196 protein-coding genes, 3 tRNA genes, 1 other RNA gene, 1 pseudogene and 1 riboswitch (2 of these 202 only partly in view) are annotated in these 230,686 nt (G+C 65.3%); of the genes and pseudogenes, 69 read left to right on the forward strand and 132 right to left on the reverse strand.

Annotated features, from left to right (window positions below):
- From ftsL to LH390_RS07660, 5 genes are all read right to left on the reverse strand, one after another.
- A protein-coding gene (gene ftsL, locus LH390_RS07640; RefSeq protein WP_227281874.1) for a cell division protein FtsL crosses the window boundary here: on the reverse strand, positions 1-305 show its 5' portion. Its footprint begins 586 nt before the window's first position; the window shows 305 of its 891 coding nt (coding positions 1-305); its start codon is at positions 303-305; its stop codon lies beyond the left edge, outside the window.
- The gene (gene rsmH / locus LH390_RS07645) at positions 302-1,381 is read right to left on the reverse strand and encodes a 16S rRNA (cytosine(1402)-N(4))-methyltransferase RsmH (RefSeq protein ID WP_227281873.1); all 1,080 of its coding nucleotides are present in this window, start codon (positions 1,379-1,381) and stop codon (positions 302-304) included. The genes ftsL and rsmH overlap by 4 nt, the downstream gene beginning before the upstream one ends.
- A 207-nt stretch (positions 1,382-1,588) precedes the next feature.
- Positions 1,589-2,023, reverse strand: a complete 435-nt coding sequence (gene mraZ, locus LH390_RS07650) for a division/cell wall cluster transcriptional repressor MraZ (RefSeq protein WP_227281872.1) — start codon at positions 2,021-2,023, stop codon at positions 1,589-1,591.
- Between the two features lie 640 nt (positions 2,024-2,663).
- The gene (locus LH390_RS07655; RefSeq protein WP_227281871.1) at positions 2,664-3,068 is read right to left on the reverse strand and encodes a DUF3040 domain-containing protein; all 405 of its coding nucleotides are present in this window, start codon (positions 3,066-3,068) and stop codon (positions 2,664-2,666) included.
- Between the two features lie 231 nt (positions 3,069-3,299).
- Positions 3,300-3,725: an SAV_6107 family HEPN domain-containing protein gene (locus LH390_RS07660; RefSeq protein ID WP_227281870.1), complete on the reverse strand. Its 426-nt coding sequence runs from the start codon at positions 3,723-3,725 to the stop codon at positions 3,300-3,302.
- 210 nt (positions 3,726-3,935) lie between these two features.
- Here LH390_RS07660 and LH390_RS07665 point away from each other — a divergent pair, with 210 nt between their 5' ends.
- From LH390_RS07665 to LH390_RS07675, 3 genes are all read left to right on the forward strand, one after another.
- The gene (locus LH390_RS07665) at positions 3,936-4,508 is read left to right on the forward strand and encodes a GNAT family N-acetyltransferase (protein ID WP_227281869.1); all 573 of its coding nucleotides are present in this window, start codon (positions 3,936-3,938) and stop codon (positions 4,506-4,508) included.
- Positions 4,509-4,575: 67 nt separating this feature from the next.
- Positions 4,576-5,676: a polyprenyl synthetase family protein gene (locus tag LH390_RS07670; protein WP_399524403.1), complete on the forward strand. Its 1,101-nt coding sequence runs from the start codon at positions 4,576-4,578 to the stop codon at positions 5,674-5,676.
- 159 nt (positions 5,677-5,835) lie between these two features.
- The gene (locus tag LH390_RS07675) at positions 5,836-7,443 is read left to right on the forward strand and encodes an alpha-(1->6)-mannopyranosyltransferase A (RefSeq protein ID WP_399524476.1); all 1,608 of its coding nucleotides are present in this window, start codon (positions 5,836-5,838) and stop codon (positions 7,441-7,443) included.
- Positions 7,444-7,553: 110 nt separating this feature from the next.
- On the opposite strand, the gene LH390_RS07680 is transcribed toward LH390_RS07675, so the two are convergent.
- The gene (locus tag LH390_RS07680) at positions 7,554-7,958 is read right to left on the reverse strand and encodes an Rv2175c family DNA-binding protein (protein WP_346344280.1); all 405 of its coding nucleotides are present in this window, start codon (positions 7,956-7,958) and stop codon (positions 7,554-7,556) included.
- 88 nt (positions 7,959-8,046) lie between these two features.
- On the opposite strand from LH390_RS07680, the gene LH390_RS11590 reads away from it, so the two are divergent.
- Positions 8,047-10,311 carry a Stk1 family PASTA domain-containing Ser/Thr kinase gene (locus LH390_RS11590; RefSeq protein WP_269961590.1) on the forward strand — a complete coding sequence of 755 codons (2,265 nt, stop codon included), beginning with the start codon at positions 8,047-8,049 and terminating at the stop codon, positions 10,309-10,311.
- A gap of 74 nt (positions 10,312-10,385) precedes the next feature.
- On the opposite strand, the gene LH390_RS07700 is transcribed toward LH390_RS11590, so the two are convergent.
- Positions 10,386-11,774: a class II 3-deoxy-7-phosphoheptulonate synthase gene (locus LH390_RS07700; protein ID WP_227281867.1), complete on the reverse strand. Its 1,389-nt coding sequence runs from the start codon at positions 11,772-11,774 to the stop codon at positions 10,386-10,388.
- Between the two features lie 27 nt (positions 11,775-11,801).
- On the reverse strand, positions 11,802-12,344 hold the full coding sequence (locus LH390_RS07705; protein ID WP_227281866.1) for a polyadenylate-specific 3'-exoribonuclease AS: 543 nt from the start codon (positions 12,342-12,344) through the stop codon (positions 11,802-11,804).
- Positions 12,345-12,573: 229 nt separating this feature from the next.
- On the opposite strand from LH390_RS07705, the gene LH390_RS07710 reads away from it, so the two are divergent.
- On the forward strand, positions 12,574-13,872 hold the full coding sequence (locus LH390_RS07710; RefSeq protein WP_227281865.1) for a glycosyltransferase 87 family protein: 1,299 nt from the start codon (positions 12,574-12,576) through the stop codon (positions 13,870-13,872).
- A 34-nt stretch (positions 13,873-13,906) separates the two neighbouring features.
- Here LH390_RS07710 and LH390_RS07715 read toward each other — a convergent pair whose 3' ends face one another.
- From LH390_RS07715 to ctaC, 13 genes are all read right to left on the reverse strand, one after another.
- Positions 13,907-14,110, reverse strand: a complete 204-nt coding sequence (locus LH390_RS07715) for a hypothetical protein (protein ID WP_227281864.1) — start codon at positions 14,108-14,110, stop codon at positions 13,907-13,909.
- Positions 14,111-14,200: 90 nt separating this feature from the next.
- Positions 14,201-15,517, reverse strand: coding sequence for an acyltransferase family protein (locus LH390_RS07720; protein WP_227281863.1), 1,317 nt, complete (start codon positions 15,515-15,517; stop codon positions 14,201-14,203).
- A gap of 153 nt (positions 15,518-15,670) precedes the next feature.
- Positions 15,671-16,441: a lysophospholipid acyltransferase family protein gene (locus LH390_RS07725; RefSeq protein ID WP_227281862.1), complete on the reverse strand. Its 771-nt coding sequence runs from the start codon at positions 16,439-16,441 to the stop codon at positions 15,671-15,673.
- Between the two features lie 141 nt (positions 16,442-16,582).
- Positions 16,583-17,554 carry an ROK family protein gene (locus LH390_RS07730; RefSeq protein ID WP_227281861.1) on the reverse strand — a complete coding sequence of 324 codons (972 nt, stop codon included), beginning with the start codon at positions 17,552-17,554 and terminating at the stop codon, positions 16,583-16,585.
- Positions 17,555-17,615: 61 nt separating this feature from the next.
- Positions 17,616-18,734, reverse strand: coding sequence for a glycosyltransferase family 4 protein (locus tag LH390_RS07735; RefSeq protein WP_227324249.1), 1,119 nt, complete (start codon positions 18,732-18,734; stop codon positions 17,616-17,618).
- Positions 18,735-18,764: 30 nt separating this feature from the next.
- Positions 18,765-19,838, reverse strand: coding sequence for an NlpC/P60 family protein (locus LH390_RS07740; protein ID WP_227281859.1), 1,074 nt, complete (start codon positions 19,836-19,838; stop codon positions 18,765-18,767).
- 173 nt (positions 19,839-20,011) lie between these two features.
- Positions 20,012-20,665 carry a C40 family peptidase gene (locus tag LH390_RS07745; RefSeq protein ID WP_227281858.1) on the reverse strand — a complete coding sequence of 218 codons (654 nt, stop codon included), beginning with the start codon at positions 20,663-20,665 and terminating at the stop codon, positions 20,012-20,014.
- A 13-nt stretch (positions 20,666-20,678) separates the two neighbouring features.
- Positions 20,679-20,860, reverse strand: a riboswitch (cyclic di-AMP (ydaO/yuaA leader).
- A gap of 968 nt (positions 20,861-21,828) precedes the next feature.
- Entirely contained in the window at positions 21,829-23,448 is a 1,620-nt protein-coding gene (gene qcrB, locus LH390_RS07750) for a cytochrome bc1 complex cytochrome b subunit (protein WP_227281857.1), read from the reverse strand.
- Entirely contained in the window at positions 23,448-24,668 is a 1,221-nt protein-coding gene (qcrA, locus tag LH390_RS07755) for a cytochrome bc1 complex Rieske iron-sulfur subunit (RefSeq protein ID WP_227281856.1), read from the reverse strand. Before qcrA ends, qcrB begins: the two co-directional genes overlap by 1 nt.
- Complete coding sequence (gene qcrC, locus LH390_RS07760; protein ID WP_227337362.1) at positions 24,665-25,552, reverse strand: cytochrome bc1 complex diheme cytochrome c subunit; 888 nt, start codon at positions 25,550-25,552, stop codon at positions 24,665-24,667. The genes qcrA and qcrC overlap by 4 nt, the downstream gene beginning before the upstream one ends.
- Before the next feature lie 90 nt (positions 25,553-25,642).
- On the reverse strand, positions 25,643-26,257 hold the full coding sequence (gene ctaE / locus LH390_RS07765; RefSeq protein WP_227281854.1) for an aa3-type cytochrome oxidase subunit III: 615 nt from the start codon (positions 26,255-26,257) through the stop codon (positions 25,643-25,645).
- Between the two features lie 606 nt (positions 26,258-26,863).
- Positions 26,864-27,295 carry an aa3-type cytochrome oxidase subunit IV gene (gene ctaF / locus LH390_RS07770; protein ID WP_227281853.1) on the reverse strand — a complete coding sequence of 144 codons (432 nt, stop codon included), beginning with the start codon at positions 27,293-27,295 and terminating at the stop codon, positions 26,864-26,866.
- A 17-nt stretch (positions 27,296-27,312) separates the two neighbouring features.
- Positions 27,313-28,395 carry an aa3-type cytochrome oxidase subunit II gene (gene ctaC / locus LH390_RS07775; RefSeq protein WP_227324251.1) on the reverse strand — a complete coding sequence of 361 codons (1,083 nt, stop codon included), beginning with the start codon at positions 28,393-28,395 and terminating at the stop codon, positions 27,313-27,315.
- 521 nt (positions 28,396-28,916) lie between these two features.
- Between ctaC and asnB the strand changes: the two genes are divergently transcribed.
- The gene (asnB, locus tag LH390_RS07780) at positions 28,917-30,839 is read left to right on the forward strand and encodes an asparagine synthase (glutamine-hydrolyzing) (protein WP_227281851.1); all 1,923 of its coding nucleotides are present in this window, start codon (positions 28,917-28,919) and stop codon (positions 30,837-30,839) included.
- A 156-nt stretch (positions 30,840-30,995) separates the two neighbouring features.
- Here the strand turns inward: asnB and LH390_RS07785 are convergent, their stop codons facing one another.
- On the reverse strand, positions 30,996-31,340 hold the full coding sequence (locus tag LH390_RS07785) for a HesB/IscA family protein (RefSeq protein WP_227281850.1): 345 nt from the start codon (positions 31,338-31,340) through the stop codon (positions 30,996-30,998).
- A 268-nt stretch (positions 31,341-31,608) separates the two neighbouring features.
- On the opposite strand from LH390_RS07785, the gene LH390_RS07790 reads away from it, so the two are divergent.
- Entirely contained in the window at positions 31,609-32,364 is a 756-nt protein-coding gene (locus LH390_RS07790; RefSeq protein ID WP_227281849.1) for a DUF3043 domain-containing protein, read from the forward strand.
- Positions 32,365-32,398: 34 nt separating this feature from the next.
- Entirely contained in the window at positions 32,399-33,367 is a 969-nt protein-coding gene (locus tag LH390_RS07795; RefSeq protein ID WP_227281848.1) for a nicotinate-nucleotide--dimethylbenzimidazole phosphoribosyltransferase, read from the forward strand.
- Between the two features lie 7 nt (positions 33,368-33,374).
- Here the strand turns inward: LH390_RS07795 and LH390_RS07800 are convergent, their stop codons facing one another.
- Positions 33,375-34,523: a branched-chain amino acid aminotransferase gene (locus LH390_RS07800; RefSeq protein ID WP_227281847.1), complete on the reverse strand. Its 1,149-nt coding sequence runs from the start codon at positions 34,521-34,523 to the stop codon at positions 33,375-33,377.
- A gap of 118 nt (positions 34,524-34,641) precedes the next feature.
- Between LH390_RS07800 and LH390_RS07805 the strand changes: the two genes are divergently transcribed.
- Positions 34,642-36,186: a leucyl aminopeptidase gene (locus LH390_RS07805; protein WP_274709558.1), complete on the forward strand. Its 1,545-nt coding sequence runs from the start codon at positions 34,642-34,644 to the stop codon at positions 36,184-36,186.
- On the opposite strand, the gene LH390_RS07810 is transcribed toward LH390_RS07805, so the two are convergent.
- On the reverse strand, positions 36,183-36,587 hold the full coding sequence (locus tag LH390_RS07810) for an oxidoreductase (protein WP_227281846.1): 405 nt from the start codon (positions 36,585-36,587) through the stop codon (positions 36,183-36,185). The genes LH390_RS07805 and LH390_RS07810 overlap by 4 nt on opposite strands.
- A 154-nt stretch (positions 36,588-36,741) precedes the next feature.
- Here LH390_RS07810 and sucB point away from each other — a divergent pair, with 154 nt between their 5' ends.
- The 7 genes from sucB to LH390_RS07845 all read left to right on the forward strand — a co-directional run bounded on the left by sucB (position 36,742) and on the right by LH390_RS07845 (position 46,615).
- Positions 36,742-38,925, forward strand: coding sequence for a 2-oxoglutarate dehydrogenase, E2 component, dihydrolipoamide succinyltransferase (sucB, locus tag LH390_RS07815; RefSeq protein WP_227281845.1), 2,184 nt, complete (start codon positions 36,742-36,744; stop codon positions 38,923-38,925).
- Positions 38,926-39,077: 152 nt separating this feature from the next.
- The gene (gcvP, locus tag LH390_RS07820; RefSeq protein ID WP_227281844.1) at positions 39,078-41,975 is read left to right on the forward strand and encodes an aminomethyl-transferring glycine dehydrogenase; all 2,898 of its coding nucleotides are present in this window, start codon (positions 39,078-39,080) and stop codon (positions 41,973-41,975) included.
- A 41-nt stretch (positions 41,976-42,016) separates the two neighbouring features.
- Positions 42,017-43,144: a glycine cleavage system aminomethyltransferase GcvT gene (gene gcvT / locus LH390_RS07825; protein WP_227281843.1), complete on the forward strand. Its 1,128-nt coding sequence runs from the start codon at positions 42,017-42,019 to the stop codon at positions 43,142-43,144.
- 128 nt (positions 43,145-43,272) lie between these two features.
- Complete coding sequence (gene gcvH, locus LH390_RS07830) at positions 43,273-43,668, forward strand: glycine cleavage system protein GcvH (protein ID WP_227281842.1); 396 nt, start codon at positions 43,273-43,275, stop codon at positions 43,666-43,668.
- A 174-nt stretch (positions 43,669-43,842) separates the two neighbouring features.
- Positions 43,843-44,598 carry a lipoyl(octanoyl) transferase LipB gene (lipB, locus tag LH390_RS07835; protein WP_227281841.1) on the forward strand — a complete coding sequence of 252 codons (756 nt, stop codon included), beginning with the start codon at positions 43,843-43,845 and terminating at the stop codon, positions 44,596-44,598.
- Between the two features lie 42 nt (positions 44,599-44,640).
- Entirely contained in the window at positions 44,641-45,732 is a 1,092-nt protein-coding gene (lipA, locus tag LH390_RS07840; protein ID WP_227281840.1) for a lipoyl synthase, read from the forward strand.
- A 97-nt stretch (positions 45,733-45,829) separates the two neighbouring features.
- A complete protein-coding gene (locus LH390_RS07845) occupies positions 45,830-46,615 on the forward strand; it encodes a DUF4191 domain-containing protein (protein ID WP_227281839.1) in 786 nt (261 codons plus the stop codon).
- On the opposite strand, the gene LH390_RS07850 is transcribed toward LH390_RS07845, so the two are convergent.
- The gene (locus tag LH390_RS07850; RefSeq protein WP_227281838.1) at positions 46,612-47,085 is read right to left on the reverse strand and encodes an RDD family protein; all 474 of its coding nucleotides are present in this window, start codon (positions 47,083-47,085) and stop codon (positions 46,612-46,614) included. The genes LH390_RS07845 and LH390_RS07850 overlap by 4 nt on opposite strands.
- Positions 47,086-47,321: 236 nt before the next feature.
- On the opposite strand from LH390_RS07850, the gene glnA reads away from it, so the two are divergent.
- Entirely contained in the window at positions 47,322-48,758 is a 1,437-nt protein-coding gene (gene glnA, locus LH390_RS07855; RefSeq protein WP_227281837.1) for a type I glutamate--ammonia ligase, read from the forward strand.
- A 512-nt stretch (positions 48,759-49,270) separates the two neighbouring features.
- Here the strand turns inward: glnA and LH390_RS07860 are convergent.
- The 4 genes from LH390_RS07860 to LH390_RS07875 form a co-directional block, all read right to left on the reverse strand.
- Positions 49,271-50,716, reverse strand: a complete 1,446-nt coding sequence (locus tag LH390_RS07860; RefSeq protein WP_227281836.1) for a DUF2252 family protein — start codon at positions 50,714-50,716, stop codon at positions 49,271-49,273.
- Between the two features lie 18 nt (positions 50,717-50,734).
- Positions 50,735-51,274: an NUDIX hydrolase gene (locus LH390_RS07865; protein ID WP_227281835.1), complete on the reverse strand. Its 540-nt coding sequence runs from the start codon at positions 51,272-51,274 to the stop codon at positions 50,735-50,737.
- A gap of 4 nt (positions 51,275-51,278) precedes the next feature.
- Positions 51,279-52,499, reverse strand: coding sequence for a hypothetical protein (locus LH390_RS07870; RefSeq protein WP_227337363.1), 1,221 nt, complete (start codon positions 52,497-52,499; stop codon positions 51,279-51,281).
- A 141-nt stretch (positions 52,500-52,640) separates the two neighbouring features.
- Positions 52,641-53,012 (reverse strand): roadblock/LC7 domain-containing protein, encoded by a 372-nt coding sequence (locus LH390_RS07875; RefSeq protein WP_227281833.1) that lies wholly within the window; start codon positions 53,010-53,012, stop codon positions 52,641-52,643.
- Between the two features lie 429 nt (positions 53,013-53,441).
- On the opposite strand from LH390_RS07875, the gene LH390_RS07880 reads away from it, so the two are divergent.
- Together LH390_RS07880 and LH390_RS07885 are read left to right on the forward strand one after the other, a co-directional pair.
- Positions 53,442-54,041 carry a hypothetical protein gene (locus LH390_RS07880; protein WP_227281832.1) on the forward strand — a complete coding sequence of 200 codons (600 nt, stop codon included), beginning with the start codon at positions 53,442-53,444 and terminating at the stop codon, positions 54,039-54,041.
- Positions 54,034-54,558 carry a roadblock/LC7 domain-containing protein gene (locus tag LH390_RS07885; RefSeq protein ID WP_227281831.1) on the forward strand — a complete coding sequence of 175 codons (525 nt, stop codon included), beginning with the start codon at positions 54,034-54,036 and terminating at the stop codon, positions 54,556-54,558. Before LH390_RS07880 ends, LH390_RS07885 begins: the two co-directional genes overlap by 8 nt.
- On the opposite strand, the gene LH390_RS07890 is transcribed toward LH390_RS07885, so the two are convergent.
- Positions 54,555-54,740 (reverse strand): hypothetical protein, encoded by a 186-nt coding sequence (locus LH390_RS07890; protein ID WP_227281830.1) that lies wholly within the window; start codon positions 54,738-54,740, stop codon positions 54,555-54,557. The two genes, LH390_RS07885 and LH390_RS07890, sit on opposite strands and share 4 nt — an antisense overlap.
- 2 nt (positions 54,741-54,742) lie before the next feature.
- Positions 54,743-56,185 carry a threonine synthase gene (gene thrC, locus LH390_RS07895; RefSeq protein ID WP_227281829.1) on the reverse strand — a complete coding sequence of 481 codons (1,443 nt, stop codon included), beginning with the start codon at positions 56,183-56,185 and terminating at the stop codon, positions 54,743-54,745.
- 89 nt (positions 56,186-56,274) lie between these two features.
- On the opposite strand from thrC, the gene LH390_RS07900 reads away from it, so the two are divergent.
- Positions 56,275-57,645 (forward strand): MFS transporter, encoded by a 1,371-nt coding sequence (locus LH390_RS07900; protein ID WP_227281828.1) that lies wholly within the window; start codon positions 56,275-56,277, stop codon positions 57,643-57,645.
- A gap of 40 nt (positions 57,646-57,685) precedes the next feature.
- Here the strand turns inward: LH390_RS07900 and LH390_RS07905 are convergent, their stop codons facing one another.
- The 5 genes from LH390_RS07905 to LH390_RS07925 all read right to left on the reverse strand — a co-directional run bounded on the left by LH390_RS07905 (position 57,686) and on the right by LH390_RS07925 (position 64,475).
- Positions 57,686-57,991, reverse strand: coding sequence for a hypothetical protein (locus LH390_RS07905; protein WP_227281827.1), 306 nt, complete (start codon positions 57,989-57,991; stop codon positions 57,686-57,688).
- A 204-nt stretch (positions 57,992-58,195) separates the two neighbouring features.
- Positions 58,196-58,555, reverse strand: coding sequence for a hypothetical protein (locus LH390_RS07910; protein WP_227281826.1), 360 nt, complete (start codon positions 58,553-58,555; stop codon positions 58,196-58,198).
- An 88-nt stretch (positions 58,556-58,643) separates the two neighbouring features.
- On the reverse strand, positions 58,644-59,300 hold the full coding sequence (locus LH390_RS07915; RefSeq protein WP_227281825.1) for a biliverdin-producing heme oxygenase: 657 nt from the start codon (positions 59,298-59,300) through the stop codon (positions 58,644-58,646).
- Between the two features lie 408 nt (positions 59,301-59,708).
- Positions 59,709-63,071 carry a bifunctional [glutamine synthetase] adenylyltransferase/[glutamine synthetase]-adenylyl-L-tyrosine phosphorylase gene (locus tag LH390_RS07920; protein WP_227281824.1) on the reverse strand — a complete coding sequence of 1,121 codons (3,363 nt, stop codon included), beginning with the start codon at positions 63,069-63,071 and terminating at the stop codon, positions 59,709-59,711.
- A gap of 57 nt (positions 63,072-63,128) precedes the next feature.
- Complete coding sequence (locus LH390_RS07925; protein WP_227281823.1) at positions 63,129-64,475, reverse strand: glutamine synthetase family protein; 1,347 nt, start codon at positions 64,473-64,475, stop codon at positions 63,129-63,131.
- Positions 64,476-64,692: 217 nt separating this feature from the next.
- Between LH390_RS07925 and LH390_RS07930 the strand changes: the two genes are divergently transcribed.
- Both LH390_RS07930 and LH390_RS07935 read left to right on the forward strand, forming a co-directional pair.
- Positions 64,693-65,796, forward strand: coding sequence for a DUF2786 domain-containing protein (locus tag LH390_RS07930; protein WP_227281822.1), 1,104 nt, complete (start codon positions 64,693-64,695; stop codon positions 65,794-65,796).
- A 117-nt stretch (positions 65,797-65,913) separates the two neighbouring features.
- Positions 65,914-67,545 carry a CYTH and CHAD domain-containing protein gene (locus LH390_RS07935; protein WP_227337364.1) on the forward strand — a complete coding sequence of 544 codons (1,632 nt, stop codon included), beginning with the start codon at positions 65,914-65,916 and terminating at the stop codon, positions 67,543-67,545.
- Positions 67,546-67,574: 29 nt separating this feature from the next.
- On the opposite strand, the gene LH390_RS07940 is transcribed toward LH390_RS07935, so the two are convergent.
- Positions 67,575-67,760, reverse strand: coding sequence for a hypothetical protein (locus LH390_RS07940; RefSeq protein WP_227281820.1), 186 nt, complete (start codon positions 67,758-67,760; stop codon positions 67,575-67,577).
- Positions 67,761-67,938: 178 nt separating this feature from the next.
- Here LH390_RS07940 and LH390_RS07945 point away from each other — a divergent pair, with 178 nt between their 5' ends.
- Entirely contained in the window at positions 67,939-69,276 is a 1,338-nt protein-coding gene (locus LH390_RS07945; RefSeq protein ID WP_227281819.1) for a hypothetical protein, read from the forward strand.
- A 33-nt stretch (positions 69,277-69,309) separates the two neighbouring features.
- Here LH390_RS07945 and rnpB read toward each other — a convergent pair.
- The 4 genes from rnpB to LH390_RS07965 all read right to left on the reverse strand — a co-directional run bounded on the left by rnpB (position 69,310) and on the right by LH390_RS07965 (position 72,899).
- An RNA gene (gene rnpB / locus LH390_RS07950) (RNase P RNA component class A) lies at positions 69,310-69,772 on the reverse strand.
- 44 nt (positions 69,773-69,816) lie between these two features.
- Positions 69,817-71,004: a bifunctional RNase H/acid phosphatase gene (locus tag LH390_RS07955; protein ID WP_227281818.1), complete on the reverse strand. Its 1,188-nt coding sequence runs from the start codon at positions 71,002-71,004 to the stop codon at positions 69,817-69,819.
- 4 nt (positions 71,005-71,008) lie between these two features.
- The gene (locus LH390_RS07960; protein ID WP_227281817.1) at positions 71,009-71,713 is read right to left on the reverse strand and encodes a zinc ribbon domain-containing protein; all 705 of its coding nucleotides are present in this window, start codon (positions 71,711-71,713) and stop codon (positions 71,009-71,011) included.
- A gap of 16 nt (positions 71,714-71,729) precedes the next feature.
- A complete protein-coding gene (locus LH390_RS07965; protein ID WP_227281816.1) occupies positions 71,730-72,899 on the reverse strand; it encodes a Nif3-like dinuclear metal center hexameric protein in 1,170 nt (389 codons plus the stop codon).
- A gap of 194 nt (positions 72,900-73,093) precedes the next feature.
- Between LH390_RS07965 and LH390_RS07970 the strand changes: the two genes are divergently transcribed.
- Together LH390_RS07970 and LH390_RS07975 are read left to right on the forward strand one after the other, a co-directional pair.
- Entirely contained in the window at positions 73,094-73,639 is a 546-nt protein-coding gene (locus LH390_RS07970) for a low molecular weight protein-tyrosine-phosphatase (protein WP_227281815.1), read from the forward strand.
- 14 nt (positions 73,640-73,653) lie between these two features.
- A complete protein-coding gene (locus LH390_RS07975) occupies positions 73,654-74,718 on the forward strand; it encodes an SURF1 family cytochrome oxidase biogenesis protein (RefSeq protein ID WP_227281814.1) in 1,065 nt (354 codons plus the stop codon).
- A 428-nt stretch (positions 74,719-75,146) separates the two neighbouring features.
- On the opposite strand, the gene LH390_RS07980 is transcribed toward LH390_RS07975, so the two are convergent.
- Both LH390_RS07980 and LH390_RS07985 read right to left on the reverse strand, forming a co-directional pair.
- Positions 75,147-75,222 (reverse strand) — tRNA-Val (locus LH390_RS07980).
- A gap of 88 nt (positions 75,223-75,310) precedes the next feature.
- Entirely contained in the window at positions 75,311-75,742 is a 432-nt protein-coding gene (locus LH390_RS07985) for a DUF3052 domain-containing protein (RefSeq protein ID WP_227281813.1), read from the reverse strand.
- Positions 75,743-76,317: 575 nt separating this feature from the next.
- On the opposite strand from LH390_RS07985, the gene aceE reads away from it, so the two are divergent.
- Entirely contained in the window at positions 76,318-79,056 is a 2,739-nt protein-coding gene (aceE, locus tag LH390_RS07990) for a pyruvate dehydrogenase (acetyl-transferring), homodimeric type (RefSeq protein ID WP_227281812.1), read from the forward strand.
- A 138-nt stretch (positions 79,057-79,194) separates the two neighbouring features.
- Here the strand turns inward: aceE and LH390_RS07995 are convergent, their stop codons facing one another.
- A complete protein-coding gene (locus LH390_RS07995) occupies positions 79,195-80,211 on the reverse strand; it encodes an alpha/beta fold hydrolase (protein WP_227281811.1) in 1,017 nt (338 codons plus the stop codon).
- 61 nt (positions 80,212-80,272) lie between these two features.
- Between LH390_RS07995 and LH390_RS08000 the strand changes: the two genes are divergently transcribed.
- The 4 genes from LH390_RS08000 to LH390_RS08015 all read left to right on the forward strand — a co-directional run bounded on the left by LH390_RS08000 (position 80,273) and on the right by LH390_RS08015 (position 84,388).
- Positions 80,273-80,587, forward strand: coding sequence for an acyl carrier protein (locus LH390_RS08000; protein ID WP_227281810.1), 315 nt, complete (start codon positions 80,273-80,275; stop codon positions 80,585-80,587).
- Positions 80,588-80,623: 36 nt separating this feature from the next.
- Positions 80,624-81,433: an HAD-IIA family hydrolase gene (locus tag LH390_RS08005; protein ID WP_227281809.1), complete on the forward strand. Its 810-nt coding sequence runs from the start codon at positions 80,624-80,626 to the stop codon at positions 81,431-81,433.
- A gap of 84 nt (positions 81,434-81,517) precedes the next feature.
- Positions 81,518-82,285 (forward strand): siderophore-interacting protein, encoded by a 768-nt coding sequence (locus tag LH390_RS08010; RefSeq protein ID WP_227281808.1) that lies wholly within the window; start codon positions 81,518-81,520, stop codon positions 82,283-82,285.
- A gap of 282 nt (positions 82,286-82,567) precedes the next feature.
- Positions 82,568-84,388, forward strand: a complete 1,821-nt coding sequence (locus tag LH390_RS08015) for an oleate hydratase (RefSeq protein WP_227281807.1) — start codon at positions 82,568-82,570, stop codon at positions 84,386-84,388.
- Between the two features lie 54 nt (positions 84,389-84,442).
- Here LH390_RS08015 and LH390_RS08020 read toward each other — a convergent pair whose 3' ends face one another.
- From LH390_RS08020 to LH390_RS08040, 5 genes are all read right to left on the reverse strand, one after another.
- Positions 84,443-84,856 carry a hypothetical protein gene (locus LH390_RS08020; protein WP_227281806.1) on the reverse strand — a complete coding sequence of 138 codons (414 nt, stop codon included), beginning with the start codon at positions 84,854-84,856 and terminating at the stop codon, positions 84,443-84,445.
- A 201-nt stretch (positions 84,857-85,057) separates the two neighbouring features.
- Complete coding sequence (locus tag LH390_RS08025) at positions 85,058-85,897, reverse strand: serine hydrolase domain-containing protein (protein WP_227281805.1); 840 nt, start codon at positions 85,895-85,897, stop codon at positions 85,058-85,060.
- An 11-nt stretch (positions 85,898-85,908) separates the two neighbouring features.
- Entirely contained in the window at positions 85,909-86,778 is an 870-nt protein-coding gene (locus LH390_RS08030; protein ID WP_227281804.1) for a trimeric intracellular cation channel family protein, read from the reverse strand.
- Between the two features lie 10 nt (positions 86,779-86,788).
- Positions 86,789-87,991 (reverse strand): acid phosphatase, encoded by a 1,203-nt coding sequence (locus tag LH390_RS08035; protein ID WP_227281803.1) that lies wholly within the window; start codon positions 87,989-87,991, stop codon positions 86,789-86,791.
- Positions 87,992-88,105: 114 nt separating this feature from the next.
- Positions 88,106-89,011 (reverse strand): GDSL-type esterase/lipase family protein, encoded by a 906-nt coding sequence (locus LH390_RS08040; protein WP_227281802.1) that lies wholly within the window; start codon positions 89,009-89,011, stop codon positions 88,106-88,108.
- A 530-nt stretch (positions 89,012-89,541) separates the two neighbouring features.
- On the opposite strand from LH390_RS08040, the gene LH390_RS08045 reads away from it, so the two are divergent.
- Entirely contained in the window at positions 89,542-89,883 is a 342-nt protein-coding gene (locus tag LH390_RS08045) for a hypothetical protein (RefSeq protein WP_227281801.1), read from the forward strand.
- A 198-nt stretch (positions 89,884-90,081) separates the two neighbouring features.
- Here the strand turns inward: LH390_RS08045 and LH390_RS08050 are convergent.
- A tRNA-Ile gene (locus LH390_RS08050) sits at positions 90,082-90,155 on the reverse strand.
- Between the two features lie 191 nt (positions 90,156-90,346).
- Between LH390_RS08050 and LH390_RS08055 the strand changes: the two genes are divergently transcribed.
- Together LH390_RS08055 and LH390_RS08060 are read left to right on the forward strand one after the other, a co-directional pair.
- A tRNA-Asn gene (locus tag LH390_RS08055) sits at positions 90,347-90,419 on the forward strand.
- 191 nt (positions 90,420-90,610) lie between these two features.
- On the forward strand, positions 90,611-90,883 hold the full coding sequence (locus LH390_RS08060; RefSeq protein ID WP_227281800.1) for a hypothetical protein: 273 nt from the start codon (positions 90,611-90,613) through the stop codon (positions 90,881-90,883).
- On the opposite strand, the gene dnaG is transcribed toward LH390_RS08060, so the two are convergent.
- Entirely contained in the window at positions 90,880-92,787 is a 1,908-nt protein-coding gene (dnaG, locus tag LH390_RS08065) for a DNA primase (RefSeq protein WP_227281799.1), read from the reverse strand. The genes LH390_RS08060 and dnaG overlap by 4 nt on opposite strands.
- 40 nt (positions 92,788-92,827) lie before the next feature.
- Here dnaG and LH390_RS08070 point away from each other — a divergent pair, with 40 nt between their 5' ends.
- Both LH390_RS08070 and LH390_RS08075 read left to right on the forward strand, forming a co-directional pair.
- Positions 92,828-93,460 (forward strand): guanyl-specific ribonuclease, encoded by a 633-nt coding sequence (locus LH390_RS08070; RefSeq protein WP_346344320.1) that lies wholly within the window; start codon positions 92,828-92,830, stop codon positions 93,458-93,460.
- A 226-nt stretch (positions 93,461-93,686) separates the two neighbouring features.
- On the forward strand, positions 93,687-93,929 hold the full coding sequence (locus tag LH390_RS08075) for a hypothetical protein (RefSeq protein WP_227281798.1): 243 nt from the start codon (positions 93,687-93,689) through the stop codon (positions 93,927-93,929).
- 114 nt (positions 93,930-94,043) lie between these two features.
- Here LH390_RS08075 and LH390_RS08080 read toward each other — a convergent pair whose 3' ends face one another.
- The gene (locus LH390_RS08080) at positions 94,044-95,318 is read right to left on the reverse strand and encodes a deoxyguanosinetriphosphate triphosphohydrolase (RefSeq protein ID WP_227281797.1); all 1,275 of its coding nucleotides are present in this window, start codon (positions 95,316-95,318) and stop codon (positions 94,044-94,046) included.
- Complete coding sequence (locus tag LH390_RS08085; RefSeq protein ID WP_227281796.1) at positions 95,315-96,025, reverse strand: YdcF family protein; 711 nt, start codon at positions 96,023-96,025, stop codon at positions 95,315-95,317. The genes LH390_RS08080 and LH390_RS08085 overlap by 4 nt, the downstream gene beginning before the upstream one ends.
- A 109-nt stretch (positions 96,026-96,134) precedes the next feature.
- Here LH390_RS08085 and LH390_RS08090 point away from each other — a divergent pair, with 109 nt between their 5' ends.
- On the forward strand, positions 96,135-98,135 hold the full coding sequence (locus tag LH390_RS08090; RefSeq protein ID WP_227281795.1) for a TPM domain-containing protein: 2,001 nt from the start codon (positions 96,135-96,137) through the stop codon (positions 98,133-98,135).
- On the opposite strand, the gene LH390_RS08095 is transcribed toward LH390_RS08090, so the two are convergent.
- From LH390_RS08095 to LH390_RS08105, 3 genes are read right to left on the reverse strand one after another with little or no spacing between them, the layout of a single operon-like run.
- A complete protein-coding gene (locus LH390_RS08095; RefSeq protein WP_227281794.1) occupies positions 98,132-98,575 on the reverse strand; it encodes a hypothetical protein in 444 nt (147 codons plus the stop codon). The two genes, LH390_RS08090 and LH390_RS08095, sit on opposite strands and share 4 nt — an antisense overlap.
- On the reverse strand, positions 98,572-99,108 hold the full coding sequence (locus tag LH390_RS08100) for a hypothetical protein (RefSeq protein WP_227281793.1): 537 nt from the start codon (positions 99,106-99,108) through the stop codon (positions 98,572-98,574). Before LH390_RS08100 ends, LH390_RS08095 begins: the two co-directional genes overlap by 4 nt.
- 8 nt (positions 99,109-99,116) lie before the next feature.
- A complete protein-coding gene (locus LH390_RS08105) occupies positions 99,117-100,511 on the reverse strand; it encodes a glycine--tRNA ligase (protein ID WP_227281792.1) in 1,395 nt (464 codons plus the stop codon).
- A 524-nt stretch (positions 100,512-101,035) separates the two neighbouring features.
- On the opposite strand from LH390_RS08105, the gene LH390_RS08110 reads away from it, so the two are divergent.
- Positions 101,036-101,599 carry an ArsR/SmtB family transcription factor gene (locus LH390_RS08110; RefSeq protein ID WP_227281791.1) on the forward strand — a complete coding sequence of 188 codons (564 nt, stop codon included), beginning with the start codon at positions 101,036-101,038 and terminating at the stop codon, positions 101,597-101,599.
- Positions 101,600-101,872: 273 nt separating this feature from the next.
- Positions 101,873-102,310 carry a Fur family transcriptional regulator gene (locus LH390_RS08115; RefSeq protein ID WP_227281790.1) on the forward strand — a complete coding sequence of 146 codons (438 nt, stop codon included), beginning with the start codon at positions 101,873-101,875 and terminating at the stop codon, positions 102,308-102,310.
- Positions 102,311-102,340: 30 nt separating this feature from the next.
- On the opposite strand, the gene LH390_RS08120 is transcribed toward LH390_RS08115, so the two are convergent.
- From LH390_RS08120 to LH390_RS08200, 17 genes are all read right to left on the reverse strand, one after another.
- Positions 102,341-103,504, reverse strand: a complete 1,164-nt coding sequence (locus LH390_RS08120; RefSeq protein WP_227281789.1) for a VIT1/CCC1 transporter family protein — start codon at positions 103,502-103,504, stop codon at positions 102,341-102,343.
- A gap of 181 nt (positions 103,505-103,685) precedes the next feature.
- A complete protein-coding gene (locus LH390_RS08125; protein ID WP_227281788.1) occupies positions 103,686-104,423 on the reverse strand; it encodes an isoprenyl transferase in 738 nt (245 codons plus the stop codon).
- A gap of 18 nt (positions 104,424-104,441) precedes the next feature.
- Complete coding sequence (gene recO, locus LH390_RS08130) at positions 104,442-105,197, reverse strand: DNA repair protein RecO (RefSeq protein ID WP_227281787.1); 756 nt, start codon at positions 105,195-105,197, stop codon at positions 104,442-104,444.
- A 4-nt stretch (positions 105,198-105,201) separates the two neighbouring features.
- Positions 105,202-106,119 carry a GTPase Era gene (era, locus tag LH390_RS08135; protein WP_227281786.1) on the reverse strand — a complete coding sequence of 306 codons (918 nt, stop codon included), beginning with the start codon at positions 106,117-106,119 and terminating at the stop codon, positions 105,202-105,204.
- Positions 106,120-106,252: 133 nt separating this feature from the next.
- Positions 106,253-107,101 carry a pyridoxal kinase PdxY gene (pdxY, locus tag LH390_RS08140; protein ID WP_227281785.1) on the reverse strand — a complete coding sequence of 283 codons (849 nt, stop codon included), beginning with the start codon at positions 107,099-107,101 and terminating at the stop codon, positions 106,253-106,255.
- Positions 107,102-107,472: 371 nt separating this feature from the next.
- Positions 107,473-108,786, reverse strand: coding sequence for a hemolysin family protein (locus LH390_RS08145; protein ID WP_227281784.1), 1,314 nt, complete (start codon positions 108,784-108,786; stop codon positions 107,473-107,475).
- A complete protein-coding gene (ybeY, locus tag LH390_RS08150) occupies positions 108,783-109,385 on the reverse strand; it encodes an rRNA maturation RNase YbeY (RefSeq protein ID WP_227281783.1) in 603 nt (200 codons plus the stop codon). The genes LH390_RS08145 and ybeY overlap by 4 nt, the downstream gene beginning before the upstream one ends.
- The gene (locus LH390_RS08155) at positions 109,385-110,380 is read right to left on the reverse strand and encodes a PhoH family protein (RefSeq protein WP_227324257.1); all 996 of its coding nucleotides are present in this window, start codon (positions 110,378-110,380) and stop codon (positions 109,385-109,387) included. The genes ybeY and LH390_RS08155 overlap by 1 nt, the downstream gene beginning before the upstream one ends.
- Before the next feature lie 156 nt (positions 110,381-110,536).
- On the reverse strand, positions 110,537-111,316 hold the full coding sequence (locus tag LH390_RS08160) for a 16S rRNA (uracil(1498)-N(3))-methyltransferase (protein ID WP_227281781.1): 780 nt from the start codon (positions 111,314-111,316) through the stop codon (positions 110,537-110,539).
- The gene (gene dnaJ / locus LH390_RS08165) at positions 111,316-112,464 is read right to left on the reverse strand and encodes a molecular chaperone DnaJ (RefSeq protein ID WP_227281780.1); all 1,149 of its coding nucleotides are present in this window, start codon (positions 112,462-112,464) and stop codon (positions 111,316-111,318) included. The genes LH390_RS08160 and dnaJ overlap by 1 nt, the downstream gene beginning before the upstream one ends.
- A 130-nt stretch (positions 112,465-112,594) precedes the next feature.
- Positions 112,595-113,623, reverse strand: coding sequence for a heat-inducible transcriptional repressor HrcA (hrcA, locus tag LH390_RS08170; RefSeq protein ID WP_227281779.1), 1,029 nt, complete (start codon positions 113,621-113,623; stop codon positions 112,595-112,597).
- Positions 113,624-113,670: 47 nt separating this feature from the next.
- The gene (gene hemW / locus LH390_RS08175; RefSeq protein WP_227281778.1) at positions 113,671-114,915 is read right to left on the reverse strand and encodes a radical SAM family heme chaperone HemW; all 1,245 of its coding nucleotides are present in this window, start codon (positions 114,913-114,915) and stop codon (positions 113,671-113,673) included.
- 17 nt (positions 114,916-114,932) lie between these two features.
- Positions 114,933-115,613 carry a hypothetical protein gene (locus tag LH390_RS08180; protein WP_227281776.1) on the reverse strand — a complete coding sequence of 227 codons (681 nt, stop codon included), beginning with the start codon at positions 115,611-115,613 and terminating at the stop codon, positions 114,933-114,935.
- A 161-nt stretch (positions 115,614-115,774) separates the two neighbouring features.
- Positions 115,775-117,607: an AMP-dependent synthetase/ligase gene (locus LH390_RS08185; RefSeq protein ID WP_227281775.1), complete on the reverse strand. Its 1,833-nt coding sequence runs from the start codon at positions 117,605-117,607 to the stop codon at positions 115,775-115,777.
- Positions 117,608-118,049: 442 nt separating this feature from the next.
- A complete protein-coding gene (locus LH390_RS08190) occupies positions 118,050-118,190 on the reverse strand; it encodes a hypothetical protein (protein WP_227281774.1) in 141 nt (46 codons plus the stop codon).
- A 4-nt stretch (positions 118,191-118,194) separates the two neighbouring features.
- On the reverse strand, positions 118,195-118,467 hold the full coding sequence (locus LH390_RS08195; RefSeq protein ID WP_227281773.1) for a hypothetical protein: 273 nt from the start codon (positions 118,465-118,467) through the stop codon (positions 118,195-118,197).
- A gap of 48 nt (positions 118,468-118,515) precedes the next feature.
- Positions 118,516-120,642 (reverse strand): M3 family metallopeptidase, encoded by a 2,127-nt coding sequence (locus LH390_RS08200; RefSeq protein ID WP_227281772.1) that lies wholly within the window; start codon positions 120,640-120,642, stop codon positions 118,516-118,518.
- Between the two features lie 59 nt (positions 120,643-120,701).
- Here LH390_RS08200 and LH390_RS08205 point away from each other — a divergent pair, with 59 nt between their 5' ends.
- The gene (locus LH390_RS08205) at positions 120,702-122,099 is read left to right on the forward strand and encodes a carboxylesterase family protein (protein WP_227281771.1); all 1,398 of its coding nucleotides are present in this window, start codon (positions 120,702-120,704) and stop codon (positions 122,097-122,099) included.
- A gap of 21 nt (positions 122,100-122,120) precedes the next feature.
- On the opposite strand, the gene idi is transcribed toward LH390_RS08205, so the two are convergent.
- Both idi and LH390_RS08215 read right to left on the reverse strand, forming a co-directional pair.
- Positions 122,121-122,708, reverse strand: coding sequence for an isopentenyl-diphosphate Delta-isomerase (gene idi / locus LH390_RS08210; protein ID WP_227281770.1), 588 nt, complete (start codon positions 122,706-122,708; stop codon positions 122,121-122,123).
- Between the two features lie 34 nt (positions 122,709-122,742).
- Complete coding sequence (locus LH390_RS08215) at positions 122,743-123,282, reverse strand: hypothetical protein (protein ID WP_227281769.1); 540 nt, start codon at positions 123,280-123,282, stop codon at positions 122,743-122,745.
- Between the two features lie 237 nt (positions 123,283-123,519).
- Between LH390_RS08215 and LH390_RS08220 the strand changes: the two genes are divergently transcribed.
- The 4 genes from LH390_RS08220 to LH390_RS08235 all read left to right on the forward strand — a co-directional run bounded on the left by LH390_RS08220 (position 123,520) and on the right by LH390_RS08235 (position 129,415).
- Complete coding sequence (locus tag LH390_RS08220; RefSeq protein ID WP_227281768.1) at positions 123,520-125,427, forward strand: ABC transporter ATP-binding protein; 1,908 nt, start codon at positions 123,520-123,522, stop codon at positions 125,425-125,427.
- A 46-nt stretch (positions 125,428-125,473) separates the two neighbouring features.
- The gene (locus LH390_RS08225; RefSeq protein ID WP_227281767.1) at positions 125,474-126,607 is read left to right on the forward strand and encodes a MalY/PatB family protein; all 1,134 of its coding nucleotides are present in this window, start codon (positions 125,474-125,476) and stop codon (positions 126,605-126,607) included.
- 267 nt (positions 126,608-126,874) lie between these two features.
- Positions 126,875-128,299 (forward strand): branched-chain amino acid transport system II carrier protein, encoded by a 1,425-nt coding sequence (brnQ, locus tag LH390_RS08230; RefSeq protein WP_269961588.1) that lies wholly within the window; start codon positions 126,875-126,877, stop codon positions 128,297-128,299.
- Between the two features lie 111 nt (positions 128,300-128,410).
- Positions 128,411-129,415 carry an LLM class flavin-dependent oxidoreductase gene (locus tag LH390_RS08235; protein WP_227282725.1) on the forward strand — a complete coding sequence of 335 codons (1,005 nt, stop codon included), beginning with the start codon at positions 128,411-128,413 and terminating at the stop codon, positions 129,413-129,415.
- 919 nt (positions 129,416-130,334) lie between these two features.
- Here LH390_RS08235 and LH390_RS08240 read toward each other — a convergent pair.
- The 5 genes from LH390_RS08240 to LH390_RS08260 form a co-directional block, all read right to left on the reverse strand.
- Entirely contained in the window at positions 130,335-130,667 is a 333-nt protein-coding gene (locus LH390_RS08240; protein WP_227281766.1) for a hypothetical protein, read from the reverse strand.
- Positions 130,668-130,814: 147 nt separating this feature from the next.
- On the reverse strand, positions 130,815-131,207 hold the full coding sequence (locus LH390_RS08245; protein WP_227281765.1) for a lactococcin 972 family bacteriocin: 393 nt from the start codon (positions 131,205-131,207) through the stop codon (positions 130,815-130,817).
- 2 nt (positions 131,208-131,209) lie between these two features.
- Complete coding sequence (locus LH390_RS08250) at positions 131,210-131,872, reverse strand: ABC transporter ATP-binding protein (protein ID WP_227281764.1); 663 nt, start codon at positions 131,870-131,872, stop codon at positions 131,210-131,212.
- On the reverse strand, positions 131,869-133,383 hold the full coding sequence (locus LH390_RS08255; RefSeq protein WP_227281763.1) for a hypothetical protein: 1,515 nt from the start codon (positions 133,381-133,383) through the stop codon (positions 131,869-131,871). Before LH390_RS08255 ends, LH390_RS08250 begins: the two co-directional genes overlap by 4 nt.
- Positions 133,380-133,907, reverse strand: coding sequence for a hypothetical protein (locus tag LH390_RS08260; protein WP_227288191.1), 528 nt, complete (start codon positions 133,905-133,907; stop codon positions 133,380-133,382). Before LH390_RS08260 ends, LH390_RS08255 begins: the two co-directional genes overlap by 4 nt.
- 220 nt (positions 133,908-134,127) lie before the next feature.
- Between LH390_RS08260 and LH390_RS08265 the strand changes: the two genes are divergently transcribed.
- Genes LH390_RS08265 through LH390_RS08285 form a run of 5 tightly spaced genes read left to right on the forward strand, consistent with a single transcriptional unit; the run spans position 134,128 to position 140,126 of the window.
- On the forward strand, positions 134,128-135,759 hold the full coding sequence (locus LH390_RS08265; RefSeq protein ID WP_227282724.1) for an ABC transporter substrate-binding protein: 1,632 nt from the start codon (positions 134,128-134,130) through the stop codon (positions 135,757-135,759).
- Complete coding sequence (locus LH390_RS08270) at positions 135,756-136,766, forward strand: ABC transporter permease (protein WP_227281761.1); 1,011 nt, start codon at positions 135,756-135,758, stop codon at positions 136,764-136,766. Before LH390_RS08265 ends, LH390_RS08270 begins: the two co-directional genes overlap by 4 nt.
- Positions 136,766-137,608, forward strand: coding sequence for an ABC transporter permease (locus LH390_RS08275; protein ID WP_399524370.1), 843 nt, complete (start codon positions 136,766-136,768; stop codon positions 137,606-137,608). The genes LH390_RS08270 and LH390_RS08275 overlap by 1 nt, the downstream gene beginning before the upstream one ends.
- Positions 137,605-139,161, forward strand: a complete 1,557-nt coding sequence (locus LH390_RS08280; RefSeq protein ID WP_227281760.1) for an ATP-binding cassette domain-containing protein — start codon at positions 137,605-137,607, stop codon at positions 139,159-139,161. The genes LH390_RS08275 and LH390_RS08280 overlap by 4 nt, the downstream gene beginning before the upstream one ends.
- 14 nt (positions 139,162-139,175) lie before the next feature.
- Positions 139,176-140,126, forward strand: a complete 951-nt coding sequence (locus tag LH390_RS08285; protein ID WP_227281759.1) for a DUF808 domain-containing protein — start codon at positions 139,176-139,178, stop codon at positions 140,124-140,126.
- Here the strand turns inward: LH390_RS08285 and LH390_RS08290 are convergent.
- Positions 140,123-141,247, reverse strand: coding sequence for a hypothetical protein (locus tag LH390_RS08290; protein ID WP_227281758.1), 1,125 nt, complete (start codon positions 141,245-141,247; stop codon positions 140,123-140,125). The two genes, LH390_RS08285 and LH390_RS08290, sit on opposite strands and share 4 nt — an antisense overlap.
- A gap of 124 nt (positions 141,248-141,371) precedes the next feature.
- Between LH390_RS08290 and LH390_RS08295 the strand changes: the two genes are divergently transcribed.
- Complete coding sequence (locus LH390_RS08295; protein ID WP_227281757.1) at positions 141,372-142,652, forward strand: alpha-hydroxy acid oxidase; 1,281 nt, start codon at positions 141,372-141,374, stop codon at positions 142,650-142,652.
- Between the two features lie 94 nt (positions 142,653-142,746).
- Here LH390_RS08295 and LH390_RS08300 read toward each other — a convergent pair whose 3' ends face one another.
- The gene (locus tag LH390_RS08300) at positions 142,747-142,896 is read right to left on the reverse strand and encodes a hypothetical protein (RefSeq protein ID WP_227281756.1); all 150 of its coding nucleotides are present in this window, start codon (positions 142,894-142,896) and stop codon (positions 142,747-142,749) included.
- A 139-nt stretch (positions 142,897-143,035) separates the two neighbouring features.
- On the opposite strand from LH390_RS08300, the gene LH390_RS08305 reads away from it, so the two are divergent.
- Positions 143,036-143,950: a ribokinase gene (locus LH390_RS08305; protein WP_227281755.1), complete on the forward strand. Its 915-nt coding sequence runs from the start codon at positions 143,036-143,038 to the stop codon at positions 143,948-143,950.
- 2,680 nt (positions 143,951-146,630) lie between these two features.
- Positions 146,631-147,119 (forward strand): annotated as a pseudogene (locus LH390_RS11680) (IS110 family transposase); the annotation flags it as partial.
- A 77-nt stretch (positions 147,120-147,196) separates the two neighbouring features.
- On the opposite strand, the gene LH390_RS11685 reads toward LH390_RS11680, so the two are convergent.
- Complete coding sequence (locus LH390_RS11685) at positions 147,197-147,475, reverse strand: hypothetical protein (RefSeq protein ID WP_227282732.1); 279 nt, start codon at positions 147,473-147,475, stop codon at positions 147,197-147,199.
- A gap of 37 nt (positions 147,476-147,512) precedes the next feature.
- Between LH390_RS11685 and LH390_RS11690 the strand changes: the two genes are divergently transcribed.
- Entirely contained in the window at positions 147,513-147,905 is a 393-nt protein-coding gene (locus LH390_RS11690) for a transposase (RefSeq protein ID WP_428845008.1), read from the forward strand.
- Positions 147,906-148,047: 142 nt separating this feature from the next.
- Here the strand turns inward: LH390_RS11690 and LH390_RS08325 are convergent, their stop codons facing one another.
- The 4 genes from LH390_RS08325 to uriT all read right to left on the reverse strand — a co-directional run bounded on the left by LH390_RS08325 (position 148,048) and on the right by uriT (position 153,227).
- Positions 148,048-148,362, reverse strand: a complete 315-nt coding sequence (locus LH390_RS08325; RefSeq protein ID WP_227324259.1) for a hypothetical protein — start codon at positions 148,360-148,362, stop codon at positions 148,048-148,050.
- Between the two features lie 24 nt (positions 148,363-148,386).
- Positions 148,387-149,148 carry a hypothetical protein gene (locus LH390_RS08330; protein WP_227281752.1) on the reverse strand — a complete coding sequence of 254 codons (762 nt, stop codon included), beginning with the start codon at positions 149,146-149,148 and terminating at the stop codon, positions 148,387-148,389.
- A gap of 1,765 nt (positions 149,149-150,913) precedes the next feature.
- A complete protein-coding gene (gene uriH / locus LH390_RS08335) occupies positions 150,914-151,870 on the reverse strand; it encodes a uridine-preferring nucleoside hydrolase UriH (RefSeq protein WP_227281751.1) in 957 nt (318 codons plus the stop codon).
- A 4-nt stretch (positions 151,871-151,874) separates the two neighbouring features.
- Positions 151,875-153,227, reverse strand: coding sequence for a uridine transporter UriT (gene uriT / locus LH390_RS08340; protein ID WP_227282722.1), 1,353 nt, complete (start codon positions 153,225-153,227; stop codon positions 151,875-151,877).
- Between the two features lie 383 nt (positions 153,228-153,610).
- Between uriT and LH390_RS08345 the strand changes: the two genes are divergently transcribed.
- Together LH390_RS08345 and ulaA are read left to right on the forward strand one after the other, a co-directional pair.
- A complete protein-coding gene (locus tag LH390_RS08345) occupies positions 153,611-154,441 on the forward strand; it encodes a PTS sugar transporter subunit IIA (protein WP_227282721.1) in 831 nt (276 codons plus the stop codon).
- 3 nt (positions 154,442-154,444) lie between these two features.
- Positions 154,445-156,034 carry a PTS ascorbate transporter subunit IIC gene (ulaA, locus tag LH390_RS08350; RefSeq protein WP_227281749.1) on the forward strand — a complete coding sequence of 530 codons (1,590 nt, stop codon included), beginning with the start codon at positions 154,445-154,447 and terminating at the stop codon, positions 156,032-156,034.
- On the opposite strand, the gene LH390_RS08355 is transcribed toward ulaA, so the two are convergent.
- Entirely contained in the window at positions 155,967-156,962 is a 996-nt protein-coding gene (locus LH390_RS08355) for a bile acid:sodium symporter family protein (RefSeq protein WP_227281748.1), read from the reverse strand. The two genes, ulaA and LH390_RS08355, sit on opposite strands and share 68 nt — an antisense overlap.
- A gap of 277 nt (positions 156,963-157,239) precedes the next feature.
- On the opposite strand from LH390_RS08355, the gene LH390_RS08360 reads away from it, so the two are divergent.
- Both LH390_RS08360 and LH390_RS08365 read left to right on the forward strand, forming a co-directional pair.
- Positions 157,240-158,079: an aldose epimerase family protein gene (locus LH390_RS08360; protein ID WP_227281747.1), complete on the forward strand. Its 840-nt coding sequence runs from the start codon at positions 157,240-157,242 to the stop codon at positions 158,077-158,079.
- 53 nt (positions 158,080-158,132) lie between these two features.
- Entirely contained in the window at positions 158,133-158,507 is a 375-nt protein-coding gene (locus LH390_RS08365; RefSeq protein ID WP_227281746.1) for a PRA1 family protein, read from the forward strand.
- Here the strand turns inward: LH390_RS08365 and LH390_RS08370 are convergent.
- Together LH390_RS08370 and LH390_RS08375 are read right to left on the reverse strand one after the other, a co-directional pair.
- Complete coding sequence (locus tag LH390_RS08370) at positions 158,487-159,938, reverse strand: YeeE/YedE thiosulfate transporter family protein (RefSeq protein ID WP_227281745.1); 1,452 nt, start codon at positions 159,936-159,938, stop codon at positions 158,487-158,489. The genes LH390_RS08365 and LH390_RS08370 overlap by 21 nt on opposite strands.
- Before the next feature lie 161 nt (positions 159,939-160,099).
- Positions 160,100-161,998, reverse strand: coding sequence for a BCCT family transporter (locus tag LH390_RS08375; protein WP_227281744.1), 1,899 nt, complete (start codon positions 161,996-161,998; stop codon positions 160,100-160,102).
- Positions 161,999-162,207: 209 nt separating this feature from the next.
- On the opposite strand from LH390_RS08375, the gene LH390_RS08380 reads away from it, so the two are divergent.
- Positions 162,208-164,190 (forward strand): BCCT family transporter, encoded by a 1,983-nt coding sequence (locus LH390_RS08380; protein ID WP_227281743.1) that lies wholly within the window; start codon positions 162,208-162,210, stop codon positions 164,188-164,190.
- Between the two features lie 4 nt (positions 164,191-164,194).
- Here the strand turns inward: LH390_RS08380 and LH390_RS08385 are convergent, their stop codons facing one another.
- The 3 genes from LH390_RS08385 to lepA all read right to left on the reverse strand — a co-directional run bounded on the left by LH390_RS08385 (position 164,195) and on the right by lepA (position 170,068).
- Positions 164,195-165,286, reverse strand: coding sequence for a 2,3-butanediol dehydrogenase (locus LH390_RS08385; RefSeq protein WP_227281742.1), 1,092 nt, complete (start codon positions 165,284-165,286; stop codon positions 164,195-164,197).
- A 201-nt stretch (positions 165,287-165,487) separates the two neighbouring features.
- Complete coding sequence (locus LH390_RS08390; protein ID WP_227281741.1) at positions 165,488-167,938, reverse strand: hypothetical protein; 2,451 nt, start codon at positions 167,936-167,938, stop codon at positions 165,488-165,490.
- A 279-nt stretch (positions 167,939-168,217) separates the two neighbouring features.
- Positions 168,218-170,068 (reverse strand): translation elongation factor 4, encoded by a 1,851-nt coding sequence (lepA, locus tag LH390_RS08395; protein ID WP_227281740.1) that lies wholly within the window; start codon positions 170,066-170,068, stop codon positions 168,218-168,220.
- A 161-nt stretch (positions 170,069-170,229) separates the two neighbouring features.
- Here lepA and LH390_RS08400 point away from each other — a divergent pair, with 161 nt between their 5' ends.
- Positions 170,230-170,814 (forward strand): type II toxin-antitoxin system PemK/MazF family toxin, encoded by a 585-nt coding sequence (locus LH390_RS08400; RefSeq protein WP_227281739.1) that lies wholly within the window; start codon positions 170,230-170,232, stop codon positions 170,812-170,814.
- Positions 170,815-171,141: 327 nt separating this feature from the next.
- Positions 171,142-171,405 carry a 30S ribosomal protein S20 gene (gene rpsT / locus LH390_RS08405; RefSeq protein WP_227281738.1) on the forward strand — a complete coding sequence of 88 codons (264 nt, stop codon included), beginning with the start codon at positions 171,142-171,144 and terminating at the stop codon, positions 171,403-171,405.
- 185 nt (positions 171,406-171,590) lie between these two features.
- Here the strand turns inward: rpsT and LH390_RS08410 are convergent, their stop codons facing one another.
- The 13 genes from LH390_RS08410 to LH390_RS08470 form a co-directional block, all read right to left on the reverse strand.
- Positions 171,591-173,291 carry a hypothetical protein gene (locus LH390_RS08410; protein ID WP_227282731.1) on the reverse strand — a complete coding sequence of 567 codons (1,701 nt, stop codon included), beginning with the start codon at positions 173,289-173,291 and terminating at the stop codon, positions 171,591-171,593.
- 221 nt (positions 173,292-173,512) lie between these two features.
- Positions 173,513-174,136: a DUF3558 family protein gene (locus tag LH390_RS08415; RefSeq protein ID WP_227281737.1), complete on the reverse strand. Its 624-nt coding sequence runs from the start codon at positions 174,134-174,136 to the stop codon at positions 173,513-173,515.
- Between the two features lie 513 nt (positions 174,137-174,649).
- Positions 174,650-175,294, reverse strand: a complete 645-nt coding sequence (locus LH390_RS08420; RefSeq protein ID WP_227281736.1) for a LysE family translocator — start codon at positions 175,292-175,294, stop codon at positions 174,650-174,652.
- On the reverse strand, positions 175,291-175,755 hold the full coding sequence (locus LH390_RS08425) for an ankyrin repeat domain-containing protein (RefSeq protein ID WP_227288192.1): 465 nt from the start codon (positions 175,753-175,755) through the stop codon (positions 175,291-175,293). Before LH390_RS08425 ends, LH390_RS08420 begins: the two co-directional genes overlap by 4 nt.
- Before the next feature lie 59 nt (positions 175,756-175,814).
- A complete protein-coding gene (gene holA / locus LH390_RS08430; protein WP_227281735.1) occupies positions 175,815-176,747 on the reverse strand; it encodes a DNA polymerase III subunit delta in 933 nt (310 codons plus the stop codon).
- A 25-nt stretch (positions 176,748-176,772) separates the two neighbouring features.
- Complete coding sequence (locus LH390_RS08435; RefSeq protein ID WP_227324260.1) at positions 176,773-178,437, reverse strand: ComEC/Rec2 family competence protein; 1,665 nt, start codon at positions 178,435-178,437, stop codon at positions 176,773-176,775.
- Positions 178,434-179,117, reverse strand: a complete 684-nt coding sequence (locus LH390_RS08440) for a ComEA family DNA-binding protein (RefSeq protein WP_227281733.1) — start codon at positions 179,115-179,117, stop codon at positions 178,434-178,436. The genes LH390_RS08435 and LH390_RS08440 overlap by 4 nt, the downstream gene beginning before the upstream one ends.
- Positions 179,118-179,195: 78 nt before the next feature.
- Positions 179,196-180,005, reverse strand: coding sequence for a DegV family protein (locus LH390_RS08445; RefSeq protein WP_227281732.1), 810 nt, complete (start codon positions 180,003-180,005; stop codon positions 179,196-179,198).
- 5 nt (positions 180,006-180,010) lie between these two features.
- Positions 180,011-180,697 (reverse strand): histidine phosphatase family protein, encoded by a 687-nt coding sequence (locus LH390_RS08450; protein WP_227281731.1) that lies wholly within the window; start codon positions 180,695-180,697, stop codon positions 180,011-180,013.
- A gap of 11 nt (positions 180,698-180,708) precedes the next feature.
- On the reverse strand, positions 180,709-181,179 hold the full coding sequence (gene rsfS / locus LH390_RS08455; protein ID WP_227288193.1) for a ribosome silencing factor: 471 nt from the start codon (positions 181,177-181,179) through the stop codon (positions 180,709-180,711).
- A gap of 114 nt (positions 181,180-181,293) precedes the next feature.
- Positions 181,294-181,959, reverse strand: a complete 666-nt coding sequence (gene nadD / locus LH390_RS08460) for a nicotinate-nucleotide adenylyltransferase (protein ID WP_227281729.1) — start codon at positions 181,957-181,959, stop codon at positions 181,294-181,296.
- A gap of 66 nt (positions 181,960-182,025) precedes the next feature.
- Positions 182,026-183,741, reverse strand: coding sequence for a hypothetical protein (locus tag LH390_RS08465; protein WP_227281728.1), 1,716 nt, complete (start codon positions 183,739-183,741; stop codon positions 182,026-182,028).
- A 42-nt stretch (positions 183,742-183,783) separates the two neighbouring features.
- Entirely contained in the window at positions 183,784-184,851 is a 1,068-nt protein-coding gene (locus LH390_RS08470; protein ID WP_227337365.1) for a hypothetical protein, read from the reverse strand.
- Positions 184,852-184,937: 86 nt separating this feature from the next.
- Between LH390_RS08470 and LH390_RS08475 the strand changes: the two genes are divergently transcribed.
- Positions 184,938-185,981: an asparaginase gene (locus LH390_RS08475; RefSeq protein WP_227281726.1), complete on the forward strand. Its 1,044-nt coding sequence runs from the start codon at positions 184,938-184,940 to the stop codon at positions 185,979-185,981.
- A 14-nt stretch (positions 185,982-185,995) separates the two neighbouring features.
- Here the strand turns inward: LH390_RS08475 and LH390_RS08480 are convergent, their stop codons facing one another.
- Both LH390_RS08480 and LH390_RS08485 read right to left on the reverse strand, forming a co-directional pair.
- Positions 185,996-187,297, reverse strand: a complete 1,302-nt coding sequence (locus LH390_RS08480) for a glutamate-5-semialdehyde dehydrogenase (RefSeq protein ID WP_227281725.1) — start codon at positions 187,295-187,297, stop codon at positions 185,996-185,998.
- A 67-nt stretch (positions 187,298-187,364) separates the two neighbouring features.
- On the reverse strand, positions 187,365-188,408 hold the full coding sequence (locus tag LH390_RS08485) for a hypothetical protein (RefSeq protein ID WP_227281724.1): 1,044 nt from the start codon (positions 188,406-188,408) through the stop codon (positions 187,365-187,367).
- Positions 188,409-188,458: 50 nt separating this feature from the next.
- On the opposite strand from LH390_RS08485, the gene panB reads away from it, so the two are divergent.
- Together panB and panC are read left to right on the forward strand one after the other, a co-directional pair.
- Positions 188,459-189,283 (forward strand): 3-methyl-2-oxobutanoate hydroxymethyltransferase, encoded by an 825-nt coding sequence (gene panB, locus LH390_RS08490; protein ID WP_227281723.1) that lies wholly within the window; start codon positions 188,459-188,461, stop codon positions 189,281-189,283.
- Positions 189,280-190,101: a pantoate--beta-alanine ligase gene (panC, locus tag LH390_RS08495; protein ID WP_227281722.1), complete on the forward strand. Its 822-nt coding sequence runs from the start codon at positions 189,280-189,282 to the stop codon at positions 190,099-190,101. Before panB ends, panC begins: the two co-directional genes overlap by 4 nt.
- Here panC and LH390_RS08500 read toward each other — a convergent pair.
- From LH390_RS08500 to LH390_RS08595, 20 genes are all read right to left on the reverse strand, one after another.
- Complete coding sequence (locus tag LH390_RS08500; RefSeq protein ID WP_227281721.1) at positions 190,098-190,886, reverse strand: ABC transporter ATP-binding protein; 789 nt, start codon at positions 190,884-190,886, stop codon at positions 190,098-190,100. The two genes, panC and LH390_RS08500, sit on opposite strands and share 4 nt — an antisense overlap.
- Positions 190,883-191,875: a FecCD family ABC transporter permease gene (locus tag LH390_RS08505; RefSeq protein ID WP_227281720.1), complete on the reverse strand. Its 993-nt coding sequence runs from the start codon at positions 191,873-191,875 to the stop codon at positions 190,883-190,885. The genes LH390_RS08500 and LH390_RS08505 overlap by 4 nt, the downstream gene beginning before the upstream one ends.
- Positions 191,876-192,034: 159 nt before the next feature.
- A complete protein-coding gene (locus LH390_RS08510) occupies positions 192,035-193,042 on the reverse strand; it encodes a FecCD family ABC transporter permease (protein ID WP_227281719.1) in 1,008 nt (335 codons plus the stop codon).
- Positions 193,042-194,475 (reverse strand): hypothetical protein, encoded by a 1,434-nt coding sequence (locus LH390_RS08515; RefSeq protein ID WP_227281718.1) that lies wholly within the window; start codon positions 194,473-194,475, stop codon positions 193,042-193,044. Before LH390_RS08515 ends, LH390_RS08510 begins: the two co-directional genes overlap by 1 nt.
- Positions 194,472-196,415 carry a hypothetical protein gene (locus LH390_RS08520; protein WP_227281717.1) on the reverse strand — a complete coding sequence of 648 codons (1,944 nt, stop codon included), beginning with the start codon at positions 196,413-196,415 and terminating at the stop codon, positions 194,472-194,474. Before LH390_RS08520 ends, LH390_RS08515 begins: the two co-directional genes overlap by 4 nt.
- 35 nt (positions 196,416-196,450) lie before the next feature.
- Positions 196,451-197,401, reverse strand: coding sequence for an ABC transporter substrate-binding protein (locus LH390_RS08525; protein ID WP_227337366.1), 951 nt, complete (start codon positions 197,399-197,401; stop codon positions 196,451-196,453).
- Positions 197,402-197,596: 195 nt separating this feature from the next.
- A complete protein-coding gene (locus tag LH390_RS08530) occupies positions 197,597-198,601 on the reverse strand; it encodes a hypothetical protein (protein WP_227281715.1) in 1,005 nt (334 codons plus the stop codon).
- Positions 198,602-198,716: 115 nt separating this feature from the next.
- Positions 198,717-201,227, reverse strand: a complete 2,511-nt coding sequence (locus LH390_RS08535; RefSeq protein ID WP_227281714.1) for a hypothetical protein — start codon at positions 201,225-201,227, stop codon at positions 198,717-198,719.
- A 313-nt stretch (positions 201,228-201,540) separates the two neighbouring features.
- Complete coding sequence (locus LH390_RS08540; protein ID WP_227281713.1) at positions 201,541-202,455, reverse strand: D-isomer specific 2-hydroxyacid dehydrogenase family protein; 915 nt, start codon at positions 202,453-202,455, stop codon at positions 201,541-201,543.
- 47 nt (positions 202,456-202,502) lie between these two features.
- A complete protein-coding gene (gene proB, locus LH390_RS08545; protein ID WP_227281712.1) occupies positions 202,503-203,636 on the reverse strand; it encodes a glutamate 5-kinase in 1,134 nt (377 codons plus the stop codon).
- Between the two features lie 9 nt (positions 203,637-203,645).
- Positions 203,646-205,163 (reverse strand): GTPase ObgE, encoded by a 1,518-nt coding sequence (gene obgE / locus LH390_RS08550; protein WP_227281711.1) that lies wholly within the window; start codon positions 205,161-205,163, stop codon positions 203,646-203,648.
- 219 nt (positions 205,164-205,382) lie between these two features.
- Positions 205,383-205,682 carry a 50S ribosomal protein L27 gene (gene rpmA / locus LH390_RS08555; protein WP_227281710.1) on the reverse strand — a complete coding sequence of 100 codons (300 nt, stop codon included), beginning with the start codon at positions 205,680-205,682 and terminating at the stop codon, positions 205,383-205,385.
- 50 nt (positions 205,683-205,732) lie between these two features.
- Complete coding sequence (rplU, locus tag LH390_RS08560; RefSeq protein WP_227281709.1) at positions 205,733-206,038, reverse strand: 50S ribosomal protein L21; 306 nt, start codon at positions 206,036-206,038, stop codon at positions 205,733-205,735.
- Positions 206,039-206,277: 239 nt separating this feature from the next.
- A complete protein-coding gene (locus LH390_RS08565) occupies positions 206,278-210,138 on the reverse strand; it encodes a translation initiation factor IF-2 N-terminal domain-containing protein (protein WP_227324262.1) in 3,861 nt (1,286 codons plus the stop codon).
- Between the two features lie 242 nt (positions 210,139-210,380).
- On the reverse strand, positions 210,381-210,791 hold the full coding sequence (gene ndk, locus LH390_RS08570) for a nucleoside-diphosphate kinase (protein WP_227281708.1): 411 nt from the start codon (positions 210,789-210,791) through the stop codon (positions 210,381-210,383).
- 58 nt (positions 210,792-210,849) lie between these two features.
- Positions 210,850-211,776, reverse strand: a complete 927-nt coding sequence (locus LH390_RS08575; protein WP_227281707.1) for a heme/hemin ABC transporter substrate-binding protein — start codon at positions 211,774-211,776, stop codon at positions 210,850-210,852.
- A 42-nt stretch (positions 211,777-211,818) separates the two neighbouring features.
- Complete coding sequence (locus tag LH390_RS08580) at positions 211,819-212,256, reverse strand: DUF4233 domain-containing protein (RefSeq protein WP_227281706.1); 438 nt, start codon at positions 212,254-212,256, stop codon at positions 211,819-211,821.
- Positions 212,253-213,743, reverse strand: a complete 1,491-nt coding sequence (gene folC / locus LH390_RS08585; protein WP_269961708.1) for a bifunctional tetrahydrofolate synthase/dihydrofolate synthase — start codon at positions 213,741-213,743, stop codon at positions 212,253-212,255. Before folC ends, LH390_RS08580 begins: the two co-directional genes overlap by 4 nt.
- Positions 213,740-216,388, reverse strand: a complete 2,649-nt coding sequence (locus tag LH390_RS08590; protein ID WP_311516870.1) for a valine--tRNA ligase — start codon at positions 216,386-216,388, stop codon at positions 213,740-213,742. Before LH390_RS08590 ends, folC begins: the two co-directional genes overlap by 4 nt.
- Positions 216,389-216,400: 12 nt before the next feature.
- The gene (locus tag LH390_RS08595) at positions 216,401-217,381 is read right to left on the reverse strand and encodes a malate dehydrogenase (protein WP_227281704.1); all 981 of its coding nucleotides are present in this window, start codon (positions 217,379-217,381) and stop codon (positions 216,401-216,403) included.
- A gap of 234 nt (positions 217,382-217,615) precedes the next feature.
- On the opposite strand from LH390_RS08595, the gene LH390_RS08600 reads away from it, so the two are divergent.
- Positions 217,616-218,332 (forward strand): TetR/AcrR family transcriptional regulator, encoded by a 717-nt coding sequence (locus tag LH390_RS08600; RefSeq protein ID WP_227281703.1) that lies wholly within the window; start codon positions 217,616-217,618, stop codon positions 218,330-218,332.
- A gap of 75 nt (positions 218,333-218,407) precedes the next feature.
- Here LH390_RS08600 and clpX read toward each other — a convergent pair whose 3' ends face one another.
- The gene (gene clpX, locus LH390_RS08605; protein WP_227281702.1) at positions 218,408-219,688 is read right to left on the reverse strand and encodes an ATP-dependent Clp protease ATP-binding subunit ClpX; all 1,281 of its coding nucleotides are present in this window, start codon (positions 219,686-219,688) and stop codon (positions 218,408-218,410) included.
- A gap of 336 nt (positions 219,689-220,024) precedes the next feature.
- On the opposite strand from clpX, the gene LH390_RS08610 reads away from it, so the two are divergent.
- On the forward strand, positions 220,025-220,447 hold the full coding sequence (locus LH390_RS08610) for a hypothetical protein (protein ID WP_227281701.1): 423 nt from the start codon (positions 220,025-220,027) through the stop codon (positions 220,445-220,447).
- Between the two features lie 114 nt (positions 220,448-220,561).
- Positions 220,562-221,962 (forward strand): AMP-binding protein, encoded by a 1,401-nt coding sequence (locus LH390_RS08615; RefSeq protein WP_227281700.1) that lies wholly within the window; start codon positions 220,562-220,564, stop codon positions 221,960-221,962.
- Here the strand turns inward: LH390_RS08615 and pdxR are convergent.
- Complete coding sequence (gene pdxR / locus LH390_RS08620; protein ID WP_227281699.1) at positions 221,945-223,405, reverse strand: MocR-like pyridoxine biosynthesis transcription factor PdxR; 1,461 nt, start codon at positions 223,403-223,405, stop codon at positions 221,945-221,947. The genes LH390_RS08615 and pdxR overlap by 18 nt on opposite strands.
- Positions 223,406-223,450: 45 nt before the next feature.
- Between pdxR and pdxS the strand changes: the two genes are divergently transcribed.
- Genes pdxS through LH390_RS08635 form a run of 3 tightly spaced genes read left to right on the forward strand, consistent with a single transcriptional unit; the run spans position 223,451 to position 225,764 of the window.
- Positions 223,451-224,380, forward strand: a complete 930-nt coding sequence (pdxS, locus tag LH390_RS08625) for a pyridoxal 5'-phosphate synthase lyase subunit PdxS (RefSeq protein WP_227281698.1) — start codon at positions 223,451-223,453, stop codon at positions 224,378-224,380.
- A complete protein-coding gene (gene pdxT / locus LH390_RS08630; protein WP_227281697.1) occupies positions 224,374-224,979 on the forward strand; it encodes a pyridoxal 5'-phosphate synthase glutaminase subunit PdxT in 606 nt (201 codons plus the stop codon). The genes pdxS and pdxT overlap by 7 nt, the downstream gene beginning before the upstream one ends.
- 11 nt (positions 224,980-224,990) lie before the next feature.
- Positions 224,991-225,764: an LppP/LprE family lipoprotein gene (locus LH390_RS08635; RefSeq protein ID WP_227281696.1), complete on the forward strand. Its 774-nt coding sequence runs from the start codon at positions 224,991-224,993 to the stop codon at positions 225,762-225,764.
- A gap of 44 nt (positions 225,765-225,808) precedes the next feature.
- On the opposite strand, the gene LH390_RS08640 is transcribed toward LH390_RS08635, so the two are convergent.
- Together LH390_RS08640 and LH390_RS08645 are read right to left on the reverse strand one after the other, a co-directional pair.
- Positions 225,809-227,725, reverse strand: a complete 1,917-nt coding sequence (locus LH390_RS08640; protein WP_227281695.1) for an FAD-dependent monooxygenase — start codon at positions 227,723-227,725, stop codon at positions 225,809-225,811.
- Between the two features lie 51 nt (positions 227,726-227,776).
- Positions 227,777-229,240, reverse strand: a complete 1,464-nt coding sequence (locus LH390_RS08645; protein WP_227281694.1) for an MFS transporter — start codon at positions 229,238-229,240, stop codon at positions 227,777-227,779.
- A gap of 333 nt (positions 229,241-229,573) precedes the next feature.
- Here LH390_RS08645 and LH390_RS08650 point away from each other — a divergent pair, with 333 nt between their 5' ends.
- Positions 229,574-230,686 carry the 5' portion of a fumarylacetoacetate hydrolase family protein gene (locus LH390_RS08650; RefSeq protein WP_227288197.1) on the forward strand. The gene runs 459 nt beyond the window's last position, so the window shows 1,113 of its 1,572 coding nt (coding positions 1-1,113); its start codon is at positions 229,574-229,576; its stop codon lies beyond the right edge, outside the window.

Below are 230,686 nucleotides of genomic sequence, written 5' to 3' on the forward strand. Positions count from 1 at the left end.
GATCCCAGCCGACCGCCCTCCGGCTTGGGCACAATCCGGCGCACCGGGTTGCGCGGCAGGCGGCGGCCCGGCGCAGCCGGAGCTGTGCTGATCCGCGACCGCGAATCACGGTAGCCAGGCTCCCGGTATCCGGGCTCGTGGTACCCGGACTCCCGGTACCCCGGGTGCAGCGCGACATCCCGGTAGTCCTCCACGACCTCGGTGGCCACACCACGGCGCTCGTTTCGACGCCCTGCATTGAGGTCACGACGAGACTGCGGCGCGGTGCGTTGTGCGTCACGCGTCGGAGCGAAGCTCGCGGTCATGATTGTCCTCCATCAGTAGTCTCATCAGCGGAAAGGGAATGCCCATACAGGTCTGTGTGCGGATCGGCCAGGATCTTCTCAACCGCCCGCACGCGTACCGACGCCGAGCGCGGGTTGCGGGATACCTCGGCCTCATCGGCTTTCATAGCCCCGCGAGTCAGGGCACGGAAATGCGCTTGAGTACCGGGTAAGTCCACCGGCAACCCGGGCGGGGTGGTGTTCGCGCACAGCCGCGCGAATGCCTTTTTGACTAGCTTGTCCTCCTGGGACTGGTAAGACATGAAGACCACACGGCCGCCGACGCCCAAGGCGGCAGTCACGGCGGGCAGGGCCGCGCTAATGGAATCAAGCTCCCGGTTGACTTCCACGCGCAGCGCCTGGAACGTCCGCTTTGCCGGATGGCCACCCGTGCGCCGCGTGGCCGCGGGAATAGTGGCGTAGAGCAGTTCAACCAGGCGCCCAGAGGTGCTAAAAGGTTCGCGTTCGCGCTCCCGGATGACCGCCGAGGCGATCTTGCCGGCGAAGCGCTCATCGCCATAAGTCTTCAGCACACGCGCCAACTCGCCGTGCGAATAAGTGTTCAAGACATCCGCCGCGGTCAGCCCGGAGGATTGATCCATCCGCATGTCAAGCGGGGCATCGACCTTGTAGGCGAAGCCGCGCTCCGGCTGATCCAGCTGCATCGATGACACGCCGAGGTCAAACAAGGCGCCAGCAAGTCCGCGGTCGCGCGCGACGTCGAAGGCGCGGCCCTCGCCGTCACGCAGGGCCTCTGGAAGCTCATCAAAACGCGCGTTGACGGGGAAAAAACGCGGCCCGTAGGGCCGCAATCTCCGCGTCGCATCAGCCAAGGCTTGACCATCCCGGTCAAAGCCGATGACCATCGCCTCAGGGAACGTGCGCAGGAGATGTTCACTGTGGCCACCTGCGCCCAGGGTTGCATCCATGATGACGGCCTGTGCGCCTGCCGCCGTGATGGCGGGGGCGAGCAGCTCGGTGACTTCATCGCGCAGCACCGGAACGTGCCCGTAGTTGTCCTGCACGCCACGGTCGTGGGGCGAGTCTGTCAGTGTCATGTGGATCCTCCTCCCCGTCTTCGCAGTAGGTACCGGTTGCGGCTGGTGTCAGTGTCGGCGTCGATGCTGTGTCATCAGAGCGGATAGAGCCCCGCCCGGGATCACTCGGTCTGATGTCGGGGAAGTACACCAGAACGTTGAACCCGGGCAGAGTCCTACGCGCTCTGCACCTGGTGCACACCCCATGCGGGATGTGCGTTGCGATATTTAGAGAAGGCCACCCAGGATCTCGTCCGCGTCCGCGGCCGAGAAGGCCTCCTCGGTCTCCTTTTGGTATGCGGCCCAGGACTCTGCATCCCATATTTCAAGGAAGTCCACCGACCCGATGACCACGCATTCCTTGCTCAGGCCTGCGTAGTTGCGGTGTGCAGCAGACAAGGTGATCCGGCCGTGACCGTCCGGACGCTGCTCATCAGCGCTCGCGGCAAGGTTGCGGATAAACGCACGGGCCTCGGGGTTAGTCCTAGACACGGCAGCAGCCTTGCGCGCTCGGGCGGCAAACTCTTCACGCGGATAGACCGCAAGGCTGTGGTCTTGCCCCTTAGTGATCATGAGGCCACCAGCAAGTTCCTCGCGAAACTTAGCGGGAAGAGTCAATCGCCCTTTGTCATCGAGCTTCGGGGTGTAGGTGCCCAGGAACATTCCGAGGAGCACCTCCCTTCGGCTTTTCTGACTCCGACGAGCTTTCCTGTCATACGGGATTGCTGAGGCGTCTACGCACTGCTGGGGTCTAGCGGCACGCTGTTGGGCTTGCCTTCGGCTGCACCACTGCGCAGACACTCCATCAACCGCATGGCCCCACTTTACCCCACTTTCCCCCACCAACAACAGCCTCGTCTGTCACTTCTCCACCGCAACATCTATTTACACAGGTCACGCAAGCAAAATTTGGTGGGAGATTTTCCCGTAACCCCAGCACGCGCCATTAACTTCAGTCACATTGGCCACATACGCAACAGGGACACCTAGGCTTTATTTGCTCAACGTGCGCCTCTAAAGCAGCGCTAGAAAACAGTATTCACTCCACTTCCCCTGCGTCCACGCTGCAGCCTTGTCAGTCCTGGGCGCACGGCAAGAGACCAGGACTGCATAGTCCCTAGAGAGCCAGCCATCCCTCGCCATCCCGCGGGTGGGGCAAAGTGGGGAATATTCTTGAGGGCCACGCCACCAGCCCCCCGCACCACTTCCCCACCGCCCAGGGCCGGCCACCAGGACGCCGAGCGCCCAACAAAAAACCCGCGCGTTTCGCGCGGGTTGACACTAGCTAGTGGGCTACGAGCAACTAGCCCTCGAAGCGGCGACGGAAATTGTCTTCCATCCGTTGGCTTACTGAAGATCCCCCGGAGCTACGCGTTGCCGCCTTGCTCTTCCGTGTTGGCGCAGCGGCACCCGCACCCGCGTCGGATCCGCCCTTGAGCATCCACACGCCGGCACCGAACATGACGATGAAGCCGGCGATGCTCAGTGCAATAAACCACAGCGTGTGCTGGGACAGCGCAACACCGCCAATCAGCATGACCAGCCCAAGGACAATGAGCGAGATTCCTCGCAGCGTCACGCCCGAACCGTAGGATCCGGAGTGCCCGGAGACAGTGCGCTGAACCTGCGCGCTGAACCGGGGATCTTCAGCTAGGAGGGACTGCTCAATTTCTCGAAGGGCCCTTTGCTCCTGCTCAGAAAGTGACACTTTGCCTCCCATTCCTGGACGTCCCTGCCTTGATAGTGCCGGGTTTCTACATACTGCCAACGGCGGTGCGCGGCGGGGAGTTCCCGGCACGCATCTTCATTGTCCATCACCGGCCGCTCGGGCGTCATGAGCCCGGCGGTGCGAACTACCCCTTGACTATCCCCTACCTTGGCATATTTCGCAGCAACAGGGATAACGCAGCGCGGCAGGCCAACCGAAATCAGGGGTGAACTAGGCGGCCTCGAGGAACTGCTCGCCGCGCTGGGCCCGAAACTCCAAGAAATCATCGACGTGCTGAAGAAACTCCTGGATGATTCCACGCTCCGGCGTTGGGCTAAGCCCTGACAGAACCCGGGAGCGCATGCTCGAATAGGCCTTGAGCCGCTCAGCCCACTGGGCTTCCTCCGGGCCGACGAGTTCTAGCTGAGCCCACACCCCGCGCGGGAGCCGCTTCCGGGATCCCACAGGGGATTCTGCAACAATGGCCCCGGCGCAGCGCAGTGCGCAGCGGTACCCATATTCCAGGGCGTCCGCGACGTTGCCGCCATCAAGAGCCCGCTGTGTCTGCGCGCGCAGCATCCGCGCCTTATCCCCCCGCGAGAGGAAGCGCGCCCCCCGAAACGCCCGCGAGGTTGTTGCTGAGATGATCTCCGACACGATTCCTACACTCCTTTCTCTGGGCAGATACCCACGTCGCGGTTGTTGCCCACACCATAAGACTGGCCTGGGACGCGGGCCGTTCCCTGCCTTCATTATATCGCACACAGTTTCTAATTTCGAGTGCTACGCTGGACTTTTTCCCTCTGCCTGACAAATTGATTGGGCTTTTGCACACCAGGACCGGGCGCGCATGGTTGCATGGTGAACATGTCCGTGGTTTTGCGTACCCTCACCCCCGTAGAGTTCTGCGCTCTTGCGCCCGAACTCGTAGACATTTACCTCACCGCGATGCGATATCCGGCATCCCTCCACGCCACCCGGGTGGGCGTGTGGCGCAATGAGAGCCAATACCAGGGATTTCGTGGGGTCATTGCCACCGATGAAGACTTCATCGTCGGGCTGGGTTACGGATTCAGCGGTACGGATGCCACGTGGTGGCACCAGCAGGTCCGGCGTGGATTGCAAGCAGATTCCGCAGCAGACCCAAACATTTTGCGCAATTACTTTGAGGTCGCTGAGTTGCACGTTCATCCCGACTATCAGGGCCGCGGCGTGGGCACAGGTCTGCTCCATGAGCTGTGTTCTCAGGCGCACCACCCCCGCGCCTTGCTGTCCACCCCGGAGGTGGCCGGGGAAGACAACCACGCTTTCCACCTGTACCGGCACGTGGGGTTTAGCGACGTCCTGCGCGACTTCTACTTCGACGGTGACGGCCGGCCCTTTGCCGTCTTGGGCGCACAGCTTCCACTCAAACGCAACGACGAACCTTCCGGTAGGTAATCTTTAGCCCAGAAGGCGCATCCGACCTAGTGCGTCGTTTTCCCCGGCTAGAAGGGCACTGATACGCGTGGTACTTCCCATTGCCTCCCCCCTCGACTTTGAGGCCATTCCCACGGCCGTCACTGAGATCCTGGCCGACTACATCGATGGCCGCTGGGCGGAGATCGAACGTATCGGCGCACCCGTCGTGGCCGCGGTTTCGGAGCTGCGTACTTTTGTGCTCGGCGGGGGCAAACGTATCCGCCCGCTGTACGGGTGGGCGGGGTTCGTGGGCGCAGGCGGCGTAGACCGGGGCGAGAATCTCCACGCGGTCCTCACCGCTGTGTCCTCGCTGGAGCTGATTCAGGCGTGCGCCCTCATCCACGATGACATTATCGACGCCTCCGATACCCGCAGGAACGCACCAACGGTGCACCGGGGCGTCGAAAAGCGGCATGCCCAGCGCGGCTGGCGCGGTGACTCTGCCCACTTTGGCACCTCCGTGGCCACCTTGGTCGGAGACCTGGCGCTGGCCTGGGCCGATGACATGGTTCTAGACCTGCGGCTTTCGCAACAGGCCCGGCTCCGACTGCTTGAGCCGTGGCGGGCGATGCGCACCGAGGTCATCGGCGGGCAGCTGCTCGATATTGCGCTCGAGGCCACCGGCAGCGAGGATATCGCGCTGGCCAACAACGTCAACCGCTACAAAACCGCCGCGTACACCATCGAGCGGCCCCTCCACCTCGGGGCTGCCATCGCCGGCGCCGACGCGACGACGATCAGCGCATTCCGCGGCTACGGCCGCGACATCGGCGTGGCCTTCCAGCTGCGCGATGACCTGCTGGGGGTTTTCGGGGACCCGGAGGTGACCGGCAAGCCCGCGGGCGATGACCTGCGAGAAGGCAAACGCACCGTCCTGCTGGCGCTCGCGCTCAAGGACCTTGATCACCGCGACCCACACGCCGCGGCCCGCCTGCGCGCGGGAATCGGCGCGACCCAGGGGCCTGCGCACATCGCGGAGCTGACCAGCATCATCGCCGAAAGCTCGGCCCCGCAGCACGTGGAACAGCGCATCGCCACCCTCGTCGAGTCCGGACTGGAGCACCTGACCAACGGCGCCCACATCAGCGCAGAGACTACCGAGCTGCTGCGCGCATTGGCTATCCGCTCGACGTCGCGGAAGAAGTAGCCCATGCCCACGTCCCCCCAGGCAGACCGCTCCCCTCAGGCAGATAGCTCCCCCCAGGCAGACCGCTCCTCCCAGGCAGACCAGTCCCGCCCGCTCGCCCGGCCGGTCGCCGCCACCCGCACCGCGGACAAGCCCCCGGCCCGCCGTTTCATCGACCGCATGGCTTCCCGCCTGCCCGCCCCGCTGGGGTTGGGGATCTGGGCCACCGTGCTCATCACCGTGGCCTCCTTCGGCGCCGGGGCGATTCGCAGCCGCGGCGGCGTGTTGCGCCACCTGGGGCTGGACTTCCTTGCCTATGGGCACGGCTCCGGGATGGCTACGGTGGTGCTGTGGGTGGGTATTTTCTTGCTCATCGGCGCCTGGACATCGCTGGGTCACGAGGTCCTGACCTCCGCATACCCGGCCACCACCTCGTCGCCGCAGCCGCAGGCCGCATCGGAAGCGAGCGCTGGTGCAGCCCCCGCGAACCTGACCCGGCGCGTCTACCGCTGCCTGGTGTGGTGGATCGTCCCGCTGATCGGCGCGGCCCCGCTGCTCTCCCGCGACGTCTACTCCTACCTGATGCAAGGGGCGATGGTCCGCGACGGCTTCGACCCCTACACCCAGGGCGCGGCGATCAACCCCGGCCCGATGCTGCTGGAGGTCTCCCACGACTGGCGCAACACCACCACCCCCTATGGGCCTTTGCATCTGTGGTTGGGCCAGGGCATCACCCGGATTGTTGGTGACAACATCACCGTCGGCGTCATCTTGTACAAGCTGGTGTCCATCATCGGGTTTGCCGCCATCGCCTGGGCGATCCCTCGCCTTGCTACCCATCTGGGCGGCAACCCGGCAGTCGCGTTGTGGCTCGGGGTGGCCAATCCGGTGATGATCCTCCACCTGGTCGGCGGGATGCACAATGAGTCAATCATGGTTGGCCTGGTCAGCGTGGGGCTTGTGGCCGCTTGTCGACGCCACCTCCTCACCGCAGTCGCCCTCGTCGCCGTAGCAGTCTCCCTCAAGGCCACCGCCGCTATCGCCTTGCCGTTCATCGTCTGGATGGCCACCAACCGGTGGTCTCACCGCACACCCGATGGCGCAACGCCCACGCTTCGCCGGCGCATCGTCTGCTTCCTCGGCGCCGGGGCGCTGACCACGATCCTTGCCACCGTGGTGGTGGCCTTGGTGACGTGGATGTCCGCCTCATCCTGGGGGTGGCTGGCGGAGATCTCCGGCAACTCTAAGATCATCAACCCCCTGGCCCTGCCTTCGCTGTTGGCCGGGATGGCCACGGATTTCCTCCTGCTGTTCAACCCGGACTGGACCTTCAACGTGCCGCTTGTCATCCTGCGCCGCGCGTCCATGGTGGCCATGCTTGTGGGCTTGGTTGCGGTGTGGTGGCTGGCCCGGAAGTCGGATCGGGACGCTATTCGCGGCGTCGCCGCCGCCTACGCAGTGGCTTTTGTGTTTAACTCCGTGACGCTGCCCTGGTACTACGCCAGTCTGATTAGCCTCGTCGCGGTGACTGCGCTGCCGCGCTCGTGGGTCCAATGGGCTGCGGGGCTGTCCGTGGTCATCGCCCTGGCCTTTGCCGGGTCCGGCAACCACCAGCTCTACAACGCCGCGTGGATGGCCGGCGCAACGCTGGCGGCGTGGGCATGCGCCGCGGTGATGGGCGCTGGGGCGGCTTCATCGGGTAGGCCGACCGCTGAAGCGGCCGAAGCCTCCGGGCCCTCTAAAGCCACTGAAGCCGCTGGGGCGACCGCAGAAACCGCTGCGCAGTAGGGCGTGCACTCGCTCCTGCGGTGGCCACCCCACGGCCGCCGCGCTGCCGCTCGCCCCGGGCCGTTGCATCCTGAGCGGCGAGATGCGTGCCCAGCTCGATGCCTGACCGGCTAGAAGGCCATGGCCTGCGCGCGGCGCATGACTTCGCGGGCAAGGTGGCCGTGCAGGGCGTCGATAGGCCGTCCCGGGAGGGAATCGTCCGGCGTGAACAGATACTCGAGGATTTCCCGATCGTTGTAGCCGCCATCTGACAACAAGGCGATGACCCCCGGCACGAAGCGATTGACCGTGTTCTTCTCCCCCAGGAACGCCTCCGGGACCACGCGCACCCCCGCGTTGCGCACGGCGATGAGTTTGTGGTCATTGAGCAGGTCCATCACGCGGGTTACTACGACGCCTAAGCGCTCGGCCACCTCCGCGAGCGGCAGGAGCTTTTCTGCGGGATCGAGGCCGACATGCCCGGAGCCATCCTCAGTTGCGTAGTGCGGCGCGTTTGCTGATTGTTGATCACTCACGTCTGCCCAGTCTAGATGGCGCTACCCCCACCGGCGCCGGGGTGCCCCTGATGGCCTGCACAGGGTGCTATCCCCCATACTGGGTGACATGATTCAGCTTCAGGTCGGCGATGTCCTTGAGGGACGCTACCGCATTGATCATCCCATCGCGCGCGGCGGGATGTCCACGGTCTACCGCTGCGTCGACTTAAGGCTAGGCCGCGCCGTGGCCGCCAAGGTCATGGATGAGCGCTATGTGGCAGACCCGGTGTTTGCGCGTCGTTTCCGCCGGGAAGCACGCGCCATGGCGCAGCTGTCCCACCCCAACCTCGTGGGGGTTTATGATTTCGCCGACCACGACGACATCATGTTCCTCATCATGGAACTGATCACCGGCGGCACGCTGCGCGAGCTGCTGGCAGAGCGCGGACCCATGCCCCCGCACGCCGCGGCGGCCGTCATGGTGCCCATGCTCACGGGCCTTGCCGCGGCGCATGACCGCGGACTGATCCACCGCGACATCAAGCCGGACAACGTGCTGATCAATTCCGATCACGCCGTCAAGCTCGCCGACTTTGGGCTGGTGCGCTCGACCACCTCCCCCGGCCGCTCCACCCAACAGATCATCGGCACCGTGGGGTACCTGTCCCCAGAGCAGGTCAACGGAGCAGAGATCACCCCGGCCAGCGACGTCTACTCCGCAGGGGTGGTCCTCTTCGAACTGCTCACCGGCACCACCCCCTTCCCCGGAGGCACGGATCTGGAACGCGCTTATCGACGCCTCGATCAGCCCGTCCCCGCGCCCTCAGAACTCATCAACGGTGTGCCCCCCGTCTTCGACGACCTGGTCACCGACGCCACCTCCATCGACCCGGCCTACCGCTTCGCCGACGCCACAGAATTCCTCACCGCAACCACCCAGGCCGCCGCCGAACTGCGCCTGCCCGCATTCCGCGTGCCCGTGCCCCGCAACTCTGCTGCCAACCGCGCCGCAGCCATCCCCACCGACACCACCGGCCTGCCCGAAGCCCTCGCCGCCACCGGAATCATCACCGCCGAGCGCGGAAGCGAGGCCGTCACCGAATTCCTCGACGGCACCGACCCCGACGCCCACACCCAGCTCGTACCGGTACCGGCTCCCGTGCCCGCCCCGGCACCGGCCCCTCCTGCGGCCCCCACCGCACTGGACTTTGCCGCGCCGGATTATTCCGCACCGGAGCCCAACCCGCCCAGCGAGCTCGCCCCCGCCGGGCCGCCAGAACCGGCTCCCCCAGCCCGGCGCGCGCCACACCCCCCGGTGTGGTCCAATCGCAGCGCCGTCACCCTCACCGCCTGGATCCTGGTGGTGGCCAGCGTCATCGCCGCCGTGGCCATTGGGGGCTGGTGGTTGGGCTCCGGCCGCTACGGCGACATCCCCCAGGTATTAGGCATGGACACCTCCCAGGCCACCGCCGCAGTCATCGCCGCAGGTTTTACCCCAACTACCACCACCCGCTATGACAACGCCACCCCCAAAGAACACGTAGCCGGAATCGAACCAGCCGAGCGCGCCGTACGCGGATCGACCGTAGAAATCCAGGTCTCCCTTGGCCGTCCCGTTGTCCCCGAGCCGTCTCTTGCCGAAAACGCGGACACGTACCTGGGGCGCCTCCGCGAGGCCAGCCTGGAGCCACAACTCACACCGCGCGAGTTTTCCGATGCCGTACCCGCTGACCACGTCCTGTCCACAGATCCCGCGGCCGGCACCACCGTGGATGTTGGCGCACGCATCGCCGTCACGGTCTCCGACGGGCCCGCCCCCAGCCCCGTTCCGGATGTTTCTGGCCTGCCCATCGAGGACGCCCGCGCCATCCTCAGCGCCGCCGGTTTTACCCCGGCCTCCGGCCCCGCGGTCTTTGACCCGCACCAACGCGCCGGACGAGTATCCACCACCGACCCGCGGCCCGGCCAGCCCCTGGCCCACGGCAAGACCGTAACCCTGGTCGCCTCTACTGCCATAGAGGTCCCCGACGTCTCCGGAGCAACCGCAGATGACGCCCGCTCCCGGCTCGGCGCCGCCGGGCTGACCAGCACCACCCAGGACCGCGACCCCCAAGCCACCGGACCAGCCGACCAGGTCATCCGCACCACCCCCGGCGCAGGCTCCCTGGTCGACCCCGCTGCGCCGAACGTCACCATTATCCTGCCCGGCAAAGTGCGCTCCCCCGCGCTGGTGGGATCCACCGTGGGCCACGCGCGCCAGGAGGCCCGCGCACAAGGTTTTGAGCTTGATGCGGACTCCGCCCCCGACTCCGCTCGCATCTGGGCCCAGTCCACGCTGCCCGGGATTGCCTACTCCTACGGGACCACCATCAACGTAAAAACGCTGCGCTAGGCCACCGAGTGCGGTGGTCCAGCGCAGCGGGAAGGCTGGCGCGCCGGGCGCCAGCGAGAGGCAGCTAGCGGCTGTTAGCGGCGCAGCATCTCGGCGACCAGGAAGGCCAACTCGAGCGACTGCTGGGTGTTCAGCCGCGGGTCCACCGCGGACTCGTAGCGGCCCGGCAGATCCACGTCCGTAATATCCTCCGCGCCGCCGAGGCACTCCGTGACGTCCTCGCCCGTCAGCTCAATGTGCAGGCCACCCGGGTGGGTGCCAAGGGCACGGTGGACCTCGAAGAAGCCCTGCACCTCGTCGATGATCTTGTCAAAGTGTCGGGTCTTATACCCGTTGGACGCCGTGAAGGTGTTGCCGTGCATCGGATCGCACTGCCACACAACCTTGTGACCGGCGTCCTCCACCGCGCGGACAACGCCCGGCAGCACGTCGCGGACCTTGTCATAGCCCATCCGGGACACGAAGGTCAGCCGGCCCGGCTCCCTGTTGGGGTCCAACTTCTCCGCATAGGCCACCGCTTCCTTGGGGGTCACGGACGGGCCGATCTTCAAGCCAACTGGGTTAGCGATCATCGCCGCGAAGTTGATGTGGAATCCATCCAGGTCGCGGGTCCGCTCGCCGATCCACAGCTGGTGGGCCGATAGATCGTAGATCTTCGTCTCATCGCGCTCATCCTTGGCCAGGCGCAGCATGGCGCGCTCGTAGTCGACCAGGAGCGCCTCGTGGGAGCAGTACAGGGTCGCCGAGTGCAGCGTAGCGTCATCGACCTGGCAGGCCTGCATGAACTTCAGGCCGCGCTCGATTTCCTTGGCCAACGCCTCATAGCGCGCGCCCGCAGACGAGTTGGCCACGAACTGCCGGTTCCACTCGGTGATGCGGTAGAGATCCGCGGTTCCCGAGGCCGTCAGCGCGCGCACCATGTTCATCGCCGCGGACGCGTTAGCGTACGCGCGGATCATGCGCGCAGGGTCATGACGGCGGGCCTCCGGGGTGGGCTCGACGCCGTTGACAATGTCGCCCCGGTAATTAAGCAAGCCATTCTCGTCGGTATCGCTACTGCGCGGCTTGGCGTACTGTCCCGCGATGCGGGCAAGCTTGACCACCGGGGTGGACGCGCCATATGTCAGCACAACCGCCATTTGCAGCAAGGTCTTCACGTTGGCCTTGATGTGCGGCTCCGTGTTGGACTCAAATGTCTCGGCGCAGTCGCCTCCTTGGAGCAGGAAAGCGCGCCCCAAGGCGACGTCGGCAAGCTCTGCTTTGAGCGCCGCGATCTCCGGTGCAACGACCACCGGGGGGACGGATTCTAGGATCTTGCGAACATTGTCCGCCGCCGCGCGATCCCAGGTCGGCTGCTGCTGCGCCTCGCGCGCAAGCACATCCTCCCAGATCTCGCGGATGCCTTCTGGCAGGGGCGGCAAGTCCGGCAGGGCTTCTTTGGGAATATCTACGGTCCAACTCACGGACCTATTTAATCACACGAACCAAGATTAACGGGAAGTTTTTTCTGGAGCCGCAATATTATGCGGCATGGCGGCCGAGCCGAGCCGCTGGGCACAAATCTGGAATTTGCGTAAGTTATGGCGCGCATCCACCAACGCGTCATGGACACCCTCCGGGGCGCGCGGCAAACGGGGGCGCCCCGCAAGTTCCCACAGTTGCTTCAATTCGCGGGTATAACGCGGCATTTCTCGCGGCAACCCGGCCATATCCCCCCATAATTGTGCGATGACCACGTGGTCATAGGCGCCCACCCACGCCCACAATTCCGGCTTGGTCGGAGCACCATCGGCCGTTGTGGTGACAAAGCTGAGGATCTCCTCACGGATCTGACGCCGCGACTTCCACACAGGAGAGTCCGGGGAAGGCAATTTATCCAATACGTTTTCCCGAACCCAGGTATTCGCCGCATCCGCATCAAATTCAGCGGAAACCGCATAATATTCGCGGCCATCTTCCGCAACGATGCCCACCGAGACCAGATCGATTGTCCGACCGTCCTCGATGAACTCCGTATCGTAAAAAAACCGCACCTGCGGACGCCTTCCCTTTCATTGGGTCCTGCCGGTACCCGCCGCGGCAGCAGCCGCCGGGGCCCACAACAGTGTCTCGCAATGTCTTGCCTTGCTTCGCGCTGCCGTGCACAGCCTTGCGCTAACTTGCACAGTCTTGCACTGTCCTGCACTGTGCAGCCTAGCGCGCTCCGGCGCCTCATAGGGCCAAAACGCCTACCGCTACCCCCGGGCAACTTATAGTAATGCAGTGCCCCAACGTGTGTTGACCCATTCCCCCCGGCGCGCAGCCACCGCATTAGGCGGCCTGCTCGCCGTCATCGGACTATCCGCAGCGTGCCTAAATATGCGGGGAATTTCCCACGCAGAGGTGCATTGGGGACCATTCATCGACTACCGGGTCTACCAAGCCGGGGCCGCAGCGTGGGCGCACGGGGAGGACCTCTACGACCGCTACTTCGACATCGGCGTGATGGACCTCCCGTTTACCTATCCCCCTTTTGCCGCCCTGGTTTTTCAGCCTTTCACGCTGCTTCCCCTCCTGCCCGGCGCGCTCCTGCTCACCGCAGTCAGCGTGGCCCTGCTCTGGTACGTCATTTCCCGTTGCGTTGAGGCCGCCACCGCGCATCTGCCTGGTCTTCCCGCGATAGCCCCCGGGTGGGTGTTCGTGGCCGTGGGGGTCAGTCTGGTTTGTGAGCCGGTGCGCCAAACCCTCTATTACGGCCAGATCAATATTGTGCTCATGGGGCTAGTCGTCGCCGATCTCCTCGGGGGGCGGTCCGACACGAGGTCTGGAAGCCAACCTGGCACCCAGCCTGCTTCCCGGCGGCGCTGGCTGCCCCAGGGCGTCCTCATCGGCGTTGCCGCCGCCATCAAGCTCACCCCCGCGGTGTTTGTCTTGTACCTGCTGGTACGCCGCCGCTGGAGCGGGGCCGGGTGGGCCGTGGGAACGGCACTGGGGTGCACCGGGCTTGCGGCTGCGCTGCGCCCGAGCCTGTCGGTTCATTACTGGTCTGCAACGCTGCGCGAAACGGATCGCATTGGGGACCCAGGCTACGCCAGCAACCAGTCCATTCAGGGATTCCTGGCGCGCGCGGGAATGCCTGAAAACACGCAGTCCGCGGTGTGGATGTGTGCCTGCGTGGTGGCCGTTGCTGGCATCGCCTGGGCGGTGCACCGGGTCAGCGCGCAGCCCGGCGGCGCCCCGGCTGGCGTGATGTTGACGTCTTTTATCGCGCTGCTGTGTTCGCCGGTGTCTTGGTCCCATCACTGGGTGTGGTGGGTCCCCTTAAGCGTGCTCACGGCCTTAAGCGCACTCCACGCCCCCGATCGGCGTGACCGCCTGACCGCAGGGTGTCTTGCCGCTGTCACCGCGGCGACCGCGATCATTGGCGCCCACGGGTGGCTTCCCTACGGTGAGGGGCGGGAGGAGTCCTGGGCGCTGTGGCAGTGGCTGCCGGGCAATTCTTACCTGATTCTCGCCGTGTGCATCATCGTGGTCGCGGCGTGGCGCCCCAGCGTCTATACGGTGGCCAGCCCCCGCGTCTGATCCCCCTGGAAGGACCGGCTACTGCGCCGCCCTGCTATTCGGCACCCGGGTTTTCGCTATCAGACTTGTGCACAGTCTTGCGCACGGGCAGCGGCGCAAACAGCACGGCCACCAGGGCGAGCACCATGACGATGGCAAACCACGTGGCCTCCAACCCGAGGGCTGCCGCGACAACATAAGCGACAATCACGGCGAGTGTTGCCACGATCCGAAACACCAACAGCTGCTTGTTGTTCACCGAACTTCCACCTTCCGCTTGTTCTTCACGGTCTTGTATAACCACGTGCCGTCTGACTGAGCTTATCGACGCCGCCGGCGCCAGGCCCGCTCATCCCGTCCCACAACCTACGCTGCCGCCCGACGTCGCTGTTCCCAGCTGCCCCTGGTCTTGAGCACCCCCCGCACGCTGTTGCCGAGTGCCGCGTTGCGCACCGCGTCCCGCCCCCGCGTGGGCCGCGCTTCCACGCTCCCGGCGCGCCGCCGCCGTCTTCCACCACGAGGCTAGGCCCACGATCTGTGGTGGGTGCACTGTCCACCCCACAATCGGCACCCGTTGAATAAGCCACATCACTACCCCACCGCTGAGCGCGCAGACCATCGCTAACGCGATCCACACGCCGGGCCGATCCACTATCCGCTCGGCTTCCGGGTGGAGTTCACGGCCACCCGATAGGGACATGGGTAGCCGGTAGAGCAACGTCAGCGCCAGCGGATGGCCCAAGTAGATGGGAAGCGTATTGCGGCCCAAAAACTGCAAGGCCCGCGATAGGTACGGCACGCGGGCCACGCCTACTGCCGCCAGCACTGCCACCGGCAGCATCAAGACCTGGCCGCCGCCGCGCACGAGGGTCCACAGGTCGTTGGGCTCGATGGTGGCGGTAGGGTCCCACGGCCACAACCGCCACGGCATATCGCTCATGCCGCGTTCAACCAGGAGGTACCACACCGCGTAGCACCCAAAGCCGGCGACGTAGGCGCACGTGGATCCCACGATCGCCCCCGGGGTAAAGCCCCGTCCCGCAAAGCCGCGCACGGATTGTGACCAGCGCAGGCCCACGATAAAAATGGGCAAATACATAATGAATTTACCCACCGTGTCCACCTGCGCATTCAGGGGCAAAAGGAGGATGGGGCTCAGCGATATCAGCAGCGCCGCCCAGCGTGGCAGCCGCCGCGTCAACCACGCGATGAGGTTAAAGGCCACCAGCACGTAAAGGAACCAATACATGTTGAGGGCCTGCGCAATGAGCACCACATAGTGCCACACCCCGGGCAGCTCATAGTCCGGCCATATCGAGCGCTCATACTCGGCGGCAAAGATCTCCACCGGCGCCCACACCACGTAGGGAACCACAAAGAACCACAGCCGCCGCGAGAACAGATCCCACAGGCTATAGCGCAGAATCTTGGTGGAGAACATGCCACTGACCAGGAAGAACAGGGGCATTCTCAGGGGGTCAAGCAGGTGGTTGACCTGGGCGATGAAGGAATCTGTCCCATACGGAACCACCAGGCTGACATGGAGGACCACCACTCCCAAGATGGACACGCCTTTGGCCACGTCCGGCCAGGCCAACCGCGGGGATGCTGGAGAAGCGGCGGTCGGGGCCGGCGTGGCGCCGGGCAGAAGTGGAGTAGCTACCATGATCGGAAGGAAACGGGTACCCCTTTGGTATTCATCAGCATTCGGTTGACTTTCTCCGCTCACGTTACAGGCAGAAAGCCAGCGATTGCTAAGAATCCCCCACCAGGCGCACGGCCACACGCACGTGCACCTGGCCCCGTAAGTCCGAAGCGGCTAGCCGCGCATCTTTTCTGGGCGGGTTTCCAGCTCGCCGCCGGGCTCTGTTCCCTGCGGGTAGCCTTCGGCTTGCTCCAGGGACTTCTTCACGCCCGTGGCATATGCATCTACGTAGGGGTAGCCGGTCAAGGCGGACAGGGTGTGCATGAGGTGGTCGGTCAGTGCCCGGGCTGCCTCCGGGGTGGCGGGGTCATAGCCGTGCTCGTGGGCCCATTGCACCGGGTGGATCGGCTCACCGACGACCATGCGCACGGTATGGGGGCGCGGGATCCAGCTGCCGATGGGGTTGGCCTTCCGCGAGCCGATCATGCCCACGGGAACGATGTCATGGCCGGAGGCCAGGCCCAGCCGAGCAACGCCCGTGTGGCCACGGTAGATGCGCCCATCGGGAGAGCGGGTGCCTTCGGGGTAGATGCCAAACAGATCACCGCGCGCAAACACCTCATTGGCTGCGCGGGCGACATCATCTGCAGCGTGCTCAGAGCCGCGGTCTACCGGCACCTGCCCCACGGCGGTGAAGAACCACTTTTGCAGCCGGCCCACCACACCGGGGGTGGTGAAGTACTCGGACTTGGCCGGGAAGGTTATTTGGCGCGGGCACATCAGCGGGAAGTAGAAGGAGTCCATGACCGCTTGGTGGGTGGATGCCAGGATGGCGGGCCCGTGGGCGGGGATGTTGTCCAGGCCTGTGATCTGCGGGCGGTTCCAGACCCGCAGTGCGGGGCCGAACAGAATGTTCTTAAACGTCCAGTACCACTTGTTGTGCATTGCGTTGTCCTTAAAATCCTGTTCGTGGTGGTCACCCGGGCAGGGCGCATCCTGGCCGCTGGCCGCGCCCGCGCACCGTCCCCGCGGCAGCAGTTAGCGTGCGGGGGTGGTGGCATCCTGCGTGAAGATGCAGGTGTGCGGCTACGGTTCCTCTGCAACGAGGGAGCGCGCCAAATCAGCCACTCCGATCATACCTGCCGCTGCCCCTAGCTCAGCAGTCTCCACCCGTGCGAGCGGGCGGTAGCCGGTGCCCACAATCTGGGAGGCGAATTGCTCGGTGGCTGCCGGCAGGTAGAGATCGGAGTCGTTGGATACCCCGCCGCCGAGCACAATGAGTTCGGGGTCGAGGATGTCCGCCACGATGGACAGCCCCTGGCCGAGCCAGGCAGCAAATTCGTCGACGATGGCCACTCCCGCGGCGTCCCCGCGCCGCGCGGCATCCATGATCAGCGGGCCGTTGACGGCGGTGGGGTCACGGCGGACTTTGGCGGCCAGCTCCGAGCCTAGGAATCTGCGGCTGTGCACCAGTTCCACCGCGGAATCGAGCAGCGCGGTGCCAGAGCAGTAGCGTTCCAGGCATCCGAGTTTTCCGCACGGGCAGGCGCGCCCGCCGGGCACAACGGTCAGGTGCCCAAATTCGGGCGCCGTGCCGTAGGCGCCGCGGAAGATCTCCCCGCCAGTCATCAGCGTCGCCCCGATGCCGGTTCCTACCGCGAACAGCACCCAAGTGTCTACCCCCCGCGCCGCGCCGAAACGGTATTCACCCCATGCGGCGGAGTTGGCGTCGTGTTCCAGGCGCACCGGCAGCCCCAGCCGGTCCTGCAGCATCTTGCGCACGGGTGCGTCGCGCCACGGTAGGTGGGGGGCAAATCGCACGCGTTCGCACTCCGCATCGAGGAACCCCGCCACGGCCACGCCGACGGCGGCGATCTGGTGATCGGCACGCAGCTCTGCGACCAGCTGTTCGATTCCGGCTTCCATGCCTGCCGGGGTTTTTGGCGAGGGCAGCGAGCGCGTCTCAATGATGCAGCCTGCCGCATCGACAACGCTGGCCCGCATGTTTGTTCCCCCAATGTCAAAGCCAACCGTCAGCGCGCGCGAGTGCTCGGTCATAGCTTGGGGGCCTCCATCTGGCAGCGGGCAAATATCGCTTGATTATAGGCCACGGCCTGAGCTACCCCAGCATTGCTCGGAATCGTTGACCCATGCGCTGCCATCCCCAGTGCTTTTCGACGCCCCTGCGCCCCGCCGCCCCCATCCGTGCGCGCCGCTGCGGGTCACCCAACAACCGATCGAGGTGGCGCACAAGTTGCGCGACGTCATACCCGTTGACCACCACTCCCGCATCCGGAGCCACCGTCTCCGGGGCTCCACCCGAGCGCCCCGCGATCACCGGCACCCCACTAGCCTGGGCCTCCAAGTAGACGATGCCCAGGCCTTCAACATCCATGCCCGCCCACCGGGTACGTGCCGGCATGGCCACCACATCCGCGCTTGCCACGATGCCCCGCATGGTGGGTTCATCGACGCAACCGCAGAAGCGCACGCTGTCCCCCAGTGGGGCCGCCAGGCGCCGCAGCGTGGACTCGTAGCTGCCCGTGCCGGCCAACACCAGGGTGAGGCCGGGATGGCGCTCCCGCAACCGCGCTACGGCGGCGATGAGTTGATCTTGTCCCTTGCGGGGCACTAAACGCGACACACACGCCACAATCGGCCCCGAGCCGAGGCCGTGGGCGTTGCGGAATTCCGCCCGCTCGTGCGCGCTGAAGGGGCGAAAGGCGTCCACGTCCACTCCTGAGGGCATCCACTCATAGCGCGGATGCTCACCGAAGGCGCCCCGCAGGCGCTGCAGGGTGTAGGTGGAAATGTAGGTGATCACGTCCACGTGGTTGCCAATCCAGCGCAGCGCCTGGCGCCCCCCGGGCAAGTGCGCCCACCCGATTTCGTGGCCGTGGGTGGAGGCGAGGATGCACCGCGCGCCCGCGGCCCGGGCCGCCCCCGCCAGCAGTGCCAAAGGAGCGCAGGCACCAAACCACACCGTGTCTATCCCGTGGGTGCGGATGAGCTGCTGCATAGCCCGCGCCACCGCCGGGGTGGGAAGCATTAGCCCGTGTGGCCACCGCACCACCTCATAGGCAGCCTGCTCGTCCCAGCGAGCTACCCCCTCACCCCGGGTGGAGGCGAAGACCACCAGCGATTCTGGATCCAGCTGCGCACAGTAGTCGCGCACGTACGATTCGATCCCGCCGATATGCGGCGGGAAATCGTTGGTCACCACCAGGGTCTTAGCCATGCCCCCACCTTAATGGGCGGGCGCAGCGACCTAGAAACGCGCAGCGCCAGACACCGGCATCGAATTGACGGAGACAACCTGGACGGGGATGCCGTAATCCGCGGCGTGCACGATCTGCCCATCCCCGATGTACATGCCCACGTGGGAGCCGCCGTAGTAGCCCACCACGTCGCCGGGCTGAAGCTGATCCATGGACACCGGGGTGCCGCCGGACAGCTGGGCTTGGGACGTCCGCGGGATGCTCATCCCCTGCTTGCCGTAGGCCCAGTAAATCAGGCCGGAACAGTCAAAGGCGTCCGGGCCCGTAGCGCCCCAGGAGTACGGGGCACCAACCTTGCTGAGCGCAGCCTCCACCGCGTTCATGCTGGCTTCGGAGGATCCCGCGCTGATGGCAGAGGCCATGTTCTCGCGCAGGGTGTTGGTCACCCGCTCGACATCGATAGCCACCGGGTTGTTCTTGTTTTCCCAGCGCTGACGCTCCTCCTCATTGAGGGCGTCCACGCGTTCCTTGATGCCCTGGACCTGCTTGTCCAGGTTGTCCTTCTCCTGGCGCAGCTTCTCCAGGCTTTCTTCCAACTTGGAGTGCTCAAAACGCGCGGTGGCCGTCTGCCGGAACGCCGCGTCTTGCTTCTCTGCGGCATCCTGCGTCGCGGCGGTCAGTTGGCGAATCGCCTCGTCCTTATTGCGCGACAGGGTGCCCAGGTAGGCGGCGCGGTCAATGGCGCTCTGGGGGTCGGTTGCCCCCAGCGTGGTGATCTCGCGGTTGAGGTTAGACAGCCGGTAGCGCGAGCCGGCCAGGTGGTCGAGCTGCTCGCGAGCGGTCTTTTCTTGCGCCAACGCCTCTTGTGCTTGCTGCGCGGCCTCTTCCGCGCCCTTTTGAATGGCGTCAACTTCCTCAGAGCTGCGGTTGACGTCGTCTTCTAGTTGCTTAACTTCCTCGTTCTTGGCTGCGGCCTCGCGGGAGACCTCCCCCATGTCCTTGATCAGATCATCAAGCTCATCCGCCCCGGCAAATGGGGCGAGTCCTGCAACCAACAGGACGGAGGTACCAGTTACAACAACACGGCGCAGGTGGTGAGGCGCGCCGGAAAGAAGGTGAGACACGAGGCAGGCTCCGTTACTAAAAAGTGACGTTCGACGAGAATCAACAATAGCCGCATCGGGCACTTTGGTCTAGTGCCACAACGACGTGTGACCAGTGGTGTTAATGTGACAAACCCCCGCCCACCCCCGCTGTGCGCGGAGGTCGTGGGACGGGGGCGTCGAAAAGCGTGTTCTTAGAAGCGAACCGCGGAGTGGAACGGCATGTAGTCCAGCGGACGCTCGCCGACGGGGGTGCCGGAATTCAGGGCGTCAATGATCATCCCGTTGCCAATGTAGATACCCACGTGGCTGGCGCCGCCATAGAAGGCGACGATGTCACCGGGCTGGAGATCGTTGTAAGAAACCTGGGTGCCGGAGGAAGCCTGAGCCTGCGAAGTGCGCGGGATGGACTTGCCCACCTGGGAGTAGACCCAGGAGGTGAAACCGGAGCAGTCGAAGGCGTTCGGGCCCGCGGCGCCGTAGACGTAGGGCGAACCGATCTTGGTGCGCGCGATGTTGACAATCTGCTGGCCAACAGAGGAGACCGCGGCCGGGGCCGAGGGGGACGTCGAGCCGGAGGGGTTGATCGCGGCGGCGGCCGGGGCGAAGGAGGCAGAACCCTGATCAGCCACATTGAGCAGCTGGTTCCCACCGGGCACGGCATTGAGGAAACCAACGCCGGGGATCGCGTCAACGCCCGGAACCTGCACCGAGAGGTCCGTCTGCGGGACATTGATGGTGGCGGCGTGAGCGGCGGTCGGGGCCAGAACGGTGGCTCCCACGGCGAGGGCAGAAGCGGCGGCGATACGACGAGAAGTCTTGCTCTCCTGCCGACGGTGCGTAGTCACGAATGAATCTCCAAATCTTCCTGTTTGTTGCCTACCGGGTTAGCTGTCGGGTTGGGAATCGGAATCTCCCCCTCCCGCTCCTCACTGTGTGGCGTCGCCCTTACGGGCTGCCGCTCACCGTGGTCTCACGGAAGGCTCACCCCAGAAGTTGTTCTGGGTCCCCGGCTCGCTGTCACACACTGACTGCTTAGTAGAAAGAAACGGTGTTCCTGCCTACCAACCATGAGTGTCAGTGTCGATAGCGACTCGGCGTCTTTATCGGTTCATGTTCTTGCTCCCGGGACGATGCCCCGCTTGCGAAGTCTCGATTAGGTTACGAAACGGCAACGATCGTTGTCCAACTCGACGCGCCGAGAGGCATCGTTATCAAGCCGTTACCAAAAGGTTGCAGAAAATTTGCAAAACCGGCACCCCCGCCCACACCCGCCGCGCCAGCGCTGCTTACACCCGACATTTCTGCGCCTGACCTGGACCTTTGCGCGGCTCCTAGGTGAGCCCCCAAGGGCTCCCCCGCGGCCGAAACCAAGGGTAGCCTCCGCGTCAGAAAAGAAAATTGTGTCCTTGGTCACACGTCCATGATAACGGTCCCATAAACCCCTCTAGTCACACCATCAACAGCTTTTCGACGCCCTCGTACCGCCCCTCACCCGACCTTCAGGTAGTGCAGGAGCACCACTACCGAACCCACCGAATCGCCCTAGACCACAACACCGCTTGCGCTCGTTCGGCCATAAAGGTCTAGGTGCTAACTTCCGGCTCATCCGAAGGTTCACACCTACCGCGCTACTCCCCTAGCCGCGAGAGCACCGGACGGGCTGCCAGTTCTGCTGGTGGTCCGGGTCTCCGCTACCCCAAGACAGCGCGGTAGGGCCATTTGCGAGCCTGAGAGGCCCGTACAGGGGTCTCTCGCGCTCCCGTGGCGCCGCTTGGTTGCCCGTGAGCGCTAGTAGCATGCTCGGGCCTGTCGCGGGCGGGCGAACGCCTGCGTTGACACCACCGTCTGGGCTGTTGTCACCACAACCACGCGCACCTCTATATAGGGGAGACAAAAAACAAGCCCGATCCCCCACCCGCGAGCGCGGCAGGTGGGGGATCGGGCTTTTATGGGGCGCGCTATGGGCGCCTGGCCGGCCCCGAAGGGCCGCGCCGGGGAGGGACAGGACTTAGTCCTTCTTCTCCTCATCATCACGACGGTGTGCCTCGTTGAGGTTGGCCAGCGTCTGGGCCTCTTCCTCATGGTTGGCGTGCCGGATGGAGCGCTTCTTGCGCTGGATGTCCTCCGGGTCCGGCTTGAGCAGGCCGTAGGACTCCGAGTCGGCGAAGCCAAGCCGGTTCATCTGCTTGGGCACCTTGGCGCCCGCGTAGGGCAGCGGGACCGGGTGGCCGTGCTCGTCCACCGGGCCGAGCGGCTGGTGGATTTCGATGAACGCACCGTTGGCCATCTGCTTGATCACACCGGTCTCGATGCCGTGCTCCAGCACCTCACGGTCGGAGCGCTGCAGGCCGATGCAGATCCGGTAGGTCAGGAAGTAGGCCACCGGGGGCAGGATGATCAGGCCGATGCGGCCAACCCAGGTCATCGCGTTCAGCGAGATCTGGAAGAAGTGGGCAATGATGTCGTTTCCGCCGGAGAGCGTGAGCAGGACGAAGAAGGTCAGGCCCATGGCGCCCAGTGCGGAACGCACCGGCACGTCGCGGGGACGCTGCAGCAGGTTGTGGTGCGCGTCATCGCCAGTGATCTTCTTCTCGATGAACGGGTAGGCGAACAGGAGCACAACCATCAGGCCAGCCAGGAGCGCCACCCAGAACACACCGGGGATGGTGTAGCCGAAGATGTAGAGCTCCCATGCGGGCATGACACGCGCGGCACCGTCTGTCCACAGCATGTAAATGTCAGGCTGCGAACCCGCGGAGACCTGCGAGGGGTTGTAGGGCCCCAGCGTCCAGATGGCGTTGATGGTGGTCAGGCCAGCCATCAGTGCCAGCACCGCGGCGGTCATCAGGCCGAAGCCGATCGCCTTGATGGCGAAGACGGGCATGATGCGCACGCCGACCACGTTGTTCTCCGTGCGACCGGCACCCGGGAACTGGGTGTGCTTCTGGTACCAGACCAGCGCCAGGTGTGCGGCAATCAGGCCGAGCAGGATGCCCGGGATGATGAGCACGTGGGCGATGTAGAAGCGGTCGAGCATGAGGTCCGACGGGAAGTCGCCGCCGAAGATCATCCAGTGCAGCCAGGTGCCGATGATCGGCAAGCCGACGATGATGGCGGACATAATCCGCAGGCCCACGCCGGAGAGCAGGTCGTCGGGCAGGGAGTAGCCCAGGAAGCCCTCGGCCATACCCAGCACGACGAGCGTGCAGCCGATGATCCAGTTGGCCTCACGGGGGCGTCGGAAAGCACCCGTGAAGAAGATGCGCAGCATGTGCGCAACCATGGAGAACATGAACATCAGCGCGGCCCAGTGGTGCATCTGGCGCACGAACAGGCCGCCGCGCACCTCGAAGGAGATGTTCAGCGCGGATTCATAGGCGCGCGACATTTCCACACCGTTAAGCGGTAGGTACGCGCCGTCGTAGATCACCTTGGTGATCGACGGGTCGAAGAACAGGGTGAGGTACACGCCGGTGAGCAGCAGGATGATGAAGCTGTACAGTGCCAGCTCGCCCAGCATGAATGACCAGTGGGTCGGGAAGACCTTGTTGATCTGGGTCCGGATCATGCCGGAAGCGGTGTACCGGGAATCGATGTTGTCGCCGATCTCGGCGAGTTTGTTACTCATTATGACTTACGCTCCCAGAATGCCGGGCCAAGCGGTTCAACGAAGTTGTCCTTGGCAATGAGGTAGCCTTCTTCATCCACCGTAATCGGCAGCTGCGGCAGAGCGCGGGCGGCCGGCCCGAAGATGGGCTTGCCGTATTGCAGCGCGTCGAACTGCGACTGGTGGCAGGGGCAGAGAATACGGTTGGTCTGCGCCTCATACAGTGAGGTGGGGCAGCCAATGTGCGTGCAGATCTTGGAGTAGGCGTAGTAATCGCCGTAGTGGAAGTCCTCCTGGCCTTGGCGCTCGGTCACGCGCTTGGCATCCGAGTTACGCAGCCGGATGAGCATGACCGCGTTGCGCGGGCCGTGGATGGAGTGCATGTGCTTCTCGTAGACGTCGCGCTTGGGATCGTAAAGATCACCATCGTTGACGTCTTCCGCCGCGAGCGGGAACACGGTCTCCATGGCCGCAGCGTCCAGATCTTCCGGACGCATGCGCACCAGGCGGGACACGCCCTCGGTGGTGTGGTGCGAACCGGTAGCCGTGGTGTGCGGCTGCGCTACCGCGCCGGTATCCCGGCCGAGGTAGAGCTTGACGCCCTTTTCGTGCAGGGTCCAGCCGGAGGTCCACAGGGTGCCGTCGCCGGCGTAGGTCAGCTCCCCGCGCTTCCACGGGTTCTTGATCATGCCGCCGAGCGGCGCGACCACGACAAGACCGGTGACTACAGCACCCAGGCCGAGTAGGCCTTGCAGGGCTTTGCGACGCCCCAGGGTGGAGGTGGTCCACGCATCGTTGAGCAGTGCGGTCAGCGTGCGACGATCCACCTCATCGGAGGGACCGTCGTGCCGGGTCTGCACGGAGATCTCTTCGGGGATGATCTTCTTCACGTACTGGATGATGAAGACCGCCAGCGAAAGGATGCACAGGCCCGCGGTGATGCCGAGCAGCGGCGTGTAGAAGGTGTAGAGCCACAGGCCCTTGTCACCGTGACCCTTGTAGTGCCAGGGCCAGAACAGGTAAGTGGCCAGGAAGCCCAGGCCGGCAACGATGCCGAGCGTCAGCCAGATACCCAAGCCGATCCCGGCGCGCTTCTCGGACGGGTCACCCGCGACGGGGAAGCGCTCCTTGCGGTAAGCAACCGTCACGCCATCGAGCTCGGTGCCCAGACGCGCGAGGTCATCATTGCTCATCGAGCGGAGTTCCTGCTCGGTGTAGGTGTGTGTTTCGTGGTTACTCATGAGCGCGTTCCAATCCAAGCTGCAGCGGCAATGAGAGCAACGAGGCCGACAGCCCACATGAAGAAGCCCTCAGAGACCGGGCCCAACCCGCCGAGGCTCCAGCCACCGGGGCTGGGGGTTTCCTTGGCGGACTTAATGTAAGCAATGATGTCCTTCTTCTCGTCGGCCGAAAGCTGGCGGTCGGAGAACTTGGGCATATTCTGCGGGCCGGTGAGCATGGCCTGGTAGATCTCCTGCTCATTGGCAGGGTTCAGGCCGGGCGCGTACTTACCGGAGGAAAGGGCTCCGCCTCGCCCGGTGAAGTTGTGGCAGGAGGCGCAGTTCAGACGGAACAGCTCGGAGCCACGGGCCACATCGGCCGGGTCGATCTTGCCGTCGAAGTTTGCGCCACGCAGGGCGTCCATGGCGATGGAGCCGTCTTCGTTACGCACGAGCTCCGGGCCGCCACCGTTGGCGGCGACGAAGGCTGCCATTGCCAGGGCCTGCTGCTCGGTGTAGCGGGGCTTCTTGCGCTCCGCCTGGGCGTCATTAGACATCATGGGCATACGGCCCGAGTGCACCTGGAAGTACACAGAGCCTTCGCCGACACCAATCAGCGAGGGGCCGCGGGCCTTGATGCCCTGCAGGTTCGCACCGTGGCAGGTGACACAGGCGACGTCGTAAATATCCTTGCCCTCTTGGATCAGGGCTTGATCGTCACGGCTAGCAGTCGCGGTCTGTGCATCGGGAGTCAGTGCGCTGGCAAGCACGCCCGCGCCGGTAAGGCCGAGGGTGAGCGCGAGGGCGCCACCGGCGGTCCGACGCATCTTGCGCCGGTTCCTCACCTTGGTACCCGAGGCGGACGCCGGAGCCGGCCGCTCGGTGTTCTGAGTGTTTTTCATCATTTCCCTTATGAGCTGTGATTCGTGGAGGTCTATCCCGCAGCCGAGGGGTTCGAGCAGCCAACTGCAGTGAGGTTGGCCGCGCAAGCCCGGCTACTGGATCACGTACACGATGAAGAACAGGCCGATCCACACGACGTCGACGAAGTGCCAGTAGTAAGACACCACCATCGCCGCGGTCGCCTGGGCGGGCGTGAACTTGGACTTCGCCACACGAAGCAGCACAATCACGAAGGCCAACACGCCCGCTAGGACGTGGGCCGCGTGGAAGCCGGTCGTGATGAAGAAGACGGACGCGAACACGCTGTGCTGGATGGTCACACCCTCCATGATCAGGTTCGCGTACTCGTATCCCTGAAGGACCAAGAACACCGCTCCGAGCAGGATCGTGATCACATACCACTTCCTGAGCCCGTAGACGTCACCCCTTTCTGCTGCGAAGACGCCGAACTGCGAGGTCACGGACGAGGAGACCAGGATGACGGTAATGAGAGTGGCGTACCACACGGTGAGGTGCTCACTCTGCTCCGCCCAGTCGCCTGCCTGACCATTCGCACGCGAGGTGAAATACATCGCGAAGAGTCCAGCGAAGAACATCAATTCCTGCGACAGGAACACAATGGTGCCCACACTGACCATGTTGGGTCGGTTCAGTGCGGGAACACGCTGTGGTGCTGCCGTAGCTGGGTTTGAAATTGCGCTCGTCACGCCTTCAAGTATGAACTGTCAGCAAAACGAAGTCACTTCATAGGCGGTGTGGAGTTCCCGTCCTGAAGTTTCAGCCGGCTGTCAGGTCCTGGCCACCTAGCGCGGAAAACTTTTCTCTGACTTCCGGGAACTTTCCGGTCACGCCAAACGACGAGCATCGCCGCAGGTCAGGGGCCCGCCTTCGACACCGTCCCGCTAATCGAGCCCGGAGCAGTCGCTTGAGGCTCCGTTTGAGGGCTTCCGGAGCCCCCTCCGCAGCAGATTTGAGAGTGATCCTTATCACACTTTAGGACCCGGCCGAGGCCCCCCTCCTCCAACTTTCGGCTAACCCCCGCCGATCAATCTTAGGGTTGAGATTCGCCCTATCCTTCGTCCTAGAGACACACAACTTATTCTTTTTCCAGGTCACCGCAATTTTTTTACCACCCCCAATGCAGCTTCCGCTTTAATGCACAATTACCCCCGGAGAACAAAATCAACAACACCCCGAGCGATTGCTCGGGGTGTTTCGATGGCGCGGTCTTGCCGGACAGGAACTCGGCGTCCGCGCCGTCACGTGCACTACCCTGCCGGTCGCTTATGACCGGCTGAGTACGTGCGTGACTGCTAGTGCTTTTCCTTGGGCAGGCCGTACTGCAGGTTCATCATGGTGCCCGTGTAGATCAGCAGCACGGCACCAACGGCGATGAGGTAGTAGTGCAGGTAGATCACGCCCAGGCCCAGGACCAGGATGGCCATGGACATGGCGAAGGGCCAGATGGAGTTGGGGCTAAAGAAGCCCAGCACGCCGGCCTTATCAGAGACCTCCGCTTCCTCCCAGTCTTCTGGGAGAATATCCGTGCGGCGCTCGGTGAAGTGGAAGTAGCCGCCGAGCATGATCGCCAGGCCAGTGGAGAGGATAAGGCAGACAATGCCCACCCACTCAGCACCGAAGAGGTAACCGTCATCCTGCACGTAGATGGTGGCGAAGATGTAGATCACTGCCATGAGCGCCAGGAAGGCGGTCAGGCCGTACATGATTTTTGCTGATGCTTTCATGTTGTTACTCCTCGCACCTAGCGGTTCTGGTTGTGATCGTGGAAGTTGTCACCGGTGGGGGTGGCCCGATCGGTGTTGAACGGGTGCGTCGACGTGGCGTAGGGAGCCTCACCGATGGAAGCCAGCGCCTCAGAGTTCGGCGCCTTGGGGTTGGCGGAACGGAAGGCCATGTACTGAGCGAACTTCTCCGGCGTGACCACACGCAGCTCGAAGTTCATCATCGCGTGGTAGGTACCGCACATCTCAGCGCAGCGACCAACAAAGGCACCAGTTTCGGTGATCTTCTCGATTTGGAAGGCCCGCTGCTGCTGGTTGGCCTCCGGGTGCGCGTACACGTCGCGCTTGAACAGGAACTCCGGCACCCAGAAGGCGTGCGACACGTCACCGGATGCGAGGCGGAACTCGATGGGAGTCTCGCTCGGCAGCACCAGAACCGGGACCTCTTCGGTGGTACCGAGGGTCTCAATCATGTTGTAGTGCAGGTAGGAGTTGTCCCGTTGGGAGCGCCCGTGAATGGGGTTGTCTCCGGAGGGATCGACCTTGGAGGCCTCGGCCAGAGCCTGGCGCTCCTTATCAACGCCTTCGTACTTCTGTCCGTTGGGCATGAACTGCCCGTCGACCTCTGCGTAGCCGAACTTCCAGTTCCACTGGAAGCCGGTCACGTCGACGGCGACCTTCGGGTCCTTATCCAGCGCGGTGATGCGCTGCTGCGCCTGAACGGTGAAGAAGAAGATGACCATGACGATGACAATCGGCATGGTGGTCAACACCAGCTCGAGCGGAATGTTGTACTGCAGCTGCTTGGGAAACTCGCCCTTGCCCTGCTTTTCTGCACGCTTGGCGCCCCACCGGAAGATCGCCGTGAGGAACAAGCCCCACATGATCAAGCCGATGGTCCAGGCGGCAACCCAGACCCATACCCAGAAATGACCCAGGGCGTGGGCCTCGGGGGTAATACCCTGCGGCCATCCCATACGCAGAAGCCGGTCAACGGCCTCCGGGGGAGCAACGTTGCAGCCGGACAGGGCTGCCCCGGCGGCCACCAGAGCACCGCCCAGGCCTGCTACCCGTCCGAGGCCCTGCTTCTTTCGCTGATCCACGTGTGTCTGCCTTTCCTGTCCACACAAGTGCCTAAAACACTGCGGTTCTTTCCTAAAGAGCACGATAGTCCATGTCAGGGCTGAAACCATCCTGAACCGGTGTGAGGCTTTTGCCAGACTCGCGCAATCAATTCAAGGAAAGTGCAGGCCAGGACGGTAGTGGGGGGTTAATGGCAGCTCCCAGCAGGGACGCATATTGCAGTACTCCACCCCCTTATCAATCGAAAGTTGTCACCCGTTCGGGGAAATACGAAAGGTGTGCGTAGCAATGACCGCCGTTCCAGCCGGGGAATCGTGCACTCCGCTCCCCCACGTGATTACCCTCCGCAGGGCGGGCTGCACCACTGGGGGCACAAGGCCCTAGACTGTCCCAAGGCCAGTGCGCTTCCCCGCGCGACGGGTACGCCCGTCTTGGTCTGGCCGCCGCCCAGCTCACCTTCGGGGCACGTCTCGCCGGCATGCTGGGAGGGCGCGCATCTTTTACGTCTTAATCACTCACACCCAAGGAGAAGAGTCAGCAAATGTGTGGACTGCTTGGCTTCCTGTCTAGTAACGGCACCGCCCGGGATTTCTCCGGAGCCGTGGAACAGGCGTTGGTTTGCCAGCGTCACCGCGGCCCCGATGACTCTGAGTCACTTGCTACCGAGGACATCGTCCTGGGCTTCAATCGGCTGTCCATCGTTGACCTTGAGCATTCTCACCAGCCGCTGCGGTGGGGCCCGGAGGACAACCCGGAGCGCTACCTGCTGACCTTCAACGGTGAGATCTATAACTACATCGAGCTGCGCGAAGAACTCCAGGCGGCCGGCTATACCTTCCGCACGACGGGGGATTCAGAGACCATCGTGGTGGGCTTCCACCACTGGGGCGAGCAGGTTGTTGAGCACCTGCGGGGCATGTTCGCCTTTGGCATCTGGGATACCCAGGACAAGTCGCTGTTTATCGCCCGCGATCAGTTCGGCATCAAGCCACTGTTCGTCGCCTCCACCGACGCAGGCTTTGTCTTCTCCTCTGAGAAGAAGTCGATCCTGGACATGGCTCAGCCGCTGGGTCTGGATCTGGAGCTTTCCCGCCGCGCTATTGAGCACTACATCGACCTGCAGTATGTCCCGGAGCCGGAGACGCTGCACGCAGGCATTGGCAGGCTGGAGTCTGGCTGCACCGCCACGTTGACCCCCGGCGGAAAGTTCCAGCAGAAGCGCTACTTCCGCCCCCAGTTCCGCACCACCCCGGTGCAGCAGGGCAAGGAGCAGGAGCTCTTTGACCGGATTGCGCGCGTCCTGGAAGACAGCGTGGAAAAGCACATGCGTGCCGATGTCACCGTGGGCTCCTTCCTCTCCGGCGGCATCGACTCAACGGCGATCGCCGCGCTGGCCAAGCGCCACAACCCGAAGCTGTTGACCTTTACCACCGGGTTCGAGCGTGAGGGCTATTCGGAAGTTGACGTCGCCGCGGAGTCTGCCGCTGCCATTGGCACGGAGCACATCGTCAAGATCGTCTCTCCCGAGGAGTACGCCGAGGCCGTCCCGCGGATCATGTGGTACCTGGACGATCCGGTGGCGGATCCCTCGTTGGTGCCGCTCTACTTCGTCGCGGCGGAGGCCCGCAAGCACGTCAAGGTGGTGCTTTCTGGCGAGGGGGCAGACGAGCTGTTCGGTGGCTACACGATTTATAAGGAGCCGCTGTCCCTCGCGCCCTTTGAAAAGATCCCGTCTCCCCTGCGCAAGGGCCTGCGCCACTTAGGTGCCCTGCTGCCCGACGGCATGAAGGGCAAGTCCCTGTTGGACCGCGGGACCCAGACCATGGAGGAGCGCTATTACGGAAACGCGCGATCCTTCAACTTCGAGCAGATGTCCCGGGTAGCTCCCTGGGTCCGCCCCGAGTGGGACCACAAGGAGGTCACCGCGCCGATCTATGCGGAATCGACGCACATGGATCCGGTGGCCCGGATGCAGCACCTGGACCTGTTCACGTGGATGCGCGGCGACATCCTGGTCAAGGCGGACAAGATCAACATGGCCAACTCCCTGGAGCTGCGTGTTCCGTTCCTGGACAAGGAAGTCTTTGCAGTAGCGGAGTCCATCCCCCACGATTTCAAGGTCTCGCACGGAACCACCAAGTACGCCCTGCGCAAGGCGCTGGAACAGATCGTTCCAGCGCATGTGCTCCACCGCCGCAAGCTTGGCTTCCCGGTGCCCATGCGGCATTGGCTGGCCGGCGATGAGCTCTACGGGTGGGCGCAGGATCAGATCACCGCGTCGCAGACAGAGGACATCTTTAATAAGTCCGCCGTGTTGGAGATGCTCAAGGAGCACCGTGACGGGGTGTCCGATCACTCGCGGCGCCTGTGGACCGTGCTGGCGTTCATGATTTGGCACGGCATCTTCGTGGAGGATCGCATTCATCCCACGATCGAGCACCGCGATTACCCGGTGGACATTTAGCCGCCGGCCCGCCACCCGCCGCCCCGCCCCGCGTACAACGCGGGGAAAAGGTCACAGGCCCTAGTGACACAACAGACCCCCTGGGAGGTCTCGAGTCCCGCCGGATAGACCGGCAGGTCAGACTCGAACCCTCCAGGGGGTCTGTGCGAACCCTGTTTAGTTAAAGGAGTCGCCGCAGGCGCAGGATCCCGTGGCGTTGGGGTTATCGATGGTAAAGCCCTGCTGCTCGATGGTGTCGGCGAAGTCGATGGTCGCGCCCATCAGGTAGGGAACGGACATCTTGTCCACCACCAGGCGGACACCGCCAAACTCGTCGGTCTTGTCGCCGTCGAGGGTGCGGTCGTCAAAGTAGAGCTGGTAGCGCAAGCCCGCGCAGCCGCCGGGCTGGACTGCGATGCGCAGGGCGAGGTCGTCGCGACCCTCCTGATCGAGGAGCGCCTTGGCTTTGGCGGCGGCGGCGTCGGAAAGCGTGACGCCGGTTGCTGTAGACGGTGCGGTCATGGTCTGGTTTCTCCTAGACAGGTTCGACTGTGACAGTGGTAGCGGAATGACGCGCTGTGCGCTTCCGGGTCCCCGTATCGCCGACCACCCTACCCTTGCAGGCGATGGGGGTGCAGCCGGGGGACTCTATGTGAGTGGTACAACGCGGGAGCCTGCCCGCAGATTCCCTCGCCTTCTAGCGCCCGGCGCGCAGGGCGGCAGTGCGCACTGCACGCGTGTAGCAAGGCTCGCAGGCAATGGTGCACGGTGAGATTGTAGAGTCATATCCGTGAAACTTCCTTGGCGATCCTCCCAGAACTCCTCCGACCCTGCCGCAGAGTCTGCCGGGGCCACCGCCGTATCCGCGTCGGGCGGCTCCACGCGCGGCGGCGACCGCACCAACGGCAACAGCACCGCGGCGGCGGACAAGCCACTACCCAAGGGCTACACCCCGCCCAAGGGTCGGCCCACCCCTACCCGCCGCGAGCAGGAATTAGAGCGCGGCGTCATCCGGGGCGCAGCCATGGCTCCTACGACTCCGGCACAGCAGCGCGAGAAGCGCAAGGAGCTCAAGGCTTCCATGAGCAAGCAGGAGTGGAAGGACTACAAGCGCAAGGAGCGCGAGCGCTCGCGGGAGCGGCAGCGCGAGACGCAGGCGGCCATCGATCGTGGCGATGAGCGCTTCTTGCTTGCCCGGGACCGCGGCGCCGAGCGCGCGTTTGCCCGAGATTGGGTGGATGCGCGGCGCTTCGCACTGAACTGGGTCATGCCCTTCGCGCTGTTTTTGCTGGTGGTCATGGTGCTCAGCAATGTCAGCCCGGCTTTTGCCGGCGCGGTCTCGCTGGCGTCCCTGGTGGTCATCGCGATCTTCTTCGTGGAAGGGGTTACCCTGGGTATTCGGCTTAATCGGGCGACGCGGAAGAAGTTCCCGGACTCCTCCCAGACGGGATTTGGGCTCGGCTTCTACGGCTTTTCTCGGGCCACCCAGCCGCGCAAGTGGCGCTCCCCGCGCGCTCGCGTGAACATCGGCGATCCGGTGAATTAATCCCGGCGCCACTGTCATGATTCAAGGAGGGTCCATGGACGCAGGCGACGTCGCTGAGCTTTTCGGCCCGGTCGAGGCGGTGGATATTCAGTCGCGTAGCGAGGCCGTGCGCCTGCTGAACACCCCCACTTCTCCGGTGAGCCCGCTGCGCCGCGAGCAGCTGGGCAGGCTTGCCGACGTCCTCGGCTTCCTCGCCGCGACCCAGGCCACCGTCTCCCCTTCCCCACTGCGCGACCCCAGAGTCCTGGCCGTCCATGCACCGGCGGGTTACTCCGAGGCTTCAGCCGCAGACGTGGAGGGGGGTGCTGACCCACTGGCCGCCTTCATCGCAGGAAGCGAAGCGACCGTACAGCCGGTCCCCCTCACCGAGGGGCCGGAGCAGACAACCTGGGCCGTTGCAGCCGGGATTGCCGCGGTTGATTCCGCCGTGGACTCGGGGTGCGATCTGATCATTCCCACGGTGTCCCCCCTGTGCGTCGATGAGGCCGACGCCCTCACCCTGTTTGGGGCGTTGACCCGGACGGAGCCTGTAGCCCTGGTGGGCTTCGCGCACAATGATGCAACCCGCTGGCGCGCGGACGTCGCCCGGGTGCGCGACGGTATGTTCCGCGCGCGCGATCTGAGCAGCGAGCCTTTAGAAGCGCTGCTGGCCTGCGCCCCCGCCGCACTCCAATGCCTGGTGGGCATCATCGCGCAGGCGGCGGTGCGCCGCACGCCGGTGATCATCGACGGCCTGGTGGAGGCGGCCGCAGCCTGGTGCGCAGAGGCACTCGCGCAGGGCACCCGCCACTGGTTGCTGGCCGGCGTGCTCACGCCGCAACCGGCGCACAGACTCGTGCTGGCGCGCCTGGGCATCAAGGCCCTTTACGCCATGAATCTGCCGCTGGGGGGTGGCTGCGGGGCGCTGACCACCCTGGGCATGGTGCAGGCCACCGCCCGCCTTGCCGCACCCACCCCCGCGGACGAAGAACCCGCAGACGACGAACCCGCGGATCCCTCCTAGTTTCGCGCTAGTCCTGCTCGGTCGGCGCAGCCGTGGACCCCTGGGCCTGGACCAGCGGGTAGCTCCACCCGTGGACGTCGTCAGCCTCACCGCGCTGGATGGCGGTGAGCGCTTCGCGCAGCTTGAGGGTGACCGGGCCGGGCTTGTTGTCGCCGACGGTGAATTCGCCGTGGGCGGTACGCACGGTGCCCACGGGGGTCAACACGGCGGCGGTGCCGCAGGCCAGTGCCTCCGACATCGTGCCGGTGGTGGCGTCTTGTTCCCATTCCTGCTTGGAGATCTTGCGCTCCTCGGTGTGGTAGCCCAGGTCGCGGGCGACCTGGAGCAGGGAGTCGCGGGTGACTCCGGGCAGCAGGGAGCCGGACAGCTCAGGTGTGACCACCGTGACGCCCTGGGGGGAGTCTTCGGAGCCGTAGATGAACATGAGGTTCATGCCGCCCATTTCCTCGATGTAGGTGTGCTCGCGGGCGTCGAGCCAGACCACCTGGTCACAGCCCTTGTCTGCGGCCTGCGCCTGGGCCAGCAGGGAGGCGGCGTAGTTGCCGGCGAACTTCGCGGCACCCGTGCCACCCGGGGCGGCGCGCACGTAGTCCTCGCACAGCCAGACACTCACCGGGGAGATGCCGCCGGTGAAGTAGGCGCCGGAGGGTGAGGCGATGAGCAGGAACGTGTAGCTATTGGAGGGGTGCACCCCGAGCGTGGCCTCGGTGGCAAACATGAAGGGACGCAGGTAGAGGGACTCTTCCCCACCGGGCGCGGGGACCCAGTCTTGGTCCACGTCCACGAGCACCCGGACGGCCTCTAGGAAGTCTTCGGCGGGCAGCTCTGGCATGGCCATGCGGTGCGCGGAGCGCTGCATGCGGGCGGCGTTTTGCTCCGGTCGGAAGGTGGCAATGGTGCCGTCCGGAAGCCGGTAGGCCTTGATGCCTTCGAAGATCGCCTGCCCGTAGTGCAGCACGCTGGCCGCCGGGGAGAGCTCGATGGTGCCAAAGGGAACCACGCGGGCGTCGTGCCACCCGGACTCCTTATCCCAGTCAATGCGGACCATGTGGTCGGTGAATTGTTGTCCGAAGGCCGGGTTGGCCAGGATGGCCTCCCGCTCGGCGTCGGGGGTGGGGTGGGCGGAACGCTCAATGGTGAACTTAAGTGTTGTCATAGAGATCCAAGGTACACCTGACGAAGAGCCTCTATGCTGGGTTTCCGGCGCTTCCTTGCCATGGAAGCACGTGCAGTCTCTGCGCCGCCGTTATGTGTGGCGCTGAAAGGTGATGGTTTTGTCCCAACATTCAACCGCTCTTTATTCTGACGTTTTAGCAGCCAGTGGTGCTCGCGCCACGGCCACAGTTGCCACGAGCATCCCGCCGGAAACGCAGGTGCTCATCGTGGGTGTCTTCGCCGGCGCTGACGGCCTGGAGCTGCCGATCCCTCCCGCTGGTGGGCTGTCTGAGGCGCAGGTGCGTTGGCTTCTCGACGCCCTGTCTGCCGTCCGCTTCAGCGCGACCCTCGGCGCCACCACGCATGTGGCCATCGGCACTGACCCCGCCCCGGACTACACGGTCCTTGCCGTGGGATTGGGCGACCCCGAGCAGCTCGACGACGAGGCCCTGCGGCGTGCCAGCGGTGCGGCGTTGCGCCAGCTGGGCGAGGTAGACAGCGTAGCTACCGCCCTTGGCCACTACGGGCTAGCACCCGCCATTGAGGGCGCGATCCTGGGTGCCTATGACTACCCCGGGTTGCGCGCCGATAAGCACGCACGCCCGATCCAGGTGTGGGTGCTCGCCTCGGATGATTCCGCAGACACCCAAGAAACGGCAGCGGCTGCGGTCGCTGGGGCTGAGGCCGTGTGCTTTACCCGCGACCTGGTCAACACCCCCTCCAACCTGCTCTATCCGGAAAACTATGCCCAGATCCTGGCCACGGTTGCCCAGCGCGCCGGCGTGGACTGCGAGGTCTTAGGCCCAGACGAGCTGGACAGCCAGGGCTTCGGCGGCGTTGTGGCCGTAGGCCAGGGCTCCGCACACCCGCCCCGGGTGGTGCGCCTGTCCTGGAAGCCGCAGGACGCGCAGGGGTCGACCGTGGCGCTGGTGGGCAAGGGCATCACCTTTGATACCGGCGGAATCTCCCTCAAGCGCGCCGCCAAGATGGAGGACATGATCTCTGACATGGGCGGTTCCGCCGCCGCGGCCGCCACCGTCTTTGCCGCCGCGGCACGCGGGCTCAAGGTTGCTGTGACCGCCACGCTGCCGCTGGCAGAAAACATGCCCTCCGGGTCTGCCACCCGGCCTGGAGATGTGATCACCCACTACGGTGGCACGACCTCTGAGGTGATTAACACCGACGCCGAGGGCCGCCTGGTGCTCGCCGACGCCCTGGCCCGCGCCAGCGAGGATGAGCCGGACTTCCTGCTGGATACGGCCACCCTGACCGGCGCCCAGATCGTCGCGCTGGGCGACCGCACCGCCGGGGTGATGGGAACTGAGCGGCTGCGCGACGAGGTCGCCCGCTTGGGCCGCGAGGTGGGAGAAAACGCGTGGGCGATGCCGCTGGTAGAGGAGCACCTGACCACGGTGGTATCCCCGATCGCGGACATCCGCAACTCGCCGAATTCCCGGTCCGGCGGCATGCTCTATGCCGGCACCTACTTGTCTAAGTTCGTCGCCGAGGGCATCGAGTGGGCGCACGTGGACATCGCTGGCCCCTCCTGGAATGAGGGATCGGCCTATGGGTACACCCCGAAGCGCGCCTCCGGGGTGCCGGTGCGCACCTTCCTGGCCTTCCTGGAAAAGGTCGCCGCAGGCGAGTTCACCGCCGAGGACTAGGCCGGGGGCTCATCAGGCAGCTCGCCGCGTTCAAATTGGGCGCGGCGGCGCTGGTGTTTTTCCCGGTTTCGCAGCAACCGCTCGCGCTCGATACGGTTGCGCATCCGCTGGGGGTAGCCGGTCTCTTCGACGTCATAGACGGGGCAGGCGATGAGCTTGGCTACCGCGTCGATGCCTTTAGGCCCGCCGATGGGTCGCCGGGTGAACTCCCCCGCGGCGTCGACAAGCACAACAGACATCTCATTGACAAAGGTCTCCGGCTCCACATACGCCTCCAAGCCGTGGCGTCCTGCGGCCCACCGGGTCAGAGCCCGTGCGTCCTCATCGCGCAGGGTCTGCCCCGGGGCTCGGGGCGGGCGGGGGCCCTGCTTTTTGCTGCGGCGGCGAAACAATGAGAACACGGCATACCATCGTAGTGGCCTACACCCTGATCGGACACTAGCCGCATACTGGGCTTGAAGCTTTGGGGTGTGCTTGAGCCCACCAATCTCACCCCCACCAGGTACGGTTAGGGTACTAGCTTCCACCAACCGACTTTTCGAGGAGTCTGACACAATGGCGTTCTCTGTAGAGATGCCCGAACTGGGCGAATCCGTCACCGAAGGCACGATTACCCAGTGGCTGAAATCCGTCGGAGATACCGTCTCAGCAGACGAACCACTCCTGGAGGTATCTACCGACAAGGTAGATACTGAGGTTCCCTCGCCAGCTAGCGGTGTGCTCTTGGAAATCAAGGCGCAGGAAGATGACACCGTCGACGTCGGCGAAGTCATTGCCATCATCGGTGAGGAGGGCGAGGCCCCCGCCGAGGACAAGGCCGAAGACACGCCGGACAAGGCCGACAGTAAGCAGGAGGCGCCCGCCGAGTCACAGGAGGATTCCGAGCCTGCTGCCTCGCACAAGGAGGAAGCAGCGGAGTCGAACAGCAACGCGCAGGCCACCGATGTGGCCATGCCGGAGCTGGGCGAGTCTGTCACCGAAGGCACCATTACCCAGTGGCTGAAGTCCGTCGGCGATACCGTCGCCGCAGATGAACCCCTCCTGGAAGTCTCCACCGACAAGGTGGACACCGAAGTCCCCTCCCCGGTGGCCGGAACCCTGCTAGAGATCCTCGCCCAGGAAGATGACACCGTCGACGTCGGCGAGGTCATCGCCCGCATCGGCGACAAGTCCGCAGCCACGGGCGGCTCCGACAAGCCGGACACCACTCCGGCCGACGAGCCCAAGGAAGAACCCAAGGAAGAGCCGAAGGCCAAGGAAGAGCCCAAGGAGGCTGCCCCTGAAGAGTCCCAGGCCAGCAGCGAGCCCGCCGGAGAGGCCACCGATGTGGCCATGCCGGAGCTGGGCGAGTCTGTCACCGAAGGCACCATTACCCAGTGGCTGAAGTCCGTCGGCGATACCGTCGCCGCAGACGAACCCCTCCTGGAAGTCTCCACCGACAAGGTGGACACCGAAGTCCCCTCCCCGGTGGCCGGAACCCTGCTAGAGATCCTCGCCCAGGAAGATGACACCGTCGACGTCGGCGAGGTCATCGCCCGCATCGGCGACAAGTCCGCAGCCACGGGCGGCTCCGACAAGCCGGACACCACCCCGGCCGACGAGCCCAAGGAAGAACCCAAGGAAGAGCCGAAGGCCAAGGAAGAGCCCAAGGAAGAGCCCACCCCGAAGGCCGAGGAAGACCGCGAGGTCCCCTCCGAGGAGGCCACCACGGAGGCGGAGTCCAAGGAGGACAACGCAACGGTCGAGAAAGCGAAGAAGCCGGCTAAGTCCGCGTCGGCGGGCTCCGGTTCCGGCAAGCTGCCCTATGTCACCCCGCTGGTGCGCAAGCTCGCCGAGAAGCACGGCGTGGACCTGACCACGATTGAGGGCACTGGCGTGGGCGGGCGCATCCGCAAGCAGGACGTGCTCGCGGCAGCCGAGGGTGCGGCAACGAAGAAGCAGGAGGGCGCCCCGGCGGCGTCGCACAGCGCGAAGACCTCCGGCCCGTCGACGAAGTCGGTGGACCCGGAGAAGGCGAAGCTGCGCGGCACCACCCAGAAGGCCAACCGGATCCGGCAGATCACCGCCAAGAAGACCGTGGAAGCCCTGCAGACCTCCGCGCAGCTGACCCAGCTGCACGAGGTGGACATGACCCGCGTGGCGGAGCTGCGCAAGGCCAACAAGCCGGCGTTCCAGGACAAGCACGGCGTCAACCTGACCTACCTGCCGTTCTTTGCCAAGGCCGTGGTGGAGGCGCTGGTGTCTCACCCGAATGTCAACGCGTCCTACAACGCGGAGACCAAGGAGATCACCTACCACCCGGGTGTGAACCTGGCGATCGCGGTGGATACCCCCAACGGGTTGCTCACCCCGGTCATCCACGACGCGCAGGACAAGTCCCTGCCGGAGTTGGCCAAGGAGATTGTGGATCTGGCCGACCGCGCCCGCAACAGCAAGCTCAAGCCCAACGATCTTGCCGGCGGCACGTTTACCATCACCAACATTGGTTCCGAGGGTGCGCTGTCTGACACGCCGATCCTCACGCCGCCGCAGGCCGGCATCATGGGCACCGGCGCCATTGTTAAGCGCCCGGTGGTGGTCTCTGATGACGGCATCGACTCCATTGCCATCCGGCAAATGGTCTTCCTGCCGCTGACCTACGATCACCAGCTCGTCGACGGCGCTGACGCTGGTCGTTTCATGACCACGGTCCGCGACCGCCTGGAAAAGGCCGACTTCGAAGGCGACCTCGAGCTCTAGGCCCTGCCCCTGCCGCACACCCCCGCCCCGGGTACTAACGCCCGGTGAGCGGGGGTGTGCCGCATTTCAGCACCCCCGGCCAGGCGGGTTGTCCATATACTTTGAGGCGTCCCATGTCCCCTCGATGAATACACAAGGAGCCCGACGCTTCGATGAAACTGACCACCGTCAGCGACCGTTCTTCCTACATCGCACGCCACATCGGACCCAACCCCGCCGAGCAGGAAACCATGCTCGCCGCCGTGGGGTATGACAGCCTGGAATCGCTTATCGACGCCGCGATGCCCGCCGCCATCCGGGACAGCGACGTCCCGGACCTTGTTGGACTACACGCACCCTTAAGCGAGGACCAGGCCCAGGAGCGTCTCCGGGCACTGGCAGAAAAGAACGTCGTCACCAAGTCCTTCTACGGCCAGGGCTACTACGACACCCTCACCCCGCCGGTCATCCGGCGCGGCCTGTTGGAAGACCCCGCCTGGTACACCGCCTACACCCCCTACCAGCCGGAAATCTCCCAGGGCCGCCTGGAAGCGCTGCTGAACTTCCAGACGATGGTCAGCCAGCTCACCGGCCTGCCGGTAGCCAACGCCTCCCTGCTCGATGAGGCCTCCGCCGTGGCGGAAGCCGTGGGTCTGATGTCCCGGGCCAAGAAGAAGGGCCGCCGCATCCTGCTCGACGCGCGCCTGCACCCGCAGGTGCTGGCCGTGGCCACCGAGCGGGCCCGCACCCTCGAGCTTGAGGTGGAAGTCACCGCGCTAAGTGGGGCGCTGGTGGGCGAAGACTACGTGGGTGTGGTCATCGCCTACCCGGGCACCGAGGGCGACCTCATCGATCCGAGCGACATCATCGCAGACATGCACACCCGCGGCGGCCTGGCCGCCGTGGCCTGTGACCTCCTGGCGCTGCAACTGCTCGCCTCTCCCGGGGACCTGGGGGCAGACATTGCCATCGGCTCCTCCCAGCGCTTTGGCGTGCCCCTGTTCTTCGGCGGCCCGCACGCGGCCTTCATGGCGGTCACGGACAAGATCAAGCGTCAGATGCCAGGCCGGCTGGTGGGCGTGTCTAAGGACGCGGAAGGCTACCCGGCCTACCGGCTGGCACTCCAGACCCGTGAGCAGCACATTCGCCGCGAGCGCGCCACCTCCAACATCTGCACCGCGCAGGCCCTGCTGGCGGAGGTGGCCTCCATGTACGCGGTGTATCACGGGCCGGAAGGGCTGAAGAAGATTGCCTCGCGCGTCCACGGGCTGGCCGCAGACTTTGCCGCCCGGGTCGCCGACGCCCCGGAGGCCACGGTAAACCATGAGGCGTTCTTTGACACCGTCGCGGTGAACACGCACGGCCGGGCGGCCGAGATCGTCGACCAGGCCCACCAGGCGGGCTACCTGCTGCGCCACATCGGGCAGGACACGGTCTGCGTCTCCTTTGGGGAGTCCGCCACGCCTGCTGACGTGCGCGCGCTCGCCGCGATCTTCGGCGCGCCGGACACCGGCGACACTGCCGCCGACGCCGCCGCACCGGCCTCGGCGCTGCCCGCCGAGCTGGTGCGCACCACCCCCACGCTGACCCATGAGATCTTCTCCACCATCCACTCCGAAACCCAGATGATGCGCTACCTGCGCGGCCTGTCGGACAAGGATCTGGCCCTCGACCGCACCATGATTCCGCTGGGTTCCTGCACGATGAAGCTCAACCCCACCGCGGGCATGGAGCCGATCAGCTGGCCCGAGTTTGCCAACATCCACCCCTTCGCCCCCGAGTCAGATACCGCCGGCTGGCGCGAGCTCATCGGCGAGCTGGAAGACTGGCTGGCCCAGCTGACCGGATACGCCAAGGTCAGCGTCCAACCCAACGCCGGATCCATGGGTGAACTGGCCGGGCTGCTGGCCATCCGGCGCTATCACGTCTCCCGCGGCGATCACGGCCGGGACATCTGCCTGATTCCTCAGTCAGCACACGGCACCAACGCCGCATCAGCCGCACTGGCTAACCTGCGAGTAGTGGTGGTTGCCACCGCCCAGGACGGCTCCATTGACCTGGATGATCTGCGCGCCAAGCTCGACGAGCACGGCAACCACATCGCGGCAATCATGATCACCTACCCGTCGACCCACGGCGTTTTCGAGGACACCGTCGCCCAGGTCTGCCACGACGTCCACGCCGTGGGCGGCCAGGTCTACATCGACGGCGCGAACATGAACGCCCTGGCTGGCATCGCGCGGCCCGGCGAGTTCGGCGGCGATGTCAGCCACCTGAATCTGCACAAGACCTTCACCATTCCCCACGGTGGCGGCGGACCCGGCGTGGGCCCCATTGGGGTGGCCGCGCACCTGGTGGACTTCCTGCCCACCGACGCCAACAGCGTCGATCCCGTGGCCCCCGCCGCAACTGACACTGGGGTTCCCGTCGCCGCGTCACGCTACGGATCCGCCGGGGTGCTGCCCATCTCCTGGGCCTACATTGCTATGTCCGGCACCACGGGTCTGGCCGCGGCCACCGCCCACGCCATCCTGGGCGCCAACTACCTGGCCGCACAGCTGCGCGAGGACTTCCCCGTGCTCTACTCCGGTGATGCCGGGCTCGTCGCCCACGAGTGCATCCTGGACCTGCGCGCGCTTACCGACGCCTCCGGGGTCACCGCAGCCGACGTGTGCAAGCGCCTCATCGACTACGGCTTCCACGCCCCGACCCTGGCCTTCCCCGTCGCCGGCACCCTGATGGTTGAGCCCACCGAATCCGAGGATCTGGCGGAGCTCGACCGCTTCATCGCCGCCATGCGCGCCATCCGCCGCGAAATCCAGCAAGTCATCGACGGCAAGGTGGACTGCCAGGACAGCGTGCTCCACCACGCTCCCTTCACCGCGCACAGCGTCTCTGCCACCGAGTGGCCCTACCCCTTCAGTCGTGAGGAGGCCGCCTGGCCGCTGGCGGAGTTGCCCCGCACCAAGTACTTCCCGCCGGTGCGCCGCATCGATGAGGCCTATGGTGACCGCCACTTGGTGTGCTCCTGCCCGCCCCCGGAAGCCTTCGAAGATCCCTCCCTGGCCTAGCACGCCCCATCACTGTCCCCGCAAAAAGGAGAATCCCCCCGATGTCAGCAGAGCTGAGAAACTCCCCCCTTCACGCCCAGCACGAAGAACTCGGCGCCAGCTTTACCCCCTTTGGCGCCTGGAACATGCCGTTGAAATACGGCCGGGAGTTGGAAGAACACCGCGCCGTGCGCGAAGCCGCCGGCTTGTTTGACCTGTCCCACATGGGTGAAGTCCGTGTCACCGGCCCGGACGCCGCCGCGTTCCTGGACTATTGCCTGGTGTCCACGCTGTCTGCCATGAAGGTGGGCAAGGCCAAGTACTCCATGATGGTGCGACCCGACGGCGGCATCCTCGACGACCTGATCACCTACCGGCTGGGCGAGGAAGAGTTCCTGGTCATCCCCAACGCCTCGAACACCGAGAAGATTGTCTCCGCCTTCCAGGAGCGTGCGCAGGGATTTGACGTCACCCTCCGCGACGAATCAACCGAGACCGCGCTCATTGCTTTGCAGGGCCCGCGCGCCGAGGAGATCCTTCTGCGCGTGGTAGCGCCCGGCGAAGATACCGCCACCACCGTCACCGAGCTGGGCTACTACGCCGCCGTGCCGCTGCCGGTGGCCGGCATCGCTGACGTGATGCTGGCGCGCACCGGCTATACCGGAGAAGACGGCTTTGAGCTCTACACCGCCAACGCGAATGCCGCGGAGCTGTGGCAGGCGCTGCTGGACGCTGGCGCGGATCTTGGGCTCATTCCCGCCGGCCTGGCCGCGCGGGATTCCCTGCGCCTAGAGGCCGCGATGCCGCTCTACGGCAACGAGCTCAGCGAGGACCTCACGCCCGTTGATGCCGGCATGGCCATGATGGTGTCTGCGAAGAAGGCTGGCGACTGGGTGGGCCGCGAGGCGCTGCTGGAGGCCAAGAACACCCCGCCTGCGCGGGTGCTCGTGGGCTTAAGCTCGAGCGGCAAGCGAGCCGCACGGGCGGGGGCGTCGATAGTCACCGAGACCGATCAGGTCGTCGGCGAGGTGACCTCCGGACAGCCCTCCCCCACCCTGGGCCACCCCATCGCCCTGGCCTACCTTGACCGCGAGCTGGCCACCCCCGGCACAAAGGTGGAGGTAGACATTCGCGGCAAGCGCTACCCCTTCGAGGTTGTCAGCACGCCGTTCTACTCCCGGAAACGCTAGCCCCTTTTCGCCCCCACTCCCGGCGGGATTGTGCCCGCATGCGTGGGGGCGGACCGGTACACTAAAGACGCTTGGCCATCGCTGTGCCAACCCGTTTTTCCCCATACCTTTAGGAAGGCCCGCTCACCATGTCTGAAGCTGCTCTCCCCCAGGATTTCTCCTACTCCGACGATCACGAGTGGATTAACACTCCCGTCGAAGATGCCGTGGGCGCCACCGTGCGCGTGGGCATTACCTCCGTGGCCACCGATCGCCTCGGCGAGGTAGTCTTCGCCGAGCTGCCGGAGGTGGGCGACTCCATCACCGCCGGGGAGCCCTGCGGCGAGGTGGAATCAACCAAGTCCGTCTCCGATCTCTTCGCCCCAGTCACCGGCACCGTCACCGCCATCAATGAGGCCCTCGAGGACGACTACGCCGTGATCAACAGCGATCCCTTCGGCGAAGGCTGGCTCTACGAAGTCGAGGTCACCGAGGTCGGGGAGCTGACCGACGCCGCCGGTTACGCCGAGGCCAACGGCCTCTAAGCCCACGACCGCGGAAAGGACCTCCCCTCCCGCTGCCCTTACCCCCTCCGCCTGCCCGCCCCGCCGGCCATCACCGCACCAGATGGCCCCGCGAGGCGGGCAGGAGACTCACGAGGCCTGCTCGACCTGGCGACAGTGAACACGAAGGGGCGTCAGGGTAGCGTAAGAATTATCATGAACGCGCCCCGTGACCCCTTCTTCCCGGCTGATCTGTCCATCCGGGACTCCTCCAGCGCCCCCCACGTGCGCAACCTTGGCACCGTTGACTACCAACAGGCGTGGGACTACCAGGCTGAGCTGGCGGCTTCGCGCCACCGCGAAGACATCCCCGACCAGATCCTGGTCCTTGAGCACCCGAACACCTACACGGCAGGAAAGCGCACCCAACCCTCCGACCGCCCCGATAACGGGCTGCCTGTCATTGACGTCGATCGCGGCGGGCGAATCACGTGGCACGGGCCCGGACAGCTGGTGGTCTACCCCATTATCAAGCTGGCTGACCCCGTTGACGTGGTGGACTACGTTCGCCGCCTCGAAGAAGCCATCATCCAGGCCGTGCGCGCCGTGGGCGTGACCACTGCTGGGCGCATCGACGGCCGCTCCGGCGTGTGGGTGCCCGACGATGGCACCCGCCCCGACCGCAAGGTTGCGGCGCTGGGCATCCGCATCACCCGCGGCGTAACCATGCACGGACTTGCACTCAACTGTTGCAACAGCCTGGAATACTACGACCACATTGTTCCCTGCGGCATCGCCGACGCCGGCGTGACCACCCTCAGCGAGGAACTAGGCCGCCCGGTCTCCGTCACAGAGATGACTGCCCCGCTGGTAGAGGCGCTTATCGACGCCCTCGAAGGCAGGCTCATCGTCGCCGACCACACCTTCGGGCAGGCCCCCGACCCCACCAAAGGTCTCCCCCGAAACAGGTGATGATCTTTAGGCCGCACCCGGCAAACGGGTAGGGTGGCAGGCGTGACTATTGCACCCGAAGGACGCAAGCTGCTCCGCATTGAAAAGCGGAACGCCCAAACTCCCATCGAGCACAAGCCGCGCTGGATCCGCAACCAGGTCAAAAACGGGCCTGAGTACCAGGACATGAAGCGGCGCGTCTCCGGCGCCTCCTTACACACCGTGTGCCAAGAGGCCGGGTGCCCCAACATTCACGAGTGCTGGGAATCACGCGAAGCCACCTTCCTCATCGGCGGCGCAAACTGCTCCCGGCGCTGCGACTTCTGCATGATCAACTCCGCCCGGCCCGAGCCCCTCGACCGCCAGGAGCCCCTGCGCGTAGCCCAGTCCGTCCGCGAGATGGGGCTGAACTACTCCACCATCACCGGGGTCACCCGCGATGACCTTGAGGATGAAGGCGCCTGGCTCTACGCCGAAGTGGTCCGCCAAATCCACCGCCTCAACCCCAACACCGGAGTAGAAAACCTGGTCCCGGACTTCTCCGGCAAGCCAGACCTGCTCGCAGAGGTCTTTGAGTCCCGCCCCGAGGTCTTTGCCCACAACGTGGAAACCGTGCCGCGGATCTTCCGGCGCATCCGCCCGGCCTTCCGCTATGACCGCTCCCTCGACGTCATCCGGCAGGCCCGCGACTTTGGGCTGATCACCAAGTCCAACCTCATCCTGGGGATGGGAGAAACGCGCGAAGAAATCATGGACGCGCTCAGCGACCTCCACAGCGCAGGCTGTGACATCATCACCATCACCCAGTACCTGCGCCCCGGCCCCATGTACCACCCCATTGACCGCTGGGTTCGCCCGGAAGAGTTCGTGGAGTACGCGGACTACGCCACCGAGCTTGGCTTCGGCGCCGTCATGTCCGGCCCCTTGGTGCGCTCCTCCTACCGCGCCGGCAAACTCTATTCCCAGGCCATGGCCGCCCGCGGCCTGGAGCTTCCCGCCAACCTGGCACACCTGGCGCGTACCGCCCAGGGCACCACCGCGCAGGAAGCCTCCACGCTGCTGCACAAGTACGGCCCCTCCCAGGAGACTCCGGTGAGCACCGCCGCGGTGGCAGGCCTGTCTGCCGCCGCCGCTGCCAGTGCCGCGGCGCGCTAGGGACTGCGCCATGCTTCGGCCTGCGCCACGCTAGGGCCTGCGGCGCAAGGCAGAGACAGTTGTAGCCCGCGCCGCCCCATCCCCTATTGTGGAGGTCATGGCTGACCAAAATAAGGCGGCAGCCAAGGCCGCCAAGAAGGAACAACGCGCAGCCAAGCGCACGCAACGTAAGCAAAACTACAAGCAGGTGTGGCAGGCCTTTAATATCCAGCGTAAGCAGGATAAGGCCTTAGTCCCCCTCATGCTTGCCGCCGTGGTGGGCCTGGCCTTGGTCTTCTTCCTCATCGGCTTGCTCTTCCGCGGGCAGTGGTTCATGCTCATCCTGGGCATTGGCCTGGGCCTGGTGCTGGCCATGTGGATTTTTAGTCGCCGCATCGAATCGACCATGTATGACAAGGCGGCCGATACCCCCGGCGCCGCCGGCTGGGCGCTAGAAAACATGCGCAATACGGTCGGCGTGGTGTGGTTTACCAAGACCGCGGTTGCCGCAACCACCCACATGGACGCCGTGCACCGAGTCATCGGCGTGCCGGGGATCATCCTTGTTGGTGAAGGCCACCGACACCGCGTGCGCCCACTGATGGAGCAGCAGAAGAAGCGGCTCAACCGCCTGGTCGGTGGGGTGCCGATTTATGAGATCTACGCCGGCGACGGCGACGATGAAGTGCCGCTGAAGAAGCTGCAGCGCGAGCTGCTCAAGCTGCCGCGCAACTACAAGAAGGATGACGTCTACCCCATCAACGCCCGTGTGGAGGCCATGGACGCCTCCGGGCCTGGCGCTGGCCAAGCGGGTTTGCCCAAGGGCCCGATCCCCAAGGGCGCGAAGATGTCCGGTATGAACCGGCGGGCGCGCCGCACCGCCGAGCGTTCTAAGAAGAACTAGCCCCGGATGACTGTGGTGCCGGTGGCGCGGTCATGCATGCCGCGGCCATCGGCGTCGACGAGGGCTGCGGGGAAGATCAGGCACGTCAGGGCGGTGCGTGCCAGCGCGCGGACGAAGCCGACGCGGGAGCCGGGGGCGTCGACACGCGCAACACCCATTCCTAACACCGCCTGCCCGGGGGTACGGGCGAAGATCCATCCGCTGATGGTGCCCATGAGGAAGAAAAATAGGTAGGCCATCGTGGGGACGTTGCCCAGCGCAGTGGTGAACATGCCGACGAATCCCGCCACAATGTAGGCAACCGTCCAGTCGATGAATACCCCCACCGCGCGCCGCATCACCGTGGCCAAGGAACCTGGACCACTACGCGGTAAACCCAACCCTTGGCCGGGGTAAAAGCCGGCTTCATCGTCAGAGAATTGAGACGGGATGAGGGGACCGTCGAGCCATGTGCGCTTCGGTTGTGCCATGCGCTCCAATGTAGCCGAACCCGCAGGCAGTCCCCCACCTTGGCCCGGGATTGGTCCGCGATTGGCCCAGGGAAGAAAACTTCTAACAGATTGAACGATAGAAATCCGGCGAAGGACGTATACTAGGCTGCGTCCATCGCGGCGCACCGGTGCGGGCGACCAAATCTCACCCGCGTCCCGTCGGCGTGCCGCTCGACCCCAACTGTCAGACTCACGCGACGAGCCAAGGAGCGACTGTGGCCTTCACCTCCCAAGAGGAACTGCTGAAATTCATCAAGGATGAGGAGGTGGAATTCGTCGACGTTCGATTCACCGACGTCCCCGGCATCGAGCAGCACTTCACCATCCCCGCCTCCGCATTCGATGAAGAGGCAATGGAAGAGGGATTAGCCTTCGACGGCTCCTCCATCCGCGGGTTTACCACCATCGACGAGTCGGACATGAACCTGCTGCCCGACATCGCCACCGCAAGCCTGGATCCCTTCCGATCCACTAAAACCCTCAACGTTAAGTTCTTTGTCCACGACCCCTTCACCCGCGAACCCTTCTCCCGCGATCCTCGCAATGTGGCCCGCAAGGCTGAGGAGTACCTGACCTCCACCGGGATCGCCGATACCTGCAGCTTTGGCCTAGAAGCCGAGTTTTATCTCTTTGATTCCGTGCGCTACGCGGCAGAAACCAACCACTCCTTCTTCGAGGTGGATTCGGACGAAGGCTGGTGGAACCGTGGCGAGGTCACCAACCTCGACGGCTCCGCGAACACCGGCTACAAGAACCGCCTCAAGGGCGGCTACTTCCCCGTCCCGCCCTACGACCAGACCATGGAACTGCGCGATGAGATGGCACGCATCCTCGCCGACTCCGGCTTTGAAATCGAGCGCTTCCACCACGAGGTAGGCACCGGCGGCCAGCAGGAAATCAACTACAAGTTCAACACCCTGCTCCACGCCGCAGACGACCTGCAATCGTTCAAGTACATCATCAAGAACACCGCCGCCCGCGCCGGCAAGACCGCCACCTTCATGCCCAAGCCGCTCGCCGGCGACAACGGCTCCGGCATGCACGCCCACCAGTCCCTGTGGAAGGACGGCAAGCCGCTGTTCCACGATGAGTCCGGCTACGCAGGGCTTTCCGACGTCGCCCGCTACTACATCGGCGGCATCCTCCACCACGCAGGCGCGGTCCTGGCGTTTACCAACCCCACCTTGAACTCCTACCACCGCCTGGTCCCCGGCTTTGAGGCCCCCATCAACCTGGTGTACTCCCAGCGCAACCGCTCTGCCGCCGTGCGCATCCCGATCACCGGGTCCAACCCCAAGGCCAAGCGCATCGAGTTCCGTGCCCCGGACCCCTCGGGCAACCCCTACCTGGGACTGTCTGCGATGATGCTCGCCGGTCTGGATGGCGTGAAGAACCGCATCGAGCCGCACGCACCGGTGGACAAGGATCTCTACGAACTGCCCCCGGAGGAAGCCAAGTCCATCCCCCAGGCCCCGACCTCACTGGAGGCCTCGCTCAAGGCGCTGGAGGAAGACAACGAATTCCTCACCGAAGGCAACGTCTTTACCGAGGACCTGGTGGACACCTACATCCAGTACAAGTACGACAACGAAATCTCCCCCGCGCGGCTGCGTCCTACGCCGCTGGAGTTCGAGATGTACTTCGACTGCTAAACATAAGAGTTTGTCTGCGACGCGCCCGCGCGGCGCGCTCTAGGCACACGCTCGGCATGCCGTGACCCTGTGGAAGTCCACCGGATCACACTCGTGGACACTGCCCGGACATGCCACGCCCTCGCCTCGCCAGCTTCTGGCGGGGCGATTGTCGTCTGTACCCCATGCCCGGACCACCGGCCTACTGGCGGCTCCCGCGCGGCGCTCCTCATCACGGCAAGCGGCTCCGCAGCCGCCAATGCCATGGAAGCCTCCCCCGGCAGACCGCCCCTACCACGAGATCACGGATCAGCTCGTCTACTCCCCCATCGCAAGATGGTGCGCTGCCTGTTCACCCGCGAGTACATCGGCCGCCTCACCTGCTACCAGCAGCGCCCAGATGGGCAGTGGGTGCACATGGTCGACTTGAACCCGGCCTTTGCTGATTCTGGGGCGGCGTGGCCGCCACCAGGTCCCGCGACATTTACTACCAGTACAGCCCACTGCTGACCCATCCGGTAACAGGCTGCGGGCTAGTTCAGCAGGTCAAAAGCCCCGTTGCGCCAATCCTGCACAAAGAGGCGGTGATCCGCACGCACCTGGGCGGCCGTTTCTGCGACGAAGTCGGCGACGTCGCTGCCAAAGACTCGGGCGCTGCCTGCGGTGGTGACGCGGCGGGCGAGGGTCTGGCCGGGGGCGTCGAGAAGCCCTGCGGCGCGGACGTGGAGCCGGGCGAGCGTCGCCCCGCACAGCTTGGCGTACTTCTTTAATCCGGTGAGGTCGAAGTCAGTGATGTCAATGTTGACCTTCTGGGGGCCGCGCTCGCGGATCAAGAAGCTCACGCCGGCGATCTCCGCATGACCATACAGCGGATCAGCGTTGGGGACGAAGGCCGCGAAGGCTTCTGCGATGCGCTGCGCCGGCGCCGGCGCGCCCGCCATCGCGTGATCGGCCCGCCCCCATTCCGGCGCCAGCCCATCAAGGGCCGAGTGCCGCGACATTTTTAGCTCGATGATCACGGGCACGTCCCCAAAGCCGGAAACGAGGACCCACAAACGAGCCAAACCGCGCGACGCGGTGCCAGAACCCGATCTCACGGCTACGTCCAGAACATCAAAGAACCCGGTTGGAAGGTCTAGGTCACGGTCGGCGACACGATTCCGGTACGGACCGAGCAGGGTGTGGATCGTCGGCGCGAGGGCGGGTCGCCGATGGATCCGTTCGGTCTCCCGGAACCGCCCTGCGGCGCTATCAACATGCTTGCTCAGGAATTTACCGCGACTACGCTGCGCCTTGGCAAAAGAGTTGCGCAGCACCTTAGGCGCATTATCGGCCCGGATGCGCACCTGCGCGGCTTCAGGATCACGCGCGCACAGGCCCATGGTATCCAAATAGCTCTCACTGAATTTGCGGGCAATCTTCGCTTCCTTTTTTGCCCCGGCACCCAGCTGCCCGGCGGCCAAGGCAAATCCCACGGCACCCCGTTGGAGGTCCCAGGTAAAGGGCGCCGCCCAGGCCTCATCCATATCGTTGAGGTCGAAAAGGGGCTGGCCATCTCCACCCGGCAAAATGCCAAAGTTCTCCGGGTGGACGTCTCCCACGGTGGGGGCAAAAGGAAGATGCGCATCCGTTCCCGCAATATCGCGGTAATACAACAATGCTGTGCCACGAAAAAATGTGAATGGGTCCTGGGCAAGCGCCCGCAGCTTATCGCTGACCGCACTGGGAACCAGCCGCATGCGCAGCAGGTGATCCTCGATCACGGTGTCGCGGATGTGCAGCTTGCGCTGGGCGGGCGACAGGAGCGTGGGCGGCACCGTGACCTCCCCGCGCGCGGTGTCCTGGGCAAACTGGCGAAACGCGTGCCGACGCCGCCGGTGCGCCGGCACCACCGCCCGTCGGCTACTGGGCAGTCCAAGCTCCACCACCGATTCCAAAAGCTCGGCAGCATCACGCGAAGGCACCTGAGATTCAGACATGCCTCCAGCATGCCAGCCCTAGTGACCCGCGGGCCGCTTGTGGTACCCCATCCTGGGCTGAAAACCGCGTGGGTGGCGCAACTGGGCCACCGCGTCCGCGCACAGCAGCCGGAATCGCGGCGCCATCTCCGGCAGCTGGGACAATTCAAACCAGCCCACATCCGTGGACTCGTCATCGCCGACGACGGGATCATAGTTATCCCCGCTGACGCGAAGCCGCAGGGCGGTGTCCATGAAGCTGCATTCGTCCCCATTGGGGTAGACCACCGGCCCCACTGCCCCGACCCCCAGGAGGGCCTGCGCGACGGTTTCTAAGCCGGTTTCCTCCCGGACTTCCCGCACCGCGGCCTCGTCAGCCTGCTCGCCGGGGTCAACAATCCCCGTCACCGGGGTCCACTTCCCCGAATCCGCCCTGCGCACCAGGAGCACCTGCGGGGTTGCCCACGCAGGTGCGTCCGGCGCGATATCCCTGACCACAATCGCGGTGACTCCCGGCACCCACAAAGGGGCGTGCCCAATGGTGCGCCGCAGCTCAACGATGAAATCAGGGGTAGCCATTGACCTAGCTTTCTGTCTGCGACTGCCCAACTCCCTGACGTTCACGCCAGGACTCGAGCCAGTCACTGAATTTGAAACCCTCCTGGCCGGAGGTAGGAGCCTCAAGCGGCGGCGGGGTGACTACCTCCGCAGCCTGGTGCCCCGACTGTACAGGCTGCGGCGCCTGAGGTGCCTGAGGCGCCTGGGGGGCCTGGGCAGCGGTCTGTGCAGGCTGCTGCGGCTGTGCAGGCTGAACTCGCTGGGCCGGCTGCGGCGGCTGAGAAATCCGCTGAGCCTGCGGCAGCTGTTGCAGCAACTGGGACTGCTGCTGCGGCAGCCGCGTTGCGGGGCCCTGAGCTGCGGGGACCTGTGCAGCGGGTGCTGGCGCTGGCGGCGCCGTGGTCACAGCCGGGCGCGGTTGCGTTCCCGGCGCCTGGCCTTGCCCCTGCTGGGAGGTCGGCTGCGGCAGCTGCGCTTCCGGCGGGGTCATGCTCGGACGGGCCACGCCCTGCGCCACCTGGGCGGGGGGCTGCGTCTGGGGGCCCGGAACGCTGCGCGGCGGCGCCGAAACGGGCCGCGGGGTGGCGTACCGCTGGGCTTGAGCACTATCAGGGCTGGCCTGCGGGTGCCCCGCCGGCGCAGAAGGCGCATGTTGGGCGGGAGCACCCGGCACTACCGGCATGCCTTCCAGGCCGCGGGGGCGCGGAGGCTGCGAAATAGGTCGGGCAGGTGCCCCAGGCGCCCGTCCCGGTACGGGCGACTGCGCGGCTGATTGCGGCGCTGGCTGGCCCATGGGCTGCGGGGCGAAGGTCTGGCCGGCCTCGTAATACGGCGTGGCCTGGTCGCCGATAGGCGCGGCCGCGTACCCCTCCTCTGGCGCCGGGGTCATAGCCTCCTGCCAGCCGGTGGGCGGCGCTGCCTCAGCGTGCGCCGCCGTGTTCTTGTGGCGCTGGGCGGCCACGGATGCTTGGTAATAGGCCGGACGCGATGACGGCGTGCCAGCGGACGGGTACCGCTGGGGCTCGTGGCGTTCGTCCTGCTCCAGGGAAGGCTCGCCCTTAAGGGTGCGCGACTCCTGGTCCGCGGGCGCTGCTGGCGTCCGGGGCGTCGGCTCCGGGCGCTCCACACGCGTGGCGGTGTCCGGGGTCGACGCAAAGTCGGACGCGTCATCGCTTGTGTCTGTGCTGGTGGTTCGGGACGCTGACTCCGGGGGCGCCACCCGGTCAGCGTCCGCGCCTAGTCGCACGGACTGGGATAGGGACTCGCGGCGAGACCGCGGCTGCGGGTCCGGTGAGGATAGCGCCGATAGCTCGGGCTCCTCAGATAGTCGTGACGAGCGCGATGCCGATGCGGAATTCTCCTCAGCGGCGTCGCCCCGCCGCGCCCTTCAATGTCCGAGGGCGCCGATTCGGCGATTGACTACCGCGCGCAGCATCGCCAAGTTGGTGCTTCGCCGAGAAGTAGCAACAAAGAGGAATTCAGACTCGCTCAACGGGCGGATGAGATGAAGCTGATCCGAAAGGGTCAGCAGCATATCTTCCAGCTGCGAATCCAGATTCAGCGCATAAATTGCCTTGAGCTTGGACTTAAGTACCTCTGAGTCGAATGCGGAGGCGACTTCAAGGTCAAAATCTGTAGACCGAGAAACCGTGGCCAGAGTCATGCCCGTATCCAGATCAACCACGGAGGCGCCGATCAGGTTATCCAGATCGCCCGCGATCGAATTGAGCATGTTCTTCAAATCATCTTGGCTCGACATCGACAGTGAACCTTTCTCATGCGTTGTTGCCGGCACCCTTGGTTTATGGGCACACCCGCAATCTCGAACCGGGTGGTGTGGCCCATTGTTTCGAGATATGTGACATTGTCCTACGCGATGATAGTCGAGATGCCAGCGCCCTGTCATCGGCAGTCTTTGCCAGCCGCTAGGGGCGCCGCAAAGGCCCAATGGTCTTACTCAGAATCACTGCGCACCGCGAAGCCGCGCATGCATGCGGTTGCCCACACTAGCGCATGATCTCGCAGCACAGCATAGAATCTGATAAAGGTACGGGTGTTGAGGTTTGCCGTGTCAGGACGTGGCAGGGCGCCTCAACACATTGCCGTTTACCCTGCCCATCTACTTTCAATCCAGGAGAACTACATGCCGCCTCGCGGCCGCAGACATGCGAAGACGCACGTGGCACCCGTGGCGCGCACTGGACATGACACCGTTTTTGTGGGATCCCCCAGCGACGCCGAGCTCATCTTCATCGGGCCGGTCGGAGTGGGAAAGACTACAGCGGTCGTGTCCGTGTCCGTCACTGAGCCCATCTCGGCGGAGGCTGCCCTTACACGCCCGCGCCATGCCGTTGGATTCCTCGCGGAGCTAGAGTCCAAAGTCACCACCACCGTGGGCATTGACTACGGCATGGTTCGGCTTCCCGACGGCCGCGTCATCGGGCTCTTCGGAACCGCCGGCCAAGAGCGCTTCCGCTGGTCGCGAGGCCCCCTATTCAACCCCACCGCGCGGATTGTCATCTGGGTCAATGGCGCGGATGGCAACCTAGAGCTCCAGGTCCTCCGGTGGATTGCCCGCGGCGGCGGACGCCCGCGCGCCCATCAGATGACCATCGCCATCAACTTCGCGCATGCACATGACACGGAAGAAGTCCGTGCGGTGCTGCGCAAACATCGCTACCCTGATATTCCAGTCAAAGCCGTCGATCCCCGGCGAGCGGACCAGGTCATGGACCTGATCAGCGCTGCCGTGGGCTATTCTTCCCCGGAGGTCAAAACCGATGAGTAGTCGCCGGTTTTCCGATGCTCAGCTTTCCGACCGTCCCGACCCGCGCGACCAGCTGCGCTCGTCTAACCTCGGCTCCGAAGGCCTAGCGGCCACCATCTTGCCCGTCCTGGCAGAGCTATATGAAGACGTGGACAACACCAAGGCACTCGTAGTGGGCACCGGCGACGGGCTCCACGTGTGCTCCATCGGCCTCGATTCTGCTGAGACTGGCGCCCAGCTCGCGGCGCTGAACTCCTCCCTCGCCGGCGTCTCCGGGGCGCAGGCCCAGATGCTCGGGCACGCCCATGAGGAGGGCGCTGAGACCATCGTGGCCATGACGCTTCCCAGCGATGTCCTGGTGGTGTGCACCGTGCCCTACCCGGACCTGAACAACCTGCTGCTGGCGGTCTCCGTCACGGACTCGCAGTTGGGCATGGTCATTCACCTCACGCGCAAGGCCGCCCAGAAGATCTCCGCGCTCCTCAAGGTCGAAGAGCCGGACTGGGACGATGAGTCGCGCGGGCGCCACTACCGCTAGCTACTAGGCGCGTCCGCCCCCTCCTCCCCGCCGGCTCCCCCGCTTTCCGCGGAGGCAGCGGAAGGATCCTCGGCGGCAGCATCCTTGGCCCGTTGCGCAGCCTGTTCGCGCAGTTTGCGGGCAAACGCCTCCGGGTCAAAGTCATCAAAGTACTCCGGCCCGGCCAGTCTTTCTTGCGGCATGGTTATGCAACTCCTTGGTCATCGGCGTGGGCAATGAACTGCTTGACCGCGTCAACGTCATTGGGAAGATCGGTCACGTGGCGGCCCGCCTCCATGATGTGGGCAAAGCGCTGCGGAACCGGCGGCTCCTGCCCGATCGCCTCCACGATGGTGTCCGCGAACTTCACCGGCAGCGCCGTCTCCAGGCAGACAATGGGGCTGGACACCTCCGCGGCGAGCTGGCGTGCCACGTGCACCCCGTCGGCGGTGTGCGGGTCAATGAGCACCCCGCAGTCCTGCCAGGTGGCCTTGATGGCTGCGAGGCGATCGGCGTGGGTGGAGCGGCCGGAGCAGAACCCGTAGTCGGCCGAAATCTGGCCAAACAGCGGGTCCTCGCCCAGCTCGAAGCCGCCCTGGGGCACCTGCGTGCCAAACAGGTCCTGCACGCGTGCGGAATCCCGCTGCGTCAGGTCAAAGATGAAGCGCTCGAAATTGGAGGCGCGGGAGATATCCATCGAGGGCGATGAGGTGGCCTGCGTTTCTGCAGAAGAACGCACCCGGTAGTTTCCGGTACGGAAGAATTCATCCAGGACGTCATTCTCATTTGTGGCCACGATGAGCTTGTCTATGGGAAGCCCCATCTGGCGGGCAATGTGGCCGGCGCAGATATCCCCAAAATTCCCGGTGGGAACGCAGAAACTCACGGTCTCATCTGCGCGCTCGGTCACGTTAAGCCAACTGGTGATGTAGTAGACCACCTGAGCCAGCAATCGCGCCCAGTTAATGGAATTGACCGCACCAATGGCATGTTCGGCCTTAAATTCTGCGTCTGCACTGACCGCCTTGACTACGTCCTGGCAGTCATCAAACACGCCGTCTAAGGCAATATTGAAAATGTTGGCATCGTCCAGACCAAACATTTGGGCCTGCTGGAAGGGGGTCATCCGGCCGGCCGGGGTGAGCATGAACACTCGGATTCCGTCGCGGCCGCGCATCGCATATTCCGCAGACGATCCGGTATCGCCGGAGGTGGCGCCCAGGATATTGAGCCGCGCGCCGCGGCGGGCCAGCTCGTACTCAAAGAGCTCGCCGAGCAGCTGCATGGCCATGTCCTTGAACGCGGCCGTGGGCCCCAAGGACAGGTGTGCAAGGTACAGGCGGTCATCCAGCCGGCTAACGGGGACGATCTGCGGGTCAGAAAATGCCGGCGTGGAGTAGGCCCGCTGCGCCATGCGCTCTAGGTCCGCAACGGGGATGTCGTCGACGTACATGGCAAGCACCTGCGCCGCGACAGCTGCGTAGCCCCGCTCCCGCAGCAGCGTGCGCCAGGAGTCGAGGAGGGGGGCGTCGATAAGCGGATAGCTCTCCGGCATGTAGAGCCCACCGTCCGGGGCCAAGCCGCCGAGCAAAATGTCAGTAAAAGAATGCGGTGTGCGGGAATCATCGCGGGTAGAGATATATTTCACCCCGGCCATACTACCTGGGACCGGCCCGCGTCGCGGGGAAGAGGGCACCGCACCCAGGTCACCGCACAATCGGGGTTAAGGTACCAGGTGTGACTGCACCGACTACTCCGCGCGACCCCCGCACCCACCTGACCCGCAAAGGGCTCTTTGTCTGGGCCGTGTCCATCCTTATTTATCTGGTGGCCATTGTCGGAAGAACCTCCTTTGGTGTGGCTGCGGTCGATGCGATTGATCGTTTCTCAGTAGACGGCGCCCACATTGCCCTGTTTACTTCCGTGCAAATTGGTGTCTACGCCGTGGCGCAAATCCCCACGGGTATGGCCATCGACCGTTTTGGACCCCGCCGCCTGCTGGTTATCGGTGCGCTGATCATGGCGATTGGCCAAGCCACGCTGGCGCTGACAACCTCCTACCCCATCGCGCTGATCGCCCGCGTCTTCATCGGGGCGGGTGATGCCACGGCGTTCCTGTCCGCCATGCGCATTTTGCCCTTCTGGTTCCCGCTGCGCCACGCCCCCATCTTTGCCCAGCTCACCGGCGCTATCGGGCAGCTCGGCCAGATCATCTCCGCGATTCCTTTCCTGGCGCTGCTGCACGCGCGCGGCTGGACGGTGGCATTCCTCTCTCTGGGCGCCGCGGGTGTCCTGGTGGCCATCGCCGGCTGGGTGGCGGTCGCCGACAGCCCCCACGGTGCTGCGTCCGCTGAGCCTGCGCCCACCGCTTCTCGACGCCGCGGTGCCGGCCGCGCCGCACTCGCCTACGTCCTGCGCAGCCCCGTGTGCTGGTATGGATTCTTCATCCACTGGTCTTCCATGGTCATGCAATTTACCTTCACCCTGCTGTGGGGGCTGCCGCTGATGACCCTGGGCATGGGGCTCAGCCCGCACACCGCCGGACTGGTGCTGACCGTCAATACCGCGGTGCTCATCACCGCCAGCCCCCTGCACGGCATGCTCTCCTCCCGGCTCGGGCTGCGGCGCGACGTCCTCGTGTTCACCCTCACCGCGGCCCTCACCCTCGTGTGGGTCGGCGTCCTGCTGCCCACCCACCCCTGGGGCGCGTGGGCGGTGATCGTGCTCAACATCATCCTGGCCATCACCGTGCCCGCCTCGAACTATGCCTTCGACTACGTGCGCGAAGGCCTCGATCGCAGCATCGTGGCCACCGGCACCGGGCTAGCCAACATGGGCGGGTTTACCGCCGCCATGATCTCCGCCCAGGTCATCGGCTGGCTGCTCGACCACCTCAGCGGCCCCCGCCTCTTCGAGTGGCAAGACTTCCGCATCGCCCTGTGGACGGTGGTTGTGGTGTGGGCCTGCGGGATGATCGGCATGGCGCTGCTGCGCGGGCCGGCCACCCGGCGCGTGCGCGAGCGGCTGCGCCTGGCCTCAACCCCCGTCACGGCTGACCGCGACGACTCCGAGCTTGGCGCAACCGCGCCCGGCGATGCTGCCGAGTAAGGCTGGAACACAACCCAGGAGAGCCTGGTGCTAGTAGGGCCTAGTAGGCCGAGTCGCCGGGTAGCTCCCCGATGAGCACCTCGGCTGCGGAGTCAGGATCGACTGCGTACGGATCACCAGCCGCACCACCGTGATCGAGCGAATCCCGCCCATACGGTGCCGCGGCAGAAGGATCCGACACCTCTTCCTGGGGAGCAAGGTCGAGCGGTGGGTAATCCCGTCCCATCCCCAAGGACTCGGACAACTGCCGGAAGTGCTCGACGCTGTTTTCAAAGTTGCGCGCCTGCTGCTGATGGAGCTCTTCGAGCGTCATCGTGCCGTGGGTTGACGCGGGGGGACGGGTCATCCACATCACGGTACCTGCCGTAACCGCCACCATCACTGCGGCGCATACAACAGAGACAGTGGCTGCCTGCTTAGTGTTTCTGTGGATCTTTACGTGCAATTTCACGCTGACGGTGACCTCCCTTCCGTGAGAAACTACCGTCTACGCTAACGCGTCGATGTGTCTGCCACGTTTTAACAACCTGGAATGATGATGGGAACTGCCCTAGCGCGTGGGGTCTTGACGCCCAGTAAGAATGTCAATAACGCTACGAACTGCAGCTTCCCCTACACCACCCATGGGGTTGTTTCCCGCCCCACCGAAGCCATCCCCCCTACTCGCCGGGCGCGCACCCCCCGAATGTGCCCCCGACTGCGCCGGCCCGCCTGACCGCGCAGAATCGGCACCGGCACGCGCAGCATCAGTCTCTCCGGCATGCCCTGCTGGTAATTCCAGGGTGAGGTTCGAATCCACCAGGCGCAGCCGCGTCTGTGCAGGCGCGCCTGCGGCCCGGGCCGCGGCCACTAGGGACTCAACGTCCGCGAGGGTGGCTGAGGTGCAGTCCAAGGAGAGGGTCAGGCTCATCACTGGTGTCCTTACATGCGACGGTTAGCTTAGGTCTGGTGACCCACCAGTGACGCCGCAATGACCGCTGGATGATACGGCTGCGACGCTACCGGTTGTGTGCGGCAAGATCCGCAAACACATCCATGTTGGCGTGGAAGGCCCAGCGGGCTTCGGCCAACAGGCGGTCGCGTTCCTCATCGCTGAGGGTCAGCTCGTTGAGATGATCGCGGTAGCTGTCCTTGTAAGGCTTGAGCTTACCCACCTGAGAGAAATCATAGAAAGTGAGCGCATCTGCCGGGATGTCATAGTGGCGCTGCATCATCCGGGCGATGACCTGACCACCGGAAAGATCTCCCAGGTAGCGCACGTAGTGGTGGGCAAGCAGGGCGATCTCATCGCCCGCTGCGGCAATATCGTGCAAGCGGTCGACATAACGCTGCGTGGCCGGCAATGCGGCCAGGGTTTCCTTCCATTGCGCCGAGCCGTGAAGGACGGTGAGGTCATGGTCAAGGCGGTCAGCGCGATCCAGGCGCGGGTCAACTATCCGTCCCGCGCGGGGGCCATCCGCAACGGCGTGCGCCGCCTGCTCGAGCGCGGTGTAGAACAGCCAGGACTGCTCCTGGTAGGCGATAAACTCCGGGGCGCCGAGGCCACCGCCGATCAGTTGTGTCATAAATGCGCTGTGTTCGGCGTCCTCGTGAGCCTGCGCCGTGGCGGTTTTCAACTGGGTGGACAGGGGCTGTGCATCGATGGCGGCGGTCATGGCGCACGTCCTTTCCGGCGCTGCGGCGCGCCTGGTGGATGTTCCAAATTTTTCAGGGCGGCCACCGGCATCACCACAGCCGGCGCCCGCGGTCTTTGCGGTATGCCCCGGCTCGGGTGCGATCACCGCAGGTACGGCAACCCTGCACGATGACGCTGACAGCCCAACATTCGCCTTACACGTTAGCCACGCCTGACCTTATTGGACATCAAACAATCGATGGATTTTGGCCACACAATATGCCCATCGCAAGCCCCGCCCTCTGGGGGCTAGCGCAGTCAGCCATTGAGCTGACAGGGCCGGAATCGTGGCCGGTCAAGGCCCCGCCAACGGCAATCGCCAGCGCCTCGCCGCAGTCGCAGACACAGGCGCAGACACAGGCGCAGGCGCAGGCGGATCGATCACCGCTTATAGTTCCCCGGTGCGCTCCCCCCAGAAGACCTCATCGATGACCTTGCGTGCCCGCCTGGTGCTGCGCAGGTAGTCCTCCAAAAACTCCTGGTACTGGTCGGGCGCCCAGCCCGCGGCCGCCGCGACCTGGGCAAGTTGCGGCCCTGGCTGGGGCAGCTGATCGGTGCGCCGACCGCGCACCAGCACCAGGGCGTTGCGGGCCCGCGTGGCTGTCAGCCAGGCGTGGCGCAAGACTTCCACGTCATGGTCGGGCAACAGCCCTGCCTCCCCGATGGCGGCCAGCGCCTCCAGGGTGGAAGGCGTGTGCAGCTGCGCATGGGTGTGGCTGTGCTGCATCTGGAGCAGCTGGACGGTCCACTCCACGTCCGTGAGCGCACCACGGCCCAGCTTGGTGTGGGTGGTGCGGTCGGCGCCCCGGGGCAGGCGCTCGGAATCGACGCGTGCCTTCATCCGGCGAACCTCCCGGATAGTGGCCGCGGAGGCCCCGCCTTCCGGGTAGCGCAGCGGCTCTATGGCCGCGAGGAATTCTTCGCCAACACCACGATCACCGGCGATGACTTCGGCGCGCAGCAGGGCCTGGGCCTCCCACACCTCTCCCCAGCGCCGGTAGTAGGCGTCGTAGGATTCGACGGTGCGCACCACGGGCCCGCTGCGCCCCTCCGGGCGCAACCCCAGATCCACGTCCAGCGGTGGGTCACCCGAGGGCTTGGCCAGCCGGGTGCGCATGGAGTCGCACACTCCGATGGCCCATTTGACGGCGTCGTCTTCGCTGACGCCGGGTTCGGGGCGGGCGACAAACATGACGTCGGCGTCGGACCCGTAGCCCAGCTCCGCACCGCCGAGTCGCCCCATGCCGATCACGGCGATGCGGGCGGGCGCGTGGCCTGCCCGGGGCCGCTGCTCGGCGGCCGGATCGGCGCCATCAGTACCGTCGGCGCCGTCCGCACCATCGGCCGCACCGGAAGCACCGGAAGAATCGGAAGCACCATCCCCATCAGCATCGGCGGAGTCAGCCGCCTCGGGGCCAGGCCCACCGGGCTGCGCGGCCGCCAAGCTCGCGCGAATCTCAGCGTTCAAGGCCGCATCCAGCACCGCATTCCACACCGTAGAAAGACCGTGGCACACGGCGGGCACATCCATCAGGCCGAGCAGGTCCGCGGAGGCAATCCGCGCGAGCTCCTTGCGCCGCAACGATCGGGCCACGGAGATGGCCTTGTCCGGGTCGTGGTGCCGCCCCGCCGCGGTGACGAGGGAACGCGAAACGGTGTCGGGGGCGACGTCGAGAAGCTTCGGGCCGGTAGCCCCGTCGCCGAGGAGCTTGACAAAGTCCGGGGTGGCAATGATCAGCTCGGCGGTATACGGGGACGTGCCCAGGATGGACATGAGCCGCTGGCCCACCACCTCCTCATCGCGCAGCAGGCGCAAAAACCAGCTGCGGTCATAGGCCGCCTCGGACAGCTTGCGGTAGTTGAGCAGCCCCGCGTCCGGATCAGCCGTTGCAGACAACCACTCCATCAGCGTGGGCAGCAACATCGCCTGAATCTTCGACTTGCGGCTAGACCCCGCAGCCAGCGCCGCCAAATGCTCGAAGGCGCGATCCGGGAACTTATACCCGAGTGCCGCCAATTGCAGCTTCGCCGCCTGCGGCGACAACCGCAGCGTATCCACACTCATGGAGACCACAGAGCGCAGCAGCGGACGGTAGAACAGGCGCGAATGCAGCTGCGAGATCAGCCGACGGGCCTTGCGCACCGCATCTTTGAGCTTATCGACGCCCCCGCGCCCCTCCCCCGCAGCAAACCCCGCCGCAGCAGCAAGCCGCGCCATCGCCGCATCATCCTGCGCCGCCGGAAGGAGGTGCGTTCGGCGCATCCGGTGCAGCTGCTGGCGGTGTTCAAGTAGCCGCAGAAACTCATAGGCCTCGATCAGCCCCCGGCCGTCCTCACGCCCCACGATGCCGGCATTAACCAGCGCCGCGAGCGCATCGACCGTGCCGGCCACACGCAGCGATTCATCCGCACGGCCGTGGACCAACTGCAACAGCTGGACTGCGAACTCCACATCGCGTAGGCCGCCCCGGCCCAGCTTCAGCTCACGATCCCGCACGTCCTCCGGAACCGTGTCCAACACCCTGCTGCGCATCGCCTGGACATCTTCTACAAAAGACTCCCGCTCGCCGGCCGTCCACACCATCGGCTCAAGCTGCTCCAGATACGCCTGCGCCAGCTGCCCGTCGCCCGCCATGAAACGCGCCTTCAACAGCGCCTGAAACTCCCACGTCTGGGCCCACCGCTTGTAGTAAGCAACGTGGGAGTCCACGGTGCGCACCAATGCTCCCGAGCGCCCCTCAGGTCGCAGGTTGGCGTCCACCTCGAAGAAGGCCTCTGAGCCAATGCGAGCACACTCCCCCGCCAGGCGGGTTGCCTTGGCGGAGGCTGGCTCCGCCACAAAGATGACGTCAATATCCGAAATGTAGTTCAGCTCGCGGGCGCCGCATTTGCCCATGGCGATGATGGCCAGGCGTGCATCCGGCTGGCGGTCACCATAAACCGTGCGCACTGCCACTGCGAGGGCGGCCGTCAATGCGGCATCGGCCAGCTCAGACAGCAGTCCTGTGACCGTCTCAAAAGGCACCGGATCTAAGCCTCGGTGGCGCTTCGTCGTCGGGTACGTGCCCGCCAGATCCCACGCCGCAATGCGCATGATCAGGCTGCGATAGGTCAGCGACAGCGCGGACACGGCCTCCCGGCCGGTCTCCTCAGCGCGATACATCCCGGCCGTAGCGGCGACGTCTGCCTCGGGGCCAACCCGGTCATCTGTGCCTTCTGTGCCTTCTGCGCCTTTCGCTCCTTCTGTGTCGGCGGTATAGGCGGTATCGGCGGTGTCGATCCGCGTCGCGTGCACGCTATCAAGCAGCGCCGCACGCATCTCCGCGCCCGTGGGCAGCCCGGCGCGCAGCGTCTCCCACAAGTGCGGATGTGCCACTAGGTGGTCCGCCAGTGCCGTTGACCCGCCGAGCAGCGCGAAGAGCCGCACCCGCAGGCCTTCGTCTTCTGCCAGGGCCGCCAGGAACTCGCTGTGGGCGTTGGCCTGTGGTGTCGCCGAACCCGCAGGGGGCGCTGCGGCGGGGGTGGGGGCGGCGTCGCTAAGCGGTGTGGTGTCCTCCTGCAGCGCGTGGACCAGGCGCACCAAAGAGTTGAGTGCGCCGTCGGGGTCCGCGCAGCCGGCGAGTGCCCAGGCGACGTCCGCGTGCGCGTCATCGTCCCACCCCAAAAACGCCAGGTCTTCGGCGGCGTGGGGGCTAGACAATCCCAGTACCGCCGGGGTGGGGCGGCCGTCCCTGCGTTGCGCGGCACTCATGGTTGCGGTGGCCTTTCTCTCGGTTGGCGGAGGGCGTGTGGTGAAGGGGTGATGGCGCTAGAAGTCCAGGATCGAGCGCAACTCCCAGCCGGTGATCTGGCGCTGATAGTCCTGCCACTCCCGCCACTTGCTGCGCAAGAAGAACTCGTAGACATGCTCGCCGAGGATTTCTGCCATCAACTCGGAGTCTTCGAATTTGCGCAATGCCTGGTCCAGGCTGGTGGGCAGGTCAACATAGCCCATCGCCCGGCGCTCGCGGCGCGACAGCTGTGAGATGTTGTCCTCTGCGGGATCGGCCAGCTCATAGCCCTCTCTGATCCCCTTGAGGCCGGCGCCCAGAAGCACCGCGTAGGCCAGGTAGGGGTTACACCCGGAATCGACGCTGCGGACCTCAACCCTGCGGGAATCCGCCTTGGTCAACCGGTAGGTGGGCACGCGCACCATCGCCGAGCGGTTGGACACACCCCACGTGGCTGCGGTGGGGGCCTCATCGCCGAACAGGATGCGCTTATACGAGTTGGCCCACTGGTTGGTCACCGCGCTGATTTCCGGGGCGTGATGCAAGATTCCGGCGATGAACTGCTTGGCGGTGCGCGACAGCGAGTACTCATCGTCCGGGTCGTGGAACGCGTTGGTGTCCCCCTCAAACAGGGACATGTGGGTGTGCATGGCGGACCCTGCCCACGCCTCGAAGGGTTTGGGCATGAAGGTGGCAAAGACGCCATTGCGTAGCGCCACCTGCTTCATCAGGTACCTGAAGGTCATGATGTTGTCTGCCATGGTCATGGCCTCGGCGTGGCGTAGATCGATTTCCTGCTGGCCGGGGGCGGTTTCATGGTGGGAGAACTCGGTGGCAATGCCCATGGCTTCCAGGGCGATCATCGCTTGGCGGCGGAACTTAGGCGCGGTGTTGTGGGTGGCCTGGTCGAAGTAGCCGCCGTTGTCCGTGGCCTTGGGGCGCGGGTCCTCGCCTTCGCCGGCGGCGTTGGTAAACAGGTAAAACTCAATTTCCGGGGAGACCATGCAGGTGAATCCGTCATCGGCTGCGGCCTGAACCTGGCGGCGCAGCACCTGCCGGGGGTCCGCCCAGGACGGCTGCCCATCGGGCATGGCGATGTCGCAGAACATTCGTGCCGCCGGCACCGCGCCGTCCTCCTCGTCGAAGGGCAAAACCTGGAAAGTGGACGGGTCGGGCAGCGCGATGGTGTCTGCCTCCGAGATGCGCGAGAAGCCCTCAATGGCTGAGCCGTCAAAGCCCACCCCCTCCTCGAAGGCGCTTTCCAGCTCCGACGGTGACATCATCACGGACTTGAGGTAGCCGAGGATATCGGTAAACCACAGTCGAATAAACGGGATCTCACGTTCCTCGACGGTGCGCAAGACGAATTCCTGTTGGCTGTTCATGGCTTCCCACTCTAGCCATCCAGCCCTCACCCCCACCCGCCATGAGGGGCACTTTTGTTCGATACAAAACAGTTCTCACGCAGCTAATCCGCGTAACATTTCGAACACTTGGGGGTGGCGGTTGGGGCGCGCTTGCTGTGCTGGACTCAGTTCCTCAGACCACGGCCCCCGGCATCCCCGGCGCGCCACACCACCACGAAAGGCCCGTTCGCCCCTCATGCACTACTCCTCCTGGCAATCCCCCACCCCTCCGCCACCTGTCGACCCCGCCTGCGCCTCCTGGCTCGACCTGCTCGCACGCCTGATCATCGTCGCGGCCTATCGCGGATGGGCACCGTCCGATCTGCTCCACCTGCTGGGCCCAAGCGCCGACGCGACACTGCGGTGGGCAAGCGCCACGCACGTCCTGCGCGCCGAGGTCACCCTGCCCACGCAGCACCACTGGCACGACTTCCTGTACACCTCGCCTGCGCCATCGCGCCGCTTAGGCGCGGCCACCATGCAGCGCTGGTGCCGCAAGCTCAGCTCCTGCACCACGCTTGCCGACGCCGCCGCCCCCACACCGCACGCACCGATCACCGCCCGCGCCTCCCGCGAACACCAACGCATCGCAGCCCTGCTAGCGAAGGCGCAGTCCACGACCTTTTCCCCGGAGGCCCAGGCCTTGACCCGCAAGGCCCAGCAATTGCGCGAAAAGCTACGCCAACAGCCTGCTGGCGACGCCACGTGTGCCAGCACGTCTGCGGTGGTGGTCCGGCGGGTGTATGTGAAGGCCCCGTGGGTGCGGCATCAATTCGCGTTGCTCGATAGCATCGCCCGCCACAACTGTTGCGCGGTGGTTCTCCTGCACCGCAGCGGCATCATCAGCGCTTTTGGCCACCCGGAGGACCTAGACTTCACCCTCACGCTTTTCCGGGTACTCAACGGCTACCGTGACACCCTCATGCGCGCTGCGCCGCGCACCACCTCCACGTCCGCGGCTACGACCGCCTTCCGGCGCGCCTTCAACCTCGGATTCTGCGCTCGCATCAGCGCGGAGCTCGACGAGGTGATCAGCCACCTGCGATCCCCAGGCCTGGACCCACACGCCTCCTGGCACCACCACGGTGCTGCCGTCGCGCTGGACAGAAACCGGGCTACGGCAGCGGCGGTGGCCGCGTACTTCCCGGATCTGACGCGTGTCAGCGTGCGCTCGCGCGCCACAACTGACCTGTTTGGCTTCTTCCACGGCACGCAAGCCGCCGCGGAGTATCACGAAAGCGTCATAGGAAAAAAGGCAGGTCAAGTAGCCCGCGCCGAGTCCATCGCGGCGGTAGAGTAGGCGGCACATCTGGCGCAGAAACGTGCACAATGACCGCAGCCTACCGCCGCGGGGACGGGATAGCCATGCGCCATGGACACCGGATATCCCATTTGAGGAGGATCACAGAAAACCACTATGGGCGCTCACCGATTTATTGAGGTCGAATCCACATACGCCGTCAATCCCGCCGTGCCCGTCCCGGACCTGAGCTTGGTCATGGGCGTACACACGGTCTCCCAGCCGCGCACGCTCCGGCTATCCGCCGTGTACTTCGACACAGAGGACTACCGCTTGACGCGCTCCCACATCACGCTGCGCCGCCGCACTGGAGGCACCGATGATGGATGGCACCTCAAACTACCCGGCAGCGGCGCAGGCCGCATGGAAATCGGCGCACCGCTGAGCGAAGAAGTAGCCGAAGACATCGCCCCTGAGCAGCTGCGCGAGCAGGTGCGGGCGATCACCCGCGATCGTCCCCTGCGCCCTATCGCCCAGGTGGACAACACCCGCGATGAGTCCGAACTCCGCGCAGAGGACGGCAGCCTCATCGCCCACTTCTGCGATGACCACGTCACCGCCTGGCCCTTACATCCAACGACGAAACACTCCGCGCACCGCGTCGGATCACGCCAGTGGCGGGAGTGGGAGATTGAGTTAGGATCCGCCGTGGCCGGAACCGCGCTGGGAAACCAGGTCCTCGAATCCGCTGATGACGTGGTCATCGCGGCTGGGGCAACTGACTCCGCCTCCCCCTCCAAACTGCTCATCGCCGTCGAGGAGGAGTTGGACGACGCCCCCACGCCACCGCAGCCCCTGGTGTTCCGGAAATACGATGAGCGCGACGAGGCCTTCGCCGGGCTGCTGACCACGCTGATCGCGGCGCGCGACCGGATCATCGCGCATGATTCCGGGGCCCGCCGGCATGACCCACACGCCCTGACGGCCATGCTCACCGCAACCCGAGACCTGACCCGGGTCATCGACATGTTTGCTGAGCTTTTCGCCCTGGAGCGCTGGGACGAACACCTGGAATCCGCGCGCGCCCTGTCCGCGGAGTTTGCCCAACTGGCACGGGTGCTTGAATACACGGCAAGCAGCCACGCTATCGCCGAGCGCACCACCGAGTTGGTCGCCGAGATTGCCCCCTCCCTGCATACCGATCCGGGCATTGACCGACTGCGCGCGGAAACCGAGTCTCGGCTGCAGCGCGCCCACTCTCGGCTCCACAAGGCCCTCAACTCGCCCCGATACTTCACCGCGCTGAACAACCTGGACGAGTTCCTGGCCGACCCGCCCATCCCCGGGCGCCTGGAACGCCGAAAAGCGACCGCGATCATCGTCCGCGCCGTCAAGCGCTCCTACATGGAGGTGAAAAACCAGCGCGGCAGCATCGATGCGTTCGTTGCGCCCGAGGCCACCGAACGCGACCACCGCCAGGTGCTAGTCGCCCTGCTGCGCTCCGTAGACACGCTGCGCACGGTAGCCGCCGTGGCCGTGGACTTCACCCCCTATGACGCGGCCCGGCTGGCCAAAGAGGCCGAGAAGATGGTTGCCGCGCTCTCCCAGGCACACACGGCGCTTGCCGTGTGCGACCTCATGCGCAACCGTGCCCGCAGCGCCCGCCGCCGCGGCGAAGACACCTTCGTCTACGGGGTGCTTTACCAGGCAGAACGCCACCACGCTCGGCACCTGCTCCACGTCATCACCCACCGCGCCAAGGCGGTGAGGGCCCGGTACAAGAAGTTCAAGGCCTCCATTACCGCTTAGCGCAGGTAGACCTGCGCCTGGGCCGTGGACTAGGACTCCCAGGCCTCATCTTGGTCATCAAATTCCTTGTTGCGCTGGGCGGCCGTCTCTAACGCGGCGGCTGCCTCTTCGCGCGTGTTGTAGGGGCCCATCCGGTCCTCAAAGCCGGTCGCCGGGCCCTGCGTTACCTCGCCGGTGGAAGGCTGGAAATACCACTTGTCATCGCTGCTGGTCATGCTAGGCGCTGTCCTTTCTCCACGTCCTCATCTTTGGTCCACCACCGCGCCGCCACACACGGGCGCACCCGAGGTTGCGGCACCGGCAGTGCGGCCCAGCCTACCGCCGCTAGTTAAAGTGGATGTGCCAAGGAATACACTCCGTGCCCGCACCCAGCCAGATTAAGGATTCTCCCTCATGCGTTTCGCTGAGCCTGCATCATCTCCTGCACACGACCGCGTGCGCACCAGGCACCAGCAGCTCACCGGCCTGTCCCCCACGCATGTTGCCGTCGGGCCCGCACCCACCACCTTGGCTGGGCACTGCACCGACGTCTACGGCGGGATGACCATCACGGCGCTGACTGAACCCGGTGTGGCGGTCGCCGCGAGCGCCCGCACGGACGGTGTGATCAGTGTGCGAGAGTTTCAGTCTGACGGCACGGAAGTGACGCACGGCACCACCGAGCTGAGCCACCTTGATTCCATTCATGCTCCCGTGGGCAGCGCCGGCGCCCCTTTTGAGTCGGCGCATCGGAGGTCCCCTCATCCGCTGGATAGCCTGCCTCATCACGCCGCCCGGGCCACCCATCTTGGCGGCCTGATCTGGAGCATGATTCACCGCCAGATGCTCAGCAGGGACACCCAGGGCATGGACATCACCGTGGAAATGGATGTCTTGCCCACCTCCGGCGCCGGCTATGTGGAGGCTATCGACGCCGCGCTGAGCGTGGCGCTGCATTGCGACGCCGCCGGCGACGGGCTAAGCGACGCCCCCATCCGCGCGCGCCTGGCCGACATCTGCTGGCAGTCAGCCCGGCATTTCGGGACCAGCCCGGTGAGTCGATCCCGCATCGTCGCGGCCCTGCGCGGCAGCGCCGAAGGCTTGACCGTCATCGACTTTGCCGACGGCGCCGTCACCAGCGCCCCCACGCTGATCGGCGGGCCCCTCGAACTCCTGGAGCTCGCCAGCACGCCGACCGCCGCGGCCGGGGCGTGCGCAGACACCGTATCCACCGCGCTGCTGCGCGCCCAACACGAGTTTGCTGAGCAGGCCGCCCAGGCCTTTGGGGTAGAAACTGTGCGCCTCTTGCCCGACGCCCACCATCGGGTGGTTGATTGGTTGGAAGCGGTGTGCGAGTCCCGCGGCCCGGACGGCATCCCCTCCCCCTCCCACGCCCACGCATGGATGTCCTATTGGGAGGCACAGACGCGGCTGAGCGCCCAGGCGGCATCCGCCTTGCGTTCCTTGGATCACACGCGGGCGCTGCCCATGATTACCAGTGCGTCCCGGGCGTGCGCACAGCTGTATGGGGCGCGCGATGAAGGGTTAACACGTGCCTGCCGCGACGCGGGGGCGGTGGCCGCATGGTTGACGTGCCGGCCCGCAGAAGGCACCGTCTTGGCCTTGGTCCCTGGCGGGCAGGTCGATGATTATGTGCGTCAGCTCGACCGCGAGAATCCCGGAATGTTTGCCCAGGTTCGCCGGCTGCACCCCGCGGGTCCGGCGCGGTGTGTGCAGCATTCCTCCCACTAGGGGCCCACTAGGGGCGGCGGGAAACACAAGGGGCGAACGAGCCAGCCTATAAGCCGGATTCTGTCCGGCCCGTCTCCGGGCCGGGGTGACCATCCATCTGGGTCGACCATCACTGGCCGCCTCACGCAGCTACCTGTCGGCGTGAAAAAGGGCGAGCAGCCCTTGCTTCGCCAACTCCCGGCCCCACGTGTCCGCCGCACGCGGCGACGGTTCACGGGGGCCTCGTTGCCTTGCTCCCGGTGGGGTTTACCTGGCCGGGCCAGTCACCTGACCCGCCGGTGCGCTCTTACCGCACCCTTTCACCCTTACCCCCAGGACCGGGCCGAAGCCCGCTGCCTGGAGGCGGTTTACTTTCTGTTGCACGTGCCCGCGGGTTGCCCCGGGTTGCCGTTAGCAATCACCGTGCTCTGTGGAGTCCGGACTTTCCTCGACGCCGCGCCTGGCCGCCCCGAAATGGGGGCGCCGGTTCGCGTGCCGCGGTCACCCGGCCGACTCGTTCGCGGTTGTTCACAGTACCCCGGCGGTGTCGGGGAGGCGTAATCAGCGCAGCGGTGGCACGAGGTTGACCGTGCGCACCAGGCCGCCTCCGGGGCCGGCGAACTGGACCCGGCTGATGGAGCCGAGGTCTAAAAAGAGGTGGTGGAAGCAGCCGGCGTCGCCGGCGAGCCCCTGGCGGATGAAGGACTTGATGGGGTTAACGTGGCTGACAAGGACCACCGTTTTCCCCGCGTATTCGCGCATGAGGTCGCGGCGCAGCCCGGTGACCCTGCGGTGTAGTGCGCTTAAGGATTCTCCCCCGGGCGGCGCCACGGTGCTGGAGGATCCGGACACCCAGGTGGTGTGCGTGGCCGGGTCGGCGGCGCGGGCCTCGGCGGGGGTGAGCCCATCCCAGGTGCCAAAGTCCAGCTCGATGAGCCGTTGTTCGGTGCGAACGGGCAGGCCGGTGGCGTGGCTGACGGCGTCGGCGGTGCTGCGCGCGCGGCGCAGCGGTGAGGAAATCAGGGCGTCGATAGTGTCGGTGCGGGCGATCAGCTCGGCGGCGGCGCGCGCTTGGTCGCGGCCGAGCTCCGTCAGCTCGGGGTCGGACTGCCCGCTGTAGCGGCCCTGTTCGGAGTAGCTGGTCTGTCCGTGGCGCAGCAGGATGAAGGTGCTGGTGGGATCCTCGGTGGTCATCCAGCGGGCGGGGTCATTGTTGTCCTTGGCCGGACTGTCCGGACTGTCCGAGCTAGCCGAACTAGCCGTGCTCTCCGAACTAGTCGAGGCCGGCGGGGTTGATTCTTCTAACTCGACCGGCCCGCGCGGGTGGCCGCTTCGGGCGGCATCCATGGCAATGTTGGCCAGTTCATCGGCGGCGGCGTTGCGGGCACGCGGCACCCAGGAGAAGGTCACGGAGCTAAAGCCGCGGACAAGTTCGGCTGCCTGGGCGGCGAGCTTCTTCATGTCCGGGTGCTTGACCTTCCAGCGCCCGGACATTTGCTCCACCACAAGTTTGGAATCCATGTTGACGGCCACCTCAGTAGCACCCAGCTCGCGGGCGGCTTCGAGCCCGTTGATCAGCCCTTGGTATTCGGCAACGTTGTTGGTGGCGCTGCGGGAGACCACGTAGGCGATCCGGCGCAGCACGGTGCCGGTGTCTGCGTCATAGACCAGGGTCCCGGAGCCGGCGATGCCGGGGTTTCCGCGGGAGCCGCCGTCTGCTTCGATGCGTACGCGCCGTGACTGTGCCATGCTCTTAGGCCGCCTTTCGCACCAGGTAGGATCCGCAGTTCGGGCAGGTGGGCAGCTCGTCGGCCGGGGCGTTGGCGATGCGCGAGCGGTCGGCGACCGGCAGGATCATGTAGCACCCGGAGCAGGAGCGCCCGTTGAACAGCGCTGCGCCGACGCCGTTTTCCTCCCGCACGGCCTCAAACTCTTCTACGACCGCGGCGGGCAGCGCTGCGGTCAGGGTGGCGCGCCGGGTGTCGGGGTCGGTAGCTTCGCCGGCTGAGGCGGCGGCGTCGCGGGCGCGGGTGGCGGCGGCGATGCGCCGGTCGAGCTCGTCGAGGCGGGCGCCGTGCGACTCCGCGTTGGTGCGCAGCGCGTGGATCTCATTGTGGGCCTCCATCAGCTCACCCATGAGGTCGGCGATGCGGGAGCGCGCCGAGTAGCGGTCATGCTCAAGGTCGCGGCGACGGCTGGGATCCGTCTCTGCGCTCAAGGAGGCCTCATCATCGCGTTGCCGGGCCCGTAGTTTGCGCTCGTCTTCCTGGATGCGCAGAATCTCGGTCTCCATGTCGTCGACCGCCATGCGTGCGCTGGCCGCGGCGGTGGCGAGGCGGCTGCGCTCGGCACGCAGCTCGTCGAGGTGGGTTTGTTCCGGGGTGGGCTGGTCAGCGCCCTCGCGGTAGGTGGCCGCCAGTTCGAGGAGCAGGTGCTGGTTGTTAGAGGCAAGTTTCATGGGTGGTGTGGCCTTTCTACGCGTGATCCTGGGCGTGATCCTGGGCGTGGGCGGATAGCGTCCACGGGTCGGTGCGAATATCAATGATGTGGCAGTCCAGGCCGCTGGCCTCAGTGATGATGCCGGCGGCCTGCGTGGTCCAGGGAAACTCGCTCGCCCAGTGAGCGGTATCAATGACAGCTGGCCCCCCGGCGCGCAGGTACTCGTCGACGGGGTGGTGGCGCAGGTCAGAGGTGACATACGCGTCTACCCCGAGGCCGCGCACGGTATCAAGGAGGCTATCGCCGGACCCGGAGCACACGGCAACGGTAGAGATGCGGCGGTCTGGATCGCCGGCGGCGCGCACCCCCCACACGGTCTGGGGCAGGGCGTCGGCGACGCGCTGGGTGAACTCGCGCAGGGTCAGTTCACGGTCCAGGGTGCCCACCCGCCCCAGCCCGCACGCAGACTCCGGGGCGGCGCCATCGGCCATCGGGCAGATATCAAAGGCCGGTTCCTCGTAGGGGTGGGCGGCGCGCAGCGCGGCGACGAGCTCCTGGCGTATCGACGCCCCCGCGACGAACTCCACGCGCACCTCCGCACCGTTGTGTACCGTGCCCACCGTGCCTTCGGTGGGCTCAGCGCCGGCAAGCGGGCGGAACTGCCCGGTTCCGGTGACCCGCCAGCTGCAGTGATCGTACGCGCCGACGGTGCCGGCACCGGCGTCGAAAAGCGCCTGCTGCACCTGGTCTACATGGCTGGAAGGAACATAGACCCCCCACTTATCCAAAGCCTGCGGCTCCGCCGGGACGATGGGCGCGCCAGGGGTAATCCCAAGCAGCTCAGCGAGGTGATCGTTGACCCCAGGGCGAGCGCAGTCGGCGTTGGTATGGGCCGCCATGAGCGCCACCCCGCCCCGAATCAACGTGTGCAGCACCCGCCCCTTCGGGTCATCGGCCGCGACCGTGGACGTTCCCTTCAACAACAGCGGGTGGTGCACCAGCAAAAACTGCGCGCCACAATCCACCGCTGCCTGCGCGACCTGCTCAGTGCAGTCAAGCGCCAGGGCAACCTTGGTCACCGGTGCTGCCGGATCGCCGCAGATCAAGCCCACCTTGTCCCACGATTCCGCCAAGTGCGGCGGGTAGGCCTCCTCGACGATGCGGCGCACATCGGCGACGGTGATCGGGGCTGAAGCGGGACTCATAAGGCAGCGGGTCTCCTCGGTAGAACGTGTAGCGGCATACGGCCAGGACCTCCCAGTGTAGTTTCGCCCCCAGCACACCCCGGCGCGCCCCGCCGCGGCCACCAGCCATGCAGCCGCGCGACACCCCGGCAGGCACAATAGGCACAGACATACCATCGTTGCCAGCGCCGCACACCCCGGAAGGAGCCTCCCCCATGGGCCACACCAGCCCCTCGCCCGCCTCCCCTGCTTCGCCTGCCTCGGCCGCCTCGCCCGATGATCGCCTCCACCTGACCGTCGTGTGCACAGGCAACATCTGCCGCTCCCCCATGGGAGAAGCCCTCCTCAACACCGCAATCACCGCCGCAGGCCTCGACGCCGAAGTCCGCGTCACCTCCTGCGGGATGGGCGGATGGCACGTCGGCCAACACGCAGACCACCGGGCCCGCGCCGAACTGACCCGCCACGGCATCGATGCCTCCGCACTGCGCGCCAGCCAATTCGGGCCCGACGACGCCGCCGCCGACCTCCTCCTAGCCATGGACCACGGCCACCAACGCCAACTACGCCACGCCGGCGTCGACCCGGAGCGCATCGCCCTCTTTCGCAGCTTCGACCCACACGCCCCCGCACACGCAGAAGTCGCAGACCCCTACTACGACGGCCCAGAAGAATTCGCCCGCACCTACCAACAACTCCACGACGCCATCCCCGGCATCCTCGACTGGATCCAGGCACAGCTAGCCGGCCGCCGCCGCTGAGTAGGGTAGAAAAGGTGAATACGACCACCCAGCCCCACGCCCGCCCCGCCCGCGGTGTGCGCATGGCACGCACCTTCATCAAACCTGGGTGGGTCATCGCCGTCATAGCCATCCTCGGGTTTTCCTACCTCGCCTTCACCCTCCTCGCCCCCTGGCAACTAGGCAAAGACCACGACATCACGCAACGCAACGAGCGTATCGACGCCGCCGCACGCACCGCCCCCGTCCCCGTCACCGACATCTTTGACACCCACGGGGCCATCACCCCCGAAAACGAATGGCGCCAAGTCCGCCTCACCGGCCACTACCTCCCCGAAGCCGAAAGCGTCCTCCGCATGCGCCCCGTCGACGGAGGACCAGCCATCCAAGCCCTCACCCCCTTCACCACAACCACCGGCACCACCTACCTAATCAACCGCGGCTACGTATCCACCCGCGGCGCCGAAGTCCCCGACTTTGCCGCCCCACCCAGCGGCCAAGTCACCATCGAAGGCGTCGCCCGCCAAAACGAGGCAACCCCCGACCGCGAACCCTTCACCGAAAACGGCCGACTCCAGGTCTACGGCATCAACACCGACTACATCGGACAAGCCGCCCACGTCACCCTCGCCCACGACTTCATCCAGCTCACCGACTCCCAACCCGGCGTACTCAAGGCCATGCCGATCCCCAAACTCGACCGCGGATCCCACCTGTCCTACGGCCTCCAATGGATCGCCTTCGGCATCATGGCCCCCCTCGGCCTGGGCTACTTTATCTGGGCCGAAATGCGCGAACGCCGCCGCGTAGACGCGGAAACCGCCGAGCTCGACGCCACCGAGGCGGCTAGCACGGGGGCTGATGCAGCTGATGCTGGGGCGGCTGGGGCGGCAGGGGCGGCCGGGGCGGCTCCGAAGAAAAACAAGGCCGCGCTGCGCCAAATGCTTTGGGACGACCAAGACCTCTCCCAACCACCCACGAGCATCCTGCCCAACCGCACACGCACCCACGAACACTCCCGACGCCTAGCCGACCGCTACGGCGGATCCCGGCGCAACGACTACGCCAAGTTCGCCCGGCGAGACGAAGAACGCTTCTAGCGCCACGCCCCCGGTCCCCTCTGAGCGCTCCGCCTTTCGCAGGGCGCCGCCGCGCCCTCCTCTTGTAGCTCTGCGCCGCGCCCTCCTCCTTGTGCCGTGCCCCGCCACGGCCCTACTTGCAGCCCTGCCTCGCGCCCCCACTTGCAGCCCTGCCCCGCGCACCCACTTGCAACGTGTGACTGGTGGGATTAACAGAGTGCACAAATCACCCCCGAAACAGCGGTTTTTTACCCCCAAAAACGCACCGTGTAAACCACACCAGTCACACAGTGCAAAAGAGGTCCGGCGCAAAAGGGATCCGGGACAAAAGGGGTCCGGGGCAAAAGGGGCGGGAAGACCGAAGCACCAAGGGGGCCCAGAACACCATCAAGGCATAACGAAAGGGCGGCTTCCCAATAGGAAAACCGCCCTTGTTCTCGCGCTACAGATGGTGCGCCCTGACGGGCTCGAACCGCCGACCTGCTGGGTGTAAACCAGCTGCTCTTCCAGCTGAGCTAAAGGCGCATAGCAAACTAGACTCCCCGGTCATGCGGGGCACCCGAGCTAGCCGGGTCATGGTATCACGAACGCGGAAGCCTACCTAGTCGGAGGCCTACTTGCGGGTATGACCGCGCTGCACGAGGCAGGAGCCCTGCCAATTGCCCAAGCGTTCTGCCTTGGTTTGCACCAGGCCGGCCAGTTGCGCGGACTCAGCGATGATTCCGGGCTCGACGGTGCCTACCTGCCCGGTGCCGGGAGTGAGCAACCAGATGCTGCCGTCGTCGGAGAGGGGACGGACGGCGTCGACAAGCCCATCGACGAGGTCCCCGTCCTCGTCGCGCCACCACAGCAGGACAACGTCGCAGACCTCATCGGTGTCCTCATCGAGCAGCTCCTCCCCCAGGAAGTCCTCGATTGCTTCGGATATTGCCGAGTCGCAGTCGTCGTCCCAGCCTAATTCCTGCACAATGTCGTCGTGCTTGATGCACAGTCGCTGAACAAAATCCTGGGCGCTGCCGTCTTTGGCACCCGGAGCTTCGACCACTGTGATGTTCCTCCAAGTCTCATGTCACTAGGTTGTCCCAGCGTTGCTTCTACTAACCCCACGTTTCAGACCTATGCCCGATCCGTAAGATTGCCTGAAGCTTACAGAACCCTCGACAACTTTGCGGCTTAGTTACGCTGAGTGACCGTTTTTTAGCAGAATACAGCCCCCGACGCACAGGCGGTAGGTCACACACCGAAAAGCCCCCTGCACAACCTCTCACACCCAACCTGAGACAACGCTGGCACCACCGTGGCGGGGAGCGGACAACAACGCAGCCGCGCGACAATACAGTGGGCTCATCGCGCTGTTCGCCCGCCACGCGCACCAGCGCAGCCGTTTGCGCGATCCGCGGTGCGACGCCGACTCAAATCGCCGCCGACAACTATGCTCGAAGCCACGGCCACGAGGCCCGACCCCTGGCGGGCATCGCCACGGGCGGGACCCAACGAACCCCGGGGCCAACCGCACCTGCAAGGAAGCGTGCTGCGTCGCAGCACCTTCGAATCACCGCGGGGAGCACGCGGCCCTGCCCGTCCACCAGGACACCAACACCAAGAGGAGACAATCTGACTATGGCCCAAGGCAAACTCGGCGGAAGCCCGTCCGACGACACCAACTTCGCCATCATCCGCGACGGCGTCGCCTCCTACCTCAATGATGCGGACCCCGAGGAGACCCGCGAGTGGATGGACTCCCTCGACGGGCTCCTCGCCGATTCCAGCCCAGAGCGCGCCCGGTACCTTATGCTGCGCCTCCTCGAACGCGCCTCGGCCAAGCGGGTCCCCCTGCCGCCGATGCTGTCCACCGACTTTGTCAACACCATCCCCACCTCCGCGGAACCCGAGTTCCCCGGCGACGAAGAAGTGGAAAAGCGCTACCGCCGCTGGATCCGGTGGAACGCGGCCATCATGGTCCACCGCGCCCAACGCCCCGGAATTGGAGTCGGCGGGCACATTTCTACCTACGCCGGCGCAGCCCCGCTCTATGAAGTCGGCTTCAACCACTTCTTCAAGGGCAAGGATCACCCCGGTGGGGGCGACCAGATCTTCTTCCAGGGCCACGCCTCCCCCGGCATGTATGCCCGCGCCTTCCTCGAAGGCCGCCTCACCGAGGACGACCTCGACGGGTTCCGCCAAGAAGTCTCCCGCCCCCAAGGCGGGCTGCCGTCCTACCCGCACCCGCACGGCATGCCCGAGTTCTGGGAGTTTCCCACTGTCTCCATGGGCTTGGGCCCCATGGATGCCATCTACCAGGCTCGTTTCAACCGCTACCTGCATAATCGCGGCATCAAGGACACCTCCCAGCAGCACGTGTGGGCGTTCCTTGGCGACGGCGAAATGGACGAGCCGGAGTCCCGCGGCCTGCTGCAACTGGCGGCCCTGAACAACCTGGACAACTTGACCTTTGTGGTCAACTGCAACCTGCAACGCCTGGACGGGCCGGTGCGCGGCAACACCCAGATCATCCAGGAACTGGAGTCCTTCTTCCGCGGCGCCGGTTGGTCCGTGATCAAGGTCGTCTGGGGCCGCGAATGGGACGACCTGCTGGAAAAGGACAAAGACGGCGCGCTGGTCGAGCTGATGAACTCCACCCCAGACGGGGATTATCAGACTTTCAAGGCTAACGACGGCGCCTACGTGCGCGAGCACTTCTTCGGCCGCGACCCGCGCACCCTCAAGCTCGTTGAAGACATGACCGATGAGGAAATCTGGGCCCTGCGCCGAGGTGGCCACGACTACCGCAAGATCTACGCCGCCTACCAGCGCGCGCTGGCCACCAAGGACCGCCCCACCGTCATCCTCGCCCACACCATCAAGGGCTACGGGCTGGGCCACAACTTTGAGGGCCGTAACGCCACCCACCAGATGAAGAAGCTCACGCTGGAAGACCTCAAGCTCTTCCGCGACAAGCAGGGCATTCCCATCAGCGACGAGGCCTTAGAAAAGGACCCCTACCTGCCGCCCTACTTCCACCCCGGCGAAGACTCCCCCGAGATCGCCTACATGCTCGAGCGCCGCCGCGAGCTCGGCGGATTCCTGCCCGAACGCCGCACCACCTACGACCCGATCCACGTGCCGGATCTGGACAAGCTGCGCTCCATCCGAAAGGGCTCCGGCAAGCAGCAGGTAGCCACCACCATGGCCGTGGTGCGCACCTTTAAAGAGCTCATGCGCGACGCCGATATTAAGGACCGCCTGGTGCCCATCATCCCCGATGAGGCCCGCACCTTTGGCATGGACTCCTGGTTCCCCACCCTGAAGATCTACAACTCGCACGGCCAAAACTACGTGCCGGTGGACCATGACCTCATGCTGTCCTACCGCGAGGCCACCGACGGCCAGATCCTCCACGAGGGCATCAATGAGGCCGGCTCCGTCGCCTCCTTCATCGCCGCCGGAACCTCCTATGCCACCCAGGGCGTGGCCATGATCCCGCTGTACATCTTCTACTCGATGTTCGGCTTCCAGCGCACCGGCGACTCCATCTGGGCCGCCGGCGACCAGATGGCCCGCGGCTTCCTGCTCGGCGCCACCGCCGGGCGCACCACGCTGACCGGCGAAGGTCTCCAGCACATGGATGGCCACTCCCAGGTGCTGGCATCCACCAACCCCGCGGTGGTCTCCTACGACCCGGCGTTTGCCTTCGAACTGGCCCACATCATTCGCGAGGGCATCGACCGCATGTACGGGCCCGAGCGCGGCGAGAACGTCATGTACTACCTGACGATCTACAACGAGCCCGTCCACCAGCCCGCCGAGCCAGAAAACCTGGACGTCGAGGGCCTGCACAAGGGCATCTACCTCTACGACGAGGGCAGCGAGGGCACCCACGAGGCGTCCATCCTGGCCTCCGGAATCGGCATGCAGGCTGCGCTGAAGGCCCAAGAGATCCTGGCCGAGCAATTCGACGTGCGGGCCGCCATCTTCTCCGTCACCTCCTGGGTGGAACTGGCGCGCGAAGGCGCGGCGCTGGCCAAGCAGGAGCTGCGCAACCCCAGCGATTCGCCGCAGGAAGCGTTTGCCACCACGCAGCTGAAGAAGGCCTCCGGGCCCTACGTGGCGGTCTCTGACTTTGCTACGGACCTGCAAGAGCAGATCCGCCAGTACGTGCCGGGGCGCTACACCGTCCTGGGTGCAGATGGCTTCGGCTTCTCCGATACGCGCCCGGCCGCACGCCGGTACTTCAACATCGACGCCGAATCCGTGGTGGTTGCCGTGCTCACGGGCCTGGCCCGCGACGGCAAGATCGACATCGAGGTTGCCCAGCGTGCCGCGAAGGACTTCAAGCTGGATGACCCCACCGCCGTCTAGGAGGACGGGACGCTAGCACCCTGCGGCGTCCCCCGCCCCACCCCACCCGCTCCGCTGCCGATAGCGGTACCAGCGGTAGTTCCTGCCACCCCCACCCCGGGCTATGCGCCCTGGGGCTTGGGGGTGGCAGCGTGCGTTCTAGGCGATGGCGGCAAGCAGCCCGTCAATCGCCTTATTGACAATCCCCGGCGACTCCAGAATCACCATGTGCCCGGCCCCGTGGGCGGTCATCTGCCAGGCCCGCGGCCAGACCTCATGGATCCGGGTGGCTTGAGACATCGGAGTGACGTCATCTTTATCCCCGACGATGATGTAGCCGGGGATGTCTGCCAGGTAGGGGCCCACTTCCAGTTCATTGTGCTTTTGCAGGTCATCAAAGAATCCCACATAGGTCTCTAGCGGCGTCTCATGGATCATGGCCGCGTGGAACTCAATGAGCTTGTAGTTGGTGGGGCGCCGGAAGACGGCGACGGCCAGCCCCGGGGCAATCACGGAGGTGACCGCATCGCGGAACTTGTCTGCCTCCTCGGGGGCAATCTCTGCGGCCTCATAGACCTTCTCTGCAACCGGGGAAGCCAGAATCTGCGGCACTCCCTGGGCCGACAGCTCCTCGATGGACGTGGAGATGACAATGAGCCCGGCGATGCGCGACCTGATGTCGCTCGGCGCGCGGCGAATGACGTTGAAAGCCGCCAATCCGCCAAGAGAGTGGCCCACCAGGATGAGCGGGCCGGAGGGAGCCGCCGCGTGGATGACCTCCATGACGTCATCGGCTTCCCCATCGACGGTGCACTTGTCCGGGGACACTTTCCCGGTCTGCCCGTGACCACGCAGGTCTACAAGCAGGCCCCGCACGGTGGGCTGATGCTCCTTGAGGTAGTCCGCCTGGAGGAAATAGGCCTCCGCTGCGAGGGTGAAACCGTGAATGAAAACCACGGTCGCGGTGGGGTTGGTATCGCACCCGGTGACGTAGTAGTGGACGTCCACGCCGTCCGAATTCACCTTGCCGGTGCGCACCACATCGGTAAGGCCGGGCTTGCGGTTATGCGAATGCAAAGCCCCGCGTTCGAGGGCAATTCGGCGCCTCCCGCCGGGGGTCAGGCGGCGAATCCAGCTGCGTACCAGCGCGGTGGCGGAAGAGACAAGGTCGCTCATCGCTACAATCTTACATACGCCCTGCACAACGCCAGCTCATTTGAAAGGGAGTGCCGCGCCCATGGGAAATCTTGCCGCGCAGCTTGCCGCTAAGTTCAATACTCCAACGCCTCAGGAGGAGCAGAACACCGTTGCGGCGGGTGGTTCTACCCTGGCGCAGCTGGCGGCGCTGATAGAACAGACCACCGGCATTGAGGCCAAGACCGTCACCGCAGAGACTGATCTGCGGGACGTGCATCGGGTCAATTCGCTTGCACTAGTAGAACTGGTGGTCAAGGCGGAGGAGCATTTTGGGGTGCGCATTGAGGGCTCAGCGGCCCAACAGCTGCGCTACGCGGGGGATTTTGTGCGGTTTATTGAGCAGCACCAGGACTGACTGTCCCTGCCGGGGCGAACAAGGCACAATGGTGGCATGTGTGCGAACATTTCCTACCTTTCTGACATGGATGGCGTCCTGATCAAGGAAGGTGACATGATCCCCGGTGCTGATGCGTTCTTGCAGGCCCTGGCTGATCACGATGTCAATTTCATGGTCCTGACCAACAATTCCATCCATACTCCTCGGGACTTGTCCGCACGGCTGCGCGCCACGGGCCTGCACGTTCCCCCGGAGCGCATTTGGACCTCTGCCACGGCGACCGCCCACTTCCTTCAGTCTCAGGAGCCGGATGGGCGTGCCTATGTGTTGGGCGAGTCCGGCCTGACCACCGGGCTGCACGAGGCCGGCTGGATCCTCACTGACACGGACCCGGAGTTTGTGGTCTTGGGCGAGACCCGGACCTATTCCTTCGAGGCAATCACCAAGGCCATCAACCTCATCCGCGACGGTGCCCGGTTTATTTGCACCAACCCGGATGTCACCGGGCCGGCCCCGCTTGGGGTGCTGCCGGCGACCGGCTCGGTGGCCGCGTTGATCACTGCCGCCACCGGTCAAGAGCCCTACTACGTGGGCAAGCCGAATCCGGTGATGATGCGCTCTGCCCTCAACACCATTGGGGCGCACTCCGAGTCCACGGTGATGATCGGCGACCGGATGGACACTGACGTCAAGTCTGGCCTGGAGGCCGGCATGCGGACCATTTTGGTGCGTTCGGGAATCTCGGACGACGCCTCCGTGGGCCGCTACCCCTTCCGCCCCACGCGCATCATCGACTCTGTGGCGGACCTTATTGATTCCTGGGACGACCCCTTTGGGGACGGTTCCTTTGCTGAGGAAGAGTAGACCGGCGAACGTCGTTAAGTAATTGAGCGAGGTACGCCTTTCCTGTGTAAACTCTGGTTGGTATCAACAGGAAGGACCTTGATCATGGGTAAGGGAGTTAGCGGCGCCATCATGTCCCTGCTGGGCGCCAAACCCACCACATTGCGCGTCACCGGAACTGAGCAGATCACCGACCGCTACCTGCGCATTCACTGCGTCGGCCCGGATTTGGTCTCCGCGGAACACACCCACCCCGCCGACTACCTGCGCGGATGGTTCCCGGATCCGAACAATCCGAACAAGCAGTACCAGCGCGGGTACACCATCCGCAACGTGGACCTTAACCAGGGCACCTTTGACCTCGACTTTGTGCTCCACGAACCGGCCGGCCCCGCATCCACCTGGGCCAAAAACTGCGCCCCGGGCGATGAGCTGGAAGCCACCTACTACAACACCAACCCCTTCGTCTTGCCGGATCCGCTGCCCAAGGGAGTAGTCCTTTTCGCCGATCTCGCCGGCTATCCGGCGGTCTATGACATCGCCGACCACCTGGTGTCTACCCCCGAAACCGCGGATCTGCCGGTGGAGATCCACATGATCCGCCACCACGCCACCGACGAGGACATGCCGCTTCCCGACGCCCCCCACCTCACCGTCACCTGGCACGACTACGTCAGCGACGGCACCGCCGCCCTCGCCGCGGCACAAGACACCCGGTACCGGGGCTGGTATGTGTGGATCAGCGCCGATACCCGCTCAACGCTGAAATGCCGGTCAGCCGCCAAGCGCGAACTCCAGGCCGACAAGGAGCATCTCCACGCCCATGCGTACTGGTCTCCCGGTAAACAGATGGGCACCTCCCGCGAGAATTAACACTCCCCTCCGCCCACCCACTGGCGGCTGCGGCACCGGTTAACCAAAGTTTTTTGGCCCGCCGCGGCTGCCTTTTTGCGCTGGTCGAGGGGTAAAAGCAGGCCCATCACGCACCGTGGAAAAAGCATATGCGACGGCACGAATGCACTAAGGCCGCTAGCCTCGTGGTGACAGGCTGTAAATCAGTTGTTGATCAATCGTGGATCCATTGTGTGTCCATTGTGGATCCATTGTGGACCGACAGTCGATCACCGTTAGGTATTTGTACAGAGAGGACACAATATGGCAACCCGTCGCCAGGATGTCTACCAAAAGACCTTCCCCACCGACGCTCGCGGGAACCGCTACGTGCTCAATGACATGGGCAAGTACATCGAGAACATTCCCGTCGCCCCCGAAGATATTGCACAACGCAAGGCCTACTTTGTCGGTGCGGGCATTGGCAACCTCATCGCCGCCGGATTCCTCATCCGCGACGGCCAGCTCCCCCCGGAGAACATCACCTTCCTGGAGGCGGGGCGCGCCAACGGCGGTAGCTTCGACGGCGCCGGCAACAACGAGGACGGCTTTATCACCCGCGGCGGACGCGAAATGGGCCAACACTTCGAGTGCTTCTGGGACATCATGAAGGACGTCCCGGCGATCGAAATGGACGCCCCACACACGGTGCTCGACGAGTTCCGACTGACCAACGAATCTGACCCCAACCTGTCCAACTGCCGCATCATCCGCGATCGCGCCCAGGTGCGCCTGAAGAACCCGGAGATGGGGCTGTCCAAGCGCAGCCAGCTCGAAGTGGTCAAGCTGTTCCTCGCCCGCGAGGAAGACACCTACGGCAAGACCATTGAAGACTGGTTCGGCGAGGACTTCATGAAGTCCAATTTCTACACCCTCTGGGCCTCCATGTTCGCCTTCCAGGACTACCAGTCGCTCACTGAGATGAAGCGCTACATGCACCGCTTCGTGCAGTACCTACCCGGCTTCCCGGACATGTCCTGCCTGCGCTTTTCCAAGTACAACCAGTACACCTCCTTCATCGAGCCGCTGGAGAAGAAGCTGCGCGATCAGGGCGTGAACTTCCGCGGCGGCGTGCTGGTGACAGACCTCGACGTGGAGTACCGCTCCGGCGCCAAGAACACCCCCGGCGCGACCTTCGCTGTCACCGCGATCAAGGCGACCGTCGATGGTAAGGAAGAGATCATCAACGTCGATGACCGCGACCTGGTCATTGTCACCAACGGCTCGCTCACGGACTGCTCCGGCTACGGCGACATGAACACCGTGCCCCCCTTCCACAAGGACAAGCTGGGCGATAGCTTCGCGCTGTGGAAGAACATCGCCGCGAAGATCCCCGGCGCGGGACGCCCCGAGGTCTTTTGCAGCGACCCGGACAAGACCGTCTGGGAGTCCATCAGCTTCAACTTCTTCGGCGGCTATGACAACCCCTTCAACGCCAAGCTGCGGGAGCTGTCTACCAACGATGTCTTCTCCGGTAAGACTGTTACCGGCGGCGTGATCACCGCCCAGGATTCACCCTGGTTGGCCAGCATCACGGTCAACAGGCAGCCGCAGTTCCCGGGGCAGGAAGACGGCCTGTGTGTCGCCTGGGCTTATGGCCTGCACCCCTGGGAGAAGGGAACGGTGACGGGCAAGCCGATGCTGGAGTGCACCGGCGAGGAGATTCTCCGCGAGTTCTGCTACCACTTTGGCATCGCGGATTCTGACGTTGCCACCGTCATTGCCAAGTCCAAGGTGCGCCTGGCAACCATGCCGTACATCACCTCCCAGTTCCAGCCCCGCACCGCTGGCGATCGCCCCTGGCCTGTGCCGGATGGCTCCCTGAACCTCGGGTTTACCGGCCAGTTCGTGGAGACCCCCGACGACTGCGTGTTCACCACGGAAGGGTCCGCACGCACCGGCCAGATGGCCGTCTACGGCCTGCTCAAGCTGGACCGTGACATCCCGCCGATCTACCCCGTCCAATATGACATCCGGGCCCTGCTGCACTCCGCCAAGGCACTGGGTGACGGCCACCTGCCGGGCGAGAAGCTGCTGCGGCGTCTGCTGCGCAACACCTACTACGAGAATTTGCTTCCCCAGTAGGGTTCCCGTCGGGTAACCGCCCGCACCCCGGGGTCTTCGCGAGCCCGGGGGCTACTAGCCCGCCCACCCCGCCTGCGGATCCGGCCACCAGTGCCGGTCATCGGGCGGGGTGGGCGCGTTAAGGCTGGCTGTTTGCGCCCGGGCGCCGGGCCCCTCCCTGAGTGCCTGGGCAAATCGGGCCAGCTGCTCGCTCGGTGCGCAAATGATCTGCCGGCACCCCACTGTTTCACGCCCCTCGCGCCTCCAGCGGGTGCACCAGGACGCTTCTAGGGGGTCGGCCCCGGGTAGTACCCATTGGCACTGCTCGTCTAGGTAATCAAGCATGAGGCTTTCGACGTCGCGGCGCGCGCCGTTCGGCAGGCCGCTGATACACAGCACAGCCATGCGGGCCCCGGGTGGGGCCCAGGGGCCGGTGGGCAGGTCCGTGGTGTCCGGGCGGGGGTGGGTGGCGGTGATGGGGGAAGACATGGGTAATCAGGCTCCTTGGTCAGGGCGCGGTCGCCAGGCTCGGCGAACACTCGCGGCGTTTGTCTTCCCCTACAAACGCAGCTGACTTCATTGCTTCGACGCCATCGGTGGGCGTCGGCGACACCCGCGATTGTGCCCGTCGCGCCCGCAGCCCGCTAACCTTCAACCACCACTTGACACCCCCGTTTAATAAAGTTCAACTTAAGGGTTAGCTTCGCTTGTCGACGCCCCACCCCCGCTCACCGCCTCCCAGACCTGCTGGTTTAGCGGTGCCCACGCCTCGCGCGCCCAGGGCCCAAACTCCCGATCCGTCAGCGCCACCATCGCAGCCCCGGACCCCGGATCCAGCCACAGGTACGTCCCGCTCATACCAAAATGGCCAACCGTCTCCGCGGGCATAGCAGGCCCCGTCCAATGCGGATCCTTGTTCCCCCGGATTTCAAACCCCAGCCCCCACGGGCAGGGCTTGTGCATGCCGTAGCCGGGGACCACTCCCCGTAGCTGCGGCCACTGCACACTCCACGCCTCAGCCAGCGTCGAGGAATCCAGCAGCCGCGGCTCCCGTAGTTCCCCCACAAACGCGGCCATGTCTGCGCCAGTCGAGCGCGCCCCATGCCCCGCCGAACCATAAAGCTGTGTATTCCCCATCCCCAGTGGCTCAGTCACCGCCTCGTGGAGGTACTGCGCGAACCCCATCCCCGTAGCCTGTTCCACTTGGGTGGCCAGGGCCTCAAAACCGGCCGAGGAATACACGCGCCGCTGCCCCACCGGACGCACCGGGTCGCCGTGGGCAAAGCCCAACCCTGACGCGTGAGCCAGCAAATGGCGCACCGTTGACCCCTGCGGGCCAGCAGGCTGATCAAGCTCAATAGCGCCCTCTTCCACCGCGATGAGCACCGCGTACGCCGCCAGCAGCTTGGTCACCGACGCCAACTCAAAAACCCGGTCCGTCTCCCCCGCCTGCCAGGTACCACCAGGTGCCATCACCACCGCACCGAAGTGGTCTACCGGCCAATCAGCTAAGGGATCAAGCACGCTCATGCCCACCGATCCTAGCGCCTGCCCATCAGCCGCAGCAGGAACCGCTTGGTGTCTTCTGCGATCTCATCAACACTTTTGCCCAGCTTGTTTACCACCACCGCCGCGCGCGTGGGCGGCGGCACCACCCGGCGAGCGACCCTCCGGCCACCCTGTTTGACGGTCTGTCCCGCCCGCGCCCCCAGCCTGCGCCCCTTCGCCTCCGCACGGCGGGCCAACTCTCGGGCCTGCGCCGCCGTCATATTCACCGGCGCCCATTCCGAATTCACCGGCCAGACCCACCCCCGCCAATAGGACACGAGCGCCAGAACAATGCCGGGGATCGGGGAGACGATCATGCCCAGCTCAATCATGTCAGCCTGGTGGAAGCCCACCATGCACGTAGCGCTGATCAACGCCGGAACCGCATACAGCGGGCCGCCGCCAAAAATGCCCGGCACCTGCCCGGCCACCACATCCCGGATCATTCCCCCACCGACCGCGGTAATTACCCCCATAAACACCGCGGAAAGCAGCGGCATGTCATACGTCAATGCCTTGACCGCGCCGGTGACCGCCCACACGCCGAGCACCACCGAGTCTGCGTTTGTTTTGAAAATCTCCCACGCCTTGCCCCGGAAATTAATCACCACCGCCGCGATGGCCCCCACGAATGCCAGGCCTAGGTAGGTGGGGTCGGCGATTGCCGCCGCCGTGCCCTTTTGCATGAGCACGTCGCGCACCATACCTCCGCCGAGCGCGGAAAACAGTGCCAAGAATAAAAAGCCGATGATGTCAAAGTGGCGTTGTCGGGCAATCGTGCCGCCGATGATGCCATTGAGCATCACCCCCGTGAGGTCAAACACCCGATAGAGCTGCTCGATGGATGGGTCAACGCCGAACATGCCCGCCAGTTTAGCTAACGCCCGGGCTTGCCCACGCAGCTGCCAGATTCAACCGTTGCCACGACCCGCCGCGGCCGGTCTCATCCAGGGGGTATCCCGATGCCCCACTCGTCGCTGCGAGCAGGGCCACCCGGGATCCCACCGTATAACCGGCACTGTCCGGGAAGCGGGAAGACAGCAACACCTCAGCACCAACCGGCACGTCAGGAGCTTCATCGCGCGCCCCTATGGCCCAAAAGCCGTAAGTGAGGGCGTGGGTATAGCGGGCAACCGCCGTCGCATCATCGGCGTAGGCCTCGCCGCGGCGCGCGCACTCGACCAGGGATGCTGAGCACCGCCATTCCAGTTCTGTGCGCAGCTGGGTGGCGGCGGCGTCGATAAGCGCACGAAACTCCGGATCATTCAGGCGATCGGCGGCCGCCGCCAGGCCGACCATGCGCCCGCCAATAACGTCCAGTGGATAATGCACGCCCAGGGCAATTCGATTGTCGCCTACCTCGGCTGCACGAGCGAGCATTTGTGCCCCAAATTCCGGAATCATATAGGCCAGCACCGCGCCTTTCCAGGCCGCCTGCGCCGTATGTCCGGAGGGGAAAGACGGCGTGGTGGAATACTCATCATCTGCACCCTCACGATGCACGCGAACAATGCGATCGGGTGCGACGACAAAGAGACGCGGGTAATTAAACCAGTATTTTTCTGCCCCAGTAGAAGAGGCAATACCACCGCCGCGCGCCACCACCCCGGATAAAAGCTGTTCTACCTGTGGCAGGCGGTGTTGCGCCAAAGCCTGGCGAAAGTGCCCGGAAAGCTCAGTTCCCCAGGCATCGGACATTGTGACAAGCAAGTCATCATGGTCATCGGCCAACGCTCGCTGAACCCGAATAGGGTCTTTCACGGCCGAGTTATTAAGGGTGACCGCCTGCTCTAGATTATCCGCCAGCACCTCCGGATGATCCTGGCGCAGCCGCTCAAAGCCGGAGACTATGGGGTAATAGAAGGGCCCCCGCGCGGGCAGGTCTGACAGATACCAGCGCGCGATCTGGTCAGGGGCAAAAGGCTGCGGGTTGGGCGCGTGGCGGTGTGGTGTTGTGGCGGCGGGCGGCAGCGGGGAACCGGAGTCCGGCACCATTGCGGCCGCAGGGGTGGTGGCCGCACCGCCCACCGCGATGCTCACGGCGCAGACAACACTGATGATTCGAGAAATAGTCACGCCCTCGAGTATGAAAAACGCAGGTGTCTGCGCGGCCAACTCCGCGCTACCGCCCGGTGAACATTAGCGGCGCTGCCTCCGGCGCGGCGGGGAGGACCCGCTGCGCGGCAACAATTAGCGGTACAGCTCGGTGCCGATGATCTTGCCGATCTCAATGCTGCCATTGATGGAGGGGTGGTTGCCAAGGTTCGTCGGCACCGCAGGATCCTGCGAGCCAACCACCCACCGATCCTGCGGCTGCTTGGCGCAGGTGCCATGCCCGCGAGTGAGCTCCAGGGTGTCAATAAAGCGCAGCCCGTTGGCTTCGGCTGCGTGCCGGCCTGCGTTGCGCAGGTGCTGTTGGACCGCTTCGGCGCCCGGGACCACCGTCGGGGTGGGCTGATCGGGGATCATGGCGACCATGCAGATGCGGTCATTGTCGGCGATCTCCGGGTACCCGGCGATGACCACTTCAGCCCCCGGAGCCGCCTGCGCCACCTGCATCTTGATGTTGGCGTACACCCCTTGCATCATGCTCGGAGCAATAGCCTGCGCGTTCGCCATGGAGCTGGCCACATCAAGCCAGTTGAAGGCATCGAGGCCGCCATACATGATGACTACCTTCTCGGTGCCGGGCCCAATGTTTCCTGCCAGGATCGACTCCGCGACGACGGCCGGCAGCTCACCGAGCGGCACCATCCCGCCGGTTCCATTGCAGGACCAATCCGCAAGGGTCTTGCCCGCGGTCTGCGCCGCAGAGTGCGGCCAGTTACGGGTGTCCTTCTTGCAGGTGGGCTTGATCTGGTAGCCCTTCTCCGTGTGCGCACCATTGCCCGGGACCATGGGCCCGATGGCGCTGAAGGAATCCCCAAACGTCACCATCTGCTGAGCCCCCGCCGGCGGGGTCCCCCACACACCGGGCAGGACCGAGCCCAGGGAAAAGGTGGGCTGTGCGATCGCCGGGGCGGCCAGGGCCCCGCATGCCACCATGGCGCTGGCGGCGACGGCCAGGGCTCGTTGCATAAATGGTTTTTTACTCATTCGGTGCATTTTACGCTCACCGCAGCATTCATGCGACCGGGGGTGGAAACGCTACCCCTTCCCTATAAGTGTGCATAGTGCTTATCGACGCCCCCGCCCTCCCACACACCACTGCCCTCACCGCACAGCGAGGCGCCCAACGACGCATGCCCGGCCCCTCACCAATGCCAGTACCTACCACCTTAAAGAGGGCATGGTCTTTGCCTCCGAGAACAGCACTGTGCGCCGTCCACACTTCCGGGTTGCCCGACTGGGAATGCCACCAGGCAAATCACGCCCCCTTCAGCAATTCAGGCCAGGTGCGCGGGCACAGTCTTCGCACAGACTGTACCGTTCTCGCCCCCTTTCTTACCTGGAGAAGAGGAATGATCCCCACCAAGAAGGTGGGCCGGACGGACTAGATCCGACTTGGCATATGGCCCAAAAAGATCCCCATCACCGGACGGATATGACACAATCGTATCGCCCTAACACACACTCACACAGTGACACTAAGCACAAGCCTAAGTCTCCACTTACCGAAAGCCAACATGGACAGCGCACCCCTCATCCAACAAGAATTTTCCCACTACGTTTCAGAGCGCTCGTTTTGGCTATCCGCCACGAGTAAAGGGGAAACGGTAATCGTCACGGTCACCGACAACTCGTCGTATCAAAACGCACCAGAGTTTCCGGTTGAGTTATCCCAAGAAGAATGGGACATCTATTACAGGCGTGTGTCCAAGATAGACAAGTATCCCTTCTCCATGATGAAGATACATCTGGAGGAAGCGATTGCGTCTGCGCTCAATCAAAATATGCGTAACGTAACGATTGTGTATGACGGCTGTTTTGCGCCGAAAGGCACGTACTACACCCCTCCACAGACTTAAAGCTCAACCGTGATTTCCCCACGCCGTGGCCCCTCCGAGGGGCACGTGCGCACCCTCACAGCAGGGCGAGCAACAAGGGACTGCCAGGTGCCCGCTGACACGGCACGCTCCATCATGTTTTCCACAGGGCCCCACGGGAGGCTCTGCCCGATCTTCCTACCTTGCACTCGCCCATACCTTCCACGGCGAGCGTCCTTGTGGGGCCAGTGGGGCTCGAACCCACGACCAACGGATTATGAGTCCGTAGCTCTAACCGACTGAGCTATAGCCCCGTGTGTACCCGGCGGTTCGACCGCGGGCCGTCCATGAGTATATCCGATCTACCACGCCGCCAAACATGCCACCTACGGGCCACCCCTACGGGCGCATTGTGCTGGGGATTTGCTCACTTCCGGAGCTGCTGGCTATAGTTGGACACCGTTGCACAGCACGCCGGATGATCACGGCGTTGCCCGCAACATGATCCTCCATAGCTCAGTTGGCAGAGCATTCGACTGTTAATCGAAGGGTCACTGGTTCGAGCCCAGTTGGAGGAGCTTTCCCCGCCGCTACGCATCCTGGATGCGCCGCGGCGGGCTTTTTGTTTGTGCGGCCCCGCACTGAAAGGACCTGCTCGGCCGCCGCAGGGCGGCGCTCGGCCTGCCGGACGTTGATGCTCCACTTTCTGCCCGGCTAGACTATCTGCGACTCTCCTCACGCCCCACCCATGTGCAAAGGAATTGCCTCTATGATCCAGTTCGTTGTTGGCGCCGCGGCAGGCTACGTCTTTGGCACCAAGGCCGGGCGGAAGCGTTTTGATCAGATCAAGCGCGGCTATACAGCGGCGGTGAATTCGCCGGTGGCCAAGAACGCGGTCCGTGCCGGGCGCAAGGCGTTGGCGGACAGGCTTGACCCGCAGCCTCGGATGCGCGAGGTGAAAAACCTGCGGGGCAAGCGCGGCGGCAAAGCGGGCGAGAATCAGGCGCCCGCCCCACAGATTTTTGAGCCCGATGAGGACTAGCGTGCCTGGTTGCCAAACGCCCGGGCGTTGAGCTGACGGCGTTCCTGTTCGAGGGCCACGAGGTCGGAGAACAGGGCGTTGTAGGCCATTTCATCATCGGAGGGGCGCATCCGCTCCAGGCGTCCTTTGAGTTGGGCAATCTGGTTTCCCACGCGGGCTTCTTGGAGCCGGGAGAGCACGGAATCGACGTAACCGGGCAGTTCTTCCTGGGCAACGTGGATGTCTTCCACGGCGAGCTCAGAGACCACAGATTTGCCGGTGAGGTCGTGCATCTGGTCGCCAATGCGCGCGATCCACTCCACTCCGTCGCTGGCCTGCTGGCATCCTCCGGCTGCTGTCATGGCGGCGCGTACGGCCCGGTAGGCGGGGTGGGTGTATACGTCAACGCCCAGACCGTCGAAGTAGGAGCCGGCTAGTTGCGGGTACTGGAGCGCGAGCTTAAGCGCCTCGCGCTGGGGCCAGAGTTCGGGGCTGCGGGGATCGGGAAGGCTGAGCGCCGGCGTGCTGGCAGCCGGTGCAGAGGAGCCGGATGCGAAGCGGCGCGCTCGCTTGGGGCTTGCTGGGGTTCGGGGTGAGCGGACTTCCTTAGCCACGGCGCGGACCACTTCGTCGGGGTCTGACCAGCCGATCCATCCGGATAGCAGGCGGGCGTATTGGTTGCGCAGCGTCTCGTCTTTGATGCTGGCAACAATGGGCACGCCGCGCCGCAGCGCCTGGAGGCGGCCTTCGACGGTATCGATGCTGAATTCGCGCAGCACGGATTGGAGAACGAACTCGACGATCGGGATGCGCGAGGCAACCAGATCCCGCACGGCGACATCCCCGCGGGCAAGACGCAGGTCGCAGGGGTCCATGCCGTCGGGGGCGACGGCGACGAAGGACTGCCCGGTGAATTTCTGGTTGCCGTCAAAGGCGCGCATGGCGGCCTTCTGCCCGGCGTCGTCTCCGTCGAAGGTGTAGATGATCTCACCGCGGAAGAAGCTGTCATCGAGCATGAGGCGGCGCAGGATTTGCAGGTGTTCTTCGCCGAAAGCCGTGCCACAGGCGGCCACGGCGGTGGGCACGCCGGCGGCGTGCATGGCCATGACGTCTGTGTAGCCTTCGACAATCACCGCTTGGTGGCCCGCGGCGATGTCCTTCTTGGCCTGGTCCAGCCCGAAGAGCACCTTGGACTTGTGGTACAGCAGCGTGTCCGGGGTGTTCATGTATTTGCCCAGTTTGTCATCGTCGAAGAGTTTGCGGGCACCGAATCCGATGACGTCTCCGGACATGTTTTTAATCGGCCACAGGAGGCGGCGGTGGAAGCGGTCGATGGGCCCGCGCCGGCCCATCGTCGATAAGCCTGCGGCCTCTAGCTCGGCGAAGTCGAAGCCTGCGGAGAGCAGCTTCTTGGTCATGGTGTCCCAGCCGGCGGGGGCATATCCGCATTCAAATTCGTAGATTTGCCCCTGAGAGAATCCGCGGTTAAGCAGAAACTCACGGGCGGTTTCCGCCTCGGGTGTTTCTAACTGGGCACGGTAGAAGGCGTGGGCTGCTTTATTTGCCGCGATGAGCCGCTGACGGGTGCCGGGTTCCTCGCGCCGGCCGGGCCCGCCGCCTTGGTAGTTGATGTGGTAGCCAATTTTGGCGGCGCAGTATTCCACGGCCTCCGGGAAGGTGATGTGCTCCATCTCCATGAGGAAGCTGTAGACGTCCCCGCCTTTGCCGGTGGAAAAGCAGTGGTAGTAGCCCCTGTTGGGGCGCACGTGGAAGGACGGCGTCTTTTCGTCCTTAAAGGGACTCAGGCCCTTAAGCGAGTCTGATCCGCCCGGTTTGAGCGCCACGTAGTCCCCCACGATCTCCTCGATGGGAGTACGTTCGCGGATCGCTTGGACGTCACTGTCCGGAATCCTTCCCTTTGCCATGTCTATCAAGATACCCACGGGCCGTGCCATGATGGTCCCCATGGGTTCACAGCAGCACTCCGGCGGGGGCGACGGCACCAATACTGGTAGCACTACCGGCACCAATACCAGCGGCAACACCAGCGGCGGTGGCCGCGGGCGGTCATCGCGTTCGGTGTGGTCGGCTCTCCTTGGCGTGGTGGCGGTGGCGGTGGCCGCCTGGTTCGGCTGGGACCTCACCGGCGGAAGCGGCGACACGACTGCCACCAGCGCCGCGCCCAGTAGCGCGCACAGCAACGACACCGCGTCTTCGCAGTCCACTTCCTCGAAGTCCCGGGGTGACTCACCGCGCGCTGATGCCTCCCTCGGCGCCACACCCGGCGGCGAGCATGCTCAGGGCACCTGCCCGCTGGCGCAACTCCCGCCGCAGGCCGCGCAGGTTGCCAAGGCCATCGTCAACGGCGGCCCGTTTGCGCACCCCAACAATGATGGGACTCGGTTTGGCAATTATGAGTCCGCGCTGCCACGCCAGGGCCGTGACTACTATCGTGAATACACGGTGGATACCCCGGGTGCTGGGCACCGCGGTGCGCGGCGCATTGTCACCGGCGGGTCCAACCCCACGCAGCCGGAAGTGTGGTATTACACCGCGGACCACTACGAGTCTTTTTGCGAAATTCCCGACGCCCCCTAACCCCGCCACCCGCGCCCCGTCGCCCGCCCCGACGAACATCCACCGTTTATCCCCCTGACCTGCCACTTTCTTCCCGCTGACTAGCCCCCGCCACTGTCTGCTTACAGCGACAGAGTAAGGTGGGATTCATTAACCATTTGCCACGCCTGATTCCGCTGAATGCGTTCATGAGTCTGCTCCCGGCGTGCCTGATTAGTGCGCTTTGCTCGCACCTTGACGTTTGGCCATGAAACACAACCGAATCCTTATTACTGCACCCGTAACCACCCGGGCTGAGTTCTTTTCTGAACTTGCCCACGCAACCTATGAGCCGGGTCGGCAAGCGCCGCGCACCCTCGACGGGATGGCGGACCTGCTTAAGGAGTTTCAGGTGCGCACCATCATTTGTGCGAACTGGTCACTTCCGGCTGCCGACGCCGCCGCCATCCGCAGGGTCCTCTCCGACCTTTCCGTCGCCCTCAAGCGCTAAACCCCCAGCGCCGCCACCGCCCCCAGCCCACTCCCACCCCACCACATCCGCCCGCCGAAACACCGCCGCCGTGAGCCACGCCACTGTCGCACGACCCGCTGGCGTGGCTGGTAACTAGTAGCGGTCAATAATGTCCACGCAGCTGCGGGCGATGCGCTCTAGGCGCGACTCCGTCATCGACGCTATCTGGTCGATGATGACGCGCTGGCGCTCCACATCCGTGGGCGCAGCCAGCCACCATTGGGCAAACAGCGGGTCGAGGGCCCCGGGGGCTCCGGCGGAGAGGTAGTCAAAGACACGCAGGATGCGGTCGCGCTGCCAGTCCTGGCGGGCCAGGTGGGTGGCCTCATCCATGACGTAGAGCACGGCGATGGTTTTCAGCAGGGTGACCTCCGCGCGGATGCCGTCCGGCACGGCAAGGTCACCGTGGGTGCGCCCCACGGTGGCGCCGTGTGCCGCGTGTTCGGTGGCCTCCACGGTGGCACCCACGTAGCGTCCGACGAGCTCGGAGGTCAGCCGCTTGAGCGCGACCAGGTCGCGCAGGGAGCCGGAGAAGTCGCAGGCGTGGGCGACGACGTCGAGCTGCCGCAGTCGGCCGGCGGCGTCGATAAGCTCATCGGGGTCTCCGCCGAAGGCCTGCGCTCCCTTTTGTGCCAGGTGGGCAAGCTCAACAAGGTCCCACAGGACGGTGAGGTTGACGCGTCGGGAAAGGATGGCATCTTCCACGTCGTGGACGCAGTAGGCGATGTCATCGGCCCAGTCCATGGCCTGGGCTTCCATGCTGGGGCGGGCATCCTCATGCCCGCGGCGAATCCACTCCAGCAGCGCGGCGTCTTCGTCATAGCACCCGTATTTGCGGTTGTGGGTGCCGTCTGGGTTGGTGCGGGTGCGGGGGTATTTGCAGGCCGCGTCGAGGGCGGCGCGGGTGAGGTTGAGGCCTACTGACTGCCCGTCGGCGTCCAGGACCTTGGGCTCCAGGCGGGTGAGGATGCGCAGGGTTTGGGCGTTGCCTTCAAAGCCGCCGCAGTCTGCCGCGGCCTCGTTGAGCGCTACTTCCCCGTTGTGGCCGTAGGGCGGGTGCCCGATGTCATGGGTCAGCCCGGCAAGTTCGGTCAGGTCCGGGTCGAGCCCCAGTCCGCTGCCGATGCCGCGCGCAATTTGGGCGACTTCCAGCGAGTGGGTCAGCCGCGTGCGGGGCGTGTCGCCGTCGCGCGGGCCCACCACCTGGGTTTTATCGGCTAGCCGGCGCAGTGCCGCCGAGTGCAGCACGCGGGCGCGGTCACGGGAGAAGGCGCTGCGGTGGTCGGTGCGGGGGTCAGAAAGCGCCGCCTGTTTGGGGGGTTCGTTGACCAGGCGTTGGGTGTCGGCGGCGGTGTACGGGTAGGTCACTGGGGTTGGTCCTGTGGTGGGGTCTGGTCGTCTTGGCGGCGCAGGTAGTCGATGCGGGCGCGTCGGGATGGGCGCACGGTGGCTGCGACTTGTCTGAGCACCGCTTCCAGCCTAGTGGCCGCCGGCCAGCCGACCGCCCGCGCCACGTCTACTACCAGCAGGCCGCCGCATTCGTGCAGCAGCGTCAGCCACCACGCCTTGCGGGGGAAGGTGCTGGGGCACCAGGGGGTGGGATACAGCGCCGCGGCCAGGCCCAGCTGGGTGCACAGGGCGGCGGTCCGCGCGCAGTGGTTGGGGTCTGTGACGATGGCGACGGGGCCGTCGATAGCCTGCGCGAGCGCCTCGAGCGATCCGCGCGTGTCATTGCCCTCCGGCAGGGCGGTAATTGCCCGCTTATCGACGCCCCGTCGCGCCAACCAGCGCTGCCCCACCGCGGCCTCCGTCCACTGGTCGCCCGGCAGCCGCGAGCCCAAGGTCACCACGGCGGCGCCGCTGCGCTGATGCAGGTGGGCCGCCCAGCGCAGCCGCGCGGCGAACTGCCGGGATGCCCGGCCGTTGTACTGGGCGGTTCCTAGCACGGCAATGGTCGGCTCCGTGTTGCGGCGGCGGGCGGGCGCGGGGATGGTGGCGGCGGCAAGCACCCGCAGGGGGTAGCTGGCGGCGGCGCTGAAGGCGACTGCGGCAAGCAGTGCCGGTATGGGTCTCATGGCCGTCTAGTTTGCCAGGGGCGGCGCAGTACTGGGGGCTCGGTTATCGTAGGAAGCCATGAAGCAGTCTTGGTCTTCTTCGCGCAGGCACAGCCACAGTCCTATTGGTATGAGGGTCCTCGCCAGCCTCGGCGCTGGTGCCGCGGTGCTTCTTTCTGCGCCGCTGTCTACCGCCGCCCCGAGTGTGCAGGTTATCGCCGAGCCGCCTGAGCAAACCCCGCAAAGCGTCATCGATACCGCCGGGGTGCTCACCGACGCTCAGGTTACGCAGTTTCAGCAGCGCATCGCCGATATTGAACAAAGCCAGCACCGCTCCATGAAGATCATCTTTGTGCGCAGCTTCGACGGCAAGTCCGCCGCGGCGTGGACCAGCGCGTTTATGACCCGCAACGGTGGCAATAACCTCGCGGTGCTCGCCGTGGCGGTCAAGGACCGCCAGATGGGTGTGCGCACCGGCGACCAGTGGTCTGGGGCGGAGCAATCCCTGCACAAGGCCGCTGCGGGCCCGCTGAACAAGCTGGACTTTGCCGGGGCTGCTGACGCGTTTTTGTCTGAAGCAGAGTCCACCGATGAGATCTCCGGCGAGTCCGTCGCCTGGCTCGGCGGCGGCGCCGTGGCCGTGGTGGCCGCCGGCGGCGGACTGTGGGGGTGGGCGCGCCACAAGCGCCGCAAGGATGAGGCCAACCTCCTCGATGACGCCCGGCGCATCGACCCCACCGATGAGCAGTCCCTGGCTCAGCTTCCCACCTCCGCGCTCGAGGAGCTTGCCCGCGACGCCATCGTGGCCACCGACGAGTCCATCCGGCGCGGCTCCGAGGAACTGGACCTGGCCACCAGCGAGTTTGGCACCGAGCGCACCCGGCCGTTTACCAAGGCCCTCTCCTCCGCCCAAGACACCATGCGCAAGGCCTACGTCCTCCAGGACCGGCTCTATGACGCCATCCCGGAAACGGAGCCGGAGAAGCGCTCCATGTTCCTGGAGATCATTACCTCCTGTGGGCGCGCCCAGCAGGTGCTCAATGAGCAGTCTGAGTCCTTTACCTCCATGCGCGACCTGCTAATCAACGCGGACTCCAGCATTGACGCCGTGACTCGCCGCACTGTTGATCTGCGCGCCCGGCTGCCCCAGGCCACGCAGACTCTAGAGGCGCTCAAGCAGCGTTATGACGCCTCCGTGGTGGCCAGCATCGCCGATAACCCCGAGCTGGCCACCGCCAGCCTTGATGAGGCCGAGACCCACCTGTCCGCCGCCCTCGAGCTCAAGCAGCGCCCCGCGGGGCAACAAGGCGGCCTGGTCGAAGAAATCCGTCAGGCCGAACGCGCGGTGGAGGTGGCAGACAGCGCCCTGTCCGCAGTCGAGCACGCCGATGACAACATCGCCGCCGCCCGCGAACAGATCGACGCCCTCATGGCGGAAATCGACCAGGAAATCTCCGAGGCCGAGGACCTGCGCAGCCACGGCACCGCAGCCGGCGCGCCCGCAAACTGGCAAGAACTGACTGCGGTAGTGGAAACCGCGCGCGCTGCCTTAGAGTCCGCCCGGGCGACCCACACCACCGACCCCCTGGGAGCGTTTACCCAGCTCACCGACGTGGACGCGCAACTCGACGCCCAGCTCGACACCGTGCGCGATACCACCGCCCAACAGGACCGCCTGCTGGCGATGTATGACAAGCAGTTCTCCGCCGCCCGCAACAACATCCAGGCAGCCGAAGACCTCATTGCCTCGCGCGGCCAGATCATCGGCGCCCGGGCCCGCACCTACCTGTCCGAGGCCAAAGAGCTGGCCAACCGCGCCCATCAGCTCCATGACTCCGACCTGCGCCAGGCTATCGACGCCGCCCACCAGTCCGCCCAGCGCGCGCAGCTGGCCGCCAAGCAGGCACAGCGCGACATCGACGAATACCGCAGGCGCACCATGCGCAACAACAGCGGCGGCGGCAGTGGGCTGCTCACCGGGATGATGCTGGGCTCCATCCTCAGCTCCGGCGGCGGCTTCGGCGGCGGAGGAGGATTCGGAGGCGGCTTCGGCGGAGGCGGCGGCGGTTTCAGCGGCGGCAGCTTCGGCGGCGGAGGCGGGGGCGGCGGCTTTAGCGGCGGCAGCTTCTAAATCCTGGGGCGGCGCACCGGCGCATCCACCAGCACGCAGCCCCAGGACAAAAAGGCGGCGTCGAGCAAACGGGGGTGCTCCGCGATGAACTCGACGCGCCCACTAATCAGCGGGCGCACGTGGGCGACCTCCCGGCCCTGCCCGTCACGCACCACTCGTTGCGTGCGCCACAAGCTCGTGCGCACCAGGGTGTAGTCCCTATCGGCGCACCGCGCCCGCAGCTGCGCCACCGTCAGGCCATCCTGCGCGATGGTGAGCACCTGGCCGCTCGAGGTGGTGGCGCGCGCCCAAAAGCGCGTCATCGGAGCGGCAGCCGAATGCTCGATGAGAATGCGCTCATCGCCAATGTGGAGGACATCCGAGCGCACGCTTGCCAGGACCTCCCCTGAGGGGGCGTCGATAAGCTCATTGCCCTCCCAGACCCACGTGCTCGCGCTCATAGTAGAAATGCCAGGATGGCCACCAGCGACGCGGCGACGAGCATGATGGTCAGCACCATCGACGACATCCCCAGCCGCCGCTCCAAAATGATGCGGGCAAACCAGCTCAAGGCGGCAACATCCGCGCGCCCCAAGCCCAGCTGCGCGCCGTCGGGCGTCAGCTCCACGATCGCCCGGCGCACCCCATTGTTTCCTCCGGAAAACTGAGCCACTACCGCACCGGTGGAATCCTCCACAACCCAGTCGGTGCGGTGCTCATTGAGCAGCGTGACCTCGCGGTCACCCAGGGACACCGAGATGCGCTTATCGCGGGCGACGTTGCCCGCGGCGACATACAACGGCTGGCCGTCGCAGCTAATCACCGCGTCCTCCGTGGTCACGGACAGCGCCCAGACGTGGTCATCCACGGTGGCCCGCTCGACGCCAAACTCACCCAGCACCTCCGGACCGGACTCCACGTACAGGGCAGTGGTCGAGCCGCGCTTGCCCCAGGAGGTATAAGCGGCGCGAAACGGGGGAGAAACGACGTCCATGGGGACTCCTAACAGCCAATCAGGCGCTGAGCAAGGTAGGTGTGCAGCTCATCAAGTGCCACGCGCTCCTGAGCCATCGTGTCACGCTCGCGCACCGTCACGGCACCATCTTCCAGCGTGTCAAAATCGACCGTCACGCAGAACGGGGTGCCGATCTCATCCTGGCGACGATACCGGCGGCCAATCGCGCCGGAGGTGTCATAGTCAATGTTCCAATAGGCGCGCAGAGACTCCGCAACCTCCTGGGCCTTCTGGGCCAGCGGCTCCTTCTTAGACAGGGGCAGCACCGCGACCTTGACCGGAGAGAGCCGGTAGTCGAGCTTGAGCACCACGCGCTTGTCCACACCGCCCTTGGCATTGGGCGCCTCATCCTCGGTGTAGGCGTCCACCAGGAAGGCCATCATGGAACGGCCCAGGCCCGCCGCCGGCTCGATGCAATAGGGAATCCAGCGCTGGCCGGTTTGCTGGTCAAAGAAGCTCAAGTCCTCCCCGGAGCCCTCCGAGTGGACCCGCAGGTCATAGTCCGTGCGATTAGCAACGCCTTCGAGTTCGCCCCACTTGGAGCCCGGGAAGCCGAAGGCATATTCCACATCGACGGTGCGCTTGGAGTAATGGGACAGCTTTTCTGCTGGATGCTCATAAAGGCGCAGATTCTCCGGATCGATGCCCAGGTCTACGTACCAGTTGTAGCGATCGTCGATCCAATACTGGTGCCACTGCTCATCCTCCCCGGGTTTGACAAAGAACTCCATCTCCATCTGCTCAAACTCACGGGTGCGGAAGATGAAGTTGCCCGGGGTGATCTCATTGCGGAAGGACTTACCAATATTGGCGATGCCAAACGGGGGCTTCATCCGCGCGGAGGTCATCACGTTCTTGAAGTTGATGAAGATCCCCTGCGCGGTCTCGGGGCGCAGGTAGTGCAGGCCTTCTTCATCATCAACCGGGCCCAGGAACGTCTTGAGCAGGCCAGAAAACGCCTTCGGCTCGGTCCAGTTACCCGGCTGGCCGGTCTCCGGGTCGTTGACATCCGCCAGCCCGTTGACCGGCGGGTGGCCGTGCTTTTCCTCGTAGGCCTCCAGCAGGTGGTCGGCGCGATAGCGCTTGTGGGTGTGCAGCGATTCGACTAGGGGGTCAGTAAAGACCTCCACGTGGCCAGACGACACCCACACCTGGCGCGGCTGGATGACCGAGGTATCCACGCCCACCACATCCGGGCGGGACGTGACCATGTGGCGCCACCACTGGCGCTTGATGTTCTCCTTGAGCTCTACGCCCAGGGGGCCGTAGTCCCAGGCAGAGCGCGTGCCGCCATAGATTTCGCCGGCCGGATAGACCAGACCGCGCCGCTTACACAGGTTGACCACTGTGTCGATGACGGATTGCTGAGCCGTGGGGGCCATAGGAATCGATTCTCTCCTTGAGATATGACGAAAACGGGGGATCGTGTTGACGGTACTGCATCACGCGCACAAACACCCTCACCTGAGCGCCTGGCAACCCACAAAGGGGGTACCCGGCGCGCTCCGGCCGAATCGCTCCAGCATTTACAGCAAACGCAATGGGGTGGTCTACCCCTCTGGGAGGTGCATCGTGGATAACAGTTCTACAACATTCTATCCACACTCGCCGCGATCTTGAGCACAGCCCCTCTTGGGCAACGCACCCGCTCCCCCGCAACCATGCGCACCTCAGTGTGCATCACCATTGTGGCTGCATAACCCGGCTTATTTGGTCCTAGCGCCGGCACAATCGGCGTATGGAGTCAACAACTCGAGCATTAGATGCGCCTGGAGATTCCAGCATCATAAGGCTGGCAACATCTGTAATCAATGACAGTTCTCCAACACAAATAACCTCCTATCCCCCGTATTTGGTCTATACTAGTGCAGGTTGTTCCCCACTAAGCAGCGACGAATAGAGTCCCATGGCTACCACACAAGACAAGAGCCCCTCCGAGATTGAGTCACGGCGCACTGCCGCACTCTTCGGAGCACTTGATTCAGAACTACGAATCCGAATCATCGAACTGCTCAACAATGGCGATCATTTTGTCCACGAACTGGTTCGGGCGTTAGGAAAGTCCCAACCATTGATCAGCCAGCACCTCAAAGTGCTCAAACGCAGTGGCATCGTAGAATCTGAGCGGCACGGACGCGAGGTGATCTACCGACTAGTTCACCCCACCGTCATCCAGCTCATAGACCAAGCGCGCGCCCTCATTGCGGCCATTCACCAGCTACCCAGCGAAGGGCCCGGCCCCGAACCTGGGCTTGCGCCGCAGCACAATGCCCACGCCTCCCCGGTGATTTCCTTAGACACGCAACGTAGCAGCACACCAACCCACCCCAACCAGCACGGCCCGCTCGCCGAAGACGCCGGCGACGCCATGGCCGGGCGCCCCGCAGCATTGACGCTGAGCACCAGCAACGATCACGCGGACAACCCCTCTCCCCTGCGCACCCGCAATGCCCCAGGACAGGGCCTCTAAACGGCCCTCAGCGCCCGCCACCCCACCCCGGCATGCCTGCCGCCATCGGTGGCTATTCGCAGCTCACGGGTCCGCGACCCGGAGCGCACGGCAGGGCACCATCCTGTGTGCCCAGCCCGGCGGGTTGCCTGCATAGTTGCCCACCGACTGCAACCCACCCCTACAATGGGCCGGAAGCGTCGACGCGCCCCCGCGGTGGCCGGCCACTCGCACACGTGGTCCTGCGCTACCCCGAAACGCGCGCATCTCCGCCGACGAGAAAGGTTGCCCATCATGACACCGGTTACCCCGGATCTTCCTAAGTTTGGCGCTCGCAATACCAAGCAGCGCGCCGCCGTCATTGACGTCCTGCTAGACCTGGACACCTTCTCTTCTGCCAAGACCATCCACGACGAGCTGGAGGAGCGCGGCCACAAGGTTGGCCTGACCACCGTCTATCGCACGCTCCAAGGCCTCGCAGACGTGGAGGCAGTAGACGTATTGACCATGTCTTCCGGGCAGACGCTCTACCGGCACTGCATCACCGATGATCACCATCACCACCTGGTGTGCTCCCGCTGCGGAAAGACCGAAGAAATTGATGGCGGGCCCGTGGAAGCCTGGGCGCGCAGCGTGGCAGACGCCCACGGCTACACCCTGACCGGCCATGACGCAGAGATCTACGGCCTCTGCCCGGCGTGCCAAGGCACGGATCGCGGCGAGGACAAATAGGCGCCCCCACGGCGAGCCGCCCTGAGGTAGCTAGCCGACGATCGCCCCGAAAGCGCGGCCCAGAGCCCACGTCACCCCCGCGGCGCCCAGGCCGATGGCAAGCTGGCGCACAGCGCGCACCAGCGGCGGCTTTCCGGACAGCACGCCGGTTAAGCCCCCGGTAAACATCAGCGCCAGGGAGACCAGCACCACCGCAACGATGGCCCCCACGGTGGTGCCCGCCCCGAAGAGGAATGGCAGCACCGGCACCAGCGCGCCGGAGGCAAAGCACAGGAAGCTCGACAGCGCCGCGGTCCACGGGTTAGACGTGCCGGCCGCGGCGGCAGCGTCCCAGCCGCCGAGCCCGTCGGTGGCGGCCTCCGCGGCGCCGGCGGCGTCGATACGCTCAAATGCCTCGCGGGCGCGCTGCTCCGCTGCGGCGCGATCCATGCCGCGGGCCCGGTAGACCAGCGCCAGCTCATTGGCATCTACGTCCAGCTCGGAGACCACCGCGTAGGTCTTGGGGTGGGGCGTAGAGGCCTCTAAAAGCTCGGTCTGGGAGCGCACGGAGATGTATTCTCCGGCGGCCATGGACAGTGCCCCGGACAGCAGGCCGCTGACCCCGGTGAGCAGCACGACGTTGCTGCTCATCCCCGAGCCGAGCACACCCAGCACAAGCGCAAGGTTGGACACCAGGCCATCGTTGGCGCCGAACACCGCCGCCCGAAAATCGCCGGACATGGACTCGCGCCCGCGGCTGGCCAGCCCGCGCACCACCTCGGCGTGGATGCGCTCATCGGCGGCGATCTGCGCGGAGGCGTCCTCATCGGTCACATACGGGGTTCGGGTTTCCGCGGTCTGCATCATGGCCAGGACAAAGACGGAACCGAAGCGCCGGGCGAGCAGCCCCATAAAGCGGGTAGCCAGGGAGGGCTGCCGGGGCATGCCCACGTATTCGCCCAGCTTGTCGTGCCAATAGGACTCGTGGCGCGTTTCTGCCTCTGCCAGGCGCAGCAGGATTTCGCGCTCCTCGCCGGTCTTGTTGTGGGCCAGTTCCCGGTAGACGGCGGCCTCCGCGCGCTCGTTGGCTAGGTAGCGCCGCCACCGCTTGACCTGTGACCGGGTCGGTTGGTTGGCTGCGCCAGGCTGCGAGCTGTGTGGCTGGCCATCTGGAGAGCCGCCCGGCTGGGCGCCGGGATGGTCGTGGTCGTTCACGCGCGTCCTTTCCGCGAAAAGGTGGACCGGGGGGCAAACGCATCTGACTCTACCCGGCAGGCGGCCACCTGGGAAGACCCCGCTGCGGGCTCACGGTGGGCACAGGCCAGCACCCATGAGAAACCACCAGGAACGATGCGCACCTGCGCGGCACCGCCTGGCGCGGGCCCCTGCGCCGCAGCTAGCGCGTGCCCCCGAAGCGGCGATCCCGGCGGGCGTATTCCTCGACCGCGCGGAACAGGTCCTCGGCCGTGTAGTCCGGGAAGAGCTTGTCCTGGAAGACCAGCTCCGCGTAGGCCGACTGCCACAAAAGGAAGTTGGAGGTGCGCTTCTCCCCGGAGGGGCGCAAGAACAGGTCCACGTCCGGCATGTCCGGGTCATACATCGCCGCTGCGAGGTGGCCCTCAGTGATCTGGTCCGGGCGCAGCGTGCCGTGGGCTACCTGCTGCGCCAGCGCGCGCGTGGCGTCGAGGATTTCGGCGCGGCCGCCGTAGTTGACGCACATGACCAGCGTCATGGCGGTGTTGTTGCGGGTCAGTTCTTCGGCCGCCTCAAGCTCGCGGATAACGGAGCGCCACAACCTGGGGCGCCGCCCCGCCCAGCGGATGCGCACGTTCTTGGAGTGCAGGATGTCACGCTCCCGGCGCAACACGTCCCGGGAAAAGCCCATGAGGAAGCGGACCTCGTCTGCGCTGCGCCGCCAGTTTTCGGTGGAAAACGCATAGGCGGACAGGTAGGGCACCCCCATGGCCAGGCACGCATCGACGGCCTCCATGAGGACGGCTTCGCCGCGCTTGTGGCCCTCGGTGCGGTTCATGCCGCGCTGCTGAGCCCAGCGGCCGTTGCCGTCCATGACCAGGGCGATGTGCCGGGGCAGGAACTCGGCGGGAATATCCGGAGGCGTCAGGGTGTTATCCACCCCACCATTGTGCCACCTTTAGCCGCGGCTAAACACGTCAAAGGCGCGGACGGTGCGTTCGAGGTGCCAGCGTACGTGTGCCGCGGTGAGGCGGTGGGCGGCGTCGAGAAGCGAGGGCCCCGCCGCGCTGGTGGCGATCAGCTCCCGCGCCGCGTCGAGGCTGTCCTGGGCCAGCAGCCACATCAGGTGCAGGACCTGCGGATCTACCTCCGCCGCGCCCGGGGGCCGGCAGTGCACGCACACGGCGCCGCCCGCACCGGGATGAAACGCATGGTGGGGTCCGCGGGCGCCGCAGGAGGCGCAGTTAAACAGGCTCAGCGCCCAGCCCGCATGCCCCATGGCCTGGAGCAGAAAAGCGATGAGCACCAGGTCCGGATCCGGGGCCCGCTGGAGGCGAGCCAGGGTGGTGCACACGGCGGTGTACAGGTAGGGGTCCGCCCCGGTTTCTGCCGGCGCTATCCGCTCCGCCGATTCGAGCACGGCGCAGGCCGCCGCGTAGGTTTCATAGCGCTCAATGATCCCGGAGCCAAAGTAGGTGACGGTATCCGCCGCGGTGATGGTGGCCAGGTTGCGCCCGGCATACAGGTTGACGTCCAGGTCGACGAAGAGCTGGACGCGGGAGCCAAAGCGGGACCGGGCCCGGCGCACCCCCTTGGCCACAGCCCGGACGATCCCGTGGTCGCGGGTCAGCAGGACAACAATGCGGTCCGCCTCAGCGAAATCATAGGTGCGCAGGACCAGCGCGCGATCCCGGAAGCTCTCGCGGCGGGCCACGGTGCTAGAAGCCGAGCCTTCCCAGCGCCTTGGGGTCAGACTGCCAGTTGCGCAGCACCTTGATGCGCAGGTCAAGGTAGACATTGGTGTCCAGCAGGTCAATGATCTGCCGGCGGGCCTGGTGGATGATCCGACCCATGCGCTGCCCGCCGTGGCCAATGATGATGCTCTTTTGCCCCGGACGCTCCACGTAGATGATGGCGTGCACGTCCGTGACGCCCTCGCGCTCCCGATCCGGCAGGATCTCATCGACTTCCACCGCCACGGAGTGCGGTAGCTCATCTTTAAGCCCGGACAGCGCGGCCTCGCGGATGAGTTCGGCGATGCGGGTGGGCGTGTCATCATCGGTGATGTGGTCATCCGGGTAGAACTTGGGCCCCTCCGGGAGCAGCCCGGTGAGCACATCCGCCAGCACATCGACCTGGGTGCCGTCCGCCGCGCTGACCGGCACAACCTCACTATCTGGCCCCAACAGCTCCGCCAGCGCCACCAGCTGCGCGCCCACCTGATCCTTGCTCACCTTGTCCAGCTTGGTCACAATCCCCACGATGGGCGTCCGCGGGGCGATGGAGCGCACGTTGTCTAGAATCCACCGGTCGCCCGGCCCGATCGCCTCATCGGCCGGGATGGTCAACCCGATGACATCCACGTCAGCATAGGTATCCTTGACCACCGCGTTGAGCCGCTCGCCCAGCAGGGTGCGCGGGCGGTGCAGCCCCGGCGTATCCACGACGATGAGCTGGCCATCAGGGCGGTGCACGATGCCGCGGATCGGGTGGCGGGTCGTCTCCGGCTGGTTGGCCGTAATGGCGATCTTCTGCCCCACCAGGGCGTTAGTCAGCGTGGACTTGCCGGTGTTGGGCCGGCCCACAAAGCTAACAAAACCAGAGCGGAACCCCTGCGGGGTATCAGTGGAATTCACCCCTCACACTCTACCCGGCACCTCATACGCTTTTCGACGCCCCACCTCCCGCACCGAGGCCCCCACCCGCACCGTCCGCCCCGCGCCTGGGCGCGCCTGCGGGTGCTGGCCGCGGGGGTGCTGGCTGCGGCGGCTACAGCGCGCGGGCGCTAAATTGCCTGCGCGGCTGGGCGTAGTAGTCCTGCGCCGCCACCAGCTCCAACTCCGGGGAATCTGCACGGTAGGTGGCCTCAAGCAAATCAAAGACGCTCGACGCGGTGGCCTCCAGAGCATCGCGCAGACTCGCGCCGGAGACCAGGTGGCCGGTAAACAACGCCGCAGTCACATCGCCGGAGCCGTTGCGCTTGAACGGCAGGTAGGGCGTTTGGACCAGAAGGGCCTGCGAGTCATCGGCGGCAAGCATCTCGATCGTCCCCTCCGGGCGATCCGGACGCTCCACGGAGGTCACCAGCACCGTGCGCGGCCCCATGGCCTGGGCCAGCTCGACGGCGCGCAGCGTGGAGCTCAAGTCATCGGGGGCGGTTCCGGTAAGAAAACCCAGCTCAAACTGGTTGGGGGTGATCACGTCGGCGACCGGCACCACGGTGTCGCGCAGCAGCGGCGGGATGGAATCGTCCACGTGGCAGCCGGACTTGGCGTTGCCCATCACCGGATCGCAGGCATAGATGGCCTGCGGGTTTGCCGCCTTGACGCGGGCGACGGCATCGACGATGACCGCCGCGATGTCCGCCCCGCCCTGATACCCGGACAGCACGGCGTCTACCTGCTCAAATGCTCCGCGCTCTTCTACCCCCTGGATGATCTGCGCCACGTCTGCGGCCGGGATGTTCGGCCCGCGCCATGCCCCGTAGCCGGTGTGGTTGGAGTAGTTGACCGTGTACACCGGCCAGACTTCATGCCCGGCGCGCTGGAGGGGGAATGTGGCCGCGGAGTTGCCCACGTGCCCATAGGCCACGGCAGATTGGATCGAAAGGATAGTCACGGTGTCCATCATGAACCAGCCGCGGGCACTCAAGCAAGGACGGCCCTTCCCAGGAGAACGCACGCATATGCGCCGCCGGCCCCGATCCCGGAGACGCGTGCCTCAAGGGCGCGGTATGGCCGTGCCGCATTGACACTATTGCGCTCCCGAAAAGACGGGGCACTAAAACCTTTTATCAGCCCTAATCTGGCCGCGATCCCGCCGTGAATAACACGAATATTCTCACCATAATTCATGCGGAATATGTTTTTAGCAATCCACATTTTCGTAGCATCGCATAGGTAATAACGCTATAGTACGGCTGTACTATTCACATTAAAAAGCCGCAGGACGCCCAGAAGGTCTAGGCGGCCTGCGGCGTGGAGTCTTGCTTAGTCTTCCTCCGGCTCCGGCTCCGCCACATCGACGATCACGTGGCGCACCGCCACGCGTCCGCGCCGATCATGCCCGCCCTCTGCCCGCAGGTGCAGGGACTCAATATCCACCTCAGAGCCCGGCAGCGGCACCCGGCCCTTGGCGTAGGCAATCAACCCCGCCACGGTGTCTACCTGATCGGTGACGTCGTCGCTGAGCTCCAGCTTCTCGCCCAGATAGTCCTCGATCGCATCGCCTAGGTCCTCCAAAGAGGTCCGGGCAACCACTCGGAACCGGCGCTGCCCCAGGAACTCCACCGGGGCCTCCTCGCCGACGTCATACTCGTCGGCGATCTCCCCCACGATCTCTTCGAGGACGTCTTCCATGGAGATCATGCCCGCGATCGCGCCGTACTCATCGACGAGGATGGCCACGTGGTTGTGGCTGCGCTGCATGTCATGAAGCACCGCATCAAGCGGCTTGGAGTCCGGCACGAACTCCGCCTCGCGCATCACCTGGGCCACGCGCACCGAGCGTCCCCCGTCCGGCATGTGATAGGTCTGTGCCACCAGATCCTTGAGGTAGACCACCCCCACTACGTCATCAATATTCTCCCCCATCACCGGGATACGGGAGTGCCCCGAGCGCACGCACAGGCTCGTCGCCTGGCCCGCGGTCTTGTCAGCCTCAATCCAGATCATCTCTGGGCGCGGCACCATGACCTGGCGCGCCGTGGTCGAGGCCAGATCGAAGATGTTCTGGATCATGCGCCGCTCTTGCAGCTCCACCACGCCATGTTCTTGCGCGATGTCCACCATCTCCCGCAGCTCCACCTCCGTGGCATAGGGCCCGGAGCGGAAGCCCTGACCCGGGGCCAGCACGTTGCCCACGCGGATGAGCAGCCGGGACAGCGGGCCGAGGATCTTATTGATCACCCCCAGCACCAACGCGCTGCGCAGCCCCACGCTATAGGGGTTGCGCCGCCCGATCGTGCGGGCGAAGACCCCCACCACCACGAACACCAGAACGGAGACCACGATGATCGCCGCGGCAAACGCCCACGATGGCTGCGCGATCAGGGACATGGCCACGGCTGTGGCAAACACCGCGGCGGTGGCTTGCAAAACGTGCTGAAGCAGCACCAGTACCGTCACGTGATCCGCCCGGCGCTCCAGCACGGCCAACAGCCGCGTCGCCCCCGGGCGCTCCTGCGCCGCAAGCTGCTCCACCCGCGCCCGGGAGATGCTGGACACGGCCGATTCTGTGGTCCCCAGCGCACCGGCGACCACCAGTGCGGCAAGAACAATGAGGACCTGGACGGCGGTGGTCACTGCTGCTCCGGCTGGCCAAGCGCGGGGATCCCACCCCCGGGAACCTCCTTATCCAGCGCGGCGCGCTCCGCAGCGCTGGGGAAGGCCTTCGCCCCGGACGGCTTGGGCTGGTAGCTGCGGCCCCGCGCCGCGGCGTCGTCGTACCAGTCCGCCAACAGCTCATTTTGCAGCGCAAACATCTCCCGCTCCTGCGCGGCGGTGGCATGGTCATAACCCAACAAATGCAGGCAGCCGTGGACGGTGAGCAGGGCGAGCTCGTGGGCGAGGTCATGGCCAGCCGCATCTGCCTGCCGCTTGGCAAACTCAGGGCACAGCACAATATCACCAAGCATCGCGGGGCCGGGGTCGGCGGCGTCCGGCCGCCCGCCCGGGGTACCCGGCGTGAGCTCATCCATGGGGAAGCTCATCACGTCGGTGGGACCCTCCAGGTCCATCCAGCGCACGTGCAGGTCCGCGATGGTCGCCTGATCCACGATGTGGAGGGAGGCCTCGGCCGCCGGATGGATGTCCATCCGTGCCAGGGCGTAGGAGGCGACGTCGATAAGCATCTCCTCGTTGACCCCCGGGTAGCCGGACTCGTTGAACACCTCGATAGACACTAGCCACGCTCCTTTTTCGCCTGGGCGGCGCCGAAGGCATCATAGGCCTCCACAATGCGCCCCACGAGCGCATGGCGCACCACATCGGCGCTGCTCAATTCCGCAAAATGCACATCTGGTACCCCGCGCAAGATCTGGCGGACCTGCCGCAGGCCCGAACGGGCCCCGCCGGGAAGATCAATCTGCGTGATATCCCCGGTGACCACCATCTTGGACCCGAACCCCAGGCGGGTGAGGAACATCTTCATCTGCTCGGCGGTGGTGTTTTGCGCCTCGTCGAGGATGACAAAAGAATTGCTCAGCGTCCGCCCCCGCATGTAAGCCAGCGGGGCGACCTCGATAATCCCGGCCTTCATGAGCTTAGGAATGGACTCCGGCTCCACCATGTCACGCAACGCGTCATGCAGCGGGCGCAGATACGGGTCAATCTTCTCGCCCAACGTGCCGGGCAAGAATCCCAGCTTCTCCCCGGCCTCCACCGCGGGGCGGGTCAAAATGATCCGGGAGACCTCCTTGGCCTGCAACGCCTGGACGGCCTTGGCCATCGCCAGGTACGTCTTCCCGGAGCCCGCCGGGCCGATGCCAAAGACCACCGTGTTGGCGTCAATGGCATCCACGTAGGCCGACTGTCCGGCCGTCTTGGGGCGGATCACCTTCCCCCGGCGCGCAACAATGCTGCTGCTTAAGATATGCGCCGCAGATTCCGGGGCCTCCGCGGTGACAATATCAACGGTGTGGGCCACCGCATCGGGGGTGAGCACCTGGCCCCACCGCGCGGCGGACTCAAGCTCCGCGAGCGCTCTCTTTGCGCGCTGGACCTCATGGCCGGGGCCGATGAGGCGGACCTGGTTGCCGCGGGCAAAAAAGTCACAATCAATGCGGTTGGCCAGGACCTTGATGTGCGCGTCGGTCACCCCGAGCACCTGGTGCGCCACGGACTGATCAAGGTCCACCGTCGCAGAGACTACCGGTGTCGCCGCCTTGGAAACTGTCACGGGCTCCTACCCGCCTACCTTTCTTTGTGTTCATGTACCCGGGACACACCCGGAACAACCCCCGGGACGTCCCCGGGCTTGTCAGCCCTGGCCGGACGCTGCCGAGCAGCCAGGGAAAACCCCTGCCAACCGCAGGTAATCCTCTGGTTCGGGATCCTACCAGCGGCCGGTGGTCACGCCGATGGCCGCAAGTGCCACCATCGCCGCGGTGGCGGTGCGCAACACCTCCGGTCCCAGGCGCACGCACTGCGCCCCGGCCGCAACCAACTCCGCCGCCTCCTGCGCGCCAATGCCGCCCTCCGGGCCAACGAGGAGAAAAATCTGGCGCGCCGCGCTCAGGTCCACCTGCGCGAAACGCCGGGTGGCCACCTGCGGATCCTCATGCAGCAGCAAAGCCACCGTCGTGGGGGATCCGGCAGCATCCGCGCCGACCCCCGCATCCCGTAACAGCCGCGCCACCCCGGCGGTATCCAGAACCTCTCCGATGTGCGGTACCCGGGCGCGCCGCGCCTGCTTGGCCGCCGCCACCGCCGCGGCCTGCCACTTCGCCCGCCCCTTGTCCTGCTTGGGGCCGGACCACTTGGCCACGCACCGGTGCGCCTGCCACGGGATGATCTCATCTGCCCCGCCCTGGCAGGCCAGGTCGACGGCCAGCTCGGAGCGCTCCGCCTTGGGAAGGGCCTGAATCACCGTGACGGTGGGCGTCGGGGGCTCCTCGACGGTGCGGTGCTCGACCACGCCGAAGAGGCGATCCTTGCCCTCGGTGGCGGTGACGCGCACGCGCGCGCGGGTGCCGGCGGCGTCGATAAGCTCAATGTGCTCGCCGGCGCGCACGCGCTTGACGGTGACGGCGTGGCGTGCCTCCGGGCCGGACAGTTCCGCCTGCTCGCCCAGGGCGGGCAGCGGCGGCGGGGCGAGGAAAACCGGCAGGGACATTAGCGCCGGAACCTGTTGCGCAGCCGGTCAAAGATGGACTCCCCGCCCGACTCCGATACCACCCCGGATTCCTCGTGGCGGTGATCCCGGATCTTGGTCAGCAGATCGCGGGTGCGCTGGTCCATGTCCGTGGGCACCAGCACGTCAACGTCGGCGATGAGATCGCCGTGGCCTTCCGCACGCAACTTGGGCATGCCGGCGCCGGACACCCGCAGGTGGCTGCCCGGCTGGGTGCCCGGATCCACGTTTAACTCCAGGGTCTGCCCGGCCAGGGATTCCATGGTCACCGTGGTGCCTAAGGCGGCATCGACCATGGGTACGCGGACCGTGCAGCGCAGGTCAGAGCCCTCGCGCTCAAAAATCGGGTGGGCCTTGACCGCCACCTCCACGTAGAGGTCCCCGGCCGGCCCGCCGCCGTGGCCCACCTCGCCGGCACCGCTCATGCGGATGCGCATGCCATCCGCAATGCCCGCGGGGATGGTCACGGTGAGATCGTGGCGCTTGCGCACCCTGCCTTCGCCATCGCACCGGCTGCACGGGTCCGTAATAATCTCCCCGAAGCCGCTGCACCGCGGGCAGGGGCGCGAGGTCATGACATTGCCCAGGAAGGAGCGCTGCACCTCCTGGACCTCACCGGAGCCGTGACACTGCGTGCACGTCACCGGCGCGGACTTGGACTCCGAGCCCGAACCCTGACAGTGCTCGCACAACACGGCGGTGTCCACCGTCGCCTCATATTCCACGCCGTTATACGCATCCTCCAGGCTGATGGCCGCCTTGAGCACCGCATCATTGCCCGGCTGCACGCGGGAACGCGGACCGCGGCCTCCACCGGCACCGCCGAAGAAGGCCTCAAAGATATCGCCCAGGTTCGACCCGCCGAAGCCACCAAAGCCACCAAAGCCATCCGCGCCGCCACCGGCACCGGGCTGCGCCAGCGGGTCACCCCCCATATCCACGATGCGCCGCTTCTGTGGATCCGTGAGCACCTCCTGGGCCTGGGAGATCTCCCGAAACTTCTCCGCGGCCTCCGCAGAGGGGTTGACATCCGGATGGTACTTGCGAGCCAGCCTGCGATAGGCCTTCTTAATCTCCTGCTCGGAGGCGGACTGGTCCACCCCTAGGATGCCGTAATAATCACGAGCCACAGTAGAAAGCGTCTCCCTCTAGCAGTTGTGCAGTCACGTCCACCGCACCAACGCCGGGCGCCAGAAACACGCCCGGGCAACGAATGGGTCACAAAGTTGACATAGTCTAGCGCCTCAGGATGCTGTCAGGCTATTCCCCGCCGAGCACCCGGCTGACATAAGAAGCAACGGCGGACACCTTAGAAATTGTTCCCGTGTAATCCATGTACGTGGGGCCCACCACGCCCAACCCGCCAAGGGAGGCCCCATCAGCGCCGTAGGCCGTAGTCACCACCGCGGCGGAGTGGAACTGCTCATTCTCATTTTCCTCGCCGATCAGCACGTTGACGTTGCCCAGGTCCGGCACCGCCGAGAGCAGCCGCAGCACCGTGACCTGTTCCTCCAGGGCGTCGAGCACCATGGGCAGGTTCTCCGGCAGGTCATAGGCAATCCGGGTGAGGTTCGAGGTGCCCGCCAGGATGAGCCGGTCGCTGGGTTGTTCCACCAGGGTTTCAATAAGCACCGTGGAGGCGCGCACCACCAGGGAGCGCATCTCCGGGCTGGAGGTAACCACGAGGTCCGCGAGCGCCGCAGAGGCCTCCGTGACCGTGCGCCCCACCAGCGCGGCGTTGAGCAGGTCCCGCAGCCGGGCAACCTGCTCATCGTCGACCAGCTCGCCGAGCTCCACGTTGCGCTGGTCCACCCGGCCGGTATCAGTAATCAGCACGAGCAGCAGTCGCACCGGGGACAGCGGCACCACCTCACAGTGCTTGACCCGGGACACCGTCAGGTTGGGCAGCTGCACCATCGCAGCCTGGCGGGTGAGCTGGCTGAGCAGCTGCACCGCCCGGCGCAACACGTCCTCTAAGTCCACGCCCTTTTCCAGGAAGGACAAAATAGCGCGGCGTTCCGGCATGGACAGCGGCTTGATGTCATGGATGGCATCAACAAAACTGCGGTAGCCCTTTTCGGTGGGAATCCGCCCCGAGCTAGCGTGCTGCTGCTGGATGTAGCCCTCCGACTCCAGCACCGCCATGTCATTGCGGATGGTCGCCGAGGACACGTCAAGCTTGTGGCGCTCCAGCAGCGCCTTGGAGCCCACCGGTTCCTGTGAGGCGATGTAGTCAGCGACGATGGCGCGCAGCACCTTGGCGCGCCGCTGTGCAGTCGATCCAGCCATGGCGAAGAGTCAGGCACCTCCCTAAACAAATGGCCACGTGAACTTCCCTATTCTTCTGCAACCAGGATATCTGTGATGATGCCATCGGCAAGCAGCCGACCGGCATCCGTCACCGCCACCCGGGGGGTTCCCCGCTTATCGACGCCCCGGTGCAGCAGCCCGCGCGCCACGTAACGGCCCACCACCTCCCGTCCCCCACCACGGATCCAGGACTCCGGGATCCCCTCCTTGAGCCGCAGGCCCAGCATGACCGCCTCGGTGTGGCGGTCCGCGGCAGAAAGCACTTCCGAATCCTTGATCGGCCACTGCCCCGCCGCCACGGCGCGCGCATAGGTCGCCGGGTGCTTGACGTTGAAAAAGCGTTCATCGCCCAGGTGCGAATGCGCACCCGGGCCCGCGCCCCACCAGTTGCCATCCACCCAGTAGATCTCATTGTGCCGGCAGGCACCGCCAGGGCGCGCCCAGTTGGATACCTCGTACCAGTCCATGCCTGCAGCGGCCAGGGCGGCGTCGATAAGCTCGAAGCGGCGCGCCAGCACATCCTCATCCGGGGCTGGAAGCTGGCCGGTGCGCACCTTCCGGGCCATGCGTGTGCCGTCTTCAACGATGAGCGAATACGCGGAGACGTGATCCACCCCTGTCTCCAGGATCGCCTCTACCGTGGCCGCCACATCCGCATCGCGCTCCCCCGGCGTGCCGTAGATCATATCCAGGTTGACGTGTTTGAACCCGGCAGCCAGGGCCTCGCGCGCCGCCGCGAGCGCGCGCCCCGGCGTGTGGCGGCGCTCCAGTACCGCCAGCACGTGCGGGGCCACCGACTGGAGGCCCAGCGACACCCGGGTAAAGCCGTAGTCGCGCAGCCGGGCAAAAAACTCCGGCGAGGTGGACTCCGGGTTAGACTCCGTGGTCACCTCCGCACCCGGGGCCAGGCCAAAGGAATCCCGCACCGCAGAAAGCAACTTGCCCAAACCATCCGCCCCCAGCAGCGACGGCGTCCCGCCGCCCACAAACACCGTATCCGCCGGGCGCAGCATCCCCCACTGCGCGCACGTCCGCGCCGCCTGCTCCAACTCCTGGCACAGCGCCTCAAGGTAGGACTCCGGGGACGCAGCGCCCCCGAGCTCGCCGGGAGTGTAGGTATTAAAGTCGCAGTACCCGCAGCGCGCGGCACAAAACGGGACGTGGACGTACACGCCAAAAGGCGCCGCGAGCAGTGCGCGGCGCTGGGAATCAGTAGGGCCCGTGCGCAGGATCTGCGGCACGGCCGGGGCAGCATCAGTGTGAAGGGACATAACTATTGTGTCCCAGGCTAGCTTGCCGCCCCCGAATCAGCCGAACGGCGGGCCTTAATCCGCGCGATCACCCCGTCGATCCACGCGCGCTCCCCCAAAAATGCCGGCGGGCGGGATCCCCGCATCGCCCGCGCATACGCCGGGTGCGCCTGCGCGACCGATACCAGCCATGCGCGGGCGGTCGTCGCCGCGTCCTCGCCCAGGGCGCGCACCTGGTGCGGCAAGGCCACAGACTCCAGGTCCGTGGCGCACGCGTCCGTCTGTTGCAGAATCCACGCCGCATATGCTGTCAGCCGCTCCCGCACGGCCTGGGTGCGCCCCTCGAGCGCCCCGGCCAGTTCGGCGACGATGATCGGCGAATCTTCGAGTGGGTAGGCCGCCTCAAGCTCGGCACAGTCCAGCGGCCGGGGGCGCGGCAGCGGTGCGGTGGTGTGCGTGCGGGCGCTGAGCACCCCGGCGCGCACCCCCGTGGTCAGCGCCTGGCGCAGGCCCAGCAACTCCCCTAAGGCGACGCGGGCGTCCACCCGGGCGTCATCAATGATGTCTGCCAGCTCGGTGAGGCAATCCTCGACGAGCTCGGCGTCATAATCGGCGATGGCCTCTTCGAGGTTGTCTAGGTAGGTGGCTACTTCATCGCCAATGTCATAGAGCTCCTGAGTAAGCTCCCTGTGGCGCAGCTCAGCGGCGATGCGATGCATATGCGTGTGCTGCTCCCTTCCCTGCCGAGAACCTGTGGCGCGCGCACACAAGCGCTGTGGCCACGCTGACGATGAACCATGAAGGCCAGTGCGGCCCCAACAGCCATCGACTCTAGGACACCGGTGAGCAGGTCCGGCGGCGGCGCGCCGCGCGGGGGTAGCTAGCGGCGGTAAATCTTGTCAATCTCCTCCGAATACCGCTGGGTGACCACGTTGCGCTTGACCTTCAGCGTCGGGGTCAGCTCGTTTTCCTCCTCCGTGAGGTCCCGGTCCAGGATGTAGAACTTCTTAATCGCCTCCGCATGCGACACGGTGGTATTGGCGTTGTTGACGGCATCCTGAATTTCGGCGCGCAGCACCGGATCCGTAGCCAGCTCCTTGATCGGGGTGGAGTCCGGGATGTTGCGGTCCTGGCGCCAGCGGGAGAGCACATCATCATCCAAGGTGATCAGCACGGCGATGAAGGGCTTGCCGTCGCCGACGACCAGCGCCTGGCTGATCAGCGGGTAGGAGCGCAAAATGTCTTCCAGGGGCGCCGGGGAGACGTTCTTGCCACCGGCGGTGACAATGAGGTCCTTCTTGCGTCCGGTAATGGTGATGTGCCCGGACTCATCGATCTCCCCAAGGTCCCCGGTGTTATACCAGCCGTCTTGGTCGATGGACTCTGCGGTCGCTTCCTCGTTCTTCCAATACCCCTTGAAGGTGCACGCCCCGGCCAGCAGGATCTCTCCGTCCTCATTGACCTTGGCGGACATGCCGCCCACCGGCTTGCCCACGGTGCCGATCTTCTGGTCTTCAAAGTCGACCGCGGCAGCCGCACAGGTCTCTGTGAGCCCGTAGCCCTCATACACCGGCACGCCGAGGCCGCGGAAGAAGTGGGACAGGTCATGGCTAATCGGAGAGCCGCCGCTGATGCAATAGGACACGTGCCCGCCGATGGCCTCCTTGATCTTGGAGTACACCAGGCGGTCATAGACCTTGCGCTGCATGCGCAGGGCACGGCCGGGGCCTTCCGTGGTATCCATCGCCTTGGAGTATTCGATGGCCGTGCGCTCGGCCGCCTCAAAGACGGCCTTCTTCAGCGGCCCGGACTCCGCCGCGTTTGCGGCCGCCGCGTTGCGCACCTTTTCAAAAATGCGCGGGACCCCTAACAGCAGGTTCGGGCGGGAGCGCTGCAGCTCCACGGTCAGGGTGCGCGTATCGCCCCAGTGGGACTGCGTCATGCCGTTGATGGTGCACGCCAGGGATACCGCGCGGGCCAGCACGTGGGCCAAGGGCAGGTACGTCAGCACCCGGCGTCCCGGGGCCGCGATCTGGCCGATGGGGTGGGACAGCAGGGCGCGCACCTGGGACAGCCAGTTGCCGTGCGTGAGCATGCAGCCCTTGGGCCGGCCCGTGGTGCCGGAGGTGTAGACGATGGAGGCCAGGTCATCCAGGTGCACGCCGTAGGTGCGGGTGGTCACCTCGGTGGTGGGCACGTCGCGCCCCTCGAACTTGAGGGTATCGATGGCCGCGGAGTTGATCTCCAGGATGCGGCGCAGTTGGGAGGGCGAGCCCTTGAGCGCGGGCTCCCCGCCGTCTTGGAGGACCAGGTGCTTCATCAGCTCGGTGTGGTCCTTGGATTCCGTGATGGCAAACACGGCGCCGGAGTCCTCGATCATCCACTGCACCTGGGAGGGCGAGGATGACGGGTAGATCGGCACCGAGACCGCGCCGGCGGCCCAGATGGCAAAGTCCAGCAGGCTCCACTCGTAGCGGGTGCCCGACAGCAGGGCGATGCGATCCCCGGGCTTGACGCCGGCGGCGACGAATCCCTTGGCTACCTCGAAGACCTCATCAAGGAATTCTTGGGCGGTGACGTTGACCCACTCAAAGTTGGCGGGGCGGGTAAATAGAACTCCCCACGGGCGGGTCTTAACGTGATCGATCAGCGCCGTCACGCAGCTTTCGCCCTCGTGGATGGCGTATTCGGCGGGGGTGGTGTACTCCTGCACTGGGCTGATTCACGCTCCTCAAATCTGGTGTTGCGATTGTGTCAAGGCCCCGCCCCGGATGCGGTCACGCTCAGGTGACATCCGGGTTGTTGGGGCTCGCCCACGGGGAGTGCACCACTAAACCTACTCCCGTTGGACTTTGGGTCGTGCGGCAAGGGGATGCGCCGGCCCGCAGACCGTGCGTGGTGCCCTTGACCACCCGCTCTTTACTTTCCCGTACAAAAGTATCAGATGCGTTGTCACCAGTCCTGCATTATCCCCACACCTAGGTCCCCGCACCCCCCTGCCACGGCGCCCCCCACCAGCCACGCATGAGCGCGGGCGAGATTCGCTTAGCGACGCCCCTCCTCCCGCACCCCAACCGGCCCCGGCACGGTTGCAGTGCCCGCGTGCAGCATCCGCAGGTCCGCACGCTAGGGCTGGCGCCAACTCACGTGCCGCGCTAGAGCACAGAGATCAGCCACGCGATGATGACGATGGCAATGAGGAACCACAGCGCCTGGGTCACCCGCGACGTGGGATACGCCCGCTTACCCTTAGGCAACGCATGGTCTTGCTTGCGCAACTGCTCCGGATTGGGCATGCTTTCACAAATCCTTCCTGGTGGTCTTCCCGGCCACCCTACCGCGCAGGCTAGTACCTGCACGATCGTCTCCCCCCGCACGCGGTGCGCCGCCGGCCACGCCGTAGACCAGGCGAATGCGCTGGGCCACAAAGTCCACGCAGCGCAGCACCACAATCGCCGCCACGGCGGCCAGCGGCAGGGTGACCACCAGCACCACCGCAACCTGGACCGCCAAGGGTGCCGAGGCGAGCGTCTGGGCAGTCCAGTCATAGACCGCGGTGAAAAAACCACTCATAGTGCCGCCCAGCATATCGCCCCCGCGCGGCCCCAGCACCGCGCGGCGCTAGGCCTTCGTCCCAGACAGGCCCCGGCGCTCCAGCAGCGGGGCAACATCCCGGCTCCGGCCGCGCAGCTGCGAGAACGCCTCGTCATAGTCGCGCGAGGCGCCGCGGGAGAGCACCAGCTCGCGGAAGCGCTGGCCGGCCTGCCGCGCCGCCTCCGCCGTGGCCTGCGGCCCCGCCGCGCCGACCTGTCGGAACCATTCGAATCCGTCAGCGTCGAGCACTTCTGCCCACAGGTAGGAGTAGTAGCCCGCGGAGTACCCGCCGGCGAAAATGTGATTGAAGTAGGTGGATCGGTAGCGCGGGGCCACCTCGGGGACATCGATTCCCGCCTCCGCGAGTGCGGATTGCTCAAAGCTCTCGATGATCGCCCGCGCGTCCTCAGCCCTGCCGGCGTCCACCGCCGCGAGGATGCGGCTGCTGATCTCCTCGGCGCGCTGCGGGGAGAGGCTGTGCCAGGCCAGATCAATAATGGCGGCACCCAGGTACTCGGTGGTGGCAAAACCCTGGCCCCACTGCCGGGCGCGACCCACGGCGTCGAGCAGGCGCTGCGGGATGGCCTCCCCGGTTTCAACATGGCGGGCGTAGTCGCGCACCACCGCGGGGTCCAGCGCCCAGTTCTCATTGATTTGGGAGGGGAATTCCACCCAGTCGCGCGGCACATTCGTCCCGGAGAACCGGGGGTAGACCACATCGGAGAGCAGCCCGTGGAGCGCGTGGCCAAACTCGTGGAAGACGGTGGTCACCTCATCGAGGCTGAGCAGCGGCTGGGCATCAGGATCGGTCGGCGGGGTGATGGACATGACGTTGACCACCACCGGCTTGGTTCCCAGCAGCCGGGACTGATCGCAGAAACTGGACATCCAGGCCCCGCCCCGCTTGGATTCGCGGGCAAAGTAGTCCGTCAGCAGCAGCCCAATGCCGGTGCCGTCTTCTTCAGCCACCTCCCACACCTGCACGCCGGGGGCATAGCCGTGCAGGTCATTGCGCTCGGTCACGGTGATGCCGTAGAGCCGGCGCGCGGCGGCGAAGACCCCGTCGCGCAGGACGCGATCGAGCGGGAAGTACTGGGACAATTCCTCGGCGTCGACGGCGTAGTCCTGCAAGGCAACCTGCGCCTGCCAGTAGGGCCAGTCGGCCGGGTCCACGGTCTCCTCGGCGCTGGCGGCGACCTCACTGATCAGCTTGTATTCTGCCGCGGCGTTGGCTGAGGCCGCGGGCGCGAGATCGGTGAGCAGCTTCCTGGCGGCTGCGGCGGTCCCGGCGGTCTCTTCGGCGATGACCAGGTCGGCGTGGGTGCCATAGCCAAGGATCGCAGCCTTGCGCGCCCGCAAAGCCACCGACTCCGCCACCACTGCCGCGTTGGAGGCCTCACCACGGGCCTGCGAGGCGGCGTAGAGCGCCGCGCGGGTGTCTTTTCGGGTCAGTTTTTCCTGGGCGGCCTGCACCGTCGGCAGCTCGAGGTGGAGCAGGTAGCCTTCGGTGCCGGTGCGGGCGGCGTCGTCGCGGGCGGCGTCGATACGCGCCTGACTCAGGCCAGCAAGCTGGTCGGCGGATTCGACGCGCACGGCCAGCGCGCGGGTATCGGCGAGCAGGTTGCGCCCAAACTCCTCCGACAAGACGGCCAGGCGGGCGTTGATGCGCGACAGCTCGGCCTTGGCGGTGTCATCTAACTGGGCGCCGTGGCGGCGGAAAGTTCTCAGCAGGTGCTCGTGCAACCGCTGGGACTCCTCATCCGCGGGCACGCTGACCTGCCTGACCCGCTCGAAAAGGGCGGCGTCGTGGTAGATGGCGTCATCGTGGGCGGACAGCTCAGGAACAATCTCTTCAGCAATAGCGTCGAGCGCCGGGGAGGAATCCGTGCCCTGAAGGTTAAAGAACACCGCCGCCACGGCCTCCAACGCGCGCCCGGAGCGCTCCATTTCTACCACCGTGTTATCCCAGGTGGGCGGCTGTTCCTGAGCAAGGATGGCGGCTATCTGCTCGCGGTGAGCGGCCATGGCCTGGCGGAATGCCGGGAGGAAGTGCTCGTCACGGATCTCCTGGAAGCGCGGCAGCCCATAGTCAAGCGTGGAGGGCTCCAGCAGCGGGTTGGGGGCGGGCGTGGACGTAGGTGCAGTGGTGCTCATGGGCCACATCGTAGCCGCGGGGCCAGGACCCGCACCGCAGAATTGCTACAGTCCCAGTCATGAACTCTCACCCGCGCACAGCGACCGTGACCGCCGCCTACGGCAGCTACCGCGGGCTGATCACCGACGGCTGTGCCGTGTACCACTCGCTGCCCTATTGCACGATCACCGCCCCGTTCGCCGAGGCCACGGCCCTGCCACTGCGCGCCGATGCCGACGCCGCCACAGACGCCCCCACTGGCACCACCGCCGACGCCGCTGCCGAAACGCAAGCCGACGTGCACGACGCCACCGAGCCGCACCCGCAGGACGTGGCGCTGACGGTCACCACCCCCGCCGACGCCGCCTTCGGCGATGACCTGCCCGTTCTGGTTTACATCCACGGCGGCGGATACGATTCCGGCAGCCACCATGACCCCCGCACCCAGGCCACCGGGCTGTGCGCACGCCACCGCGTGGTGGTGGTCACCGTGGGCTACCGCACCGGGCTCGCCGGTTTCGCCCACTTTCATGATGACGAACCCCAGCACTTCCGGGGCATCAACGACTGCCAGCTCGCCCTGGACTGGATCCAGCGCAGCATCGAAAGCTTCGGCGGCGACCCCACCAACGTCACCCTTTCTGGGCAGTCCGCCGGCGGGGGCATCGCCTTGTGGCTCACCCGGCGCGACCACTACCGCGGCGCCTTCCGCAGGGTGCTCGCCCTGTCGCCGGCCTACCCGCGCCAGCCCTTCGAGGAACGCAAGGCCACGTTGCGCCGCGTGACAGGAATTGCTATCACCCGGCGCTACCTGGAGAAAGCCGCCGAGCGCAAGCCTGGCGCCCTAGAGCGCGGCTACCGGCGCTTCGCCCGCTGCTACCCCACCGACATGGCGCTAGGCCCGCACCCGTTTGCGCCCGAGGAGCTTGCCGAAATCCCCATTGTGGTGACCTCCATGCGCGAGGAGTTCCACGACCATCCCACCGCCCGGTGGCTCGATGACCACAGGCTGGGTCGCCTCGCCGTGCGCCTGCTGGCCCGGCGCCTTGGGGTAGAAATCCCGGCAGCTTCCTACCTGGCGTTTCCCCCCAGCGTCCACCCGCGGCGGGAGTTCTGCCAGCTCTGCGGCGACTCCACCGTGCGCCGCTGGGTCTCCCGGACCGGCGACAAAGCCCCTGGTCCCGTCTGGGCGATCGAGTTTCAGGGCACCGCCGCCGACCCGGCGACCCACTGCGATGACCTCCCGCTGATCTTTAGCACCACTCCGGACGCGACGAGCACGGCGTTTTCCCGCATCCTCGTGCCCTTCCTGCGCGGTACGGACCCCTCCTGGCCGCGCTATCTGTCCGAAGGCACCCGGAAGGTCCTCGGTTTTTCGCTTATCGACGCCGCGACAACACTACTCGACGATCCCCTGCGCGCCGTGCGGGTCTCCTTCCGCTCCCCGTTCCCCAGCATCAGCCCGCTCAGCCGCTAGCCGGCGCGGCGCGCCCGGCACCTAGGCGTTGCGGCTACTGCGGCGCTCCAGCTCCGCGCGCAACTGCGGGTGCGCCAACTCCTGGGTAAACCACGGCGAGAATACAAAGGGGGTCGCCTCCGTGGCGGTGATGACCTCCGCGCACGGCGCCCACGCATAAGAATCCACCTCAGCCGGCTGCGGCGCCACGTCTACCCCCGGGGCCAGGCTGGCCACGTAGACCGGGCAGACCTCATTTTCCACAATCCCGGAGGAATCCACCGCCCGGTAGGAAAAGTCCGGGATCTGCTGGGAGATGTCCACCAAGTCCGCCGGGTCAATGCCCAGCTCCTGGCTGCCCCGGCGGCGGATGGCATCCTCAAAAGACTCCCCCGGGCCCGGATGGCCGCAGAAGCTATTGGTCCACACCCCCGGCCACGTCTTCTTGCTCAGCGCCCGGCGCGTGAGCAGCAGCTGGCCATCCCCGTTGAGTAGGAAGACAGAAAAAGCCAGGTGCAGCGGCGTATCGCCGGTGTGTACCTGGGACTTTTCTGCCGTGCCGATGGGATTGGCGGCGGCATCAAGCAGCACAACGAGTTCCGGGGAGGCGGCAGGCTCAGGCGAAGTCATGGGCCTCACTCTACGGGGCCTGCGCCCGGCCCGTCTAACGGTTCAGGTTGCCCTTGAAGATGACGTTGCCGATCTTGAACTGGGCGTCCCACAGATTGCCGGGCGCAACGTCAAAGGCGTAGCGCAGGTTGGTAGTGGCACCAACCCCCAGCGGGCGGTCCAAGCCATCCTGGCCGGCGACGCCAGCAGCCTCTGCGTCGAGGCGATTGACCTGGGTGCCGTCATTGAGCGTGAGGGTGGGGTCCCCGATGGCGTCGGCAGGCAAGGGCACGTCATTGAGGTTGTGCACGGCCAGCGTAATCACGGCGCCACCGGCGTTGCTGCCCACCGTGCCCTGCAGCTTCCACCGGACGTTGAGTCCCGTGTCACCGACGAACTCGGTGAAATCCTCCACGGTGGTGGGCTCGACGTCCTTCGGCTGGAAGGCCGCGGCCTCAGAAGTAGTCACCTCAATCGAGCCGCCCGGGCCCGTGGCAGTGTCATCCGCGTCGGAGGAACAAGACACCACCAATGCGGCGGCGCAGGTCAACCCGACAATAAGGGCACTACCTTTCGTGACGGTGACGGTGCTCATCGCTGCCTTCCTTTGGGGTCATGATGTAGGGGCGCACTCGCGCCGACGGTGCCACAGAGTAGTCCGGAACCTTGTGCCCACGCGCGTTCGCAGTCCGATTGTAGCCGTGCGTGTGGTGCCACGGATAACCCACAGATAGCCTCGGGTGACAAGGCCCCATGAACCCGGCTACGGTGCTCAGCCACCATCCCTGATCCCATGCAGCCCGCATCGTGATGAAAGCGTGAAAACCCACCCGTGAATTCCCTGTCCAAGATCCTGCGATCCACCGCCTCACTGTGGCCCTATTACCTCGGAGTTATCTTTACCTCCGTTGTCACAGCGCTGCTCGCATTGGCCTCCCCGCTGATGTTTAAAAAGGCCACGGATACCATCGTTGCCGCGGTGACCGGAGATCTTGCCACGCCGGATGCGGTTCGCCGCATCGTGATCTTAGGGCTCATTCTTTTCGCCGCCGACCTGGGCCATACCCTCATGACCAACATTGGCGGCTATATCGGTGACGTCATGGGATCCCGGATGCGCCAAATTCTGTCCACCAGGTACTTTGCCAAGCTGCTTATTCTTCCGCAGAGCTACTTTGACAACCAGGTCACCGGGGCGATCATCGCCCGCCTCGACCGTTCGATTTCCTCCGTCACCCAATTTCTTCAGTCCTTTTCCAACAACTTCTTTCCCATGCTGGTCACGGTGGCCGCGGTATTGGCCATCTCCGCGTGGTATTACTGGCCCCTTGCGCTGCTGCTAGCCGCGCTGTTTCCCCTGTACCTGTGGCTCACCGCCCTGACCAGCCGCCGGTGGCAGCGCTACGAGGGCACCAAGAATGCACTGCTGGATAGCTCCGGGGGCCGCTTTGCGGAAGTGATCGGCCAGATTAAAGTCACCCGCTCCTTTGTCGCCGAGGCCCGCGAGCTGGACACCTTTGGGCACCAATACGGCCGCATGGTGGCGGTCACGCGGAAACAGTCGGGGTTTTGGCACCGGATGGACACGCTGCGCGGCGCGGCACTCAACCTCATCTTCTTGGCCATCTACCTGCTCCTTTTCTGGCGCACCCTGGCCGGCCACTTCAGCCTCGGCGACATGGTGATGCTGCTCCAGCTGGTCAACATGGCCAAGCAACCGGTGTTTATGGCCTCCTGGATCATCGATACCGCCCAGCGCGCCATCGCCGGATCCCGGGATTATTTTGCGGTGATGGCCGCCCCGGAGGAGGACACGGCCAACCGGCAACTGGTCGCGGCAACGCACGCCTCTGGAGTCCCGGACCTTTCCGTCGCCTCGCCCGCTCCCCTGCACCCGCAGCCTGACAGCCCGGTGATCAGCTTCGACGATGTGTCCTTTTCCTACGAAGAGGGAAAGCAGGTACTTTCCCACATGACCTTCGCCGTTGAACGCGGGCACCGGGTGGCCCTGGTGGGCGAATCCGGCGGCGGGAAATCCACGGTGGTCAACCTGCTTTTGGGGCTCTATCGCCCCGATTCGGGCACGCTCACGGTATGCGGAGAAGACGTGGAGACGCTCGGCAGCGAGCGCCTGCGCGCCTCGGTGGGAGTGGTCTTCCAGGAGCCACAATTGTTTTCTGGAACCATCCGCAGCAATATCGCCTACGGCTTGCCTGACGCCACGGATGCGCAAATAGAAGACGTGGCCCGGCGCGCCAACGCCCACGGTTTTATTACCTCCTTCCCGCAGGGGTATGACACGGTCATTGGGGAACGCGGGCTGCGACTATCCGGAGGCCAAAAGCAACGCATTGCCATCGCGCGCGCCATGCTCAAAGACGCCCCCATACTCATCCTCGATGAGGCCACCTCAGCGCTGGATAACCGCTCTGAGCGTGCCGTGCAGGTGGGATTAGATCAACTCATGGCAGACCGCACCACGCTCATGATTGCCCACCGGCTTTCCACAATCGCGTCCGTGGATACCATCATCACCCTGGACCAGGGGCGCATTGATGAAATTGGTTCGCCGGCCCAGCTGGCACAATCGGGCGGAATTTATTCACAATTGCTCGCCCTGACGGCCTCCTCCTCCGCCGCGGACCGCAAACGGCTGGCTGCCTTCGGTTTCCACGAGCCTTCGGCGGGGGGAGGGGGCGTCGATAAGCATGACGAGCACGGCGGTGACGAGGACGAGTAGCAGCGCCCCCCGGCTGCGGCGCAGGGACATGGTTAGGCTTAATGCCATGCATGTCCCACAGCTTGAAGAACTGAAAAACCGCCGCACCCGCAAGTGGACCGTCTACCCAGACGACGTCCTGCCCGCGTGGATCGCCGAGTCTGACTTTGCCACCTGCCCAGCTGTCAAACAGAACATCCTGGAGCGCTGCCAGGCGGAATCCTTCGGCTACACCCCGGCCGGAGATGATCTGGCCCAGGCAACGGCGGAGTTTTATACCCAGCGCTACGACTGGAACGTCCAGGCCACCCATGTGGTCGCGGTTCCTGACGTGGTGCGTGGACTGACCCTCGCGGTGGCGCACTTCACCCGCCCGGACTCCCCCGTGGTGGTTCCGGTGCCGGCCTACCCGCCGTTTTTGTCCATTCCGCAGGTGGCCGGGCGCAAGCGGATCGACGTTGCCGCCGACGCCGCCGGCGGGCTCAACCTCGGCGAAGTGGAAGCGGCATTTGCCGCCGGGGCGGGCTCTATCCTGCTGTGCTCCCCGCACAACCCCCTGGGCTATACCTTCGATACCGCCACCCTCATCGAGCTGACGGATCTTGCCGCCCGCTATGACGCGCGGGTGCTCGTCGATGAGATCCACGCCCCCCTGGTGCTAGACGGCCAGCACGTGTGCGCCGCCGGGGTCTCCGGGGTGGCCGCCGCGGTGTGCATCACCGTCACCGCGACGTCGAAGGCGTGGAATATCGCGGGGCTGAAATGCGCGCAGATGATCTTTAGCAATGATGAGGACTTAGAGATCTGGAATCGCCTCAACCCGGTGATCAAGGATGGCGTGGGCACGCTGGGGGTCTTTGCCGCGCAAGCCTGCTACCGGGAGGGCCTGGAGTTCCTCGACCAGGAGGTTGCCACCCTGCGGGGAAACAGGGACTATCTGGTCTCCGCGCTACCGGAGGCAGTCCCCGGGCTGCGGGTGACCAACCCGCAGGCCACGTACCTGATGTGGCTGGATTTCCGGGACACGGCGGTGGCTGCCGATCCCGCGGGGTTGCTTGTCACCCACGGCAAGGTGGCCCTCAATGATGGGCGCACGTTTGGTGCCGGCGGGCAGGGGCATGCCCGGCTGAATTTTGCTACCTCCCGGCAGCTGTTGGAGGAGATTGTGGAGCGGATTGCCACTGGCGTGCGCGCCGTCTAAAGGGCGAAGTTGTATGCTGTTGCACACCTCACCGTGCGGCTTGAGCCATGCGGTTCACAGGGGGCTGCAACACTCTGCAAAACTATCACCCAATAGGGGTTGATTGAGGGTTCCCTTTTCCCGTAAGGTGAGACAGACTGATTAGCTGGTGGGAATTTTGCCGCTCATTCGGGTGCGCGCTTCGGCGTCCCGCCCGGAACTGACCGGCACCCACCAACGACCGTCACCACCACCTATCCGTACGCCCCGGAAAAGAGACCACCGACGATGAGCACACCCGCACCCCAGAAAGCCGGCTCCCCCGCCGCACGCGGCCCCGCCAGACCCGCCCTGCTGCTCATGGTGACAGCCTTCATGCTGTTTTCCATGTTCTTTGGCGCCGGAAACCTGATCTTCCCCGCCTACCTGGGCGTTGAGGCTGGCACCTCCTTCGTCCCCGCGATCATCGGATTCTTGGGCACGGGCGTTGCCCTTCCGGTCTTGGCCATCATCGCGATCGCTATCTCGGGCAATGACGTCGGCGAGCTCGCCCGGCGCGCAGGCCGCATCTTCGGTGTCGCCTTCCCCATCCTGGCCTACCTGTCCATCGGCGCGTTCTACGCGCTGCCGCGGACCGGCGCGGTGAGCTACTCCACCGCCATCCAGCCGATCACCGGATCCGATTCCATCGTGTGGTCCGGCCTGTTTAACCTGGTGTTCTTCGGCGTGGCGCTGCTGCTGGCTTACAACCCCGGTTCCATTATCAACCACCTGGGCAAGTGGCTGACTCCGGCGCTGCTGATCCTGCTGGTGGTGCTGGTGGCCATCGCGCTGTTTACCTTCGATGGCACGGCGGGTGCCCCGGTGGAGAAGTATCAGACCCTGCCTGCCGCCACCGGCCTGGTGGAGGGATACCTGACCATGGACTCCATCGCAGCGCTGGCGTTTGGCATTGTGGTCATCTCCTCGCTGCGCTACAAGGGAGTGCCGGAGGGCCCGCGCCTGGTGCGCGGCACGATCTGGGCCGGCGTCGGCGCCGGCATCTTGCTGGCGCTGATTTATGTGGGCCTGGGCGCGATCGGCCACACCATCCCCAACGCCTCCCAGTACGCGGACGGTGCCACCCTGCTTGCCGACGCCGCCAAGCTCACCATGAGCACTCCCGGACAGGTGGTCTTTGGGCTCATCGTCCTGCTGGCGTGCATGACCACTGCCGTGGGCCTGATCGCCGCTACTAGCGAGTTCTTCCACCTGCTGCTGCCGGGGATTAGCTACCACGCCTGGGCCATCGTCTTTTCGCTGATGTCCTTCGGCATGGCCACCATGGGCCTGAACACGGTGCTGTCTGTGGCCGCCCCGATCATCGGCTTTATCTACCCGCCGGCGATCACCCTGATCTTCCTCACCCTGGTCGAGCCGGCGGTGCGTCGCCGCATCCACCTGGTGTGGACCTACTACCTGGGCATCTGGGTCGCCGTGGCGTGGTCGGCCGTGTCCACCCTGGTGGGGCTGGGCATCACGCAGCTCGAGCCGCTGGTGGCCTGGGCCCCGTTGCACGCCCAGCAGATGGACTGGGTGCTGCCCACGGTCATTGCCATCATCGTTGGCGTCATCCTTGACCGCACGGTGCCCCGCCGGGCTGATTGGATCGCCGACTCCCCGGTTGGCGCCCCCATGGAGGAGACCGCCACCGCCGCCGCCACATCCGCCTAGTCAGGGGCTGAGAGGGGGAATGAGGCCGCCTGGCCGTGTGTTGTGCTTGGTAGGTGCCCGATGTAGATGGGCCCGCCGGAAGGCACGCACACGGACGAGGTGGTCTTTTTTATGCCCGGAACAGCTGATCTGCCGCTGTCACTGATCGACTTTTGCACCATCTACGAGGGGGAGCGCCCCGGGGACTCCATGGCGCGCTCGGTGCGCCTGGCCCAGCGTGCGGAAGCCTTAGGTTATTCGCGCATCTGGTACGCCGAGCACCACAACATGCCCACCATTACCTCGTCGGCCCCCGCGGTGCTTATCTCCCACATCGGGGCGCACACCTCGACCATCCGCCTGGGCGCAGGCGGGGTGATGCTGCCCAACCACTCCCCGTATACCGTCGCCGAGCAGTTTGGCATGCTCGCTGAGTTGTACCCGGGGCGCATTGATCTTGGGGTGGGCCGCGCCCCGGGCACGGACATGAACACGCTGGGGCGCGCCCTGCGCCGGGACCCGCGCGCGGCGGACCGTTTCCCCCAGGACGTCGCCGAGCTGGCAGGCTACCTGGGAGACTCCTCCCCCATTCCTGGCGTGCGCGCGGTTCCGGGCGCCGGCACTCATGTGCCCATCTACATCCTGGGCTCGTCTATGTTCGGTGCCACCCTGGCCGCCAAGCTTGGTCTGCCCTACTCCTTTGCCTCCCACTTCGCGCCCACGCATCTGCAAGCCGCAACCACGTATTACCGGGAACACTTCCAGCCCTCAGAAACGCTGTCCAAGCCCTACATCATCGCCGCGGTCAATGTCACCGCTGCGCAGACTCAGGCTGACGCCGTCGAGCAGTTTGAACAGGTCAAGCGCAACCGCGTGCGCTCACTGGCCACCCGGGGCGGCACCCCGATTGCCGATGACCAACTCGACGCCCTGGTCGATTCCCCCACCGGCCGCCAGATCACAGACATGCTGCGCTACACCGCACTGGGAACCGGGCAACAGGTCCGCGACTACCTCCAGCAGTTTGCGCACAATGCCCAGGCAGACGAGCTGATGATCTCCCTGCAAGCCCCCACCGGCGCACAAGCTGACACCGCCATGGACATCCTCGCCCAGTCCTGGGACATGGCCGGCTAGCTGCTGTGAGCGGGGGCGTTGCACTCCCCAAAAGATAAAGAACCCATAGCGCTTTAGCGGCGAGCCCCGCAAACTCAGGACAGTGCCCATGCCCGTTTCGTCCCAACCCCCGCAAAGCGGATAGCCCCCCCCACATTCTTAGTAATACGATAAAAAGTCAGCGGGAGTTGGGCGGACAAATCAGGTGCGATCAGCAGCATCCCAACCATTCTGGGCGAGTGGGACACCTCCAGTATCCCCACCTTAAAAATGGTTGATTCTGGCACCACACCAGCCCGCACTCCTTGAAATGGAATGAAGAATCGGCTATCTGCTCCGCCAGCACCAAGCGCAGTCGCGCTAGGCGAACACGACAGCGCTACACGGGTTGCATTTGGCAGTTGCCCCCAGCGCATGTACATCGCACCTTCAAGAACCCCCAAAAAAGGGTGCATTCTTGTTCACACCAAATAAGGTAGCTTGCCTACGAAACCCTAGAAAATGGGGAATTCAAGGGGAAACGGATCCTAGAGAAGCACCCTTGCCGTCGCGCGAAAGGCTAACAGCCTCTACGTGACTGGTGAATTGCCTGGGAACTCTCTCCTCATCTAAAGCTAGATCACGCCACAACCGAGACACACTAGCCCCCTCGCTCGCCGGCTCAGCAACGTCCAAGGCCACGCATGAAAGGCTATACACACCCCATTCAGATTCGTCAAATGGGCAATCTCCAAAGTCTCGCATATCCCTACGGAAGTCTTGCATCAAGACTTCGCGAGTAACCTGATCACTTCCCGCCCTAATTTCGTCAGACACATAGAGAACATCGGTAACCTTCCGAGCTTTCTCTACCCTTTTTAGATACTGGGCATGAAAGCCCTCAAGGTCCGATTCCCGCGCAAGGAAATAGGTAGTAAAAAGGAGGACATTATCTTTCATTCTAGACAGGCTCCCCATTTACAGTGAAGGCCCCGGAGTCCCTATACTTCGCCTGAGCATAGCAGTGTCTCTTGTGTACATCATTTCCAAACTTGCCTACATACGCATCAGCATCGGCCTTAGCCTTTTTAACATCCCTGGGATGGTTGCCATACACCAATCCTACAATGGGGTTTCCTGATGCGTTTTTTACTACTTGGCACTTCACCGTATACGTGCCACGTTCGTTTTTTACATCTGCAGCGAAAGCTGGCGCTACTCCGACACATACCAGCGGCAACGCAACGACGACGGAAGCTACTCTCCGGAAGAGGCTAGTCGTATCAATTGACATTGTTTGCACTGCTACCTTCCCGGTTTCACGATCACTCCACGTGACTTTTCCATGATAACCGGAGCTATCGTCTTGCTAACGCCGCTCCCACCGACGATCAAGCCAACACTCCATGGAAATCCTCGCCCAATCGTGAGACATGGCCGGCTAGCTGCTGTGAGCGGGGGCGTCGCATTGCTCAAAGGAAAAGGAATTGCGCCCGATCCAGCTTTGGTCCACGCTTACCCGGGCCCACTGCCCCGGCGCCATGCACTCGCTACTGGCCTGTCCGTGCCCAGACACGCTCGCGCGATGCCACTGCGTGTCATGTTTGTACCCAGCCCACGCGCGCCCGGCGTTGGCACCGTAGTCACGGGCTTGGCCGGGCTCAGCTTCAGAGGTGGCCGGCGTGTTGCCTATGACATGAGTAGCTAAGAGAGCCAACCACACGGCAGCGGCGACAAGCACCGCCACCACGGCGATGATGACCCATCGAGCGGTCTTCCTCGGTTGCGCGGTCGCTGCTGCTGATGCGGTTTCAGAGTTTGGGTTCACAGTCATGATCAGTGCCTTTCTTCGGGTGGTGTGGTGCAAAAGGTAGAAACGTCAAGCACGGTGTCGCAGTGGTCTACCACCCAGGGGTCGTGGGTGGCAATGACCGCGGTCGCCCCGGCGCGCGCCCTTAAGCGCACGAGTTCGAGGACGCGGGAGGCGTTGTGCCGATCCAGTGCGGCGGTGGGTTCGTCGGCCAAGATCGCCGAGGGGTCACGCAGAAGCAGCCGGGCAAGAGCTACGCGCTGCTGCTGACCTCCGGACAGCGCATGGACCACGGAGTTCTCCCGGCCTTCGAGTCCGACGTCGCGCAGCACGGCGGCGATGTCTCGGTTCCGGGCTGCGCGGGAGCGGAACGCAGGCATGGCCACTCGGAGGTTGTCTGCCACGGACTCATTGTCAATGAGGGCGAAGTCCTGGAACAGATAGCCCACGTGGTTCCACCGGAATTTCCGCCGCCCCCGGGCGCGCAGGCGGCTCAGCGCCACACCGTCAACGCTGACCTGGCCGGAGTCGGGGACATCGATGCCGCCGAGGCAATTGAGGAGTGTGGACTTGCCGCACCCAGACGGCCCTACGAGAGCGGTCAACTGGCCGTGTGGAAACTCGGCGCTGACGCCACTCCACACGGTGTCGCCGCCAAAGGATTTGGCCAGGTTGGTCACGGTAATCATCGGTAGTCCTTTCGCAGTGCGTGGCGCGCCATGACGGTGGCGGCCGCGCAGATGGCGGCCACGACAATGGCACAGGTGGCAACCACTGCCGACGTGGGCACCTGGAGGGCATCCAGGAGGCTTTGGGTAGCACCCCCACGAAATTCTGGCTGTTGGAAGTGGCGCCAAGCAGCCCCCTTGTGCCAGAAGTACGCCGCCAGGCAGCCAAGGACCACCACGTCGGCGGGCAGGCAACGCACGTAGACGGCCAGGGGGTTTCTTCCCACCACGTGCACAGCGCGCAGCCTTTGGGCGCGCAACAAAGCCTGCATCATCCCGGAGACGGCCCCGTAGATCAGCGCCATGAGTCCAGCGAGGCCGGCACCAACGGCGCAGACCATGGTCTGGGTGGCAATCCGGCGGTGGCTGGCGGCCCAGCGGTCAGCGGCCGGGCGGGCCTCGGCGATAAACGAGCTCAGCTCTGGGTCCTGGCGCAGGTAGCCAACCGGTTCGGCGCCGACGAACCCCACCGCGCCCTGGGTGATCAGCGCCACCACGTTGCGATCGCTCAGCCCCCAGGCATCGTCAGGGACCACCACCACGAGGGGCTCTGCGATCACCAACGGGTCCACGTAGTCCATTTCTGGGTTAGCCCTTAAGGTCAGCGCTTGGTAGTGCTGTGGGCCTGCAACCACGGTGCACGCACGTGCGGCGCACACCGGAGAAAATGCGGCGGCTGCGGCAGGATCCTCCAACGCCCGGGCACTCGGCCCACCGGGCGGAATGATGAGCAGCGGGCGGGTGGGATCGGCGCTGTCTACCTGGGCGGCCACCGCCGGGTCGAGGAGCTGACGCGCCGCGCTGCGGCTATAAGTCATGCGTTCCTGGCCTTGTGTGGCCGGGTCGAGGGCGCTGTCTGCGTAGTCGAAGAGCAGCGCGCGGCCCTGGGCGCCGAGTTCTTGGGTGCGCGCGGCAAGCAGCTGGGTGGTGGGGTTTCCCGGTTCCAGGTCCCGCGCGGCGCTCAGTGCAATGGTGACAATGTCTTCGTGCCCACTCCAGGCGGCCCCTTCTGCGTCCTGGCGTTGATACTCATGGAGGGCGTTGACTCCGGTGATCATGAATGAGCCCACAGCAATAGCGCACCCGGCGCGCAGGAGCACATCCATGGCTATTAGCGGTGTTGCCGGCAGCCGGCCTTTGAGCGCTGCGACCAGGTTCCCGCAGCGCAGGGCGGCGATGGTCAGGCCGTGCACGGCGAGGGCGAGCACCAGATAGGCCGTGAGCACCGCGGCGAAGGTGGGGGCCAGCGCCGCCACCCGCTGGGGTTCTGTAGCCACACCCAGTACGCACCCGGCCAAGACGATGAGTGCGATGGGCCGCCACGCGGTCGCGCCGTGGGCTACGCGCAGCTGCCGGACCAGCACGCGCACCATATTGTGGCCGACCAGGCGCGTGACGGCCTCTGCCTGTGCGCTTAAGACCACGCCAAAGAAGATCAGCGCGGCAACAACAACCACGCTGAGCAGGATCACCCCATGAATGTGGGGTTGCTCAGGAAGTATTGGACTTTCTGCGCAGGGAAGGAACGATGGGTGACCCCGTGGGCGTCGAGAAGCGCGACGATCTCCGCCTGCATCTGCCCATCGCCCGAGAAGTAGTACAGCGCCCTGGAGTCTGCTTCTGGGTAGTCAGCGAGGGGGTGCACCGTGACCGCCCCGTAGCGGCTGAGCGCCGGGTAACCGTGGGCGAGCCACCGGTGTCCCTGCCCGGAGTCTGCCAGGTAGACATCGCGCCCGTGGGTCCCGGAGAGCTCGGTGTAGAACAGGGCGTGGTGGCGCTCAGCGGTGGCCGCAAGCTCAGCGCGCAGGCCGGCGTCATCGCCGTTCGTTGGGGTAGTTAGCGTTTGGACGTTTCCGGTGGTGCCGTGCAGGATTTCCGCTTCGACGCTGGCGTGGCCCCAGTAGGTAACAAGCAGGGCGCTCAAGACAAGGACGAGCGCCCCGCCGCGCAGGAGGACCCAGCCCCCGCTGCGCGGGTGCCGCGGGGCGGCACGCAAAAACGTGTGTGTGTTTCATCCGGTCTCATCCGGTCGTGGACAACAGACGAAAGTGCAGTTAAGCCCAACCTTATGACACGAGCGCCGTCAATGCCGCCCCACACTCCCGCTTATAGGTGATATTTATGCTCCGTTTCTGCGTTCCCCGCCCACTGCTACCCTAAAACCCATGAACGTGTGGCCCTGCGCTCGGCAGGATTCCGCTGCCGCGCCGGGGCACATGCCTCAAGGCGCACGCCCGGCGCAGCCCCGCCCAGCGCGCCCCCACCCGGCGCGATCCCTATCAGCACTGGCAGCACTATCTTTAGCGGCGGCGCTCGCGGTGAGCGGGTGCGCGGCGGGGTCGACGGGGGCGTCGATAAGCGGGGAGACCACCGTGGCGCCCGCGGAGGCGGGAGTTCGGCTGGCGGTGACGGGCGCGCCGGCGTCGCTGGATTTCACCACCACCTCCGGGGTGGCCATTCCCAAGGCGGTGATGGGCAATGTCTATGAGACGCTGGTGCGCATTGATGCGCAGGGGCAGATTCAGCCCTGGCTGGCCACCAGCTGGGACACCAGCGCCGACGCCACCACCTATACCTTTCACCTGCGCGAGGGGGTGCGCTTTAGCAACGGGGACCCTTTCGATGCGGCCTCGGCGAAGTTCTCCCTCGACAGGGTGCGCTCCCAGGCGTGGACCAATGGGCTCAAAGCCCAGCTGGATGTCATCGACCACGTCACCGTGCTCGACCCGCACACGCTGCGCGTCCAGCTCACGCAGCGCTCCACCACGTGGCTGTGGTCGCTGGGCACCCTCGTGGGCGCGATGATGACCCCCGGCGGCATCGATGACCTGGCCAGCAACCCGGTGGGCACCGGGCCTTTTACTGTGCAACGCTGGGTGCCGGGCCGCGCCCTGGTCTACCGCGCTAACCCCACTTATTGGGGCACTGCCCCGGGCAGCCCCACCGTCACGGTGCGCTATTTTCCGGACGGCGTGTCCGCCACCAATGCCCTAGAGTCCGGCGATGTGGATGTGGTGTGGGGGATCCAGTCCCCGGAGCTGCTGGATAAGTTGCGCGCCAAGGACACGCACACGGTGCAGGTGGGCACTACCAACGGCGAGTTTTTGCTCACCATGAATCACCGCCGGGCTCCTTTTTCTGATGTGCGCGTGCGCCGCGCCGTCATGCACGCCGTGGACCGCCAGGCGATCATCGATACGGTGTGGTCCGGCTACGGCGTGGATACCGGCGGAGTACCGGTCCCGCCCAGCGACCCCTGGTACTCCCCGTCCACCCGCTACCCCTTCGACCCGCAGCGCGCCCGCGACCTGCTAGAAGAGGCCGGCTTTGCCACCGATGGCACCGACGCCCGCCTGGCGGTGACCATCACCGTGCCCTCCCTGCCCTACGCCCAAGACGCCGCGGAGCTCATCTTTTCTCAGCTGCGCGATGTGGGCTTCCAGGTCCGCCTGGCCTCCGCGGAGTTCCCGGCGGTCTGGCTCGCCCAGGTGCTCAAGGGCCATGACTATGACATGTCCTTAATCTCCCACGATGAGCCGCGCGACATTCCCACCATCTTTGGCAACCCGGACTACTACCTGGGCTATGACTCGCCGCGCACCCGCGCCTTGCTTGCCGACGCCGCCTCCGGCACCGCCGAGCACGCCCCGCAGGCGATGGCACGGGCAGTCGATTCCATCATGGATGACGCCGCGGCGGACACCCTGATGAACGTGGCCAACATCGTGGTCTCCGACCCCCACATCGCTGGCATCGACCCCAACATGGTCACCGATTCCCTACCGCTGCCGGCGCTGCACCGCCGTACCGATACCCCGCCCACGGCACACGAGGAGGCACGCTCATGACCCGCGGACTCGCGCGGGTGGCCGCCCGCTTCCTGGTGCTACTGACCGCCGCCAGCGTGGTCATCTTTGTGCTACTGCGCGCCATTCCCGGCAACCCGGCGGAAGTGGCCCTAGGGGTCAGCGCCACCCCAGACAACGTCGCGGCACTATCAGCACAGCTGGGGCTCGACCGGCCCCTGCTGGTGCAATACGGCGAATGGATCGGCGGGCTACTGCGCGGCGACTGCGGGACGTCTCTGACCACCGGCCAGCCGATCACCCCCGTACTCGTCGACCGCGCCCAGGTCTCCGCCATCCTGTGCGGCACCGCCATGGCGGCCTCCCTGCTCATTGCGGTGCCGCTGGGCATCCTCGCTGCCGGGGCAACCCGCAGGCTGGGCGGGGGCGGGTCCCCTGGTTATCCCGGCTCTCCCGGCTCTCCCGGCTGGCTGGCCAGCGCGATCAGTGCCACCTCGCACGTGGGCATTGCCGTCCCCAGCTTCCTGGTGGGCGTGGGCCTGGTGGCTTTGTTTGCGGTACACCTGGGCTGGCTTCCGGCCAACGGGTGGGTGCCGCCCCAGGTGGATTTTGGGGCTTTCATCCGCCGGCTCATCCTCCCGGTGGCGGCGCTCACGGCCGTGCAGGCGGCGATTCTCACCCGCTATGTGCGCTCGGAGATCGTGGAGGTGACCAGCCAGGATTTCCTGCGCACGGCCCTGGCGGTGGGGCATTCGCCGGCCGGGGCACTGCGCCGCCACGGGCTGCGCAACGCGGCCATTCCGGTGCTCACCGTCACGGGCTTGCAGCTGGCATCGCTGTTGGTCGGCGCGGTGGTCATTGAGCGCGTCTTCGTGCTGCCCGGGTTGGGCACCATGCTGCTCGAGGCGGTCTCCGGCCGGGATCTGCTCACCGTCCAGGCGGTGGTCATGGTGCTGGTGGTGGCCACGCTTGCGGTCAACCTGGTCGTTGATGTGGTCACCACAATCATTGATCCGCGGCTGCGCACGCGCCGCCAAGGAGGGCGCTGATGAGCACGCTGCACATGCCGGCCTGGGTGCGCCGGATGCCGGCGTCCGGATGGGCCGGGGCTCTCATTGTTGCCATGGTCATCGCCGCTGCCGCAGTATCACTGGTGTGGACGCCGGCCGATCCTTTGCATGCTGAGCCCGCCGCCCGCCTGGCCGGCCCCAGCCTGGAGCATGTGTTGGGCACGGATCGCTTCGGCCGCGACGTCGCCTCCCGGATCATGGCGGGTTCGCGCATCACGCTGTTTGTGGGCTTAGTCTCGGTGGGCGTGTCTGCCCTGGTTGGGGTGCCGCTGGGTTTGTGGGCGGGGCTGCGTCGTGGCTGGGCGGAGCGCCTGGCCATGCGGGGTGCGGACCTGCTCATGGCCTTTCCTGCCTTGTTGCTGGCCATCGTGTCTACGGCGGTGTGTGGGGCGTCGACAGCCGCGGCGATGCTGGCCATTGGGGTCGCCGGGATTCCGGGGTTCGTGCGCGTCACCCGGGCGGCGGCTGCGCGCGTGGCCACGCAGGACTATATTGCCGCGGCGCGCCTGTGCGGTCACGGCTGGGCGCGCATTGCCGCACGCCACGTGCTGCCCAATATCGCCTCGACGATCATCGTGCAGGCCTCCGTAGGCTTCGCCCTGGCCGTGCTTGCCGAGGCCGGCCTGAGCTTCTTAGGCCTGGGTACCCCGCCGCCGGATCCCTCCTGGGGGCGCATGCTGCAGGCGGCGCAGGCCTCGCTGAGCTCCGCCCCACAGCTGGCCCTGTGGCCAGGCTTGGCCATCGCGGTGACAGTAATGGGCTTTAACCTGCTCGGCGACGGCTTGCGCGACGCCTTCGACCCAAAGGGGGTGCGCCCATGAGCACAGATGCGCTTCTCGACGTCGCCGGGCTGACCATCGGCGACATTGTCACCGACGTCAACTTCCGCATCGCCCCCGGCCAAAGGGTGGCGCTCATCGGCGAGTCCGGATCCGGCAAGACGCAATGCGCCCTGGCCCTGATGGGCCTGACCCCACTGCCGGTAAGCGGTCACGCCCACCTGGGTGAGATTGACCTGGTCCACGCCCGGCCGGCGACCATGCAGAAGATCCGCGGTGCGCGTATCTCCATGGTCTTCCAGGAGCCCATGACCGCACTAGACCCGCTCATGCGCGCCGGGGCACAGATCGCCGAGGCGCTCATGATCCACCGCCCTGAGCTGCGCCGCGGGCCAGTCCGGGCAGGGGCGGGCGCAGCCTCAGACTCTGTTGCGGGCCGCGTGGAACAGCTCCTCGCCGATGTGGGCCTGTCCCCCGAGCACGCCCGCGCCTACCCCCACCAGCTCTCCGGCGGGCAGCGCCAGCGCGTGTGCATAGCCATGGCATTGGCCAATGAGCCGGACCTGCTCATCTGCGATGAGCCGACCACCGCCCTCGACGCCACGGTCCAGGCGCACATCTTGGACACCATCGTCGCCGCCAGTCAGCGCACCGGCACGGCCTTGCTGTTTATCACCCACGACCTAGCGTTGGTAGCCCGCACGTGCAGCCACGTGTTGGTCATGCAACGCGGGCGCATCGTCGAGCGCGGGCAGACCGACCGGGTGCTGCGCGCCCCGGAACATCCCTATACCCGCACGCTGCTGGCCGCCGCGCGCCCGGGCCGAACGGCACCCGATGCGGCTGCGGGAAGTGGAGATACCCACGCCCCGGATGCCATCGCTGTAAATTCTGTGGGCCGTTCTTTTGGCGCCGGGCGCGCCCCGGCCTTGGACCAGGTCAGCCTGCGAGTGCCTGCCGGCGGGCGGCTGGGGATCGTCGGCGAATCCGGCTCCGGCAAGTCCACGCTGCTGCGCATCATCGCCGGGCTGGATCAGCCCACCGCCGGCACCGTCTCAGTCAACGGCACGGTGCAGATGGTCTTCCAGGATCCGGCATCCTCGCTGGATCCGCGCATGAGTGTGGGCCGCTCGGTGACAGAGGGCATGCGCCTGCGCGGGGCAGCGCGGCGGAAGGCAGCGCGCGACCTACTGGCCCAGGTGGGCATTGACCCTGAGGCGGCGACGCGCTACCCGCATGAGTTTTCCGGCGGGCAGCGCCAGCGCATCTCCATTGCCCGTGCCCTGGCCAGCAACCCGGACATCATCCTTGCCGATGAAGCCGTCTCCGCCCTCGATGTCACCGTGCGCGCGCAAATCTTGCAGCTCCTCGACCAGGTGGTCGCCCGCGATCACCGCACCCTGGTGTTTGTCTCCCACGACCTATCCGTGGTCCGCCAGTGCTGCACCCACGTGGCGGTCCTGCGCCGCGGGCGCCTGGTCGAGTCCGGCACGGTCGCCCAGGTATGGGACGATCCGCAGCACCCATACACCCAAGAACTCCTCGCGGCAGTCCCCCAGCTGCCCTGTACGATGACCGAAGATGGTCCCGAATAGAAAGAAGGCCCCGCATGGCCGGCGGACTCGCCGCATTGCTTGACGACGTCGCACTCATCGCACGCAAAGCTGCCATCCAGCTTGACGACGTCGCCGCCGCAGCCGGGCGCACCTCCACCAAGGCCGTGGCCGTAGTCGTCGACGACGCCGCCGTCACCCCGGGTTTTGTTTCCGACCTCTCCCCCGCCCGCGAACTGCCCGTGATCTGGAAGATCACCAAGGGCTCGCTGGTGAACAAGCTGCTGATCATCCTGCCCATCGCGCTCCTGCTGTCCTGGGCCGCCCCCTGGGCGCTCACCCCCATCCTCATGGTCGGCGGAGCCTACCTGTCCTATGAGGGCGCAGAAAAAATCTGGGAGTACTGCACCGGACATGGCCACGGCGAAGAGCGCGACGCCGAAGACCAACAAAGCGAAAAATCACTGGTCTCCTCGGCCATCCGCACCGATCTCATCCTGTCCGCAGAAATCATGGTGCTCTCCCTCAACGAGGTGACGAACCAGCCTTTCCTTATGCGCACCGCCATTTTGGTCCTGGTGGGCATCCTGCTGACCTTCGGCGTCTACGGCGTGGTCGGCGCGCTGATCAAGATGGATGACATTGGCCTGGCACTCAAAAAAGGTCGCACGGGCATCCTGGCCACCATCGGCCACGGCATGATCGCTGGCATGCCCATCGTGCTATCCGTCCTGTCCGTGGTGGGCACCGCCGCGATGCTGTGGGTTGGCGGCCACATCCTGCTCAACGGCGTCAGCGAACTGGGCTGGCACGGCCCCTTTGACCTGGTCCACCACCTGGCCCACAGGGTCGAGGATGTATGGGGTGGACCCGTGTGGGCGTGGCTGGTAGAAACCGCCTGCTCCGCGGTGGTCGGATTCCTGGTGGGCTCCGTCATCCTCGGAGTTGTCACCGCGGTGGCCCGGCTACGCCACCGCGGTGCTGACTCGGCAGCATCCGCGGGCTAGGACGCACCCGGACGCTTCGCGGAATCCGGCGCGTCGATGCGCCGCGCCAAGCCTTCCAGCCCTCGGGCGGTGAGTTGGCGAGCGCGGCGTCGATAGTGATCAAAGGCCTCGCGCACCCCCGCCGACTCTTCCACCTGCCAGTCCTGGGCCTGCACGCCCCGATGCGCAACGAACTCATCGATGTGGTCCACCAATTGAGCGCGCACATCATCGAGACGACGCCGACCCCACACATCCCAGCCCTGCGCGGCAGAAACCACGGTCACCTCTGCGACTACCTGGCGCAACAGCTCAGCTAGGCGGGCGTCCTGCGCCACCGCCTCGGCCAGGATGTCCTGGGCACTCGTAGCCACCTGCTCTGCAACCTCCGGTTCCGTATCCAGCACCCGCTCCAGGCGCAGCCGTTGATAAAGGGCCAGCGTTTCTTCCGCAACCACCAGCAGCCGCAGGTGATCCACCAGCCGGCCCGGGCCCACCAGCTGCTCGATTTCCGCCGCCCGCTGCGACGGCCGCGCCCGCGCATCAAGCCCGCGCACACTGATCAACAGGTAGCGGCGCAGTTTTTCCACCCCAACCTCGAAGTCCACCCCCAAGGGAGCCACCGCTTCCCAATCCGCCGTGGGCAAGCGATGACCTGCCTCTACCTGTGCAACCAGACGCCGCAGTGAGGCGTTTCGGGCATAAATATCGCCCAACCGGTCCGCCTCGATGCGGCGCAGCAGCTCATCAGCACGCCCCGTCAACCCCTCGAGGCTCTCGCGCACCTGGCCCAAGGACTCTGCCACCACCATGCTCAGCGCTTGCGCAACAACCACGTGTGGGCTCAGCCCGGCGACCAGGGCGCCCGCACCCGACGTAGCAACCCCTGCGCTGGCTACCCCGGCCGCGCCCGCACCCCGATGTCGCGGTACCACTACCGCTGACAGGGCGCCAGCGGCGTCGGCAAGCTGAGGAACGAGTTCCCCCAAACGCTGGCGTGTACGCCCCGCGGGGAGAGTCACCGGTGTTCCCCCGCTATCCGAGCCGGCCCCGTCCTGCCATTCCCGCAACACATCAGGTGCGCCAATGGTCAGCACCGCCGTGGCGGTGGGGATTGTGACAACTGCGTCGCGCTTATTCATGAAACCCATTGTTCCACCAGGCACCCACGACCGCGCTACCCAATACCGGGGGTAGAAAAGCCTAGCCACGCCTCAGTATGGTTATGCTTAAGTGGTTTACAGAAAGTGAGGAGCCTGACACATCATGGCAAAAATCCCCCGCCAAGTTCCCAATCCGCAGGAGATCTTCGAACTGCTCAAGTTCAAGACCCCGGATTTCAACCCCAAGCGCGCCCGCCTGGCCAAGGCCCAAACCATCGAAGACCTGCGCCGCATTGCCAAACGGCGCACCCCCGCCGCCGCCTTTGACTACACCGACGGCGCCGCCGACTATGAGGTCTCCATGGATCGCTCCCGGCAGGCGTTCAAGGACGTGGAGTTCCACCCCTCCATCCTCAATGACGTCTCTCACCTGGACACCAGCTGCCAGGTCTTCGGCGGGCCCTCCGCGCTGCCCTTCGGCATCGCCCCCACTGGCTTTACCCGCCTGATGCAGACCGAAGGCGAACTGGCCGGTGCCGCAGCCGCCGGACGTGCCGGCATCCCCTTCGCACTGTCCACCCTGGGCACCACCTCCATCGAGGACGTGAAGAAGGCCAACCCCACCGGCCGCAACATGTTCCAGCTCTACGTGATGAAGGACCGCTCCATCTCCTACGGGCTGGTCGAGCGCGCCGCCGCCGCAGGCTTTGACACCCTGTTCTTCACTGTCGACGCCCCCATCGCCGGCAACCGCCTGCGCGATGCCCGCAACGGCTTTTCCATCCCGCCGCAGATCTCCCTGGGCACCGTGCTCAACGCCATCCCGCGGCCCTGGTGGTGGTGGGACTTCCTGACCACCCCGCAGCTCGAGTTCGCCTCACTGACCAGCACCGGAGGCACCGTCGGCGAACTGCTCGACTCCGCCATGGACCCCAGCATCCAGTTCGCCGACCTGGATGAAATCCGCGCCATGTGGCCCGGCAAACTGGTGGTCAAGGGCGTGCAAAACGTCGCTGACTCCAAGAAGCTGGCGGACCTGGGCGTGGACGGCATCATCCTGTCCAACCATGGTGGGCGCCAACTCGACCGCGCCCCCGTGCCCTTCCACCTGCTGCCCGAGGTGGTCCGCGAGGTGGGCAAGGACATCGACGTGGCCATGGACACCGGCATCATGCACGGCGCGGACATCGTCGCCGCGCTGGCCATGGGCGCGAAGTTCACCTTCGTGGGCCGTGCCTACCTCTACGGCCTCATGGCCGGTGGCGAAGCCGGCGTGGACCGCATGATTGAGATCCTGTCCAGCCAGATCCGCCGCACCATGAAGCTGCTCCAGGTAGCCAACGTGGAGGAGCTGGGCCCCGAGCACGTCACCCAGCTGACGCGCCTGGCGCCCAAGACCGCCACCGACCCGGCCAGCTTGAGTGCTGAAGAGGTGCGCAGCTAGCAGGTTGGGCGAGGCCCGAAGAGTCGTGCCCCGCCACCTCTAGCGCGACGTATCCTGGGATCCTCATTCCTCCTGGCGAGGATCCCAGGATTTTCTATTTCCTCCCGTAATACCAGCGCAGCGCCAGGAACCATGCGGCGATCAAAAGCGACAGAATAATGAAGGTCTTGACGTCGCGGGTAAAAACGCCAATAGCGATCAACGCGGCAACGGAAAGCGCAATATCCCTCAGCCGTAAATTCATAGTTCCCCACTGTAACTCGCCTTCCTCTCTGCGGGCGAGGTTTGCGGTTCCCACCGCCCTCCCCTACGGGCCCGCTTTTACCGCCACCGTGCGCTACCCTTGATGTGCACTCCCCGCGGAAAGAAAGGCCCCAAGCAGCATGAACAACAATGTGGTGGTAGTTGGTTCCATCAATGCGGACCTCACTGTCCGGGTGGCCCGCCACCCCAATCCCGGAGAGACGCTCATGGGCTCCGGGGGCACGATCTCCGCCGGTGGTAAGGGCGCCAACCAGGCCGTCGCGGCGGCGCTGCAGGGCGCGAACGTCACCATGGTTGGCGCGGTCGGCTCGGATGCCTATGCCGCCCCCGCCACCGAGCATCTCCACACCGCGGGCGTGTCCATGGACCACGTCGCCGAGGTAGATGAGACCACGGGCCTTGCGGTGATTACGGTCTCCGACGACGGCGAGAACACCATCATCGTGGTTCCGGGGGCCAATGCGACCGTGACCGCCGACTACGTCTCCGAACACGCGGCGCCGATCCGGGAGGCCGGCGTGGTGCTCCTCCAGGGCGAGATCCCAGCCGACGGGTTCGCCCGCGCGGTAGCGTTGGCGTCCGGCCGGGTGGTGGTCAACCTCGCCCCGGTGGTCCCGGTGGATCGCGATGCCCTGCTGCGCGCCGACCCGCTCATGGCCAACGAGCACGAGGCCGCGCTTGTTCTCGAACAGCTCGGCGCCCCGCTGCCCGCCGACGGAGAGGACCCGTCCGCCATGGCGCAGGCGCTTATCGACGCCGGCTTCCCCAGCGTGGTGCTCACCCTCGGCGCCCGCGGCGCAATGGTGGCCACGGCCGAGGGCACCACCCCCATTCCCACGCCGCGCGTCCAGCCGGTGGACACCACCGGCGCGGGCGATGCGTTCGCGGGTGCGTTTGTCGCCCGGCTCACCGCGGGAGATTCGCTTATCGACGCCGCCCACCACGCCGCCCGCGTCGGCGCCTACTCCACGACCTACCGCGGCGCGCAGGCGTCCTACCCGGCCGCCGACGTACCGCTGCCAGAGGTGTCCTAAAAACTCGCGTTATCATTATCAATTCAGTCGAAATGCCAAATATTCGCCAGCGACACAGCATAGGATAAAACCAGTTGTATATCTATGAAGGCAGGATATTCCCCAGCAGTTATAATTAATTAAATGCTCCAGTGGTGGCTCTTCACATTTCGCGTGGATTGAGCGCAGATTGTAACCCTCCTGAACGAAACAGCGACCGCAGGCAATAGTGTTCTATGTTACACAAGCTTCGGGCAACTTTCCACGGCAGTCGAGTCTGACACATTTAGATCCGACCGGCCTGTTGGGCGTCCCAAGATCAAAGAACACCGGGACCGTCCTCGCACCGAAGGTGCATGTCCACCTCCACCCGGCGAAGTTCGACTAAGCCCCTTGGGCGGGCCTTTACACACAGTGCCGACCAACTCAACCATTAAGGCCCTGCAGCGTTCTGAGGTAGCTTGAGGCTGCTTCGGTTGAATAGACAGGAAGAATAGGCATCATACCAAAGTGTTTGAGCACTCAGCAGAAGATCGTGCGATCCGGCTGGCAGAGGATCAGACGGTAGCACGGAAGGCTTCTTTGCAAGCAGCGTGCCAGACAATAGCACCGAAGCTGGATGATCCATGGTACACCGAACGTTAGTGCGTGTGGGCCGCCCGCAGGGTGGCAATTCAGTCAAGCGTAGTGAGCAAAAGTCATCGCAGAGAACGCGTGACTGAGCCGTAATGTTCGAAAACTACGAGATACCACCGGGATATTGAAATCCGCCTCCGCCTTTTGAACCACAACTCGAGCCGCAACGTCGGAAATGATCAAGTTCAGCGAAAATTACAATAATCGTTTCACATTCGAAGCCATCTGCGGACGCAAACTCCGAGCGTGAAGCTAGTTTCATCTCCTCATGCAGCTACCTTAACGCTAAGAAACGTGTAGAATCCCATCAAAGACAATTTAACCGACGGAATTTGCCAGAAGTCATCAAAGTCACTCCCACTACCTAATCTATCTACGTAAACCGTAGTATTTGGCACCCTCTAAGTCGTGAATATGTCAGTTGGGCCGAGATAAGAACCGCTAGGCCGACAGTAGTCGCAGGCGTGAAACATAGAATTAAACGTCTCGGGGCGGTTACCAAACGACCAGCCCGCGAAAGTCATTGAAAACGCGTGAGTCGTGATTCTCATCCCAACGCACCATGTAAATTTTGAGTCGATGAAATCACCTGTGTTTAAATCACCCACAGGGTCGTATGTGTGCCGGTTGCTAGAAATTCTACTTTTAGAACCCGCTCATGAGTGTGCAAGCCGCCAGGTCCCTATCCCAACATCAATCAGCGTGGCATACCCAGACCTGTTGATCCACGTGGTAAAGGCCACGTTTATATGCGAGGAAGTTCGAAAAGGGGCGTATTATCTGGAATATGGCTCAATGCGCGCCCACCAGCGTCGATGCCTTCTTCCCGGTCTAAACGAACCCATAAACCCCTGTGCAAGCAGGCTAACCGGGTCTTGTTAATAATCAAGTCAGACGGGTCGCGATAAGGACGGTGGCCTTTATTTATTTACCTGGTATTGGTAGCATTGGCCCCAACCGTTACAAAACCAGTGCAGTACCCAACGGTAAAGATGCCGTAACGGTACGTGCAGACGCATTTTAGTCCGAAGGATCCAGCGCACCCACTCGATGTTTATGCGGGTGAATCGCGCGAAACTGAACTAGAGAATTCTCTACTAGCTGACAACCGGTACGATCTGTGTGATTGCGTATCATGTGGTTCCAGTAGTTGCGCCTTCCACCCCCCGCCAGCCGGGGAAGTGGTAGGCGAAATCTTCCGGGCTTATTTACAGGACCGTTGTTTCGCGTTCACCGCGGTAGTTGTTATCATCAGCTCCAACATCGTCGGTGCCACATGGTGTCGTTGACGAGCTTGCAGGTCCGTATTTAGAGTAGGGGCTTCTCCGATGCATGGAGAGTTCACAACTGTAGTTTCGTGCTGGACAGGGGGCCTGCATGTTGTGCAAGACCGTGACAGCATCAACCCGCCTCAGGCGCTCCCCAACACCAAAGGCCGATAATCAAGTCGTCGGTCGAACCTCCAGTCACTCCCCAAGTGACAGCCAGCAGCCATCTACACGGCCGCACCCTAGGAATTCAGCTTACAGCACCCAAGAGTTCTTGCTGGCGTCCAGCGGCCCTTTGGCGCAACCCAACATGTAACGTCTCATTCAAAAGACACCCACTAAATGGTTCCATCAAACAAGCTGATCTGGAGACCATAAACCCGGGAGCAGCCATAGCCGAAATACTTATAACCAGACTCTATTTTGCCGGGCTATTCACTCCTATATTTGGCAGTTATAGAGGAGAGCCTCAATTTAACCCTTAATTCGATACCCTTTTTTTAAAACTTTGTTAACTTTTATCGGCAAGCCCGTTACCGTTGTTGGTGTCCCGGGCTAACTCCTAGGCTCGGGGCAGGTCGCTGGCGCCGGCATGGCTATGTTGCCCTGTCTGTTCGAATGATCCGGGGAGTGATGTCACCGGGGTACCAGGACGCGACTTGACGGCCAATAGGGACGTGGCTCCCGGCATTTTTTGCCGTAAAACGTCTCATCGCAGGCGTGGGTTTCCGCTAACCGCGTCTTGGCTTTGCGATCGTTTATTCCTGCTATTCTCAAAAAGGCCCAAAGGATGGCTCATGTACGAGACCACCCACATCGACGCGTTCCTCGGCTTAGCGGTTGGCAAAACCGGACACCACGGTTGCGCCCTGTCTGCCGATGGCACACAGCGGTACCTCAACAAACCAAACTACTTCCACAAGACGAGCAACGCCTACGAGCGCTTGTCACACAGCTGCGACAACACGGCCGTGTTCTCATCGTTGACGCTCAACCAAACACCATCGGGGCACTACCCGTTGTGGTCGCCCGTGATTGCAACTGTGCCGTCGGCTACCTTCGGTCTGGCCATACGCACAGCAGCCGATCTGCATCCCTGTAAGGCAAAAATCGACATACAAGATGCCTTCATCATCGCAGATACAGCCCGAGTCTTGCCAAGCACGTTACCCGAAGTTGATCACGACAACGAAACCCTGTCTGCATTGAAAGTTCTCCCCGGCTACGACGACGATATCGCCCGCGATTGCGCCCGCTCGATTAACCGTCTACGCAGCGCTGTCCTGCAGATCCATCCCGCACTCGAAAGGGTCTTTTCCGGTGATGTAACTCAGCGCTGCGCAACACGTGACCTGCTAGAACACTACGGCGGTCCAACAAATAATAGGCCGGGTAAGGAAAGCCCCGGGTGCGATCTTGGATCAACAAGCGCTCCCGCAGTGACTAGAGTCCACTGGTTGATCGGATTTTCCAGGTTCTTGCCGAACAGACGGTGGTGGTACCCGGTACGCACGCGATCGAGAAAACGATCCCGATGCTGGCAGCCAACATCATATCTTTCAAGCAACAACGTAAGGAAATATCCAACGAGGTAGAAAGGATGCTCGATGCCTTCCCTCTTTTTCGAAATCTTGATGTCCATGCCAGGGATCGGCATCAAGATTGCGGCGAGGATCCTCATGTGTGTTGGCGATTGCTCAGGTTTTAAAGACGCGACCCGCCGGGCTTCTTATGCAGGCGTTGCACCGATCACAAGGCGATCTGGAACCTCGATTCATAGCGAATCGCCATCTAGGTCGGGCAACAGGCAGCTAAAGAACGCCTTTTTAAGGTCAGCCTGGATCGCCTCACATTGCCACGAAGCATCGAGGCAGTATTACCAGCGAAAACGTGAGGGAGGAAAACGCCATAACGCAGCCGCCATGTGCCTGGCATGCCGCCGATGCAACATCATCTACGCAATGCTCACGAGAAGAGAGTTCTTCCGAGAAATCCCGCCCACAAAAACGCCCCAGCAGCGTAAAACCCCTAGCCCCCACAGGCGTCCAGGCCGAGTCCCAGACGCCTGTTAGGCATGTTCGAAACCCTGAGGTTCACCCTCTCACCGCGGTACCTGACCGCGATGTACCCAACGACTTGACACCCCGATAGGGGCCCCCGAATTAACGAAGTAACCATCAGACCGGCCCGAGCACAACCTTCGTTCATCTTCAACTATTGCGTGTCTGGTTTTTTCTTTGCAACCTTGGGGAATGGGATCAAAAAAAGTAAAGCAATGTTGGCTACAATTAATAAAACGAGCGGATAATCCCCATTTATCAAACTGGACAACTCGGGAAACATGCCCATTGAACTCAAGGAAATAACATTCAGGATGAAAGAGGTATAGACGCGTGGCTGCCGCTTGTTAAAATCAACGGAAAGTGGAATTATGGGGAAAATTGTCAGAACGATGAGGAATGTAGCATCTATCCCGGTTACCCAGCCATGGAAAAAAATCATAAGTCCTAAATAGACGACTACTGACAAGGTATTCAGGATAGATGCTCGCATTTAACAATCCACTCGGTAGGGGAAGACTACATTGATTCCATCGGCTGGCCCAAGAGCACGAATAGCTAGGCACTTGCCATCGGTGAAAGCTGGACCAGCGACGGCGGCCGCGTCAAGGGCTGCGCGACAAAACACTCCTGCAGCCTTTGCTGCTGGATGCGGAAGCTTGCTAATGTACGCCCGACATGCTGCCATACCTGCACTCATCACTGCCCAATCCTTGGGGCTGATTACCAAATCTTGGCCCACTTTTTTCCCGTTGTGGCGAACGTCCCGTATTTGGGGGTCCGCGACGATATAATCACCATCAAACCCAGTAGCCTCGACCGTCTGCACTAGGGTATTTCCTTGCGTAGTGAAGTACGTCGGCACATCCACTCCCGACTCCGTACGAGCCCAGGGGGCGAGAATTAGAGCCTCCGGTTCTCCGCTTGCAGCATCTCGAACGAGCACCCTTTCACCGCTGATTATTTCAAGCTTTTTACCATCGAAAGAGAACTTCGAAGAAAATACATCTCCACCCTCTTTTCCGAATAGGATGGTTGACTTTTCAGCATCTCCGTAGGTGAGAAAGTCGACCTCGTCGTCACTTTGCCAGTCGACCTCGGTACCGCTGTCAAGGCTGATAGAGTCCACGTTATACCCCGAAACGCCCTCACGTTGTGCCACGCGTGCGATCCGATCAGCTGCGTCACCGGTATTGGCCACCGCAGATGCCTCTAGGGGCGAGAAGAATACGGATAGGGCAACGAAAAGCGCCATCACTTCTGATGAATGTGCATCGCGAGTCTCCTTTCACTTCTCTACGTACGATGCACCTCCGTATGCTACCGGCTGTGGTCAGACGATGCAGAGGATAGCAAGCCGCACCCCCACATGGGGGTGCGGCTCCCCTCTGGGGTATTCGCTGATCAGCGGGTTTAGCACGGGCAGTCATCTTTATGAGCAACCTTCCGCCAGGACATCACTCTCATCGATTTCTAAGATTCTCGACCCTTCGTGTTGGAGAGTGCATGAGGCTGGTTGGTGGCACCACGGTCTTGCACAACATGCAAGTCCTTTGCTCAACACAGGAGTTCAATTGTACTTCTTCCGTCCATCGAAACAAATCCCTAACCTGAACACAGATCTACAGGCTTGGCAGGAGGCAGGAAGTTTCACGGCAGGCTCAGCCTGGCACATCAGGTGCTACCGCCAATTATACCGTAAAAGCTCTGCCCACACTGTTCAAGTCTGCTTCCCGACGGGTATGTCGCATGGAAAAGCGAGAACTGACTTGGCTATTATTGGTACCGGGCGACACGGATTAATTCCCTCCAAGATATATACAAAGGACTTTCCTGACGAAGTGGTGCGCGTCGATCTTGCCAGAAGTCTGAGCATTTCTTTGAATTCGGCAGCTCAAAGATTCGGGTTTAATATAGCCGCGTTTGAAAAATGAATGCGTAAAGAACGGATCGGCCGTGGTAAATTGAAAATATCAGCCGGAGGCTGCCGAAGCCTTGCGTGAACTGGGACGGTGGTACCTTCTGCGGCAGGAAAACGGGATGCCACGGCCTTCAGCAACGTACTTGTCGAAGGACAATTTGCCGCCGAAGGGGTTTTTCCGCTCGTCAAAAAGCTTGCGCCAGAAGATCTCTGCGCAATGAGTCTAGACGCATCGCAGTTAGCTGGTGTCCCTGCCTTCACTCCCAAGATCCACAAGGCCCGCAGCCTGTAGCCCTGCAAGAGGACTACAGTTGAATCGCTGCAATGGAGGCAGAACAGTTAATCCCTGCCAAACCTGAATCATATCAATTGCGACGAGAGGAAGCCTATCTGTTACAACGTTAGAATTGCCAAAGGAACTCACATCACAGCTGGCACACTAAAAGACCGGCCCGGACAGTTCCATACACTCAATAGAATACTTAAGTCCCGACGCAAATATAGTCTATTTTAGAACCTTTAATCCCTCATTAGACTTAGCCCTCGGGGTTACAATCTTGGCTGAAAACACCCTATTACTCCGTGAACCGAAAAGATCTTGACACCGCCCCCCTTCTGCTCATGCAGACCCAGACGACAGTCACCGCGTAAAGTCAGAAGACCCGCAAATGTTCGGCAACGGCCGCCTTAACGAGTCGCAAATCTATTTGGTGGCTTATTTGTGCCATCCCCTACCCCTACATAGAAGTAGAAACCTAACCTTAACAACTAAGAATTAAAAAGAAACTGGAAGACCGGAACAGATACACGGCCATTACCCTTTTCAAAAAAACCAACTCAACCCTATAAATCATCGATATATACACCGCAGGAGGATATTCGTTCTACCAGCTTAAGATATTCAGCATTTCTTTCTAGTATGCAAGATAAAGACTACCTGTATTTCCATTCATCAATCAAGCTAGAAATGCTAACAACCCGCAAGTGGCCATTTTATTGCTTTGAGTAATTACCAGACCTGCGATGAACTATCCCGCAAGGATCCCCGCGCAAAGTATCCGCCGTTCTCCGCCCGCGGCTCTTTCGGATCCCCTCTTCACTACCCCAGCGCCGCCACCGCGTCGACCACCAGGTCCCAGAACTTCCCGTGATCGAGGGTGGTGGCGGCCTTGGTGTGGCAGTCGGCGGGGGCGGGTGCGCGGAAATCGGCAACCGTCATGCCCACGGTGAGTTCGCCGCGCAGTTCGACGTCGAGGGGCACCGGCACGGTCTGCACGACGTCCGGGTCGATGAGGTAGGCGACGGTGCAGGGGTCGTGGACGGGCGGGTCGTCGAAGCCTTGGGCTTCGCGGTAGGACTCGCGGAAGTAGCCGAACAGGCCTACCACAAAGTCGCCTGCCTGGCTGCCCAGGGCGGCGAAGCGCTGCTCGACCTCCGCGGTGGCCAGCGCTTGGTGGGTGAGATCCAGGCCGACCATGACCACGGGCCAGGGCTCGTTGAACACGATGTGCGCGGCTTCTGGGTCGACGATGATGTTGAACTCGGCGGCCGCGGACCAGTTGCCGGTGTGGTAGCCGCCGCCCATGAGCACGACCTCGCGGACGCGCTCGACGATGCGGGGTTCCTTGCGCGCCGCGAGTGCGATGTTGGTCAACGGCCCGGTGGGAACCAGGGTGACGGTGCCGGGCTCGCGGCTCATGACCTGCTCGATGATGAAGTCCACGGCGTGGTCCTCGGCTACGGGCACGGTGGGTTCGGGAAGTTCAAAGCCCTCGATTTCCATGCCGGTTTCGCCGTGGATGGATTCGGCTACCTCTACCTCGCGCACCAGGGGGCGGGTGCATCCGGCATGCAGGGGCACACCGTTAAGCCCGGCGATGGTCATGACGATCTGCGCGTTGCGGGTGACCTTGGCAAGCGTTTGGTTGCCGCCCACGGTGGTTACGCCGATCAGGTCGATCGCGGGGTTGCCGGCGGCGAGCAGGATGGCCACGGCGTCATCGTGGCCGGGGTCGCAGTCGAGGATGATGCTGCGGGGTTGGGTATCAGTACTCATGGTTCTAGCTTTCTGCAGGGGTGTTCGCACCGACGGTGTCGGTGAGCGCCTCGGGGCGCGGGATGAGGGTGGACATGACCAGGGCGCATGCCAGGATGATCATGCCGGTGATGATGCCGCCGCGGTAGCCGGTGGCGGAGTACACGGCGAAGAGCACCGCGAAGGACAGCCCGGCGCCGAGGTTGAAGGCGCCGGCGTTCATACCGGGCAGGTAGCCGGGGTTCGCCGCCGGGGAGAGCACAATGCCCAACCCGTTGAGCATGATGTTAGAAATGCCCGCGTAGGTGATACCGACGAGCAGGGAGATGACTAGCAGGGAGACCTTCGTCGGCGAGCCGACGACCCACAGGCCCACAGCCAGTCCGATGACGGTGCCCACCAGGCCGATCTGGAGGACTAGCTTGTAGCCGATGCGCGCGGCCAGCGCCCCGGAGATCGGCCCCATGACCAGGCCCACGAGCGCGTAGGGGGTGAGGGTGACCCAGGAGATGGCGTCCGCGCCGATGCCCGCGCCCACCTGGCTATCTTGCCCAAGGTTGGGAATCAGGCCGTTCGTCACGGCGAACACGCCGGTCATGGTCAACAGCGTGGTGCCCAGCAGCGCCCAGGTGCGCCGCTGGACCAGGTAGTCCACGCTGACCAGCGGGTGGGCGACGGTCTTTTCCACCCGCCAGAACACGGCAAAGGATGCCGCGCCGACGGCCAGCAGCACCACCACGAACAACCAGTTGGCCTCGGCGATCTTGCCGGCCTCGTTGAAGGCGGTCAGCAGCGCGGCCAGCGCCACCACCAGCGGGGCCACGCCCTTCCAGTCCATGGGCGGGGTCTGCGGGGCGGTGGTTTCCTTGGTGCCCACGTGCACCACGACGGTGGCCACGGCGGCGAATGCGGCGATGACCCAGAAGATGGAGCGGAAGCCCAGGTGATCGGCCAGCCAACCGCCGGCGAGGGCATCCACGCCCGCGATGCCGCCGTTGACGGAGGTGATCACGCCCATGAGCACGGCATACTGGCTATCGCGGGGCACCTGGACGCGCAGCATGATCAGCGCCATGGGCACGGTGGGCCCGGCCACGCCCTGGATGATGCGGGCGATGGCCAGCACGGTGACGTTGGGGGCCAGGGCGGCCAGCACGCAGCCCAGGGCCAGGACGGCCATCATGCCGGTGAGCACGCGGCGCCGGCCGATGAGGTCGCCCCAGCGCGGCAGGAACAGGGAGAAAAGCGCGGCAGCGGTAAAGAACGCGGTCTGCGTCAGCCCGATGTGCGCGGTGGTGGCGTCTAGTTCGCGCTCCATGGTGGCCAGCGCCGGGGAGAGCATGGAAGCGTTGAGCTGGAAGGCCAGGACGGCCACCATGAGGGTGGTCACGAGGGCCGCGGCGGCCCCGGGGCGCAGGGCGGTATCGGGGCCTAGATCGGGTTCCGCGGCGGCGGGGGAAGTGTTCACGGCAACAGACATCCTTGGGTCTTGTCGAAGGTCCGCGCGCCAGCGCATCAAGTGACTCCCCGGCGCGCGCAGCTTAGCTGGAGTAAATGCGCGGGAGCAGGCGGGCATCCACCAGGTGTTCGTCGGTGACCTCGAAAACTGCGACGAGGTGGTCAAACTCCCGGGCCTCTGCCGGTGTCAGTCCCACGGGACTGCCGTTGTTCTAGGTCTCCATGAGCACTTACTCTAGCCCATTGGGCGACGCGCTCAAGGCCATCTACCCTTATGCCTCGCGCTACATTAGTATCACCTATATGGATGACCTTTCACAACTTTTGGACGATGCCGCCATCGACCTGCATGGTCGGGCCGGCACGTGGCGCGAGGCGCTGACCCGCGCCGGCGAGCTGCTTGAGCAGGCCGGAGCCGCCAGCGCCGACTACACCGCGGAGATGATCGCGTCGGTGGAACAGCACGGCCCGTACATTGTCATCGCCCCCGGCTTCGCCTTCGCCCACGCCCGGCCCAGCCCAGCGGTCAACCGCACGGCCCTATCCTGGCTGCGGCTCGAGGAGCCGGTGGTCTTTGGGCACCCGGACAATGACCCGGTTGACCTGGTGGTGGGGCTGTGCGCCACCGATGACAAGGCGCACACCCGGGCGCTGGCGCAGCTGTCCAAACTGCTCGCCTCCCGGCGCTCGCTTCTCGACGCCGCCGCCACCCCCGCGCAGCTGCGCGCAGCGCTCGAGCCGAAGGCGGCGCGCACCGCTGCGGGTGCGGGCAAGGGGGCGAAACAGGGGGCGTCGACAAGCGGTGGCGAGGACCACCGCCTGATCCTGACGGTGTGTGGCAACGGGCTAGGCACCTCCCTATTTTTGAAGAACACGCTCGAATCCGTGCTCGACGAGTGGGGGTGGGCGCCGTTTATCTCTGTGGAGGCGACCGACACGATCTCCGCGAAGGGGCGCGCGTCCCAGGCAGATTGCATCCTGACCTCCGGTGAGATTGCGCGCACCCTCGGCGAGGTGGGTGTGCCTGTGGCGGTGATCGCCAACTTCACCTCGCGGGCCGAAATTGATAGCGCCCTGCGCGGCCTCTACGACCTTGATGCCCTCAACCCCAACGATCAGCAGGAGCACGCCTAACCCATGGATGCTGTCAGTTCCTTCCTCCAGTTCCTTGTCAACGACCTCTTGTCCGTGCCTGCGTTCCTCATCGGCATCATCACCGCCGTGGGGCTGTCCGCGATGGGTCGCCACGCCGGCGACGTCATCGGCGGCGCCCTGAAAGCCACCCTGGGATTCCTGCTCATCGGAGCCGGCGCCGGGCTGGTCACCGCCTCCCTCGAACCGCTCGGCGTGATGATCCAAGGGGCCACCGGCGCCCACGGCGTGGTGCCCACCAATGAGGCGATTGCGGGCATCGCGCAGGACAAATACGGCTCCCAGGTGGCCTGGCTGATGATCCTGGGCTTTGCCATCTCCCTGGTGCTCGCCCGCCTGACGCGACTGTCCTACGTCTTTTTGACCGGACACCACGTGCTGTTCATGGCCACCATGCTCACCATCATCCTGGCCACCGCGGGCTTCAACTCCTGGCTGACCGTCGGGCTGGGTGCGGCACTACTGGGCATCCTCATGGTCTCCCTGCCTGCCATCGCCCACCCATTTACCCGCAAGATCACCGGCGATGACTCCGTGGCCATCGGCCACTTTGGCACGCTTGGTTACGTCGCCTCCGGGGCGGTAGGCGCGCTGGTCGGGCGCAAGTCCCGCTCCACCGAAGAACTCTCCTTGCCCTCCGGGCTGCGCTTCCTGCGCGACTCCATGGTGGCCACCGCGCTGTCCATGGCGCTGATGTATGTGATTCTGGCCATCATCTTCGTCGTGCGCGCCGGCACGCAGGAGGCCTACGGAGCCTTTGACAACGGCGCCACCGGGCTGGGCAACTACCTCATGCAATCGGTGACCCAGGGCCTGCAATTCGGCGTGGCCGTGGCCGTCATCCTCTTCGGCGTGCGCACCATTCTGGGCGAACTCGTCCCCGCCTTCCAGGGCATCGCCGCCAAGGTCGTGCCCGGCGCGATCCCGGCTCTCGACGCCCCGATCGTCTTCCCCTACGCGCAAAACGCGGTGCTCATCGGGTTCATCTCCTCCTTTACCGGCGGGCTCATCGGCCTGGCGTTGCTCAGCGTCTGGCTCCAGCCGGCCTTCGGCGCCGCGCTCATCCTGCCCGGCCTGGTGCCCCACTTCTTCACCGGCGGTGCCGCCGGCGTGTTTGGCAACGCCACCGGCGGGCGCCGCGGGGCCGTGCTCGGCGCGGCCACCAACGGGCTGATCATCACCCTGCTGCCGGCCTTCCTCATCAACGCGCTGGGTGCCTTCGCCGGAGAGAACACCACCTTCGGCGATGCCGATTTCGGCTGGATGGGCCTGCTGGTCAGCGCCGCAGCCTCCGCCCCCGGCTGGGTTGGCCCCGCCGCCGTAGCAGTGGTGGGCCTGGCCGTGCTCGGCCTGGGCCTGCTGTGCCAGCACCGCCTGGTTGATACCCCCTGGGATCCCGCACCCGGGCGCGGGGCAACCTTCGGCGCGGGCGCGGCTGCTGGTGCCGGTGCTGGAGCGGCACAGGATGCGACGGAGGGCGCGAACAAGCAGCACAACCACCCGCGGATTACGCCCCCGCGCGGGGCTCCGGTACCGCCGCCCGCGACGCAGCTGGCAGGCGACGCCGGCGCATAATCGCAGCATAAATCGCCCCGGTGATGTTGTGCACCACCGCCGCCACCGCGCCGGGCAGGGCCGCCTCCGGGGCGAAAAAACGAGCAGACATCCCGCTGGCCAGCCCGGCTGACTGGGTGCCAATCTCCGTGGCCAGGGTGCGCACCACCGGCTCATCAAGGCGGCAGATCCGGCCAGTAAGAAAGCCCAACACGTAGCCGCCCACGTTGTGGATGACCACCGCCACAATGACAATGGCACCCACGTCCAACAGCCGCGCCGCGTTGGCACCCACCGTGCCAAACACCACCCCGCCGATACCCAGGATGGACACCACCGGCAACACCGGCAGGATACGATCCACCCACTTCCCGGCCAGCCAGCGCACCACCACCCCACCAATGACCGGCGCCAGGACCGTCTGCACCAAAGACAGCGCCATGGCCGGACCATCCACATCCGTGCGCGTGCCGTGCAGCACCAGCATGAGCATGGGGGTGGCAATCGGAGAAATCAGCGTAGACACGCTGGTCATGGCCACAGAGACCGCCACGTCCCCACGCGCAAGAAACGCGATCACGTTAGAGGACGTCCCGCCCGGCACCGAGCCCAACATGAGCAGCCCCACCGCCAGCGCCGGATTGAGCCGCAACGCCCACGCCACCACCACCGCCAGCAGCGGCATGATGACAAACTGCGCAATCACCCCGATGATCACCGGCGTGGGCCGGCGGGCAATGAGCGCAAAGTCCGGCAGCGTCAGCGTCAGCCCCATGGAAAACATGATGAGGATGAGAAACTCCGTGATATGGCCGGTCAGCGGCACAAACGGCGCCGGGAAGAGCAAGGCGATGACCGTACCCGCCAGGATGAACACCGGGAAGGCGGTGATGACCAGGCGCGAGGAACGGTCAGTCTCCAGGGCGGGATCGAGGTTCGTTTGGGTCACGTCTGGTGCTCTTTTCCTTCTCTTGAGGTCTCTCGGTCTTTCGGCTCGGCTGCGCGGGGGTGGTGCCCGTGTGTGCGTGCGGATGCGCGGGCGTGGTGCTTGCGCAGGCGGTGCGCGGTGCAGTACTCCAGAGACTAGCGCGTCACGTCTCATATTGTGGGACTTTGGTGTCATTAGTTGGAATGTTGTGGGTGCTACCTCACCGCTTCCTCACCGCTTCCTCACCGCTTCCTCGCCGCTTCCTTGGCGCCCGCACGGCCGCGTACCCTGTTTTCTCATGACCGCCACCCCAGATTCCGGTGCCCCAGCTACCCCGACGACCCCAGACAGCACGGACACGCCTGCCACCGTCGCCTCCGGTGCGCTGACCATGTCCACCCACGGAGCGCATGTCTTAAGCGCCGACTCCCCCTTCGGTCCCCTGCTCTTCTTGTCTTCGGCCGCCACCCTCGATGGCTCTGCCCCCATCCGCGGCGGCGTGCCCGTCATCGCCCCCTGGTTTGGCACGCTCACCGGCCAGGAGCCCTCCCACGGTTGGGCGCGGCGCCGCGACTGGGCGCTGCGTCCCACCGCCGATGGCATCGAGGCGACCACCGTGTGGCGCGGCATCAGCCTCACCCTGACTGCACAGACTTACGGCAGCGGCTTCGCCCTGGCACTCGACGCAGAAAACAAGGGGCCCACCGCGCGCACCGTTCAGCTTGCCCTGCACCCCTACTTCGCAGTCTCCGACGTCACCGCCATCCGCGTGGAGCACCCCGGCGGCACCACCACCTTCGATGGTTCGCTTATCGACGCCACCCATCCCCACCCCTTCGACCCCGATACGGGAAACTTCGACGCACCCGCCGCCCGCATCATCGACCCCGGCATGGGCCGCTACCTCACCGTTTATGGCACCGGCACCGACCACACCGTGGTGTGGAATCCGGGGGCCCAGGCCGACCAGACCATCGCCGACTTGAGGCCTGGGCAGTGGCGCGACTTCGTGTGCGTGGAGCCGGCCCGCCTGGGCACCTCGGCGCGCGGATTTACCCTAGCCCCAGGCGCATCGGCCACCTTAGGCATGCTGGTGCAGGCCCATGACATCGCCTCGCTGAACCGGATGCGCCGCTAGCCGCCCCATCGCCGGGGATGGCAGACATTTTTTTTCCCGGCATACTGGCTGCCATGAGCACTCAACCCCGACTCCCCCGTTTTGAGGCCATCCTCGCGGTCATCGGGCTGGTTGTGCTGGGCATCGGCCTTGTCAGCCATACCCCCATGATGAGCGTGATTGGCATAGTCACCGCGGTACTATGCGGCCTGGCCGCCCTCATCGCCTACCCGCTGTCCCGGCTCTCCTCCACGGCGAATGCCGTGGCGCTCGCCGTGGGCGTAGCTCTGTGTGGCTGGGGCATCTGGTACTCCTTCGAATACCCCAACGAACCCGAGTTTTTCTCGCCCTTCTCGCTGGTGTTCGTGGCAGGACCGGTGGCTATTGCCTGCCTGCTTAACCTCGCCCACGCGGCGCTGCGCCGCGGCTCAGCCCACCGCGACGGGTGAATCCGCACCCTTGCGCACAGTGATGGACCACCCGGCATCCCCGCGCCGGGAGAAGTCAATGACCTCATGGCCGTCCGTGGCCGCCCAGCGCGGGATCGCCTCGGTGGCCTGGGTGCAGTCAAAGTCAATGACCAGCTCCTCGCCCGGGCGCAAGCCTGCCATGACGTCCTTGGCCTCAATGAGCGGGAAGGGGCACACCGCGCCGACGGAATCCAAGGCGTAGCGCCCCTGCCCCAGCGCACGTGCTTTGCCGGAGGGGTCCGTCGCCTGAGCGCGATCTCGCTGGTCCGGCTCCGCGGCGGGCTTGACCGCCAGGCGCACCGCCCCGGTGGCTACCGGGATGCGCAGCTGCGGGGCCGCGTCCGGGGCCGCCAACACGTGGTCTTCCGCCGAGGTGTGCTGCTCGGCGGATGCGGGCACATCCACCGCGCGCTGCGGGCGCAGCCACACCCGGGCCGCGGCACCCACGCCCAGCGCCATGAACAGCAGCGCCACCCAACCCTGATAGCTAAACAGCGAGGTCTGCACCATGCCGTTGCCCACCGTGCAGCCGCCAGCCCACGCCGCGCCGATGCCCATGAGCACCCCGCCGACCGCGCTGCGCTGGATGGTGCGCGCATCCGGGACACGGACGCGGAACTCCCCCGTAGCCCGCGCGGCAAGGAAAGAACCCACGAGAATCCCCACCACGAGCATCACGCCCCAGTCCACGCGCGCACCATCGCCGGTAATCACCGCGTTGACCAGGTTGGATGACGGGGTGGTAATCCCCAGGCCATCGTTGCGGCCGGTGGCTGCCGACAGCGGCCAGGCCACCACGCCCAGCAGGCCCACCAGCGCACCGGCGGTATAGACGTGCAGGGGCCGTGACCACCGGCGGGCACCGGGGGCGGGTGCGGGGGTGGGCAGGGAGGCGTCGATACGCAAGAAACGCGCGGCCAGCAGGACCGTGACCACGGTGAGCCCCAGGGCGAACCACCAGGGGCTCACCCCCAGCGTGGCGGGCAGCGTGGTGGCCTCCACCGTCTGGGATCGCAGCCACGAATTCAGCGGGTGCAGCGCGCCGGTTTTCATCGCGGCGGCGCTGAGCGCATAGGCCACCAGCGCCACCCAGGAACCCACCAGGCCCTCGCCGGCGCGATACCACGTGCCGGACGCGCAGCCCCCGGCCAGCACGATGCCCACGCCAAAGACGAAGCCGCCGACGATCACCGCCGCGGGCGCGAAATTATCCACCTCCGGGGTAATCACCCCGGCACTAGTCAGCGCAGCAATGCCCACCGCGTGGACGGCGATGACGATGAGCAGCGCGACGAAGGTACGCCAGGAGCGTTGCAAGAAAATGTCGCGCAGCATGCCGGTCACGCAGAAGCGTCCGCGCTGCATGACGGCGCCGAGTACGGCGCCAAGCGTCAGGCCAGTAAGGATCATGGGGCAGCTCTCTTTGCTGTTTCGGTTGCGGTTGAGTGCACATCGGTGCCGCTCGGGGGTGGGCGCCGCCAACGCCGACTAGACGGCAGGCGTCCTCCCCGCGAGGAACTTTCCGCAACCCTAGCGCTAAACAGACCTACTTGTCTACCCTTTTTAGACCGCTAGGTTTGCTCTGGGTCTCCAGCGCCTTCTTCCGCTTGCTCTTTTGCACCCTCTTCTGCACCCTCTTCTGCACCCTCGACCGCCTGTGTGTACCACTCAGTCAAGGCCGGATCCTCCGAGGCGAACTCCGCGCCCGCACCCTCCTGAGCGGCCACAGTATCGGTGCCAAAAACAAAGTCATCGCCGTGGGCATCAATGCCGCGCGCCACACCCTTGGCAATCGCCGCGCGCGCATACGTGCGCCGGATCATGTACGGATCCGTACGCAAATCCTTTGCCCAGCACACCATCGCACCGAGCAGAATCACCACGAAGGGCACCGCGCAGGTCACCATCACCGCCTGCAACCCACTGAGCGCATCCTGGCCGCCGGCCAACAGCAGGAACAAGGAGATCAGCCCCAGGCTCACACCCCACACCACGCTCACCGGGGTGGCCGGCACCGGGCGGCCGGACTGGGACATCGAGCCCATGACCACCGTCGCGCTATCTGCGGCCGTGACAAAGAAGATCACCACCGCCACCAGGGTGAGCACCTGGGTCACCGGCGCCCACGGCAGCGCGCCCAACAGATCAAACATCACGTTCTCGCCGGAATCCTTAATCTCCAAGCCCACCCCGGAGAGCACCTGAGAAATCGCCGTGCCGCCGAAGATGACATACCACGCCAGGCTGATCAGGCCCGGGCCCAGAATCACCACCACCGTGTATTCACGAATGGTGCGCCCCCGCGAGATCTTGGCAATGAACATCCCCACAAAAGGCGACCAGGACAACCACCACGCCCAATACATGGTGGTCCACGAGGTCATGAACTCCCGTGCGTCCTCCCCCTGCGAGCCGGACACGCTCAACATCGCCGGAACCCGGCCCACAAAATCCACCAAAGAGGTAGGAATCAGGTCCAGCAAGAACACCGTGGGCCCACACACCAGCGTAAAGGTGGCCAGGATGATCACCAGCGCCATATTCGCATTGGACAACAGCCGAATGCCCTTTTTCACGCCCGTGACCGCAGAGAGAATAAACAACGCCGTCAGAACCGAGATCGCGCCGATGATAAACCCATTGCCCGCCACCGACCAGCCGGTGACAATCTGCGTGCCGGCCTGAATCTGCAGCGCACCAATACCCAGCGAGGTGGCCGTGCCAAACAGGGTGACCAGCAGCGCAAAAATATCAATGACACGACCCACCAGCCGGTGCGGACCGTTAGGAAAAACCGGCTCAAACAATGCCGAGATCAGCGGCAAGCGCCCGCGCCGAAACGCCCCATAGGCAATCGCGCCGCCCACAAACGCGTAGATCCCCCAGGTGAAAAACGTTTGGTGCAACAGCGCCTGGGAGATCGCCGGCAGCACGTTATCGCGCTGGCCGGCCGTGCCATGCGAGGCCGGAGGCGTGTGCAGGAAGTGGGTCATCGGCTCCATCGGCCCATAAAAGATCAACCCAATGCCCAGGCCGGCGGCAAAGAGCATGGAAATCCATGAGCCCCGGGAATACTCCGGCTCCTCCCCATCCGCGCCGAGGCGAATATTGCCCGTCGGCCCGCAGGCCACGACCACCATAAAGCCCATCAACGCAATGACCATGGTGGTAAACAGCCAGCCGCAGTTGGTGGTCACCCACTCCCGCATGCCGGTACCCACCTCCGCCAGGTTCTCCGGGGCGATTACCGCCCAGGCCAGCACCGCCACGGTGACCACCAGGGCGGCAGCGAAGACCACCTTGTTGGTGCGAAACTGCGCACCCGTCTGTTCCACCCCGATTCCCGGAATGAGCCCCGGATGGATGGGCTGGTGAGTACCCTCATGGACGAGGCGCCGGCCCCGTCTGATCGTGGTGGCCGCCCACTGGGAAGTTCGGGGCTGCCTGTGGTCATCGTCCTGCTGCGTCATGCCAGGTCCTTTCCTGGGACTGTCGTGGCGGGAATTCCGCCGGGGTTGTGTCTGCGTCCTGCAACGCGGGTAGGCTTGCCCATTCATCGCTAGCCGCGCGGCAGTCCGCCCCGGCTTCCTAGCCTAGGTGGAAGGTTCAGCCCGCTCCCTCATTCGCCCTTCCCCACTTCCTGATCTCCTCCCGCTTTTAGCTTTTTGCAAAGGACCTCATGCCTGACCAGCCCGCCAGCCCACCTCCCCCGCAGCGTCCCGGATCCACCCGGCTGCGGTTCTTACAGTCCTCCCCCACGCTCTACCCGGACGGTCTGCACCCCGGTTTGGTGCCGGGAATTAGCGTGGATGAACAGCGCAATAAATTTGGGCTCAACCGGTGGGTCTTTGGATTTACGGCCGCGGTCATCGTGGCGTTTATCGCCTGGGGTGTCAGCGCCCCGGACTCCGTGTCTTCCGTATCCAGTGCGGGTTTTGAGTGGGCGATGACGAACGCGGCGTGGCTGTTTAATATGGTCATGCTCGCCGGGGTTGGGGTGACGCTATTTTTGGCGTGCTCACGCTATGGGCGAATCACGTTGGGCAAGGACGGCGAGCGCCCGGAGTTTTCTCGATTTTCGTGGATCGCCATGATGTTTGGCGCGGGCATTGGTGTGGGTATTTTCTTCTTTGGCCCTTCCGAGCCGCTGAGCCATTACACCTCCCCGCCGCCGCATACTGTTGCCGCACGTACCCCGGAGGCTGTTCATCAGGCGATGGCGCAGTCGCATTTCCATTGGGGGCTGTTCGCCTGGGGATTGTATGCGGTGGTCGGCGCCGCGCTGGCTTATTCTTCCTACCGCCGCGGCCGGGTATCGCTGTTTAGTTCCGCCTTCCGCAGCATTGTGGGCCCACGTTCGGCAGGCAGGGCAGGTTCGCTTATCGACGCCCTCGCCATCATCGCCACCGTCTTCGGCACCGCCGCCACGCTCGGCCTGTCCGCCATCCAGATCGGCCGCGGCATCGAGATCATTCGGGGTGCCGGCCCGCTGACAAACGGGGCAATCATAGTCCTGATGGCGGTGTTGACCTGTGGTTTTATTATCTCCGCGGTCTCTGGGGTCTCTCGGGGTGTGCGCTATCTTTCAGCGTTGAACATCACGCTGACCCTCGGGCTGGTGCTCTTCGTCTTTGTCACCGGGCCCACGCTTTATTTGCTCAACCTTTTGCCCTCAGGCCTGCTGACCTACGCAGATCAGCTGCTAGCCATGGCCGGAAAGTCCCTGTCCTGGGGGACGGATACGGTGGACTTCCAGGCCACCTGGACCGCGTTTTATTGGGCGTGGTGGATCTCCTGGACGCCGTTTGTGGGGATGTTCTTGGCCCGCATTTCTCGAGGGCGGACATTGCGGGAATTTGCCCTGGCCACCATGGCCGTGCCCAGCTTCATTCTCGCGGTGGCGTTTACGTTCTTCGGCGGAACCGCCATTACTTTAAGCCAGGGCGAGCACCCGGCGGTCAGCGCTACAGCCACCCCCGAGCATGTTCTTTTTGCCATGTTTGATGCGCTGCCGCTGCATGCCATCACACCGGTGTTGTTGATTTTTGTGCTGGCCGTGTTCTTTATTACGTCTGCCGATTCTGCTTCTGTGGTGATGGGAACGCTGTCTACCCGGGGAAACCCTGCGCCGCCAAAGACGATCGTGGTCTTTTGGGGGCTGTGCATGATGGGTATTGCAGTGGTCATGCTGCTGTCTGGCGGCGAGAATGCGCTGTCTGGTTTGCAGTCACTGACCATTTTGAGCGCCCTGCCCTTTTCCGTAGTACTGCTGGTGCTCATGGTCGCGCTGGTCAAGGATCTGCGCACCGACCCGGCGGCGATTCGCCGCGAGTACGCCCGCAGCGCGATCAATAAGGCGGTCTACCGGGGCATTGAGCGCCACGGCGATGACTTTGAGATCAGCGTGCGCCGCGCGGCCGAAGGAGAGGGCGCCGGGGCGGAGTTTGATTCCACCGCGCCCCGGGTGACCTCCTGGTATGAACGCACCGATGAGGACGGCAATCGGGTGGAGTATGACTACTCCACCGACACCTGGGCGGACGGCTGGCAGCCTCCCGCGGCTGGGGATGACTCGCCGGAGGACACCGGCACCGGCACCGGCACCGATGCGCCGGGCTCCCCGAGCTCCCCGAACGCTCCTGAGCCTCCCCAGCCGGCGTAGCGGACTACTCCAGTCCCTTGCCCGAGGGAGAGACCAGGATCTTCACGGCGGTCTCGTTGCGGTTGATCAGGGTGTCAAAGCCCTCATCAACAAGCCCGTCGAGGCCGATCTTGGCGGTGATGAACGGGCGCAGGTCCACCTTCCCTGATTCCACCAGGGCGATGGTCGCCGGGTGGGAGTTGACGTAGCCGATGGTGCCGCGGACATCCAGCTCGCGCATGACCAGCTTGTGCATGTCAAAGTCACTGCGCTTGCCCCAGATGGACACGATGACAATCACGCCGTGGGGGCGGACTGCATCCATGAGGGTATCCAGGACGGCCTGCACGGAGGTGCACTCGAAGGCAACATCTGCGCCCTTTTCGTCGGTCAGCTCCATGACCTTGGCGGCCACGTCGACCTCGGTGGGATCCAGCGCAACGTCGGCGACCCCGGCGTCGAGAGCCTTCTGGCGGCGCAGCGGAGAGATCTCCGTGATGATGACCCGTGCGCCCAGGGCCTTGAGCACCGCGGCGGTCAGCAGCCCGATGGGGCCGGCACCACCGATGACTGCGGTGGTCCCTGCGGCGTTGTCCTCGTTGAGGCCTGCACGCTCCACGGCGTGGTAGCCCACGGACAGCGGCTCGATCAGCGCGGCCTGGTCCAGCGGCACGGAGGGGTCGATCTTGTGCACCCAGCGGCGGGCCACCACGATGTTTTCGCCCAGTCCACCGCCGCCACCGCCAAGGCCAATGAAGTTCATGTCCTTGGACAGGTGGTAGGTCATGTTTTCAGCGCTGGTGTCCACGTCATCGTGGATGAGGTAGGGCTCCACCACCACGTGGTCGCCGACGGACAGGTCATCGACGCCCTCGCCGAGCTCGGCGACAACGCCAGAGAACTCGTGGCCCAGGGTCACCGGCGCGGTCTCCCCGGAGATGGGGTGCGCCTCGGTGGCGGTGGGACAGAAGATGGGGCCTTCGAGATATTCGTGGAGGTCGGTGCCGCAGATGCCGCACCAGGCGACGTCCACGCGCACGGTTCCGGGCTTGATCGGCTGAGCGTCAATATCCTCGATTCGAATATCGCCGCGATCATAAAAACGGGCTGCTCTCATAGCATTGTCCTTTCCGTTTCCGTTTCCATTACCCAACACTAACCAGTGTAATGAATATTGAAAGAAACGGTAGGGCCAACATTGAGCACCCAAAAAATGTTGTATTTCCGCCCACTTTTGGGGCTAAAAAGAACGCGCGGGGTGGGAATTCTCAGAGGATTCCGCACCCCGCACGCCACTCGCGCAATTGGCTGCGCAGCGCTACTTCTTGGCCTTGCCGCCCTGCTCGAAGAGGAGATCCAAGCAGGTCACGGCCAGTCGGGCGGCCGAGATGGAAGCAAACAGCGCCGCCACCTGACCCTGGTCACTGCGCGGCAGCAACAGGCCAACCTCTTCAGTATTTTGGGCCCGAACAATCCAAATGCTGGTTTCTACATCTGGGCTGACCTCCGGGTCGCCGGCAAACACCACCCATTCCCGGCCCGGGTGGTGCGGATCTTGTTGCACACGGTCAAAGTCCGCCTGCCCCACAACGGTTTTATATTCCGCAGCAACTAAACGATCCAGCGCCTGCGAAAGCGGGCCGACGTGATCGTGCGAGAAGAACGCCAGACTGTCATGCTGAGACCCGTCATAGACGTCCAGGCTGTATTCGCCCGCCTCGCCGGGCTGGGCGGGGAAGATGGCGAGCTCCTTGGAATCGGTCAGCGCCCAGGAGCGCACGGGCTTGACTTTGCCCTCCGCGCCGTCCTTGTGCGCAGGCTGCGCCGGCTGTTCGCCCACCGCCTGCTGCTGTTGGGCTTGCCGCGCCTTTTCTTCCTCCTCGCGCTGCCTGCGGGCCTTGCTTGCCGACGCCGCCCGCAGCACCTCCGCAGGCTCCACCACCTGGGCGGGAATCACCGTCGCGGACGACTCGTCTGGTGCGGGAGCTTCAGCAGGTGCGGAGGTTTCAGCAGGTGCGGGGGCTTCAGCGTGGTCAGAAGCCTCAACCGGTGCGGATTCGACCTCATCGCGGGAAACCGCAGTGGCGCCAGTACTCGGCGCGGGCGCTGCCGCGGAGCCCTCTGGAGCGTCGGTGGCCCCGGCGGTTTCGGTGGAGGCTGTGGCCTCACCGGCCTGGCCGAGCTCGGGGCCCGCGGCGGGAACGTCCGGCTGTGCAGCCTCGGGGGCGTCGCTAGCGGCAGGCGCGGCGGGCGCTGGGGGCGTTGAAGGGGCCTGCGGTGCGGGGCCGGCGGCGGCGTCGATAAGCCGCTGCGCCTGCGCATCGGTGAGGGCGTAGCGGGTGATCAGCTCCTCGACTCGCGCCTGGGCGAGGCTACGATAGTCCTCCCCCACGTTGGCCGCCCGGGCGACGTTATCGGCCACCAGGTCAAGGTTTTCGCCGGCGCGCCCGCGGGCGAGGGCGTACTCCGCGCCACGCAGGTAAGCGTTGATGCGGTTGTGCACCCCCACCTGGTCAACATGCTCACGCCAGTCCGGCGCTTGGGCGCGCGGGAAACCGTAGTTGGCGTCGGCTGTGTCCGCCTCCATGAGCATGGCCCACTTGAGGCGATCCAGCTTCGCCGAGGGGGCCGCGGCGGCCGCGTAGGCGTCCAGGAAGGCGCGGGCCTCGGTGTGGGTGTCCTCCCCGGTGCGGGCGCCGACGTCGAGAAGCAGCGCGTAGTGGCCCCCGGAGGGGTAATCGTTAAACAATCGGGTGGCAAAGTCGAGAGTTTGGTCCCGCATGCCCAGCCCCAGCATGTGATCGGCAATCCAATGCGGATCGAATTCCTGGTGGCTCGACGATTGCAAGCCCATGCGATTATGGGGCGTCCAGTTGCTGGCGATGAACGCAAAAATCTCGCGCGCACGATCATCCAGCATCGCCGACTCACAACGCAACAGGGCCTGCTGATACTTACCCTGATCCTGAAGAATATCCACCTCAGCAGCGGCATCGTCGAGCGCCTTGGCCACCTCTAGTCGCAGCGTGGTGTCCTTGAGTAGTCGAGCATTGCGCTCCACCCGGGCCAGCGCGGCGCCATCTAAAAAGTCCAGGTGATCCGCAATGCGCACCGACCCCAAACGCGGACTATCTGCCTTCATGCCCACCAGCCAATCCGCAATCTCCGCGGGCTGCTGGGGATACGTGCGGCACACATCCACGTGCAGCGTCGAGGCCTCAATAAGGAAGCGCGAAAACAGCGGCCGGAAAGTAAAGGCCTGCCCGTCAGTCGCGTTCACCGCGCTCATCAGCGCCCGCAACCGGGGACCAAGATCACAATTACGCCCCGCGTGATGAGCCGACGCAAGCAGATCAAAAGCCTTAATAATCAGCGCATCCGCGCCCGGCTGTTCCTCATACACCCCCGCCACGGCCGCATCCACCGCCTGCGAAACCAGCGCATCTACCGCACTATCAGAACCCAACACCAGCATGACGTCGCGCTCCACCCCACCCCGGGACTCCGGGTTTTGGTGGGTCTGGAGGAAACGCACCGCCTCGACCAATTGGGAACGCGAAGCATCAGCTACCGCCTGGTCAGCGGCGCGACGCAGGTATTGCTCCTGTTCATCAGAATCACCATCCCCGCGGTGGCCCCCCGAACCTCCCGCGGCGACGTGGCCGGAATCCACGGCCTCGCCTTCTACAAGGTCAAAAAGGTCATCCGGGTTTTCCTGACCGGGTGCGGCAGATGTTGTGCCTGCGGCCTGCTCCGAAGCTAAATGCATGCCAGTTATTCTAGCCTGACTTCATCCGCACCCGTGGTGGGCGGTCCCCACCACAATCAGCTTTGGTCTAGTTGGCTGTAATCCCCACTGCGGCGCCCATGCCCACGCGACTTCCCGCTCACTATCGCGATACGCCTGTGCGCGCCTTCAGCCGGACTTCAGTCGGCCGGTGGCCGGACTTCAGTTATTGTTCACACGGCCGACGGCCGGTCTGCGAGCGGTCTGCGGCCGCTGGTCAGTTGGTGGTCAGCTCGTAAGCAGTTTTCGGTTGCCCCGTGACTAGCCTTCATCCGTGGACAACGCCGCCACAAAGGCCTCCTGCGGCACGTTGACCGAGCCGATGGACTTCATGCGCTTCTTGCCTTCCTTCTGCTTTTCCAGCAGCTTGCGCTTGCGGGAAATATCGCCGCCGTAGCACTTGGACAGCACGTCCTTGCGCAGCGCCTTGATGTTTTCGCGCGAGATGATCTTTGACCCAATGGCCGCCTGCACAGGAACCTCAAACTGCTGGCGAGGGATGATCTGCTTGAGCTTCTTGGTCATCTTGTTGCCATAGAACTGCGCGTTGTCGCGGTGCACGATGGCGCTAAACGCATCCACCGGCTCGCCCTGGAGCAAGATGTCCACCTTGACCAGGTCCGCTTCCTGCTCGCCAGCCTCCTCATAGTTCAGTGAGGCGTAGCCCTTGGTGCGGGACTTGAGCATGTCAAAGAAGTCAAAAATGATCTCGCCGAGTGGCATGACATAGCGCAGCTCAACCCGATCCTCGGACAGGTAGTCCATGTTTTTCATCTGCCCGCGCCGCGATTGGCATAGCTCCATAGTTGGGCCAACAAAATCCGCGGGGACGATGATGGTCATGTCCACGATGGGCTCGTAGATCTCTCGCATCTTGCCGCCCGGCCAGTCCGCCGGGTTGTGCACCAGATGCTCCGAGCCGTCTTCCGCGATGACGCGATAGGTCACCGACGGGGCGGTGGAAATGAGATCAAGGTCAAACTCGCGTTCTAGGCGGGCGCGGGTGATCTCCATGTGCAGCAGGCCCAAGAATCCGCAGCGGAACCCAAAGCCCAGGGCCACCGAGGTCTCCGGCTCGAAGGTCAGCGAGGCGTCATTGAGCTGGAGCTTATCCAGCGCGTCGCGCAGTGCGGGGAAGTCCTGCTGGGAGATGGGAAACAGGCCCGAGTAGACCATGGGCGCCGGGTCCTCATAGCCCTGCAGGGGTTCTTCCGCCCCCTTGGCCGCCCAGGTGACCGTATCGCCCACCTTGGTCTCACGCACGTCCTTCACGCCCGTGATCAGGTAGCCCACCTCGCCGGGGCCCAACCCCTCACACTTCTTTGGGGTGGGTGAGACGATGCCAATTTCTAACAACTCATGGACCGCGCCGGTAGACATCATGCGCACCTTCTGGCGCGGGGTGAGCCGCCCGTCGACCATGCGGATGTAGGTGACCACCCCGCGGTAGGTGTCATACACGGAGTCAAAGATCATGGCACGCGCCGGCGCATCCGCGCTGGCGTCCTCTGCCTGCGGGGCGGGGATCAGCTCGCAGACGCGATCGAGCAGCTCGGACACGCCCTCGCCGGTCTTGCCGGAAACGCGCAGCACGTCGCCAGGCTCGCAGCCGATGATGTTGGCGATCTCAGCGGAGTACTTCTCCGGGTCCGCCGCAGGCAGGTCAATCTTGTTGAGGACGGGGATGATCTCTAGATCTTTATCCATCGCCATGTAGAGGTTGGCCAGCGTTTGTGCCTCGATGCCTTGGGCGGCGTCGACAAGCAAAATAGCACCCTCGCACGCGGCGAGCGCCCGGGAGACCTCGTAGGTGAAGTCCACGTGGCCGGGGGTATCAATCATCTGCAAAACCAGCTGCTCGCCGGCGCACGCCCCCGAACGCGGCACCCACGGCAAGCGCACGTTCTGCGCCTTGATAGTGATGCCGCGCTCGCGCTCAATATCCATATTGTCCAGGTATTGGTCGCGCATGTCGCGCGCGTCCACCACGTTAGAAAGCTGCAGAATCCGGTCGGCCAACGTGGATTTGCCGTGGTCGATGTGTGCGATGATGCAGAAATTGCGGATCCGCGTGGGGTCCGTAAACGTGGTCTCAGCAAAATTGCCGGGCATAAATGGAGCGATCCCTTCGATCAAAGTGACCGTACTGACTCTACCCAACCCGGCGGTATATCCTAACCAGTAGCAGCACCGAGCAGCACCGTTGCTGAGAAGACTATGCCGTATCTATCCCGTTCTATCCCGTCAAGATGCTGGATTGACCTGACGCAACCATGACCTCCTCACCGGAATCCTCCACCCCGGGCCCGCACCGCGGGGTGTTTCGCACGCTTATCGACGCCGCGTCACGCCTGCTCCCCGGCCACTCCGCCCCGCCCCTGCAAGCAGGACTCGACCGCATCAACTCCCGGCTCGGATTCGGCGACGACCCCGACGAGCCCACCGCACAACACCAGCCCACCGACATCACCGTGGCCAATACCGCCGACCACGCCCGCGGCCTGTACTACGCCCCCGACATGGACGGCCAGCCCGAACCCGGCGAAGTGGTGTGGGTCTGGGCACCCTCCGACGGCGCGGAGGCGACCCTGCGCAACCGCGCCATCCTGGTCGTTGGCCACAACCCCTACACCGTCCTCGGCCTACTGATCTCCCCCAACCCAGAGCACGCAGACGATGACATGTGGCTCGACATCGGCGCCGGCGAATGGGACGAGGCCGGCCGCGACTGCTGGGTGCGCCTCGACCGCGTCCTGGAGGTCTCCCACCTGGACATCCGCCGCCAAGGAGCGTTCTTTCCGCAGCGACGTTTCGAGCGCGTGGCCGCCAAGCTGCGCGACAACTTTGGCTGGACCTGACCTGAGCCGGCGCTGCTGACCTGAGCTGGCGGTGCTGTGTGCTGACGCTGCTGTGTGCTGGCGTGGCTAGCTTGAGCCGGCGCTGTTGACATGAGCTCGCGGTGCTCGGATGCGCTGCTGGCATGCGTTGGTTCTTGGGGCGGTTGGAAGCGAGCGCCGATTGCTGGTAACGTATCCGCAGTTGTCTGCATAACGGCCGCGCTGGACTCGGCGGTCAGGACCTTGGGTCCGCAAGATTCGGCGCCCAGCATGCTGCTGGAGCGTACCCGGGATGCAGGCGCAGTAATCGAGTAGTTTCATCGACACCAAGAGGTAAGAAGACTTTTCATGGCTAATATCAAGTCTCAGAAAAAGCGCGTGCTGACCAACGAGAAGCGCCGTCAGCGCAACCAGGCCGTGCGTTCCCGCGTGCGCACGGAGATCCGCAAGTTCCGTGAGATCGCCGCCACCGGCGACAAGGACGCCGCCGAGGCTCAGCTGCGCCTGGCCTCCAAGACCCTGGACAAGGCTGTGAGCAAGGGCGTCTACCACCGCAACAATGCGGCCAACAAGAAGTCCAAGATGGCCCTGGTGTTCAACAAGCTCAGCTAGGACCCTTCGGCTCCTTTGGGCGCGAGACTCTGCGCGCCTGACTTACCGCCCCACCGGTGATTTCACCGGCTCGGGGCGGTTTTGTTTGCTTGGGGCCTGTGCTGGAACCCCAGAACTAGCCTGCGCGAATGGCGCAGACTAGTTATCGTGCTCCGGGGTTTGACTCGGCCACGGTGCTACCGGGTCTAGTCGCGTACCCACGCCCCGATCACGCCGGGCACCACCGGCTCCGGGTCACCCAACAGCGCCTTCAAATTACCCTTACGCTCAACCTTGCTGGTCACCGCCTTAACCGGGCCGCGCTTCTTATTCTGCGCACCAGGGTTTGCCGCGCCCATCATCGGAACCATCCCACGACCAGCACTCGCGCTTCTCGACGCCCCCACTCCCGCAGCCCCTGCGATTCCCTGCGGGGTGCCGGGGCCACCACCTAAAGCGCTGCCCGCGAAAGAACCACCGGAGCCAGGCATCCCTGCCCGCAGGCCAGCACCAAGACCAGCACCACCCAGCCCGGCACCACCCAGCCCGGCGCCCATTCCGGCACCACCGGGTAGGCCTACCTGCCCGGCCCCAAACACCGAACCAGCCCCCGGCGACATCGCACCACCACCAACCCCCGGCGTGCGGTGCACCGGATACCCACCAGCACCCGCAAGACCTGCGGCCATCGGCCCCATCGGGGCGAGCGGTACTCCTGTTGAGGACGCATGCGTGCCCACCTGGTGAGCACCAATTCCCCCACCACTGCTGCCGACTACTCGTGGAGCGCCACCAGTTTGGCCCTGCTGGTTTGCACCACCCATACCGGCTAGCGGGGAAGTTGCAGTCCCGCCTGGGTGTGCCTGGGGACCGGGCGCGCTGCCGAGTTGTGTGCCGGCCTGGCGAACTGCGTGCTCGCCGCCGGCCCCGACTGCGTTAGCTGCCTGCTGTGCTGCTTGGCCGGCTTGGTGTGCTGTTTGGCCTGCTTGTTGGGTCAGGCCTTGTGCGCCGTGTGTTGCTTGCGTTGCTGCTGATTCTGCCCCAGCGGCCGTGGTTGTTGCCGAGTTCGCGCCGATGCGCTCGGCATGCTGAAGATTATTGTGCACTTCCTCAAACCGCGCCTGCGGATTCTCGGAGACATACCTGGCCGTATCAACCAACCGATCTAAGGCTTTTTGACCAGCCGGTACCAACTCTGCCGGATCATAGGTTTTCTTCGCCCCTGGGATTGCGCTCATATCCAACCCCAACAAAGCACCGACATTTATGTGAGAATCGAGGTCCATCAAGTTATTCACCGGAGGTATCGCCGCAGCCAGCATCGGCGTAAATGCGCCAGGGAAGGACTGCAAAAAGGAGGCTTCAGCTTGCAAGCGAAGCTCTACGTCCGGAATGGCATTAATCGCGCTGGCGGCAGATTGCACGGCTGAGGCACCTGCCGAGTGCGCAGCAACAAGACCTTCGGTGGCGCTACCTACCAATGCAGCATTGGTGGCAAAGGCACGTCCGTTATTAGCTACCTGGGCAATATGAGCAGCTGCCTTGGTAAACACCAGCCCGTGGTTGTGGGCTGACAGGCTGATAGCAACGCTTGCTAGCCCTGCGGCAACCTTGCCAATCTCTGCGGCCATCTGTGCCCAGGTTGCTGCTGATTGTGTGGCCTGGTGCACCTGCGTGGCAGCAAAGCTAGCGGACAGCTGGGCCAGGGATGTTGCCGGGGCGACGAGAGGTGGAGTGAACACGAAGGGCTCGATGGTCTTCGGAGGTCGTGGCGGGAAGACCACTCCGGTGTGTTGAGCGAGGTGGCCAGCAGCCCTATCTGCATGGGCAAGCGCCTGGGCGACCAGGTGATCCTGTCCGGTTAGGGCATCGATGCTGGCTTTCAGTGCTTGGTTCAGCCAGCGCACTTGCGCGGCGTAACCGGTCAACACGCGCAGGGCAGATCCGGGTGCCCCTTTAAGGATCGCTCCGTGGTTGATACCGAGCTGGTCGAGACCAGAGACGGTAGAAAACGAACCATTGATCGTGGCGGTCAGTGACCTTTGAGATGCACGGAAGGCTCCACGATGGTGCAAACGTATTTCTTGACCGCACTTTGCCGAGGCCGTGAGGCTCACGTCAATTTCCATTATTCCCCCTTGAGATATTTGATGAGTGCTGAGTGCTTTTCTATCAGGATCCGGCAGGCCCCTTGTTTATCTTGTTCCCCTTCACTTTCAAAGTCTAGAGTCCATCGCCCCCTGCTCGTCATCACACTTGTGACACACTCAGATGGTGGACTGTCCGGGTATGTCAAGATGTCGATATCTACCCCAAAAGCGCTCGTAGCTGGCTCAATCACAATGCCACCTTTTGGCGCATCCCGATCTTGGAGTGTATTGACAGTAATTCCAAATACATGGAAATTTGGATGCCCGGGTTCCTCGCTATATAAGCATCCGTGATCACCGCCAATAGAGGAGGCCTGACCCTGTATCTCCCCCATTCCCAGCTCTCGATACACCTCGGCCGGGATCTCCTCGCAAGGCTTGAACAGCTGAAAGTCCGGAGCGTTGGCGTCGAAAGGACCAAACTCGATGGGCGCCGTTAGCCCTGCGGGCATCGTAGTTTGCCGGGTTTGCCTCGACGTATCGGTGGCCTGAGGTGCGGGGGTTTGGTCTGGCTGGGCCAGTTGGTCCGGCTGACCTGTGCAGCCAGCACACATCATGCCGCCAGCTATGAGGCCAAGTGTGATGAGGTGGGTAGGTTTCATGGGCGCCTCCTGGAAAGGACGTCTACTGGATCCGTTCCTTCATTTGACTGCCCTGGCCCATAAGCGGTTCCCGGACCTATCGCCCGGGGGGTGATTCGACACCCCCACACCTAGCTCCCCGGCCAGCCACCCGGCCCCACAAACCGCCGCAGCATTCGAACATGTCGTCACCTGCCGCGGAAACTAAATTCTGACCTGCGGAAACGCACCGGCCAAAAAATCCGTGCAGACATCAGACAACCTAGTGGCCGTAGTATCACACCTTAGGTCCAAGACAGCACCCCCGCGCACAGCGGCACCCGCCAACACCCCCACACCTAACTCCCCAGCCAGCCACCCGCCCCCACAAACCGCCGCAGCATTCGAACATGTCGTCACCTGCCGCGGAAACTAAATTCTGACCTGCGGAAACGCACCGGCCAAAAAATCCGTGCAGACATCAGACAACCTAGCGGCCGCCGCGGCACACATTAACGCGAACGCAGCAGCAGCAGCACCACCACACCCAGTCGCTCACAACACTGTCATCGCACCCCGGACCAGGAGCACGCTGCCAAAGATCATGAAGATTGACCCGGAGACAATGTCTATCCACGGCCCGGCGCGCAGCAGCCGTCGGCGCACCGCCTTGGTGGAAATGATCAGCGCCATGCAGATGAAGTAGATCAGCGACGTCCCGCACAGCGCCGCGATCATGACCAACGATTCCGCCACGGAAGGGTGTGCTGGCATGGCTGGGGCCACGATGGCCGCCAGGAAGAGCACAATTTTGGGGTTGGACAGGTTCGTGGCCAGGGCTAGGCGTGCGCTGCGCCAGGGGCTGCCTAGGGCTTGGGTTGCGGCGAATTCGTCATGCACGGGCAGGCGCCGGGCGCGCAGTCCGCCGCTGGTCATGGCGCGTCCCATGAGGAAGAGGAACAGTCCGCCGCACAGTTCGATGAGGCCCACCAGGGCCGGATAGCGCGTCAGTAGTGCGGCGGCGCCGAATACCGTGAGGCTGACCCACATGATCACCCCGAGGTGGAGCGCGAACACCGCGGTTAACGCGTGCCGGCGCGACTTGGTGGCAAGGCGGGTGACCAGCAGGACGTCAGGCCCGGGCGAGGCCGCTCCGATGAGGTTGAGGACGACAACGGAGAGGATCGCTCCTACGTTCATTGCAGGCGACCCACCAGATCTTCCCGGCCGAACATGCGGGCGGTGTCCAGGGCTGTGGGGGTTCCTGCCAGGGGGTCTGCACCGGCGGCGATCAGGGCGTCTACTACCGCGTCTTCACGCTTGAATATTGCTCCGGCCAGCGGTGACTGGCCGCGATCGTTGAGCGTGTTGGGGTCTGCCCCCAGTTCCACCAGCCCGGTGACCAGGTCTGCGTGGCCGGCGTAGGCGGCCAGCATGAGGAAGGTGTTGCCTTCCTGGTTTTTCAGGTCCACCGGCACTCCTGCTCGGATGTAGTCGAGAAGCGTGGGTTCGCCGCTGCGGGCGAGGTCAAAGAGGCGACCGGCGAACTGGGCAACGTCGTCGGGGGTTTGTCCGGTTGGCTGGGCCCCGTTCGGATCAGGCTGGATGCCGTTCGGATCAGCCTGGGCGCCGTTCGGGTCACCCTGGTGGGGAGTGCTCATGGTCTACAGATCATAAGGCAGCGGGGGTGGGCCCCCTCCCAGGTGGGTAAGCCCGTGGTCTAGCCGGCGAGTTCCGCGATGCGGGACACGGCGGATTCCACGGCGAATTCTGGTTGGCCGCCTTGGCCTTTGACGGTCGCGTCCAGGTCTGCCATGAGGATGACGGCGCGGGAGACGGCGTCTGTGTTCCAGCGGCGGGCTACTTTAGCGGTCTTTTCTATGACGAAGGGGTGGGCGCCGAGGGTGGCGGCGAGCCCGCGGGCGTCGATACGCCCTGTGGTGGAGTACAGCCGCGCGATCATGCCTACTTTGGAGCTGAGCGCGCCTGCAATGGCTACGGGGCTCATGCCGAGTTGGAGTGCCCGGCGCGTGGCGGCCAGGGCTCGGGAGCGTTGGCCGCCGACGGCCCAGTCGGCGATGTCGAAACTGGAGATTTCGGCTACCCCTGAGTAGTAGGCGCGCACGGTGGCCACTGTGACTTCCCCGTCCGCATCGGAGCAGAGTTGCGCCACGGCGGAGGCGAGTTCGCGCAGGTCAGAGCCGACTCCTTCGAGGAGCGCATGGACAACATCGGGGGTGACTTTGTGTCCGTGGCTGCGAAATTCCTGCGTGACCCAGCCGGGCAGTTCGCGTTGGCGGACTTCGTCGGCGTGGTGGACGTGTGCCATCTTGGTCAGCTTGGTTGCCAGTGCCTTTTGGCGCCCGCCCCCAGTGTGCTCGATGATCAGGGTGATGCCGGGGCCGGGGTCGCGGACCAGGCCGACCAGCAGTTCGGCCGGTTCCTTGCCCGCGGATTCGGCGTGCTGGAGGACTACCACGCGTTCGTCGGCAAACAGGGAGGGTGAGACGAGTTCCAGCAGTTCGCCGCTGGTGATTTCTCCGGCGTTCATCGTGGTCACCGTCGCCCCAGGGATGGCGCCGACGATCTGTTCGCGGGTGCGCTGCCGCACGAACTCCTCCGGCCCCACGATGAGGTGCACCTGCTCGTTCATGCCCACCATCGTGCCACGCGCGGGGCTAGAACCGACCGTCGGCTGCCCGCTGCGTGCCATCGCGCAGGATCTCCACGGGGCCGTCGCGGGCGGGAAAGACCACGGGCACCCCCTGCGGCGTGACCGTCGGGCGGCGCGCGGGAGCGCCGCTGGCATCGCGCACCACCACCAGTTGCGTGCCGGGTGGAACATCGAGGGCGTCGTCACGCTTATCGACGACCACCGTGGTCAACGTCCCCATATCCACTGCCGGTGCCCGCAGGGGCTGCGGGACTCCCACCACGGTGACCACCGCAGCGCAGGCCAGCACGGCGCAGGTCAGCCGGACTCTGCCCGTCGCCCAGCCATAGCCCACCCAGCCGTACGCCACTAGGACGGCCACCGGGCCCACCCCCAGGCTCGCACCGGGCAGCGCAGCCAGGTGCACCGCCACCTGGCCGATCCACCACGTGCACGGCGAAATCAGCCGCACCAGTGCCACCGCGATGGGCGGGCTGACGCATCCGACCACCACGGCGATCAGCCCCACCACCGTCACCGGCGGAACCATCGCTGCCACGGCGACGTTGGCTACCACGGAGACCACCGGAACCTTGCCTGCCATCGCTGCGATGAGCGGTGCGGTGACCACGTCTGCCGCCACGGCGACCGCCACGGCACGGACCACCACGTCTGGCACCTGCCAGCGCGCCACGCACGCCAGCTGCCCGTAGATGGCGGGAAACAGCGCCACGATTCCTGCCGTTGCCCCCACCGACAGCGCAAACCCCCACTGGCAGGCCAGCTGCGAATCCCAGCCCACCAACGCCACCACCGCCAGGCACAACCCATGGATCGGCGGCACGCGGCTGGAACCCACCACGGCAAGAACCCCCACGGTGCCCGTCACGGCCGCGCGCAGCACCGACGCCTCCGGGCCCACCACCGTGCAAAAGACCAGCAGGAGACCCAGCGCACAGGCGGCCTGCACCCGCGGGCCCAGCGTCAGCCACCGACACAGCACTATCGCGCAGCTGCACACGATGGTCACGTTCGCCCCAGAGACCGCAGACAGGTGGCTTAGGCCCGTATCCAGGCATGCCTGGTGCAGCTGGGCGTCCTCCAGGGAGGTATCCCCCACCACCATGCCGGGGACCAAGCCGCGGGAATGCCCGGAAACAGCCTGGGTGACCACATCCCGGAACTGGCTGCGAATGTCAGCTACCTGGCCCGCCCACCCCGAAGGCGGCTGCGCCACCACGCTGTGGGCCCGGCCGCTAAAGGCGTTGACCCCTGCCTCTGCCACCGGCTGCCACCGGGCCCGCACCACCACCTGTGTGCCGGCGGGAAAATCTGCCTCCTGCGGGCTTATCACCCGCAGCGTCCCAGGGCGACCGGCCACCCGCAGCACCAGGAGCCAGGGGTGCTCCGGCGAATTGATCTGCACCGCCGCCCGCTCCAGCGCGCCGCGAACCTCCACCGGGGGTTCTATCGACCCGGCGCGCACCCGCGCCTGCGCGATGATCCCCACCACCGCGGGCACCACCCCAAGGATGACGGCCTGGCCGGGTTGGCGCAGCCACGCTGCCACCGCCACCAGGATTGCCACGGCGAGGACGGACAGCGCCACTACCCAGTGGTGCCGGCTGACTACCGCGGCACAGATCAGCCATGCGGCCGCCGCGACGGGCACCAGGCGCAGCTCGTTCACAGGCTCACCTGGCTGCTGATCGCCTCAAACTTGGCTGGGCCTATGCCGCGGACCTCTTTGAGCTGGGCGACATCGCTAAACCCGCCGATCTTGTCGCGGTAGTCCACGATCGCCGTGGCGGTGACCTTGCCCACCCCGTCAAGGGCCATGAGTTCTTCAACGCTTGCGGAGTTGAGCGAGACCATGCCCCCTGCCCCACCGCCGGGGGCGGATCCGACCGCAGGGGCCGGGGCGGCGACGGCCTGCCCGGGCGCTGGGACGGCGAGCTGTTCGCCGTCGGAAAGCTTGCGCGCCAGGTTCAGCGTGTCAACCTGGGCGCCGGGATGCGGGCGGGCGTGGTCGAGGGCATCGGCAACCCGGGCGCCCGGGGCGAGCGTGACCAGCCCGGGGTGTTCGACATCGCCGATGACTGCCACGACCAGCTCGTTGGGGTGTTCCTGCGTGGGCTCTGCGGGCATGCTCGCCTGGGCGGCGGCCAGCTGTGCCGGCAGGGTGGCATCCATGTCGTCGGCTGGGCGGGCGACAACCCACCAGCCGCCTAGCGCAACAACGGCCAGCGCGCCTGCGGCAATGCCCTGCCGCGCCGAGATGTGCCAGCGCTGCGGCGGGTAGGTGACCTCCATGAGGTCTTCTTCCCCCGTGGGTCGAGTCAGCTCCTTGAGCCTGTCCACAACGTCCATGCCCGCGCAGACTAGCCCGCCCACGCCGGAGCGCACCCCGGACAAGAGCGCGCTGCGAAGCCCGGCTGTGGATAACCCTTATTCGTCCACAGTCACCGCACCCGGCCAGTGCGCCGCGGTTGCCTCCGGCACCACGGACACACCAATGGCCCCCGGGCCCGAATGGGCGGCCAGCGCCTCGGTGAGGGAACCCGTCAGAACCGTCGAACCCGCGGGAACAACCGCCTCAAGCATGGCGGCAAGCCGGTGGGTAGCCTCGCGCGCCTCATACTCCTGGAGGGCCACCACCCCGGGCCGATCGCCCAAAAATGCGCTCACCAGGTCCGTCAGCCGCGTAAAGGCCTTGGATTGGGTGCGGGTTTTGGTGGCAAGCTCCACCTTGCCGCGGCTAATCGCCATGATCGGTTTGGTAGCCAGCGCCGTGGACACCACCGCCGTGGCCGCGGACATGCGCCCGGAGCGGCGCAGCTCATCAAGGCGGTGCAGGTAGAGCCAGGTGGCGCTGCGATCCAGCACGTCAACCGCCGCGTGGTAGCAGGCGTCCAGGTCTGCGCCCGCGCGGGCCTGCTCGGCTGCGGCGACGGCCGCCAGCCCTACTGCCGCGCCGACGGTGGGGGTGTCAACGACGCGCACGGTGGCGTCGAAAAGCGCTGCGGCCTGCACCGCGGCGGACCAGGTTTGGGAGAGCTCCTTGGGCACGTGGAGCGCCACCACCCCGGCGTCGCCGCCGCGCTCGAGCTGCCGGGCGTAGGCGGCGCACAGTTCCAGGGCGCTCAGGCCGGCCGTGGTCGTGCCCGTGGTGTGCACGTCCAGCACGGTGATGTCCCAGTGCCGCGCCACCTGCGGCGGCAGGTTGGCCGCGGAGTCCACCACGATGCGCACGCTCATGACCGTCAGCTCCCCGCTCCCACGTTCCAGCCGGCCAGGTACCACTGGGCCTGCGGGTCCTCCGGGTCAATGCGTGCGTCTGTGACAGAGTCTGCTTCGGCACTGCCATGTTCGTAGGGGCGGCGGGCCACCAGCTGCGACCAGCGCGTGTTTCCCAGCCCCCCGAGCAGCGGGTATTGCTCCGTGGCCAGCCCCAGCAGGTTGCTCGTCAGCGCGGAGATGGTGCCCCCGTGGGCGACCAACAGCACGGGGCGCTCATCCCACTGCGGGTAGGAGGCCATCAGTTCATCGACAACCGGGCGGGCCCGGCGCGCAACCTCTAGGCGGGACTCACCGCCCGGCGGGGCCCAGGTGGCGTCGTGGCGCCAGTAGGCCCGCGCCCCCGGGTGATCGCCGTCGACCTCCACGTGGGTACGTCCCTGCCAGGCACCGAGGTGGGTTTCGCGCAGGCGCGCATCAACACGCGCAACACCCACGCCGACCTGTTCGGCGATGAGCTGGGCGGTGTCTGCCGCACGCTTGAGGTCGGAGGAGATGATCAGCCCAATGTTGGCGTCCGCCAGGCTGCGGCCGGCCGCGATGGCCTGGTCGCGGCCGCGTTCGGAGAGATCTGTGTCAAGCTGGCCCTGCATCCGGCGGGTGGCGTTGTAGGTGGTCTCGCCGTGCCGGATCATCAACAATTGCCGGGTCATGGGTGGTGCCTTTAGAACTGCTCGTCGTCTTCGGGTCCGGCCTGCGCCAGCGGGATGTCTTCCAGGGAGGTCACCGTGCGCACGTCAACCTCGCTGGCCCAGCTGCCCGGGCGCTCCGGGGCGGGAATGCCCTCAATGTCCACCAGCGGGCAGTCCCGGTAGAGGCGATCCAGGCCATAAAACTCGCGCTCGGCGGCGCGCTGAATGTGCACCACCACGGCGCCGTAATCGAGCAGCACCCAGCGGTTTTCCCGGTTGCCCTCGCGGCGCAGCGGCTCATACCCGTGCTCGGAGAGCTGGTCTTCTACCTCCTCGACGATGGCGCGCACCTGGCGCTCATTGTCGGCAGAGGCGATGACAAAGCAATCGCTAATGGCCATGACATTAGCGACGTCGATGACCGCAATGTTGTCAGCCTGCTTCTCATCGGCGGCACGCGCCGCGATGGTGGCAAGTTCTAGGGAAGAATCGGTAACAGTCACTCAAGTCCTTTGCGTGTTCACCCCGGAAGTCCGTGAGTGCAGGAACCGGGAAGAGTCGTATCCACCGGCTATATTTCCACGCCTGGGCCCCTATTTGCCACTTGGGTCGCGCGTTCAGTCACCGGCTGGGCTGCCGTAGAGGCCGCGCTTGGCAATGTATTGCACCACCCCGTCGGGCACCAGGTACCACACCGGCTGCCCGCGCTGGGCCCGCCTGCGGCAATCGGTCGATGAGATCGCCATGGCGGGGACGTCGATAAGCGAGACCCGCTCCCGGTGCACCTCCGGAACCAAATCCTGGCTGAGCTCATAGCCGGGCCGGGTCACCCCGATAAAATGTGCGAGGTCAAACATGGCTTCCCAATCGCGCCAGGTGACAATGGTGGCCAGCGCGTCCGCACCGATGATAAAGAACAACTCCGCGTCCGGAAACTGGGCGTGAATATCACGCAGCGTGTCAATGGTATAGGTAGGCCCGGGGCGGTCAATGTCCACCCGGCTGACACTAAAGCGTGGGTTGGAGGCCGTGGCCACCACCGTCATCAGGTAGCGATCCTCCGCCGCAGACACCTGACGATCCGCCTTCTGCCAGGGCTGACCCGTGGGCACGAAGATCACGCTGTCTAAGTGGAACCGCCACGCGACCTCGCTGGCGGCAACCAGGTGCCCGTGGTGAATGGGGTCAAAGGTCCCGCCCATAATTCCGATGCGCAGCCGGCCATCGGCAAGACTGTGCGCGGCATTGACCACTGCGGGATTATCGTGAGACAACTCAACCATGACGTGTGCGGGTCCCTTGTGCGGTAGAAGGTGCGCAGAAATAGCGAAAAAGCAGTTTTCCCGATTCTAGAACCCCGCTAATTCAGCAACACCACCCGGCACCGGGACTGCCACCCCAGGCACCGGGGAATTGATCACCTGCATCGCCGACGGGGTGACCTTGAGATACACCTCGTGGAAGCGCTGCCCGCCCAGGTATCCAGCAAGAAAAGCGGCAAGTTCGGGGTCGGTGCTGGCGGCCGCGCGGGTGGCCTCCGGGACCTCAAACGCCGCCGCGTAGTTGCGCGGTACCGCCTGAACAAGCCCGGCCGGGCGCGCCCCAAACTCGCCATCACCGGGCAGCGCCCGCATACTCAGCGGCGTGCCCATCCTCCCGTCGATCGTGTGCAGGACCAGCGGATAGGCCCGTCCACCCACCGTGAGCGTGACGTCGCGCCGCGGGGATGCGTAGGCAAAGTGCTCCACGCTTATCGACGCCCCCGGGGCCACCTCTCCTGCAAAGTTGAACTCCGATGGCGCCGCGAGCGTGTCTTCAGAACGATCGCGCGGTGAGTTTTCCAACTCCCTGCCGCGCACGGGTTGGTCCGTCACGCTAAACGCCCACGCGGGATCCCCGAGCGCTTTATGCCAATAGCCGGTGCGACCGGCAGCGTCTATTCCTTCCACGCTCAATTCCCGGTTGCTTGAGCCCGGCGCGGTGGAATGCACAGAAATCCGATCGGTGATCCGTCCCGGGATTTTGGGCTGGTGGTGCCAGTCATCGGCGGGAAGCCCGATGGGGGCGGTATTCGGATCCAGCCGGTGGCGTGCGGCGTCGGCGGCCTCCGGCCGCGGGTCATCGCCCCAGACGTAGCGGAACTGGGCGGGATCCGAGCCGTTGACGTCAAAGTCACTTAAACGGGTGTACATGTCCCCGTACTTGTTGGTCACCACGACCACCGATCCCGACGCGGAGACCGACTGCGCCTGGAAGCGCGAGTTCAGCGGCATGCCCACCTCATAGGAGTAATCGCGCGCCAGCCAGGGGTCGAGCATGTACAGCCGCGAGCCGTCCTCACTGAGCGCAAGAACCTGGGTGACCTTGGCCAAGGACACCGGCTGGTGCTTGCCATCCGGGGTGTCATAGGTCAGGTCGGTATGGTTTCCGATGAGACTCAACACCCACCGTCCCGGCTGCGTGGTGGGAGACTGAAGCCCCTTTCCCAACCACACCGGCCCGCCCCAGGCGCGTATCCACCCCCAACGATTCGGGCTGGATAGCAGGTTGGACAGCGTGTACATCCAGCCTGCCTCATCCAGGGCGACCAGGGCGTCATCGTTCAGCGAGATCCCCACAATGTGCCCGGCAAGGCAGTCCGGGGTGGGTAGCTCACGCCACTGCTCCACCACCGCGGCATCCTGCGCCGGGCGGGGGCGCACAAACAGCCGACCGGCATGCAGCGCGACGTCGATGAGATCGTTGAAGCCTTGCGTGTTATCCCGCAGGTCTACCCGCTGGGGAAGAAATTGGGCAGGGCCGACCACCGGCAGCTCGTCCCAGCCCGCGCGCCCGTAATCCGGGGCGACCAAGCCCAGCGGGAATTGGCCGTTACCTTTGCGTACATCCCCCAGCTGGGGCACACAGGGTGCCGGGCCACTCGATGCGGGCACAACAGGCTGTGGGGAATCCGGTGCCGCAGCCGCGGAAGCGGCGGCACTCGTCGCGGCGGCGGTGAGCGCAACCGCAAGCAGGGTTGCTGGCATTGTTCGCCAGTGGCGTGGGGTACGGGGCGAGCGGTTCATGGCATCTCCTTGCTGGTGTGGCGGCGCCAAGGCGAAACGCTGCTAGCCTTGTCCTTCCGCCTGCCCGACGACCTCGCCCACCCACCTGCGGAAGGTGTCGGTGGCGGCTAAGACGGCGGCGTCGTTAGTCGTTGGGGCGTCGTGCAGGAAGTACAGCGCGTGGGTGCCGCCACCTCCGGCCAGCGCCTTGGCGGCGGAATCGGGGCCGGCGTCGCAGACAAAGTCATCGCGCAGGCAGTAGTTGAGGCGCCGCTGCGTGGGCAGCGCAGTGGTGGTCAGGGAGTTGGTTGCAGTCAGCCCCAGCAGGCCGATGCCGAATTGCGGGTCGCCGACCAAGGAGGGGTCGCCGGGGGCGAGCAGCGGGTTGCCGATGTAGAGGGCACCGTAGAGTCTGCCGGTGCGCGCGGCGGTATCGCGCTCGCGGGCCTGCAAGATCGCCGCGCCCTGGGAGTAGCCCAGGAAGATGTAGTTCGGGTGGCATCCGGTGGTGGATTCGTAGCCGTCCATCACGGTGCTCACGCCCGCGGTGCCGCGAACAATCGAGCTGACAAAACCGCTGGTGGCATTCCACACGATGGTCGAAGCCGGGGTGTGTTCCAGCAGGGCTGCGATGCGCCGGGCGGTTTCCAGCGGGGTCATATCCTCGCCGACCTCCGCGATGCGCGGCACGTGGAGGTCCGCCGGGTAGACGCTGGCGTCCAGGCCGATGACCTGCACGTTCTTCATCAGCGACTCGCCGGTGGCGGCGCGGTGGCGGGCCTCAGCAAGCTGGAAGAAGGCCCGCAGGTTTTCTTCCTCATAGCCGTTGGATACCCAGGGGGCGTCGGTGCTGTAGCGGGTGGGGGCGAGGTTTTCGTTTTGTTCGGAGCCGCGGGCGGCCACCACGGCGACGGCCGGACAGGTGGCGCTGGTTGGTTGTGCTTGCGGTTGCGCTTGGGCGGTGGTGGCTGGCAGGGGTGTAAGCAGGACTGCTGCTAGGGTCGCGGCGAGTGCTCGAGTGCCGGTGCGCAGTGTTCGGCGTGCCCGCGACGGTTCCCGCAATAGTGCCCGCGACTGTGCCCGCGACGGAGCTTGCGATTGTCTGCGCGCTGGTGTCCGCGAGTTTCTCATAGCCACGCGTCCTCTCGTGTGGGGCAGGTGTTCCTATGAATATTAAAGTAACGCCCTGAGACCTTGGTTGCATAGAAAGGCAGACCATGAAAAACCCTTTGCTTCCGGCGCTGGCTGCGGTCATCGCCATCGGGGCGCTGTTGAGCGCGTGCACGTTGCCTACCCGCCAGGAGCCCCAACCCCCGATGCGCTCCGGGCATGTGGTGGTGCTGGCCACGGGCGGCACCATCGCGTCGACGCACGTTGACGGGGCGGTGATCCCCACCGTGTCCGGCCCGGAGCTGGTGGATGCGATTCGAGATCGCATCGGCGAGAAGGTCAAGGTGGAGGTGCAGCAGGTTGCGGAGCTGGATTCCTCCGCCATGACGTTCAAGGACACGGACACCATCCTGACGGCCATCGGCAAGGCACTGGACCGCAAGGACGTTGATGCGGTGGTGGTCACCCACGGTACGGATTCCATGGAGGAGTCTGCCGTGGCCGCCGATGCGTTCCTGTCCGATACCCGCCCGGTGGTCTTCACCGGCGCGATGCGCGCCTTCGACGATGAGGACCCCGACGGCCCGGCCAACCTGTCCGACGCCATCAACGCGAGCCTGGACCCGGCCAACCGCGGCAAGGGCGCCTTCATCAGCTTCGGCGGGCGCCTGATCCCCGCCCGCGGCGCCTACAAGGCCCACACCACCGAAGCCGATGGCTTTGCCTCCAACCAGCCGGCCGACGCAACCCGCCCGGATGCGGTGCCCTACGCACCGCTGGCACCCATCGATGTGCAGATCATCTCCGCGTTCCCGGGGGCACCGCGCACGCTTATCGACGCCGCGATCAGCCGCGGCGCGCGCGGCCTGATCATCGAAGGCATGGGCGCCGGCAACGTCGGCGAGGAGATGTCCCAGGCCATCACCGACGCCCTGGACCGCGACGTGGCCGTGGTGATGAGCACCCGCGTGCCCACCGGCTCAGTGGAAGGCACCTATGGCGGCGCCGGCGGCGGGGCAACCCTGGCCGCCCGCGGCGTCATCTCCTCCGGATGGTTCCGCGCCCCGCAGGCCCGGGTGCTGCTGGCCGCAGCCCTGGCCAGCCACACCGATCCGGCCGTCCTGCTGGAGACGGCCGCGCCCCAAATGTAGGCCCGCGCGGCGGGCTAGGGGCGCACCTGGCCGTCGCCCTCCAAAATCCACTTGGTGCTGGTCAGCTCCGGCAGGGCCATGGGGCCGCGGGCGTGAAGCTTCTGGGTAGAAATGCCGATCTCCGCGCCCATGCCGTAGACCTCGCCGTCCGTGAAGGCCGTCGAGGCGTTGATGTTCACCGCGGCGGAGTCCACAGCCGCGGCAAAGCGCTGTGTTACCGCGTAATCGCGCGCGGCAATCGCCTCCGTGTGCCCGGACGACCAGCGCGCAATGTGGGCGATGGCGCCCTCCACGCCGTCGACAAAACCCGCGGCAATATCCATGCTTAAGTACTCCTCGGCCCAGTCCTCCTCCGTGGCCGGGACCACGCCGTCGACGCCCCGGTCCTCCCACTGCGATACCTGGCCGTGAATGGTGACCCCCGCTTCGCGCAGGGCGGTGGCCACGGTGCGGACGGAGGCGTCGGAAAGTGCAGAATCCAGCAGGACCGTCTCGGTGGCATTACACACCGAGGGCCGCCGCGTCTTGCCGTTGATCAGCAGCGCGACCGCCTGCTCCAGATCCGCCGAGGCATCGATGTAGAGGTGACAATTGCCCGTGCCCGTCTCAATGGCCGGCACGCTCGCCCCCTCCACCACCGCGTTAATCAGGCGTGCCGAGCCACGCGGAATAACCACATCCACCAGCCCGCGCGCCGTGATGAGCGCCTGCACCGAATCATGGGTCTGGCTGGGCAGCAGGCTCACCAGATCGGCGGGCAGACCGGCATCCACGAGCACGCCGCGCAGCACCTCCACCAGGGCCTCGTTGGTGTGACGTGCCGACTTCGACCCCCGCAACAACGCAACGTTGCCGGACTTCAGCGCCAAACCAAAGGCATCAACCGTCACGTTCGGGCGGGCCTCATAGACCATCCCCATCACCCCCAACGGCACCCGCACCTGGCGCATGCGGATGCCATTGGCCAGCACCCGACCTGCCACCACCTGGCCCACCGGATCCTCCAGGCCGGCGACCTGGCGCAGCCCATCCGCAATACCCCGCAGCCGGGTGGCGTCCAGGCGCAGCCGATCAATCAGCCCCGCATCCATCCCGGCGCGCTGGCCTGCCGCCACGTCGGCGTCGTTGGCTTTCAGCACCGCGTCCGTCGCGTCCTCGAGTGCCTGGGCCGCGGCAGCCAGGACAGCGTTTTTAGTGGCGCTGCTCAAGCCCGCGGCGATGGGGGCCACCGCGCGGGCGGCACGGGCAAGCCGCAGCACCTGCTGGGGCTCGTCACTCAACGTCGGGTCCGGGGTGTGGGCGGGCAACTCAGTCATGGCCGCTTAGTCTAGCCGCAGCTACCTGCGCGTGTGGCCGCTATCACGCGGAAGGCGGCTGCGGAGGTTACGGCCGGTCCGGGTCGCGGGGTGTCTGCACGGTGGGCTGGTCGGGCCGACTGGACTGGCTGGACTGGCCGGACCGACTGCGGCGGTTGCGGCGCACGGCACCGACGCCCAGCCCCACGCCCACCACGATGGGAACCCACAGCTTGGGGTGGTCCGCCATCCACACCAGCCATTCCGGCAGGTCAACATGGGGAAGGCTGATGTGCGGCCAGGGGATGTCCGGCCACGGAATGTCCGGCCAATCAATGTGCGGCCACGGGATATTCGGCCAGTTGATGTGCGGCCAGGGAATCATCGCCAGCAGCTTCCCCAGCATCTTCATCAGGTACGACGCCGCAGGGCCCAGCACCACGAGCACCAGCAGCGCCCACCCCGCCTTGCTCAGGCCGGCGCCCATCGGCAGTGCCCACCGCTTCCACGGCGACTGCTCCATTGCCTGGTACCGCCGCGCCGCCCGACTCCCCGGCGGCGGGGTCAGCGTCATCCACCCCTGGCCCGCCGCCGGACGCAGGTGGATCTCTGTCACCCAGGCATCCAGCGGCCCGGTGACAAGACGGATCGCCGGGCCGCGGGTGCGCCCATAACTGCCGGTTTGGTTGGGCTCCAGCTCGCCGGGTTGGCTTAGCTCCAGCATCCCAGCGGAGATCCCGGGCGCGCGGGCTATGGGAACCCCGGCGCGGGTGACCAGCACCGCCTTGTCGGTTGATTGGTCTACCTGGTCTAGGAACGCGCGCACCCGCGCCCGCAGGCCCCGTGGCGCACTGGACGCGGTAGTGGCGGGCACGGCGGTGGCGGAGGCGGCGTCGCTACGCATGGGCCCGCATTCGTCCTGGGCCTGCGGTTCCGAGGCCGCATCTGTGTCGGTGTCTGTGTCGGTGTCTGGCTGTGCTTTCTTCTTTTTGTCCGGCTGCGGGAAATCGGGATCCCAGGCTTTCAGCTGGTCGGGGGTGCCCAGGTGGACCGCAATTGGTCCATACTCTGGGGTGGGCAGCGTCCAGGTTTCCACTGCGTCCCCTGGCAAGGAGCTCATGGCGTCAGTCATGGTGGTTTCATGGTAGCGCTGCATGCTCCGGCGAACCTATAGTGGCGCGCATGTCACAGCCTGCCCCCACTCCCCGGCGCATGCGCGTGCGTCACCTGCAGGAGTTCGCCGATACCGGCACCCCGATTACGGCGCTGACCTGCTACGATGCGCTGACCGCTGAGCTTTTCGACGCCGCCGGCATCGACCTGCTGCTCGTCGGGGACTCCGCCGCCAACGTCGTCTTCGGCCGGCCCACCACCTTAAGCGCCACGGTCGCGGAGATGACCACCCTGGGTCGCGCCGTCGCCAGTGCTGCACGCCGCGCGCTCGTGGTGGTGGACCTGCCCTTCGGCTCCTACGAGGTCAGCGAGGAGCAGGCCACCGCCACCGCCATCGCGGTGATGAAGGACACCGGCGCGGACGCCATCAAGCTCGAAGGCGGGACCACCCGCGCTGGCGCGATTCGGCGCATCGTCGACGCTGGCGTGCCCGTGATTGCCCACGTGGGCTACACCCCGCAGTCCGAGCACGCGCTCGGCGGGCACGTCATCCAAGGCCGCGGCAGCGCCGCACAGCGCGTGCGTGCCGACGCCCTCGCCGTCCAGACCGCAGGCGCCTGCGCGGTGGTCCTCGAGATGGTGCCAGCACAGCTGGCCGCCGACCTCACCGCAGAGCTGACCATCCCCACCATCGGAATCGGCGCGGGCGCGCAGACCAACGGGCAGATCCTGGTGTGGCAAGACGCCCTCGGGCTCACGCAGCGCACCCCGCGATTCGTCCGCCACTTCGCCGACCTGCGCGCCACCATCTCCCAGGGCGTTGCCGCCTACCGTGACGCCGTGCACGCGGGCACCTTCCCCGCCGCCAGCGAGTCCTACACTGAGCAGTCATGACCACCGTATGCACCACCATCGCGCAGCTCCATGACGCCCTGCGCGATACCCCCGCAGGCTCTCGCGCGCTCGTGCCCACCATGGGGGCCTTGCATTCCGGCCACGCCAGCCTCATCGACCAGGCCCGCGCGTCGCACAGCACCGTGGTGGCCAGCGTCTTTGTCAACCCACTGCAGTTTGCCGACTGCGGCCAATGCGACGACTACCTGGCCTACCCCCGCGACCTCGACGCCGACGTCGCCCTGTTGCGCGACCACGGCGTGGACATCGTCTTTGCCCCCAGCGTCGATGAGATGTACCCGCACGGCCAACCCCAGGCGTGGGTGCGCACCGGCAAGCTGGGCACCCAACTCGAAGGCGCCAGCCGACCCGGACACTTCGACGGCGTGGCCACCGTGGTGGCCAAACTCTTCCACCTGGTCCGCCCCACCCACGCCTACTTTGGGCGCAAGGACGCCCAACAGGTGGCGGTAATCCAGGCCATGGTCAGCGACCTCAACTTTGCCGTGGAGATCGTCGCCGTGCCCATCATCCGCGCCGCCGATGGGCTGGCAGAATCCTCCCGCAATCGCCGGCTCAGCGAGGTCAACCGGCGCGCCGCTCTTGCCCTGCCGCGGGCGCTCGCAGAACTGGCTGCGGCCGGACCTGACGGGCTGGACGCTGCGCGCGAGCACCTCGCCACAGCCCCAGGCCTGACCCTGGACTACCTCGAGGTCGTCGACCCGCGCACCTTCCAGCCCACCGACACCACCCCGGCACTGGCCGTGGTCGCCGCCCAAGTAGGCCCGGTGCGCCTGATAGACAACCGCGAGATCTAGCGCTGCGTCTCCCGCGGCACCACCACCGGCCGGCCGGTGCGCGGGTCCGTAAACAGGTCACAGTTCATCTCATAGACGTCCGCCACCAGCTGTGCGGTGACCACCTCATCGACCGGTCCCTGGGCCACAATCTGGCCCTTCTTCATCATGATCAGATCCGTGGCGTACCGGAACGCCAGCGTCAGCTCGTGCAACACCGCCACCACCGTGCGGCCCTCCCGCTGGAGATCCCGCGCCAAGTTGAGCACCTCTACCTGATGGGCGATGTCCAGGTACGTCGTCGGCTCATCGAGCAGGATGATCGGGGTGTCCTGCGCCAGTGCCAGGGCGATCCACACCCGTTGGCGCTGCCCGCCGGACAGTTCGGCGACCTGCATATCGGCAAGCTCGGTGACGTTGGCGCGCGCCATCGCGTGATCCACGGCCTGTTGGTCCGCCTTGGTCCACTGCCTAAACATCCCCTGGTGCGGGTAGCGGCCCCGGGCCACCAGGTCTGCCACCCGGATGCCCTCCGGGGCGATCGGCGACTGCGGCAGCAGGGCCAGCCTGCGGGCCACCTCGCGGGTGGGCAGGGCGGTGATGGGGGTGGCGTCGAGAAGCACCCGCCCCCGGGAGGTGTCCAACATGCGTGCCAGCGCACGCAGCAGTGTGGACTTGCCGCACGCATTCGGCCCGACGATGACTGTGAAGCTGCCGGTGGGGATCTGCGTGGTCAGCCCAGAGATGATCGTGCGATCGCCGTAACCAACATCAATATCTTCGGCGCACAGGCGCGACTGACTCATCGATTCTTCCTCCACTCCCTGGCCAACAGCCAGATCAAATACGCGCCACCCAGCACACCCGTAACCACACCCACCGGCAACTGCGTGGGTGCGACAATGCGCTGCGCAATAACATCCGAAGCCAACACCAACAACGCACCCATCAGGCCCGCCACCAGCATGCCGCTGCCCGAAGGCCGCGCTACCCGCTTAGCCAACTGCGGAGCGGCCAGGGCCACAAAGCCGATCGGCCCCGTGGCGGCGACGGCCACCGCCACCAACAACACGCCCACGGCGATCAGCGCCAGCCGGTACTTGGCCACCGCCACGCCCAACCCCGTGGCCAGATCCTCACCAGTAGTCATCACCGACAGCGGGCGGGAACACGCCAAGCCGATCGGGATGAGCACCACCAGCGCCGCGCCGATGACGGCCGTCTGCGGCCACGTGGTGGCGTTGAAAGAACCCGCCAGCCACACCGCCGCAGCCTGCGCAGACGACAGGCTCGCGCGCACCACCAGCAGCGAATTAATACCCTGAGCGATAAAGGACACGCCCAGTCCGATGAGAACAAAGCGAATGCCCGACGCCTTGGCGCCGCCCGACAGCCACAGCACCAGCGCGCCGGTGACAAAGCCGCCCAGCGCCGCGCCCGCCGCGACGGCCACCGGGCCGCCATCAAAGACAATGATCTGCAGGATCGCGCCCGTGGCCGCGCCGGTGGTAAAGCCGGTGATATCCGGGCTGCCCAGGGGGTTGGCCGTCAACGACTGGAAAATGCAGCCCGAAATGCCGAGCGCCGCGCCTACCAGCACCGCCAACACCACACGGGGGGCGCGCATGCGCTGGACAAAGAAGCCGGCTAGCGGGTCATCGCCCGTGCCAAAAACGGCGCGCACCACCCCGGCAGGACTAATCGGGTAGTCCCCCAGCGTCATCGCCCAGACTGCGATCACCGCGATGGCGGCGACCATGGCTAGTGCCACCGTCAGCGTCCGCGCGGAAACCACAGTTCCCCAGGGTCCTGCCGACAGGCGGATGGACCTTGGTGTGCGCCGCTGGCCGTGCGAGCGCGACGCGCTTGGGGTGCCTGATTCCGCGGGCATAGGCGCGGGTGCTGGGGCCGTGGGTGTTGCGGGTGTGGGGGCAGTCGAGTTGGTCTGACTCATTTACAACGCCTCGATTCTGCGCAGCCGAATAATGGCAATGAACACCGGGCCACCCAAAATGGCGGTAATGATGCCGGTCTGCACCTCAGCCGGCGCGATGATCAGCCGGGCGGCAATGTCCGCCACCAGCATGACCACCGGGGCGGCCACCGCCGACAGCGGCACCACCCACCGCTGATCCGGCCCACAGATAGCGCGTGCCAGGTAGGGCACCCCCAACCCGATGAACATGATGGGGCCCACCGCCGCCGTGGCAGCCCCGGCCAGCAGGGTGACGGCCACCATCACCTGTACGCGCAGGCGGTTGACCTTCACTCCTAAGGCGGCTCCGGCCTCATCGCCTAGGGCCAGGGCGTTGAGCCCGGGGGCGCTGGCAAAAGCCACCAGCAGGCCCAACACAATGAAGCCAACCACGGCGGTGATAATCGGCCAGCCGCGCCCCTCTACGGAACCGGCGGCCCAGAGGCGAAACTCGTTGAAGGCGTCCTGGTTGGACAGGATGACCATTTGCACCAGGGCGGAAATGGCCATGGAGATGGCCACGCCGGCCAGCGCCAGGCGCGCCGGTGTTGCCATTCTGCCGGCCGCCCCACCGAGCACGTACACGGCCACGGAGGCTGCTGCCGCGCCCGCGAAGGCGAACCACAGGTAGAACCAGATGGAGGTCACCCCCGCCACCGCAACGGCGGTGACCACGGCTATCGACGCCCCCGCGTTGACGCCCAGCACACCAGGATCGGCTAGCGGGTTGCGGGTGAGCGACTGCATGAGCGCGCCCGCCACGCCGAGCGCCATGCCCACCAGGATCACCAGAATGGTCCGGGGGATGCGCTGGTCGCGCACCACTGTGGACTCGAAGGAGCCGTCGGCGTGAAGGAGCACCTCCCACACCCGGGAGGCGTCGATGGATTTAGAGCCAAGGAACAGGGATGCTGCGGCGAGGAGCAGGACAAGGATAATCCCCCCGGCGACGCCGAGGAGATTCTTCGAGGTGCGCTGATGGGTCATTATTTCCCGCGGTAGGTCCCAGACTCCCAGCCCGATTCGGGCACCTCAAGATAGTCGGTTTGCGGTTGCGGGTCGCCGGCAGCCCCGGTGGAGGGGTACACCGGCACCTCGTCCGGGTCGATCGCGGGGGCGAAGTCCTGGTCCGGGCTCGCCGGCGGGAACGTTGGCGTTGCATCCTGTGCGCCCTGTGCCCCGTGTGCGCCCGCCGCGCCGAGTGCCGTGGATCCGGCGCCTGCGGCCGTTCCTGCCGTGGCGGCGTTAACGCCAGTGGCCGGGGCCGAAGACGTAGTCTCGCCAGCGCCCACTGCCTGCGCGCCCGCGGAGCCTTGGGGGCCTGCCGGGCCAGTCGGGGGAACCGGGGTGCCGCCGTTTCCGGGGCCGTCGTCTGGGTTATCGCCCAGGCCGTCATCATTGTTGTTGTTCGGCTTGGGGCCCGCGCCGCGCGCAAGGGCGCTGGCAGTCGGGATGCCTTGCATGAGGTTGAGGCGCTTGTGCTCCACGTAGAGGTAGGCGGCGATTCCGCCGAGGCCCACCAGCAGGATTGCTCCGCCGACGAGGATGCCCACCAGCGGTGCGTGATCCTTTTCCTCGCTGGCCATGGCGTAATCCTCATCGGCAGCGGCGCCGGTTGCACCCTTCTTGGAGTTGCCGGGCTTGCGGTTGCCGGTGGCAACCTTGTTGGAGTTCTTGGAGTCCTTGGACTTAGAGTTCGAGGGGTTGGCCTTGGAGTTGCCAGGCTGGCGCTCACCGGGCTTGGTGGCAATGCCTGCCGAGCGACCGGAGCCGCTAGATCCGCCAGATTCACCGTCGTCGGAGGAGCTGGATCCGCCGCCACCCTGGGTGACCACGCGGCGGCGGGTCACGCCGCCTTCGCCGTCGTCGGAGTCATCGATGATCTCTTCGGAGTAGTCGTCGCCGCTGTCGCTGTCGCCAGCGGCCCGGCCTCCCCCGCCGCCTGAGCCGCCGATAACGGTGAAGTCAGAATCACCGCGGGCGGTGTAGCCGATGGAGCCCTCCCCGCCAGGTGCCGGTGCGGACGCCAGGAAGCGCAGCCAGTGGTCGCCCTCGGCGATGTCGCAAGGCAGCTCGAAGGAGCCGGAGGCGCTGCCGGAGTCATCGATTTGCTGGCGGGCAACCACGCCGGTGCCCTGCTGGGACTCATCACCCATGCCGTGGCCGTCGTCGATTTTGACGCTGACGGTCTCGCCTGCGGGGAAACCGTTAACGGTGAAGCTCAGCGTGTCGCAGGCCTCAAGTTCCTTCGGCGAGACGGACGCGGAGGTTCCTGCGGTATCGGTGGTGGCCGCACCACTCGGCGGAAGGGCGAGCGCGCTCGCGGCATTGGCGGCAATGAGGCCGGAAACCCCGAGCACTGCGAGCGGGGCGCGTAGCCGGGTGCGCCAGGTAGACAGGGTGGTAGAAGGGGTGGTCATCGGCGTTCCTTGTTGTCGATTCGGTTCTTGCGTAGGAACATGCCGATGATGGCAAGCTCCACAACCGCCAGGGCGGCAATGATGAGGATCCAGTCAGTCCCACTCATCAGCGGCGGGCTAAAGGAGGCGGGCTGGGCGTCATCTTCTTGGATGTTCTGCTCCAGGGCGCTGGTCTTGGAGGTGAGCTGGATGTCTGCCCAGCCCAGCATCTTTCCGTCCTCTCCGATGAAGGCGAACTTGTGCTTGCCGGAGGGCAGTCCGGCGGCGTCGATAGTCAGCTTTTTGTCATCGTCGAGCTGGACCCATCCCAGGCCGAGCGGCTTCGGGTCATAGGTATACACAAAGACCCAGTCGCCCGGCTGCCCGTCCTTGATGGTCGCGGTGAGCACGCTGCCCTTGGCGGACGCGGTCACGGAACCACGGTTGGAGTTGTTTAAGTCCGTGGCCTTCTTCACCGGGGACTTGGGGTCCTTGGTGGGCTTCTTCTTGCCCGAAGCGCTCGCCTTGGAGGTGTTCTTCGACGAACTTGACCCGGACTTGCTGGAGGTTTTCTCCGAGGTCACCGAGGTTGTCTTGCCCTTCTTGGTGCGGGTGACCTTGGTGGTGCCGTCTGCGCCGCCCAGGGTGACGTATTCGACGACCTCGCGGTTGGCCTTGCGCCCGGAACTGCGCTTAGTGGCTGCCTTCTTGTTGGAGTCCTGGGACTTGTTCTGCCCGCCGGACTGTTCCCCGGAAGCGCCATCGGTGTTCTTAGCGGGCTTTTCCTTCTTGGGCACATCCAGCCAGGCCCATCCGATGAGCTTGCCCACCTCGGAGGGGTTGCCGTTTTGGGCGACGATCTTCAGCTTGCCCGACGGCAGGTTGACGCCTTCCAGCGGCGCGGTGACCACGCCGTTGTCATCCGCCTGGAACCATTCCGACCAGGGGTTACGCGGCGATCCGTCCTCCTTGTAGGCGCTGAGGTAGACCCAGTCGCCCTTGGAGGCGTTGGGGATGGTGACCTTCAGCTCGGTGTCGGACTTTTCCACGCTCACGCCGTTGGCCCCGGCATCGGTGAGGTCCTTGTCATAGCTCAGCGGATCAGGATCCCCGTTGGGGGCGTAGTCACCAATGATGAAGGTCGCGGCGTCATGCTCCTTGTCATTCTTGGGAGCAGGGCGCGTGCGGCTCACGTCGCCCTCCTTGAGGGACCCGCTGAGCATGCGAATCTTGTGCGCGCCTTGGGACAGCGGCGGGTTAGACCCATTCTCCCCGGAGTCGGTGCCGTCCGGGAGCACCATCTTGTATTCCCAGTCACCGGTCTTGGGGTCCGCCTCCACGATGCCCCACACCTGGTCGTTGCTGTTGATGTGGGTGTTCAGGCGAGCGATCTTGCCTTCATCAATCTTGAAGGCAATCTTGGATCCGCCGTTCGCCCCGTCCTTGGTGCACCAGCCCTTGCCCTTGATGGTCAGGGTGCCGTCCGGGTTGGGGTAGCGCGCCACTTCGAAGGTGGACGGATCTTCCGAGGGCACGCACTTATCCGAGTCTTCGCTTGTCGACGCCCCCTGATCGCCCTTTCCAGCATCCTCACCGTCCGTGGTGGTTGCCCCACCCTGGCTGGGCTGGGATTCGGAGTCACCGGTGGACTGGTTCTGCGAGGTCGTCGTGGTGCTCGCTGCAACCTCACCGCTGGGCTTCGACGGCTTGCTGCCGGACGTGGTGCCTCCGGTGGTGCCGGAGGTGGAATCGGGTGTGGCGGGGGCGTCGGGACGCGATGCGCCGTGCCCGCCGGACGAGGGCGTGTCTGCGGTAGCCGGGGAGCCGTCCTCACCGATATTGACCTCGACGTGGACGTTGCCTTCCGCATCCGTTGCTTGTGCAATGCCCGCCGCGGAGGCTGCGGCCAGCGCCACGCCGACGGTGAGCGCCGCAACGCCGTACAGCGTCCTTTGTGTCATAGGAAGCAACTTCTTTCGTGGGGTGCTCAAGGGAATCAGACCAACCAGGATTGAATGTCGTCAAGGATTTTGTTCATCATGATGGGCCCGCCGGTTGACGTCCACACGGAGCCGTCGATAGGCATGATGTGGGCGTCGCGGTAGGCCTTCAGGTCAGTAAACCCGGGGACCTCCTCGGCCTGGGAGACTGCCTGCGCGGAGGCCTCCTCATCCGAATTGCCGCCGGCATCTGGGTTATTCACGGAAGACCCACCGAGGGAGCCGAAGAACATGTAATCGGCGTCGATGTCTTCCAGGTTCTCATTGGACACCGGGTCCGAGTGCCCCTGGCCGTTGCGATCCTGCTTCTCCGGGCGCTTCAGGCCCACGTCGTTGAGGGCGCGGCCAGCGGGAAGCTCCTTGAGAATCAGTGACGCCGAATTGCCCTGCCAGCGCACGATGGAGAAGGTCTTGTCCTTGTATTCGCCGAGCTTGTCCGACAGGTCCTTCGCCCGGGCGTCATAGTCCGAGATAACCTTGGCTGCCTCATCCTGCTTATTCACGGCATCGCCAACGAACGTGAGGTTCTTCTTCCAGTCCCCACCGGCATAACCGGTAAACACCACCGGCGCAATGGCGCGCAGCGCCTCCATGACCGGCGGGTTGTTGTTCACCGACGTGCCGTCCACCACGATGAGATCCGGCTTGGCCGCCCCGATGGCCTCAAAGTTCGGCTGCCCAATACTGCCGACGATCTCCAAGCCCTTTCCCTGCTCGCGCAGGTATCCGGGAAGCTCTTTTTGGCCGCGACCCGCCGTGACCCCCACCGGCTTGATGCCAAGGGCGAGCAGGCCGTCGACCGTGGGCTCCGACAGCCCGATGATGCGCTTCGGGTTTTCCGGAACCTCAACCGTAGTGTCCTGGGCGTCGACCACCGTGCGCATGGGGCCGGTGCTACCGCTGCCTGCGTTATCACCGCACGCAGTCAGCCCAGTGGTACTGAGCATTGCGGCAGCTCCAACGGCGGCTAGTCGAAGGAAGGTACGGCGAGAAAACACAGGATGATCCAATCAGGGTTGAGGGTCAAGGAGAAACCAGGTACCGACTGCCACGGCCGTAGCACGCAGTCCTGGCCCCTCCCACGAGGGGCCTGGCCCGTGGTCGGGCCGGCTCCTCGTAGCAAAAGCAGGTGCGCTGATGGTTTAGCGCATGAAGATGGTGATGATCTGGATGACCGGGGCGACGTTGACGTTGATGTTCACGCCACGAGCCGCAGCCTCAAAGGCCTTCAGGCCGGAGCACACAGCGTTGGCAAGACCCTGCTGTGCCTTCACGGCGATGGGGCCGAAGACCTCGGCAGCTTGCTTGGCGGCAGCCAGGGCACCGGTGACAACCGCGGCCGGTTCCGGCAGGTTCTCCACCTTGAAGTCACCGTCAACCTTGATATTGACGGGCAGGGAGGAGCCTTCGGCCTGCTCAGCGGGCTTGGTCTCCTCGGCGGGCTTGCCTTCGTCGGAGGGCTTGCCCTCGTCAGCAGGCTTGGTGTCCTCGGTCGGCTTTGCCTCGTCAGAAGGCTTGGCTTCGTCAGAGGCCTCGGCCTCGTCGGAGGGCTTGGCCTCATCGGTGGGCTTAGCTTCATCAGAAGGCTTGGCCTCATCGGTGGGCTTGGTGTTGTCCGCCGGGACATCAACGGGCTTGGGCGACTCCGCGGTGGCGTTGACGGCCTCCTTGGCTACCTCGAAGGTGGCAAACAGGGAAGCCAACTCGCCCTGGTCACCGCCGGCGAGCATGCGCACCCAGTGGGTGCCTTCAGAAATGTCTTCCGGAAGACGGATGGTGCCGGAGAAGGCGCCGTCAGCGTCCGGCAGGTTTTCCTTCTTGTTGAAGGTGACGGTTCCGCCGGAGGCTTCGCCGGAGCCACCTTCTTGCGCATCAGGGAACTTCAGGTTGCCGTCATCCAGCTTGAAGGACAGGAAGCCGCCCTCCGGACGCTGGGCTAGGCCCACACCGGAGACCTTGAGCAGGCCGCCCGGGGCGACAGTGCCATTGGCCGCGAGCGTGCCCTTGCCGGAGCCGGGGCGGGGGTTGACAGAGTTGGACGCAGCCGGAGCCGCGGTGGCAACGGGCACAGTGATGACTGCGGCGCCCGTGGAAACGATGGTGGTGGCCGCGAGGGCGGCGACCAGCCGACGAGCTTTCATGCTCATGGTGACAATCCTTTGATCGATACTCCTGCCCCGCGTGGCGGAGCAGATGCTAATGAAGCCTGTGGCCCCACGGTGCCATGCACCAGTGAGGCTGAGACTCATAGCGTGGGTGGAGCTAGAAGCGGAAGATGGAACGCGTCAGGCGCAGCAACCAGTCGAAGTGAAGGACCGTGTTGATATTGGCCTGCCACGCAAAGCTTAGCGAACGATTGATCGCGTCGAAGGCTCCCTTGAAGAATCCGGTGAAGTTCACCGCCAAAGCAGGCAGCGCGGGCAGTGCCGGCGCAGACGAACCGGTGTCCGGCTTGCTCGGCTTTTCCGGCTTGTTGTCCGGCTTGGCATCCTCGGAAGGCTTCGCTTCATCGGACGGCTTTGCTTCGTCAGAGGGCTTCGCCTCATCGGACGGCTTTGCTTCGTCAGAGGGCTTCGCCTCATCGGACGGCTTTGCTTCGTCAGAGGGCTTCGCCTCATCGGACGGCTTTGCCTCATCGGTGGAGTCCTGCTCGGCCGGGGTGATCTTGACCACCCGGTTGACCTGCTTGCCGTCCTTTTCCTCGTTGAACTTGTTCACCGCGTACACGTTGCCGCGACCATCGGCCGCAACGTGGTTGGCGTTGCTGCCAACGACGTCGAGGTTGGCCACGCGCTCCTGGGTGTCAGCGTTGAACACGGAGACCGTGCCGCCACCGCGGTTGATCACGTAGACCAGGTTGTTCACCGGGTCGTAGGCGGCGTTGAGGGCACCGGCACCGGTGTCCTTAACTGCAACGGTCTTCTTCTGGTCAACGTTGTAGACGGCGACCTTGGAGGAGTCCTGGGAAGTGACCCACAGGTTGTGGTTCTTGGTGTCAAAGGCGACGCCAGCTGCGCTGGGGATGTCCTTCTCCGGGAGCTGGTATTCCGTGATGGCATTGCCGTTGCGGGTTTCAACCTTGACGGCCTTGCCGGAGCTGCGGGAGACGGCGTAGAGGTCGCCGGTCGCAGCGTCGAGGTCCAGCGACATGACGTTGTCCATACCGGCGGGCAGCTTGATGGTGCCTTCCTTGGACTTGGTGTTGCCGTCGAAGACCTCGATGCTGAAGGCGTCACCGCTGGGGATGGACACGTAGGCCTTGTGGGTCTTCGGGTCAACCTTGACGTCGCGCGGGTGGTTGGCCACGTCCTTGTCAAACTGGTGGACCAGGGAGAGGTCCTTGGTGCTGTAGATGGCCACCGAGTTGGAGCGGGTGTTGGTCACCCACACGTAGCCCAGCTCGTCATCAACGTCGATGCCGTAGACGGCGTGGGCGATGTTGTCGCCGTCCTTCTCGGGCATGATTTCCTTCTGGATGCCCAGGGTGTCAGCGTCCAGCTTGAACAGGCTGGACTCCTTGATCGGCGGGCGTCCCACCGAGCGGGTGACAAACAGCGCGTTTTCCTTGGCGGAGTACGCGGACTGGTACAGGCCAGCATCCAGGTAGCCGATGGTGGTCTTGAAGTGGTCGACGTTGTCCGTGGCATTGTTCGGGGTGACCTTGGATGCCGTGGGGTAGGTCTTGTCGCCTGCGGTGACCTCGATGGGGGTGCCCACCTCAGCGGACTCCGGGATGGAGACCTTGAGGGTGGCGGTGCCGGACTCGTCAGCCTTGACGGCCTCGGCGGCCCAGTTTTCGCCGTTGGCGCCGACCTTGGACACCTCGGTGCCGGCGGGCAGGTTGCCAATCTTGGCGGTGACGGTGGAGCCCTTGGAGGTTTCCGGCAGGTCCTTGTCGTTGGTGAAGGTCGCAGACGGCTTCGGGGAGAGCGTGAACTCTGCGGAGGCGTCGCCGTCGGTGACGGTGACGGTGACGTCAGAGCCAGCCAGGGCGGAGCCTGCCGGGGCAACCAGGGTGCCGGCGTAGGCGCCCTTGTCATCGGACTTCACGGAGTCAACGCTGGCGCGGCCCTGACGGAACTTGGCGGCGGTGTCGCCGACCTTGGCGGTCAGATCCTTGGTGGCACCGAAGCCGGTGGCGCTGACGGGAACGGAGACCTCGCCGGTGGGGGCCGTGGTGGCGTCTCCGGTGGCTTCGACGGCTGCGGCGGTTGCGCCCGGCTTGTCTTCAGCCGTGGGCTCCTCAGCCGGTTCATCGCCGACGGTGAACCACTCGTATTTGGTCAGAGTGGGGCCGCCATCGCCCCCGGAGAGGATACGGATCCAGTGCTTGCCCTCCGTGATGTCATTCGGCAGGCGCAGCTTGGCGGTGAAGTTGCCGTCCTCGCCCGGCAAGTTGTCTTCCGCAACATAAGCCGTGTCGCCATCAACGCTGCTGATGTCAGCGCCGTCCTGGTTTTCCGGGGGTGCGATCTTGCCGTCGTCAATCTTGAGGGCCAAGAAGCCGCCGTTGTCGGGGCGCTTGTCAAAGCCAACACCCTTGACAGTGACTAGGCCGCCGGGTTCAACATTGGTGGTCTCTACCGAGAATTTGCCGTTACCTGCACCGTTGGGTTCGCCCTTGGGGGCATCTGCCTTGGGCTTAGCGGTCGTGGTTTCGGCTGCGGGGCTGTCAGCAGCAAAAGCCGGGGCGACGACAGTCGTCCCGCTAGATAGCAAAGTGGCTGTGACCAGCGCGGCAATGGCGCGCTTGCCATGGAAGCGAGAATTCATAGGGTGGGAGCTCATTTCCTTCGAGGAACAGGTGGCTGGGTGTTCAGTCGACGGTGACCCGGGTGACCGGAGATGTCCTCACAGGCGTCAGACGCTCAGTCGATTTCCTCATAGCGTTATCAGACCGAGATCAGTCCGTTACATGAACGCCTTTAAAGGTATGCTAAATCCCCTGAAAACTCCAAGGTTAGCCTGACCCCTTTCCCACATTCACCTGTCAACGCTAGATTTACGCACGTCAAACCCATACTAAAGGCAGTCCACATAACGTCATAGGTTCACCCCTTTCGGGGTCAACCCTCGCTGTACGGACTTAGTACGCACGCTCCACGTCAACCTCGGTGAGCATTTTTTCCCCGGCGGCGAATAATTCCGCATTGCGCACCACCAGTCCCCCCAGCTCCGCGCGCATCACGGGACGCGTGTTCGCGGTATGCGGGGTGATCAGGCAATTGTCCAGCTCCCACAGGGGGTGGCCGTCGGGCAGCGGTTCCGGTTCCGTCACGTCCAGGCCGGCGCCGGCGATCTGGCCGCTGCGCAAGGCGTCGACCAAGGCGTCGGTGTCCACCAAACCGCCGCGCCCGGCGTTGATCAGGTAGGAATCCGGCCGCATGCGCTTCAAAACCTGCGCGTCGACCAGGTGGCGGGTTTCGCCCGTCAGGGGCGCAAGCAGGACCACAAAGTCCGCTTCAGACCACTGCTCGTCGAGTTGAGAAAACGGCAAGGTGGTGTGCGCTCCCGGCACGGGGCGGCCGGAGCGGTTGACAGCGATGATGCGGCAGCCGAAGGGTTCGAGCATGGCAATGAGTCGGCGTGCAATGCCGCCTGCTCCGACGATGAGCACCGTGGAATCCCGGTAGACAAAGCGCGTCTCGCGCTGGGCGAGCGGCTCGGTTTTCCACGTCGCCGCCTTGGTCACCAGCTTGTATAGGTGGCTGGCGCCAATCATGAGCCCCAGGGTGCTTTCTGCCACCGAGTCCGCGTACAGCCCTCCTGCGTTGGCCCAGCGCACCCGCGCATCGAGCTTGCCCGCCTGCCAGAGGGCGTCCATTCCCGCGTAGGCGGTGTGGATGAACTCCAGGTTCTCGGGCAGCTCTGGCAGGTCATCTGGCCCGCCGTTGAACACTAGGAATTGGGCCTGATCCAGGTCGGAGACCTCCTCGTGTCCTGCATCAACGAGGGTGGTGGTCACTTGTTCCCAGGGCTTGGGCAGCATCATAAATCTCATGGTGTCCACCCTAGCCAACGCCGTCGGGCGCTTTCAGGCCGTTGGTTTTATGCCCGAGAGGCGAAGTGGGATAGGTAGTCGGCGTGGACGACGGGCTTGCGCAGGTTTTCGGGTAGGTCCTCACTGCGTCGGCCGATCATCCGGCGCAGCTGCGCGGCATCCACGCTGACTTCGCCGCGGCCGACGATCTGCCCGTAGGGGTCAACGATGTCCACGATCTCGCCGGCGTGGAACTCGCCTTCTACCTCCGTGATTCCCACCGCTAAGAGCGAGGCTCCCCCGGTGGTCACCGCGGCTACCGCGCCAGCATCCAGGCGCAGCGTCCCGCCGCTGTCTGCGGCATGCAGTGCCCAGAACTTCCACGCGCTCAGGCGCTGTCCTTGGGGGTGGAAGATGGTGCCCACGCTGGCGTCTCCGGTTGCGCGGGCAACCTCAGCGGCGCTGGCCAGCAGCACGGGGATGCCACCCCGGCACCCTAAGCGTGCCGCCGCGACTTTCGACGCCATCCCTCCCGTGCCTACCGCTCCCCCGTCACCGGCGGTCACGCCGGCAAGGTCGCGCCCGGAGCGGACCTCGGGGACCATCCGTGCGCCGGCCTCGCGGGGGTCGCGGTCGTAGAGGCCGGGGACGTCGGAAAGCAAGATGAGCGCCTGCGCGCCGGTGAGATTGGCCACGATGGCGGCCAGGCGGTCATTGTCGCCGAAGCGCATCTCCGAGGTAGCCACCGTGTCATTTTCATTAACGATGGGCACCGCACCCAGGTATTCCAGGCGCTCCAGCGTGGCCTGGGCGTTGCGGGCGCGGTCGCGCCGGCCCGCGTCAGAGGCGGTGAGCAGCACCTGAGCCGCCGTGATGCCATAGCGGTTGAAGGAAGCCCCCCACTGCTGGGCCAGGTGCACCTGGCCCACCGCGGCGGCGGCCTGCCGGGTGGCCAGATCTCCCGGCCGGCTGGCCAAACCCAGGGGGGCGAGCCCCGCGGCCACCGCGCCGGAGGAGACCACGATGACCTGGCTGCCTTGCCGACGCCGCTCAACCACGGCATCAACAATCGCATCAATCTTCGCCGGATCCACCGCGGCATTATCGGCCGAGGTCAGCGAGGAGGAGCCGATCTTGACCACCACGCGACGCGCACTGGCAACCCGGGCACGGACCTGTTCTTGCGTAGGAATTCCACCCATCGTCGCGCCCTATCCTTGCCAGCGTTCGCGCTCGGAGGGACCCTCATCGTCATAGTGGTATTCGTCGATGAGCCCGCGGCGCGCCTGCGAGGCGCGCTTGCGTTCTGCCGCCGAGGCGCGGTGCGTGCGCTCCAGGCGCGGATCGGTGCCCCGGGCGGTCATGGTCAGATCGACATCCGTGCCCGCCGCCGTCAGCGGCTCCCACTCGAAGCTCACCCCGCCGATGGTCACCGTGGCGCCCTCCCGGGCACCGGCCTTAAACAGTGCATCTTCCACCCCGGCGCGGGCGAGCCGGTCGGCGAGGTAGCCCACCGCTTCATCGTTATCAAAGTCGGTTTGCAGGATCCAGCGCTCCGGCTTGCGGCCCAGGACCAGGTAGGCCCCCGGCTCTGCGGGGTCGTCGATCACCTCAAAATCACCGCGCGGCGCATCCACCGCACGCGGCCGAATGACCGTGTGCTCCTGGTCGTAGGAGTCCTGGCGCGGGCGGGACGCCCGGTCGCGCTGCACGATCTCGAGCAGCTTGTAGGTCAGCGGAGCCAACCCCTTGCGTGCCACCGCGGAGATGATGAACACCGGCCACCCGAAGTGCTCTTCCAGGTCGGCCTTGACAAACTGCGCCAGCTCCTCGGCCTCGGGCACGTCTGCCTTGTTGAGCACGATGATCCGCGGGCGCGCCATCAGGTCGCCCAGGCCGGTGTCCTCATCCAGGGCGGACTGGTACTGGGCGAGCTCATGTTCTAGCGCCTCAATGTCCGACTGCGGGTCACGGCCCGGATCCAGCGACGCCGTGTCCACCACATGGACCAGCACCGCGGTGCGCTCAATGTGACGTAGGAAATCCAGGCCCAGGCCCTTGCCCTGCGAGGCACCCGGGATCAAGCCCGGCACATCGGCGATGGTAAACGTCTGATGATCCACCTCTACCACCCCGAGGTTGGGCTGAAGGGTGGTAAAGGGGTAATCCGCAATCTTTGGCTTCGCGGCAGACAGCACGGAAACCAGCGAGGATTTGCCCGCGGAGGGAAAGCCCACCAGGCCCACATCCGCCACTGACTTCAGCTCCAGGGTGAGGTCCTTTTCCTCGCCAGGTTCCCCCTTGAGGGCAAAGCCCGGCGCCTTGCGGGAGCGGGAGGCCAACGCGGCGTTGCCCAATCCGCCGAATCCACCCGTGGCGGCAACAAACCGGGTTCCGGGTGTGACCAGGTCTGCGAGCGTCTGGCCGTCCTCGTCCAGCACAACGGTGCCTACGGGCACCTCCAGGACAAGGTCCTCGCCGCGGGCTCCGTTGCGGTGATCGCCGGCCCCGTTGGCCCCCCGTCCGGCTTTGAGGTGCGGGCGAAAATGCAGATCGAGCAGGGTGTGCACCTGGGTGGAGACCTCCAGGACGATGTCTCCCCCGTGGCCGCCGTTGCCGCCGTCCGGGCCGCCGAGCGGCTTGAACTTCTCCCGGTGCACCGATGCGGCGCCGTGCCCGCCGTCGCCGGCGGACAGGTGCAAAACAACTCGATCAACAAAGCGGGCCATAGTTTTCTTCTTCTCCTGGATCCTGTCCTGGATTGGGCGGGCCCTGACGGGACCCACAAGGGGTGTGGGACAAGGCTGGTGCCCCCAACACTACGGGCTTGGTAGCCCCCACGGGCCACTGCGCGGGCATTTGCCTGTGCGTGAGTGCCAAAACCCCGCACGCACCAGCTGGCAATCAGGGTGCGCGCGGGGTTGTGGAAAAGCTACGCGGTTGAGGTGTTACGCGGTTGCGGCAACCTCTTCGGCCGGGGCCTCGGTCTGCGCGGCGGTGTTCTCAACGATGTTGACCATGCGGCGATTGCGCTTGATGGTGAACTTCACTGCGCCTTCCTTGAGGGCGAACAGCGTGTCGTCCCCACCGCGGCCAACGTTCTCACCGGGGTGGAACTTGGTGCCACGCTGCCGGACCAGAATCTCGCCGGCGTTGACCTGCTGGCCACCGAAACGCTTGACGCCCAGGCGCTTCGCGTTGGAATCACGACCGTTGCTGGAGCTAGATGCACCCTTCTTGTGTGCCATTGGTATTTCCCTCCTTCGTGGAAAATTCTCTCAGAGCCTGTAAGCGGCCGTTACTTGATGCCGTTGATCTTCAGAACGGTCAGCTTCTGGCGGTGGCCCTGGCGGGTCTTGTAACCGGTCTTGTTCTTGTACTTCAGGATCTTGATCTTCGGGCCCTTGGTCTGCTCGACGATCTCGGCCTGAACCTTGATCTCCGCAAGGTCAGAGGCCTTGGACTTAACATCTGCGCCATCGACGAGCAGAACCGGGGTGAGAGCAACGGCCGATCCCGGCTCTCCCTCGATCTTCTCGACCTTGACGAGGTCACCTTCGGCAACCTTGTACTGCTTGCCGCCGGTCTTGACGATCGCGTACATAGGAGGGCTACCCCTTATCTGGATTCTCGACTCAGGCCACACAAACGGCCCGATTGGACTGGTACTGAAACTTTGGGAGCGTTCCGGGGCGCGCGCATGCTTGTACACGCATGCCTCAAACAGCCCCAAAACAGCGACTGTCAAAGACTACCGTGCACCCCCGGGCGAACACAAACCACCGCCGCCGCACCGCGCGCCGCGCCCCCTCGTTTCGGGGGCGGACGCCCGAGCGAGCGCGGCTAGGATCGGGTGGCCCGGCGGCGGCCACGCCGGCGCGGTGCGGCAGCCTCCTGCTGCGCGCCGGCGCTCTTCTTTTCCGGCTGCGCCTCCTGCTTCGGGGGGTCTTGGCGCCGCTGCTGCTGCGCCTCCTGCGGCCGCACTCCGCGCACGGCCCGCCTCCGCGGCCGCCGGTGCGCGGCGCGCTCCCGGTCGGCAGAGGCGATGGCTACGCGGCGTGCCGGCTGCTCCTCGGGGACCTCTGCCCGCTCCGAGCGGTCGGCGTACTGGTCATAGCCGCCGGCTGCCTTCGACCGCCTGCCGGTGCTCCGAGACGCGGTGCTGTCCTGGGCGCTGCGACGTCGCCGCGAGCGCGCGGGGCGCTCGGAGGGGGCGTCGTCACGCGAACTGTGCTCCTGCTCGCTTGCGGGCTGCGCGAAGTCGGAGCGGCGCGGGCGATGATCGGAGGTGGAGTTGCCGCGGGTGCGGCGCTTGCGGCGCGGGGAGGCCTCGAAACGTGCCAGTGCTTCCTCATAGGTATCCGCACCGGCGGCGGGCACATAGTCTGCGCCCGAGGGCTCGTCCGGGTCCTGGATGCTGGCAGAATCCACCGCTTCCGCGGCGATGCGCTCGACCTCGCTGAGCTGCTCGGTCTTCTCGGTCGCGTGCCGACGCCGCGCGCCCGCGCTATCCCCGCGGGTGGCACGCCGCCTGCGGCCACGCCCGGTGGTGGCGGGCTCGTGAGCCTGGTCCCGCTCCTCCCCCGCGGCCGAGTCCTGCGCGTGCTGGTCCTGCTCGGTGTCGTGCTGTCCGGCCTGCTCCCGCGCGGCGGCGGTTTGCACGCGGCGGCGGCGCCGGCGGCGCGCACTCGCGGACTCTTGTTCCTCCGCAACATGCTGCTGCGGGTGGGCATCCTCGCCGGACGTCGGGTCCTCAATGACCACCGCTGCGGCGAGCTTTTCTAGCTCCTCGTCGCTGCTGGGGGCCGTCCCGGCGCGGCGGCTGTGCTTCGGCGCGGGGTGGGAGTCCTTGGCTTCCCGCTTGGTGGAGGAGGCGCCGCCACGGCCGCGGCGCGGCTCGGCCTCCACCGGCTCTTCCACCGGGTCGGTGTGGATGATAATGCCGCGGCCGCCGCACGCCTCGCAGGGCGTGGAGAACGTCTCCAGCAGCCCGGTGCCCAGCCGCTTGCGCGTCAGCTGCACCAGGCCCAGGGAGGTGACCTCAGAGACCTGGTGGCGGGTGCGATCCCGGCTCAGCGCCTCGGTCAGGCGGCGCAGCACCAGGTCCTGGTTTTCCGGCAGCACCATGTCGATGAAGTCGATGACAATCATCCCGCCGATGTCGCGCAGGCGCAGCTGGCGGACGATCTCCTCGGCGGCCTCAAGGTTGTTGCGGGTGACGGTTTCTTCCAGGTTGCCGCCGGAGCCGGTGAACTTGCCGGTGTTGACGTCGATGACGGTCATCGCCTCGGTGCGATCAATAACCAGCGAGCCGCCCGACGGCAGCCAGACCATCCGCGACAGGGCCTTATCCAGCTGCTCATCCACCCGGTAGCGCGCGAAGGCGTCCTGGCCATCATGGGCGTCGCGGTCGAAGTGCACCAGGCGATCGGCCAGGTCTGGGGCGACGGAGCGCACGTAGGCGTCCACGGTGTTCCAGGCGCGCCGCCCGTCCACGATGAGGTTGGTGAAGTCCTCGTTGAACAGGTCACGCACGACCTTGACCAGCACTTCCGGCTCTTCGTACAGGGTCCGAGGCTTGGCGCCCTTGGACTTCTTTTCCTTGTCGGCGCGCTCCTGGATGTCTTCCCACAGGTCGTGGAGCCGGTGGACGTCGGTAGCAATGGCTTCCTCGGAGGCGCCCTCGGCGGCGGTGCGGATGATCGCCCCGCTCTTGTTCGGCACCACCTTCTTCAGGATGTCCTTGAGCCGCTTGCGCTCCGGGACCGGCAGCTTGCGCGAAATGCCCGCGCTGCGTCCCCCCGGCACGTACACCAGGTAGCGTCCGGCGAGCGAAATCTGGGTGGTCAGGCGGGCACCCTTGTGCCCGATGGGATCCTTGGTCACCTGCACCAACACCTGGTCGCCCGAGTGCAGGGCGCGTTCGATCTTGCGCTCGCGCCCGGCGGCACCGGCGGCCTTCCAATCGACTTCGCCGGCGTAGAGCACACCGTTGCGCCCCTTGCCGATGTCAATGAACGCCGCCTCCATGCTCGGCAGCACGTTTTGCACGCGCCCAAGATAAATGTTGCCAATCAGCGAGGTCTGGGCATCCGAGGTGACAAAGTGCTCCACCAGCAGGTCATCTTCCAGCACGGCCACCTGGGTGACCATCCCGGGATGATCCGTGCGCTCGCGCTCGCGCACCACCATGGTGCGGGTCACGGATTCCCGGCGCGCCAGGAACTCGGCCTGACTGATCAGGTGCCGATTCTTCCGGTCCTCCTCACGCCGCTCCGTGCGCCGGCGCCGCTGCGCCTCCAGCCGAGTCGAGCCGCGCAGCGCGGTGGGCTCCTGCGGCAGGTCCTGCGCCGGGGTGTCCTGCTCTTCCTCGGCGGGCTCGTCGGCGTCGGGTTGGGCGTCCTGAGTGCTTATCGACGCCTCCGCGCCACCGCGTCCGCGGCCCGCTCCCCGCCGACCACGGCGCCGGGCACGCCGACCGCCCGCGGACTCCGCGTCCTCAGCATCATCCGTCGCCGCTGCGGCGTCATCAGACGGCGCGGCCTGAGCGGACCGTTGTGCCTTCTTCGTCTTCGCCGGGCGAGCGGAGTCTTGTTCTTCCTGCTCGTGGGGAGGCAGGAAGAGCGGGGCGGGCGCGCTCGTCGAGGCGCCGGCCTGCTCGGACGGCTCAGTCTCCTGCGCCTCGGGGGCGTCAGTGTCCTGGTTGTCCTGGTTGTCCTGGTTGTCGTGGTTGTCCTGCTGGGCAAGGTCCTGCGCGAGCTGCGCGTCGACCTTCTGCTCGATCTGGGCGATCTCATTATCCACGTTGGCGCGCACGCGACGGCGCACCGATTCGGTGGCCTGATCCGAGGCCGTCTCCGCGGCGTCATCCGCCGGCTTCTCGGCGGCCGCATCCTCCTTCGGGGAGGCAGGCGAGGCCTGTTCCTGGCCCGACTTCTCGGGCCCGGACTTCCGGGTGGCCCGGCGCCGCTTGGTGCGTCGCTGCGGGGTGGCATCGGCGGTGGCAGAATCGCTCTGCGCCGCGGCCGGGGTTTCCGGGGCAGCCTGCGGTTCCTCAGGCTCGGAGGTTGTCTTCGCGGGCGCCTTCTTAGCGGCGGTCTTCTTCGCAGTAGCCTTCTTGGCCGTAGCCTTCTTTGCCGAGGTCTTCTTGGCGGTGGTCTTCTTCGCGGCCGCCTGCTCGGCTGCCGGGGCCTGCTCGTTCGCCTGGTCCGTAGCCGGCGTGGTGTCCTGCGGGCTCTGCTCAGCGTTATCCGGGGTGTGCTCCACCGGCTTCTTGGCGGCGGTCTTCTTTGCCGGCGCCTTCTTTGCCGTCGCCTTCTTGGCCGTTGCCTTTTTCGCAGTGGCCTTCTTTGCTGCGGTTTTCTTTGCAGTGGTCTTCTTCTTGGCCGGGGTCTGCTGCGGTGCTTCCTCCGACGCCGCCTCCTTGGCTGCGTCGGGCTGTGCCTGCTGCGTTTCCTGTGCCCCCTGTCCATCCGCGGCGCTGAGGAAATCCAGAAGCTGCTGGGATTCTGCGATGCTGAGCGTGGACTGCGCCACCTTCTTCCACCCCAACTCCGCGGCCGCTCCAATGAGCTCCTTGGAGGTCACCCCCATCCCCTTGGCCAGCAGGTGCAGTCTCATCTTTGGCACGAGCTGGTCCCGATCAAACGAGTCCGCGGCCTCCTTCAAGGCCGTTGATGCAGTTGTTTTGGCTGGTGTAGCCACGTATTTGGCTCCTTACAAGGTCTTTGTCCTGCGGACGTGCTGGTCCTCCGGGCGCCGATGCCAGTAATCCCCCACACTCATCTGCTGGTGAGGGTGCTCGTCGCCGCGCAGAGGAACCCCCGCCGCCCGTGCGGCGGTGCGCGCAGTCAATTCAATTGTGTTTCCTGCCATTGTGGCACACAAAAGGCGCCGCGCTGGTATCTGCGCGGCGCCGTCATCCACAAAAGTGGTGTGCGCGTGGGCTAGAGGTTGGGGAACCAGATGGCAATCTCGCGATCGGCGGACTCGACGGAGTCCGAACCGTGCACCACGTTCTCCGACACGGACAGCCCGAAGTCGCCCCGGATGGTGCCCGGGGTGGCCTTGGACACCGGATCGGTGCCGCCGGCGAGCTGACGCCACGCCTCCACGGCGCGCTCGCCTTCCACCACGCCGGCGATCAGCGGGGCGGAGGTGATGAAGTCCACCAGCTCACCAAAGAAGGGCTTGTCGGTGTGCTCGGCGTAGTGCTTTTCCGCGGTGGCGCGGTCGGCCACCCGCAGGTCCAGAGCGACCAGGCGCAGGCCCTTGGCCTCAATACGGGAGATGACTTCCCCGACGAGTCCGCGTGAGACTCCGTCCGGCTTGATCAAAATGAGAGTGCGTTCAGTCATGGGCGACACTTTAACTCACAGCATCCGGCAGCGCTGAGTTGTGCTGCCGGGCCAGCAGCTAGCACTGGTGAAGCTGATCGCGTGCGGCCGTGACCATCGCGCCGGTCTGGGGCCCGAAGGCCAGGGCGTCCGTATCCGGCAGGGTGAGCACCCTGCGGTGCTTGCCGGCCTCGGTCAGGCTGACCCCGGGTTTGGCCAGCAGGCCATCAACACCGCCGATGGACTCCAGGCCCTTGGTCATCATGATGATGACGTCCGGGTTGAGCTGGGTAAACGCCTCCGCGGTGGCAGGCACCCGGTCATGGATGCCGGCGTCGCGGGCGACGTCGACGCCACCGAGGGCGTCGATAAGCCCGCCGGTGGAATCGCCGAGGATGAAGAAGACCGGCCCGCGGGCCAGGACAAAGACCATGCGCGGTGCCGGGTCCCCGCTGGGGCCGGAGGGCACCTCCGGCATCGCTGCGGCTAGCTTCTCACCCTGGGAGTCCAGGCCAACGGCGTGGGCAACCGCCCGGACGTCTTGGCCCATCGTGGCAACTGTGCGGCTCAGCGGCACCTCCACCACGCGCACCCCAGCGGCGGCGATCGTGTCTAGTGAACCCATGGTGCCGTCGTGGATGACAATGTCCGGGCGCAGGGCCAGCAGCGCCTCAGTGTTGACCTCGTGGCCGTGCTGGGTGACCAGCGGCCGGTCCGCTAGCTGCGGCTCGCCGGAGGACACCGTCCGGCCGACCACGTTATCGGCGGCACCTAAGCCGATGAGGATCTTGGTGAGCGTCGCCGTGTGGTCGAGCGCAACGATGCGCTGGTGGTAGTCCGGGCCCACCTCCGCTGCTGGGGTGACGGGCGGGACGTCGGTGACGGCGGCGGGGGCGTCGATAAGCGGGCACGACTGCGTGGTCGCTTCGGTCGATTCTTGCGGCGCTTGGGTGCAGCCGCTGAGGGCAAGGAGTGCGCACGCGGACAGTGCCGCGGCGCGTCGCATTACTGACATCATTTTTCAACAATAACAGTAGTGCACCCTCATCTACAGATGCTGCGTGGTCAACAGGCCCCGCTTCATCCGCGCAATCAGCGAGGAACGCAGGTGCAACACGTACCACCACACCACCGCAAACACCAGGGCCACCACCCCCATGGAGTAGTGAATAAAGAACCCACCCAGCGCCGCGACCTGCAAAATCATGGTAAGCGGCAGGGCCCACGGGCGCGACTGAAGGAAAGACAACACCAGCATGCACGTGGCCAGCACGGTGACATAGACCCAGTTGAAGGTGGTCCAATGGGCGCCATCGTCAATGCGCGCCAGCACCGTGAGCACCAGGTAGAAGGTGATCGCCTCCATCGACAGCGTGGCAGCCATCACCCCCACGAGCCCCCGCATGGGGTCCTTGACGGGCTTGTGGCCCGCCCCCAGCGGGCCCATCTCCGGGGTATCGCCAACGGGCGCGGACTGATCGGTCATTGCGGTTCCTTTCCCAGCACGGTACGGGCATCACCTGCGGTGACCACCGATCCGGTAATCACCACGCCAGCCCCGGATTGCACATCAGCTTCCTCCGCCAACTCCACCGCCAGCTCAATCGCGCCGGGCAGGTCGGCGGCGACGTGGACGCGCTCATCGCCGAAGATGTCCTGGGCGCGGCGCTCCAAGTCCTCCACCGCGAGCGCGCGCGGCGAGGAATTGCGGGTGCACACCACCTCGTGCACGCACGGCTCCAGGGCGCGCAGGATGCCGTCGGTATCCTTATCCCCCAGCGTGGCCACCACGGCGATGAGACGCTGGAAGTTGAAGTCATGGTCCAAGGCCTGCGCCAGCGCGCGTGCCCCGTGCGGGTTGTGCGCGGCATCCAGGAAAATCGCCGGGGCCGAGCGCACCCGCTCCAGCCTGCCCGGCGAGGTCACGGCAGCAAACCCGGCGCGCACCGTGTCCTGGTCCAGCTGGCGCGACGCCCCTGCGCCAAAGAACGCCTCCACCGCGGCCAGCGCCACCGCCGCGTTGGCCGCCTGGTGGGGCCCGGACAGCGGCAGGAAGATGTCCTCATACACCCCGCCGAGGCCCTGGATGGTCAGCTGTTGGCCACCGACGGCGACCTGCGAGGTGACACTGAACTCCGCGCCCGCGCGGGCCACCGCGGTATCCGCAGCAACCGCCGCGCGCAGCAGCACCTCCATGGCTTCCGGCTCCTGCTGGCCGATGATCGCCACCGCACCCGGCTTGATCACGCCGGCCTTTTCGCCGGCGATCTCTGTCAGCGTCTCCCCGAGCATGCCGGTGTGATCCAACCCAATGGGGGTGACCACGCTGACCTGCGGGTCAATGACATTGGTGGCATCCCACGTCCCGCCCATGCCGACTTCAATGACCGCCACCTCGACGGGGGCGTCCGCGAAGGCGGCGTAGGCCATGGCGGTGATGACCTCAAAGGTCGACATGGGGCCGAAGCGCTCATCCACCATCGCTATGTAGGGGGCGATGTCCGCATACACGTCCGCAAAGTCTTCCGGATGGATGGGCGCGCCGTCGATGGCGATGCGCTCCGTGATCGTTTGCAGGTGCGGGCTGGTGGTGCGCCCGGTGCGCCGATGAAACGCCCGCAGCAACGACTCGATCATTCGCACCGTGGAGGTCTTGCCGTTGGTGCCGGCCACGTGGATCGTGGGGTAGGCGCGCTGCGGCTGGCCGAGCAGGTCCATGAGCGCCTCGATGCGCTCGCGCGACGGGTCGATCGTGGTCTCCGGCCAGCGCGCCTCCAGCTCGGCTTGGACCTGCGCCAACCGGGTGAGGTCCCGCGCGGTGACCGGGCGGGCGATGCCCTGCGCGTCATCGTCTTCCTGCTTATCGACGTCCCTGTGCTCACCGAAGTCAGCACCAATCGGCAGCACCAACCCGGCGTCATCCAGGTGCACGTGCGGGCCGGGAGTAGGGCCCTCGGGGCTGTCCTGCGTCACTGTCCCAGCGCCTCCAACCGGGCGTTGAGCCGCTGGGCTTCCTCCCGGGCGACCTGCTGGCGGGTGCGGATCTTGTCCACCACCGCCTGCGGGGCCTTTTCCACGAACGCCGGGTTGTCCAGCTTCTTGGCGGTGGTCTCCAGCTCCTTGTTCGCGGCGGCAAGGTCCTTTTCCAGGCGCTTGCGCTCGGCGGCCTTGTCCACCGTCCCGGAGGTATCCAGCGCCACCTCCACGGTGGCCTGGGACAGGCGCACCTCAATGCTCGCCGACGGGGTAAACCCATCCTCCGGCGCCGTGGCCCGGGCCATCGCGCGGACCATCTGCTCCTGGCCCGCCAGGTCCGCTGCGGCGAAGTCAATGCGCGCCGGCACCTTCTGGGAAGGCTTGACCCCCTGGTCGGAGCGGAAGCGACGCAGCTCGGTGATCAGCTTTTCCGCGTCGGCGATGCGCCGGGCGGCAACCTCATCGGCGGCCACGCCGCCGGTGGTGTCCTCCGCGGTGGGCCACGGCGCCACCACCACGGACTCCTGCTCCGTCAGCGCGGTCCACAGCACCTCGGTGACAAAGGGCATGGCCGGGTGCAGCATCCGCAGCACCACATCGAGGACCCGGCCGAGCACCAGCGGGGTGGCCGGGCCGGTCTGGGTCTTGGCAATCTCCAGGTACCAGTCGCAGAACTCGCCCCAGGTGAACTGGTAGAGCTCCTCATTGGCCTTGGCAAACTGGTAGTCCTCAAAGTAGGCGTCCACGCTGGTGCGCACCTGCTCCAGGCGGTCCAGGATCCACCGATCCGCGTCGGTGAGCTCCGCACGGTCGGGCAGCTCGCCCACGCGCGCACCCTTCATCAGAGCAAAGCGCGCCGCGTTGAACAGCTTGGTGGCAAAGTTGCGGGAGCTGTGTGCGTGATCCTCGCCCACCGGCAGGTCCACGCCGGGGTTGGCACCGCGGGCGAGGGTAAAGCGCAGGGCGTCCGCACCGAAGCGCTCCACCCAGTCCATGGGGTCAATGCCGTTGCCCAGGGACTTAGACATCTTGCGGCCCCGCTCGTCGCGCACCAGGCCGTGCAGGAACAGGTCGTGGAAGGGCACGGTGCCTTCCAGCTCCGGGGTGATCCGGGCGGCGAAGGTGCCAAACATCATCATTCGCGCCACCCAGAAGAACAAGATGTCATAGGCGGTGACCAGCACCGAGGTGGGATAAAAGCGCTCCAGCTCCGGGGTCTTGTCCGGCCAGCCCATCGTGGAAAACGGCCACAGGGCGGAGCTAAACCAGGTGTCCAGGACGTCCGGATCCTGGGTGTAGCCGGCCGGGGGCTGCTCATCCGGGCCCACGCACACGACCTCATCATTCGGGCCGTACCACACGGGGATGCGGTGACCCCACCACAGCTGCCGGGAGATGCACCAGTCATGCATGTCATCCACCCAGTCGAAGTAGCGCGGCTCAAGGGACCGCGGGTGGACCTTGGTGCGGCCCTCGCGGATGGCGTCGCCGGCGTCCTTGGCCAGCTGGTCCACCTTGACCCACCACTGCAACGACAGGCGCGGCTCGATGGGCTCCCCGGAGCGCTCCGAGTGGCCCACCGAGTGCACGTAGGGGCGCACCTCCTTGACAATGCGCCCCTGCTGCGCCAGCGCATCCCGGATCGCGCCCCGGGCTTCCTCGCGGGTCAGCCCGTCGAATTGGGTCCCCGTCCCGGCGATGTGGCCGGTCTCATCGATGACGGTGGGCATGTCCAAGTTGTGGCGCAGGCCCATCGCGTAGTCGTTGGGGTCATGCGCCGGGGTGATCTTGACCGCGCCGGTGCCAAACTCCGGGTCAACATAGTCATCCGCGATGACGGTGAGCGTGAGATCGTCGCGGAAGGGGTGCGCCAGCGTGGTGCCCACCATGTCCGCATAGCGCTCGTCGTCGGGGTGGACGGCGATGGCGACGTCGCCAAGCATCGTCTCAATACGAGTGGTAGCCACAACCATGTGCGGCTCATCATCGTTGAGGGAGCCGTAGCGGAAGCTGACCAGCTCGCCCTCCACGTCCTTGTACACGACCTCAATGTCAGAGACCGCGGTACGCAGCACCGGGGACCAATTGACCAGGCGGTTGGCGCGGTAGATCATCCCGCGATCAAACAGCTCTTTAAAGATCGTCTGCACCGCGCGCGACAGGCCCGCATCCAGCGTAAAACGCTCGCGGGACCAATCCACCGAATCACCGATGGCCCGCATCTGGCTCAAGATGCGGCCCCCGTACTTTTCCTTCCACTCCCAGACCCGCTGGGTAAACTCCTCGCGCCCATAGGAGTAGCGGTCGCGCCCCTCGGTCTCCTGGAGCATGGCCTCCACCTTGGACTGCGTGGCAATGCCCGCGTGGTCCATGCCGGGTAGCCACAGCACCTCATAGCCCTGCATCCGCTTGCGCCGCGCCAGACCGTCCATGAGGGTGTGGTCCAAGGCGTGACCCATGTGCAGCTGCCCCGTCACATTCGGCGGGGGCAGCACGATGGAAAACGGCGGCTTGCTGCTTGCGGGGTCCGCGGTGAAGTAGCCGCGGTCCACCCACCGCTGGTAGATGTCCGCCTCCATGGCGTGGGGATCCCAGGAGGCTGGCAGCTTATCGGCGCGATTTGAGTCAGTCACGCCGACCATCTTAGCGGCCGCTTAAAACAGCAGATGCGCCACCGCCTCCCGTTCCGCGCGCAGCTCCTCAACGTTCTCGCGCAGGCGCTTGCGCTGGAATTCGTTGAGCTCAAGGCCCTGGACAACCTGCCACTCGCCATCCTTGGCGATGGCTGGCATGCCCACCACCAGGCCCGGCTCCACACCGTAGGATCCATCCGAGAACACCGCGGTGGTCACCCACGATTGCCCCGAGGTCTCTGTGCCGCGCACCCAGTCACGCATGTGATCCACCGCGGCCGAGGCTGCCGACGCCGCCGAGGACTGCCCGCGCACATCAATAATCTCGGCGCCGCGCTGCGCCACCCGGGGGATGAACTCCTTGACGTACCAGTCATGCTCCACGTCCACGGGAGCACCATTGACGGTGACATAGCTCAAGTCCGGGAACTGGGTGGCGGAGTGGTTGCCCCACACCACCATCTTGTCCAGGTCAGTCGACTGGCATTCCAGGTGGGTGGCCAGCTGGCTCAAGGCCCGGTTGTGGTCCAGGCGCATCATGGCGGTAAAGCGCTCGTTGGGGATGTCCAACGCGGACTGCGCCGCGATGAGCGCGTTGGTGTTGGCCGGGTTGCCCACCACCAGCACCTTGACGTCCTGGGCGGCGTGATCGTTGATGGCCCGGCCCTGCGGGCCGAAAATGCCGCCGTTGGCCTCCAGCAGGTCCGCACGCTCCATGCCCTTGGACCGCGGGCGCGCGCCCACCAGGAACGCCGCGGAGACGCCCTCGAAGGCCTCCGTGGGGTCATCGGTCACGGTGACGCTGCGCAGCAGGCCGAAGGCGGAATCGCTCAGCTCCATGGCCACGCCTTCTGCGGCGCGGACGGCCTGGGGCAATTCCAGCAGCTGCAATTCGACGGGCTGGTCCGGGCCGTAGACCTCGCCCGCGGCGATGCGCCACAGCAGGGAGTAGGAGATCGATCCGGCGGCTCCGGTGACGGCAACTTTCTTTGGCACGGCCATCAGTGGTCAGTCCTTTCTTGGGCTCCCCAGGCAGGGAGGACGTGGGTTATCCCGTCAACGCTACCCGTCATAGCCGCCCGAGCTAAACCGGCGCTCATTACCCCCGAATGTCGCATATCCTGGGCCTTCACCTTCCGTTTTTACCCCCGTGGGGAGGCCGAAACCACAGTTGCAAGCGCGGGGCCGTACTCTAGTCACAGATAACCACGGTATGAAAGGACAAGGTTTTCCGGCATGGCTAAGGATGGCCCCGTGCCCGAGGAATTTGACCGCTCGGAACAGGCTCAGGTGAAGAAACAAGTCATCACCGTTGCGCTGAAGCGTTTCTCACGAAAGCCGTACAGCGACGCCAAACTCGAATCCATAGCGCGCAACAGTGGTGTACCCAAGTCCGCCATACTCAAGCACTTCGGCGATAAAAAGAACCTCTACCACTCCACCTTGGCCGAGGCCGTGCGCAGGTTACAGCCCCCCGCAGAGGCCCTGACCATTGACTCTGCCATTCCCGTCGATGGCGTGCGGCAGGTTGTAGAGGCGATTTTCCAGCGCTTCGTTGATGAGCCTGACTGCCTGCGCATGGTGCAAATGGAAAACCTCCAACGCGTACTCAAACTGCCGGAACTCGCACCCCTCATCAATCAGTCTGAAGTTATACTTCAGTTAGATAAACTATTGATGGTCGGTCAGGATGCGGGCGCATTCCGCCCGGGAATCTCCGCCTATGACGTCTACTTCCTCATCACGTCCATCGCGTCATTCCGCGTAACCGGGCGGGAGATGACCATCAACCTGTTTGATATTGACCTGACCGACCGCTCAAATACCCCCGGCATGCGCCGGATGGTGGTGGACACGGTGCTGGCATTCCTTACTTCCAACATCCCGGACAGCTCCCACCAGAGCTATCTCACGGGGTTCAAGGAAGACGCAGACCCCATCTACCAGGCTTAGGGGAAGCCAAACACCGCGCCACCCCTCCCCTCCCCCGCCCCGGTCTCCTCGGCCTCGGGGCGGGGCGCCATCCTGCTAGGCGGACTTCTCCGCGCTGTGGTCCGCGGTGATGACGTCCACGTCTGCTTCCCCGCGCGCGGCTGCGGCGGTGACCACCACGCGCGCGGCATCCTCCCGATCCGGAATATCGAACATCACGGGCACGAGCAGCTCTTCCATGATGGCGCGCAATCCGCGCGCACCGGTTCCCCGCTCGCTGGCTTTATCCGCAATGGCGTCAAGCGCACCGGCGGTAAATTCCAGCTCCACGTCATCCATTTCAAAGAGCCGCTGATACTGCTTGACCAGTGAATTCTTGGGCTCGGTGAGAACCTTGACCAAGGAGGCGCGGTCAAGATTATCCACGGTGGCCACAACGGGAAGACGCCCAATGAACTCCGGGATCAGGCCAAACTTGACCAGGTCCTCCGGCTGCACCTGGGTGAGCAGATCCGTGGAATCGCGCTGCGCCACGGATTCAATTTCCGCGCCGAAGCCCAGGCCCTTTTTGCCCACGCGGTCGCTGATGACCTTCTCCAGGCCGTCGAAAGCGCCGGCCACGATGAACAGCACGTTCGAGGTATCTAACTGGATGAATTCCTGGTTGGGGTGCTTGCGCCCGCCCTGCGGCGGAATGGACGCGGTGGTTCCCTCCAGGATTTTCAGCAGCGCCTGCTGCACCCCTTCCCCGGAGACGTCGCGCGTAATCGAGGGGTTGTCCGACTTCCGGGAGATCTTGTCTACCTCGTCGACGTAGATGATGCCGCGCTGGGCGCGCTGGACGTCAAAGTCCGCCGCCTGGAGGAGCTTGAGCAGGATGTTCTCCACGTCCTCGCCCACGTAGCCAGCTTCGGTCAGGGAGGTGGCGTCGGCGATGGCGAAGGGGACGTCGAGAAGCCGGGCGAGGGTTTGCGCCAGGTAGGTTTTCCCGGATCCGGTGGGCCCCAAGATCAGGATGTTGGATTTGGCAATCTCCACCGCGTCATCTTTTTTGAGCAGCGGCGACTGCTCGGCCTCCCGGATGCGCTTGTAGTGGTTGTACACCGCGACGGCGAGCACCCGTTTGGCCTTGTCCTGGCCGATGACGTAGCCGTCTAAGAATGCTGCGATCTCGGAGGGCTTGGGCAGCGAGGACTTCTCCTCCTCGCGCTGGGCCTCGGCGGCCCCGATCTCCTCTTCGATGATCTCGTTGCATAGCTCAATGCACTCGTCACAGATGTAGACCCCACCCCCGGCGATCAGCTTCTTCACTTGCTTTTGACTCTTACCGCAAAAGGAACACTTCAGCAGATCGGCGCTTTCGTGCATGTGTGCCATGGCCTGGTTGATCGCTCACTTCCGGTCGACTTGTCAAGGAACGCTTCCCCACAGCATAGCCGTTTGCGCACGCCACCCCGATACTGCTGGTCAGCGCGTCACATTGTGGGGACAAAGAGGAGACGAAAGGACCGTTTGCCCCACCAAAATGGTCACCTTTGGAGCCTGCTGGGAGCTACCTTCGCACCAACTTTGGGGGTAGTCACAGTTTTTTTGCCACCCCCAGCGCACTACAGGGGCTATGCTGATCGAAGTCGGGCCGCCCGTCGGCCCTCGTTGTTTGTTTCACCCTATTCTTCCGCCACCGCGTGTGACGGGAAAGGAACTTGCACCATTATGCTCAACACCGTGCTTGCCAGCCTGCTTGCCGCCGCGAGCCTGCTGCTTCCCGGCGATCACATTCCGGACATCGCCGCTGGTGGGTCTTCTACCCTGGCCACCGAGGCCGCCCCCGCCGCGCAGGAACCCAGCTCCAACGCAGACGCAGCCGCTGAGGCCGAGCGCCCTGATTTCATCCCCGGCGGGCAATCCGCCGTGCGCAGAGAGATTTTCCTGCAAAACCAGAAGGTGGGCCACGAACTGGTCACCGTCGAGTTTGTCAATGATCACCGCGCGATTGTCACCCAGACCGCAGAGTTTGATGGCTCCCGCGCCGATCTTGACGGCCAGCGCGCCATCCTGGATGCCCTGAAGCTCAACGGTTTCGATGAGGTCATCCTCCTCGATCACCCCACCACCCACCCGTCGCAGGAAAAGTAGCGCCCCGCTCATAGCGCACACTACCTGCCTCCCGGCGCGACAACGCTGGGAGTTTTTACCCCCGCACCACCCGGCATTGTCCGCGGCGGCCGCGGGGGTAATCTATACCGCAGCATGGCAACTCTCCCTGACGTTTCCCTCCCGGATTGCAGTGTCTATGACCTGCTCTTTTCCCAACTGCGCGACCGACATGCCCTGGCGTTGACGGACCCTTCCGGCAGCGTGACCTATGGCGAACTGCGCGCCCGGATTAACGCCTACGCGGCGCTGATTTCCCCCCGCCCTGGGGAGGTTATTGGCCTGCAGATGGCCAATTCCATCGACTTTGCGGTGGCCTTCCACGCCATTGTGCGCGGCGGTGGCACCGTGGCGGCACTCAACCCGCTGCTCACGGACGCGGAGACCGCGCAGCTGGAGGCACTGGCCGGGGTGCGCCGCACCATCACCGCGCTGCCGCCGCTGGCCAGCCCTCCTGATGCGCGTATCGACGCCCCGCCCGCCGACATCGCCGTCATCGCCTTCTCCTCCGGGACTACTGGACTGCCCAAGGCGGTGGCGCTGTCGCGGGAGAACATCGTGGCCAACATTGTGCAGACCACCACGGGCCTGCGGGCCAATCGGATGGATCCGACGTGGACGGCGCTGGCCCCGCTGCCGTTTTCCCACATTTATGGCATGAACGTCCTGCTCAATAGCTCGCTGTATAACGGCAATCACGTGGTGACCATGCCGCGCTTTGAGCTGGGCGAATTCCTGCGCCTCCACGAGGTCCATCAGGTGGCCTGGACCTACATCGCCCCGCCGATCGCCACCGCGTTGGCTTCCAGCCCGCTGGTGGAGGACTATGATCTGTCGAGCTTGCAGGTGGTGCTCTCGGGGGCTGCCAGCCTGGATGCGGAGCTGGCCCGGGCGGTCGAGCGCCGCCTGGGGGTGGACGTCATCCAGGGCTATGGCATGACGGAGACCTCGCCGGTGACCCACATGATGGTGCGCGGGGATGCTATGTCCTTAGGAAGGGCGATGCCGCACACGCAGATCAAGATTGTGGACGCCCAGGGGCGCACGGTCACCGAGCCGGGCCGGGCCGGGCAGATGTGGGTCAAGGGCCCGCAGGTGATGCGCGGCTACCTCGGCCACCCGGATCCCACCGATGGTGAGGGCTGGCTGGCCACCGGCGACCTGGTGGAGCTGGGCGAGGACGGTGCTCCCCGACTGGTGGATCGCATCAAGGAGATCATCAATTACAAGGGCTACCAGGTCGCCCCCGCCGAGCTGGAGGCCGTGCTGCTGGCGCACCCGGACATTATCGACGCCGCCGTCACCGCCGTCAGCAGCGCCCCGTACGGCTTTGTGGTGCCCCGCCCCGGCGCGCACCTGGATCCGGCCGCGGTGATCGGCTGGGTGGCCCAGCGGGTTGCCCCTTATAAGAAGCTGCGCGGCCTGGAGATGGTGGGCCGGATTCCGCGTTCGGCGGCCGGCAAGATCCTGCGCCGGGAGCTAGCGCCCTCCCGTTAGGTCGGGGGCGCCCGTGCCCGTCGGCGCCGCGGCTACCACGATGTGCGCCAAGGTGCGCAGGCTGCGGGCCAGGGCGTCTTCGCTGCGGGCAGCACCGATGCCCACCACCACCCCGGCCTCGGTGCGGGCGCGCTGCGCGGCGGCGGTGTACCAGTAGTCTTCCAGTGCGGCCACGCCCAGGCCGGCCCGGCGCGCGGCGGCGGCAACCCGCTGCTCTGCGGCAGCATCTGGCAGCGCCACCACGGCGTTGAGCCCACCATCCATGGGGAGCACCCGCACGCCGGGGGCTGGCGCGCAGGCGGGGGTGAGGATGCTGTGGAGGAGGTGGCGGCGGCGTCGATAAGCGCGCCGCATCCGGGCGATGTGGGTGCGCAGCCCGCCGTCTTCGAGGAAGGTGGCCACGGCGTCTTGGACGATCCCGGAGACCGGGGTGCCGCTCGCCGCGGCCGCCAGCACGTCGGCGCGCAGGGGATGGGGGACGATGACAAACCCCAGGCCCAGCCCCGGGGTGAGGCTCTTGGCAAAAGAGCCCACGGTCACCACCACCCCGGCGCTATCCATGCTGGCCAGGGCGGGCACCGGGTCGCCGACGTAGCGCAGCTCAGAGTCGAAGTCATCCTCGATGACCCACACCCCGGCACGCGCCGCCCACTGCAACAGCGCCACCCGCCGGGCCGCGGTCATCGCCCCGCCCATGGGGTACTGGTGGCAGGGCGTGACCAGCACGGCATCGAGGTTGCCGCCCTCTGCTTCGCGGGCGGCCAGGGCGGCAAGGCTCATGCCGTCGGCGTCCACCGGCACCGGCACCGCCGTGTGGCCCGCGCGCTGCGGGACCTGGCGCAGCGAGGGGTAGCCGGGATCTTCTACCGCCACGCGCAGCGGCCGGCCCGCCCGCGCGGCCAAGGCCTGGAGGACCAGCGCCAGCCCGCTGCGCGCCCCGCCCGTGATCACCGCCGCGCGATCAGCATCGGGGACGGATCGACTCCAGCGCACATGCTCGGTGACCTGCGCGATCAACCGCGGGTCGCCCGCTGGCGGCGCGCCCAGGGACGGCTGGGCTGCCGCCTGCCGCCAGGCCCGCCGCCACGCGGTAGAGGCCAGCGGACCGGTGTCGGGAATCCCGGGGCGCAGCGCACCGCCAGCCGTGCCGCGCGGTCGCGGGGCCACGGTGGCGGCGGGGGGTGGGCAAGGGGCGTCGAGAAGCAGCGTGGTGCGCACCTGGGGGTTGACGCGGGTGCCGGCGGGGGTGGCCACCAGCCAACCTTCGCCCACGAGTTGCTCGTAGGCGGCGACCACGCTGCCGCGCGAGACACCGCTGTGCGCGGCCAGCTGCCGGGTGGATGGTACGCGCTCGCCGGGGCGCAGCGTGCCGGCGATGATGCGTCCGCGCAGGTCGCGCACGATGGCACCCGGCTTGCCCGGTGGTACAAAATTTTGGTCCATAACTGGCCTTCATAATAAACCACCCCCGCGCGCACACTGGTGGCCATGACTGAATCGATCGACTCGACTGAACCCACAGCGGCAACCGGAGCCACAGGCTCACCGCTGGTCAAACGAGGCCTGGCAGACATGCTCAAAGGCGGCGTCATCATGGACGTGGTCACCGCGGACCAAGCCCGCATCGCCCAGGACGCCGGGGCGGTGGCCGTCATGGCACTTGAGCGCGTCCCCGCGGACATCCGCGCCCAGGGCGGGGTGGCGCGCATGTCCGACCCGGATCTCATCGAGGAGATCATTGACGCCGTGTCCATCCCCGTGATGGCCAAGGCGCGCATCGGGCACTTCGTGGAGGCCCAGATCCTCCAGGAGCTCAAAGTGGACTACATCGACGAATCCGAGGTCCTCTCCCCCGCCGACTACACCCACCACATCAACAAGCAACCCTTCACCGTGCCGTTTGTCTGCGGGGCAACCAACCTCGGCGAGGCCCTGCGCCGCATCGCCGAGGGCGCCGCCATGATCCGCTCCAAGGGCGAGGCCGGCACCGGCGACGTCTCCGAGGCCACCCGGCACATCCGCACCATCACCGACGAGATCGCTGAACTGCGCGCCCTGGCCGACCGTCCCGAGGAGCTCTACGTCCGCGCCAAGGAGCTGGCCGCGCCCTATGACCTGGTGGCCGAGGTCGCCCGCACCGGGCACCTGCCCGTGGTGCTGTTTACCGCCGGGGGCATTGCCACCCCCGCCGACGCCGCGATGATGATGCAGCTTGGCGCCGACGGCGTCTTCGTGGGCTCCGGCATCTTCACATCCGGCGACCCCGTCGCCCGCGCCGCGGCGATAGTCAAGGCCACCGCCGCCTACGATGACCCGGCGGCCATCGCCGCCGCATCCCGCGGGTTGGGCGAGGCCATGGTGGGCATCAACGTCGCCGACCTGCCCGCCCCGCATCGGCTCGCGGAGCGCGGATGGTAGGCGCCGCCCCGCTCGTCGGCGTGCTCGCGCTGCAAGGCGCGGTCCCCGAACACGCCCGCCTGTTGCGCGCCGTCGGCGCCGACGTTCGCCTGGTGCGCCGCCCGGACGACCTGCACGGACTGGCGGGACTGGTGCTGCCTGGGGGAGAATCCACCACCATCTCCCGGCTGCTGGACATCTTCGCGCTGCGCGAAGCGCTTATCGACGCCCTGCGCGCCGGCCTACCCACCCTGGGGACGTGCGCGGGGCTCATCCTCCTGTCCGCCGCCGTGGAAGGAGCGAAAGTCCCGGGATTGCGGCCCCTAGGGGTCCTCGACGTGGACGTGCGCCGCAACGCCTTTGGGCCCCAGGTGGACTCCGCCGCCGTCACCCTGCCGTGGGGCAGCCCGGCCACCACGGTGACCGGCGCGCTGATCCGCGCCCCGGAGATCGTCCGGGTAGGCCCGGGCGTGGAGATCACCTCAGCCTGGCGCGACGCCACGGGGCGCAGCCACGTCGTCGGCGTGCGCAGCACGACCATCACGGGGGTGTCCTTCCACCCGGAGCTGACCGGGGAGACCTCCCTGCACGCCGAGCTTGTCGCCCGGGCGCGGGCCTAGGATTGGCAAATATGAACAGACACCGCCACACCAGGGCGGCCCGAATGGCCGCCGCTGCTGGATGCCTTGTCCTGCTCAGCGGGTGCGGGGTCCCCTCGCCACTCGAGGCCGTGGTCAAGGACGTCACGGCGCATTTCGACGGCGACGATGAGGCAGCCGGACAGGACGCGCCCGCCAGCGCGGAGCCCGACCACGGCGAGTCACTCCACGCCGAGGCACCCCACAGCGAGTCCTCCCGCAGCGAGTCACCCCGCAGCGAGTCACTGCACTCAAGCGCCAACCCACGGGATCCCCAGCCGAACCCAACCCTGGGGCCCCGGGTTTCCGGCCCCAAGCTCACAGATTTGCTCACGGACCAGGACCGTTGCGGATCCCTCGACGCACAGACAGCCATTCGTCGTGCGGTAGACACGCTGGGCGATCCGCTCCCCGACAGCCCTGGCAGAGGCGTGTGGGCACCTGAGCACGCCAGCGACAACTACGATCCCTGCGCCGAGCTTTCCTTCGTGGTCATCGGTATAGAACTGGCGACGGCGTCCTCGCCCTATCACATCTTGCTGTTCCACCACGGCGAATACCTGGGCACCGCCACCGCACAGGCCTACGCGTTCAGCCCACGTATCACCAACTACGATGGCTCCAGCATCGACGTGGAATACCGCTACCTGTTAGGCCGGGAGGCATCGGTAGCAGCCCAGGGCCGGGCGTACGCCACCTTCCGGTGGGACCCCGCCCAGAACAAGGTGATCATGAGCGGCGAGGTGCCCCCGCCTCCGGGAGGCTAGGGGCACGACCTCGGGGACGGGGGGCGTCGGCAAGCGAACTCCCCCTATGCCTGCCCGCGCAGCGCCGCAAAGAACGCGCCCAGGCCCGCGGTGTCCTCCAACGAGTAGATGCCGGCGACATATTGGTCGGGGCGCACCACCACCACGGCTCCGTCGCGAGAGATACCACGCAGGTCAAAGATGTCCTCGCCGGGCAGGGTGGCAAACACGTTTTCCATGTCGCGCAGGGCCCAGGTGCCCTTCTTGGGGAAGAACACCTCCGGAACCTTCTCAATGGCCACATCCGGGTGGTACTGCTGATAGATGATCTTGGCATCAAACCAGGCATCCTCCTCCTGCGTTGCCGGCGGAGTCGCCTGCCGCGGGGAGTCCGGGGAGGTCTCATACCACGTGGCCCACCGGGTTGCCGGGGAATCCTGCCCCGGCTCGGCGCCGTCAGCGAAGACGTAGATGCGCCACCGGCCGTCCGCCTTGTGCAGGTGGCCCAAGTGGTGGAAGGTGGCGTCACACACCCGGCGCACCCGCGCCGACTTAAACCGGCGCCCCACCGGGAATCCGTGGGCCAACTCCTGGTTGTGGGGCTGCGCCGTGGCCAAGGAGGGGGCGTATTCAGTGAGGAAGCCCGCGGCGAACTCCTCGCTTTTGACGTAAAAGCGCTCGATGTCTGCCGGGTCAGTGACCTCATCGACCGGCTGGGCCATCATGGTGGACCACTCGCGGTCAAAGTTGATCAGGTTCTCCGCGGTCACGCAGCGCTCATCATGGTAGGTGTAGAGCAGGTCCGGGGTGGCCCGCCCGTCGAGCACGTGGCCGAGCTTCCAGGCGATATTCCACCCGTCCTGGATGGACACGTTCATCCCCTGCCCCGCCTTTGCGGAGTGCGTGTGGCAGGCATCGCCGGTGATAAACACCCGCGGGCGCGGCCCCTTGTGCTCTCCGGTGCGCCGCCCGGCCACGGAGGAGTCGCAGAACCCATCGGACAGCCGGTGGCCGACCTCGTAGATGGAGCTCCAGGCCACGTGCTTGACGTCGAGCGTGTAGGGCGCCAGGATCTCATTGGCCTTGGCAATGACCTCCTCAATGGGGGTGGTGCGCACCTGGTGGTGGTCATCTTCCGGGACCACGCCCAGGTCCACGTAGATGCGCGCCAGGTACCCGCCCTCGCGGGGGATGTGCAGGATGGATCCGGCCTTGGAGTGGATGGCGCATTTGATGCGCCAGTCCGGGAAGTCCGTGTGGGCCAGCACGTCCATGACTCCCCAGGCGTGGTTGGCGGCCTTGCCTTCCAGCCTGCCGCCGATGGCCGCGCGCACCTTGGAGCGCGCGCCGTCGCAGCCGATGACGTACTTGGCTTTGACCTCGCGTTCGTGGCCGCACCAGGCGGAAGCCGTGTCCGTGCAGCGCAGCCGGACGGTGACGGGGTACTCGCAGGCCTCGCGGTCCTCGGCGATGGTCAGGTCCACAAACTCCCAGCCGTAGTCCGGGGTCAGTCGGGACGGCGACCAGCGGGCAAAGCGGGCGAAGTAGTCCAGCACGCGGGCCTGGTTGACAATGATGTGTGGGAACTCGGAGATGCCGTGTTCATCGTCGATGGGCCGCCCGCCGCGCACGATGTGGTTGGGGTTGTCCGGGTCGGGGTTCCAGAAGACCATCTCGGTGATGTGGTAGGCCTCCTCCATGATTTCATTGGCGAACTCGAAGGCTTGGAAGGTCTCCACGGAGCGCTTCTGAATGCCGTCTGCCTGCCCGGCGACCAGGCGGTGCGCCCGGCGCTCGATGATACGGGTGTGCACGTTGGGGAAGGAGGACAGTGCCGCGGCGGCGATCATGCCTGCGGGGCCGGTGCCGACGATGAGCACATCCATCTCGTCGGGAAGCTCGGTGGGGCGATGGGTGCCTATGCCCGCGGCGGGCTGCTGCTTGGGGTTCTGGGAGATGTAGCCGTACTGGTGGATTTGCATGGGTGTCTCCTTGTGGTGAATGTGGGGGTCGGCGGGTGGTGCTGGGCGACCCTAGGATTCGGGGGTGGCTGCGGGGGTACTTGACGGAGCAACCGTATACGATCCCGGCGAGGCGTCAGCGTCCTCCTGCGAGCGCCGCCCGCCGATCCGGAGGGGACTGCGACGCTGCTCGTGCTCATGATCAGGCCCCAGGGGGATGCGGGTGCGGTCGCGCAGCAAGAGCACACACAGCAGGCCAACCAGGGTCATCACCAGCAGATAGGTAGTAATCGACACGGTGGTTCCGGTGGTTTGGAACAGCCAATCCGCAATCATCGGAGCGAACGCGCCACCGAGGATCGACCCGATGGCATAGGTCACAGAAACTCCGGTTGCGCGTATCGACGCCGGAAACAGCTCCGTATACATCGCCGACTGCTGGCCGTAGGTGAACCCAAGGCCGATGGCCAGGCAGGCCAGCGCCAGGCCCAACATGTGCACGCTACCGGTGTTGACCAGCGGGAAGAGGGCAACAACGCCCAGCCCCTGGAGAAGGAAGCCCAAGATATACGTGGCGCGACGGCCCATCTTGTCCGACGCCCAGCCGGCAGCAGCGGTGGCCACCATCCACACCACGGCAGACACCGTCACCGCGCTTAAGACCTCCTGGCGGCTCAGGCCGATCGGCCCGTCCGGATCCGTAGCGTACTTCTGGATGTAGCCGCCGGTGGTCATGTACCCCACCGTTCCATTGCCCGCGAAGACCAAAGCCGCCACGACCACCGTGGGCAGGAAGAAGCGAAACAGCGTCACGATGGGAGACTTCTTCTCCTCCTGCTCGGCGCGCTGCTGGATTTCGGCGAACACCGGCGACTCATCCACCCCCACCCGAATGATGTAAGCCACCACAACAAGCAGGAAGGACGCCAAGAACGGCACGCGCCAGCCCCATTGCAAGAACGCATCACCCGGGGCGATCACGCTCATGATGGTCAGCGCCGCCGAGGACAGCAGCAGGCCCGCCGGCACCCCCATCTGCGGGCCAGCACCGAACAACCCGCGCTGGTGCGCCGGCGCGTGCTCCACCGCCATGAGCACCGCGCCACCCCACTCGCCACCAGCGGAAATGCCCTGGATGATGCGCAGGGCAAACAGCAAGATGGGCGACCACACGCCGATGGTCTGGTAGGTGGGCAACACGCCGATCAGCGTGGTAGCCGAGCCCATGCCAAAAAGGGTGATCAGCAGGACAAAGCGGCGCCCATACCGGTCGCCTAAGTGGCCGGCCAGGAATGCGCCCAAGGGGCGGAACAGGAAGGACAAGCCCACCGACAGGTAGGCCACCAACGACGAGGCATTCGGGCCCAAGCCCGCGAACATCATCTGGCGAAACACCAGGCCCGCGGTCGCCGCGTATAGGAAGTAGTCATACCACTCGATGGCGGTGCCGACGGTGGTGGCAACCACTACTCGACGCCGCTCGGACAGCGATGTTCCGGTCGCTGCGGGTGGCGCTATCGACGCTGCTGAAGTCATGATTTCTCCTCCTTCGGCCCATGCTCACAACCAGTTGAGCGCGAGCGATGGGAAGCTACGACCTCGGTCAGGCCACCAGGTGGCACGGGGTGCTACTGGGTACGACTAGGTGCCGCTAGGTGCGACTGGTGCCACCAGTGCCACTGGCTGGCGCCGCCTTCGGCGGTGAGCCGGTGGCATGTGGGGCCTGGCCGGAGTCTGCGTTGAGTTTTCCCAACCCCAAGGTGTGTGGGCACACATCCATGAGTGGCTGTGAGGCTAACCACTTGCGGGGTTGCAGGCGATCATATACGATCGCGCTCAGATTGCGAGCCAAACCCCAAAGGAGCTTCAATGACTACCCCCGTTTCACCACCCCCGACTCCCCCCGCCGCGGAGCTCGGGCACCGCAATGGGGCCCCGGTCAACCCCGGGAAGATCATCGCCGTGCACACCGCCTTTGAATCCCGCGCCGCCCAACGCGGCCGGCGGCCCGCCCACCCCTCCTACTTCCTCAAAGCCCCCAGCTCCGTCGTGGGAACCGATGCACAGGTCGAACGCCCAGAAGGCACCAGCCTGCTCGCCTTTGAGGGAGAAATCGCCCTGGTCATCGGCGCCCCGGCCCACCGCATCTCCGCGGACACCGCCTGGGAGCACGTCGGCTGGGTCACCGCCAGCAATGACCTGGGGATATACGATTACCGCGCGCAGGACAAAGGCTCGAACATTCGCAGCAAGTCGCGCGACGGCTACACACCGCTGGGCCCCACGCTCATCCCCGCTGCCGGTATAGACCCCACCCGGCTGCGGCTGCGCACCTGGGTCAATGGCGAGCTGGTTCAGCAATCCGGGACCAGCGAGGCCGATCTCATCTTCCCGCTGAGCCAATTCGTCGCCGACCTCTCCCAGCACATGACGCTGGAGACCGGGGACGTCATCCTCACCGGCACCCCCGCAGGTTCTACGGTCATCCAACCCGGCGACACCGTCGAGGTAGAGGTGGACGTCCCCGACGCCCCCCAGGCCACCAGCAGCGGGCGGCTGCGCACGCAGATTATCTCCGGACCCGGCGACTTCGATCCAGCAGTGGGCATGCTGCCGTCCATCGATGACAAGCAGCGCGTCGATGCCTACGGCGACCGGGTAAGCGCCGGCCTGCCCGCCGACCCCCGGGCGCTGCCGCCCCGCCTGCGCGCCCTGCTGGAGGCCTGCCCGGTGGCGGGCCTGTCCGCGCAGCTGCGCGCCCGGGGCTTAAACAACGTCTCCATCGAGGGCGTCCACGCCCTGGGCGGCCACAACCGGATCGTGGGAGTTGCCGCCACCCTGCGCTTCCTGCCCAACAGGGAGGACCTGTTTTCCTCCCACGGCGGTGGCTACAACGTGCAAAAGCAGGCTTTCGACGCCCTGCGTCCCGGCGAGGTGCTGGTCATCGAGGCTCGCGGGGAGTCCGGATCCGGCACGCTCGGC

Source organism: Corynebacterium uberis (genome assembly GCF_020616335.1).
In the GTDB taxonomy this organism is placed as follows: Bacteria; Actinomycetota; Actinomycetes; order Mycobacteriales; family Mycobacteriaceae; genus Corynebacterium; species Corynebacterium uberis.

Bases quoted from the DNA above. Each gene is read 5' to 3' on its own strand.
- LH390_RS08250 (WP_227281764.1), bottom strand. From the start codon at position 131,872: ATGATTACCGTGACCAACCTGGCCAAATCCTTTGGCGGCGACACCGTG.
- sucB (WP_227281845.1), top strand. From the start codon at position 36,742: ATGGCGTTCTCTGTAGAGATGCCCGAACTGGGCGAATCCGTCACCGAA.
- aceE (WP_227281812.1), top strand. From the start codon at position 76,318: ATGGCCCAAGGCAAACTCGGCGGAAGCCCGTCCGACGACACCAACTTC.
- LH390_RS07965 (WP_227281816.1), bottom strand. From the start codon at position 72,899: ATGAGTCCCGCTTCAGCCCCGATCACCGTCGCCGATGTGCGCCGCATC.
- LH390_RS08060 (WP_227281800.1), top strand. From the start codon at position 90,611: ATGATCCAGTTCGTTGTTGGCGCCGCGGCAGGCTACGTCTTTGGCACC.
- lipB (WP_227281841.1), top strand. From the start codon at position 43,843: ATGAACGCGCCCCGTGACCCCTTCTTCCCGGCTGATCTGTCCATCCGG.
- LH390_RS08090 (WP_227281795.1), top strand. From the start codon at position 96,135: ATGAGGGTCCTCGCCAGCCTCGGCGCTGGTGCCGCGGTGCTTCTTTCT.
- LH390_RS08510 (WP_227281719.1), bottom strand. From the start codon at position 193,042: ATGACCCATCAGCGCACCTCGAAGAATCTCCTCGGCGTCGCCGGGGGG.
- rsmH (WP_227281873.1), bottom strand. From the start codon at position 1,381: ATGACACTGACAGACTCGCCCCACGACCGTGGCGTGCAGGACAACTAC.
- uriT (WP_227282722.1), bottom strand. From the start codon at position 153,227: ATGGTGGCCGTCCTGGCCTTCCAGCTCAACGCTTCCATGCTCTCCCCG.
- LH390_RS08005 (WP_227281809.1), top strand. From the start codon at position 80,624: ATGTGTGCGAACATTTCCTACCTTTCTGACATGGATGGCGTCCTGATC.
- LH390_RS08285 (WP_227281759.1), top strand. From the start codon at position 139,176: ATGGCCGGCGGACTCGCCGCATTGCTTGACGACGTCGCACTCATCGCA.
- LH390_RS08265 (WP_227282724.1), top strand. From the start codon at position 134,128: ATGCCTCAAGGCGCACGCCCGGCGCAGCCCCGCCCAGCGCGCCCCCAC.
- LH390_RS07675 (WP_399524476.1), top strand. From the start codon at position 5,836: ATGGCTTCCCGCCTGCCCGCCCCGCTGGGGTTGGGGATCTGGGCCACC.
- LH390_RS08515 (WP_227281718.1), bottom strand. From the start codon at position 194,475: ATGACCACCCCTTCTACCACCCTGTCTACCTGGCGCACCCGGCTACGC.
- qcrC (WP_227337362.1), bottom strand. From the start codon at position 25,552: ATGATGAAAAACACTCAGAACACCGAGCGGCCGGCTCCGGCGTCCGCC.
- LH390_RS08595 (WP_227281704.1), bottom strand. From the start codon at position 217,381: ATGGCCGTGCCAAAGAAAGTTGCCGTCACCGGAGCCGCCGGATCGATC.
- LH390_RS08225 (WP_227281767.1), top strand. From the start codon at position 125,474: ATGCATGTCCCACAGCTTGAAGAACTGAAAAACCGCCGCACCCGCAAG.
- idi (WP_227281770.1), bottom strand. From the start codon at position 122,708: ATGACTTCGCCTGAGCCTGCCGCCTCCCCGGAACTCGTTGTGCTGCTT.
- ctaF (WP_227281853.1), bottom strand. From the start codon at position 27,295: ATGAAAGCATCAGCAAAAATCATGTACGGCCTGACCGCCTTCCTGGCG.
- LH390_RS08235 (WP_227282725.1), top strand. From the start codon at position 128,411: ATGCCCGGAACAGCTGATCTGCCGCTGTCACTGATCGACTTTTGCACC.
- LH390_RS08580 (WP_227281706.1), bottom strand. From the start codon at position 212,256: ATGACCGATCAGTCCGCGCCCGTTGGCGATACCCCGGAGATGGGCCCG.
- LH390_RS08400 (WP_227281739.1), top strand. From the start codon at position 170,230: ATGACCTCCTCACCGGAATCCTCCACCCCGGGCCCGCACCGCGGGGTG.
- pdxS (WP_227281698.1), top strand. From the start codon at position 223,451: ATGACTGAATCGATCGACTCGACTGAACCCACAGCGGCAACCGGAGCC.
- LH390_RS08450 (WP_227281731.1), bottom strand. From the start codon at position 180,697: ATGACCCGGCAATTGTTGATGATCCGGCACGGCGAGACCACCTACAAC.
- LH390_RS07785 (WP_227281850.1), bottom strand. From the start codon at position 31,340: ATGACCGCACCGTCTACAGCAACCGGCGTCACGCTTTCCGACGCCGCC.
- ndk (WP_227281708.1), bottom strand. From the start codon at position 210,791: ATGACTGAACGCACTCTCATTTTGATCAAGCCGGACGGAGTCTCACGC.
- LH390_RS08280 (WP_227281760.1), top strand. From the start codon at position 137,605: ATGAGCACAGATGCGCTTCTCGACGTCGCCGGGCTGACCATCGGCGAC.
- LH390_RS08540 (WP_227281713.1), bottom strand. From the start codon at position 202,455: ATGAGATTTATGATGCTGCCCAAGCCCTGGGAACAAGTGACCACCACC.
- panB (WP_227281723.1), top strand. From the start codon at position 188,459: ATGTCACAGCCTGCCCCCACTCCCCGGCGCATGCGCGTGCGTCACCTG.
- LH390_RS08465 (WP_227281728.1), bottom strand. From the start codon at position 183,741: ATGAACCGCTCGCCCCGTACCCCACGCCACTGGCGAACAATGCCAGCA.
- LH390_RS08200 (WP_227281772.1), bottom strand. From the start codon at position 120,642: ATGAGCACCACTGCACCTACGTCCACGCCCGCCCCCAACCCGCTGCTG.
- rpmA (WP_227281710.1), bottom strand. From the start codon at position 205,682: ATGGCACACAAGAAGGGTGCATCTAGCTCCAGCAACGGTCGTGATTCC.
- LH390_RS08205 (WP_227281771.1), top strand. From the start codon at position 120,702: ATGAACTCTCACCCGCGCACAGCGACCGTGACCGCCGCCTACGGCAGC.
- LH390_RS08330 (WP_227281752.1), bottom strand. From the start codon at position 149,148: ATGGCGCTTTTCGTTGCCCTATCCGTATTCTTCTCGCCCCTAGAGGCA.
- LH390_RS07885 (WP_227281831.1), top strand. From the start codon at position 54,034: ATGAGTAGTCGCCGGTTTTCCGATGCTCAGCTTTCCGACCGTCCCGAC.
- proB (WP_227281712.1), bottom strand. From the start codon at position 203,636: ATGGGTGGAATTCCTACGCAAGAACAGGTCCGTGCCCGGGTTGCCAGT.
- LH390_RS08190 (WP_227281774.1), bottom strand. From the start codon at position 118,190: ATGCCCAATCCGGAGCAGTTGCGCAAGCAAGACCATGCGTTGCCTAAG.
- LH390_RS08095 (WP_227281794.1), bottom strand. From the start codon at position 98,575: ATGAGCGCGAGCACGTGGGTCTGGGAGGGCAATGAGCTTATCGACGCC.
- hemW (WP_227281778.1), bottom strand. From the start codon at position 114,915: ATGTCCCTTCACACTGATGCTGCCCCGGCCGTGCCGCAGATCCTGCGC.
- LH390_RS08020 (WP_227281806.1), bottom strand. From the start codon at position 84,856: ATGTCTTCCCCCATCACCGCCACCCACCCCCGCCCGGACACCACGGAC.
- LH390_RS08360 (WP_227281747.1), top strand. From the start codon at position 157,240: ATGACCGCCACCCCAGATTCCGGTGCCCCAGCTACCCCGACGACCCCA.
- LH390_RS08025 (WP_227281805.1), bottom strand. From the start codon at position 85,897: ATGAGCGTGCTTGATCCCTTAGCTGATTGGCCGGTAGACCACTTCGGT.
- LH390_RS11685 (WP_227282732.1), bottom strand. From the start codon at position 147,475: ATGGACATCAAGATTTCGAAAAAGAGGGAAGGCATCGAGCATCCTTTC.
- LH390_RS08010 (WP_227281808.1), top strand. From the start codon at position 81,518: ATGGGTAAGGGAGTTAGCGGCGCCATCATGTCCCTGCTGGGCGCCAAA.
- hrcA (WP_227281779.1), bottom strand. From the start codon at position 113,623: ATGGCTGGATCGACTGCACAGCGGCGCGCCAAGGTGCTGCGCGCCATC.
- LH390_RS08290 (WP_227281758.1), bottom strand. From the start codon at position 141,247: ATGAATAAGCGCGACGCAGTTGTCACAATCCCCACCGCCACGGCGGTG.
- LH390_RS07910 (WP_227281826.1), bottom strand. From the start codon at position 58,555: ATGAGCCTGACCCTCTCCTTGGACTGCACCTCAGCCACCCTCGCGGAC.
- LH390_RS07865 (WP_227281835.1), bottom strand. From the start codon at position 51,274: ATGGCTACCCCTGATTTCATCGTTGAGCTGCGGCGCACCATTGGGCAC.
- gcvT (WP_227281843.1), top strand. From the start codon at position 42,017: ATGTCAGCAGAGCTGAGAAACTCCCCCCTTCACGCCCAGCACGAAGAA.
- LH390_RS07795 (WP_227281848.1), top strand. From the start codon at position 32,399: ATGGACGCAGGCGACGTCGCTGAGCTTTTCGGCCCGGTCGAGGCGGTG.
- LH390_RS08380 (WP_227281743.1), top strand. From the start codon at position 162,208: ATGCCTGACCAGCCCGCCAGCCCACCTCCCCCGCAGCGTCCCGGATCC.
- LH390_RS08420 (WP_227281736.1), bottom strand. From the start codon at position 175,294: ATGAACGTAGGAGCGATCCTCTCCGTTGTCGTCCTCAACCTCATCGGA.
- LH390_RS08365 (WP_227281746.1), top strand. From the start codon at position 158,133: ATGAGCACTCAACCCCGACTCCCCCGTTTTGAGGCCATCCTCGCGGTC.
- LH390_RS07925 (WP_227281823.1), bottom strand. From the start codon at position 64,475: ATGAACAGCCAACAGGAATTCGTCTTGCGCACCGTCGAGGAACGTGAG.
- LH390_RS08110 (WP_227281791.1), top strand. From the start codon at position 101,036: ATGGCTACCACACAAGACAAGAGCCCCTCCGAGATTGAGTCACGGCGC.
- LH390_RS08275 (WP_399524370.1), top strand. From the start codon at position 136,766: ATGAGCACGCTGCACATGCCGGCCTGGGTGCGCCGGATGCCGGCGTCC.
- obgE (WP_227281711.1), bottom strand. From the start codon at position 205,163: ATGGCCCGCTTTGTTGATCGAGTTGTTTTGCACCTGTCCGCCGGCGAC.
- LH390_RS07920 (WP_227281824.1), bottom strand. From the start codon at position 63,071: ATGAGTGCCGCGCAACGCAGGGACGGCCGCCCCACCCCGGCGGTACTG.
- gcvP (WP_227281844.1), top strand. From the start codon at position 39,078: ATGAAACTGACCACCGTCAGCGACCGTTCTTCCTACATCGCACGCCAC.
- LH390_RS08375 (WP_227281744.1), bottom strand. From the start codon at position 161,998: ATGACGCAGCAGGACGATGACCACAGGCAGCCCCGAACTTCCCAGTGG.
- LH390_RS08030 (WP_227281804.1), bottom strand. From the start codon at position 86,778: ATGTTCGGCGTTGACCCATCCATCGAGCAGCTCTATCGGGTGTTTGAC.
- LH390_RS08485 (WP_227281724.1), bottom strand. From the start codon at position 188,408: ATGACTGACGCCATGAGCTCCTTGCCAGGGGACGCAGTGGAAACCTGG.
- clpX (WP_227281702.1), bottom strand. From the start codon at position 219,688: ATGGCACACATGCACGAAAGCGCCGATCTGCTGAAGTGTTCCTTTTGC.
- LH390_RS08415 (WP_227281737.1), bottom strand. From the start codon at position 174,136: ATGAAACCTACCCACCTCATCACACTTGGCCTCATAGCTGGCGGCATG.
- LH390_RS08475 (WP_227281726.1), top strand. From the start codon at position 184,938: ATGAAAAACCCTTTGCTTCCGGCGCTGGCTGCGGTCATCGCCATCGGG.
- LH390_RS08045 (WP_227281801.1), top strand. From the start codon at position 89,542: ATGGACAGCGCACCCCTCATCCAACAAGAATTTTCCCACTACGTTTCA.
- LH390_RS07875 (WP_227281833.1), bottom strand. From the start codon at position 53,012: ATGTCGAGCCAAGATGATTTGAAGAACATGCTCAATTCGATCGCGGGC.
- LH390_RS07960 (WP_227281817.1), bottom strand. From the start codon at position 71,713: ATGAAACTTGCCTCTAACAACCAGCACCTGCTCCTCGAACTGGCGGCC.
- LH390_RS08590 (WP_311516870.1), bottom strand. From the start codon at position 216,388: ATGGTCGGCGTGACTGACTCAAATCGCGCCGATAAGCTGCCAGCCTCC.
- LH390_RS08100 (WP_227281793.1), bottom strand. From the start codon at position 99,108: ATGGACGTCGTTTCTCCCCCGTTTCGCGCCGCTTATACCTCCTGGGGC.
- qcrB (WP_227281857.1), bottom strand. From the start codon at position 23,448: ATGAGTAACAAACTCGCCGAGATCGGCGACAACATCGATTCCCGGTAC.
- LH390_RS08245 (WP_227281765.1), bottom strand. From the start codon at position 131,207: ATGACTGTGAACCCAAACTCTGAAACCGCATCAGCAGCAGCGACCGCG.
- LH390_RS08070 (WP_346344320.1), top strand. From the start codon at position 92,828: ATGGGTTCACAGCAGCACTCCGGCGGGGGCGACGGCACCAATACTGGT.
- LH390_RS08615 (WP_227281700.1), top strand. From the start codon at position 220,562: ATGGCAACTCTCCCTGACGTTTCCCTCCCGGATTGCAGTGTCTATGAC.
- mraZ (WP_227281872.1), bottom strand. From the start codon at position 2,023: ATGTTCCTGGGCACCTACACCCCGAAGCTCGATGACAAAGGGCGATTG.
- LH390_RS08040 (WP_227281802.1), bottom strand. From the start codon at position 89,011: ATGAGTAAAAAACCATTTATGCAACGAGCCCTGGCCGTCGCCGCCAGC.
- LH390_RS07800 (WP_227281847.1), bottom strand. From the start codon at position 34,523: ATGACAACACTTAAGTTCACCATTGAGCGTTCCGCCCACCCCACCCCC.
- pdxT (WP_227281697.1), top strand. From the start codon at position 224,374: ATGGTAGGCGCCGCCCCGCTCGTCGGCGTGCTCGCGCTGCAAGGCGCG.
- LH390_RS08240 (WP_227281766.1), bottom strand. From the start codon at position 130,667: ATGTCAATTGATACGACTAGCCTCTTCCGGAGAGTAGCTTCCGTCGTC.
- LH390_RS07930 (WP_227281822.1), top strand. From the start codon at position 64,693: ATGCACTACTCCTCCTGGCAATCCCCCACCCCTCCGCCACCTGTCGAC.
- brnQ (WP_269961588.1), top strand. From the start codon at position 126,875: ATGAGCACACCCGCACCCCAGAAAGCCGGCTCCCCCGCCGCACGCGGC.
- LH390_RS08635 (WP_227281696.1), top strand. From the start codon at position 224,991: ATGAACAGACACCGCCACACCAGGGCGGCCCGAATGGCCGCCGCTGCT.
- LH390_RS08445 (WP_227281732.1), bottom strand. From the start codon at position 180,005: ATGAGCGTGCGCATCGTGGTGGACTCCGCGGCCAACCTGCCGCCGCAG.
- pdxR (WP_227281699.1), bottom strand. From the start codon at position 223,405: ATGGACCAAAATTTTGTACCACCGGGCAAGCCGGGTGCCATCGTGCGC.
- LH390_RS08600 (WP_227281703.1), top strand. From the start codon at position 217,616: ATGGCTAAGGATGGCCCCGTGCCCGAGGAATTTGACCGCTCGGAACAG.
- rplU (WP_227281709.1), bottom strand. From the start codon at position 206,038: ATGTACGCGATCGTCAAGACCGGCGGCAAGCAGTACAAGGTTGCCGAA.
- LH390_RS08295 (WP_227281757.1), top strand. From the start codon at position 141,372: ATGGCAAAAATCCCCCGCCAAGTTCCCAATCCGCAGGAGATCTTCGAA.
- asnB (WP_227281851.1), top strand. From the start codon at position 28,917: ATGTGTGGACTGCTTGGCTTCCTGTCTAGTAACGGCACCGCCCGGGAT.
- LH390_RS08425 (WP_227288192.1), bottom strand. From the start codon at position 175,755: ATGAGCACTCCCCACCAGGGTGACCCGAACGGCGCCCAGGCTGATCCG.
- LH390_RS07995 (WP_227281811.1), bottom strand. From the start codon at position 80,211: ATGAGCGACCTTGTCTCTTCCGCCACCGCGCTGGTACGCAGCTGGATT.
- LH390_RS08610 (WP_227281701.1), top strand. From the start codon at position 220,025: ATGCTCAACACCGTGCTTGCCAGCCTGCTTGCCGCCGCGAGCCTGCTG.
- ulaA (WP_227281749.1), top strand. From the start codon at position 154,445: ATGGATGCTGTCAGTTCCTTCCTCCAGTTCCTTGTCAACGACCTCTTG.
- nadD (WP_227281729.1), bottom strand. From the start codon at position 181,959: ATGGTTGAGTTGTCTCACGATAATCCCGCAGTGGTCAATGCCGCGCAC.
- LH390_RS07720 (WP_227281863.1), bottom strand. From the start codon at position 15,517: ATGGTAGCTACTCCACTTCTGCCCGGCGCCACGCCGGCCCCGACCGCC.
- LH390_RS08085 (WP_227281796.1), bottom strand. From the start codon at position 96,025: ATGAGACCCATACCGGCACTGCTTGCCGCAGTCGCCTTCAGCGCCGCC.
- dnaG (WP_227281799.1), bottom strand. From the start codon at position 92,787: ATGGCAAAGGGAAGGATTCCGGACAGTGACGTCCAAGCGATCCGCGAA.
- LH390_RS07935 (WP_227337364.1), top strand. From the start codon at position 65,914: ATGGGCGCTCACCGATTTATTGAGGTCGAATCCACATACGCCGTCAAT.
- LH390_RS08345 (WP_227282721.1), top strand. From the start codon at position 153,611: ATGGATGACCTTTCACAACTTTTGGACGATGCCGCCATCGACCTGCAT.
- LH390_RS08525 (WP_227337366.1), bottom strand. From the start codon at position 197,401: ATGCTCAGTACCACTGGGCTGACTGCGTGCGGTGATAACGCAGGCAGC.
- LH390_RS08500 (WP_227281721.1), bottom strand. From the start codon at position 190,886: ATGAGTCAGTCGCGCCTGTGCGCCGAAGATATTGATGTTGGTTACGGC.
- LH390_RS07665 (WP_227281869.1), top strand. From the start codon at position 3,936: ATGTCCGTGGTTTTGCGTACCCTCACCCCCGTAGAGTTCTGCGCTCTT.
- LH390_RS07845 (WP_227281839.1), top strand. From the start codon at position 45,830: ATGGCTGACCAAAATAAGGCGGCAGCCAAGGCCGCCAAGAAGGAACAA.
- LH390_RS08520 (WP_227281717.1), bottom strand. From the start codon at position 196,415: ATGACACAAAGGACGCTGTACGGCGTTGCGGCGCTCACCGTCGGCGTG.
- gcvH (WP_227281842.1), top strand. From the start codon at position 43,273: ATGTCTGAAGCTGCTCTCCCCCAGGATTTCTCCTACTCCGACGATCAC.
- LH390_RS08270 (WP_227281761.1), top strand. From the start codon at position 135,756: ATGACCCGCGGACTCGCGCGGGTGGCCGCCCGCTTCCTGGTGCTACTG.
- panC (WP_227281722.1), top strand. From the start codon at position 189,280: ATGACCACCGTATGCACCACCATCGCGCAGCTCCATGACGCCCTGCGC.
- LH390_RS08575 (WP_227281707.1), bottom strand. From the start codon at position 211,776: ATGCGACGCGCCGCGGCACTGTCCGCGTGCGCACTCCTTGCCCTCAGC.
- LH390_RS08105 (WP_227281792.1), bottom strand. From the start codon at position 100,511: ATGGCCCCCACGGCTCAGCAATCCGTCATCGACACAGTGGTCAACCTG.
- LH390_RS07915 (WP_227281825.1), bottom strand. From the start codon at position 59,300: ATGACCGCCGCCATCGATGCACAGCCCCTGTCCACCCAGTTGAAAACC.
- LH390_RS08305 (WP_227281755.1), top strand. From the start codon at position 143,036: ATGAACAACAATGTGGTGGTAGTTGGTTCCATCAATGCGGACCTCACT.
- LH390_RS08195 (WP_227281773.1), bottom strand. From the start codon at position 118,467: ATGAGTGGTTTTTTCACCGCGGTCTATGACTGGACTGCCCAGACGCTC.
- LH390_RS08000 (WP_227281810.1), top strand. From the start codon at position 80,273: ATGGGAAATCTTGCCGCGCAGCTTGCCGCTAAGTTCAATACTCCAACG.
- LH390_RS08160 (WP_227281781.1), bottom strand. From the start codon at position 111,316: ATGTCCCTGCCGGTTTTCCTCGCCCCGCCGCCGCTGCCCGCCCTGGGC.
- LH390_RS07850 (WP_227281838.1), bottom strand. From the start codon at position 47,085: ATGGCACAACCGAAGCGCACATGGCTCGACGGTCCCCTCATCCCGTCT.
- LH390_RS08385 (WP_227281742.1), bottom strand. From the start codon at position 165,286: ATGAGAGCAGCCCGTTTTTATGATCGCGGCGATATTCGAATCGAGGAT.
- LH390_RS08300 (WP_227281756.1), bottom strand. From the start codon at position 142,896: ATGAATTTACGGCTGAGGGATATTGCGCTTTCCGTTGCCGCGTTGATC.
- LH390_RS08645 (WP_227281694.1), bottom strand. From the start codon at position 229,240: ATGACTTCAGCAGCGTCGATAGCGCCACCCGCAGCGACCGGAACATCG.
- LH390_RS07905 (WP_227281827.1), bottom strand. From the start codon at position 57,991: ATGACCCGTCCCCCCGCGTCAACCCACGGCACGATGACGCTCGAAGAG.
- LH390_RS08470 (WP_227337365.1), bottom strand. From the start codon at position 184,851: ATGAGAAACTCGCGGACACCAGCGCGCAGACAATCGCAAGCTCCGTCG.
- LH390_RS07955 (WP_227281818.1), bottom strand. From the start codon at position 71,004: ATGGCACAGTCACGGCGCGTACGCATCGAAGCAGACGGCGGCTCCCGC.
- LH390_RS11590 (WP_269961590.1), top strand. From the start codon at position 8,047: ATGATTCAGCTTCAGGTCGGCGATGTCCTTGAGGGACGCTACCGCATT.
- LH390_RS08440 (WP_227281733.1), bottom strand. From the start codon at position 179,117: ATGGACGTTGTGGACAGGCTCAAGGAGCTGACTCGACCCACGGGGGAA.
- qcrA (WP_227281856.1), bottom strand. From the start codon at position 24,668: ATGAGTAACCACGAAACACACACCTACACCGAGCAGGAACTCCGCTCG.
- LH390_RS07890 (WP_227281830.1), bottom strand. From the start codon at position 54,740: ATGCCGCAAGAAAGACTGGCCGGGCCGGAGTACTTTGATGACTTTGAC.
- rpsT (WP_227281738.1), top strand. From the start codon at position 171,142: ATGGCTAATATCAAGTCTCAGAAAAAGCGCGTGCTGACCAACGAGAAG.
- LH390_RS07725 (WP_227281862.1), bottom strand. From the start codon at position 16,441: ATGCACAACAAGTGGTACTGGACGTTTAAGAACATTCTGTTCGGCCCC.
- LH390_RS11690 (WP_428845008.1), top strand. From the start codon at position 147,513: ATGTGTGTTGGCGATTGCTCAGGTTTTAAAGACGCGACCCGCCGGGCT.
- LH390_RS07730 (WP_227281861.1), bottom strand. From the start codon at position 17,554: ATGACCGAGCACTCGCGCGCGCTGACGGTTGGCTTTGACATTGGGGGA.
- LH390_RS07970 (WP_227281815.1), top strand. From the start codon at position 73,094: ATGGGCCACACCAGCCCCTCGCCCGCCTCCCCTGCTTCGCCTGCCTCG.
- holA (WP_227281735.1), bottom strand. From the start codon at position 176,747: ATGAACGAGCAGGTGCACCTCATCGTGGGGCCGGAGGAGTTCGTGCGG.
- LH390_RS08390 (WP_227281741.1), bottom strand. From the start codon at position 167,938: ATGCATTTAGCTTCGGAGCAGGCCGCAGGCACAACATCTGCCGCACCC.
- LH390_RS08530 (WP_227281715.1), bottom strand. From the start codon at position 198,601: ATGAGCATGAAAGCTCGTCGGCTGGTCGCCGCCCTCGCGGCCACCACC.
- LH390_RS07945 (WP_227281819.1), top strand. From the start codon at position 67,939: ATGCGTTTCGCTGAGCCTGCATCATCTCCTGCACACGACCGCGTGCGC.
- LH390_RS07860 (WP_227281836.1), bottom strand. From the start codon at position 50,716: ATGTCTGAATCTCAGGTGCCTTCGCGTGATGCTGCCGAGCTTTTGGAA.
- LH390_RS08180 (WP_227281776.1), bottom strand. From the start codon at position 115,613: ATGCATCGCATCGCCGCTGAGCTGCGCCACAGGGAGCTTACTCAGGAG.
- LH390_RS08115 (WP_227281790.1), top strand. From the start codon at position 101,873: ATGACACCGGTTACCCCGGATCTTCCTAAGTTTGGCGCTCGCAATACC.
- LH390_RS08640 (WP_227281695.1), bottom strand. From the start codon at position 227,725: ATGCAAATCCACCAGTACGGCTACATCTCCCAGAACCCCAAGCAGCAG.
- LH390_RS08370 (WP_227281745.1), bottom strand. From the start codon at position 159,938: ATGATCCTTACTGGCCTGACGCTTGGCGCCGTACTCGGCGCCGTCATG.
- LH390_RS08480 (WP_227281725.1), bottom strand. From the start codon at position 187,297: ATGACTGAGTTGCCCGCCCACACCCCGGACCCGACGTTGAGTGACGAG.
- LH390_RS08075 (WP_227281798.1), top strand. From the start codon at position 93,687: ATGAAACACAACCGAATCCTTATTACTGCACCCGTAACCACCCGGGCT.
- LH390_RS08015 (WP_227281807.1), top strand. From the start codon at position 82,568: ATGGCAACCCGTCGCCAGGATGTCTACCAAAAGACCTTCCCCACCGAC.
- uriH (WP_227281751.1), bottom strand. From the start codon at position 151,870: ATGAGTACTGATACCCAACCCCGCAGCATCATCCTCGACTGCGACCCC.
- LH390_RS07735 (WP_227324249.1), bottom strand. From the start codon at position 18,734: ATGGCTAAGACCCTGGTGGTGACCAACGATTTCCCGCCGCATATCGGC.
- LH390_RS08215 (WP_227281769.1), bottom strand. From the start codon at position 123,282: ATGAGCACCGTCACCGTCACGAAAGGTAGTGCCCTTATTGTCGGGTTG.
- LH390_RS07940 (WP_227281820.1), bottom strand. From the start codon at position 67,760: ATGACCAGCAGCGATGACAAGTGGTATTTCCAGCCTTCCACCGGCGAG.
- LH390_RS08535 (WP_227281714.1), bottom strand. From the start codon at position 201,227: ATGAATTCTCGCTTCCATGGCAAGCGCGCCATTGCCGCGCTGGTCACA.
- lepA (WP_227281740.1), bottom strand. From the start codon at position 170,068: ATGCCCGGCAATTTTGCTGAGACCACGTTTACGGACCCCACGCGGATC.